At 37.0% G+C, this 230,686-nt stretch carries 246 protein-coding genes, 15 tRNA genes, 3 rRNA genes, 2 pseudogenes, 1 riboswitch and 2 other annotated features (2 of these 269 cut by a window edge); of the genes and pseudogenes, 228 read left to right on the top strand and 38 right to left on the bottom strand.

Going from position 1 to position 230,686, the window contains the following annotated elements; genetic code table 11:
- The 8 genes in view from argC to argH are tightly spaced (at most 25 nt apart) and all read left to right on the top strand, a layout consistent with a single transcriptional unit that may run on beyond the window.
- A protein-coding gene (gene argC / locus GSH73_RS12030; RefSeq protein WP_014757729.1) for an N-acetyl-gamma-glutamyl-phosphate reductase crosses the window boundary here: on the top strand, positions 1 to 804 show its 3' portion. Its footprint begins 231 nt before the window's first position; 804 of the gene's 1,035 nt are visible here — the last part of the coding sequence; its start codon lies off the left edge, out of view; the stop codon is at positions 802 to 804.
- A 25-nt stretch (positions 805 to 829) separates the two neighbouring features.
- Positions 830 to 2,050: a bifunctional ornithine acetyltransferase/N-acetylglutamate synthase gene (gene argJ, locus GSH73_RS12025; RefSeq protein WP_014757730.1), complete on the top strand. Its 1,221-nt coding sequence runs from the start codon at positions 830 to 832 to the stop codon at positions 2,048 to 2,050.
- Complete coding sequence (gene argB / locus GSH73_RS12020; RefSeq protein WP_014757731.1) at positions 2,047 to 2,946, top strand: acetylglutamate kinase; 900 nt, start codon at positions 2,047 to 2,049, stop codon at positions 2,944 to 2,946. The genes argJ and argB overlap by 4 nt, the downstream gene beginning before the upstream one ends.
- A complete protein-coding gene (locus tag GSH73_RS12015) occupies positions 2,933 to 4,117 on the top strand; it encodes an acetylornithine transaminase (protein ID WP_014757732.1) in 1,185 nt (394 codons plus the stop codon). Before argB ends, GSH73_RS12015 begins: the two co-directional genes overlap by 14 nt.
- A 1-nt stretch (position 4,118) precedes the next feature.
- A complete protein-coding gene (carA, locus tag GSH73_RS12010; RefSeq protein ID WP_014757733.1) occupies positions 4,119 to 5,189 on the top strand; it encodes a glutamine-hydrolyzing carbamoyl-phosphate synthase small subunit in 1,071 nt (356 codons plus the stop codon).
- Positions 5,176 to 8,397 carry a carbamoyl-phosphate synthase (glutamine-hydrolyzing) large subunit gene (gene carB, locus GSH73_RS12005; RefSeq protein WP_014757734.1) on the top strand — a complete coding sequence of 1,074 codons (3,222 nt, stop codon included), beginning with the start codon at positions 5,176 to 5,178 and terminating at the stop codon, positions 8,395 to 8,397. Before carA ends, carB begins: the two co-directional genes overlap by 14 nt.
- A 25-nt stretch (positions 8,398 to 8,422) precedes the next feature.
- Positions 8,423 to 9,661: an argininosuccinate synthase gene (locus tag GSH73_RS12000; RefSeq protein ID WP_014757735.1), complete on the top strand. Its 1,239-nt coding sequence runs from the start codon at positions 8,423 to 8,425 to the stop codon at positions 9,659 to 9,661.
- Positions 9,642 to 10,964 (top strand): argininosuccinate lyase, encoded by a 1,323-nt coding sequence (argH, locus tag GSH73_RS11995; RefSeq protein WP_014757736.1) that lies wholly within the window; start codon positions 9,642 to 9,644, stop codon positions 10,962 to 10,964. Before GSH73_RS12000 ends, argH begins: the two co-directional genes overlap by 20 nt.
- A gap of 30 nt (positions 10,965 to 10,994) precedes the next feature.
- On the opposite strand, the gene GSH73_RS11990 is transcribed toward argH, so the two are convergent.
- From GSH73_RS11990 to GSH73_RS11975, 4 genes are all read right to left on the bottom strand, one after another.
- Complete coding sequence (locus GSH73_RS11990; protein ID WP_038069566.1) at positions 10,995 to 11,309, bottom strand: ArsR/SmtB family transcription factor; 315 nt, start codon at positions 11,307 to 11,309, stop codon at positions 10,995 to 10,997.
- 3 nt (positions 11,310 to 11,312) lie between these two features.
- A complete protein-coding gene (locus GSH73_RS11985; protein WP_014757737.1) occupies positions 11,313 to 13,775 on the bottom strand; it encodes a CoA-disulfide reductase in 2,463 nt (820 codons plus the stop codon).
- 152 nt (positions 13,776 to 13,927) lie between these two features.
- Positions 13,928 to 14,557, bottom strand: coding sequence for a VTT domain-containing protein (locus GSH73_RS11980; protein ID WP_014757738.1), 630 nt, complete (start codon positions 14,555 to 14,557; stop codon positions 13,928 to 13,930).
- Positions 14,558 to 14,653: 96 nt separating this feature from the next.
- A complete protein-coding gene (locus GSH73_RS11975; RefSeq protein ID WP_235062575.1) occupies positions 14,654 to 15,133 on the bottom strand; it encodes a metal-dependent transcriptional regulator in 480 nt (159 codons plus the stop codon).
- 109 nt (positions 15,134 to 15,242) lie between these two features.
- Here GSH73_RS11975 and GSH73_RS11970 point away from each other — a divergent pair, with 109 nt between their 5' ends.
- Positions 15,243 to 16,532, top strand: a complete 1,290-nt coding sequence (locus tag GSH73_RS11970) for an Nramp family divalent metal transporter (RefSeq protein WP_014757740.1) — start codon at positions 15,243 to 15,245, stop codon at positions 16,530 to 16,532.
- A gap of 72 nt (positions 16,533 to 16,604) precedes the next feature.
- Here the strand turns inward: GSH73_RS11970 and GSH73_RS11965 are convergent, their stop codons facing one another.
- Positions 16,605 to 16,985, bottom strand: coding sequence for a desulfoferrodoxin (locus GSH73_RS11965; RefSeq protein WP_014757741.1), 381 nt, complete (start codon positions 16,983 to 16,985; stop codon positions 16,605 to 16,607).
- A 190-nt stretch (positions 16,986 to 17,175) separates the two neighbouring features.
- On the opposite strand from GSH73_RS11965, the gene GSH73_RS11960 reads away from it, so the two are divergent.
- Both GSH73_RS11960 and hydF read left to right on the top strand, forming a co-directional pair.
- Positions 17,176 to 18,591 carry an aspartate ammonia-lyase gene (locus GSH73_RS11960; protein WP_014757742.1) on the top strand — a complete coding sequence of 472 codons (1,416 nt, stop codon included), beginning with the start codon at positions 17,176 to 17,178 and terminating at the stop codon, positions 18,589 to 18,591.
- Positions 18,588 to 19,823 (top strand): [FeFe] hydrogenase H-cluster maturation GTPase HydF, encoded by a 1,236-nt coding sequence (gene hydF / locus GSH73_RS11955; protein WP_014757743.1) that lies wholly within the window; start codon positions 18,588 to 18,590, stop codon positions 19,821 to 19,823. Before GSH73_RS11960 ends, hydF begins: the two co-directional genes overlap by 4 nt.
- Before the next feature lie 11 nt (positions 19,824 to 19,834).
- Here hydF and GSH73_RS11950 read toward each other — a convergent pair whose 3' ends face one another.
- Both GSH73_RS11950 and GSH73_RS11945 read right to left on the bottom strand, forming a co-directional pair.
- Entirely contained in the window at positions 19,835 to 21,100 is a 1,266-nt protein-coding gene (locus tag GSH73_RS11950) for an MFS transporter (RefSeq protein WP_014757744.1), read from the bottom strand.
- A 12-nt stretch (positions 21,101 to 21,112) separates the two neighbouring features.
- Entirely contained in the window at positions 21,113 to 22,429 is a 1,317-nt protein-coding gene (locus GSH73_RS11945; RefSeq protein ID WP_014757745.1) for a tetratricopeptide repeat protein, read from the bottom strand.
- Positions 22,430 to 22,625: 196 nt separating this feature from the next.
- Here GSH73_RS11945 and yabN point away from each other — a divergent pair, with 196 nt between their 5' ends.
- From yabN to GSH73_RS11915, 6 genes are all read left to right on the top strand, one after another.
- Positions 22,626 to 24,113 carry a bifunctional methyltransferase/pyrophosphohydrolase YabN gene (gene yabN, locus GSH73_RS11940; RefSeq protein ID WP_014757746.1) on the top strand — a complete coding sequence of 496 codons (1,488 nt, stop codon included), beginning with the start codon at positions 22,626 to 22,628 and terminating at the stop codon, positions 24,111 to 24,113.
- Positions 24,114 to 24,187: 74 nt separating this feature from the next.
- Complete coding sequence (locus tag GSH73_RS11935) at positions 24,188 to 24,463, top strand: HU family DNA-binding protein (RefSeq protein WP_013296814.1); 276 nt, start codon at positions 24,188 to 24,190, stop codon at positions 24,461 to 24,463.
- A 44-nt stretch (positions 24,464 to 24,507) separates the two neighbouring features.
- The gene (locus GSH73_RS11930; RefSeq protein WP_014757747.1) at positions 24,508 to 24,747 is read left to right on the top strand and encodes an RNA-binding S4 domain-containing protein; all 240 of its coding nucleotides are present in this window, start codon (positions 24,508 to 24,510) and stop codon (positions 24,745 to 24,747) included.
- 70 nt (positions 24,748 to 24,817) lie between these two features.
- On the top strand, positions 24,818 to 25,792 hold the full coding sequence (locus GSH73_RS11925; RefSeq protein WP_014757748.1) for a SpoIID/LytB domain-containing protein: 975 nt from the start codon (positions 24,818 to 24,820) through the stop codon (positions 25,790 to 25,792).
- A 77-nt stretch (positions 25,793 to 25,869) separates the two neighbouring features.
- Entirely contained in the window at positions 25,870 to 26,163 is a 294-nt protein-coding gene (gene yabP / locus GSH73_RS11920) for a sporulation protein YabP (RefSeq protein WP_014757749.1), read from the top strand.
- Between the two features lie 69 nt (positions 26,164 to 26,232).
- Positions 26,233 to 26,874 carry an MtnX-like HAD-IB family phosphatase gene (locus tag GSH73_RS11915; RefSeq protein WP_014757750.1) on the top strand — a complete coding sequence of 214 codons (642 nt, stop codon included), beginning with the start codon at positions 26,233 to 26,235 and terminating at the stop codon, positions 26,872 to 26,874.
- Here GSH73_RS11915 and GSH73_RS11910 read toward each other — a convergent pair.
- Complete coding sequence (locus GSH73_RS11910; protein WP_014757751.1) at positions 26,866 to 28,485, bottom strand: putative manganese-dependent inorganic diphosphatase; 1,620 nt, start codon at positions 28,483 to 28,485, stop codon at positions 26,866 to 26,868. The genes GSH73_RS11915 and GSH73_RS11910 overlap by 9 nt on opposite strands.
- Positions 28,486 to 28,637: 152 nt before the next feature.
- On the opposite strand from GSH73_RS11910, the gene yabQ reads away from it, so the two are divergent.
- From yabQ to GSH73_RS11890, 4 genes are all read left to right on the top strand, one after another.
- A complete protein-coding gene (yabQ, locus tag GSH73_RS11905) occupies positions 28,638 to 29,114 on the top strand; it encodes a spore cortex biosynthesis protein YabQ (RefSeq protein WP_014757752.1) in 477 nt (158 codons plus the stop codon).
- Positions 29,115 to 29,181: 67 nt separating this feature from the next.
- Positions 29,182 to 29,481 carry an FtsB family cell division protein gene (locus tag GSH73_RS11900; protein WP_014757753.1) on the top strand — a complete coding sequence of 100 codons (300 nt, stop codon included), beginning with the start codon at positions 29,182 to 29,184 and terminating at the stop codon, positions 29,479 to 29,481.
- 93 nt (positions 29,482 to 29,574) lie between these two features.
- A complete protein-coding gene (locus GSH73_RS11895; RefSeq protein ID WP_014757754.1) occupies positions 29,575 to 29,997 on the top strand; it encodes a S1 domain-containing RNA-binding protein in 423 nt (140 codons plus the stop codon).
- Between the two features lie 41 nt (positions 29,998 to 30,038).
- Positions 30,039 to 30,956 (top strand): Ppx/GppA phosphatase family protein, encoded by a 918-nt coding sequence (locus GSH73_RS11890; RefSeq protein ID WP_014757755.1) that lies wholly within the window; start codon positions 30,039 to 30,041, stop codon positions 30,954 to 30,956.
- A gap of 141 nt (positions 30,957 to 31,097) precedes the next feature.
- On the opposite strand, the gene GSH73_RS11885 is transcribed toward GSH73_RS11890, so the two are convergent.
- The 5 genes from GSH73_RS11885 to GSH73_RS11865 form a co-directional block, all read right to left on the bottom strand.
- Positions 31,098 to 31,346, bottom strand: coding sequence for a hypothetical protein (locus GSH73_RS11885; RefSeq protein ID WP_160175250.1), 249 nt, complete (start codon positions 31,344 to 31,346; stop codon positions 31,098 to 31,100).
- 13 nt (positions 31,347 to 31,359) lie between these two features.
- Positions 31,360 to 31,626, bottom strand: a complete 267-nt coding sequence (locus GSH73_RS11880) for a hypothetical protein (protein ID WP_160175249.1) — start codon at positions 31,624 to 31,626, stop codon at positions 31,360 to 31,362.
- A 246-nt stretch (positions 31,627 to 31,872) separates the two neighbouring features.
- Positions 31,873 to 31,946 (bottom strand) — tRNA-Met (locus GSH73_RS11875).
- Positions 31,947 to 31,951: 5 nt separating this feature from the next.
- A tRNA-Met gene (locus tag GSH73_RS11870) sits at positions 31,952 to 32,027 on the bottom strand.
- A 14-nt stretch (positions 32,028 to 32,041) separates the two neighbouring features.
- Positions 32,042 to 32,131, bottom strand: a tRNA-Leu gene (locus GSH73_RS11865).
- Positions 32,132 to 32,364: 233 nt separating this feature from the next.
- Here GSH73_RS11865 and GSH73_RS11860 point away from each other — a divergent pair.
- The 6 genes from GSH73_RS11860 (at position 32,365) to GSH73_RS11840 (ending at position 38,185) form a co-directional block, all read left to right on the top strand.
- Positions 32,365 to 33,174, top strand: a complete 810-nt coding sequence (locus GSH73_RS11860) for a methyl-accepting chemotaxis protein (RefSeq protein WP_432416189.1) — start codon at positions 32,365 to 32,367, stop codon at positions 33,172 to 33,174.
- 258 nt (positions 33,175 to 33,432) lie between these two features.
- Complete coding sequence (locus GSH73_RS13790; RefSeq protein ID WP_349267013.1) at positions 33,433 to 33,585, top strand: putative holin-like toxin; 153 nt, start codon at positions 33,433 to 33,435, stop codon at positions 33,583 to 33,585.
- Positions 33,586 to 34,081: 496 nt separating this feature from the next.
- Positions 34,082 to 34,205, top strand: a riboswitch (cyclic di-AMP (ydaO/yuaA leader).
- Between the two features lie 110 nt (positions 34,206 to 34,315).
- Entirely contained in the window at positions 34,316 to 35,416 is a 1,101-nt protein-coding gene (locus GSH73_RS11855) for an NAD/NADP-dependent octopine/nopaline dehydrogenase family protein (protein ID WP_014757825.1), read from the top strand.
- The gene (locus GSH73_RS11850; protein WP_014757826.1) at positions 35,413 to 37,065 is read left to right on the top strand and encodes a cobalamin B12-binding domain-containing protein; all 1,653 of its coding nucleotides are present in this window, start codon (positions 35,413 to 35,415) and stop codon (positions 37,063 to 37,065) included. The genes GSH73_RS11855 and GSH73_RS11850 overlap by 4 nt, the downstream gene beginning before the upstream one ends.
- A 124-nt stretch (positions 37,066 to 37,189) precedes the next feature.
- Positions 37,190 to 37,843, top strand: a complete 654-nt coding sequence (locus tag GSH73_RS11845; RefSeq protein ID WP_014757827.1) for an N-acetylmuramoyl-L-alanine amidase family protein — start codon at positions 37,190 to 37,192, stop codon at positions 37,841 to 37,843.
- Between the two features lie 6 nt (positions 37,844 to 37,849).
- Positions 37,850 to 38,185 carry a phage holin gene (locus GSH73_RS11840; RefSeq protein ID WP_014757828.1) on the top strand — a complete coding sequence of 112 codons (336 nt, stop codon included), beginning with the start codon at positions 37,850 to 37,852 and terminating at the stop codon, positions 38,183 to 38,185.
- Between the two features lie 58 nt (positions 38,186 to 38,243).
- Here the strand turns inward: GSH73_RS11840 and GSH73_RS11835 are convergent, their stop codons facing one another.
- Complete coding sequence (locus GSH73_RS11835; RefSeq protein WP_014757829.1) at positions 38,244 to 39,521, bottom strand: uracil-xanthine permease family protein; 1,278 nt, start codon at positions 39,519 to 39,521, stop codon at positions 38,244 to 38,246.
- Between the two features lie 304 nt (positions 39,522 to 39,825).
- On the opposite strand from GSH73_RS11835, the gene GSH73_RS11830 reads away from it, so the two are divergent.
- Positions 39,826 to 40,383 (top strand): hypothetical protein, encoded by a 558-nt coding sequence (locus GSH73_RS11830; protein WP_014757830.1) that lies wholly within the window; start codon positions 39,826 to 39,828, stop codon positions 40,381 to 40,383.
- A gap of 14 nt (positions 40,384 to 40,397) precedes the next feature.
- Here GSH73_RS11830 and GSH73_RS11825 read toward each other — a convergent pair whose 3' ends face one another.
- The 4 genes from GSH73_RS11825 to GSH73_RS11810 are packed head-to-tail and all read right to left on the bottom strand — an operon-like array spanning position 40,398 to position 43,660.
- A complete protein-coding gene (locus GSH73_RS11825; protein WP_014757831.1) occupies positions 40,398 to 41,522 on the bottom strand; it encodes an ABC transporter permease in 1,125 nt (374 codons plus the stop codon).
- A gap of 16 nt (positions 41,523 to 41,538) precedes the next feature.
- A complete protein-coding gene (locus GSH73_RS11820) occupies positions 41,539 to 42,282 on the bottom strand; it encodes an ABC transporter ATP-binding protein (RefSeq protein ID WP_014757832.1) in 744 nt (247 codons plus the stop codon).
- Positions 42,283 to 42,295: 13 nt separating this feature from the next.
- The gene (locus GSH73_RS11815) at positions 42,296 to 43,039 is read right to left on the bottom strand and encodes an HlyD family secretion protein (protein ID WP_014757833.1); all 744 of its coding nucleotides are present in this window, start codon (positions 43,037 to 43,039) and stop codon (positions 42,296 to 42,298) included.
- A 6-nt stretch (positions 43,040 to 43,045) separates the two neighbouring features.
- Positions 43,046 to 43,660: a TetR/AcrR family transcriptional regulator gene (locus GSH73_RS11810; RefSeq protein ID WP_014757834.1), complete on the bottom strand. Its 615-nt coding sequence runs from the start codon at positions 43,658 to 43,660 to the stop codon at positions 43,046 to 43,048.
- 206 nt (positions 43,661 to 43,866) lie between these two features.
- On the opposite strand from GSH73_RS11810, the gene nifJ reads away from it, so the two are divergent.
- Positions 43,867 to 47,385 (top strand): pyruvate:ferredoxin (flavodoxin) oxidoreductase, encoded by a 3,519-nt coding sequence (nifJ, locus tag GSH73_RS11805; protein ID WP_014757835.1) that lies wholly within the window; start codon positions 43,867 to 43,869, stop codon positions 47,383 to 47,385.
- A gap of 33 nt (positions 47,386 to 47,418) precedes the next feature.
- Here nifJ and GSH73_RS11800 read toward each other — a convergent pair whose 3' ends face one another.
- On the bottom strand, positions 47,419 to 47,580 hold the full coding sequence (locus GSH73_RS11800) for a CDIF630_02480 family spore surface protein (protein ID WP_013787058.1): 162 nt from the start codon (positions 47,578 to 47,580) through the stop codon (positions 47,419 to 47,421).
- 71 nt (positions 47,581 to 47,651) lie between these two features.
- Here GSH73_RS11800 and GSH73_RS11795 point away from each other — a divergent pair, with 71 nt between their 5' ends.
- The gene (locus GSH73_RS11795) at positions 47,652 to 48,050 is read left to right on the top strand and encodes a DUF1284 domain-containing protein (protein WP_014757836.1); all 399 of its coding nucleotides are present in this window, start codon (positions 47,652 to 47,654) and stop codon (positions 48,048 to 48,050) included.
- Positions 48,051 to 48,130: 80 nt separating this feature from the next.
- Entirely contained in the window at positions 48,131 to 49,075 is a 945-nt protein-coding gene (gene menA, locus GSH73_RS11790; protein WP_014757837.1) for a 1,4-dihydroxy-2-naphthoate polyprenyltransferase, read from the top strand.
- Between the two features lie 3 nt (positions 49,076 to 49,078).
- On the opposite strand, the gene GSH73_RS11785 is transcribed toward menA, so the two are convergent.
- The 7 genes from GSH73_RS11785 to GSH73_RS11755 all read right to left on the bottom strand — a co-directional run bounded on the left by GSH73_RS11785 (position 49,079) and on the right by GSH73_RS11755 (position 54,682).
- On the bottom strand, positions 49,079 to 49,933 hold the full coding sequence (locus tag GSH73_RS11785) for an ABC transporter permease (RefSeq protein ID WP_014757838.1): 855 nt from the start codon (positions 49,931 to 49,933) through the stop codon (positions 49,079 to 49,081).
- The gene (locus GSH73_RS11780) at positions 49,927 to 50,832 is read right to left on the bottom strand and encodes an ABC transporter ATP-binding protein (protein ID WP_014757839.1); all 906 of its coding nucleotides are present in this window, start codon (positions 50,830 to 50,832) and stop codon (positions 49,927 to 49,929) included. Before GSH73_RS11780 ends, GSH73_RS11785 begins: the two co-directional genes overlap by 7 nt.
- A gap of 4 nt (positions 50,833 to 50,836) precedes the next feature.
- Positions 50,837 to 51,979, bottom strand: a complete 1,143-nt coding sequence (locus GSH73_RS11775; protein WP_014757840.1) for a DUF2275 domain-containing protein — start codon at positions 51,977 to 51,979, stop codon at positions 50,837 to 50,839.
- A gap of 3 nt (positions 51,980 to 51,982) precedes the next feature.
- The gene (locus GSH73_RS11770; protein ID WP_038069208.1) at positions 51,983 to 52,477 is read right to left on the bottom strand and encodes an RNA polymerase sigma factor SigX; all 495 of its coding nucleotides are present in this window, start codon (positions 52,475 to 52,477) and stop codon (positions 51,983 to 51,985) included.
- A gap of 88 nt (positions 52,478 to 52,565) precedes the next feature.
- A complete protein-coding gene (locus GSH73_RS11765; protein WP_014757842.1) occupies positions 52,566 to 53,930 on the bottom strand; it encodes a PFL family protein in 1,365 nt (454 codons plus the stop codon).
- 33 nt (positions 53,931 to 53,963) lie between these two features.
- Positions 53,964 to 54,242 (bottom strand): ACT domain-containing protein, encoded by a 279-nt coding sequence (locus GSH73_RS11760; protein WP_014757843.1) that lies wholly within the window; start codon positions 54,240 to 54,242, stop codon positions 53,964 to 53,966.
- Positions 54,243 to 54,361: 119 nt separating this feature from the next.
- A complete protein-coding gene (locus GSH73_RS11755) occupies positions 54,362 to 54,682 on the bottom strand; it encodes a hypothetical protein (protein WP_014757844.1) in 321 nt (106 codons plus the stop codon).
- Positions 54,683 to 54,823: 141 nt separating this feature from the next.
- Between GSH73_RS11755 and GSH73_RS11750 the strand changes: the two genes are divergently transcribed.
- The 13 genes from GSH73_RS11750 to ftsH all read left to right on the top strand — a co-directional run bounded on the left by GSH73_RS11750 (position 54,824) and on the right by ftsH (position 68,112).
- Positions 54,824 to 55,474 carry a methyltransferase domain-containing protein gene (locus tag GSH73_RS11750; RefSeq protein ID WP_233432528.1) on the top strand — a complete coding sequence of 217 codons (651 nt, stop codon included), beginning with the start codon at positions 54,824 to 54,826 and terminating at the stop codon, positions 55,472 to 55,474.
- A gap of 183 nt (positions 55,475 to 55,657) precedes the next feature.
- Positions 55,658 to 57,016: a radical SAM/SPASM domain-containing protein gene (locus GSH73_RS11745; RefSeq protein ID WP_014757846.1), complete on the top strand. Its 1,359-nt coding sequence runs from the start codon at positions 55,658 to 55,660 to the stop codon at positions 57,014 to 57,016.
- A gap of 22 nt (positions 57,017 to 57,038) precedes the next feature.
- Positions 57,039 to 58,307, top strand: coding sequence for a thioredoxin-disulfide reductase (trxB, locus tag GSH73_RS11740; RefSeq protein WP_014757847.1), 1,269 nt, complete (start codon positions 57,039 to 57,041; stop codon positions 58,305 to 58,307).
- A gap of 37 nt (positions 58,308 to 58,344) precedes the next feature.
- Entirely contained in the window at positions 58,345 to 59,091 is a 747-nt protein-coding gene (locus tag GSH73_RS11735) for a DUF5714 domain-containing protein (RefSeq protein ID WP_014757848.1), read from the top strand.
- Positions 59,081 to 59,464 (top strand): DUF302 domain-containing protein, encoded by a 384-nt coding sequence (locus GSH73_RS11730; protein WP_014757849.1) that lies wholly within the window; start codon positions 59,081 to 59,083, stop codon positions 59,462 to 59,464. The genes GSH73_RS11735 and GSH73_RS11730 overlap by 11 nt, the downstream gene beginning before the upstream one ends.
- Positions 59,465 to 59,486: 22 nt before the next feature.
- A complete protein-coding gene (locus GSH73_RS11725) occupies positions 59,487 to 60,026 on the top strand; it encodes a class I SAM-dependent methyltransferase (RefSeq protein WP_014757850.1) in 540 nt (179 codons plus the stop codon).
- 60 nt (positions 60,027 to 60,086) lie between these two features.
- A tRNA-Glu gene (locus GSH73_RS11720) sits at positions 60,087 to 60,161 on the top strand.
- Positions 60,162 to 60,316: 155 nt separating this feature from the next.
- On the top strand, positions 60,317 to 62,668 hold the full coding sequence (gene spoIIE / locus GSH73_RS11715; protein WP_014757851.1) for a stage II sporulation protein E: 2,352 nt from the start codon (positions 60,317 to 60,319) through the stop codon (positions 62,666 to 62,668).
- Between the two features lie 61 nt (positions 62,669 to 62,729).
- The gene (locus tag GSH73_RS11710) at positions 62,730 to 63,419 is read left to right on the top strand and encodes a vWA domain-containing protein (protein WP_014757852.1); all 690 of its coding nucleotides are present in this window, start codon (positions 62,730 to 62,732) and stop codon (positions 63,417 to 63,419) included.
- Positions 63,419 to 64,258 (top strand): protein kinase domain-containing protein, encoded by an 840-nt coding sequence (locus GSH73_RS11705; RefSeq protein WP_014757853.1) that lies wholly within the window; start codon positions 63,419 to 63,421, stop codon positions 64,256 to 64,258. Before GSH73_RS11710 ends, GSH73_RS11705 begins: the two co-directional genes overlap by 1 nt.
- 9 nt (positions 64,259 to 64,267) lie before the next feature.
- On the top strand, positions 64,268 to 65,650 hold the full coding sequence (gene tilS / locus GSH73_RS11700) for a tRNA lysidine(34) synthetase TilS (protein WP_014757854.1): 1,383 nt from the start codon (positions 64,268 to 64,270) through the stop codon (positions 65,648 to 65,650).
- 12 nt (positions 65,651 to 65,662) lie between these two features.
- Positions 65,663 to 66,208 (top strand): hypoxanthine phosphoribosyltransferase, encoded by a 546-nt coding sequence (gene hpt, locus GSH73_RS11695; protein ID WP_014757855.1) that lies wholly within the window; start codon positions 65,663 to 65,665, stop codon positions 66,206 to 66,208.
- Positions 66,209 to 66,276: 68 nt separating this feature from the next.
- Positions 66,277 to 68,112: an ATP-dependent zinc metalloprotease FtsH gene (ftsH, locus tag GSH73_RS11690; protein WP_014757856.1), complete on the top strand. Its 1,836-nt coding sequence runs from the start codon at positions 66,277 to 66,279 to the stop codon at positions 68,110 to 68,112.
- Between the two features lie 57 nt (positions 68,113 to 68,169).
- Here ftsH and GSH73_RS11685 read toward each other — a convergent pair whose 3' ends face one another.
- Positions 68,170 to 68,925 carry an AraC family transcriptional regulator gene (locus tag GSH73_RS11685; RefSeq protein WP_014757857.1) on the bottom strand — a complete coding sequence of 252 codons (756 nt, stop codon included), beginning with the start codon at positions 68,923 to 68,925 and terminating at the stop codon, positions 68,170 to 68,172.
- Positions 68,926 to 69,043: 118 nt separating this feature from the next.
- Here GSH73_RS11685 and GSH73_RS11680 point away from each other — a divergent pair, with 118 nt between their 5' ends.
- The 9 genes from GSH73_RS11680 to GSH73_RS11645 all read left to right on the top strand — a co-directional run bounded on the left by GSH73_RS11680 (position 69,044) and on the right by GSH73_RS11645 (position 78,299).
- Complete coding sequence (locus tag GSH73_RS11680) at positions 69,044 to 70,960, top strand: right-handed parallel beta-helix repeat-containing protein (protein ID WP_014757858.1); 1,917 nt, start codon at positions 69,044 to 69,046, stop codon at positions 70,958 to 70,960.
- A 179-nt stretch (positions 70,961 to 71,139) separates the two neighbouring features.
- Positions 71,140 to 72,522 (top strand): ATP-binding protein, encoded by a 1,383-nt coding sequence (locus GSH73_RS11675; protein WP_038069205.1) that lies wholly within the window; start codon positions 71,140 to 71,142, stop codon positions 72,520 to 72,522.
- 17 nt (positions 72,523 to 72,539) lie between these two features.
- On the top strand, positions 72,540 to 74,207 hold the full coding sequence (locus tag GSH73_RS11670; RefSeq protein ID WP_014757860.1) for a formate--tetrahydrofolate ligase: 1,668 nt from the start codon (positions 72,540 to 72,542) through the stop codon (positions 74,205 to 74,207).
- Between the two features lies 1 nt (position 74,208).
- Complete coding sequence (locus GSH73_RS11665; RefSeq protein ID WP_014757861.1) at positions 74,209 to 74,574, top strand: hypothetical protein; 366 nt, start codon at positions 74,209 to 74,211, stop codon at positions 74,572 to 74,574.
- A 139-nt stretch (positions 74,575 to 74,713) separates the two neighbouring features.
- On the top strand, positions 74,714 to 76,264 hold the full coding sequence (locus tag GSH73_RS11660; protein ID WP_014757862.1) for an acyl-CoA carboxylase subunit beta: 1,551 nt from the start codon (positions 74,714 to 74,716) through the stop codon (positions 76,262 to 76,264).
- Positions 76,265 to 76,289: 25 nt separating this feature from the next.
- Complete coding sequence (locus GSH73_RS13480) at positions 76,290 to 76,448, top strand: hypothetical protein (RefSeq protein WP_014757863.1); 159 nt, start codon at positions 76,290 to 76,292, stop codon at positions 76,446 to 76,448.
- A gap of 15 nt (positions 76,449 to 76,463) precedes the next feature.
- Positions 76,464 to 76,847, top strand: a complete 384-nt coding sequence (locus tag GSH73_RS11655; protein ID WP_014757864.1) for a biotin/lipoyl-containing protein — start codon at positions 76,464 to 76,466, stop codon at positions 76,845 to 76,847.
- 127 nt (positions 76,848 to 76,974) lie between these two features.
- On the top strand, positions 76,975 to 77,475 hold the full coding sequence (locus GSH73_RS11650; protein WP_014757865.1) for an ECF transporter S component: 501 nt from the start codon (positions 76,975 to 76,977) through the stop codon (positions 77,473 to 77,475).
- Positions 77,476 to 77,525: 50 nt separating this feature from the next.
- Positions 77,526 to 78,299 carry a type III pantothenate kinase gene (locus tag GSH73_RS11645; RefSeq protein WP_014757866.1) on the top strand — a complete coding sequence of 258 codons (774 nt, stop codon included), beginning with the start codon at positions 77,526 to 77,528 and terminating at the stop codon, positions 78,297 to 78,299.
- Here the strand turns inward: GSH73_RS11645 and GSH73_RS11640 are convergent, their stop codons facing one another.
- Entirely contained in the window at positions 78,300 to 79,436 is a 1,137-nt protein-coding gene (locus GSH73_RS11640; RefSeq protein ID WP_014757867.1) for a GerAB/ArcD/ProY family transporter, read from the bottom strand.
- A gap of 101 nt (positions 79,437 to 79,537) precedes the next feature.
- On the opposite strand from GSH73_RS11640, the gene GSH73_RS11635 reads away from it, so the two are divergent.
- The 14 genes from GSH73_RS11635 (at position 79,538) to GSH73_RS11570 (ending at position 90,752) form a co-directional block, all read left to right on the top strand.
- The gene (locus GSH73_RS11635) at positions 79,538 to 81,058 is read left to right on the top strand and encodes a spore germination protein (RefSeq protein ID WP_014757868.1); all 1,521 of its coding nucleotides are present in this window, start codon (positions 79,538 to 79,540) and stop codon (positions 81,056 to 81,058) included.
- Positions 81,059 to 81,087: 29 nt separating this feature from the next.
- Positions 81,088 to 82,257, top strand: a complete 1,170-nt coding sequence (locus tag GSH73_RS11630) for a Ger(x)C family spore germination protein (RefSeq protein ID WP_014757869.1) — start codon at positions 81,088 to 81,090, stop codon at positions 82,255 to 82,257.
- Between the two features lie 14 nt (positions 82,258 to 82,271).
- Positions 82,272 to 82,496 carry a hypothetical protein gene (locus tag GSH73_RS11625; protein ID WP_014757870.1) on the top strand — a complete coding sequence of 75 codons (225 nt, stop codon included), beginning with the start codon at positions 82,272 to 82,274 and terminating at the stop codon, positions 82,494 to 82,496.
- A gap of 102 nt (positions 82,497 to 82,598) precedes the next feature.
- A complete protein-coding gene (locus GSH73_RS11620) occupies positions 82,599 to 83,123 on the top strand; it encodes a hypothetical protein (RefSeq protein WP_014757871.1) in 525 nt (174 codons plus the stop codon).
- Positions 83,124 to 83,127: 4 nt separating this feature from the next.
- Positions 83,128 to 84,057, top strand: a complete 930-nt coding sequence (locus tag GSH73_RS11615) for a DUF8754 domain-containing protein (RefSeq protein WP_014757872.1) — start codon at positions 83,128 to 83,130, stop codon at positions 84,055 to 84,057.
- A gap of 25 nt (positions 84,058 to 84,082) precedes the next feature.
- Positions 84,083 to 85,177, top strand: a complete 1,095-nt coding sequence (locus GSH73_RS11610) for an NAD(P)H-binding protein (protein WP_014757873.1) — start codon at positions 84,083 to 84,085, stop codon at positions 85,175 to 85,177.
- Positions 85,178 to 85,332: 155 nt separating this feature from the next.
- Positions 85,333 to 85,806 carry a transcription elongation factor GreA gene (greA, locus tag GSH73_RS11605; RefSeq protein ID WP_014757874.1) on the top strand — a complete coding sequence of 158 codons (474 nt, stop codon included), beginning with the start codon at positions 85,333 to 85,335 and terminating at the stop codon, positions 85,804 to 85,806.
- A gap of 15 nt (positions 85,807 to 85,821) precedes the next feature.
- Positions 85,822 to 87,342, top strand: coding sequence for a lysine--tRNA ligase (lysS, locus tag GSH73_RS11600; RefSeq protein ID WP_014757875.1), 1,521 nt, complete (start codon positions 85,822 to 85,824; stop codon positions 87,340 to 87,342).
- A 129-nt stretch (positions 87,343 to 87,471) separates the two neighbouring features.
- Entirely contained in the window at positions 87,472 to 88,038 is a 567-nt protein-coding gene (folE, locus tag GSH73_RS11595; RefSeq protein ID WP_014757876.1) for a GTP cyclohydrolase I FolE, read from the top strand.
- A 21-nt stretch (positions 88,039 to 88,059) separates the two neighbouring features.
- A complete protein-coding gene (gene folP / locus GSH73_RS11590) occupies positions 88,060 to 88,872 on the top strand; it encodes a dihydropteroate synthase (protein WP_014757877.1) in 813 nt (270 codons plus the stop codon).
- Complete coding sequence (folK, locus tag GSH73_RS11585) at positions 88,869 to 89,366, top strand: 2-amino-4-hydroxy-6-hydroxymethyldihydropteridine diphosphokinase (RefSeq protein ID WP_014757878.1); 498 nt, start codon at positions 88,869 to 88,871, stop codon at positions 89,364 to 89,366. Before folP ends, folK begins: the two co-directional genes overlap by 4 nt.
- 2 nt (positions 89,367 to 89,368) lie before the next feature.
- Positions 89,369 to 89,740: a 6-carboxytetrahydropterin synthase QueD gene (gene queD, locus GSH73_RS11580; protein ID WP_014757879.1), complete on the top strand. Its 372-nt coding sequence runs from the start codon at positions 89,369 to 89,371 to the stop codon at positions 89,738 to 89,740.
- A gap of 19 nt (positions 89,741 to 89,759) precedes the next feature.
- Entirely contained in the window at positions 89,760 to 90,449 is a 690-nt protein-coding gene (gene sfsA / locus GSH73_RS11575; protein WP_014757880.1) for a DNA/RNA nuclease SfsA, read from the top strand.
- Positions 90,450 to 90,536: 87 nt separating this feature from the next.
- Positions 90,537 to 90,752 (top strand): DUF896 domain-containing protein, encoded by a 216-nt coding sequence (locus GSH73_RS11570; RefSeq protein WP_014757881.1) that lies wholly within the window; start codon positions 90,537 to 90,539, stop codon positions 90,750 to 90,752.
- Positions 90,753 to 90,774: 22 nt separating this feature from the next.
- Here GSH73_RS11570 and GSH73_RS11565 read toward each other — a convergent pair whose 3' ends face one another.
- Complete coding sequence (locus GSH73_RS11565) at positions 90,775 to 90,960, bottom strand: hypothetical protein (RefSeq protein ID WP_014757882.1); 186 nt, start codon at positions 90,958 to 90,960, stop codon at positions 90,775 to 90,777.
- Positions 90,961 to 91,063: 103 nt separating this feature from the next.
- Between GSH73_RS11565 and GSH73_RS11560 the strand changes: the two genes are divergently transcribed.
- From GSH73_RS11560 to radA, 18 genes are all read left to right on the top strand, one after another.
- Entirely contained in the window at positions 91,064 to 92,458 is a 1,395-nt protein-coding gene (locus tag GSH73_RS11560; RefSeq protein WP_014757883.1) for an aspartate aminotransferase family protein, read from the top strand.
- A gap of 8 nt (positions 92,459 to 92,466) precedes the next feature.
- Positions 92,467 to 92,958: a thioredoxin family protein gene (locus GSH73_RS11555; RefSeq protein WP_014757884.1), complete on the top strand. Its 492-nt coding sequence runs from the start codon at positions 92,467 to 92,469 to the stop codon at positions 92,956 to 92,958.
- Positions 92,959 to 93,164: 206 nt separating this feature from the next.
- A complete protein-coding gene (locus GSH73_RS11550; protein ID WP_014757885.1) occupies positions 93,165 to 96,590 on the top strand; it encodes an adenosylcobalamin-dependent ribonucleoside-diphosphate reductase in 3,426 nt (1,141 codons plus the stop codon).
- A gap of 175 nt (positions 96,591 to 96,765) precedes the next feature.
- Entirely contained in the window at positions 96,766 to 98,430 is a 1,665-nt protein-coding gene (locus GSH73_RS11545) for a sensor domain-containing diguanylate cyclase (protein ID WP_014757886.1), read from the top strand.
- Between the two features lie 68 nt (positions 98,431 to 98,498).
- Positions 98,499 to 98,660 carry a hypothetical protein gene (locus tag GSH73_RS13475; protein WP_014757887.1) on the top strand — a complete coding sequence of 54 codons (162 nt, stop codon included), beginning with the start codon at positions 98,499 to 98,501 and terminating at the stop codon, positions 98,658 to 98,660.
- Positions 98,661 to 98,739: 79 nt separating this feature from the next.
- A complete protein-coding gene (locus tag GSH73_RS11540; protein ID WP_014757888.1) occupies positions 98,740 to 100,698 on the top strand; it encodes a BglG family transcription antiterminator in 1,959 nt (652 codons plus the stop codon).
- Between the two features lie 242 nt (positions 100,699 to 100,940).
- On the top strand, positions 100,941 to 101,390 hold the full coding sequence (locus tag GSH73_RS11535; RefSeq protein ID WP_014757889.1) for a PTS sugar transporter subunit IIA: 450 nt from the start codon (positions 100,941 to 100,943) through the stop codon (positions 101,388 to 101,390).
- A 15-nt stretch (positions 101,391 to 101,405) separates the two neighbouring features.
- On the top strand, positions 101,406 to 102,452 hold the full coding sequence (locus GSH73_RS11530) for a PTS fructose transporter subunit IIC (RefSeq protein ID WP_014757890.1): 1,047 nt from the start codon (positions 101,406 to 101,408) through the stop codon (positions 102,450 to 102,452).
- A 52-nt stretch (positions 102,453 to 102,504) separates the two neighbouring features.
- Positions 102,505 to 102,816: a PTS fructose transporter subunit IIB gene (locus tag GSH73_RS11525; protein ID WP_013787110.1), complete on the top strand. Its 312-nt coding sequence runs from the start codon at positions 102,505 to 102,507 to the stop codon at positions 102,814 to 102,816.
- A 250-nt stretch (positions 102,817 to 103,066) separates the two neighbouring features.
- Positions 103,067 to 104,794 (top strand): phosphoenolpyruvate--protein phosphotransferase, encoded by a 1,728-nt coding sequence (gene ptsP, locus GSH73_RS11520; RefSeq protein ID WP_014757891.1) that lies wholly within the window; start codon positions 103,067 to 103,069, stop codon positions 104,792 to 104,794.
- 111 nt (positions 104,795 to 104,905) lie between these two features.
- Entirely contained in the window at positions 104,906 to 106,942 is a 2,037-nt protein-coding gene (gene fusA / locus GSH73_RS11515) for an elongation factor G (protein ID WP_014757892.1), read from the top strand.
- Positions 106,943 to 107,140: 198 nt separating this feature from the next.
- On the top strand, positions 107,141 to 108,358 hold the full coding sequence (locus tag GSH73_RS11510; RefSeq protein ID WP_014757893.1) for an NAD(P)-dependent malic enzyme: 1,218 nt from the start codon (positions 107,141 to 107,143) through the stop codon (positions 108,356 to 108,358).
- Between the two features lie 56 nt (positions 108,359 to 108,414).
- Entirely contained in the window at positions 108,415 to 108,615 is a 201-nt protein-coding gene (locus GSH73_RS11505) for a hypothetical protein (RefSeq protein WP_014757894.1), read from the top strand.
- Positions 108,616 to 108,767: 152 nt separating this feature from the next.
- Complete coding sequence (locus tag GSH73_RS11500) at positions 108,768 to 109,241, top strand: CtsR family transcriptional regulator (protein WP_014757895.1); 474 nt, start codon at positions 108,768 to 108,770, stop codon at positions 109,239 to 109,241.
- Position 109,242: 1 nt separating this feature from the next.
- Positions 109,243 to 109,770: a UvrB/UvrC motif-containing protein gene (locus tag GSH73_RS11495; protein WP_014757896.1), complete on the top strand. Its 528-nt coding sequence runs from the start codon at positions 109,243 to 109,245 to the stop codon at positions 109,768 to 109,770.
- A gap of 9 nt (positions 109,771 to 109,779) precedes the next feature.
- Positions 109,780 to 110,787 carry a protein arginine kinase gene (locus GSH73_RS11490; protein ID WP_014757897.1) on the top strand — a complete coding sequence of 336 codons (1,008 nt, stop codon included), beginning with the start codon at positions 109,780 to 109,782 and terminating at the stop codon, positions 110,785 to 110,787.
- An 18-nt stretch (positions 110,788 to 110,805) separates the two neighbouring features.
- Complete coding sequence (locus tag GSH73_RS11485; RefSeq protein WP_014757898.1) at positions 110,806 to 113,238, top strand: ATP-dependent Clp protease ATP-binding subunit; 2,433 nt, start codon at positions 110,806 to 110,808, stop codon at positions 113,236 to 113,238.
- 97 nt (positions 113,239 to 113,335) lie between these two features.
- Complete coding sequence (gene radA / locus GSH73_RS11480; RefSeq protein ID WP_014757899.1) at positions 113,336 to 114,682, top strand: DNA repair protein RadA; 1,347 nt, start codon at positions 113,336 to 113,338, stop codon at positions 114,680 to 114,682.
- 24 nt (positions 114,683 to 114,706) lie between these two features.
- Here radA and GSH73_RS11475 read toward each other — a convergent pair whose 3' ends face one another.
- Positions 114,707 to 115,102, bottom strand: coding sequence for a nucleoside triphosphate pyrophosphohydrolase family protein (locus tag GSH73_RS11475; RefSeq protein ID WP_014757900.1), 396 nt, complete (start codon positions 115,100 to 115,102; stop codon positions 114,707 to 114,709).
- Between the two features lie 255 nt (positions 115,103 to 115,357).
- Between GSH73_RS11475 and GSH73_RS11470 the strand changes: the two genes are divergently transcribed.
- From GSH73_RS11470 to GSH73_RS11090, 77 genes and pseudogenes are all read left to right on the top strand, one after another.
- The gene (locus tag GSH73_RS11470; RefSeq protein WP_014757901.1) at positions 115,358 to 116,461 is read left to right on the top strand and encodes a PIN/TRAM domain-containing protein; all 1,104 of its coding nucleotides are present in this window, start codon (positions 115,358 to 115,360) and stop codon (positions 116,459 to 116,461) included.
- 108 nt (positions 116,462 to 116,569) lie between these two features.
- On the top strand, positions 116,570 to 117,262 hold the full coding sequence (gene ispD / locus GSH73_RS11465) for a 2-C-methyl-D-erythritol 4-phosphate cytidylyltransferase (RefSeq protein ID WP_014757902.1): 693 nt from the start codon (positions 116,570 to 116,572) through the stop codon (positions 117,260 to 117,262).
- Positions 117,263 to 117,326: 64 nt separating this feature from the next.
- Positions 117,327 to 118,571, top strand: a complete 1,245-nt coding sequence (locus GSH73_RS11460; protein WP_014757903.1) for a lipase family alpha/beta hydrolase — start codon at positions 117,327 to 117,329, stop codon at positions 118,569 to 118,571.
- A 10-nt stretch (positions 118,572 to 118,581) separates the two neighbouring features.
- A complete protein-coding gene (gene ispF / locus GSH73_RS11455; protein ID WP_014757904.1) occupies positions 118,582 to 119,064 on the top strand; it encodes a 2-C-methyl-D-erythritol 2,4-cyclodiphosphate synthase in 483 nt (160 codons plus the stop codon).
- 48 nt (positions 119,065 to 119,112) lie between these two features.
- Positions 119,113 to 120,825 (top strand): proline--tRNA ligase, encoded by a 1,713-nt coding sequence (locus GSH73_RS11450; RefSeq protein WP_014757905.1) that lies wholly within the window; start codon positions 119,113 to 119,115, stop codon positions 120,823 to 120,825.
- 72 nt (positions 120,826 to 120,897) lie between these two features.
- Entirely contained in the window at positions 120,898 to 121,137 is a 240-nt protein-coding gene (locus tag GSH73_RS11445) for a hypothetical protein (RefSeq protein WP_013787126.1), read from the top strand.
- 134 nt (positions 121,138 to 121,271) lie between these two features.
- Complete coding sequence (gene gltX, locus GSH73_RS11440) at positions 121,272 to 122,735, top strand: glutamate--tRNA ligase (RefSeq protein ID WP_014757906.1); 1,464 nt, start codon at positions 121,272 to 121,274, stop codon at positions 122,733 to 122,735.
- Positions 122,726 to 122,918, top strand: a binding site (T-box leader). It overlaps the preceding gene by 10 nt.
- Positions 122,919 to 122,966: 48 nt before the next feature.
- Positions 122,967 to 123,638 (top strand): serine O-acetyltransferase EpsC, encoded by a 672-nt coding sequence (gene epsC, locus GSH73_RS11435; protein WP_038069182.1) that lies wholly within the window; start codon positions 122,967 to 122,969, stop codon positions 123,636 to 123,638.
- Positions 123,625 to 125,019, top strand: coding sequence for a cysteine--tRNA ligase (gene cysS, locus GSH73_RS11430; protein ID WP_014757908.1), 1,395 nt, complete (start codon positions 123,625 to 123,627; stop codon positions 125,017 to 125,019). Before epsC ends, cysS begins: the two co-directional genes overlap by 14 nt.
- Complete coding sequence (locus GSH73_RS11425; protein WP_014757909.1) at positions 125,019 to 125,441, top strand: Mini-ribonuclease 3; 423 nt, start codon at positions 125,019 to 125,021, stop codon at positions 125,439 to 125,441. The genes cysS and GSH73_RS11425 overlap by 1 nt, the downstream gene beginning before the upstream one ends.
- Before the next feature lie 2 nt (positions 125,442 to 125,443).
- On the top strand, positions 125,444 to 126,190 hold the full coding sequence (gene rlmB, locus GSH73_RS11420) for a 23S rRNA (guanosine(2251)-2'-O)-methyltransferase RlmB (RefSeq protein WP_014757910.1): 747 nt from the start codon (positions 125,444 to 125,446) through the stop codon (positions 126,188 to 126,190).
- Between the two features lie 4 nt (positions 126,191 to 126,194).
- Complete coding sequence (locus GSH73_RS11415; RefSeq protein ID WP_014757911.1) at positions 126,195 to 126,689, top strand: NYN domain-containing protein; 495 nt, start codon at positions 126,195 to 126,197, stop codon at positions 126,687 to 126,689.
- Positions 126,690 to 126,780: 91 nt separating this feature from the next.
- Positions 126,781 to 127,425: an RNA polymerase sporulation sigma factor SigH gene (sigH, locus tag GSH73_RS11410; protein ID WP_014757912.1), complete on the top strand. Its 645-nt coding sequence runs from the start codon at positions 126,781 to 126,783 to the stop codon at positions 127,423 to 127,425.
- 56 nt (positions 127,426 to 127,481) lie between these two features.
- Positions 127,482 to 127,557 (top strand) — tRNA-Thr (locus tag GSH73_RS11405).
- 75 nt (positions 127,558 to 127,632) lie between these two features.
- A complete protein-coding gene (tuf, locus tag GSH73_RS11400; RefSeq protein WP_014757913.1) occupies positions 127,633 to 128,835 on the top strand; it encodes an elongation factor Tu in 1,203 nt (400 codons plus the stop codon).
- A gap of 114 nt (positions 128,836 to 128,949) precedes the next feature.
- Entirely contained in the window at positions 128,950 to 129,099 is a 150-nt protein-coding gene (rpmG, locus tag GSH73_RS11395; RefSeq protein WP_013296962.1) for a 50S ribosomal protein L33, read from the top strand.
- Between the two features lie 28 nt (positions 129,100 to 129,127).
- Positions 129,128 to 129,328, top strand: coding sequence for a preprotein translocase subunit SecE (gene secE, locus GSH73_RS11390; protein WP_013787136.1), 201 nt, complete (start codon positions 129,128 to 129,130; stop codon positions 129,326 to 129,328).
- 30 nt (positions 129,329 to 129,358) lie between these two features.
- On the top strand, positions 129,359 to 129,886 hold the full coding sequence (gene nusG, locus GSH73_RS11385) for a transcription termination/antitermination protein NusG (RefSeq protein ID WP_014757914.1): 528 nt from the start codon (positions 129,359 to 129,361) through the stop codon (positions 129,884 to 129,886).
- Between the two features lie 25 nt (positions 129,887 to 129,911).
- Positions 129,912 to 130,337 (top strand): 50S ribosomal protein L11, encoded by a 426-nt coding sequence (gene rplK / locus GSH73_RS11380; protein ID WP_014757915.1) that lies wholly within the window; start codon positions 129,912 to 129,914, stop codon positions 130,335 to 130,337.
- Between the two features lie 55 nt (positions 130,338 to 130,392).
- The gene (gene rplA / locus GSH73_RS11375; protein WP_038068525.1) at positions 130,393 to 131,085 is read left to right on the top strand and encodes a 50S ribosomal protein L1; all 693 of its coding nucleotides are present in this window, start codon (positions 130,393 to 130,395) and stop codon (positions 131,083 to 131,085) included.
- Between the two features lie 40 nt (positions 131,086 to 131,125).
- Positions 131,126 to 131,244, top strand: a sequence feature (ribosomal protein L10 leader region).
- A gap of 14 nt (positions 131,245 to 131,258) precedes the next feature.
- Positions 131,259 to 131,786, top strand: a complete 528-nt coding sequence (gene rplJ, locus GSH73_RS11370) for a 50S ribosomal protein L10 (protein ID WP_014757917.1) — start codon at positions 131,259 to 131,261, stop codon at positions 131,784 to 131,786.
- Positions 131,787 to 131,815: 29 nt separating this feature from the next.
- Positions 131,816 to 132,190, top strand: a complete 375-nt coding sequence (gene rplL / locus GSH73_RS11365; protein ID WP_013787141.1) for a 50S ribosomal protein L7/L12 — start codon at positions 131,816 to 131,818, stop codon at positions 132,188 to 132,190.
- Positions 132,191 to 132,463: 273 nt separating this feature from the next.
- On the top strand, positions 132,464 to 136,177 hold the full coding sequence (rpoB, locus tag GSH73_RS11360) for a DNA-directed RNA polymerase subunit beta (RefSeq protein WP_014757918.1): 3,714 nt from the start codon (positions 132,464 to 132,466) through the stop codon (positions 136,175 to 136,177).
- A gap of 26 nt (positions 136,178 to 136,203) precedes the next feature.
- Positions 136,204 to 139,758 (top strand): DNA-directed RNA polymerase subunit beta', encoded by a 3,555-nt coding sequence (rpoC, locus tag GSH73_RS11355; RefSeq protein WP_014757919.1) that lies wholly within the window; start codon positions 136,204 to 136,206, stop codon positions 139,756 to 139,758.
- A gap of 86 nt (positions 139,759 to 139,844) precedes the next feature.
- The gene (locus GSH73_RS11350; protein ID WP_013787144.1) at positions 139,845 to 140,090 is read left to right on the top strand and encodes a ribosomal L7Ae/L30e/S12e/Gadd45 family protein; all 246 of its coding nucleotides are present in this window, start codon (positions 139,845 to 139,847) and stop codon (positions 140,088 to 140,090) included.
- 64 nt (positions 140,091 to 140,154) lie between these two features.
- Positions 140,155 to 140,526 (top strand): 30S ribosomal protein S12, encoded by a 372-nt coding sequence (gene rpsL, locus GSH73_RS11345; RefSeq protein WP_013787145.1) that lies wholly within the window; start codon positions 140,155 to 140,157, stop codon positions 140,524 to 140,526.
- Between the two features lie 15 nt (positions 140,527 to 140,541).
- Complete coding sequence (gene rpsG, locus GSH73_RS11340; RefSeq protein ID WP_014757920.1) at positions 140,542 to 141,012, top strand: 30S ribosomal protein S7; 471 nt, start codon at positions 140,542 to 140,544, stop codon at positions 141,010 to 141,012.
- 48 nt (positions 141,013 to 141,060) lie between these two features.
- A complete protein-coding gene (fusA, locus tag GSH73_RS11335; protein WP_014757921.1) occupies positions 141,061 to 143,130 on the top strand; it encodes an elongation factor G in 2,070 nt (689 codons plus the stop codon).
- A 24-nt stretch (positions 143,131 to 143,154) separates the two neighbouring features.
- Positions 143,155 to 144,356 (top strand): annotated as a pseudogene (gene tuf / locus GSH73_RS11330) (elongation factor Tu).
- Between the two features lie 177 nt (positions 144,357 to 144,533).
- Entirely contained in the window at positions 144,534 to 144,842 is a 309-nt protein-coding gene (gene rpsJ, locus GSH73_RS11325; RefSeq protein ID WP_014757923.1) for a 30S ribosomal protein S10, read from the top strand.
- 51 nt (positions 144,843 to 144,893) lie between these two features.
- A complete protein-coding gene (rplC, locus tag GSH73_RS11320) occupies positions 144,894 to 145,523 on the top strand; it encodes a 50S ribosomal protein L3 (RefSeq protein ID WP_014757924.1) in 630 nt (209 codons plus the stop codon).
- A gap of 17 nt (positions 145,524 to 145,540) precedes the next feature.
- Positions 145,541 to 146,161, top strand: a complete 621-nt coding sequence (gene rplD, locus GSH73_RS11315; protein ID WP_014757925.1) for a 50S ribosomal protein L4 — start codon at positions 145,541 to 145,543, stop codon at positions 146,159 to 146,161.
- Positions 146,161 to 146,454: a 50S ribosomal protein L23 gene (gene rplW / locus GSH73_RS11310; protein WP_013787151.1), complete on the top strand. Its 294-nt coding sequence runs from the start codon at positions 146,161 to 146,163 to the stop codon at positions 146,452 to 146,454. The genes rplD and rplW overlap by 1 nt, the downstream gene beginning before the upstream one ends.
- A 25-nt stretch (positions 146,455 to 146,479) precedes the next feature.
- Positions 146,480 to 147,310 (top strand): 50S ribosomal protein L2, encoded by an 831-nt coding sequence (rplB, locus tag GSH73_RS11305; protein WP_014757926.1) that lies wholly within the window; start codon positions 146,480 to 146,482, stop codon positions 147,308 to 147,310.
- 21 nt (positions 147,311 to 147,331) lie between these two features.
- Entirely contained in the window at positions 147,332 to 147,613 is a 282-nt protein-coding gene (gene rpsS / locus GSH73_RS11300; RefSeq protein ID WP_013787153.1) for a 30S ribosomal protein S19, read from the top strand.
- Between the two features lie 17 nt (positions 147,614 to 147,630).
- Positions 147,631 to 147,963, top strand: coding sequence for a 50S ribosomal protein L22 (rplV, locus tag GSH73_RS11295; RefSeq protein ID WP_014757927.1), 333 nt, complete (start codon positions 147,631 to 147,633; stop codon positions 147,961 to 147,963).
- Between the two features lie 12 nt (positions 147,964 to 147,975).
- On the top strand, positions 147,976 to 148,641 hold the full coding sequence (gene rpsC, locus GSH73_RS11290) for a 30S ribosomal protein S3 (protein ID WP_013787155.1): 666 nt from the start codon (positions 147,976 to 147,978) through the stop codon (positions 148,639 to 148,641).
- A 2-nt stretch (positions 148,642 to 148,643) separates the two neighbouring features.
- Positions 148,644 to 149,078 (top strand): 50S ribosomal protein L16, encoded by a 435-nt coding sequence (rplP, locus tag GSH73_RS11285; protein WP_014757928.1) that lies wholly within the window; start codon positions 148,644 to 148,646, stop codon positions 149,076 to 149,078.
- Positions 149,068 to 149,271 carry a 50S ribosomal protein L29 gene (gene rpmC, locus GSH73_RS11280; protein WP_013296985.1) on the top strand — a complete coding sequence of 68 codons (204 nt, stop codon included), beginning with the start codon at positions 149,068 to 149,070 and terminating at the stop codon, positions 149,269 to 149,271. The genes rplP and rpmC overlap by 11 nt, the downstream gene beginning before the upstream one ends.
- Before the next feature lie 15 nt (positions 149,272 to 149,286).
- Complete coding sequence (gene rpsQ, locus GSH73_RS11275) at positions 149,287 to 149,541, top strand: 30S ribosomal protein S17 (protein WP_013787157.1); 255 nt, start codon at positions 149,287 to 149,289, stop codon at positions 149,539 to 149,541.
- A gap of 19 nt (positions 149,542 to 149,560) precedes the next feature.
- Positions 149,561 to 149,929, top strand: a complete 369-nt coding sequence (rplN, locus tag GSH73_RS11270) for a 50S ribosomal protein L14 (RefSeq protein ID WP_014757929.1) — start codon at positions 149,561 to 149,563, stop codon at positions 149,927 to 149,929.
- Positions 149,930 to 149,942: 13 nt separating this feature from the next.
- The gene (rplX, locus tag GSH73_RS11265; protein WP_013787158.1) at positions 149,943 to 150,266 is read left to right on the top strand and encodes a 50S ribosomal protein L24; all 324 of its coding nucleotides are present in this window, start codon (positions 149,943 to 149,945) and stop codon (positions 150,264 to 150,266) included.
- Between the two features lie 17 nt (positions 150,267 to 150,283).
- Positions 150,284 to 150,823, top strand: coding sequence for a 50S ribosomal protein L5 (rplE, locus tag GSH73_RS11260; protein WP_014757930.1), 540 nt, complete (start codon positions 150,284 to 150,286; stop codon positions 150,821 to 150,823).
- A gap of 13 nt (positions 150,824 to 150,836) precedes the next feature.
- Complete coding sequence (locus GSH73_RS11255) at positions 150,837 to 151,022, top strand: type Z 30S ribosomal protein S14 (protein ID WP_013296990.1); 186 nt, start codon at positions 150,837 to 150,839, stop codon at positions 151,020 to 151,022.
- 10 nt (positions 151,023 to 151,032) lie between these two features.
- Positions 151,033 to 151,431: a 30S ribosomal protein S8 gene (gene rpsH / locus GSH73_RS11250; RefSeq protein WP_038068973.1), complete on the top strand. Its 399-nt coding sequence runs from the start codon at positions 151,033 to 151,035 to the stop codon at positions 151,429 to 151,431.
- A gap of 22 nt (positions 151,432 to 151,453) precedes the next feature.
- On the top strand, positions 151,454 to 151,993 hold the full coding sequence (rplF, locus tag GSH73_RS11245; protein WP_014757932.1) for a 50S ribosomal protein L6: 540 nt from the start codon (positions 151,454 to 151,456) through the stop codon (positions 151,991 to 151,993).
- 11 nt (positions 151,994 to 152,004) lie between these two features.
- The gene (gene rplR, locus GSH73_RS11240) at positions 152,005 to 152,370 is read left to right on the top strand and encodes a 50S ribosomal protein L18 (RefSeq protein ID WP_014757933.1); all 366 of its coding nucleotides are present in this window, start codon (positions 152,005 to 152,007) and stop codon (positions 152,368 to 152,370) included.
- Between the two features lie 14 nt (positions 152,371 to 152,384).
- Entirely contained in the window at positions 152,385 to 152,888 is a 504-nt protein-coding gene (gene rpsE / locus GSH73_RS11235; protein WP_014757934.1) for a 30S ribosomal protein S5, read from the top strand.
- A 10-nt stretch (positions 152,889 to 152,898) separates the two neighbouring features.
- Positions 152,899 to 153,084 (top strand): 50S ribosomal protein L30, encoded by a 186-nt coding sequence (gene rpmD, locus GSH73_RS11230; protein ID WP_013787164.1) that lies wholly within the window; start codon positions 152,899 to 152,901, stop codon positions 153,082 to 153,084.
- 12 nt (positions 153,085 to 153,096) lie between these two features.
- The gene (rplO, locus tag GSH73_RS11225) at positions 153,097 to 153,537 is read left to right on the top strand and encodes a 50S ribosomal protein L15 (RefSeq protein WP_014757935.1); all 441 of its coding nucleotides are present in this window, start codon (positions 153,097 to 153,099) and stop codon (positions 153,535 to 153,537) included.
- Positions 153,538 to 154,794 carry a preprotein translocase subunit SecY gene (gene secY, locus GSH73_RS11220; protein ID WP_014757936.1) on the top strand — a complete coding sequence of 419 codons (1,257 nt, stop codon included), beginning with the start codon at positions 153,538 to 153,540 and terminating at the stop codon, positions 154,792 to 154,794. It begins immediately after the preceding gene.
- A gap of 15 nt (positions 154,795 to 154,809) precedes the next feature.
- Entirely contained in the window at positions 154,810 to 155,460 is a 651-nt protein-coding gene (locus tag GSH73_RS11215) for an adenylate kinase (RefSeq protein ID WP_014757937.1), read from the top strand.
- The gene (gene map, locus GSH73_RS11210; RefSeq protein ID WP_014757938.1) at positions 155,460 to 156,206 is read left to right on the top strand and encodes a type I methionyl aminopeptidase; all 747 of its coding nucleotides are present in this window, start codon (positions 155,460 to 155,462) and stop codon (positions 156,204 to 156,206) included. The genes GSH73_RS11215 and map overlap by 1 nt, the downstream gene beginning before the upstream one ends.
- A 12-nt stretch (positions 156,207 to 156,218) precedes the next feature.
- A complete protein-coding gene (locus GSH73_RS11205; RefSeq protein ID WP_014757939.1) occupies positions 156,219 to 156,491 on the top strand; it encodes a KOW domain-containing RNA-binding protein in 273 nt (90 codons plus the stop codon).
- A gap of 16 nt (positions 156,492 to 156,507) precedes the next feature.
- On the top strand, positions 156,508 to 156,726 hold the full coding sequence (gene infA, locus GSH73_RS11200) for a translation initiation factor IF-1 (protein WP_013297001.1): 219 nt from the start codon (positions 156,508 to 156,510) through the stop codon (positions 156,724 to 156,726).
- A 15-nt stretch (positions 156,727 to 156,741) separates the two neighbouring features.
- Positions 156,742 to 156,855, top strand: a complete 114-nt coding sequence (rpmJ, locus tag GSH73_RS11195; RefSeq protein ID WP_013787170.1) for a 50S ribosomal protein L36 — start codon at positions 156,742 to 156,744, stop codon at positions 156,853 to 156,855.
- 11 nt (positions 156,856 to 156,866) lie between these two features.
- Positions 156,867 to 157,235, top strand: a complete 369-nt coding sequence (gene rpsM / locus GSH73_RS11190) for a 30S ribosomal protein S13 (protein ID WP_014757940.1) — start codon at positions 156,867 to 156,869, stop codon at positions 157,233 to 157,235.
- 14 nt (positions 157,236 to 157,249) lie between these two features.
- A complete protein-coding gene (gene rpsK / locus GSH73_RS11185) occupies positions 157,250 to 157,642 on the top strand; it encodes a 30S ribosomal protein S11 (RefSeq protein ID WP_013787171.1) in 393 nt (130 codons plus the stop codon).
- A 12-nt stretch (positions 157,643 to 157,654) separates the two neighbouring features.
- Complete coding sequence (gene rpsD / locus GSH73_RS11180; RefSeq protein WP_014757941.1) at positions 157,655 to 158,275, top strand: 30S ribosomal protein S4; 621 nt, start codon at positions 157,655 to 157,657, stop codon at positions 158,273 to 158,275.
- Between the two features lie 41 nt (positions 158,276 to 158,316).
- Positions 158,317 to 159,267: a DNA-directed RNA polymerase subunit alpha gene (locus tag GSH73_RS11175; RefSeq protein WP_014757942.1), complete on the top strand. Its 951-nt coding sequence runs from the start codon at positions 158,317 to 158,319 to the stop codon at positions 159,265 to 159,267.
- A gap of 12 nt (positions 159,268 to 159,279) precedes the next feature.
- Positions 159,280 to 159,618, top strand: coding sequence for a 50S ribosomal protein L17 (rplQ, locus tag GSH73_RS11170; RefSeq protein ID WP_013787174.1), 339 nt, complete (start codon positions 159,280 to 159,282; stop codon positions 159,616 to 159,618).
- A gap of 86 nt (positions 159,619 to 159,704) precedes the next feature.
- Positions 159,705 to 160,550: an energy-coupling factor transporter ATPase gene (locus tag GSH73_RS11165; RefSeq protein WP_014757943.1), complete on the top strand. Its 846-nt coding sequence runs from the start codon at positions 159,705 to 159,707 to the stop codon at positions 160,548 to 160,550.
- Positions 160,535 to 161,392 carry an energy-coupling factor transporter ATPase gene (locus GSH73_RS11160; RefSeq protein ID WP_014757944.1) on the top strand — a complete coding sequence of 286 codons (858 nt, stop codon included), beginning with the start codon at positions 160,535 to 160,537 and terminating at the stop codon, positions 161,390 to 161,392. The genes GSH73_RS11165 and GSH73_RS11160 overlap by 16 nt, the downstream gene beginning before the upstream one ends.
- Positions 161,385 to 162,191, top strand: coding sequence for an energy-coupling factor transporter transmembrane component T family protein (locus GSH73_RS11155; protein ID WP_038068960.1), 807 nt, complete (start codon positions 161,385 to 161,387; stop codon positions 162,189 to 162,191). Before GSH73_RS11160 ends, GSH73_RS11155 begins: the two co-directional genes overlap by 8 nt.
- A gap of 7 nt (positions 162,192 to 162,198) precedes the next feature.
- Positions 162,199 to 162,933, top strand: a complete 735-nt coding sequence (gene truA / locus GSH73_RS11150; RefSeq protein WP_038068958.1) for a tRNA pseudouridine(38-40) synthase TruA — start codon at positions 162,199 to 162,201, stop codon at positions 162,931 to 162,933.
- A gap of 101 nt (positions 162,934 to 163,034) precedes the next feature.
- Entirely contained in the window at positions 163,035 to 163,463 is a 429-nt protein-coding gene (rplM, locus tag GSH73_RS11145; RefSeq protein ID WP_014757947.1) for a 50S ribosomal protein L13, read from the top strand.
- Positions 163,464 to 163,477: 14 nt separating this feature from the next.
- Entirely contained in the window at positions 163,478 to 163,870 is a 393-nt protein-coding gene (gene rpsI, locus GSH73_RS11140; RefSeq protein ID WP_014757948.1) for a 30S ribosomal protein S9, read from the top strand.
- A 301-nt stretch (positions 163,871 to 164,171) separates the two neighbouring features.
- Positions 164,172 to 165,730, top strand: a 16S ribosomal RNA gene (locus GSH73_RS11135).
- A gap of 88 nt (positions 165,731 to 165,818) precedes the next feature.
- Positions 165,819 to 165,894: transfer RNA gene (locus tag GSH73_RS11130), tRNA-Ala, on the top strand.
- 1 nt (position 165,895) lies between these two features.
- Positions 165,896 to 165,972 (top strand) — tRNA-Ile (locus GSH73_RS11125).
- 65 nt (positions 165,973 to 166,037) lie between these two features.
- Positions 166,038 to 168,914: ribosomal RNA gene (locus tag GSH73_RS11120) — 23S ribosomal RNA — on the top strand.
- A 41-nt stretch (positions 168,915 to 168,955) separates the two neighbouring features.
- Positions 168,956 to 169,110 (top strand): 5S ribosomal RNA (gene rrf / locus GSH73_RS11115).
- Together the 16S, 23S and 5S rRNA genes with 7 tRNA genes alongside form the textbook arrangement of a ribosomal RNA operon.
- A 7-nt stretch (positions 169,111 to 169,117) precedes the next feature.
- Positions 169,118 to 169,192: transfer RNA gene (locus tag GSH73_RS11110), tRNA-Asn, on the top strand.
- A gap of 6 nt (positions 169,193 to 169,198) precedes the next feature.
- Positions 169,199 to 169,273 (top strand) — tRNA-Glu (locus tag GSH73_RS11105).
- A gap of 8 nt (positions 169,274 to 169,281) precedes the next feature.
- A tRNA-Ile gene (locus GSH73_RS11100) sits at positions 169,282 to 169,357 on the top strand.
- Between the two features lie 18 nt (positions 169,358 to 169,375).
- A tRNA-Asp gene (locus GSH73_RS11095) sits at positions 169,376 to 169,452 on the top strand.
- A 22-nt stretch (positions 169,453 to 169,474) separates the two neighbouring features.
- Positions 169,475 to 169,550 (top strand) — tRNA-Phe (locus GSH73_RS11090).
- A 138-nt stretch (positions 169,551 to 169,688) separates the two neighbouring features.
- Here GSH73_RS11090 and GSH73_RS11085 read toward each other — a convergent pair.
- Together GSH73_RS11085 and GSH73_RS13870 are read right to left on the bottom strand one after the other, a co-directional pair.
- A tRNA-Thr gene (locus tag GSH73_RS11085) sits at positions 169,689 to 169,761 on the bottom strand.
- Positions 169,762 to 169,821: 60 nt separating this feature from the next.
- A pseudogene (locus GSH73_RS13870) lies at positions 169,822 to 170,079 on the bottom strand (UPF0236 family transposase-like protein); the annotation flags it as partial.
- Positions 170,080 to 170,401: 322 nt separating this feature from the next.
- Between GSH73_RS13870 and GSH73_RS11075 the strand changes: the two are divergent.
- The 8 genes from GSH73_RS11075 to trxB (GSH73_RS11040) all read left to right on the top strand — a co-directional run bounded on the left by GSH73_RS11075 (position 170,402) and on the right by trxB (GSH73_RS11040) (position 175,385).
- Positions 170,402 to 171,583, top strand: a complete 1,182-nt coding sequence (locus tag GSH73_RS11075; RefSeq protein ID WP_014757949.1) for an iron-containing alcohol dehydrogenase — start codon at positions 170,402 to 170,404, stop codon at positions 171,581 to 171,583.
- 134 nt (positions 171,584 to 171,717) lie between these two features.
- Positions 171,718 to 171,799 (top strand) — tRNA-Tyr (locus GSH73_RS11070).
- Positions 171,800 to 171,806: 7 nt separating this feature from the next.
- A tRNA-Lys gene (locus GSH73_RS11065) sits at positions 171,807 to 171,882 on the top strand.
- A 124-nt stretch (positions 171,883 to 172,006) separates the two neighbouring features.
- Positions 172,007 to 173,524, top strand: coding sequence for an FAD-dependent thymidylate synthase (locus GSH73_RS11060; RefSeq protein WP_014757950.1), 1,518 nt, complete (start codon positions 172,007 to 172,009; stop codon positions 173,522 to 173,524).
- 9 nt (positions 173,525 to 173,533) lie between these two features.
- Positions 173,534 to 173,848, top strand: a complete 315-nt coding sequence (locus GSH73_RS11055) for a MazG-like family protein (RefSeq protein WP_013787183.1) — start codon at positions 173,534 to 173,536, stop codon at positions 173,846 to 173,848.
- Between the two features lie 74 nt (positions 173,849 to 173,922).
- Positions 173,923 to 174,108 carry a hypothetical protein gene (locus GSH73_RS11050; RefSeq protein WP_014757951.1) on the top strand — a complete coding sequence of 62 codons (186 nt, stop codon included), beginning with the start codon at positions 173,923 to 173,925 and terminating at the stop codon, positions 174,106 to 174,108.
- A gap of 12 nt (positions 174,109 to 174,120) precedes the next feature.
- The gene (locus GSH73_RS11045; RefSeq protein ID WP_014757952.1) at positions 174,121 to 174,396 is read left to right on the top strand and encodes a spore coat protein; all 276 of its coding nucleotides are present in this window, start codon (positions 174,121 to 174,123) and stop codon (positions 174,394 to 174,396) included.
- A gap of 80 nt (positions 174,397 to 174,476) precedes the next feature.
- The gene (trxB, locus tag GSH73_RS11040) at positions 174,477 to 175,385 is read left to right on the top strand and encodes a thioredoxin-disulfide reductase (protein ID WP_014757953.1); all 909 of its coding nucleotides are present in this window, start codon (positions 174,477 to 174,479) and stop codon (positions 175,383 to 175,385) included.
- A gap of 31 nt (positions 175,386 to 175,416) precedes the next feature.
- On the opposite strand, the gene GSH73_RS11035 is transcribed toward trxB (GSH73_RS11040), so the two are convergent.
- The gene (locus GSH73_RS11035) at positions 175,417 to 176,304 is read right to left on the bottom strand and encodes a LysM peptidoglycan-binding domain-containing protein (RefSeq protein ID WP_014757954.1); all 888 of its coding nucleotides are present in this window, start codon (positions 176,302 to 176,304) and stop codon (positions 175,417 to 175,419) included.
- Positions 176,305 to 176,419: 115 nt separating this feature from the next.
- On the opposite strand from GSH73_RS11035, the gene cwlD reads away from it, so the two are divergent.
- The 18 genes from cwlD (at position 176,420) to GSH73_RS10945 (ending at position 194,408) form a co-directional block, all read left to right on the top strand.
- Positions 176,420 to 177,100, top strand: coding sequence for an N-acetylmuramoyl-L-alanine amidase CwlD (cwlD, locus tag GSH73_RS11030; protein WP_102789871.1), 681 nt, complete (start codon positions 176,420 to 176,422; stop codon positions 177,098 to 177,100).
- A 104-nt stretch (positions 177,101 to 177,204) separates the two neighbouring features.
- Positions 177,205 to 178,143: an AAA family ATPase gene (locus GSH73_RS11025; protein WP_014757956.1), complete on the top strand. Its 939-nt coding sequence runs from the start codon at positions 177,205 to 177,207 to the stop codon at positions 178,141 to 178,143.
- Positions 178,136 to 179,290: a DUF58 domain-containing protein gene (locus GSH73_RS11020; protein WP_014757957.1), complete on the top strand. Its 1,155-nt coding sequence runs from the start codon at positions 178,136 to 178,138 to the stop codon at positions 179,288 to 179,290. Before GSH73_RS11025 ends, GSH73_RS11020 begins: the two co-directional genes overlap by 8 nt.
- Positions 179,256 to 181,406: a transglutaminase TgpA family protein gene (locus tag GSH73_RS11015; protein WP_014757958.1), complete on the top strand. Its 2,151-nt coding sequence runs from the start codon at positions 179,256 to 179,258 to the stop codon at positions 181,404 to 181,406. The genes GSH73_RS11020 and GSH73_RS11015 overlap by 35 nt, the downstream gene beginning before the upstream one ends.
- Positions 181,407 to 181,475: 69 nt before the next feature.
- The gene (locus GSH73_RS11010; protein ID WP_014757959.1) at positions 181,476 to 181,889 is read left to right on the top strand and encodes a universal stress protein; all 414 of its coding nucleotides are present in this window, start codon (positions 181,476 to 181,478) and stop codon (positions 181,887 to 181,889) included.
- Between the two features lie 135 nt (positions 181,890 to 182,024).
- Entirely contained in the window at positions 182,025 to 182,858 is an 834-nt protein-coding gene (gene cdaA / locus GSH73_RS11005; protein WP_014757960.1) for a diadenylate cyclase CdaA, read from the top strand.
- Positions 182,848 to 184,038, top strand: coding sequence for a CdaR family protein (locus tag GSH73_RS11000; RefSeq protein WP_014757961.1), 1,191 nt, complete (start codon positions 182,848 to 182,850; stop codon positions 184,036 to 184,038). The genes cdaA and GSH73_RS11000 overlap by 11 nt, the downstream gene beginning before the upstream one ends.
- A 28-nt stretch (positions 184,039 to 184,066) precedes the next feature.
- On the top strand, positions 184,067 to 184,741 hold the full coding sequence (locus tag GSH73_RS10995; protein ID WP_014757962.1) for a hypothetical protein: 675 nt from the start codon (positions 184,067 to 184,069) through the stop codon (positions 184,739 to 184,741).
- Between the two features lie 14 nt (positions 184,742 to 184,755).
- Positions 184,756 to 184,968, top strand: coding sequence for a 4Fe-4S binding protein (locus tag GSH73_RS10990; RefSeq protein WP_038070181.1), 213 nt, complete (start codon positions 184,756 to 184,758; stop codon positions 184,966 to 184,968).
- Between the two features lie 13 nt (positions 184,969 to 184,981).
- The gene (locus tag GSH73_RS10985; protein WP_014757964.1) at positions 184,982 to 186,046 is read left to right on the top strand and encodes a 3-methyl-2-oxobutanoate dehydrogenase subunit VorB; all 1,065 of its coding nucleotides are present in this window, start codon (positions 184,982 to 184,984) and stop codon (positions 186,044 to 186,046) included.
- Positions 186,046 to 186,795: a thiamine pyrophosphate-dependent enzyme gene (locus tag GSH73_RS10980; protein ID WP_014757965.1), complete on the top strand. Its 750-nt coding sequence runs from the start codon at positions 186,046 to 186,048 to the stop codon at positions 186,793 to 186,795. The genes GSH73_RS10985 and GSH73_RS10980 overlap by 1 nt, the downstream gene beginning before the upstream one ends.
- Position 186,796: 1 nt before the next feature.
- A complete protein-coding gene (locus GSH73_RS10975) occupies positions 186,797 to 187,357 on the top strand; it encodes a 2-oxoacid:ferredoxin oxidoreductase subunit gamma family protein (protein WP_014757966.1) in 561 nt (186 codons plus the stop codon).
- 76 nt (positions 187,358 to 187,433) lie between these two features.
- Positions 187,434 to 188,045, top strand: a complete 612-nt coding sequence (locus GSH73_RS10970; RefSeq protein WP_014757967.1) for a lysophospholipid acyltransferase family protein — start codon at positions 187,434 to 187,436, stop codon at positions 188,043 to 188,045.
- A 133-nt stretch (positions 188,046 to 188,178) separates the two neighbouring features.
- Positions 188,179 to 189,522 carry a phosphoglucosamine mutase gene (glmM, locus tag GSH73_RS10965; RefSeq protein WP_014757968.1) on the top strand — a complete coding sequence of 448 codons (1,344 nt, stop codon included), beginning with the start codon at positions 188,179 to 188,181 and terminating at the stop codon, positions 189,520 to 189,522.
- A gap of 268 nt (positions 189,523 to 189,790) precedes the next feature.
- A complete protein-coding gene (glmS, locus tag GSH73_RS10960) occupies positions 189,791 to 191,617 on the top strand; it encodes a glutamine--fructose-6-phosphate transaminase (isomerizing) (RefSeq protein WP_014757969.1) in 1,827 nt (608 codons plus the stop codon).
- Between the two features lie 564 nt (positions 191,618 to 192,181).
- On the top strand, positions 192,182 to 193,027 hold the full coding sequence (locus GSH73_RS10955) for a hypothetical protein (RefSeq protein WP_014757970.1): 846 nt from the start codon (positions 192,182 to 192,184) through the stop codon (positions 193,025 to 193,027).
- 104 nt (positions 193,028 to 193,131) lie between these two features.
- Complete coding sequence (locus GSH73_RS10950) at positions 193,132 to 193,989, top strand: 4Fe-4S binding protein (protein WP_038068908.1); 858 nt, start codon at positions 193,132 to 193,134, stop codon at positions 193,987 to 193,989.
- A 110-nt stretch (positions 193,990 to 194,099) separates the two neighbouring features.
- Positions 194,100 to 194,408, top strand: a complete 309-nt coding sequence (locus GSH73_RS10945; RefSeq protein ID WP_014757972.1) for a hypothetical protein — start codon at positions 194,100 to 194,102, stop codon at positions 194,406 to 194,408.
- 317 nt (positions 194,409 to 194,725) lie between these two features.
- Here the strand turns inward: GSH73_RS10945 and GSH73_RS10940 are convergent, their stop codons facing one another.
- Both GSH73_RS10940 and GSH73_RS10935 read right to left on the bottom strand, forming a co-directional pair.
- Positions 194,726 to 195,289 carry a Uma2 family endonuclease gene (locus tag GSH73_RS10940; RefSeq protein WP_014757973.1) on the bottom strand — a complete coding sequence of 188 codons (564 nt, stop codon included), beginning with the start codon at positions 195,287 to 195,289 and terminating at the stop codon, positions 194,726 to 194,728.
- A gap of 108 nt (positions 195,290 to 195,397) precedes the next feature.
- Positions 195,398 to 195,805: a four helix bundle protein gene (locus tag GSH73_RS10935; protein ID WP_014757974.1), complete on the bottom strand. Its 408-nt coding sequence runs from the start codon at positions 195,803 to 195,805 to the stop codon at positions 195,398 to 195,400.
- A gap of 551 nt (positions 195,806 to 196,356) precedes the next feature.
- Between GSH73_RS10935 and GSH73_RS10930 the strand changes: the two genes are divergently transcribed.
- The 4 genes from GSH73_RS10930 to istB are packed head-to-tail and all read left to right on the top strand — an operon-like array spanning position 196,357 to position 199,165.
- Positions 196,357 to 196,749: an acetate and sugar kinases/Hsc70/actin family protein gene (locus GSH73_RS10930; RefSeq protein ID WP_014757975.1), complete on the top strand. Its 393-nt coding sequence runs from the start codon at positions 196,357 to 196,359 to the stop codon at positions 196,747 to 196,749.
- Positions 196,750 to 196,805: 56 nt separating this feature from the next.
- A complete protein-coding gene (locus tag GSH73_RS13470; RefSeq protein ID WP_201739041.1) occupies positions 196,806 to 197,300 on the top strand; it encodes a helix-turn-helix domain-containing protein in 495 nt (164 codons plus the stop codon).
- A complete protein-coding gene (locus GSH73_RS10925) occupies positions 197,287 to 198,393 on the top strand; it encodes a transposase (protein WP_200866664.1) in 1,107 nt (368 codons plus the stop codon). The genes GSH73_RS13470 and GSH73_RS10925 overlap by 14 nt, the downstream gene beginning before the upstream one ends.
- Before the next feature lies 1 nt (position 198,394).
- Positions 198,395 to 199,165 carry an IS21-like element helper ATPase IstB gene (istB, locus tag GSH73_RS10920; protein WP_014757976.1) on the top strand — a complete coding sequence of 257 codons (771 nt, stop codon included), beginning with the start codon at positions 198,395 to 198,397 and terminating at the stop codon, positions 199,163 to 199,165.
- 4 nt (positions 199,166 to 199,169) lie between these two features.
- Here the strand turns inward: istB and GSH73_RS10915 are convergent, their stop codons facing one another.
- Positions 199,170 to 199,739, bottom strand: a complete 570-nt coding sequence (locus tag GSH73_RS10915; RefSeq protein WP_014757977.1) for a hypothetical protein — start codon at positions 199,737 to 199,739, stop codon at positions 199,170 to 199,172.
- An 87-nt stretch (positions 199,740 to 199,826) separates the two neighbouring features.
- A complete protein-coding gene (locus tag GSH73_RS10910) occupies positions 199,827 to 201,116 on the bottom strand; it encodes a hypothetical protein (RefSeq protein ID WP_014757978.1) in 1,290 nt (429 codons plus the stop codon).
- A 616-nt stretch (positions 201,117 to 201,732) separates the two neighbouring features.
- Between GSH73_RS10910 and GSH73_RS10905 the strand changes: the two genes are divergently transcribed.
- From GSH73_RS10905 to GSH73_RS10825, 18 genes are all read left to right on the top strand, one after another.
- Entirely contained in the window at positions 201,733 to 202,206 is a 474-nt protein-coding gene (locus tag GSH73_RS10905) for a hypothetical protein (protein WP_014757979.1), read from the top strand.
- 194 nt (positions 202,207 to 202,400) lie between these two features.
- The gene (locus GSH73_RS10900; protein ID WP_014757980.1) at positions 202,401 to 202,619 is read left to right on the top strand and encodes a hypothetical protein; all 219 of its coding nucleotides are present in this window, start codon (positions 202,401 to 202,403) and stop codon (positions 202,617 to 202,619) included.
- A gap of 156 nt (positions 202,620 to 202,775) precedes the next feature.
- Complete coding sequence (locus GSH73_RS10895) at positions 202,776 to 202,994, top strand: zinc ribbon domain-containing protein (RefSeq protein ID WP_014757981.1); 219 nt, start codon at positions 202,776 to 202,778, stop codon at positions 202,992 to 202,994.
- A 60-nt stretch (positions 202,995 to 203,054) separates the two neighbouring features.
- Complete coding sequence (locus GSH73_RS10890) at positions 203,055 to 203,315, top strand: hypothetical protein (protein WP_014757982.1); 261 nt, start codon at positions 203,055 to 203,057, stop codon at positions 203,313 to 203,315.
- A gap of 18 nt (positions 203,316 to 203,333) precedes the next feature.
- Positions 203,334 to 203,801, top strand: a complete 468-nt coding sequence (locus GSH73_RS10885) for a DUF5680 domain-containing protein (protein ID WP_014757983.1) — start codon at positions 203,334 to 203,336, stop codon at positions 203,799 to 203,801.
- 62 nt (positions 203,802 to 203,863) lie between these two features.
- Complete coding sequence (locus GSH73_RS10880) at positions 203,864 to 204,700, top strand: DUF1848 domain-containing protein (protein ID WP_014757984.1); 837 nt, start codon at positions 203,864 to 203,866, stop codon at positions 204,698 to 204,700.
- A 273-nt stretch (positions 204,701 to 204,973) separates the two neighbouring features.
- Positions 204,974 to 205,822 (top strand): class I SAM-dependent methyltransferase, encoded by an 849-nt coding sequence (locus tag GSH73_RS10875; protein WP_014757985.1) that lies wholly within the window; start codon positions 204,974 to 204,976, stop codon positions 205,820 to 205,822.
- A gap of 2 nt (positions 205,823 to 205,824) precedes the next feature.
- Positions 205,825 to 206,862, top strand: coding sequence for a S66 family peptidase (locus tag GSH73_RS10870; protein WP_014757986.1), 1,038 nt, complete (start codon positions 205,825 to 205,827; stop codon positions 206,860 to 206,862).
- 158 nt (positions 206,863 to 207,020) lie between these two features.
- Positions 207,021 to 207,827: an HAD family hydrolase gene (locus tag GSH73_RS10865; protein ID WP_014757987.1), complete on the top strand. Its 807-nt coding sequence runs from the start codon at positions 207,021 to 207,023 to the stop codon at positions 207,825 to 207,827.
- A gap of 106 nt (positions 207,828 to 207,933) precedes the next feature.
- Positions 207,934 to 208,398, top strand: coding sequence for a GNAT family N-acetyltransferase (locus GSH73_RS10860; RefSeq protein WP_014757988.1), 465 nt, complete (start codon positions 207,934 to 207,936; stop codon positions 208,396 to 208,398).
- Positions 208,399 to 208,811: 413 nt separating this feature from the next.
- Entirely contained in the window at positions 208,812 to 209,243 is a 432-nt protein-coding gene (locus GSH73_RS10855) for a GNAT family N-acetyltransferase (RefSeq protein ID WP_014757989.1), read from the top strand.
- 25 nt (positions 209,244 to 209,268) lie between these two features.
- Complete coding sequence (locus GSH73_RS10850; RefSeq protein ID WP_014757990.1) at positions 209,269 to 209,427, top strand: aminoglycoside phosphotransferase; 159 nt, start codon at positions 209,269 to 209,271, stop codon at positions 209,425 to 209,427.
- Between the two features lie 93 nt (positions 209,428 to 209,520).
- Complete coding sequence (locus GSH73_RS10845; RefSeq protein WP_014757991.1) at positions 209,521 to 210,171, top strand: HD domain-containing protein; 651 nt, start codon at positions 209,521 to 209,523, stop codon at positions 210,169 to 210,171.
- A gap of 18 nt (positions 210,172 to 210,189) precedes the next feature.
- Positions 210,190 to 210,315 carry a hypothetical protein gene (locus tag GSH73_RS13735; protein WP_014757992.1) on the top strand — a complete coding sequence of 42 codons (126 nt, stop codon included), beginning with the start codon at positions 210,190 to 210,192 and terminating at the stop codon, positions 210,313 to 210,315.
- Between the two features lie 187 nt (positions 210,316 to 210,502).
- Positions 210,503 to 210,910: a GNAT family N-acetyltransferase gene (locus GSH73_RS10840; protein WP_014757993.1), complete on the top strand. Its 408-nt coding sequence runs from the start codon at positions 210,503 to 210,505 to the stop codon at positions 210,908 to 210,910.
- A 194-nt stretch (positions 210,911 to 211,104) separates the two neighbouring features.
- Positions 211,105 to 211,479: a helix-turn-helix domain-containing protein gene (locus GSH73_RS10835; protein ID WP_014757994.1), complete on the top strand. Its 375-nt coding sequence runs from the start codon at positions 211,105 to 211,107 to the stop codon at positions 211,477 to 211,479.
- A 13-nt stretch (positions 211,480 to 211,492) separates the two neighbouring features.
- On the top strand, positions 211,493 to 212,287 hold the full coding sequence (locus tag GSH73_RS10830; protein ID WP_014757995.1) for an ImmA/IrrE family metallo-endopeptidase: 795 nt from the start codon (positions 211,493 to 211,495) through the stop codon (positions 212,285 to 212,287).
- Entirely contained in the window at positions 212,284 to 213,153 is an 870-nt protein-coding gene (locus tag GSH73_RS10825) for a hypothetical protein (RefSeq protein ID WP_014757996.1), read from the top strand. Before GSH73_RS10830 ends, GSH73_RS10825 begins: the two co-directional genes overlap by 4 nt.
- 67 nt (positions 213,154 to 213,220) lie before the next feature.
- Here GSH73_RS10825 and GSH73_RS10820 read toward each other — a convergent pair whose 3' ends face one another.
- Positions 213,221 to 213,412: a hypothetical protein gene (locus tag GSH73_RS10820; protein WP_014757997.1), complete on the bottom strand. Its 192-nt coding sequence runs from the start codon at positions 213,410 to 213,412 to the stop codon at positions 213,221 to 213,223.
- 364 nt (positions 213,413 to 213,776) lie between these two features.
- Here GSH73_RS10820 and GSH73_RS10815 point away from each other — a divergent pair, with 364 nt between their 5' ends.
- The 18 genes from GSH73_RS10815 to GSH73_RS10730 all read left to right on the top strand — a co-directional run.
- Entirely contained in the window at positions 213,777 to 214,622 is an 846-nt protein-coding gene (locus GSH73_RS10815) for a heteromeric transposase endonuclease subunit TnsA (protein WP_014757998.1), read from the top strand.
- Positions 214,619 to 216,784, top strand: coding sequence for a TnsB C-terminal domain-containing protein (locus tag GSH73_RS10810; RefSeq protein ID WP_014757999.1), 2,166 nt, complete (start codon positions 214,619 to 214,621; stop codon positions 216,782 to 216,784). The genes GSH73_RS10815 and GSH73_RS10810 overlap by 4 nt, the downstream gene beginning before the upstream one ends.
- Positions 216,777 to 218,432, top strand: coding sequence for an ATP-binding protein (locus GSH73_RS10805; protein ID WP_014758000.1), 1,656 nt, complete (start codon positions 216,777 to 216,779; stop codon positions 218,430 to 218,432). Before GSH73_RS10810 ends, GSH73_RS10805 begins: the two co-directional genes overlap by 8 nt.
- 6 nt (positions 218,433 to 218,438) lie before the next feature.
- A complete protein-coding gene (locus GSH73_RS10800; protein WP_014758001.1) occupies positions 218,439 to 220,310 on the top strand; it encodes a TnsD family Tn7-like transposition protein in 1,872 nt (623 codons plus the stop codon).
- Positions 220,311 to 220,410: 100 nt separating this feature from the next.
- On the top strand, positions 220,411 to 220,794 hold the full coding sequence (locus tag GSH73_RS10795; RefSeq protein WP_014758002.1) for a helix-turn-helix domain-containing protein: 384 nt from the start codon (positions 220,411 to 220,413) through the stop codon (positions 220,792 to 220,794).
- An 8-nt stretch (positions 220,795 to 220,802) separates the two neighbouring features.
- Positions 220,803 to 221,588: an ImmA/IrrE family metallo-endopeptidase gene (locus tag GSH73_RS10790; protein ID WP_038068948.1), complete on the top strand. Its 786-nt coding sequence runs from the start codon at positions 220,803 to 220,805 to the stop codon at positions 221,586 to 221,588.
- A 1-nt stretch (position 221,589) separates the two neighbouring features.
- The gene (locus GSH73_RS10785) at positions 221,590 to 222,168 is read left to right on the top strand and encodes a PIN domain-containing protein (RefSeq protein WP_014758004.1); all 579 of its coding nucleotides are present in this window, start codon (positions 221,590 to 221,592) and stop codon (positions 222,166 to 222,168) included.
- Positions 222,169 to 222,767: 599 nt separating this feature from the next.
- On the top strand, positions 222,768 to 223,409 hold the full coding sequence (locus tag GSH73_RS10780) for a hypothetical protein (RefSeq protein WP_014758005.1): 642 nt from the start codon (positions 222,768 to 222,770) through the stop codon (positions 223,407 to 223,409).
- 326 nt (positions 223,410 to 223,735) lie between these two features.
- On the top strand, positions 223,736 to 223,960 hold the full coding sequence (locus GSH73_RS13785; RefSeq protein ID WP_432416197.1) for a TfoX/Sxy family DNA transformation protein: 225 nt from the start codon (positions 223,736 to 223,738) through the stop codon (positions 223,958 to 223,960).
- A 92-nt stretch (positions 223,961 to 224,052) separates the two neighbouring features.
- On the top strand, positions 224,053 to 224,496 hold the full coding sequence (locus tag GSH73_RS10770; RefSeq protein ID WP_014758006.1) for a hypothetical protein: 444 nt from the start codon (positions 224,053 to 224,055) through the stop codon (positions 224,494 to 224,496).
- Positions 224,497 to 225,584: 1,088 nt separating this feature from the next.
- The gene (locus GSH73_RS10765; protein WP_014758009.1) at positions 225,585 to 226,139 is read left to right on the top strand and encodes a plasmid pRiA4b ORF-3 family protein; all 555 of its coding nucleotides are present in this window, start codon (positions 225,585 to 225,587) and stop codon (positions 226,137 to 226,139) included.
- A gap of 66 nt (positions 226,140 to 226,205) precedes the next feature.
- Positions 226,206 to 226,757 carry a flavodoxin domain-containing protein gene (locus tag GSH73_RS10760; RefSeq protein ID WP_014758010.1) on the top strand — a complete coding sequence of 184 codons (552 nt, stop codon included), beginning with the start codon at positions 226,206 to 226,208 and terminating at the stop codon, positions 226,755 to 226,757.
- Positions 226,758 to 226,821: 64 nt separating this feature from the next.
- Positions 226,822 to 227,313, top strand: a complete 492-nt coding sequence (locus tag GSH73_RS10755) for a Csac_0668 family 2Fe-2S cluster-binding (seleno)protein (RefSeq protein WP_432416196.1) — start codon at positions 226,822 to 226,824, stop codon at positions 227,311 to 227,313.
- A 3-nt stretch (positions 227,314 to 227,316) separates the two neighbouring features.
- Positions 227,317 to 227,424 carry a M48 metallopeptidase family protein gene (locus GSH73_RS13730; protein ID WP_267889039.1) on the top strand — a complete coding sequence of 36 codons (108 nt, stop codon included), beginning with the start codon at positions 227,317 to 227,319 and terminating at the stop codon, positions 227,422 to 227,424.
- Positions 227,425 to 227,824: 400 nt separating this feature from the next.
- Positions 227,825 to 228,940 (top strand): GNAT family N-acetyltransferase, encoded by a 1,116-nt coding sequence (locus GSH73_RS10745; RefSeq protein WP_014758012.1) that lies wholly within the window; start codon positions 227,825 to 227,827, stop codon positions 228,938 to 228,940.
- Between the two features lie 124 nt (positions 228,941 to 229,064).
- Positions 229,065 to 229,412: a GNAT family N-acetyltransferase gene (locus GSH73_RS10740; protein WP_014758014.1), complete on the top strand. Its 348-nt coding sequence runs from the start codon at positions 229,065 to 229,067 to the stop codon at positions 229,410 to 229,412.
- Between the two features lie 293 nt (positions 229,413 to 229,705).
- Positions 229,706 to 230,404: a Crp/Fnr family transcriptional regulator gene (locus tag GSH73_RS10735; protein ID WP_013298176.1), complete on the top strand. Its 699-nt coding sequence runs from the start codon at positions 229,706 to 229,708 to the stop codon at positions 230,402 to 230,404.
- 42 nt (positions 230,405 to 230,446) lie between these two features.
- Positions 230,447 to 230,686 carry the start of a nucleoside phosphorylase gene (locus GSH73_RS10730; RefSeq protein ID WP_014758016.1) on the top strand. 501 nt of this gene lie beyond the right edge of the window, so only the first 240 of its 741 coding nucleotides appear in the window; it begins with the start codon at positions 230,447 to 230,449; the stop codon falls past the right edge of the window.

Genomic DNA, 230,686 nt, shown 5'->3' with positions numbered 1-230,686 from the left:
TCTGGATATGCAATGAATATAGTTGAGAAATTATGCAGTAGTGGGGTAAGACTCATTGATCTTGGTGCGGATTTTAGATTTGATGATTTTAAGATTTACAAGGAATGGTATGGGGCAAGTAGCGATGATTACGGAAGCGTAAGCAGAGTTTATGGGCTTCCAGAAATTCACAGGCAGGAGATCAAAAATGCGATGGTTGTGGGAAATCCGGGCTGTTATCCTACATCTGCAATTCTCGGTTTGGCGCCGGCTTTAAAAAGCGGAATAATAGAAAATCATATAATAATAGATTCTAAATCTGGTGTATCTGGTGCAGGCCACAGTCCAAAGCAAGGCAATATGTACGCGGAGTGCAATGAAAGCATAAAACCTTACAATGTAGCAAAACACAGACACATGCCAGAAATAGAGCAAGAGCTTTCAAAGTTAAATCACGAAGATACAAAAGTCATTTTTACACCACATTTGACGCCTATGACAAGAGGAATATTAAGCACTATGTATTGCCGATTGAAAAAAGATATTTCGATAGAAAGCATTCACGAGATTTACCGGGAGTTTTATAAAGATGAATATTTTGTGAAAGTATTGGATATTAGTGAATACCCTTCTACAAAAAGCGTATACGGCTCAAATTTTTGCCATATTGGATTAGAAATTGATAGGCATTCTAATACATTGATAGTCATGTCTGTCATTGATAATTTGGTGAAAGGTGCATCAGGGCAAGCTGTCCAAAATATGAATATAATGTTTGGCATCGATGAAGCTAAAGGATTAAAGATGGTGCCAGTTTTTCCATAATGATAAGCTTAAGGAGGATATGATAATGGAGGATTTTGAGGTGATTGAGGGAAATGTCACATCGCCTAAAGGATTTTTAGCCTCGGGTGTGTTTGCAGGCATAAAGAAAGCGAAAAAGGATTTTGCCATAATATACTCTGAGAAAAAGGCCAAGGCCGCGGCGGCATTTACTACAAATAAGGTAAAAGCGGCTCCAGTGATTTTAGACATGGAAAAAATAAAAAGCGGTGAAGCGCAGGCAATAGTCGTAAATAGCGGCAATGCCAATGCGTGCACAGGACAAAAGGGATATGAAGATGCTTCATCTATGGCTTTTATGGTGGCAGAGAAATTAAACATAGATAAAGATGATGTGCTTGTCTGCTCAACAGGTGTTATCGGTGTGACACTGCCCATGGAAAAGGTAGCTAAAGGAATAGAGTTGGCTTCTCAGGAACTGTCGAAAGATGGTGGGAAAGATGCTGCAGAAGCGATTCTTACCACAGATACATTTACAAAAGAAGTCGCTGTAAAGTTGAACATAGAAGGCTATGAAGCTTATATAGGCGGCATTGCTAAAGGGTCAGGAATGATTTCTCCAAATATGGCTACTATGTTGTCTTTTATCACTACAGATGCAGATATATCGAAAAAGGCTTTGGATAAGGCGTTGAAAGAGACGGTAAAGAGGTCCTACAACATGATATCAGTCGACGGAGACATGAGCACAAATGATACTGTCATAATGCTGGCCAATGGTATGGCAGGCAATCCTACGATAGAGGAAGATACACATGAGTATGAGATTTTTTACAACGCACTTTTGTACGTAAACAAGCATTTAGCAAAGCAAATAGCAAAAGATGGCGAAGGTGCTACTAAGTTCATGGAAGTAAGTGTAGTCAATGCGCCTACGGAAGATGATGCGATACTTGCTTCTAAATCTATTGTAAATTCAAATTTGGTTAAGACGGCTATATTTGGCGAAGACGCCAACTGGGGGAGAATCATTGCTGCTTTAGGTTATTCAGGAGCTAATTTTTCGCAAGATGCCGTTGATATATATTTGAAAAGCAACAAGGGAATTATAAAAGTTTGCGAAAATGGCGGTTACGTTCCTTTTAACGAAGATAAAGCGAAAGAGATTTTAAGCGAAAAAGAGATTTCGATAGTAGTTGATTTAAATGTCGGAAAATATGATGCTTTAGCGTGGGGCTGCGATTTAAGCTACGATTATGTGAAGATAAATGGGAGCTACAGAACATGATAAAGAGACAAAAATACGGCGATGAAATCGCAAAAGCTGAAATATTGATAGAAGCCCTACCTTATATTAAAAAGTTTTCCGGTGCTACTGTCGTGATAAAATACGGCGGCAATGCAATGATAGATTGTAAAATAAAGAAAATGGTAATGCAGGACATAGTTTTGCTAAAGTACGTTGGACTGAATCCAGTCGTCGTACACGGTGGCGGTCCTGACATAAATAAGATGCTTGAAAGCCTCAATATTGAGTCGAAATTTATAAATGGCTTGAGGGTTACAGATGAGAAGACGATGGAAGTAGTTGAGATGGTTCTTACAGGCAAGATAAATAAAGAGATAGTTTCAATGCTAAACGAGATAGGCGGCAAGGCTATAGGTATAAGCGGAAAAGATGGCAAGCTTCTCGTAGCCGAGAAAGATACTGCAAATGGAGACATAGGTTTTGTTGGGAAAATTGAAGAAGTCAATATTGATGTTATAAAGATGATGCTTGACAAGGGATTTATACCGGTTATTGCCCCGTGTGCTGTGGGCAAAGATGGAAAGACTTACAATGTAAATGCTGATACAGCAGCAGGTAGAATAGCTGAAGCTTTAAAAGCTGAGAAATTCATACTTTTGACAGATGTGGAAGGCATACTGTCAGATGTGAATGACAAAAGCAGCGTTATATCGAGAATTGATTTAGATGCGGCTAAAGAGCTTATGGCGACAGAAAAGATTACAGGCGGCATGATACCTAAATTAAAATGCTGCATTCAAGCAGTAGAAAATGGAGTTAAGAGAGCGCACATAATCGATGGAAGATTGACACATTCGCTTCTTTTAGAGATCTTCACTGATGAAGGGATTGGCACTATGATAGGAAAGGAGTGTTTTGACGATGACAATCTCTGATGACAAAAAGTACGTGATGAATACTTACGGACGATATCCTATTACATTGGTAAAAGGCAGTGGAACAAAAGTCTGGGATACAGATGGAAATATGTACCTTGATTTTGTAGCAGGCATTGCTGTAAACGCATTTGGGCACTGCTACCCACCAATAGTAGATGCCATCAAAAGTCAAGCGGAAACATTGATACACTGTTCAAATCTTTACTGGAACGAAAATCAGATTGAACTGGCCAAGATCATTGCGGAAAACTCGTTTGGTGACAAGGTGTTTTTCGCCAACAGCGGTGCAGAAGCTAATGAAGGTGCCATAAAGCTTGCAAGAAAATACGCATCGATCAAATACGGTGATAAAAGGTATAAGATTATCAGCGCAAAAAATTCATTTCACGGCAGGACGTTTGGCGCTCTTACAGCAACAGGACAGATAAAATATCACAAAGGCTTTGGACCATTGCTGGAAGGATTTAAGTACGTAAACTACAATGACATTGACGATATTTACAGTGCATTAGATGATGATGTATGCGCAATCATGATAGAGATTATACAAGGGGAAGGCGGCATACATGAGGGCAGCCTTGAATATTTAAAAAAGGTCAGGGAAATATGCGATGAAAATGACATCCTATTGATTGTAGATGAAGTCCAGACAGGTATTGGACGTACTGGAAAACTCTTTGCATATCAGCATATTGGCATAGAACCTGATATTATGACGTTGGCAAAGGCATTAGGCGGTGGTGTGCCAATAGGTGCAATTGTGGCAAAGGAAAATGTGGCAGTATTTAAACCTGGTGATCATGCATCAACGTTTGGAGGAAATCCACTTGCATGTGCTGCTGGAATTGCAGTAATGAAGGAAGTTACAAAGGAAGGTTTTCTTGATGATGTAGTGAAAAAAGGAGAGTATTTTAAGGAAAAACTTAATGGATTAAAAGATAGGTACAAAGTCATAAAAGATGTAAGAGGAAAAGGCCTCATGATAGGATGTGAAGTTGATTTGGATGATGCAGGTGAGATAGTGCTAAAAGCCTTGGAAAAAGGTCTTCTCATAAACTGCGTAAACCATAATGTTTTGAGGTTTGTACCGCCACTTATCGTCACTACTGATGAGCTTGATACTGCGGTGATAATTCTTGATGATGTATTACATGAAATGGGGTTTTAAGATGAAAGGGTACTTGAAGTTAGAAGATGGCAGCATTTTTGAAGGCAATATTATAAGCAAGAATTTTCAAGGTTTTGGGGAAGTTGTCTTTAATACAGGCATGACAGGATATCAGGAAATCATCACAGATCCGTCTTATGCTGGGCAGATCGTCGTCATGACATATCCGCTTATTGGAAATTACGGTATCAATAAGTACGACTTTCAATCGGAAAAGCCGCATATTAGAGGGTATGTTGTAAGAGAGTACTGTGATAGTCCCAGCAATTTTCTCTCAGATTCTTCATTGATTGACTATCTCGACAAAAATGGGATACCGGTATTAGCAGGTGTCGATACGAGGGAATTGACTAAAAAATTGAGATCAAATGGGACTATGAGAGGCATCATAACTGACGATGCCAACGCTTTAGTGCCTGATATAAAAGTGGATTTGCTTAAAGAAGTGTCCACGAAAAAGCCGTATCACGTACAAGGAGAAGGGCCGAAATTGGCGTTTATAGATCTTGGCACCAAAAAGAACATTTTGAACATGTTGAGAAACGTAGGATTTGACGTATACGTGTTTCCTTACGATGTTTGCGTAGAAGACGTAATGGCGATTGAGCCTGAAGCCATATTTTTTTCAAATGGTCCGGGAGATCCGAAAGATGCAACTTCTGCCATAGAACTGGCGAAGTTTTTCATAGGTAAGATACCAGTTTTAGGTATATGTTTAGGACATCAGATAATTGCACTTGCTATGGGGTGCAATACCATAAAGATGAAGTTTGGACACAGAGGCTCAAATCAGCCTGTAAAAGACTTGATGATAGGGAAGTCATTTGTAACATCGCAAAACCATGGCTACGCTGTAGAAGAAAGCTCTATAAATAGCGATGAAATAGTGGTCACTCATGTAAACTTAAATGACAATACGGTGGAAGGAATAAAGCATAAGTACCTGCCGGTATTTTCCGTACAATATCATCCAGAAGCGTGTCCTGGCCCACATGATTCAATGTACATTTTTGATAAATTTATGGATATAACTTGTGTTTATAGAAGGAGGTCTTATCTTGCTGAAATATGAAGGAGTGAATAAAGTGCTTGTTATAGGCTCAGGGCCTATCGTAATAGGTCAAGCTGCAGAGTTTGACTATTCCGGAACACAAGCATGCAAATCATTGAAAGAAGAAGGATTAAAAGTTATCTTAGTGAATAACAATCCTGCTACAATAATGACAGATACAGAGATCGCCGATGTGGTCTATATAGAAAATCCGGAAGTTGATGTGTTGGAAGCCATCATAGAAAAAGAAAGGCCAGATGGAATATTAGGGACAATCGGTGGACAGACAGGGCTTAATGTAGTCGTAAAGCTTAAAGAAAGCGGAATAATCGATAAATACAATCTAAAGGTATTGGGAACTTCTATTGAATCAATAAAGACTGCTGAAGACAGGGAATTGTTTAAGAAGAAGATGGAAGAAATAGGAGAACCTATAGCAGAAAGCGCAACCGTAAATAATGTAGATGATGCGGTTAAATTTGCAGAAAAGTGCGGCTATCCGCTTATAGTCAGGCCTGCCTTTACATTAGGTGGAACTGGCGGGGGCATAGCAAACAATGTGGATGAACTTAAGGTTATAGTTGATTTGGGTTTGAAGAAAAGCATGGCACATGAAGTGCTGATAGAAAAATCCCTTTACGGTTACAAAGAGATAGAATACGAAGTTATGAGGGACAGCAACGACAATTGCATAACCATATGCAATATGGAAAACTTTGATCCGGTTGGCGTCCACACGGGTGACAGCATTGTTGTTGCGCCGTCACAGACACTGACAGATTACGAGTATCAAATGCTGAGGACTGCCAGTCTTAAAATCATAAAGGCATTGAAGATTGAAGGCGGATGCAATGTCCAGTTTGCGTTGGACCCTAATAGCCATCAGTACTACGTTATAGAGGTAAATCCGAGGGTTAGCCGCTCAAGTGCTTTGGCATCAAAAGCTACAGGTTATCCTATAGCCAAGATAGCTGCTAAAATAGCTGTTGGCTTTACGCTTGATGAGATAAAAAACCCTGTCACGGGAAAGACTACAGCTTTGTTTGAGCCATCGCTTGACTATGTTGTTACAAAGATTCCAAGGTGGCCATTTGATAAATTTTATGAGACAGACAGAAAGATTGGCACACAGATGAAAGCTACAGGAGAGACGATGGCAATAGACAGATGCTTTGAAGCATCACTCCTAAAGGCCGTAAGGTCTTTAGAGATAAAAGCTTATGGACTTACAAATGAAAACATAAAGAAATTAAGCGATGAGGAGATCATCGATAACATTAAAAAGCCAAATGACATGAGGCTATTTTATATAGCTGAGGCACTTCGCCGCGGTGTCACTGTGAATCATATAAATGAACTGTCTAAGATAGATAAGTGGTTTATAAATAAGCTCTTAGATATAGTAAAGATGGAAAAAGAGATATTCATAAACGACCTGACAAAAGAGGTTTTATGGAAGGCAAAGCGAATGGGCTTTTCAGATAGAGAAATTGCCAATATCAAAGGGATAGACGAAAAAGATGTTAGAAATTTGAGGAAAAGTTATGGCATATTACCTGCTTATAAGATGGTTGATACTTGTGCGGCAGAATTTGAATCTGTTACGCAGTATATTTATTCAACGTACGGAGAAAATGATGAAGTACCTATTCATCACGACATAAAGAAAGTCATAGTTTTAGGTTCAGGACCTATTAGAATAGGGCAGGGCGTAGAATTTGATTATTGCTCAGTAAAAGCACTTTGGGCTCTTAAAAGCAAGGGAATCAAATCAATCATAATAAATAACAATCCTGAGACGGTAAGCACAGACTTCGATACAGGCGATAGGCTGTACTTTGAACCATTGACGCTGGAAGATGTATTGAATATCATCGAAAAAGAAAAGCCACTTGGCGTTTTGGTGATGTTTGGAGGCCAAACAGCTATAAACTTAGCACAAGGATTGTCTGACAACGGCGTAAATATATTGGGCACTTCATTTGAAAGCATCGACGACAGTGAAGACAGAGAAAAGTTTTCTAAGCTTCTTAAAAAGCTGAATATAAACCAGCCAAAAGGTGGATATGCGCTATCAGTAGGCGATGCAAAAGATGTAGCGCTGACAATAGGATTTCCTCTCTTAGTAAGACCTTCATACGTAATAGGCGGACAGTCGATGGAAAAAGTAAACACACTTCAAGAGATAATAGATTATGTTACCAATGCTATGAAAGTATCTCCAGGGAAGCCTGTCTTGATCGACAAGTACATTGAAGGAAGAGAAGTTGAAGTAGATGCCATATCCGATGGCACTGATGTCTTGATTCCTGGAATAATGGAGCATATAGAAAGAGCAGGTGTACATTCTGGTGACAGTTTTTCAATGTACCCTGCGAGAAACCTATCTGACCATGAAATATCTACAATTGTAGAGTATACAAAGAAAATATCGTGTGCTTTAAAAGTAAAAGGGCTTATCAATATTCAATTTGTGGTTAAAGATGGCGTCGTCTACGTTTTAGAAGTAAATCCGAGGGCTTCAAGGACAGTTCCTGTAATAAGTAAGGCAACAGGAGTTCCTATGATAGACATAGCCGTAAAAATCGCGTTAGGTGACACATTAAAGAGTTTAGGCTACGAAGATGTTTTATGGCCTAAGACAGCTCATACAATCGTTAAGGCACCTGTATTTTCAACAGAGAAGCTTACTAATGTTGAAGTGATGTTGGGACCTGAGATGAAATCTACTGGAGAAATAATGGGCATAGATCTAAGCTACGAAGGAGCTCTTTACAAGGCTATGGCAGGAGCTAACTTAGATATACCTGTCAGTGGAAGGGTCTTAATTTCTATAGCCAGTGGAAGCATAAACGATGCAATGAGTACGGTAAAGAAGTATCATGATGCGGGATATGAGTTATTTGGCACATCCGGTACAGCCAGACATTTTAATTCTGCTGGAATTAGTGTTAAGCATGTGAATATAAAAGATGCCATAAGGCTATTAAAAGAAGGGTATTTTTCATTAGTCATCAATATACCGAATCGCGGCAAGAAAGTAGACAATGATGGATTTATACTGAGGAGAACTGCATGTGAATACAGGGTTCCGCTGTTTACATCCCTTGATACGGCAAAAGCAGCCCTTCAGGCGGTGCAGAAGGTGAAAATAAGCGGACTTAACTATCTGTCGCTAAATGAGTATCATGAGTTGCAGTCTAAAAATTTAAAGAAATCTGCTTTGTAAAATTAACTTGGAAAGGAAGATTTATATGTTAAAAGGAGAAAAAGTGGTTCTGGCGTATTCAGGCGGTTTAGATACGTCTGTCATAATACCATGGCTTAAAGAAAATTACGAATGTGAGATAATAGCTGCGTGTATAGATGTAGGTCAGGGAAGCGAGCTTAACAGCATAAAAGAGAAGGCACTACTAAGCGGTGCCAGCAAGATATACGTTGAAGATGTAAAAGATGAGTTTGTAGAGGATTATATTTTCCCCACATTAAAAGCAGGAGCTGTGTATGAAGGCAAGTATCTGTTAGGCACTTCATTTGCGAGGCCCCTCATTGCTAAAAAGCTTGTGGAGATAGCTCACAAAGAAGGTGCAAAGGCGATAGTGCACGGTGCTACTGGAAAAGGGAATGACCAAGTAAGATTTGAAGTATCAATAAAAGCTCTTGATCCATCAATAGAGATAATAGCGCCATGGAGGATATGGGATTTTAAGTCCAGGGAGCAAGAAATAGATTATGCCAAGAAAAAAGGCATTCCTGTCCCTGTCACAAAGGAAAAGATATACAGCGTTGACAACAATTTATGGCACATAAGCCATGAAGGCGGTGATTTGGAAGATCCGTGGAATGAGCCTAAAAACAGTTTGTACGATATTGTTGTTCCACCGGAGAATGCACCGGATGAGCCGGAGTACGTCGTCTTAGAGTTTGAAAAGGGGATACCTGTAAAAGTAAATGGAAAGTCATACGCGAGTCCTTCGAAGATGATAGAAGAGCTTAATTTGATAGCTGGAAGAAATGGTATAGGCATAGCTGATATTGTAGAAAATAGGCTTGTAGGCATTAAGTCTCGCGGTGTGTATGAGACACCTGCAGGAACGGTTCTTTACGCAGCTCACAAGGAATTGGAGTATTTGGTTTTAGACAAGGAAACCATGAGGTTTAAAGATTTGGTGGCGCAAAAGTATGCAGACATTGTCTACAATGGATTGTGGTTTTCACCACTTAGAGAGTCTTTAGATGCGTTTGTGGATGTGACTCAGCAGAATGTGACTGGTACTGTAAGGCTTAAACTTTACAAAGGAAACTTGATAAATGCAGGTTCAAAGTCGCCGTATTCACTGTACAGTGAAGAATTTGCTACATTTGGTGAAGATGAAGTTTACAATCAAAAGGATGCAGAAGGGTTTATAAACTTATTCGGATTGCCGCTTAAAATAAAAGCGCTTATGGATATAAGCAGAAAGGAAGATTTTAATGAAGCTGTGGGGCGGTAGGTTTAAAGGGGATACAGACAAACTTATGGAGGATTTTAATTCCTCCATTTCTTTCGATATGCGCCTTTTCAAATACGATGTAGAAGGTTCCATAGCCCATGCGAAAGGTTTAAACAAGGCAGGTGTATTAAAGGACGATGAGACAAAGCTTATTGTAGATGGGCTAAATGAGATTTTAAAGGAAACTGATACAGGTTTTATACCTGATGATGAAGATGTACACACGTACGTTGAAAGGCTTTTGACTGAAAAAATAGGTGATGTAGGCAAAAAACTTCATACTGGAAGAAGCCGCAATGACCAAGTAGCAACAGATGTGAGGCTTTATCTGAGAGATGTCGCAGGTGAAATTGGGAAAAACATTGAAACTCTAATTGACACGCTTAAAAATAAGGCTTTTGAGCATAAGAATGTGATCATGCCTGGATATACCCATTTGCAAAGGGCTCAGCCTGTCACTTTTGGACATCACATGATGGCGTATGTGGAGATGTTTAAAAGAGACTTATCAAGGCTTAATGATATGGTAAAAAGGGTAAATGTGATGCCATTAGGTTCAGGCGCTTTAGCAGGCACATCGTACAATATAGACAGAATGTACGTGGCAAAACTTCTTGGGTTTGACGACATAACTAAAAACAGCCTCGATGCAGTTAGCGATAGGGATTTTGTGATAGAATTTTTGAGCTTTTCTTCAATCATGATGATGCACCTAAGCCGCTTTTGCGAGGAAATTGTGCTATGGTCCAGCAAAGAATTTGATTTTGTAGAGCTGGATGACAGGTACTCAACAGGAAGCAGCATGATGCCTCAGAAGAAAAATCCAGATGCTGCGGAGCTTATACGAGGCAAGGCAGGGCGGGTGTACGGCAGCCTCATGACGTTGCTTACAGTCATGAAAGGACTTCCTTTGGCATACAACAAAGATATGCAGGAGGACAAAGAAGCGCTTTTTGATGCTATAGATACTTTGAAAATGTCGATTGCGGTTTTTAATGGCATGGTAAAAACGATGAAGGTAAAAAGTGATAATATGGCAAATGCAGCAAAATACGGATATATGAATGCTACAGATTTTGCAGATTACCTTGTATTTAAAGGGATTCCCTTTAGAAAAGCACATGAGATAACTGGTAAAGTCGTATTGTACGCCATAGATAAAAATTGTGCCATAGAAGACCTATCAATAGATGAGTTAAAGTCGTTTTGTGATGTGATAGATGAAGATGTGTACAGTGCAATTGATTTAAGGAACACGATAAAAAACAAAAAAACGATAGGGTCACCACGATTGGATGATTAAAAATATAAGAGATAGGGTAAATCCTATCTCTTAATCATTGAATAAAAGTTTTACGGCATTTATTATGTCATTGTCTACAACTCGATAGCAGATTTCAAGTCCGTTTCGCTTTCCCTCTATTATGCCGGCAGATTTTAGCTTTGATATGTGCTGCGACACTGTGGATTGAGGCAAGTTTAAGCATTCTTGTATCGTACTTACGTTGCATTCTCCTGATAGAAGCCCTCTTACGATGCAAAGCCTGTAAGGATGCGCTATGGCTTTTAATTTTTCTGCTATCGTTTCATACTTTTTAAAATCTTTTTCGATGTCTATAGCACTGTTTTTCAGCGGAAATCCCTCCAACTTTTATATAAAGAGTGTGGTGTCTGACTGCTCAGCTGCACCTATAAATGATGCAACACCGCCTAATTCAACACCATCTATAAGCTCATCTTTAGTTATGCCCATTATGTCAGATGACATGTTGCATGCCACAATCCTTACACCGTTTTTAAGCGCTTGCTGTATTAAATCTTCCAGTGAAGATACATTTTTTTTGTTCATGATGTATCGTATCATTTTAGGTCCTATGCCAAACATGTTCATCTTGGAAAGTTTTAGCTTCTTGGAACCCCTTGGCATCATCATGCCAAACATCTTACTTAAGAAGTCTTTTTTGATTGAAACTTTTTCTGGCTTTCTCAGTATATTGAGTCCCCAGAATGTGAAGAAAAGAGTCACCTTTCTTCCCATTGCAGCAGCTCCATTTGCTATTATAAATGCGGCTATGGCTTTGTCTAAGTCTCCACTGAATACTATAATGGCCTTATCGTTTTTATCAGAAGATGTCTTTGTTTCAACTGCTTTTGCAGATGCATTTTTTCTTATCTCTGCTACAATGATTTTTCCTTCATGGTATAAGTTAAGAAGCGCATTTCCTGTTCTTTGACACCATGTCTTAATGTCATTTTCAAATCCAGGGTCCGAAGCTTTTATCCTTAGTATGTCTCCATCTTTTAGATTTTTTATTGCGTTAAATGTCTGCATTATAGGACCTGGACATTGAAGCCCACACGCATCGATCTCTAATGTTGCCACTGCATCATCTGATTTTTTTTTATCTGTTACGCACATGCCGCACTCTGTCTGTTCATCGTCGTACCTCACTGTTATATCGGTGAAATCTGATGTTGCAGTTTCGTATATTTTATAACCGCCACTTAGATTTTTGACAGATTTAAAGCCATTTTGCATCAGTATCCTGCAAGCTATATATCCTCTTAAGCCTACTTGACAGTATACGTATATATCTTTGTCTTTTGGAATCTTGTGAAGATTTTCTCTTAGCTCATCTACAGGTATGTTTATGGAGCCTTTGATGTTTCCGAGCTGATATTCAAGATCTGTTCTTACGTCAAGTATTAAAGATTTAGACAAATCTATATCTTTAACTTCGTCCCAATGGAATACGCTTATATCGCCTTTTAATATATTTGAAGCTGCAAAACCAGCCATGTTTACAGGGTCTTTTGCTGATGAGTATGGTGGAGCGTATGCCAATTCAAGTTCTTCTAAGTCGTAAACTGTCATATTGCTGCGTATTGCAGTAGCAATGACGTCTATTCTCTTATCAACGCCGTCAAATCCAACTATTTGAGCGCCTAAGATTTTTCCATCATCTTTTTTAAATATGAGTTTAATGGTCATAGGCAGTGCATCAGGATAGTAGCTGGCATGTGAATTTGGGTGTATTATGACTTTTTCATAATCTATTCCGGCTCTTTTTAAGATTGTTTCATTGTTTCCCGTCGCTGCCACAGTCAAGTCGAAAATTTTTGCAACAGAAGTACCCTGCGTACCATCATATTTGCTTTTTCTTCCGCAAATATTGTCTGCTGCGATACGGCCTTGTTTGTTTGCAGGTCCTGCTAATGGTATCAAAGTATTGCTTCCGTTTATATAGTCTTTTACCTCTATAGCATCGCCTACAGCGTATATATCAGGATTTGATGTCTGCATGTATTCATTGACTTTTATGCCGCCTCTTTCGCCGATTGCAAGGTCTGCGTCTTTTGCTAATTTAGTGTCTGGCCTCACGCCTATGCCTAATACGACCATGTCAGTGATTAACGTATTGCCGCTATTCAAAACGACAGTCGTTATGCCTTCTTTGTGGTGAAACTCTTTTACACCATCCTTTAATATGAGATTTACACCTTTATCTTTAAGGCGTTGATGGACAATTGCAGCCATTTCGTAATCAAGTGGTGCCATTACATGGTCAGCCAATTCTACTATTGTCACATCAAGTCCTGCTTCTTTTAAATTCTCTGCAACTTCAAGTCCTATGAAACCACCGCCTACTACAACGGCTTTTTTAGGTTTGTTGTTGTCGACAAAGTCTTTTATCCTATAGGTATCTGGAATAGTCCTAAGCGTAAAAATGTTCTTGCCATCTATGCCTGGCATTGGAGGTTTTATAGGTTCTGCACCAGGTGATAGTATCAGTTTGTCGTAGCTTTCTGTATAGGTTCTGTCATTTTTTATATCATGAACGACTACGGTTTTTTCATCAGGATTTATCTTTGTGACTTCTGATAATGTCCTTATGTCGATGTTGAAGCGCTTTGACATAGCTTCTGGTGTTTGAACGACTAATTTTTCACGTTCTTTTATGACTTCGCCTATATAATACGGCAGACCGCAGTTGGCATAAGATATATATTCTCCCTTTTCAAAGAGTATTATTTCAGCGTCTTCATCAAGTCTTCTCAACCTTGCTGCAGCAGATGCACCGCCAGCAACGCCCCCGATAATTACAACTTTCATGATTCTTCCTCCTATTAAAAGTATTATTATATCTTAATATTACAATATATTAATTTTATTGTCAATAATTTAACTAAAAATATTTTTTAATTAAAGAATTATGATAAAGCCTTATCAAATAAAAACATAAAAAAAGCGAGATTATATCTCGCTTACTTCTTTTTCAAGAAAGTCACTAAAGCAGGTATCAAAGAAATAACAATTATGGCTATTGTGACGAACCCAAAATGTGTTTTGACAACTTCAAGATTTCCAAAGTAGTATCCGCCAAACGAGAATAACGCTGCCCAGGCTATGCCGCCTAATGCGTTGTAGGTGAGGAAGTGAAGGTAATTCATCTCACCTATGCCTGCTACAAATGGCACAAACGTCCTTATGATAGGTATAAACCTTCCTAATACTATTGTCATGCTACCGTATTTATCATAGAAGTTTCTGGCTTCTAAAAGGTGTTCTTTTTTTATCAACTTTAAGTTTTCCGCTTCGTATATCTTTTCGCCTATAAATTTTCCTATGTGGTAGTTTACAGTGTCACCTAATATTGCAGCCAATGAGACTACTATAAATAATGTAAATACATTTAGTGAACCTATGGCAGCAAAAGCACCTGCAGCAAATATTAGCGAGTCTCCAGGCAAAAATGGCGTAATGACGATACCTGTTTCAAAAAACAATATGAGAAATATAAGTAAATATGTGGCGGTACCATACGTTTGGATTATGGTGCCTAAATACTTGTCGAGATGAAGAACTACATCGATTCCCAATTTAAATAATGACATTAAAATCCCCATTCCTTTTTGCAAAATAGTGTACATTTATAATTATAGCATATTAAAAATTGCAATTATTACAGAATTGTAAATTTTAATCCACTTTTAATCTCTTTTTGATTTCATGTACTGGGTTAATTTTTCTTTAATATCGTTATTTTGTTCTAAAAAGTCCATGAAACGTAAAAAACAATGAAGCGTTTCTGTGCTTACGGTGTGTTCTATTTTTTCTGTTTCTTCAAGAAGATTGTTTTCTTCAATTCCAAGCGTCTTTAGAAGTTCTAAAATTGTATTATGCCTTTTTATAAGAGCTTCGCCGATTGATTTGCCTTCATTGCTTAAAGTTATGACGCCGTACTTTTCATAGTCTATGAGATTAAGCTCAGAAAGTTTTTGAACCATCTTTGTAGCGGATGGCGGCTGGACATTCAATGCCTCTGCCAATTCGTGCAGTCTTACATAGCCTGATTTAGTCGACAGTCTGCATATCATTTCAAGATAATCTTCCATAGACGCTGTCAATGAGTTATTCTCTTTCTTCATGTATTCGCTAAAAGTGTGATACTTGTCCTGCAATTTATTCACCTTCTTTTTAAATGTAACGAAATACATCCGTTTAACATATTCTATGTTAGGATTTTAAATTTTAGGATTGGCTAATAATTTTGCCAATGTGAAAAAGGGTGTGACATAAATGAAAGATTCAAGCAGTGTAGCTGTGACAGATTTTTCTGAAAGAAATAAGAAAGCATCAGAAAATCTGATTGTAAAGAAGATTGCTGATTTTTTAAAGTACTTAGGTCCAGCATTTGTAGTAAGCGTTGCTTATATAGATCCTGGTAATTTTGCTACAAATATAACTGGAGGAGCCAAGTACAATTACAGCCTTTTATGGGTCATCTTGTGGAGCAACATTATTGCAATCTTTCTACAGTATTTGTCGGCTAAATTAGGGATAGCTACTGAAAAAAATCTGTCTCAAATGTGTGGAGCCGTATTTCCCAAAAGGACTAATGTATTGCTTTTTATCGTCTCCGAGATTGCATCCATTGCAACCACGATGGCAGAATTTTTAGGCGGCGCTGTTGGAATATACCTTCTTTTTAGGGTTCCATTGGCCTATGCAGGTGTTATAACTGGAATTGTGACGCTTTTCATAACGCATCTACAGAAATTTGGACAGAGGGCAGTGGAGTCGATCATTGAAATGTTGATAGGTGTAATATGCTTAGCGTATGGATTTGAAATGTTTTTAGCAAAGCCAGAGTGGATAAAGGTAGGGCTTAGTACTTTGATGCCAACGATTGTTGATAAAGATGCCTTGTATATAGCAGTTGGCATGCTGGGAGCAACAGTAATGCCTCATGTAATATTTCTTCATTCCCAATTAGTCCAAAGCAGAAACAAAAATTTAAGTTTAAAAGAGAAAAGGCACCATTTGTCGATGGAAAGGCTGGACATTATTATAGCCATGAATATCGCCTTTATTGTCAATGCGGCTATGGTAATTGTGTCAGCGGCAGTTTTCTTTAAAAATGGCGTCTATGTAAATTCTATAGAAGATGCCCATAAGTCGTTAGAACCGCTATTAGGCCCTTTTTCCAGCATAGCTTTTGCATTAGCCCTTTTATCATCTGGTTTTTCATCATCTGCAGTTGGGACTATGGCAGGTGAGACGGTCATGGATGGATTTTTAAATAAAACTTTTCCTCCACTCTTAAAAAGGCTTATTACGATAATACCGTCAATTGCAGTTCTTTTCTTAGGCGTAAATCCAATGAATGCTCTAATATTAAGCCAAGTTGTTTTAAGTTTTGCACTTCCATTCGCCATAATACCGCTTTTAATAATAACATCCAAAAGGGAATACATGGGGCAATTTGCAAATAATTTGGCTGCTACAATTGCAGGGTGGGTAATTTCGATTTTTATAATACTTTTAAACGGAATACTTTTGTATACTACATTTCAAGGAATGTTGTGAACAAAACAAAAAGATGTCCGCATCAGGACATCTTTTATGCATAAACAAATGCAAAAATAGGAGGAGTAAAGTTTAAATCTCTGCAGTCCACAAGCCGTGCAAATTGCAATATGCCCAAGCTTGAATCTTTGCTGCATCCGTCTTGAATGTTGCCTCAGGTTTATCTCCTGGTTTTAACATCTTTCTCATGTAAATTCCGTCAGCTAAAATTGAAATCCATTCTATGTAGTGTTTTTCCTCCATAGGATGTTCTACGCTGCTAACTTTTACTGTTACTGTATCGCCGTCTTTCAATATCACAGGAACGTGTTTTTCTTTGCTGGCGTCAACTGTATTTACTATCTGCTCTTCCATTGGCTTTTCACAGCATGTCAATGTTCCATCACCAGCGTTTAAAACTTCTACAACATTTCCGCACTCCTTGCATTTGTAAACTCCAAATAAATTTGTCATGAAAAAACCTCCTTTTAATTTGAAGATAATTTATTTCTTTTGATAAAAATTATCTTTTGTAAATATTATACACCTCATATAAATTAAAATCAAGTAGTATATAATAATATATTTTTTGATAAAAATATGCTAATATATTGTATGAAAGCTTTGCTGCTTTTGCTGGAATATATGTTAAGAAGGTGAAAAGATGGGCTACAGGATAGAACACGATATTTTAGGATATATGGAAGTGCCTGACGATGCTTATTACGGCATTCACAGTCTAAGAGCTCATGAAAATTTCAATTTGTCAGGTCAATCAATTCATAGAGAGCTTATAATAGCGCTGGCACAGGTAAAGAAAGCGGCTGCCATAGCCAATAAAAACATAAAATTGCTTGATAAAAAAATTGCAGATGCTATAATTATTGCATGTGATGAAATAATAGAAGGCAAATTTCATGACCAATTCATCGTTGATGCACTTCAGGGTGGAGCAGGTACATCTGCAAATATGAATATGAATGAAGTCATAGCAAACAGGGCGATAGAGCTACTTGGCGGCAAAAAAGGAAATTACGACTTAGTAAGTCCTATCGATCATGTAAATTTAAGCCAATCCACAAACGATGTTTTTCCTACTGCTGTAAGAATAGCAGCTATTAAACTTTTAAAGCCTTTAAGTGAAAGCTTTGCTAATCTCCAAGTAGCACTTCAAGAAAAGGAAGATGAGTTTAAAGACGTAATTAAGATAGGTAGGACGGAACTGCAGGATGCTGTGCCTGTGATGCTGGGGCAGGAGTTTGGAGCGTATGCACAGGCAATCGCAAGGGATAGGTGGAGGATATACAAAGTAGAGGAAAGGCTAAGGCAGGTGAATATAGGTGGGACTGCTGTTGGCACAGGGCTAAATGCTGACATAAGGTATATTTATAGCGTCATTGAGATTTTAAGAGACATAACAGGAATTGGACTTGCCAGAGCTGAGTACATGATGGATCCTACTCAAAATAACGATGTTTTTGTGGAAGTTTCAGGCATGTTGAAAGCTGCAGCTACAAACCTTATTAAGATATCTAATGATATTAGGCTTATGTCATCAGGTCCAAGATGTGGACTTATGGAGATAACCATACCAGAAGTGCAAGCTGGTTCGTCGATAATGCCAGGCAAAATAAATCCAGTAATACCTGAGGCAGTAAAACAGGCAGCATATCAGGTATTGGCCTGCGATTACGCCATCACATTAGGAGCACAATCTGGGGAATTTGAGCTTAATTTCACATTGCCGCTTATTGCCTATAATCTTTTCAATGAGATTGACCTTCTTAAAAATGCAGTTGATATGTTTATATATAAATGCATAAAAGGAATTAAAGCAAATCGACATCACCTTGAAGAAATGGTGGAAAAGAGCTTGTCTTATGCGATTGTGTTAAGCCCTCATTTGGGATACGAAAAAGCATCCATGATAGCAAAAGAGGCTAAAGAGGAAGGAAAGACAATAAGGGAAGTTGCTAAAAAGTATTTTAAAGAAGAACAGCTTGATGCCATACTTAATGAATACGAAATGACAAAACCTGGCATACCGGGTTTAAAAAGATTGAGAGGGGAAAATAGATGAATACAACGCCAAATGCATCGAGGCTGCACATATCAATTTTTGGCAGAAGAAACGCTGGAAAATCAAGCATAATAAACGCTCTTACTAATCAAAACATCGCTATTGTCTCTGATGTAGCAGGAACCACAACAGACCCTGTGCAAAAAGCCATGGAGATACTGCCGATAGGCCCTGTAGTTATAATAGATACTGCAGGACTTGACGACACAGGAGAGCTTGGTGAATTGAGGATTAAAAAAACGTATGAAGTGCTAAATAGGACTGATCTTGCCTTGCTTGTGATAGATGGCATGGTGGGGCCGTCGGAGTTTGAGGAGGAAATTTTAGAGAAGATCAGAGAAAAAAATATTCCGGTGGTAGGTGTTTTAAACAAGGCGGATTTAGCTCAATTTCATTTCAATCAAAAAGCCGATTGGGAAAAAAGATTGAAATTGGAGCTTGTTGAGACGTCTGCCAATAATGGTTATGGCATAGAGGAGCTTAAAAGGCAAATAATAAAAAAGGCTCCTTATGATGATAAAGAGCTTTCTTTGGTGTCTGATTTGATAAATCCTGGTGATTTTGTGGTACTGGTGGTACCGATAGATAAGGCTGCGCCTAAGGGAAGGCTTATACTGCCACAGCAACAGGTGATAAGGGATGTGATTGAAAGTGATGCTATTGCCGTTGTCACGAAAGAATACGAGCTGAAAGAGACATTGGAGAATTTAGGGAAGAAACCGGCATTAGTTATTACTGATTCACAAGTTTTCTTAAAAGTAAGTGCTGATACACCTCGGGACATACCTTTAACGTCTTTTTCAATTCTTTTTGCAAGGTACAAAGGTGACCTTGACGAATTGACAAAAGGGCTTAAAGCATTAGAAAGGCTTAGACCCGGCGACAAGGTTCTTATAGCAGAAGGGTGTACGCATCACAGGCAGTCGGATGATATAGGAAAAGTAAAAATACCAAGGTGGATACGCCAAATTGTAGGCGGCGATATTCAATTTGATTTTTCCAGCGGAATGACGTTTCCAGATAATCTGGACCAGTACAAGCTTATTGTTCATTGTGGTGGCTGTATGCTTAATAAGAGAGAAATGATGTACAGGATATCCTATGCAAAAGGCAAGGAAATTCCGATTGTGAATTATGGACTTTTAATAGCATACGTGCAGGGGATTTTGCCGCGGGCTATTGAGATGTTTCCATCTGCAAAGCTTATATATGATGAGGACCAGCAATATTAAAGCTGGTCTTTTTAGTCGTCTTCTACAATGTCTAAAGAAAAGCTCTTTTTGTACTTAAACAGTACTACATACAAGATATATGCAATGCCTATAAGACCGCTTATTATAAACGTCATGTGTGCTCCTACTTTTTCTGCAAGGCTTCCTGCGTAGATGGCACCAATAGGTGTGACGCCCCCAAATACCAAAGAGTATACGCTCATGACCCTCCCTCTAAATTTATTGCTGGAATTAAGCTGTACAGTAGTATTTGCTGATGCGGAGAAAGTAATCATAGAAAATCCAGACAAAGCAAGGAGAATCGTTGTAAGCCAATAGTAGCTTTGAAAACCGATTAAGATTTGGAAGACACATAAGCCACATCCACCTAATATGAGATAGAATGGTTTCGCGCCTTTCTTGCTTAATGATGCAAGTATGAGAGCGCCTATTAATGCGCCAACACCCATTGATGACATGAGAAAGCCGTATCCTGTGGAATTTTGATTTAAGATGTTTTTTGCAAACACAGGCACTAAAACATTGAAATTTATGGCGAATGTGCTTAAAACCGCCATCATAAGTATAGTAGCAAAAATTATTGGAGTATTTTTGATGTAAAGAAGTCCTTCTTTTATGTCGGCTATCACATCTTCCTTTTTTAGCAATGCTCTTGATTTGTTCATTTTTACGTCAATAAGGATTAAACCAGTGATTACTGCAATAAAGCTTAATGCGTTAAGGTAAAAGCACAGTGCATAACCTAAAAGACCTATAAGTACGCCTGCGATACCAGGTCCTATGATTCTGGCTGCATTGAATATGGAAGAATTAAGCGATATTGCATTCATCAAGTCTTCTTTGCCAACTAAATCGATTATAAATGATTGCCTTGCAGGGTTGTCTATGGTATTTATGAAACCGACGATGGTTGCTAAAACGAGTATTTCCCAGTAGTTTATTGCATTTAGTGCGGTTAGCGTCGCAAGAGCCAAAGCTGTCACCATCAGACTTGTCTGAGTAAATATAAGGATTTTTCGCTTTGGAAACCTATCTATTACGACACCAGCAAAAAGAGATAAAAAAAGCATAGGCAGAAATTGAAGGGCGCTTACAACACCCAACAAAAATGCAGAATTGGTCAATTTAAGGACTAACCAATCTTGACCAATATTTTGCATCCACGTGCCTATGAGTGATATCATTTGTCCAAACCAAAACAATCTGAAATTTCTATGCTTCAATGCAGGGAAAACACTATCAGTAAGTTTTTCGAGAAAGATATAGAATGAGTTCAATTAAAATGCCTCCTATTTGTAAAAATCACATAAAAGCTCAATGGATTTATTAAAATTTTCACTGGCTAAATCAGGCTTGCCAATTGATATATACAAGTTGCCTAAAGCTTTGTAGGCATCTGAAAGTTCTCTTTTAAGCCCCAGCTTTTTTAATATTTCCAATGATTTATTTAGTTCCGATGCAGATTGGTTAAAGTCTTTAAGTTTTAGATGTATAGTTCCCAGCACAGTGTACAATCTGCCAATCTCTTCTTCTGCATTTAACTCTTTCAATATATTCATGGATGAATTTATGTGTTCAAGAGCTTTATCATAATTTTCTAAGTAGAACTCTATTCTGCCTAATTCAGTCAGATTACATGCCATGCCCGCTTTGTTGCCTAAATCTTTGTGCATAGAGTAACTTTTAAGGAAAAATCTTTTTGCCATATCGTATTTCTTAAGGTCTGTATAGACGAATCCCAACAAGTTGTATTCGCTGGCAATGTCGCTTTTTATGTTTAAGGCTTTGCTTATTACTAAAGATTTCCTTATGTAATTTAAAGCGTCGTTGTATTCCTTTAGTTTGTAGCTTATGAGTCCAAGACCATTGTTGCATTTTGCAATGTAGTTAACAGTGTTTGTCATTGTAGCATAGTTTAAACAGTTTAAATAGTAATCCCTCGATTTTATAAGTTCTCCCAGCTTGTTGTAAAGATCGCCAATGCTATAAAGTATCTTACATTTAAGCTCATAATTAATTATACTGCTTTTTTCGAATTCGTCGATAGCTTTCAAATAAAAAATCAGCGAAGTATCAGCATTTTGTAATTTTTCATGACACAGACCTATGCTGCAATATATTTCAACGAGAATTTCGTGTAAAGAATTTTGAGAGAAGTAAGGCAAGCACCTGTTAAATGAATCTAAAGCAGATTTGTAGTCTTCGATTTTTGTGTATGTTCTGCCCAAATAAAAACTTATTATATTTAAAGTGTATTCATCTACATTAAGCTCTAAAGCTTTTTGATAGTAAGATATAGCATCGGTTAAATTTCCGCTGTCAAGTGACTTTCTTCCTTCGATCACTAATTTCAATACTTTTTTGTAAGTATTTATCTCATCCATAAGCTCTGATTTGTCTTTGTAATCGTCGTCAAGAAAGTACACCAACGGTTTATTTAGCTTCTTTGCAATAAAATCTAAAGCCTTTAGCGAAGGATTTATCTTTCCCTTTTCTATTAAACTTATATAGCCTTTTGAAAACTCATCACCCGAAATATCACCCTGTTTTAAAAGGAGTTTTTTTCTTTCATCTCTGATTTTCTTTCCTAATTTGACCACATCCATCAGAAATTGGCCTCCCTCCCCCTTTTTATTATAAAATATATTATAATTTAACTAGTTGAAATTTTCAATCGCTTTTATTTGTGCTATTAATATATTTTAAGCAAAGTAAAATTTTTGCTGGCTTGATATTGTAGAAATTTGTTTTTTTGTGTAAATTCAATGGTATAATATTAATTAAATAGGCGGAGGTGTAAAAATGGGCAAATTAACCATAGTAGGGCTTGGACCTGGCGGGTTTGAACACATGACAATTGAAACTATTGACAAAATGAAAAATGCAGATAAGTTGTATTTGAGAACGGAAAAGCATCCTGTTGTAAAATATTTAAGAGACATGGGATTGTCTTTTGAAACTTTTGATAAAATTTATGAAAAAGCCTCGACATTTGAGGAAGTTTATGATAATATTACTCGGGAAATAATAGAAATTGCCGAAAAATGCGGTAATGTAGTCTATGCTGTTCCGGGCAATCCTTTAGTTGCGGAAAAAACTGTTGAGTATCTGTTAAAGTTTTTAAACGACAATGACGATATAAAGGTAGAAGTTGTTCCTGCTATGAGCTTTGTCGATGTTGTTGTAAATGAATTAAAAATAGATCCTATTTATGGATTGAAAATCATCGATGGACTTTCGCTTGATAGTATAAAACCTGATAAAAGGTGCAATAATTTAGTAACACAGGTTTACAATAGAAGAGTAGCTTCTGAAGTAAAGCTTAAGCTTATGGACATTTACGGCGACGAATTTTTGGTGACGGTCGTAAAAAGTGCTGGTGTAAAGGGCGAACAGCGAATTGAGACCATGCCTTTGTATAAAATTGACATGGTAGACTGGATTGATTACCTTACATCTATATTCATACCGCCTGTCAAAGGTATTTTTAAAGCAAGGTACGATATAGATGACTTGCTTGACATAATGGCAAAGCTCAGAGGTGAGAATGGATGTCCTTGGGATAAAGAGCAGGATCACAGCACATTAAAAAGATATTTGATTGAAGAATGCTATGAAGTAATCGATGCAATAGAGAAGGATTCAGACGAAGGTTTGTTGGAAGAGCTTGGAGACGTCTTGTTGCAAGTGGTTTTTCACTCTCAGATTGCTGATGAGAGAAAGGCATTCGACTTTCATGATGTATGTGATGCCGAGTGCAAAAAGATGATTTACAGGCATCCTCATGTGTTTGGAGTTGAGGAAATAGCTACTTCAGCAGATGTTCTAAAAAGGTGGGATGAGATAAAAAAAGATGAAAAAGGCTTTAAATCCCACACAAATGAGTTAAAAAGTGTTCCAAGGTCTATGCCAGCATTGATTAGGGGTTATAAAGTACAAGAGAAAGCGGCAAAAGTAGGCTTTGACTGGGACAATGTAGACGACGCAATGGCAAAAGTCTATGAAGAATTAAATGAATTTAAGGAGGTGTATAAAGGGAAAGACGAAAATGATAAAGTAGAAGAATTAGGAGATTTGATTTTTGCTGTCGTAAATGTTGCTAGATTTTTAAAAATTGACCCCGAAATTGCTGTCCATAAGACCATTGAAAAATTCATCCAAAGGTTCAATTACATAGAAGATGCAGCAGAGAAATCTGGACATAAATTGGAAGATATGACATTATCTGAGATGGATAGCCTTTGGAACGAGGCAAAAATGAATAAATTTAATAAAAAAGCACAAAAATAAGCTTAAACTAGCAGGATTTTTAAGATTTGTGAAGAATAAATAAGTGTAGTATAAATTACTAAGGAGGTATTATGGTGAATAAGGCAGATCTTGTTACTAAAATTGCAGAAAAAAGTGAGTTAACAAAAAAGGATGCAGAAAAGGCATTAAATGCATTTGTTGATGCAGTTCAAGAAGCTTTAAAACAAGGAGACAAAGTTCAGTTAGTAGGTTTTGGAACATTTGAAGTGAGGGAAAGAGCAGAAAGAAAGGGCAGAAATCCTCAGACAAAAGAGGAAATTACGATTCCTGCTTCAAAAGCACCAGTATTTAAAGCAGGAAAGGCATTAAAAGATTTAGTAAATGCATAAGATCAGGTCATATGACCTGATTGTTTTTTTGGAGGACGATGGACATGCGGCTTGATAAGTTTTTGAAAGTGTCCAGGCTTATAAAAAGAAGGACAGTGGCAAAAGAAGCTTGCGACAAGGGAATGGTATTTGTAAATGGAAAAGTGGCAAAAGCAGGCGATATTTTAAAAGTAGGCGATGTGGTAGAGATTAATTTTGGCAGTAGAGTAATAAAAGCGGAAGTTTTAGATGTAAAAGATCATGTGCTTAAAGATGACGCTGCTAAAATGTACAGGTTACTATAAAAAAGAATTAAATAGGACAATCCTTCCCATACTAAGATAAGGAATGAATTTTGAATGGGAGGGATTTTTTATGGCTAAAATAAAGTGGATTTTAATTTTTTTTATTTTTATGTTTGTTTCGACGTCATGTGGTACGCCAGCCAAAAAGCCTATACAGCCAACAAAAGAGAAAACAACGCTTCCTAAAATACCTGATAAAATAAGCCGTGGATATAATAAAGAGCCTGTCTTGAAAGTCTACATTACACAGACGGGGAAAATAGAGACAATGCCTTTGGAACAATATGTCATGGGAACAGTCGCAGGTGAAATAAAAAACGATTGGCCGCTTGAGGCATTGAAAGCACAAGCAATATTGGCGAGAAGCTACGTCTTAAATTTTGTCAATAATGAAAAATCAAAATACACAGATGCGGATATATCGACTGATTTCGAAGAAGCGCAAGCGTGGAATCCGTCAAATATCAATTCGAATATAAAGAAAGCGGTGAATGACACGAGGGGATTAGTGGCGGTATACGATGGAAAATACATCGAAGCATGGTTTCATTCAGATGCTGCAGGCAGAACGGCATTGGCTAAAGAAGGGCTTAATTATAAAAAAAGTGAGCCACCATACACAGAAAGTGTAAAATCAGACGATATTAAAGTAGCTCCTCCCAATATAAGAAATTGGTCATATACTTTTACAAAGCAGGAAGTTTTAAGTGCTTTAAACAAGATGGGCATAGAAATAAGCGATTTTAAAACAGTAAAGATAGGAGCGAAAGGAATATCTGGCAGGACGGTACTTCTGGACTTTGATAAAATACCTGTAAATGCGCCAGATTTTAGGATTGCTATTGGAAGTGAAAAGATGAAGTCTACAATGTTAGACAGTGTCAAATACGATGGAAGTAATCTTACAATAAAGGGAAGAGGCTTTGGGCACGGTGTTGGCATGTCTCAATGGGGAGCATATCAGATGGCTAAAAATGGAGCTAAAGCCAGTGACATCATAATGCATTATTTTAGAAATATAAATATTGTAAAACTTTGGGAGTAAAGAGAGCCAAAAGCTCTCTTTTTTGTTCTAAAAAATCTATGTGGACATAAAATTATTCTAAAAGAGGAGGTGTTATGATGGATGATAGAAAAGGGACAAACATCAACAAACCGCAAAATATCTCTGTGCAAAATAGGGAAAAGATGCAAATAACAGGCGTGGACAATGTTGTAAGTTTTGATGATGAAACTGTTGTGCTGGAAACATCAATGGGTATTCTCACGATTAAAGGCCAAGAACTTCACATAAATAAGCTGAATTTGGACGATGGAAATGTATCAATAGATGGCGAACTTATAAGTATTGTTTACAGCGATAGAGGCGGATTAATGGGTAAATCTGGCGGCTTTTTAAGCAGGATGTTTAGATGAATTTGAGAATTGATGTATTCCTTTAAATCATGTATTATAATAATAGATGATTTAAAGGGGATATGCTTTATGGATACTTATGTGCTTGTAGATTTTGATGGAACAATAACAAAAGAAGACACGTGTTATGCGATGGTAAAGGCTTTTGCTAAAGACGGCTGGCAAGAGATAGAGAAAGATTGGGAAGAAGGCAAGATAACTACGGAAGAATGTGCATTAGAGACATTTAAGCTTATGGACATGGATGAAGAAAAATTGAAATCATTGCTTTTGACGATGGAAATAGATTTATACTTTAAAGATTTCATGGAGTTTTGCAAAGATAGAGGCTATAAAGTTATAATAGTCAGCGATGGCTATGACTTCAACATAAGGACTGTCTTAGATAAATACAATATTGGCATAGAGTATTTTAGCAATAAACTGGACTTTCGCGACGGTAAAATTGTGGCATCATTTAATACATCTGATGATTGCGATAAATGTGGTTCTTGCAAGTTGGACATCTTAAAAAAGTATAAGAATGAAAACACGCGGATTATCTATATTGGCGATGGTTACTCTGATATTTGCATTTCAAAACATGCCGATTTGCTTTTTGCAAAAGGTGTGTTGTTAAAATACTGTGAGGACAATGGCATTCCATTTGTTCCATTTGGAGATTTTAGAGACATCATGGAATATTTAGAAAAAAGCGATAAACTATTTTAAGTTTATCGCTTTTGCTATTGGAGGTACAACTTGTTTTTTTCTCGATATGACGTATGGAAGGTAAAAATGATTGTCATCGATATTTATGTTAAATGCTCTTTCTAATAACTCCTTGTGATTGCCTGCAAACAAGAACAAAGAGCCCTCGTTGATTATATCTGTCAGCATTAGCAAAAGCATATCAAAGCTTTTGTTTTTTCTTTCCTCTTCCATGAATTTAAGAAGATCATCTTTAAGATTTCCGATGCTTGACAGTGTATTGACTTGTCCTATGCCAACTTTTAAGTTGCCGATTAAAAATTCTTTAAAGTCGGTATAAAATATCTCTTCAACTGTTTTGCCTTTTAAGGATGTGCCGGCTTCAAACATCTCTTTGCCGAAAGACTCTATATCTATCTCAGCTATTTCAGCTAATTTTTTTGCCGCTCGTATATCTTCTGGTGTGCATGTTGGCGATTTGAATACAAGCGTGTCTGATAATATGGCTGCACACATAAGCCCTGCAATACGCTTATCTGGCGTTATACCTCTCTCTTCATAGATTTTATTGATTATTGTAGAAGAACAGCCTACAGGCTGGTTTCTAAATAGTATAGGTTGATTTGTTTCAATGCCGCCAACTCGGTGGTGGTCAATGATTTCAAGGATAGTAGCATCCTCTATCCCATCAACGGCTTGAGACAATTCGTTGTGATCTACAAGTATTATTTTCTTTCTTTCATAGTCCAATATGTGACGCCTTGCCAATAGACCCAATACTTTCCCTTCATCATCAACCACAGGGAAATTTCTATATCTGTATTTTAACATTGTCTGTCTTACATCATCTATGTAATCACTGTCTTTAAATGTGACAATGTCATCTTTGATCATTATAAGTAATACAGGCAAGCATTGGTTTATAAGCTTTATGGTATCAAAAGTGTCGCAAGGTACTACTATTAAAGTGGAGTCAAACTTTTTTGCTTCTTCTATGACTGCATTCGATGGGGCTTCACCACCAGTGATTATTATGGTCTTTGCGCCTTTTTTTATTGATTCTAATTGGATGTTTTCTCTGTTTCCTACGATTAATGTCATGCCAGGTTCTATTCTGCTTACCACACTTTGCGTTTGCATGGCGGCGACAATTATATCGCCTCTTACAAATTCTTCATTCTTTAAGATTAGCTTTCCGTTTAATGTCTTTATGATGTTTTCAACTGGGATAGTGTAATTTGACAACTCATGTGATGATGTCAGGTATGCTTTTGCAAGGTCTCCCATAGTTGCAATGCCTTTTAATTTATTTTCATCATCTACAACCACAATTGTCTTGGAATTGTTACTTAATAAAATATTCCAAGCTTCATACATTGGTGCTTTTTCGCTTATGGTAAGTGGTTTATCATAAGCAATATCGCCAACCTGAGTATATACATTGTCTATCAATAGTGGTTCATTTACATCAAAATAGTCTAATACAAATTGCGTTTCCCTGTTAATAGGCCCAAGCCTTACTGGTACTGCATCTATTTTGTCAGCTATTCTCTTTAAATTGGCGTATGCGATCGCTGAACAAATGGAATCAGTATCTGGATTTTTATGCCCTGAAACAAATACAACACTCATATTCAATTTCTCCTTTGTTTAGATTTTTAAACTTCGCAAATTGTTTAAGATTGAAAGTTATGTAAGATTGTCATGAATATCGGTTGGCGCATTAAATGAATCATATCAAATTCCCACATAAATATAATATAATATGAGGAGGTATAATGTAAATGGTAATGAATGTTGAGAGTCAACTTTATTCTTTTCTTGTCATGTTATATGGTGGCATAATAATCGCTATTTTATACGATATATATAAATTGTTTAGATTTATACTAAGGCCAAAGAGGATTGGAACTGACATAGGAGATATTATCTATTGGATATTGGCTACAATCGTATTTATATTTTTTTTATATGTAAGTAATTACGCAGAAATAAGGTTTTATTCATTTCTTGGTCTTTTGATTGGCATACTTTTGTACGATATATTTTTAAGCCCTATTGTGATGAAAATACTGCTATTTTTTTATAAGGTCATAAAAAATACAGTGATATGGGTATATAAAATTGCATCATATCCATTTGTTGCTATTTATAAAATTTTATCGGTGCCTTTACGATATATTTCAAAGGTACTGGGCATTCCCGGTAAATTAATCAATAATACAATATCACATTTTAATATTTTTAAGAGAAAAAAATAAAGGATTTTTCTAATAAATGTCGAATATATTTAAAAGACTAAAAATGTGTGTGTGAGGTATGTTAACCATGAAACAAAGGAGAAAAATGAAGTTAAAACCTGCTCTTTTGATTCTTTTTGTCGTGTACATATTATTTACGCTTGTAAAACAGCAAATGACGTTAAATGTGCTGGATAAAAAATTGAATGCGGCTACTACGCAGGTAAATGCTGCTGAAGAAGAGAATAAAAAATTAAATAATCAGATAAAATATATAAAGACAGATGAATTTATCGAAAATGAAGCCAGGCAAAAATTAGGGCTTATCAAAAAAGGAGAGATAATGTTTATAGATACTGCTAAGGATACACAAAATTCCTCGAATTAAGGCGAATTTTTTAATATGCTTGATAGAAATGACTTTTTAATATATAATAAACATATTAGTAATCAAATAAAAAGAGGGAGGATAAACATTTATATGCCATTTCAGGTAGGAGAGGTAGTTGAAGGAACTGTTCTAAACATCACAGATTTTGGAGCGTTTGTTCAATTACCAGAAGGCAAAACAGGGCTAGTCCACATATCAGAAGTTGCTAACACGTATGTAAAAGACATAAACGAGTTTTTGAAAGAAAACGACAAGGTGAAGGTAAAGATTCTTTCTATGGATAAGGGCGGAAGAATAAGCCTATCAATAAAAAAGGCTTTGCCAAAGCCAAAACAGGCAAAAAGCAACAAAGGCTATGACGGTGACAATTATAACAATCGGAATAATAATATATCTTTTGAAGAAAGGATATCAAAATTTTTAAAGGATTCTGACGAAAGGCAGCAGCAGCTTAAGAAAAATTTTGATTCAAAAAGAAGAGGCGGCGGTTATAAAAGAAACGCTAGTTATTAAAACTTCGGGTAAGCCCGAAGATTTTTTATGGGAGGACTAATATGAGGTGTTCTGTTATCGATATAGGAACAAATTCTGTCCGCCATCTTGTCTGCGATGTGGATGGAGAAAATATTAAACACATAAAGAAGGATGTTAAAATAACGAGGCTTGGAGATTCTGTGTCGAAAAATGCAAAATTATCCACTGATGCTATTGGAAGAACAGCAAATGCAATAAAAGCTTTTTTAGATGATGCTGAAAATCTCAAGGTACAAGATATATATGCTTTTGCTACATCTGCAGTTAGGGATGCTAAAAATGCTGATAGTCTTATAAATGAACTTACAAAACTTGGTATAAATGTTGATATAATAGATGGTGAGACTGAAAGCCTTTATGGATATATTGGTGTCTCGTACGGAACAAAAAAAGATAATGTGCTGGTTTTAGATGTTGGTGGAGGAAGCACAGAATTTTCATATCTTAATGAAAACCTCGTGAAAAAAAGTTTTGACATAGGTGCTTTAAGACTTACTGAGAAATTTGTAAAGAATGATCCTATTTCGATTGATGAGTATAATAATATAAGCCTATATATAACAGACATGCTTACGCCGTTTATAAGCGAGAATCGAGAAATACCTACAGATATAGTAGTCATAGGTGGCACAATAACAACACTTGCTGCTATGTCACAGGATTTAAAAATGTATTCGAGAGAATTAGTTCATGGATATGTGCTCAGTAAAAGCGAAATAAAAAGGTTGCTGGATTTAATGATGTCGTTGAGCTTGGACGAAAGAAGACTTTTAAATGGCTTGCAGCCTGAAAGAGCTGATATTATCGTTGCTGGCACAATAATAGTCTATACAATTTTAAAACTTTTGAACTGCACTTCAATTACCGTAAGCGAGTGGGATAATTTGGAGGGCGCTTTAGTAGAAAAATATATAAAAGAAACTAATGGGAAAAACTAATGGGAAAATAGGCAATTAATTTATGGCGCTGTATGCAAATAATATATGCACCACAATGGAGAAAAAGATGGATTACAAGCTTTGGAAGAAATAACCGATGCTTATTTTGCTGTATATAGAGAAAAAACAAAAAAGCTGAGATTACCTGTTGCTCAGCTTTTGTCCTAATTCCAATATTTTATTGTCATGATATAACGTCTTAATCGTCATGTTGTTTACATCTATTTGTACTCTATCAATTTTTTCACTTATTTCATCAATTTTTTCGTGAACAATCTGTCTATCATCAAATAAAGCTCTTATTTTATCAGTTATCTCATTATCAATCTTAGTGCCAAGTTTCTTTATTTCTTCTTTTGCAGTATGTAATTCAGATTTTAGATCAGTCATTTCCTCTTTTACATTATACACTTCCCGACTTTAAATCAGTCATTTCTTCTTTTATACTATAAACTTCAGATTTTAAACCAGCCATTTCATCTTTTACACTATAAACTTCAGATTTTAAATCAGTCATTTCTTCTTTTACACTATAAACTTCAGATTTTAAACCAGTCATTTCTTCTTTTATACTATCTACATCTGACCTCAAATCAGTTATTGCTTTATTTAAGTCTCCTATATTATTGTTGATTTTTTCCAACAAAAAAAGAATTTTTTCTTCCTCCATCAACAAAAACCTCTCTTTGGCACAAAATTTTTCTCATAGATTTATTCTAATTTATAAAGTTTATAAATTCAATAGTATTTAAGACTCATTTTAAAGCTTTTTTCATGTTTATTTAATGTATTTAATATTATCTTATATTAAAAAAACATATAAAAAAATCACTCACCTTTCTTGGTAAATGATTATGCTCATTCATTTTGACTATATGTTTTTTAAAAACCTCAAACTGTTGATTTTACTTGGAAGTAGCGGCGAGTGGAGTCGAACCACCGACACTGCGGGTATGAACCGCATGCTCTAGCCAACTGAGCTACGCCGCCATGTTTGGTTGCGGGGGCAGGACTTGAACCTGCGACCTCCGGGTTATGAGCCCGACGAGCTGCCAACTGCTCCACCCCGCGATGCACTATTTAATTGGTGCCGGAGACCGGAATCGAACCGGTACGGGCTTTAAAGGCCCGCAGGATTTTAAGTCCTGTGCGTCTGCCAGTTCCGCCACTCCGGCACTCACATCAACCAGCGACATCATTAATTATATTACATAAAGAACAATAAGTCAATACCTTTATGAATATAGTTTGTGTTGCAAATGAAATCATGTCTTTTCGGGATTTAAATATACTAACTAAATTTGACAAAAGTCGTTAATTTTATATAATTTATTATAGTACTTTACAAGAAGTTAAAAAATTAACAACTCAAGGAGGGTTAAGATTGATAACTATATCTAAAGATGAGATGCTTGACTTTTTTCATAAGTTAACAGCTTTTTTACCTTTGCTTTTTGAGGACAGTGTATCTTTTGCTATTGTAGATAATGAAAAATATTTAGAAATACAAAATTGCGATGAGCTTCCTATTAATGCAAAAGTAGGCGATGCAATTCCAGAGGGTGGAGCAGCCTTTGAAGCTCTTAGAACTGGAAACTATATTATAAAAGATGTACCAAAAGAAGTATATGGAGTGCCATTTAAGTCATATGCTATCCCTATAAAAGATTACGATAACACTGTAATTGGAGTCCTACTTATGGGGAAAAGTTTAGAGAAAAGACATAAAGTATTGTCACTATCAGAAAGTTTGGCATCATCACTTGAGCAAATATCTTCATCAATTCAGGAGGTTTCCTCTGGAGTTGAGATTGTAGTTAATTCTAATACTAAGATATTGGAAGAAGTAAATAAAGCTATTGAAAATACGAAAGGTACTGATGATGTTTTAAAATTTGTTCAAAACATTTCTAAACAGACGAATTTATTAGGTTTGAACGCGGCTATTGAGGCTGCAAGAGCTGGCGAAAAGGGTAAAGGCTTTAGTGTAGTTGCTGAAGAAATACGAAAGCTATCTAATAGCAGCAGTGAATCAATAAGTAGAATAGACTCGATATTAGAAAAAATACAGGAATCCATAAAAAGTATATCTGACAAAATAAATGAATCAAGTTCATTTTTTGAGACGCAAGCTACCGCTTTTGAAGAAATTAGTTCTTCTATAGAGGAATTAAGTGCTACTTCTCGGCTTTTAGAAGATCTATCTAGAAGTTTGTAGGATTATAAAAGCAGTGTGGATTTTTCATTTTCGCTCTGCTCAAAACAAAAATCCGAATTTATAGCGCACCTCTGCTTATTTTGCAGGAGTGCTTTTGTTTTTATAGAGGTAATAATTTGCTTCTGTCAATTGCTGTTTCAAACATTTGAGATGGTATTACCAAATAGACGGAGAAAGAGAGCTTTATTTGGAAAGTTACTGGTTTAGAAGCAGATTATATATTTTATATTGTAGATGTTTATATAATTGTGGTATTATATGGATAGAGTAATCGGATATGGCAGGGTGTGGTTGCCACTTTCCCGCGAAGGGAGGTGGTTGCATATGATGAATACATATGAAACGTTATCTTTAATGATAATGTTTGGAATGTTCGTCATAGCACTTCTTAGTTTTAACAGAAAAAAATAACCACCCTGCTGCAACCAGAGTGGTTATAAATTTATAACTTACGCTGGGCGACCGCACTTTGCGGTGCCGATTACTCTTACTTATATTATAACACGATAAGAATAAAAGTAAACAGCAGAAATCCAACGAATAAAAAATTAATTTTAATTTACATTTATGGTATATATGAGTCAATATGTATGGTTAAGTGAATGCGAATTTTGCGCTAACAAAAAAGAGCATTGGTTTTGTTTGATTATAAATGCCGGATGGAAAGTTTTATACGAGGAGGAAAGACTGCTAAGTTATGAAGCATGATAGCTTGAAATTGCCTTTTTTAAAAAGAGAATGGCTTTATAAAAGGAAATGAATAAAGATTTTTAGCCAACTTATGATGAATTGAAACAAATTTTTAAAAGGTTGATATTTTTAGACACAGTTTTGTTACAAAATTTACATTTTTTTAATATATTTGCAAATGAGATTTTGCTATGGTATAATTTAATTAATTCAATAATATGCTATAACGCTGAATTCGTATGAAGCGGGGAAACCAATTTTGGGGTGAATCCATTTATATGGAGGGGTTATCTTTCGACCCTAACCCGTCAGCTAACCTCGTAAGCGTTGAAAGAGGAGGAAATAGCATGAATATATTCGGTACAACTACCTTCTATTAGTTGCCGGGTTCAAGCTATAGATTTTCTCTATGGCTTTTTTAATACCCTAAAATAGAAGGAGGTTTTTTAAGATGAGATTACCTATTTTTTCTGTCATTGGTGCCGGCAACGGTGGGCAGGCAATGGCGGCACATCTTTCGCTAAAGGGTTTTACAGTTAATTTGTACAACAGGTCTCGTGAAAAATTAGTTCCTATCTTAAATAATGGCGGTATCTATCTTGAGGGTGTGGTAGATGGATTTGCAAAGATTAATATGGTCACTGATAGTATGGAAGACGCTATAAAAGATGCAGACATAATCATGGTGACTGTCCCTGCCTCTGGACACAGGGATATAGCTTATGAAATGCTACCGCACTTAAGAAATGATCAGATAATAGTTTTGAATCCGGGCAGGACTTTTGGCGCGATAGAATTCTATAACATTGTCAAAATTAGAGATGATATAAATGTGGTAATTGCAGAGACTGATACGTTTATATATGCTTGCAGATCGAATAATGGTGTGTCGAAAATATTTAAAATAAAAGATGTAGTTTCACTGGCAGCTATACCGTCTTGGAAAGCTGATTATGTTGTTGATTTATTGAGGTTGGCTTATTCGCAAATAGTGCCTGCTGAAAATGTATTAGAGACCAGTTTGAATAACATAGGTTCTATCTTTCATCCAGCGCCTACACTTTTGAACTCTGCAAGAATAGAGACTACAGAAGGTGATTTTCAATATTATTTGGAAGGAATATCGCCATCGGTTGCCAAAATATTGGAAAGAATGGACAGAGAGAGAATAGCAGTTGCTCACGCTTTAGGCGTCAATGCTGTTACAGCACTTGATTGGCTTAAAGATGCATACGGCGTTATTGCAGATAATCTGTACGATGCGATACAGAATACAGATGCTTATAGAGGCTTGTTAGCGCCAAAGAATCTTGATTGTAGGTACATTTTTGAAGATGTGCCAATGAGCTTGGTGCCTATTTCATCAATTGGCAAACAATTAGGCATTCCTACTTATACTATAGATTCTATAATTCATCTGGCGTCATGCATGCATGAGGTAAACTACTGGAAAATCGGACGCACAGTGGGGAAATTGGGATTGGAAGGAAAAAGTGTAGAAGAAATAAAGGAAATGATAGAGGGGTTAAAGGAGGAGATCACTGTCGCATGAAAAAGTATATTATTGCAGCTTCCATAGAAAATGATGTTCATGTTGCGGGAGTATATAGATTTTTAAATATGGCGGAGCAGGAAGGGTATAGAGTGGAATTTTTAGGTCCTGCTACATCTATTGATAGATTGATAGAAATAGTGCTTTTAAAGAAACCTGACATAGTAGGTGTAAGCTATAGATTGACTCCAGAGGCACTAAAATCCATATTAAATGAGCTTAGAGATAAAATACGAAAATATAGTTTGGACAATGTTAGATGGATATTTGGAGGGACGGAGCCAAATTGTCTAATTGCTAAAGAATCAGGGATATTTGAGGAAATTTTTGATGGAACTTTTGGTGATGAGCACACAGTTTCATATCTAAGAGGAAAGAAAACCGTATATAGCAAAGAAGAATACGGTAAAGATGTGGTTGAAAGGATTGAAAAAAGCTATCCGTATCCTATAATAAGACATCACTTTGGACTGCCTTCGTATGATGATACGCTTGAAGGTGTAAGGAGAATCGCGGAAGAAAAAGTTCTCGATGTAATATCGATAGCGCCTGATCAAAACACACAAGAGCACTTTTTTGATAAGAATTATAAAGAATCACTTGATGGGGCAGGTGGCGTACCTATAAGAACTGAAGAAGAATTTAAAAGACTTTACGATGAGTCAAGGCGTGGAAATTATCCTTTGCTTAGATGTTACAGTGGAACAAATGATGTCTTTAAAATGGCAAAAATGTTAAAAGACACGATAAATAATGCCTGGGCTGCTATACCCCTTTGTTGGTACAATGTATTAGATGGCAGAGGGCCAAGACAAGTGGAGGAGTCAATTAGAGAGAATCAGATGTTGATGAAATGGCATGCTGACAGAAATATACCTGTTGAAGTAAATGAAGCACACCATTGGGGACTTAGAGATGCACATGATGCTATTTATGTGGCGGCAAGCTACATTGCAGCGTACAATGCGAAGAAAATGGGTGTAAAGACGTATATAGCGCAGTTTATGTTTAATGTTCCTCCTACCGCATCTCCCAAAATGGATCTTGCTAAAATGCTGGCGTCCATAGAACTGGTAGAGAGTTTGCAGGATGATAACTTTAAAGTATTTAGACAGGCAAGGGCAGGGCTTGCAAGTATGCCGCAGGATCTTTATGAGGCAAAAGGGCAGCTTGCATCCAGCGCATATCTTTCCATGGCGATAAAGCCACACATATACCATGTTGTAGGTTTTTGCGAAGCACATCATGCTGCAACGCCAGATGACATAATAGAAAGTGTGAAAATCACAAAAGCTGTGGTGAATAACACTTTGCGTGGCATGGTGGATTTTACTAAAGATCTTGATGTTGTAAAGAGGAAAGAGGAACTTGTAAATGATGCGATGGTAATAATCAATGCCATAAAGGATCTTAATACACTGTGCAGCGATCCGCTGTCAGATCCACATACACTATCACAGGCTATAAAGCTTGGCATTTTAGATGCACCGCATTTAAAAGGAAATAAAAGCGCAAGTGGCATGCTGACTACAAAGGTCATAAATGGTGCGTGCTATGCTTATGACTATGATAGCAACAGGATTATTAAAGAAGAAGAAAGAATATATAATATAATTCAAAATTATCAAAAACTCATAATCGTAGCGTAGGAGATATTTAAAAATCGGGTGTATACACAAAATATACATCCGATTTTTTTATGTTTTCTATATAAATTTTTTTGAGAAAAACATATTATAAGGAGAGGTAAATACAATAGGAGGTGATGAATAATTGTTAATAGTTGTAGATCCTGGCCATGGCGGGTCTGACAGCGGTGCTATAGGATATGGCTATTTTGAAAAAGATATAAACTTAAGCATATCTCTTAAATTGAGGGATGTATTAGAGGCAAACGGCATAGATGTAATATTGACAAGGGATAAAGATATGACGTTGGGACTTAGCGAAAGGTGCGATATTGCCAATAAAAACAAGGCAGATTACTTTGTTTCAGTTCATTGCAATAGCTTTAAAGATTCTTCAGCAAAAGGGACAGAGACTTATTCATATCCTGGAAGCACTTTTGGAGCAAAATTGGCGAAAGGTGTGCAGCAAGCCATTGTGACAAATTTAAAAACAACGGATAGAGGTGTAAAAACAGCTAACTTCTACGTATTACATCATACAAATATGCCATCAATTTTAGTTGAATTAGGATTTATAACAAATAAGGATGATTTAGATCTTCTTTTGAATAAACAAAATCTGTATGCTGCATCTATTTCAAATGGAATATTCAATACTGTAGGCTTGAAACAGGTAAATGGTTCCAGTGATATAGAAAAACTTCATCAGATGGGTATAATCTCTGATTACTACGATCCAGAAAGCTATGTGAAATGGAAAGATATTGCGGGTGCATTATTAAAAATTATAGGGGGTTAAAAAAGAATGAAAGATTTAATCATGACCATATTGACAGCAGGGCTGCAACTTTTAATACTTGCCACATTGGGCTATGTCATAAATTATTTGTATTCAAAGATAGGCACTGAAAAGACAAAAAGGTATTTCGAGATAGCTAAAATGATTGTAAGGGGAGTAGAACAGGAATTTGGTGCGGGAAATGGTGCTGATAAAAAGGCAGAAGCAGTAAACCTAATAAAGAAGATAGTAGGAAACAAGCTGACGGATGAAGAAATAGACAAATTAATTGAAGCTGCTGTGTTTGAGATGAACTACGTATTAAACCTAAAAGGACTTAGTACCACAAGCAAAAAAACTTGATTTAAAAGAAAAAATGACTGTTGCAAGACTATTTAAAATAGCTTGCAACAGTTATTTTTTACGCTTGTGTAATGACGCTGTCGTTTTTAACTTTGGATTTTTCATCTTTCGGCTTTGCAAGTTTGATTTTAGGAAGAACTAAATTTAGGATTATGCCTGCCAATGTCGCAGGGCCGACACCTTCAAACACGAAATTTCCTGATCCTATTTTAATGCCGCCAACACCGAGAGTCAAAATGACTGATGCTATTATCAAATTTCTGCTGTCAGAAAAATCAACTTTATTTTCCACTAATGTCCTGATACCTGCGGCTGCAATCATTCCAAATAGGATTATGGTGACACCGCCCATTACAGCTTGCGGTATGACTTGTATAAGTGCGCCTATCTTCTGGATAAAACTTAGAAGTATCGCTATGACAGCGGCGCCTTCTATGACTCTTGAGCTGTATACTTTTGTCATGGCTAATACGCCTATATTTTCTCCATACGTCGTACTTGGTGGACCGCCGAACAGTGCGGCTATTGACGTTGCTAAGCCATTTCCAAGCATCACTCTATGGAAACCTGGATCTTTTATCAAATCTTTATCGACTATATTTCCTATTACAAGGACGTGGCCTAAATCTTCGATTATTGCGACTAATGCTAATGGTGCAATAAGTGTCACGGCACCCCATGCAAGCACAGGTGAATGACCGACAAGAAATGAGAATTTCGGTACAGCAATCCACGATGCCTTTAAGACAGGAGAAAAATCTACAAGACCTCTAAATATGGCGAAGATATATCCGCCAATGGTTCCTAATAAGATTGGTATAACCTTCATGAATCCTTTTCCAAACATGCTGAAGATTATGACAAGTGCGGCTGTAACTAAAGCCGTAGGCAAATCTTTTTGTGCCTCTTGTATAGCTGTTGGTGCTAGGCTTAAGCCTATAATCATTACAACTGGACCTACTACAACGGATGGAAGAATTTTTTCAATCCAGTCTATGCCGGTTAAGCTTATTATTATGAAAACTGCCACGTACACAAGCCCCGCGGCTATCATGCCTGTGAAAGCTCCTCTTACGCCGTAAGCTTTTGTCGCTGCGATTATAGGGGCGATAAATGCAAATGATGAACCTAAATATGCAGGAACTTTTCCTTTTGTCATTAAGTGAAATATTAATGTGCCAAGTCCTGATGTAAACAATGTTACGGCAGGGTCTAATCCTGTCAAAAGCGGTACCAATATTGTTGCGCCAAACATTGCAAATACATGCTGGAATGACAGTGGGACAGCTTCATTGATAGGCGGTACATCTTGTATACCGTAAAATTTGTTCTTCATGACGATTCCTCCTTTAATTTTTGGCATAAAAAAACCCTCTCAAGGAGGATAAACATATAGATATGCAGCAATATCGTTCCTCCTTTTTAGCCTCACTGGACTAATTTTAAAGGGTCTTATTAAACTATACAAATTATAACATAAGAAAATGGGAATGTCTATATAATATTTTAAAGTTGCAATTTGTGCTGTTAAAACAAAATCGTTAAAAATGTTGACAACTTACAAAAATCTTTTGTTGGAACGACTTACAAAAAGTTTTAAAATAGAAATGTAAAAAATTTTGATAGGATGTGGATATTTAATGATAGTTAAATTTAAAAATAGAAAGTTATTATATTTATTTATATTGATGAATATATCGATAATAATTTTATTATCAATAATAATCTCTAAATATTTTATCTATAAACACGAATTGGTTTATCTTTACTATTATGCAAATCTAATGGATGAAAATAGAGCAATTTTAGAAAGTGTGAAATTTAAGGATTTTCATGATGAACAATTGATAGAAGATAGTTATAAAAATTTAGAATATTTTGTTCAATATAATAATTTATATATTTTAAAAGGTAAATTGAATAGTAAAAATGTTGGATATTTTGAATATGGTTTTCTTCATAATATAAAAGAAGCAACAGATAAAGTTATTGGTGATATACATAGTAATAAAGTTAACATACAGGATGAAAATTATATAAAAAATATGTCAAATAAATATGATATCTTATTTAATGAGTATCTTAAATTTATTAAGGAATCAAACTTTGTAAATTTGAAATATCCAAGACTTGAAAGTACATCAAGAATATACGAAGTCATGAATAATATTTCGTCTAAGTTTATTAATGCCAAATAATTGCAGAAAGAGGCTTAGTCAAGCCTCTTTCTGAATCTTAGTACGGCGATTAAAAGGAGTGCAAATCCCATAGATGTCATAATTATGATTTGGTTTAATAATATGTTTGCGCTTACTCCTTTTATTATTATTCCTCTCAATATATCGAGAAAATATGTGAGTGGAATTACATCACTTATTGCTCTTATGACAGAGGGCATTTGTTCTCTTGGGAATATGAAGCCTGATAAAATTATTGTAGGCAAAAGCACCATGAAAGCACCTTGCATTGCTTGTGTCTGAGTCTTTGCTGCTGTCGATATAAGCATACCTATAGCGAGAGCGCATATTATAAAATCAAAGCCTAAAAGAAGCAGTAAAGATATGCTGCCATTTACAGGGACGCGGAACCAATAAATGCTTAAAGCAAGAACCATCAGAAAATCTATATATCCGATTAGAATATATGGTATCAATTTTCCTATCATAAGCTCTACTGACTTTATAGGCGTCACAATAAGCTGCTCCATTGTGCCTTTTTCTTTTTCCCTTACTAAGGCAAAAGCCGTCAATATTATCGTTATGTTCTGCATTACTAATCCTAAAAGTCCAGGTATGGTAAATGTCAATGTGTTTAAATCAGGGTTGTATTCGACTTTTGTGCTTAAGTCTATGCCTATATTAGGTATGTGCATACCTTTCTTTGCTAATTCTTTCTCTGTATTTTTGTTTGAGAAGTATTGAGCAACCATTATACCGCTGGACAGTGCAGTCCTGGCTGTTGTAGGATCGGAACCGTCGATTTTAAGCAGTACGTTTGTCATCTTATCTTTATATTGAGAGAAATCTGGTGGAATGATAAGTCCAGCTTTTACTTTTCCTGCATCTATCAGATTGTTGAGTTCATCAATATTATCTACGTAGTAATCAGGATTGAAGTACAGTGAATTTCTATAGGCATTTATAAAGTCCCGGCTTTCTTGCGTCTTGTTTTGGTCAAATACTGCCATTGGTATATGATCTACTTCTGTAGATACGGCGTACCCGAAAAGAAAAAGCATAGCAAGAGGCATCACTATTGATATGACTAGACTTGGCTTATCTCTCTTTATCTGTATAAATTCTTTTTTTATAATGGCAAAAAGCCTTGAAATACTCATATTTACTATCCTTTCATTACAATTTGTCCATACCGCCATGCTCATTGACGTATTTTATAAAGACATCTTCAAGGTTGTTTGAATTGTTTTCTTTAATGATTTCTGAAGGTGTGCCAAACTTCAAAAGATGGCCGTTAAACATGAATGCGACAAAATCACTTTCTTGAGCTTCTTCCATGTAGTGTGTCGTGACTAATACAGATAGACCCTCTGATGTAAGCTTTTTTATTGTGTTCCAGAAAAGCCTTCTCGAGACAGGGTCTACACCAGATGTAGGTTCATCAAGTATGATGAATTTTGGATTGTGCAAAAGGGCACATCCAAGAGCCAATCTTTGCTTCCAGCCGCCAGACAGTGTGCCGACTATCTGATTTTCGCGATTGTGTAATTCCATCATGTCGATTATGATTTTTTCTCTCTCGATTCTTTCTTTTTTGTCAAGCCCATATATGCTGGAGTAAAAATCCATATTCTCCTTAACAGTCAAATCCTCATAAAGGCTGAACTTCTGTGACATGTATCCGATGGACTTCTTTATCTTTTCACTTTCCTTTACAATGTCGAAGCCAAGGACTGTGCCGTGACCAGATGTGGGTTTTATTATTCCGCATATCATTCGTATCGTTGTTGACTTTCCAGATCCATTAGGACCTAATAGACCGAAGATTTTGCCTGATGGAACTTTAATTGAAAGCTTATCCACGGCAGTGATGTTGCCAAAGCGCTTGGTCAAATCCTTTAATTCTATAACGTATTCCATTTTATCACCTTCATCATATAGTCACATCTGCCAGCATTCCAGGCTTTAACTCTTTAACATTATCTTTTATTTGTATCTTTACCTCGTAAACTATGTCTTCTTTTGAAGACTCTGTAGTAGTATTTTTGGGCGTAAATTCGCCGTTTGGAGAAATGTACACGACTTTACCGCTTATTTTCTTATTAATGGAACTTACGTTTATGGTAACATCTTTATTAAGGGATACTTTGTACAAGTATTTTTCTGGAACGTATATTTTAATCCAAAGATTGTTTAGATCAGATATTTCGGCTATATTTCCGCCTGAAGTTACGATTTCACCTGCATTAAAATATGTGTCTGTGATAGTACCGCTAATAGGAGATGTTATGGCGCCTTTTTTAACCATTAGATTAGACAGATCATAGGCTGCTTGAGCTTGCTCTACTTTAAGATTTGCAATGTCGGCTTGTTCCTTGGGTCCATTTTTGATTTGTTCGTAATTTAATTTTGCCATATCGAGAGCCGCTCTTGCTTCTTTTGCCTGTTCTTCATATTGGCTGACATCAAGCAAAGCTATCTTGTCTCCCTTTTTAACTTGTTCACCTGGACTAACGTATAAATCTAAAATGCGGCCAGATATTTCTGATTGAACGCTTACTGTTGTTGCTTCAATTGTTCCAGAGTATTTGTTTTCATTTGAACTTGTATTTGAACATCCTGAGACGATGAATACTGATATGGCCGATAATACTATAAACGACATTAAACGCTTCATAGATCACTACTCCTTTCTCGATTTTATGCCATTCATAAAGATCTCCACGATAGTGCTGATTTCTTTTTCAACGTCTTTTGACTTTTTGTCATCAGGGAAAAATTGCTGTTCTGCTATAAGCATTATTACGGAGCCAAACAGCGAGCGTACAACAGTGCGTGGAGGCAAATCTCTAAATATGCCTTTTTCAATACCACTCTGATAAAATTCTTCTCCTATTTCCAATGTCTTTATTGCGACGTGTTCCACCAATTTTTCGCGTATTTTTTCTTTTGTCAATGCTTCTGTACCTATCACTTTGATTATTGAGAAATTTTTTGTGATCATTTCATACCTGTCTTTCAATAGATCTGCGAGAATTTCCTCTTCTGGCTTTTCAGAGTGAAGGACTTTATTTAGAGGCAATACGATAAACTTCTCAGAAAAAAATTGGATCGCCTTTGTGACGATGGACATAAGTATATCTTTTTTTGTCTTAAAGTACCTAAATATAGTTCCTTCTGCGATGCCTGCATTTTTGGCGATTTCGCTTGTCTTTGTGCTGTCGAAGCCTTTTTCGCTAAAAAGCTCAATTGATGCGTTTATGATCTTTTCTTCTGTTGAAATGTCATCTTTTTTCATTTACACACCTCCAAGTGAGTGCTCACTCATTTTTTATCTATTATATTCTACGATGAAAAAATTGTCAATATGATAAAAATTTATATTGTGCCATCAAAGTCCATTAAGATAAAGGTAAATTGGCAGATATGTGTATGATAATCATTTTTTATGAAATACTAATTTTAGCAAAAATGTTTTGTTTAAAAAAGGAGGGCTAAATATTTATGTCTGTAGAATTTAAGTCGATGGATGGAAATACTGCTGCAGCGTATGCATCATACGCATTTACAGAGGTTGCGGCCATATATCCTATTACTCCGTCATCGCCAATGGCAGAGAGTGTAGATGAATGGTCTGCACATGGCAAAAAAAATATTTTTGGCGATACGGTCAAAGTCGTAGAAATGCAATCAGAAGCAGGTGCTGCAGGAGCAGTGCATGGATCATTGCAAGGAGGTGCACTGACTACTACATACACAGCATCACAGGGTCTTCTCCTTATGATACCAAATATGTACAAAATTGCAGGTGAGCTTTTGCCTGGTGTTTTTCACGTAAGTGCCCGTGCAATCGCTGCACATGCCTTATCAATTTTTGGGGATCATCAGGATGTGATGGCATGCAGGCAAACAGGATTTGCACTTCTTGCGTCAAATAGCGTTCAAGAAGTGATGGACTTAGGATGTATTGCACATCTTAGTGCCATCAAGTCAAGAGTCCCATTTTTACACTTTTTTGACGGTTTTAGGACATCCCACGAGATAAAAAAGATTGAAGTGATTGATTACGAGGATCTAAAAAAGATTGTAGATTATGATGCAATAAATGAATTTAGGAATAGGGCCTTAAACTCCGAACATCCTGTAGTCAGAGGAACTGCTCAGAACCCTGACATATACTTTCAAGGAAGGGAAGCATCAAATAAGTTTTATGAAAAGGTGCCAGATGTAGTTTCATTCTACATGGAGAAAATAAAAGAGCTGACAGGTAGGGAGTATCATTTGTTTGATTACTACGGCGCAAAAGACGCTGAATATGTGATAGTAGCGATGGGTTCTGTATGTGAGACAATTGAGGAAACGATTGATTATCTTTTGGGGTTAGGCGAGAAAGTTGGTCTTGTAAAAGTTAGGCTTTACAGGCCGTTTTCAGAAAAACACTTTTTAAATGTCATTCCAAGCACAGTCAAGAGGATAGCTGTATTGGATAGGACGAAAGAGCCGGGTTCTATCGGTGAACCTTTATATCTTGATGTGGTGAAAGCATTTTTTGGCAAACAAGATAAGCCTCTAATAGTAGGAGGTAGATATGGTTTAGGCTCAAAAGATACGACTCCGTCGCAAATCATAGCAGTGTATGAGAATCTTAAAAAGTACAATCCTATAGACAGATTTACTATAGGAATAAAAGATGATGTGACTATGACGTCTTTGGATGCAGGTAAATTGATAGAAACTGTACCACAGGGAACTGTAAGCTGTAAATTTTATGGCTTAGGCTCAGATGGAACAGTTGGTGCAAATAAATCAGCCATAAAGATAATCGGTGATAATACAAATTTTTATGTGCAAGGCTATTTTCAATATGACAGCAAAAAATCTGGAGGTACTACCATATCCCATTTGAGATTTGGCCAAAAACCTATAAAATCCAGCTATCTTGTGTATCATGCCGATTATATAGCGTGCCACAACAAGTCATTTATTTACAATTATGATGTTTTAAAGGGGCTAAAAAATGGTGGAACTTTTGTCTTAAACTGTCTGTGGAGTGAAGCAGAACTTGACGAAAAACTTCCGGCATCTATGAAAAGGTACATTGCCAGAAACAAGATAAATTTTTATACAATCGATGCCATATCTATTGCAAGAGAAGTAGGCTTAGGCGGCAGGATAAACATGATAATGCAGACGGTGTTTTTTAAGCTTATCAATATAATACCTTTTGAAGATGCCATTAGGTACTTAAAAGAATCAATACAAAAGACTTACGGCAGCAAAGGGCAAAATATAGTCGATATGAACATTAAAGCTGTTGATAAGACATTGGAGTCCTTGAGAAAAGTGAATATTCCGGCTTCATGGGAAAATGCCGTTGAAAATGAAGGCTTTGTCAAAGACGAACCAGAATTTTTGACCAAAATACAAAGACCTATGGCAAAGAATGAAGGTGATGATTTGCCTGTAAGTGCTTTTTCAGGCATGGAAGATGGCACATTCCCATTAGGAACAACCGCATACGAGAAGCGCGGCATAGCTGTAATGATTCCGAAATGGCAGATAGAAAAATGTATACAGTGCAACCAATGTTCGTTAGTATGCCCTCACGCTGTAATTAGGCCGTTTTTGCTAAACGATGAGGAAGTGAAGAATGCACCGCCTACTTTTGAGACCAAAAAGGCGGTAGGTAGAGGGCTTGAAGCGTTTCAGTATCGCATTCAGGTAAGCCCATTAGACTGTACAGGATGTGGCAACTGCGCAGATGTATGTCCGGCACCGGGAAAAGCTCTTGTAATGATGATGGCAGAAGGAGAAATAGAGAGCCAAGCTGACAACTGGGAGTATGCTGTAAAGATTAAGCCAAAAGATAATGTGATGGAAAAGACTACTCTGAAAGGAAGCCAATTTTCTAAGCCTCTATTTGAATTCAATGGAGCGTGCCCTGGATGCGGAGAGACTCCTTACATAAAGCTATTGACACAATTGTTTGGCGATAGGATGATAATAGCAAATGCAACAGGATGTTCGTCAATATACGGTGGAAGCGCACCATCAATACCATATACAACTAATGATTTAGGCAAAGGACCTGCGTGGGCAAATTCTCTTTTTGAGGATAATGCGGAGTACGGATACGGTATATACCTCGCAAATAAGAAGATAAGGCAGAGGCTTGGAGAATTGATCTCTGAAGCGCTTAAAACTCAGATACCTGATGAGTTGAAAGATGCTTTTGTAGATTGGTTAAACAATAAGGACGATGGTGAAGCATCTCAACTTGCGTCAAGTAAAATTGTAAATATAATTAGCCGTGAAAACTTAAAATCAAATAAAATAGTACAGGAAATATACAGACTGAAAGATTATCTTGTCAAAAAGTCCCACTGGATAATAGGCGGTGATGGTTGGGCTTATGATATAGGCTTTGGAGGATTGGATCATGTGTTGGCATCTGGGGAAGATGTAAATGTGCTTGTGCTGGATACTGAAGTTTACTCCAATACCGGCGGTCAGTCGTCAAAATCTACGCCTACGGCAGCTATTGCAAAATTTGCGGCATCTGGGAAAAAGATAAAGAAAAAAGATTTGGGATTAATGGCTATGAGCTATGGATACGTCTATGTGGCACAAATCGCTTTAGGGGCAAACATGAACCACACAGTCAGGGCGATTGCTGAAGCGGAGAAATACAAAGGACCTTCACTTATAATCGCTTATTCGCCATGTATAAATCATGGGATAAAATCAGGAATGGGTACAAGCATTAAAGAAGAGAAAAAAGCTGTGGATACAGGGTATTGGCATCTTTATAGGTACAATCCAGAGCTTAAAGCCGAAGGTAAAAATCCATTCATATTAGATTCGAAAGAACCGACGGCGCCTTACATAGACTTCTTAAAAGGCGAAATAAGGTATTCGTCATTGGAGACCCTTTTCCCTGATTTGGCACAAAAACTGTATGATGAGTCTTCGAAAGACGCAAAAGAGAGATTTGAAATGTATAAGGCTCTTTCCCAACTTTAAAAAGTATGGCCTCAGCTTAATGAGGCCATACTTTTACTTTTCGTTTTCATCTACCCATTCTTTAGCATTTATGACTTCTATCTCATTTGGAATAGGTACTTTTGCTTTGCTGGCATTTTCTTTAATATTCGCCCATGAGGCTGTTTCGTGCTTTTCAATAGGTTCCTTATAATATTTTTTGCTTTTTCTAATCATAAAATCACTCCTTAAAATGTAGTATAATCATTGTGTATTATTTTATTATGCGAATTTTAGGAGGTTTTTACATGATTATAAGAGGGCACCATCTTTTGTGTATGTTAGGCTTTAAAGGCTTAGGATATGATGAAGAATTTATCAAAAACATGGATAAAATCGTGAAAAAGCTTAAAAATGACGGTGATGTGTTTATAAAGCTTGTGGATAATGTGGATAACATTTGCGAGCAATGCCCAAATAATTTCTCTGGTGTGTGCAAAAATGAACATCATAAAGACAGCATTAAAGAAATGGATGATGCTGTGCTCGAAAGCATTCACATAAAACCTGGAGAATCAATGAAATATAGCGAGATTATGGCTAATATAAAATTATTTATGACCGAGGATATTATGAATGGTATATGCCGTAATTGTAATTGGAAAGAATATGGATATTGTGTGGATGGATTGAAAAATTTAAGATGATTAAAAATGTTAGTATTTTTTTAATTGTGATTTGATGTTAAAATAAAATCACAAGGGAAAAAGGAGGAAGTGGAAATAAAATGACAGTAAGGAGTTTTTTAAAATTAGTGGAGATACAGACGAAGGCTGCCAGCGTGACACCGTTTATGCTGGGAACTGTATATGCATTGTACGCTTTTCATGAATTCAAAGTTGTTAATTTTTTAATTATGTTTATATCACTCATCTCGTTTGATATGGTTACTACCGCAATTAATAACTATATGGACTACAAAAAGGCAAATAAAACTCACGGGTATAATTATGAGAAACACAACGCAATTGTAAGGGATAATTTATCTGAGTCAACCGTTTTAATAACTATACTTGTACTTCTTCTTATAGCGTCTGTTTCAGGATTTATACTTTATTTGCGCACAAATTTAGTAGTGCTTTTGATTGGCATGATGTCATTTGCAGTTGGTATTTTGTATTCATTTGGGCCCATACCAATATCCAGGATGCCATTAGGGGAGATTTTTTCAGGCTTTTTTATGGGATTTGTGATTGTATTTTTATCTGTTTTTATCCATGTATACGACAAAAATATAGCTTATGTTACATACAGCGATGGCATTTTCAATGTATGGTTTGATATATCTGTTGTACTAAAAATTTTCTTTACATCGTTGCCAGCGGTGATGGGAATTGCTAATATAATGCTGGCCAACAATATATGCGACATTGAGGACGACTTAGAAAACAGGCGCTATACACTGCCTATCTACATAGGAAAAGAAAAAGCCCTAAAATTGTTTAAGGCTTTATACTATATTTCATACATTGACATTGTGGTCCTTGTGATTTTAAAGGTGCTGCCTTTGTTGGCGCTTATTGTATTGTTGACATTTGTACCTGTAAATAAAAACATAAGAAAATTTTATAAAGTCCAGACAAAGAAAGATACATTTCCATTGTCTGTTAAAAACTTTTTGATTATGAATGTTGCAGAGATAATCGCTATAGGGCTGGGATTGATTTTATAACGGCTATAAATTTCTTTTTTCAAATTTCTTTGTTCCATAATAAAGCAAAAAACAGATATACAAGGCGATGTACACAAACATAATAGGACTTGGCTGTGAGGTGCCACCAAGAGGTCCTTGAGTGATGAAGATTAAACCTGTATTTTGAGTAAGGAGTACAGCGTTCATCTTTCGGAATATTACATTCGTTGGTAAGATTAAACTGGTTATGATGCCTATGTTTATAAGAGATTGCGCTGATGCATTCGAAAATACTGCTCCGGACTGTTCCAGAACATCGCCTATCATTGCTATACCATAGGCCATCACTGCTAATATACCTGTATTTACAGTTGACATTACTGAACTTGAGGCGATTACTAAAGATAAAAGGACTACTGGACCAAGGTTAAAAAAGAATAATGCCCGGAAGACGTTCCCTAATCCTAAGTATATTTTTGTCCCAAAAGCTATATTAAGTCCAATTATTGAAAGAAATAACAATGTGCTGTAGACAACAATAATTGTGAGAAGGCCGATAAATTTGCCAAGTACGTATTCATGCCGCTTTATTGGTTTTGCCAGCACTGCATATATAGCTCCACTTTCTACATCGCCTGAAATAGCTCCTGCTGATGTCAGAACTATCAAAAAAGCTATTATAAAATTTGAAAAATAGAGTCCAATTGAAAGAAGCTGTGATTCAAGCAATATCTTAGCTACATCTGGCGTATTATTTATAACTTGATTGTTGCCATCAAAAGCTAAGCTTAATCCATAGCCATAAATAAAGAGATATCCTACTGTAAGTATTGCAATTAGGAGGAATGCACGCTTTTTAATCATCTCTTTAATGGTGTATTTTGCCATTGTCAGCATACATCCTCATCCTTTCCAACTATATTTATAAACAGATCTTCCAATGAACTCGTTTTTGAATCCAATTGATACAGTTTTGCGCCGGAATCTACGACAGTTTTTGCGATATTAGGGATACTGTCTTTGTCTTTTACTTTAAATGTAAGTTTGCCATCTTTAAATACAATGTCATATGCTAACTTAGAAATCTTTTCGATTAATTCGCTATTATAATCTGATATAACCATCTCTACATAGGTATTTTTGCTTAATAGGTTTTTAAGCTTTCCTTCAGCTATCACATGCCCGTGATTTATAATTGCGACTTCGTCGCAGATCATTTCGATTTCACTTAATAAGTGGCTGTTTAAAAAGACTGTTTTACCATCATCTTTTAGCCTTTTTATTATTTCTCTTACATCAATGCGCCCAACAGGATCAAGGGCTGATGTGGGTTCATCTAAAAAGATTACTTCCGGATCATTTAAAAGAGCAATGGCAAGTCCTATCCTTTGCTGCATCCCTTTGCTGTAATTTTTTACTTTTTTATTTTCATGCCCTTTAAGCTTAACCAGATCAAGAAGCTCTTCAATTTTTTTATCTGTTTTTTTCATCTTGTATAATTCTGCATGAAATTTCATCAATTCTTTTCCTGTCATCCAGTCGTAGTACTTGAAGTTTTCAGGAAGAAATCCAATTTTTCTTTTTGATTCTATAGTGCCGATGGGAAAGCCATTGATCCAAGCAAAACCAGAGGTGGGGTATAAAAGCCCCACCATAGTTTTTACAAACGTGCTTTTTCCGGCGCCGTTTGGACCGAGAAATCCAAAAACCATTCCGCTATCGATAGAAATATTTACATCTTTAAATCCGCCTTTACCATCAAACTGTTTTGTAAGGTTCTGCGTTTCAAGTATCATTTCATCACCTCATGGATTCTGCTATTTTTATAAGCTCGTCTGGTGAAATATCATTTCCACTGAACAAATATATTACACCATTATCATTTAATGCAAGGTATGAAAATACTTCTGAGTTATTGGGATCTCCTGAATTTCTTGAGACTACGATTCCGTCATTTCCATTTATTGTTATATTTTTTGCGGTATCTTTGTCTGTTATAGGCACTGGTATGGTGCTTTTCCAGTCTTTTATGCTGGCTATTTGATTTCGAATGTCGTCTGGAATAAACGGCATATTTATGATAGCATCTCTTACCGCATCAATATCGACACCATCTGGTACAATTATCTCAGGGGTTTTCATTATATCAAGTCCGTAGCTTATATTTTTTGGAGAATCTGCTTCATTTTTATCTGTGAAAGATATATGCACTCTATTGCTTAAAACTATTTTAAATGATTTTTCATTTAAGTTTTCCGGCAGCAGCTCATTTCCTCCGAATGTTTTTATGAGGTTGTTTATCTTATCTACATTTAATTTAAATTCAACAGTTTGACCTTTTTGTACATAGATGCTGTTACTCATATTATTACCATTTACATCTTGAGGAATTTTAAAATTGTAGCCAACATAAGATTTTATTTCATTTAAGTCATTTTTGTTGAATTCTTTGGATGTACCATAGTCACCAATTACTTTAATATCGCCGTACTGCTTTAGGTCGATTTCATTATTTCCTGCCTGATAGAACTTGCTTTTTATATCTAATAAATCACCTGGTGTTATTGTTACGGCTTTAAAATTATTAAGTCTAAACAAGCTTAAAATCTCGGCTTCCGCTTTTTGCACAGGAGGCAATGCTATTGACGCTGTAATTACTGCTGCCGCAGCGGCTGATGCTATATACTTTTTGTACTTTCTAAACATATTGAATACACCTCTTTCTTCTTTTTTAACCTTTTTATTTAGATTTTCCCATGCTTCATTGAGATCGATAGAACTCGTCTTTAAAGTTTTATCTAAAAAGCTATTTAAATTCTTAAGCTCATTAAACTTGACTGAACATTTTTCGCATGTATCAAGATGATTTTTTATCTGTTCTTTTAGTGATTCATCTATTTCACCGTCTAAGTATGATTGCAGTGTCCCTTCATCGAAGCACATATGCTACACCTCCTTTTCATAAAGCTCTTTGAATTTTTTGTGTGCTCTTGCTATTGTTGTTCCGACGGATGATTTTTTTATTCCAAGTGATATGGAAATTTCTTCATAATTGTAGCCTGAGTGTTTCAGCACGAGACAAAGCATGTCTCGCTTATCCATTTTAGACAAAACTTTTCTCACTTTATCCATCTCTATTTTTTCAATTGCTATATCCTCTGGTGATGCAAAATCATCGTTAAATTGATATACTTTTAATTCCCTTGACTTAAGGTTCTTTTCTGAGCGGATGAAGTTTAGTGCTTGATTGATAGCCACTTTCGATAACCAGCCTCCTATATTTTCATCATCGTGGGGAGGGTTTTTAATCAATTTGATGAAGACTTCCTGTGCAATATCCTGTGCTTTGTCATCATCATTTATGATGAGAGCTATTTGCCGGCAGATCTTAAAGTAGTATTTGTCAAAGATATCTTTGAATGAATCGAGTATTTTGAACACCTCCCACATGAGACTTACATTATATAAACACATCAGAACTGTATTTTGTGACACAAAAAAAGCATGAAAATTTATTTCATGCTTATCACTAATTGTTTAGGCTGTGAAGCGGTGCAGGGATTCTGCCGCCTCTTTCTATAAAATCTTTTGGAGAAAAACTGTTTACTTTCATAACAGGTGCATGGCCTAAAAGACCGCCGAATTCCACATAGTCACCTTCTTTTTTGCCGGGAGCTGGGATAATCCTTACAGCGGTCGTCTTCTTGTTTATCATGCCTATTGCCATCTCGTCGGCTATTATGGCTGATATGGTCTCATAGGGCGTGTCACCTGGAATTGCAATCATGTCAAGCCCAACCGAGCATACACACGTCATGGCTTCAAGTTTTTCTATTGATAAAGCGCCTGCTTCAACAGCTTCTATCATTCCGGCATCTTCACTTACAGGTATGAATGCACCACTTAATCCGCCAACGTACGATGATGCCATGACACCGCCTTTTTTTACGGCGTCGTTTAAAAGAGCCAGTGCAGCCGTAGTGCCATGTGAACCGCATTTTGAAAGTCCCATTGATTCAAGTATGTTTGCTATGCTGTCACCTATTTCTGGTGTCGGAGCCAAAGACAAGTCAAGTATTCCAAATGATGTATTTAATCTTTGCGCTGCAAGACGCCCTATGAGTTCACCAGCTCTGGTGATCTTAAATGACGTCTTTTTTATGGTCTCAGATATTTGACCGAAATCTGCACTTTTTGGCAGTTTTGAAAGTGCTGCTAATACCACGCCAGGTCCGCTTACACCTACATTTATGACGCATTCTCCTTCACCGACGCCGTGAAAAGCGCCTGCCATGAACGGGTTGTCTTCAGGTGCGTTGCAAAATACTACAAGCTTTGCAGCACCTATGCCGTCATTTTCTTTTGTTCGATACGCTGTATCTTTTATGATTTTTCCCATCAAAGCTACCGCATCCATGTTTATGCCTGCTTTAGTCGTCGCTACATTTACAGATGAACAAACTCTTTCTGTCTCACTAAGAACCTGGGGAATTGAATTTATAAGGTTTAGGTCGCCATCTGTAAATCCTTTATGTACTAAAGCGGAATATCCACCTATAAAGTTTACGCCTACATTTTTTGCAGCTTTATCAAGTGACGAAGCTATTTTAATAAACTCATCTTTTTTAATATTGTCTGCAACGATGGCTATAGGCGTCACAGATATGCGCTTGTTGACAATGGGGATGCCAAATTCAGATTCCAATTCTTCGGCTACCTTTACGAGATTTTCGGCTTTTCTTGTTATTTTATCGTAGATCTTTTCAGCGATTTTGTTTGCATTATCTCCTGAACAATCTCTTAAACTTATGCCCATGGTTATGGTCCTTATATCGAGCTTTTCCGATTGAACCATCCTTATAGTTTCTTCTATTTCTTCAAAAGCAAAGCCCATTTCAATCATTCCTTTCAGTTAAAACAATTAGGTTTATAATCTGTGCATTGCTCTAAATATGTCTTCTTTCTGAATGTCGATTTTGACTCCAAGATTTTCGCCTAAATTTTTAAGTTCTTCTTTTAATATGTTAAAGTCATTTGTAGAATTTTTTATATCAACTATCATGATCATTGTGAAGATGTCTTTTAATATTGTTTGGCTGATGTCTAAGATATTGATGTTGTTTTCTGCTAACAATTTTGATACATTGTAGATTATTCCCACTCTGTCGACACCAATTACGGATATTATGGCCTTTTGTTCACTCATAAAAAACACTCCCTCCATATTTGTACATAGTATACTATATGATGAATTTGCGTGCAATACGTAAATGATAATAAAACATCAAAGAAATTAGGTGGGAATAAACATATCCCCACCTTAGATTACTTTTGGATTATGTTTGTGGCACCACATTGTTCCATTGTCTCTCTTATTTTAGACAGTTCTTTCTTAGGTGCTTCGACTGTAATGAGAATTCCGGAGTCAACGTCATCTGTATAGAAGTCTGTATAAGGTCTTTTTTCACCTAAGCCTTCTCTTTCAGACTTTATATCTATAGCGTTGTCAACCATAAAATCCATATCCTGCACAGATTTTTTCATGTCTGTTATGATCATGTCTTTTCGATCGAAACCCATCTTTTTTAAACTGTCGACTAACGCGCTTGCCATATCTTGAGTAGGAAATACGGCCGTTATTTTCATAAAAACACCTCCACATTCTAATATTCCACACAATAGATTTAAATATAAAATTCGTTTTCTTTCTTTTGTTTTGTATTTACTTTGTTAAATTATTGTGGTATACTATCATTTAGTACCACCCCCTATATAGGGGATATGTCTTTGGTAAAAGGTGGTGACGAGATGGAAGCGAAAGAAAACATAATAAATAGATATGAAAAATTAGCTGAAGAAGAGGACAATTTAAGCTGTGGCGGTAAAAATATCGTTTTGGCAGATTTAAAAGAAGGAGAAAATGTCCTTGATTTAGGATGCGGCAGAGGAAATGACGTTTTAAATGCTGCGAAGATAATAGGTGAAAAAGCAATTGCAGTAGGTCTCGATCTTACTGAGAGGATGATCGAAGAAGCAGAAAAAAACAGAAAGAAGCTTAATGTAAAAAATGCTGAATTTGTCGTAGGGGATGTAGAAAACATACCACTTCAAAGTGAAAAATTTGACGTTGTCATAAGCGACTGCGTAATAAATCATGCAAAAGACAAAGAGAAAGTCTATAAAGAGATTTACAGGGTTCTTAAGACTGGTGGGAGATTTGTCGTTTCAGACGTTGTATCAAAAGACAGACTTCCAGATGAGATTGTAAATGACCCTGAAGCTTGGGCTGATTGCTTTGGCGGAGCTATTCCGGAAGAAGAATATATAAAAGCCATAAACAATGCTGGATTTAAAGAGATAGAATATCTTAAAAAGCGTGAATACATGAAAAACGGTTATCCTGTTGCAAGTATAACGATCAAAGGTATTAAAAGGTAGATATCTTGCATTAAAAGGAGGTGATTTAGGTGAAAGCTGTAACAAATAAAAATTCAAATTGCTGCACAACACAAAATAGCAGCGTAGCACAATGCTGCTCAAAGTCATCGAAGCTGGTTGTAGGTTGCCATGACTAAAAAAATGCGGTAGATCTTCTACCGCATAAATTAAGGAGTGATTTTATTGTACTTTAGTAAGTATAACATGATTCTGCCTTTTAGTGAAGAGAAAAATAATTTTATTATTTTAAATCTGCTATCAGGCAGTTCAGATATTGCTTCAAAAGATGAGGTAGATAAGCTTTATGACATAAAATCGGGAAAGGATGTTTACGACATCGATTTTCTCGATTATGTAATTGATAGAGGCTATATATATGAAGAAAAAGAGCATGAGGATATAAGGATAAAAGAAGCGTACGAAGAATTTAAGGAAATAATGGATGAATCGCCGACACAAATATTGCTTGTGCCAACATACGGATGTAATTTTTCTTGCATCTATTGTTATGAAAGAGGCATACCGACAAAGAAAGATTTAATAACGAAAGAGGCTGTTGATGCCTTTTTTGATGATATAAATGATAGGTTTAAATTGGAGAAGGTAAAGCCGTACATTACGCTCTTTGGAGGAGAGCCTTTTATAGATACAGATGTTCAAAAAGACATCATTAATTACATTGTAGAAAAGAGCAAACTGTACGGCTATGAGATAGCTGCAGTTACTAATGGTTACAATGTATTAGAGTATATAGATATCCTTAAAAAGGGAAATGTGAAAGAAATACAGGTAACTCTTGATGGGCCGAAAGAAATTCACAACAGGCGAAGAAAGCTATTAGGCGGTGGAGATAGTTTTGAAAAGATTCTATTGGGAATTGACAGCCTAATCGAGAATGATATGCCTGTGAATTTAAGGGTTGTGGTGGATAAAGACAATTATTCTTATCTGCCGGAGTTGGCAGAAATTCTTGATAAAAAAGGGTATCTCCATCTGGATGGCAATAAATTCAAGACGCAGATAGGCAGAAATTATGAGCTTTTTGAATGTTCTCTAAACCATCAAAGCCTTATGTCACAAGTAGAACAGTGGGCTACATTTGTAGAGATGTCTAAAAAGTATCCTATACTGAAAAAATTCCATAAACCAGATTTTAAAGGCATGAGGAATATCCTTGTTTCAGGGACTATGTATTCTCCAACTTTTGATACTTGCCCAGCAGGCAAAAAAGAATGGCTTTACGATTTATACGGTGATATATACGGATGCACTGCAAGCTGTGGCAGGAAAGATTATCGCTTAGGTACTTTTTATCCTGAGAGAAGGATTTTTGATGATAAAGTATTACAGTGGAAAGAGAGAAATGTCTTGAATATACCACAGTGCAAAGAATGCCCTGTAAGCTTAGTTTGCGGCGGAGGCTGTGGAGTCGTCGCCAATGAAAGAAATGGCAGTGTATTATCTCCTGATTGTAGAGATATAACAAAACTGTATCAATTAGGTATCGAATATTACAAGGATGAAGTCTTAATTCAAGATTAAAAATTTTAAGGAGGATGTATTTATGGTAAGAGAAATAAATGCTAATGAATTTGAAGAGGTTGTTTTGAATTCTAAGAAACCAGTTGTTGTAGACTTTTATTCTACTGATTGTCCACCATGTGCTCAACTAAAACCGATATTTCACAGATTAGCCGAGGTATACAAAGATCACATGGAATTTGTAGAGATATACAGGCAAGGCAATAAGGACTTTGCGTTAAGCCTTGGCGTAAAAGGAAGCCCTACGCTTTTGTTTTTCAAAGACGGCAAAGAAACTGGTGAGAGATTAAATGGATATATTTCAAAGCCAGATCTTCGCAAGGCAGTAGAAAAGGTGATAGGTTTTTCACTTTTGGACAGAGAACCAGAGAAGGTGGAATGCGATGTTCTCATAATGGGTGGCGGACCTGCAGGTCTTACGGCTGCTTTGTACTCAGCAAGAGCAAACTTAAAGACAGTCGTCATAGATGAAGCAACTACAGGTGGGCAAGCAGCCAACACGTATTATATAGAAAACTATCCTGGAACAGAAGGGCAGATTGAAGGAAAGAAACTGACTGAAAACATGAGGAAACAGGCGGAAAGCTTTGGGGCAATCATTGACGATTTAAAAGAAGTATTCGAGATTAAGCTTACTGATGATGAGAAATTTGTAAGGACAGAGGACAAAATATACTATCCTAAAGCGGTTATAATAGCTATGGGCGCACAGCCAAGAAAACTTCCAGCAGAAGGTGAAGCTGAATTCAGAGGAAAAGGCATTCACTATTGTGCAATATGCGATGGAGCAATGTATGAAGGAAAACACGTAGCTGTAATAGGAGGAGGCAATTCTGCTATTCAGGAAGCATTGTACCTTGCAAACATAGCCGACAAAGTTACGGTTATACACGAATTTGATAATTTACAAGCTTCAAACGTGCTGCAAGAAAAAGCCTTTACCAATCCTAAGATAGACTTTATTTGGGAATCTCACGTTGTAAAGGCAAATGGAGATGGAATGCTTAAGTCGCTGACGTACAAGAACTTAAAGACTGGTGAGCTTAAAGATATAGAAATCGATGGTGTGTTTGTCTACATCGGCCTTACACCTAAGACAGATCTATTTAAAGGAATGCTTGAGCTAAATCAGTACGGATACATCAAAGCGAATGAGGATCTAATGACCGATGTGAAAGGCGTATTTGTCGCTGGTGATATAAGAGATAAAAAGATAAGGCAAGTGGTCACTGCGGCTGGTGATGGTGCTACCGCTGCTATAAGCGCAGAAAGGTATATACAAGAGCTGTGATTTTGCATACTTTTAAAAAGTATGAAAGGAGATAATGATGGAGTGCTGCGAAACAAAGTACATGGAAAATTGCATGATATGCGGGAAGCCGCTCATGTATTTAGAAAAGCCAGTATTGAAAAAATGCGAATACTGTGGTACAGAAGAATTAACTCTTGCCCACTGTACGGATGGGCACTACGTTTGCGACAAATGTCACGCAAAGGACGGCGTTGAGGTCATAAAGGATTATTGCCTGTCTACGGATTCTAAAGATCCTATGGAAATCGTGGAAAATATCATGTCAGACAGTAGGATACCAATGCATGGGCCAGAACATCATGCATTGGTTCCTGCAGCAATAGTCACTGCTTACAAAAATTTGACAGGAAAAGCTTCTGATGAGGATATCTTAGAGGCAATAAATCGTGGGAAAGAGATACCTGGCGGAGCATGCGGCTATTATGGTGCCTGTGGTGCAGGTGTTGGAATCGGTGTTGCTATTTCTGTCATTTACAAAGCGACACCTCTTACACCTCTTAAAAGGACTAAGGCTCATTTAGCTGTTGCAAATGCCCTTAAAAGCATCGGTGAAGCTGGTGGTGCCAGATGTTGCAAGAAATGCACAAGGATATCAATAGAAGAAGCGGTAGAATTTTTTGAGAAAGAATCGAATGTCAAATTTCCTGAAACTTTTGAAAGGACAGATGACTGTAATTACTCAAAGAGAAACAGGGAATGCTATTATATGTGCAAGTACAGAAATGTGGAAAAGTCAGAAAGGAGTGTGAAGTATGGATCTTGACATTACTAAAGAAGTGGCTTATTCATTTGCTGAAGCTGTGGAAAAGGCTAAAGAAGCCTTGAAAAGCGTAGGATTTGGAATATTGGTAGAGATTGATATGAAAGATACGATAAAAAAGAAAATAGGCAAGGACATGATGAACTACGTCATACTCGGTGCATGTAACCCTACCTATGCATACGAAGTATTAAACATTAACCCCGAAATAGGGCTTTTGCTGCCTTGCAATGTGATTGTGTATGAAAAGAGTGATGGCGGTGTAGTCGTATCGTCAATTGATCCTTTAAAGGCATTACCTTCTAACGATGAAAAATTGTCTAAAATAGCATCTGAAGTTGCTGATAAGTTGAAAAAAGCTGTAGATATGCTGTAGAATAACATTAGAGGTGATACAATTGTCAATTGATATAGAATCAGATTTAAAACGGGCTTTAGATCTATTGGGTGAAGGCCATGTGTTTGCACTGGATGTAGGTACTGGTAGAGCCCGTATGGCTTATGCATTGGCCAGATACGGCTACAATGTGGTGTCATTAGAGTACAATATTGACACGCTTAAAAAAGCTAAAGAAATCATCAGCAATGAAGATGTGGAAGGCAAAGTCTTGTTTGTACATGGTGATGCGCATAAGATGCCGTTTGTTGATGAATCTTTTGGGGTTGTCACATCTTACAATGCAATGCATCACATGAAAGACTATAAGGTTGCCATTGACGAGATGGTGAGAGTACTGAAAAAAGGCGGTAAGATATTGATAACAGAGCTTAATGATATAGGCAAGGAGAAAGTTGCCGAATCTCACAGGCAAAGAGGAAGCCATCATGAAGCAAAAATAGACATTTACGATGTAGTAAATTACCTTAAAGATAAGCATAATATTGTAGGCGAGATTTCTAATGGAGAATTTATTGACATATTTTACGGAGTAAGATAGATAAGGATAAATTTGATTGTTGACAAATCTACAAAATATGATAAAATATGATATGTCTTAGGCCCCGTGGTCAAGTGGTTAAGACATCGCCCTTTCACGGCGGTAACATGGGTTCGAATCCCGTCGGGGTCACCAAATTTGAATATTACGAGGGAAGCTACAAAATTGTAGCTTTTTTTATTTTATTTATATAAAATGTCGTCAAAAAAATTTGAGGCACCACCATATATTTACAAATTTTACCTTATATTGGATGATATAATCATATCAAAAAAATGGTGGTGGTAAATATGCAGAGTGCTGATATTCTTCCTTACTCAAGGATAGGAAGGAAAGAAAGCAATGAAAAATTGCAAAAAGACAATATGAGATTTATATTCAATGCCTTGATTTTTGCATTGATAGGCTTTGTCATTGGCCGCGCGCAAATAATGGACAACCTTATCCCGTTTGGTGTGGCGTATTTTGCTGCTCTCTTAATGCAAAAGAGAAAGTACTTTTTGTCAGGAATTGGAGTCTACCTTGGAGTATTGTCTTTACCTGGTGTCAACAGCATCAAGTATCTAATCGTTTTGGCTCTGATATTGGCTTTTGAGCATCTATTAAAAGTTAAAAGCAAAAACATCTTTAAAGTGGCATTGATAACATTTTTCTCGCTGCTTTTAGTAGATCTCATCTACAGCAAAGCGTACGGATTTTTGCTGTTTGATGTAATGACGTCTATTTACGAATCTGTCATAGCCATGTTGATGGTATTCATATTTAATCAAGCAATTTTGCTTTTAAATAGCGCAAACAGAAAAGTCATATCAAACGAAGAAATCATATCATTGTGCATACTGCTTAGCATTTTCATCTTGGGGCTTGACAATATAAAGGTGTGGAGATTTAACTTAAATAGCTCATTTGGCATACTTACTATACTGATTAGTTCATACATAGGTGGTGTTGGCACAGGTGCCAGCGTAGGAACTACCATTGGTCTTATTGGAAGCCTCGCTCTTACAAATACTCCTACATCTGTAGGCTTATACGGATTTACAGGGCTTTTGTCTGGAAGCATGAAAAAACTTGGCAGATTGGGAATCACTTTGGGATTTTTCACCGCTGCTGCCATTATGACATTTTATGTCAATGGATTTGCAAATATGATCATCAGCCCTTACGATTTTGCCTTAGCTTCTTTAATGTTTTTATCTGTCCCTAAAAAGAGATTAGATCATCTTGTGTCAATTGTAAAAGGCGATAAAAATTTGCTACAGCGAAGCTACAGCGTAAAGCTAAAAGAAGTGGTGACTGACAAATTAAAAGAATATGCTGAAGTGTTTGACGAGTTAGGGAAAAGCTTTAAAAAAGCCAATGAAAAGATATTAGATCACAAGGACATATCATATCTTTTTGAAGAAATAGCCAATAAGACTTGTACTGATTGTGCTATGTACAAAATGTGCTGGGATAAAGACTTTTATTTTACGTATAAAAGCATGTTTGATTTGGTAGAAAGCCTGGAAGGCACAGGCAATGTAGAAGGCAATAAGCTTTACAAAAAGTGCATAAGATTTCCAGAGCTTCTTAACTGCACAAAACACAACCTCATGCTTTATAAGATAAACATGCAGTGGAGGGAAAGGCTTAAAGACGCTAAAAACATTGTCTCAAATCAGTTGAAGGGCATTTCGTCTGTTATATCAAACATGGCTGACGATATAAGCATGGACATCACTTTCAAAGACGATCTTGAACAGTATCTGCTTGTAGAATTGGATAAAAGGGGCATACATGTAGACGATGCCATAGTATATGATGCGGGAGACGGAAATGTGGTGATAAAGATATACAAGAAAGCCTGTTATGCAGCTAAAGAATGCGAGAAAAAAGTTATCCCGGCCGTATCTGAGATTATGGGGGAGAAGTACGAGCGGAAAAATACTTTGTGCTCTATAAACAATAAAGGGCGATGCAGCCTAACTCTTACGAGAGCTGAAAGCTATCAAGTTTCCACAGGCATTAGCAAAATCAGTAAAAGCGCTAACAAAATATCTGGTGACACGTATTCTTTCATGGAGTTAGAAGGCGGAAAGTACATGGCAGCATTAAGCGATGGAATGGGCTTCGGCTATAGAGCAGCTTCTGAAAGCAGTACGACAATATCTTTGCTGGAAAGATTCATTGAGGCGGGATTCGACAAAGGATTGGTTGTACAAACTATAAATTCTATTCTGGCATTAAGGTCAGCAGAGGAGATGTTCTCAACAGTCGATATTTCATTTATAGATTTGTTTACGGGAGATGCGGAGTTTATAAAGATCGGCGCCTCAGCCACGTTTATAAAGAGCGGAAAAGATGTGGATGTGATTGAATCCAGTTCATTGCCCATCGGTATTTTGGAAGACGTCGATGCAGATATCCACGATAGGAAGTTAAAAGACGGTGACTTTGTAATTTTGACGACAGACGGTGTATTAGACTGCTTTGATGGCAATAAAGAAGAAAGCATGGCAAGATTTTTAAGAAATCTTGATATGAAAGATCCTCAGGACATGGCTGAAGCTATAATGAAGAAATGTCTTGAACTTTGTGAAAACAAGCCTAAAGACGACATGACAGTGCTTACGGTAAAAGTTTGGAAAAGGCGATTGTGAATTGAATAATCCTTCCATAAGATGGCAAAAATAATAAAAAATCTTATGGAGGGATTTGATTTTGGAGATTTTGATAAACCAGATAATCGTCGTTACAGACGGCAAATCAAACGTTGGTGGAAATCCGGCGGATGCAGCTTTTTTGGCATTTAGAAAGGGAATTCGAGTAAGCTCCATAGGCATCGTAGACGATGGCAATTTGTCCATAAAGGAGATAAAAGATATTGCAAGTTCCGGTGGCGGCGTGTATGACATAATTTACTCAGATGACTTTATAAGGTCTTTATCGGCGGTGACGCAAAAATCAGCCGAAAAAACTTTATACGATACGTTAGATAGCGAATTGATGAAACTAATAGGGAAAAACATAGAAGGACTCCATCCTGTATTGCGGTCTCAAATCGTAGAATACATCGATAAACTTTTGGATATTTCAGACATAAGATGTGCAATTTTGCTGGACTTAAGTGGAAGCATGGCAAGAAAATTGAAAAAAGCGGTGAATGGAATAAGCGATCTTCTAAGCACTATGAAAGCGAGAAAGGGCAAAAGCCAGTTTTGCCTAATAGGATTTCCGGATGGCGATGACGCTTATGCAAAGGTTATATGCCCATTTACATCGAAGATAAATGATATAGAAGTTCGTCTTAAAAACTTAAAGGCCGGTGGAAATACCCCTACTTACCATGCGATAAGGCTGGCTGCATCGCTTTTTGACGCAAAAGTTGAATCTATAAGAGGTATCGGTTGATGCTTGAGAATGGCTATGTTTTGACAGGCATACACAATGGGCGGAAATACGTAGTCGAGAAAAAAATTGGCCATGGCGGTGTAGCTTACGTATACCTTGTGCACGACGATGAGAATTCAAAATATGCGCTTAAGATAAGTGAAGACTTAATAAGCATAACGAGAGAGCACAAAGTGTTGACGTCATTGAAAAATTGCAATTTTGCTCCACGTGTATTTGATTTAGATGATGCATTATTGTATAATAAAATGTATCATTATATAGTTTTGGAATACATAGAGGGATATAGCCTTGATAGATTGATTAAATCGGGCATTGATTTGGAGAGTGCTTCATACATATTTGCTGAAATTTTAGATGCTTTGATTGGATTAAAGCGATTAGGCATTTTTTACACAGATTTAAAACCATCCAATGTCATGGTAGATGAGATAAAAAAGCGTATAGTGCTTATCGACTACGGTTCAACATCTGCTAAAGATGATACCGTAAAAGAATTTACGCCTGAATTCGACAGAGCCAGTTGGAAAGTTGGCTTAAGAAAAGCAGATTCTGGGTATCTGTCGTTTGAAGCAGGGATGCTTTTTGTGTGCCTTGTAATGGGCAAGACATTTAGACACGATTACCATACGATAGGAGAAGTGCTAAAGCAATCAAGAGCAAGGCTTGGAAAGTTTTATATTGCCATAATGAAGGCGCTTAATGGCACGTATGACATAAATAAACTGTATATCAATTTTAAAAACGGCTGCTTTAGTGAAAAGGCGTCAATGTATTTAAATTACATGCTTTTCATAGTTGGTATGATATTTGTTGTACTTATGATTTTGGCGGTGTAGGGGATATATATGATAGATAGCTTTGAAAAGACGATAAAAGAGTATAAGATGATAGAAAAAGGCGATAAAATCGTAATAGGAGTATCTGGAGGTCCTGATTCTATTTGCCTTCTTAATTTGCTTTTAGAGATAAAAGAAAAGTATGAGCTTAAGCTTTTTGTGGTTCACGTCAATCACATGCTGAGGGGAGCCGATGCAGATAGTGATGCTCTGTTTGTTGAGGAGTTCTGCAAGGGGATAAATATCCCATTTTTTTTATTTAAGGAAGATGTCAGAAGATACGCTGAAGAAAAGGGATTGTCTGAGGAGGCTGCCGGAAGGGAAATAAGGTACAGTGCTTTTAATAAAGTGCTTGAAGAAGTTGGCGGAAACAAAATCGCCATTGCCCACAACAAAAACGACGTAGCCGAAACAATTCTCTTAAACATCTTAAGAGGTGCTGGTACAACTGGGCTTGTAGGCATAAAGCCGGTTAATGGATGCATCATAAGACCCCTTATACAGACGAAAAGGCGTGAGATAATTGACTACCTTAATTCGAAGAATTTAGAGTTTGTAGAAGATGTAACAAATAAGAAAGATGTGTACAGGAGAAACAAGATAAGGCTTAAATTGATGCCGTACATGGAAGAAAACTTTGGAGTAGATGTGGTCGAAAATTTATATAAGACATCTCAGATCGTACTTGATGATGAAGATTATTTAAATAGGGAGTCTGAAAAAATATTTAATGATATTGCTGGTATTGATGAGGAAAAGCTAAAACTCCCAATTGATGAGATAAAAAAATTGCACAATTCCATAAAAAGAAGGGTCATAAGGTTGGCCTACAAGAAACTAAAGGGAGATCTTAATCAACTTGCATTTAAGCATGTAGAAGATGTGTTAGATCTTATGGACAAGCAAACATCGTCGAAAATTGATTTACCCTTTGAAATTGAAGTTATAAAAAGTTATAATAATCTTATATTCAGAAAAAGGGCTTTTTATGAAAAACGAGATTTTAAAGAAGTTAAGCTTAACATTCCCGGCATAACAGATGGTGGATGTTTAGGCGTATATAAGGCGGAGATAATAGATAGAGAATCAGTTGAAAGCCTTAATTTAGGCAGATACCATAAGCTTTTCGATGCCGACCTAATTGATGGCGATGTGGTCGTAAGGCATAGGAGAATTGGAGATCGCATCTCGCCTTTAAACATGAAGGGGACGAAGACGCTTAAAGAGTATTTTATCGATGAGAAAATCCCAAGAGAGGAGAGGGATAAGATACCGTTATTAGCTATTGGCAGCACTATTTTGTGGATTGTGGGACATAGAATGTCTGAAAAGTACAAAGTACGTGATAGCACAAAAAAAATATTATCTATAGAGTATATTAAACAAGATTAAGGAGGAAATTTGATGGAAAATTTATCAAAAGACATCGATGAAATTTTGATCACAGAAGAAGAACTTAAGGAAAAGATAAAAGAGCTTGGGAGGCAAATCACAAAAGACTACAAAGGGAAAAATTTGATGTTGGTAGGAGTTTTAAAAGGTGCTTTAATGTTTATGGCTGATTTGTCAAGACACATAGATTTGCCTTTATCACTTGATTTTATGGCTGTTTCCAGCTATGGAAGCTCAACTCATTCATCAGGAATAGTAAAGATAATCAAAGATCTTGATATAAGCATAGAAGGCAAAGATGTTCTGATTGTGGAAGACATAATTGACAGCGGTTTGACTTTGTCTTACTTAAGGGAAACTTTACTTGGAAGGAAGCCAAAAAGCCTGAAAATATGCACAATATTAGACAAACCGGAGAGAAGAGAAGCATCTGTAAAAGTCGATTATGTAGGATTTAAGATACCTGATAAGTTTGTCGTGGGTTATGGATTGGACTTTGATGAAAAGTACAGGAACCTTCCTTTTATAGGCGTTTTGAAACCTGAAATGTACAGCTAAAATTTGTTTTTTTATATGGTATATGTTATTATAAATTAAGTGATACGGCTTTGAAGGGAGGGCCATATTTGAATAAAACGATCAGAGGTATCGTTATATGGATACTGATAATTATCGCATTATATGCAATGGTACAATTGTATACTGATAATATTAAGCAACCTGCGGCTATTGATGTCACTGAACTGTACAGCCAGATTATCAAAAACAATGTTTCAGAGATGACCATTTCCGGCACAAGCATTACAGGTACTCTGAAAGACGGCACAGAGTTTAGCAGCAACGTGCCTGATGTGACGTCGTTTATGAATTTCTTGACGCCCTACATTAAAGATAATAAGCTTGTTGTCAAGAGCGAGCCGCCTCAAGGAGCTCCTTGGTGGTATTCACTTTTACCAACGCTATTTATGGTGGCTGTACTGGTAGTGTTGTGGTATGTGTTTATGCAACAAGCACAAGGCGGCGGTGGCAACAGAGTCATGTCTTTCGGCAAAAGCCGTGCTAAGATGGTAACAGACGATAAGCGGAGAGTCACTTTCAATGACGTAGCTGGTGCCGATGAGGAAAAGGAAGAGCTGCAGGAAATAGTAGAATTTTTGAAGTTTCCAAAGAAGTTTTTAGATTTAGGCGCTCGTATACCTAAAGGCGTTCTCTTAGTAGGACCTCCTGGAACAGGTAAAACTTTGCTTGCAAAGGCTGTGGCCGGTGAAGCTGGTGTGCCGTTTTTCAGCATAAGCGGTTCTGACTTTGTGGAGATGTTTGTAGGTGTCGGCGCATCAAGGGTTAGGGATCTTTTTGAGCAAGCCAAGAAGAATTCTCCTTGCATAATTTTCATAGATGAAATTGATGCTGTCGGTCGCCATAGAGGCGCGGGATTAGGCGGCGGACATGACGAAAGGGAGCAAACATTAAACCAGTTGCTGGTTGAGATGGATGGCTTTAGTGTTAATGAAGGCATAATAGTCATAGCTGCTACAAATAGGCCAGACATCCTTGATCCTGCTCTTTTAAGGCCTGGCAGATTTGACAGACATGTTACTGTAGGTGTTCCAGACATCAAAGGAAGAGAGGAGATCTTAAAAGTACATTCCAGAAACAAGCCTCTTGCACCTGATGTGTCGCTGAAGGTTTTGGCGAGAAGGACGCCTGGATTTACAGGTGCTGATATTGAAAATCTCATGAACGAAGCTGCGCTTCTTACCGCCAGAAAGGGCATGAAACAGATAACTATGGTGGAGCTGGAAGAGGCTATTACGAGAGTCATAGCAGGCCCAGAAAAGAGAAGCAGGGTAATATCAGAAAGAGACAAAAAGCTTGTATCGTATCATGAGGCAGGTCATGCTGTTGTTGCAAAACTTCTTCCAAATACACCTCCTGTCCATGAAGTGACGATCATTCCGAGAGGAAGGGCAGGCGGATATACGATGCTGCTTCCTGAAGAAGACAAGTACTATATGTCAAAGTCTGAGATGATGGACGAGATTGTTCACCTTCTGGGAGGACGGGTAGCTGAAAGCCTTGTCTTAAATGATATATCTACAGGTGCACAAAATGACATAGAAAGAGCTACAAACATAGCGAGAAAGATGGTCACAGAGTACGGCATGAGCGAGAAATTAGGTCCTATGACTTTTGGCACTGATAACGACGAAATATTTATTGGCAGAGATTTAGGCAGGACGCGCAATTACAGCGAAGAAGTTCAGTACGATATTGATAAAGAGATGAAGAGGATAATAGATGAGTGTTACAGCAAAGCTGAAACTTTGCTAAAAGAGAATATAGATAAGCTTCATAGAATTGCACAGGCTTTGATGACAAAGGAAAAACTTAACGCGGAGGAATTTGAGAAGTATTTTAATGGCGAAAATGTAGATGACACAAATCAAAGCGAAGAAGCGTAACTTAAAAGACATACAATTTACTTTGTATGTCTTTTTTAGTGCGTAAAAGCCAGCCAATTACTCTGATTTTCGATATTCTTTCGGAGACATATTTGTCATCTTTCTGAAGTTTCTGTGAAATGTCCGCAAATTGTCATATCCACAATTGAATGCAATTTCACTTACAGAAAGGTTGCTGTTTTTTAGCATGTAGCATGATTGTGAAATGCGGTAGTTGTTTAGATACTCCGTAAAAGTCATGCCCATTTGCTGGATAAATAGTTTTGACAGATATTGATAATCGTAATTTAGGTGCTCTGCAGCCTTTTTTAATGTGCAGTCATTTGAATAGTTTTGCTCGATGAAAAGCAGCATCTTGTATAGAACTTTTGCTTTAATTGATTGCCTTAAAGGAATGAATAAGGTGTTATTTACCAATTTATCGCACAGTGAGTAGAGAAAACTCTTTTTGCTGTAGATGGAGTTAAGCCTATTGAAGTCTATGGTACTATCCAAGTGCAGTATGTTGTCTTCAGGAATCATGCCTTTGTAATTCATGTAAAAATCCCCGATAAGTTCTGGAGAAAACAAGATGATTGTTATATCAGAGCAATCGATCGTCTTAAATTCATGCATTTGATTGGGAAAGACAAAAGCTAAATCATTTTTATTAAGCCTGTACTCTTTTTTGTCGATAGAGACCGATAATTGGCCGTCATTTAAACATATCAGTTCGTACGCTCTGTGAAAATGATATGGAAATTGATAATTTTTAAGTGAAAAAAAGCGGAAAAGATCTTTTTCATTTACACCGTGTTTTTGAAAAAAGACCATAATACTTCCTCCCAAAAAAACACTAATATTGTCTTAAAGTATACTACTTTTTTCGTAGAGATATCAATAGGCATTTGCTTAAAATAGAATTAATCGTTTAAAGAGGGGGATTTTAAAAATGGAATACCATGTGGCTAAAACTGGCTCAGATGAAGGGAAAGGAACGCTTAAAGATCCGTTTCTGACTATAAATAAGGCTGCGTCTGTTGCAATGGCTGGCGACACAATTATAGTCCATGAAGGAGTATACAGGGAATGGGTTAAACCAAAGTATAAAGGGTTAAGCGACAAAAGAAGGATTACGTACAAGGCGGCAGAAGGCGAAAAAGTAGTGATAAAAGGGTCAGAGAGGATTCAAAGTTGGCAGCGCGTTGAAGGAAACGTGTGGAGATGTCAACTGCCCAATTCATTTTTTGGAGAATTCAATCCGTACAAAGAGGAAGTTTTTGGAGACTGGCTTCTTACAGTCAATGAAAAGAAGCACCTTGGAGATGTGTACTTAAATGGCATGTCATTTTATGAAGTCACAAATTATGAAGATCTTTTTAATCCGCAGCTTAGGACAGAGGTCCTGGATCATTGGACACAAAAGATTGTGCCTATTAAAAACGCAGAACAGACGAAGTACGTTTGGTATGCCGAAGTAGACAGGGAGAAGACGACGATTTACGCTAATTTTCAAGGTGCTGATCCAAACGAAGAATTTGTGGAAATAAATGTCAGGAGATCGTGCTTTTATCCTGTTGAAACCGGAATAGACTATATTACAGTCAAAGGTTTTGAGATGGCGCATGCGGCTACACCATGGGCACCTCCAACAGCAGACCAGCCTGGGCTTATAGGTCCTAACTGGAGCAAAGGTTGGATAATAGAGGACAATATCATACACGACGCCAAATGCAGCGCTATAAGCATCGGGAAAGAGGCTACAACAGGCAACAATTATCGCTCTATACGGAAAGACAAGCCTGGATACCAGTATCAATTGGAAGCGGTATTTAATGCAAAGAGGAATGGTTGGTCTAAAGAAAAGATAGGTTCACATATAATACGAAACAATACGATCTACGATTGTGGACAAAATGCCATCGTCGGACATTTGGGAGGCGTCTTTAGCGAAATTTACAATAACCATATTTACAACATCGCACTGAAAAGAGAATTCTACGGCCATGAGATAGCAGGGATTAAGTTACACGCGGCTATAGATGTGCAGATTCATCATAATCGCATTCACGATTGCTCATTGGGGTTATGGCTGGATTGGGAAGCGCAAGGCACAAGGGTCAGCAAAAATCTGTTCTACAATAATAACAGGGATGTGTTTGTTGAAGTAAGCCATGGGCCGTATCTTGTTGATCACAATATATTATCTTCTGAATACGCCATAGACAACATGTCACAAGGCGGAGCGTATATAAACAATCTAATCGCAGGCAAGATGAATCAGAGAAAAGTGCTAAACCGCTCTACTCAATATCATCTCCCACACAGCACTGAAGTTGCAGGATTTGCATTTGTATACGGGGGAGACGATCGATTTTACAACAATATCTTCATAGGAAAAGAAGGATTAGAGAATGTTGGGACTTCCCATTACAATAATTGCACGACGTCTTTAGAGGAGTACATTGAAAAGGTAAATGAAGTACCTGGTGATTTAGGAGAATTTGAACGCGTAGAACAACCGGTCTACATCAATAAAAATGCATACTTCAATGGTGCAGAGCCATTTGAGAAAGAAAAAGACAATCTTGTTAAAAAGGACTTCGACCCGAAACTTGCCATAATTGATGAAGGAGATGAAGTTTACCTTTCACTGCAATTGCCAGATGAATTCGAAAATATTGTAGGTGATATCCATTCAACAAAGACATTGGAAAGAGTGCGGATTGTGGATGCGGAGTATGAAAGTCCAGATGGCAAAGAGCTGGTTTTGGATACTGACTATTTAGATGCAAAAAAGCCGGAGAATAGTTCAATAGGCCCTATAGCGCTTTTGAAAAAAGGAAATAATTACATAAAAGTTTGGTAATACTGAGTGAAGTCTTATGCTCTGCAATAAAGGCATAAGGCTTATTTTTTATATATACAAATAATAAATTTTTTATAAAATATCGAAAAAGTTTGTCAAAATAAGAAGGATTTTTGACAATTATGTCAAAATATATAAATGTCGCCTTAAAACTTATACTAAAGAAAAGAGGAATTATCATGGACAAAATGATAAGGTCATCGAAGGAGCCTAACTACGATTGGATATTTGACTTAGTCGATGGATTAAAAAGTTTTACTATTTTAAAGAATTTTGACGGTGAAGTGATATATATAAACAAAGTTCTCTTAAGATTATTGGGATTTAATCACGATGACATAGGGGGAAATTACGATTTCTTTTTTAAAAACTTCTTTCTTAATGAAGCTAAGAAAGTGAATGAAAACATATATGATATTACTTTGAATTCCAGATATGGTTTTACATTAAGATTTAAGATGGTGGACAATTTTTTGAATTCTGACGATGGCAGAAAGCTTTGCATCATTTCCACCCTTAATTTTGTAAAGAGTGAGTTAGATTCTATGCGAGACGTAAACGCGTATTTGGATCTTCTGTACAATAGATTTAAGCTTGTAGACATGGTGGATACAGGTATTTTGCTTATGGATAAGAGAAGGCGCATAGAATATATAAACAAAGCCGCTTGCCAGCTTATGTGTTTAGACTACAAAAAGGCTTACCGCAAAGATGCAGGAAAAGTGTTGAAATCATTAGACGAAAGGATAGACTTTGACGAAATAGTAAGCAACAAGATCGTCGTTTACAACATAAAAGACAGTGGGCGTTTTTTGTCTATGGAAGTAGCAGACACTTACGACGACAATTTTTTGTGCATCATTGTAAAAGACGTTACAGAGAAGTTGAAATTCGGAGAGATCATTGAAAGAAGTGAAAAATTTAATTTGATGGGAAGCTTGGCTGTGTCGCTAATTCACGAGATAAAAAATTCCATCACATCTATAAAAGGATTTTTACAGCTTATGCAGCTTAAAGACAAAGCGAATGCTTCTTTTTTTGACACCATCATAAGCGAATCAGATAGGATAATAGATTTGGTGATGAGCTATTTAGGCGTAGTGAGAAATAGCCCTGATGAAGGCATTGATTTAAACGAGCTTATTGAAAAGTATATGATCTTAATTGAAGCGGAAGCAAAACATAGGCAAATCGAGATAGTAAGGAAATTGAGAAAAGTTCCAATGGTGAAGATAGACAACAACCAACTAAAGCAAGTGCTATTAAATGTGTTTCAAAATTCTTTTCAGGCCATAGGCACTGGAGGGAAGATATGGATAACTACAAGATTTAATTCTTACACAAATAGGGTTATAATAAAGATAGCAGATAACGGCGGTGGAATCGACAGAGAAACACTTAAGAAAGTGATGGTGCCTTTGTTTACTACGAAAAAAGACGGCACAGGTCTGGGACTATCAATTTGCAAAAACATTCTCAATAAGTACGGTGGGGATTTAAAGATATTCAGCAAAAAGGGCACTGGCACCATCGTAGATATATACTTAGAGCTTAAAAATTAATCACTGGGGGGATTAGCGTGAAAACAGACATTGAAATCGCACAAGAAGCCAAAATGATGCATATAGCCGACATAGGTGAGAAAATAGGAATAGAAGATGAGTACTTGGAGCTTTACGGAAATTTCAAGGCTAAAGTGTCGCAAAAGCTTTGGGAGAAGATTAAAGACAGAAAAGACGGGAAGCTCATTTTGGTTACGTCCATCAATCCTACACCTGCAGGTGAGGGAAAATCCACTGTCACTGTAGGTTTAGGGCAAGCCTTGAATAAGCTTAAAAAGAAAGTTGCGATAGCCCTAAGAGAGCCGTCATTAGGCCCTTGCATGGGCATAAAAGGCGGCGCCGCTGGTGGAGGCTATTCGCAGGTAGTTCCTATGGAAGATATAAATTTGCATTTTACAGGTGATATGCATGCAATAGGTTCTGCCCACAATCTGTTATCTGCCATGATTGACAACCACATACATCAGGGAAATGAACTAAATATCGACGTAAGGCGGATTACATGGAAACGGGCAATTGATATGAATGACAGAGCATTAAGAGAAATCGTCGTAGGGCTTGGAGGGAAAGCAAACGGGTATCCAAGGCAGGATGGCTTCATAATAACTGTGGCATCGGAGATAATGGCCATCTTGTGTCTTGCCACAGATTTTAAGGATTTGAAAGAAAGATTAGGCAAGATAATAATAGGCTACGATAAGGACGACAATCCTGTCACAGCCAAAGATTTAAAAGCCGATGGCGCAATGGCACTTTTGCTTAAAGATGCTATTAAGCCTAATCTGGTGCAGACTTTGGAAAATGTGCCTGCATTCATACATGGTGGACCATTTGCCAATATTGCCCACGGATGCAACAGCATAATAGCGACACGATATGGATTAAAGCTGGCAGATTACCTTGTGACAGAAGCCGGTTTTGGGGCTGACTTAGGCGCAGAAAAGTTTTTTGATATAAAATGCAGGTATGGAGGATTAAAGCCAAGTGCCGCTGTCGTTGTGGCGACTATAAGAGCTCTTAAGATGCACGGCGGCCTTAAGAAAGATGAGCTAAAAAATGAAAGCATTGATGCGCTTGAAAAAGGCATAGAGAACCTTGGAAAGCAGATAGAAAATGTACAAAAGTATGGAATACCGGTAGTCGTTGCTATCAACAGGTTTATGAGCGATACGGACAGGGAAATTCAATTTGTAAAAAGATATTGCAATGACTTAGGTGTAGAAGTGGCATTGACAGAAGTGTGGGAAAAAGGCGGTGAAGGCGGCATTGAGCTGGCAGAAAAAGTGATTGATGCCTGTGAAAAAGAGTCCGATTTTAAGCCAATATATGAACTTGATGCATCAATTGAAGACAAGATAAGGACAATAGCAAGGAAAATATACGGTGCAGATGACGTGGATTTCACTAAAGAAGCTGTAAAAGACCTTAAAAACATAGAAAAATTGGGACTTAACCATCTTCCTGTTTGTGTTGCCAAGACTCAGTATTCTCTGTCAGACGATCCAAAGCTCTTAGGAAGACCTAAGGGATTTAACATTACTGTAAAAAATTTAAACATATCTGCTGGAGCTGGATTTATCGTTGCAATGACAGGTGATATTTTGACGATGCCAGGGCTTCCTAAAACGCCTGCAGCAGAGAAGATGGATATAGATGAGGAGGGCAATATTAAAGGTCTATTTTGATATGAAAAGTGAGATACTTAGTATACAAAATTTAAGTCAAGCTAAAGCTGAACTGAAAAAACTTCAAATTGAAGACATTTCTGTATCCATGATGGCTCCAAAGGCTGTGTTTTGCGTCGTAAAGCTTTATGACGTTCATCCAGCGGCTGCAAATATCATAAAACAGGAGATGTTAGCTTTAGGCGGAGAAGCGGCAGTAGAGAGGGGCTGCGTAAATATGAGCATTGAAAGCTCTCAGGTGGTCATTATGGGGACTTTAAAGCAGTATTTAAGGCTTCTGTCGAAGCTTAAAATGCAAAAAGGCTATTTTGGACTCGATGATGTTGTAAAAGAAGTGTCTAAAAGCATAGAGGCTTTAATGAAATAGAATTATCTAAAAAGCGGATTTGAGAAAGAACTTCTTTCATCCGCTTTTAAATATTTTTAAGATTAACTTAAAAGGATATTTATTATTAGGTCATAATATGATATATTAGAAGTTAGTAACATACAAAGGAGGTAAATTGATGTCAATAGATGATAGGATTGAAGACCTTCTTAGAAGAAGAGAGATGGTTTTAGAAGGCGGTGGTTTAGATAAAGTAGAGAAACAACACCAAAAGGGAAAGCTTACCGCAAGAGAGAGGATATACAAGCTTTTAGATGAAGATAGCTTTGTGGAAATAGATGCGTATGTTGAGCACAGGTGTATTGACTTTGGCATGGAAAAGCAAAGGATACCTGGCGAAGGCGTAGTGACAGGGTATGGGACGATAGATGGAAGGCTTGTCTACGTTTATGCACAGGATTTTACGGTTTTAGGAGGATCATTAGGCGAGTATCATGCAAAGAAAATCACAAAAATCATGGATATGGCTTTAAAGATGGGAGCACCGCTCATTGGATTAAATGATTCCGGAGGTGCCAGAATACAGGAAGGCGTCGATGCTTTATCGGGATATGGCAACATATTTTTCAGAAACACGCTGGCATCAGGCGTAATACCGCAAATATCGGTGATAATGGGGCCCAGCGCTGGAGGTGCAGTTTATTCGCCTGCTCTTACTGACTTTATATTCATGGTAGACAAGACAAGTCAGATGTTTATAACTGGACCGCAGGTCATAAAAGCCGTCACAGGTGAAGATGTTTCGGCAGAGGAGCTTGGTGGATCGATTACTCACAGCACGAAAAGCGGTGTGGCGCATTTTAGGGCTGAAAACGACGAAGAGTGTTTGAAGATGGTGAGGAAGCTATTAAGTTACCTTCCATCAAACAATTTGGAAGATCCGCCACAGTTGGCGACAGATGACGACATAAACAGATTTTCCGATAGGCTTATTGAGATAATCCCAGATAGTCCTAATAAGCCATACGATATGAAAGAAGTAATTTCGGAAATAGTGGATGAAGGCGTGTATTTTGAATCACAGGCAATGTATGCGCAAAACATAATAACGGCATTTGCAAGGCTTAATGGAAGGACGGTAGGGATAATAGCAAATCAGCCTAAAGTTTTGGCTGGATGTCTCGACATCAATGCGTCTGATAAGGCATCGAGGTTTATAAGGTTTTGCGATGCATTTAACATCCCGCTTCTCAATATAGTAGATGTTCCAGGATTTTTGCCTGGAACGAATCAAGAGTACGGTGGAATAATACGCCATGGGGCAAAGATGTTGTACGCTTACTCTGAGGCTACAGTGCCAAAAGTGACTCTCATTGTGAGGAAAGCTTATGGCGGTGCTTACCTTGCCATGTGCAGCAAAGACTTAGGAGCTGATTTTGTTTTGGCATGGCCTACTGCTGAAATAGCGGTCATGGGACCTGATGGGGCAGCAAACATCGTGTTTAAAAATGAAATAAAATCGTCTGATGATCCTGTGGCTGCAAGAAATGAAAAGATAAATGAGTACAGGGAGAATTTCGCAAATCCATACAGGGCAGCAGCGAGAGGATATGTAGATGATGTAGTTCTGCCGCAAGAGACGAGACCTCGCCTCATCTCGGCGTTCGATATGCTTATGAGCAAAAGGGAGTCAAGGCCCAGCAAAAAGCATGGCAATTTTCCTGTTTAAAATCGATTTAAGGGGAAGTGAAAGAATGGAAGAGATAAATGAAGAAATAGTTGCTGTCATTGAAGCTGCGATTTACGCGGCATTTGGTCAGTACGAAAAGAATTTCCGCATCAAGGTAATAAAGAGAGTGGACTCAAATATGCCGGAATGGAGAAAAGCTGGCCTTTACAATCAGATGAGATAGATGAGGAGGATGGAAATGAAAAAATTTATAGTAACTGTCAATGGAAAAAAATACGATGTGGAAGTAGAAGAAGTAAAAGTCGACGTGGCAAGTGAGAAAAAAGCAAAAGAAGATACTGCTGCTAAAAATGCGTCAGATGCAAGTGTAAAAAGCAAACAGGTTGAAGTAAAAAACGAAGTCAAAGACGGTTTCTCAATCAATGCACCGATGCCGGGAACTATATTGGATGTCAAAATAAGCCAAGGCCAGACTGTCAGACGAGGCGATGTGCTTTTAATACTGGAAGCCATGAAGATGGAAAATGAAATCACGTCACCTTACGATGGCACAATAATATCCATAAATGTTTCAAAAGGTGCCTCTGTAAATACAGGCGATGTGCTTTTGTACTTAAAATGATGGAATGCTTGATATACATCCGCTTTTTTGGTAGAATTATCTTGCCGGCATCTTATGAGCTGGACATATTAAAATATTGCAATGGTTCGACCGGTATCCAAAATGGAGCTGGATTGGAGGTGTAAATATGACTTCAAAGCTTAGTGTGAGGCAGATTACAATTGCTGGTATGTTATCCGCCATATCTATCGTAATGGCTACAACCCCTTTAGGCTATATACCATTAGGCATTGCCAATGCTACAACGATGCACATACCAACTATAATAGGTTCTATATTAGAAGGACCTTATGTAGGCACTTTTATAGGGCTTATATTTGGCGTATCCAGCTTTATAAGGCAGAATACCCCGATTTTTGCAGATCCTCTGGTGGCGATACTGCCAAGGCTGCTTATCGGAATTGTAGCTTATTACACGTATAAATTGACGAAAAGCTCTAGTGTTGCAGCGGTTGCAGGAACCCTTACAAATACAGTTGGAGTACTGGGATTAGCTGTTTTGAAGAAGTATTTGACAGTACAAGTTGCTCTTGTGGTAGTGCTTAAAAATACAATATTTGAAGTTGTCATCGCAGTTATCTTGACAACAATCATAGTAAGATCCGTAAAAAGATATGTTAAGCAATGAAGCAGGCTATACGCCTGCTTTATAATATAGGGTGAAAGGAATGTGTCTAAATGCTGTTGGTCTTTGATGTTGGAAATACAAACATCGTCTTAGGCGTCTACGATGGCAAAAAACTTTTGTATTCATTCAGGATCTCGACAGACAAGTCTAAGACGTCTGATGAATATGGAATATTGATAAAACAACTTATAGAGTACAGAAATATGCATCTAAGCGACATAAATGCTGTCATAATATCTTCTGTGGTGCCTCCGATAATGCACACACTGGAAGCCATGACTATAAAATACTTCAATGTGTATCCATTGGTGGTAGGTCCAGGGATAAAGACAGGTATAAACATAAAATACGACAATCCAAAAGAAGTGGGTGCAGACAGAATAGTAAATGCTGTGGCAGCATATGAATTGTACGGTGGACCTGTCATAATAATAGATTTTGGCACAGCCACTACTTTTTGTGCTGTCTCTAAAAATTGCGAGTATTTAGGCGGCGCTATAGCGCCGGGACTTATAATATCTGCCGATGCTCTTTTTCAGAGGACTGCAAAGCTTCCTAAGATAGAACTTGTAAAGCCTGAGAAGGTAATATGCAAAAATACTGTCGAAAGCATGCAGTCTGGGCTGATATACGGCCATGCAGGAATGGTGGACTACATCGTCGCTAAGATGAAAAAGGAATTTGCGGAAAACGCCTATGTGGTAGCGACAGGTGGCCTTGCAAAACTGATTGCACAGGAATCGAAGGTTATAAATACGGTAAATGATATGCTGACTTTGGAAGGGCTTAGGATAATATACGAGCGAAACATAGAAAAAATATGATTATTTTTTTTGCTGGACATTTGTTTTTTTGTCCAGCTTTCTTATTTTTGCGACAAAGAATATAAACAAAGGCAATATGACTTCGAAAATGACTGTTTCATAGAAAAACTTGTCTTTTAGAAAATTGTACAGCTCATCTATATTTGACGAAACGAATACGGACATGGGAATCATTATGGCTGCGATTGGCAGTACAGCAAATCTATAATCGTCAAGATTCAACACATCTGAAAATCCTTTCACGATTATGTAGGTAAAAACCGTTATTTTCATAAAGATGCCTTCTATCCAAATCGCCATTATTATAGAGTCAAGCCTTGCAAAGTAGTTGCTAAGTCTTATGGTGCGGGTCATTTCTAATGCAGTGAATTTAAAGTCTGCAGTCGTCTTAGAACCAAATATGCCTATTGCGAGTACACCCAGCATAAGAGCAAAAGCGATAAAGACAAGAGATATTATGCCGCTTTTCAAGACTTTTTTGCTGTCGGAGATGTGGGGAAATATGGCTAATATTATTACGCTTTCCAACATCCACGATATAAGTGGCAAAGCTCCTTTCATGGGTGGCAATAGTCCGTTTGCCAAGATGGGGAGAAAATTTTCAAATTTCACATAAGGCATTGAGAAAAAAATGACGAATGCCAAAAGCCCCATCCCAAAAGGAAATACTACTTCATTCATTCTGGCGATTGCTACAAACCCTTTTGCGACAGCGTATGATGCTACGATCATCAATGCAAATGAAAAGACTATCGGCGGTGTTTTTGGCATAAATGCACTTCTCATGATTTCAAAAAGCTCTCTTAACATTATTACAGTTAAATGGATGAAAAATAAAAGGTAGAGAGATGCGATTGCTTTGCCTACGATTTTTCCAAAAATATCCTCCAAAAAAGAAAATAGGGTTTTATCTTTAAATATGGCAGATATACCGTAATATACGCAAAATACGGGGATGCTGAATGATGTTGCCATTATCACAGACATCCAAGAATCTTGTTCAGCTTTTGATGCAACAATAGATGGCAAAAATATCGTTGCTGTAGACAGTATAACTGATACTATCAAGTATATGAATTGTTTTGGAGAGATCTTTTTTTCTGTTGTTGCTTCAAAACTCAATATATTCCTGAACATATTCTTCTCCTTAAAATGATTCTACATGAAATATTATTTGATTTATGTGCCAATTATATTCTGCATGTGTTTTTGGAATAATAAATTTGGAGATGGTTTTTATGGACAGAACTTATTTGGTGGAAAATTATAAGGAAATGGACTTGTACGATGATATCGATAAAAATATAGATGTGCTAAAGACGCTATTAGACAAAAGCAGCGATGTGATTTTTAGAGAATTCAGGATAGGAGAAAAAAAGGTAAAAGGCTTTTTGGTGTGTGTGGATGGACTTGTGGATAAGGCGCTTATAAACAACAACATAATGGAGCCTATAACGCTGGAAAGCAGAAAGTTAGACGGCAATTATTTAAGCAAAAAAAACGTCTACGAGTCCCTTTTAAATTACTTCATAACAACGGCAGATCTAAAAGAAGTAGAAAAATTTGGGGATGTGGTAGAAAGCATTTTAAGCGGCGATACGCCTGTTTTTGTTGACGGGGTAGACAAATCCATTGTGATAAGTACGAGAGGTTGGGAGCAGAGAAGTGTAGCTGAGTCTACCACTGAAGCCGTCGTAAGAGGACCAAAAGAGGCTTTTGTGGAGACACTTAGGGTTAATACTTCCATGCTTCGAAGGAGGATAAAAAACCCCAATTTTGTCATAGAATCATTAAAAATCGGGAAGTACACGAAGACGGATGTAGCGGTAGCTTATATCAAAGATGTGGCGAAAGATGAAGTCGTTGAAGAAGTGAAAAAAAGGCTTAGCAAAATCGATATTGATGGAATCATTGACAGCGGGTATCTGGAAGAAATGATAGAGGATAATCCGTTTTCGCCATTTCCACAGATTGAGCATTCAGAGCGGCCAGACAAGATTGCCGCAGAGCTTTTAGAAGGAAGAGTCGCTATCATCTCGGATGGTTCTCCAGAGGTGCTGGTGGTGCCTACAATTTTTGTCCAATTTTTTCAGTCATCTGAGGACTATTACGAAAGGTACTATATATCGACTCTCTTTAGAGTATTGAGGCTTGCGGCTATGCTTATGTCGTTGACGCTGCCGTCTATCTACGTAGCCGCCGTCACGTATCATCAGGAGATGATACCATCACCTCTGGCTATATCTATCGCGGCTCAAAGGGAAGGAGTGCCGTTTACGACTCTGATGGAGGCATTTTTGATGGAATTTTTCTTTGAGATATTGAGGGAGGCAGGAATAAGGCTTCCAATGCAGGTGGGCCAGGCTGTAAGCATCGTAGGCGCTTTAGTCATTGGACAAGCGGCAGTGCAGGCAGGTCTTGTGTCTGCTGCAACGGTAATCGTCGTGGCATTGACAGGAATAGCTTCATTTTCAATACCTGCATTTAATATAGCTATAACATTTAGGCTTTTAAGGTTTGCAATGCTATTAGTCGGAGGTACATTGGGATTTTTCGGCATAATAATGGCGCTTATGATGATACTGGCGCATTTAGCATCGTTGGAATCATTTGGAGTACCTTATTTGTCGCCAATTGCACCTTCCAATACGAGAGAGCTAAATGATGTGTTTATAAGGATACCATGGTGGGCAAAGATATTCAGGCCTCATAAGGTGGCTGGTAGAAATGTAAAGAGGCAGAATTACACAAGAAGTTGAATTTTTCAACATCTGGGGAGGCATTGTTTATGAAAAAAGTTTTGATTTTGTTTGTCATACTGTCATTGCTTCTTACAGGCTGCTGGGACAAAAGGGAGATAAATGAGCTGGCATTTGTGCAAGGTATAGGGATGGATATAGATAAAGATAAGATGTGCAACATCACTGTACAAGTTTTGAAGCCGGCGAATTTAGCTACAAGCTCTGGTGGTGGCGGAGGCGGTGCTGCGGCAGGAAAGCCGTATGAAGTGTACAGTTCAAGAGGTGTAGACTTTGCAAAGGCATTTTCGAATTTCAATACAGAGCTTTCAAGGACGCTTTTTCTCCAGCACAACGAAATAATATTCATAGGTGAAAATTTGGCAAGATCAGGTATTTACAGCATGCTTGACTTTATTACGAGGAATCCTGAGTTTAGAAGGACGTCTTATCTTGTGGTGGTATCCGGAGGAACCCTCGATGACCTTATGAAATTGTCAAAAAGTGTTGAAAAGTACCCTTACCGTGAAATCCTCGGCATGATTCAAAACCAAAAAAACACGTCTTCAGCGTATGTTTGCGATATAAACCATTTTGTAGAGACTTTAGAGACGGAAAAGGTACAGCCTATAGTAGGCAGATTAGAGATTGTAAAGAAAGATGGAAAGCCGCAGCACGCAAGGTTTGTCGGTGCTGCAGCGTTTAAGTACGACAAGATGGTAGGGCTTTTGACAGAGCAAGAAACAAAGGGCATAATGTGGATGGACAACTTGATTAAAAATACATCCCTTGTCATTGATAAAGGACCAAAGGGGGACAAGACTCACATTTCATTTGCCATAATAAAAGCGAATTCTACCATTACACCTAAAGTAAGCGGTGAAGATGTATCTTTTGATGTCAAGATCAATTTTGACTCAAACATGATAGAGCAGAATTCAAGGTACAATCTTACAGATCTTAAGATGATTAAAGGTCTTGAAGATCTGCAGCAAGAGAAGGTAAAAAGCGAAGTCTTGGATGCTTTAAATGCAGTTCAGAAGAAATACAAGGTTGACTCTGTGGGATTTGGGCGGAAGCTTCAAGAAAAATACCCTAAAGTGTGGGAGAAATTGAAGGATAGATGGGATGATATTTATCCAAACGTAAAGGTGAATGTAAGCGTGAAGGCCACACTAAAGAGGTCTGGACTTACTTCAAAGCCAATTGAACCAAGATAAAAAGAGGGTTATGTATGTTAAACGCATTGGGAATAACGGTTATATTTTTGATAGTAATATTTATGGAAGTGCCTGGGCTTATAAAAAAGAAGAAGATAAAAGAAGTGGTAGTGTTTTTTATACTTGTGGCAATCGGGTATACGCTTAATTTGTTGGTGGCTTTCGATGTAAAGATCACTGCCACCAATAAGCTAATTGAGATGCTTATGAAGCCTATAGAAAAGATATGGGGCAAATGAAAAAATTCTTCATTTGCCTAAAATCATCTTGAAATATATGCCAGAAAAGAGTAGAATTATATATAGTATGAGCACAATTTGTGCACATAAAGGATGGTTAATATGGATTTTGTAAAAATAGGTGAGAAAATAATAAACACCAAAAAGCTTCACAACATAATAGACAAAATGATTGAAATGAGAGTTAATGGTTTTTCGCAGCAGGAAACAGCGTCAAAGTTTAAAGTCGATAGAAGCTTTATATCAAGGTTAGAAAACATAGGCGAGGTGAGAAAAGGGGGCAATATTGCAGTAATAGGATTTCCAATTAAAAACAAGGATGAAATTGAAAGATTATTGAAAGACTACGGCATTGATTTTATTTTGCTTTTGTCTGAAAAAGAGCGCCTTGGCATTGCAGACAATATGACTGGTGCAGAGCTTTTTAATATGGTTATGGACATAATCGCAAAGGTGCAGTCTTACGACACGATTATATTTCTCGGATCTGACAAAAGGACTAATTTGATGGAAGCCATATTTGACAAAGAAGTAATTTGCGTCAATATAGGGCATTCTCCAATAACAGAGGATGTGTTTGTAAAACCTGAACTCATAATTGAGATTTTAGATACTTTAAGGAGATGATCTTGTGAAAAGAGTAGTGAGTGTAAGCATAGGCTCATCTACAAGGAATAACAGAGTGGAGACGGAGATATTAGGGGAAAAGTTTATAATCGAAAGAATAGGCACAGATGGCGATATGAAGAAGGCAATAGATCTTATAAAAGAGCTTGATGGAAAAGTCGATGCATTTGGCATGGGCGGTATAGACTTGTATCTGTATGCTGGGGAGAGAAGGTATGTCATAAAAGATGCAGTTCCGCTTAAAAATGCTGCTAAGATATCGCCAATCGTAGATGGTTCTGGCCTTAAGAATACACTTGAAAGAAGGGTAATAAAATACATACATGAAAACAACATAGTAGATATAAAAGGCAAGAAAGTCCTGATAGTAAGCGCGATGGATCGGTTTGGCATGACTCAGACATTTCACGAGTACGGGGCTGATTTGACGCTTGGCGATATGATATTTGCCTTAGGCGTGCCTATACCGCTTCATTCACTTAAACTTCTTTACGGATTGGCAGCCATTATAGCGCCCATAATAGTAAAGATGCCATTTGAGATGCTGTACCCTACAGGGGATAAGCAGCTTTCAATAGACAGCAGAAAATACGAAAAATTCTATAAAGAAGCTGACATAATAGCAGGCGACTACTTGTTTGTCAAAAAGTACATGCCTGACGATCTAAAAGATAAAATAATCGTGACAAACACAGTAACAAAAGATGACGTAAAGATGCTTAAAGATAGAGGTGTGAAGCTCCTTATCACAACGACGCCAAATCTCAACGGAAGATCATTTGGCACCAATGTAATGGAGGCTGTGCTTGTAGCCGCATCTGGCAAAAGCCCATCTGAGATGAAACCGGATGATTACAATATGCTTCTCGATAAGATTGGCTTTGAGCCGAGGGTAGAATATCTAAACGGCGAAAAAGCCTCAATAGAAAAGTAAATATTTTGTTGAAAGGATGATAGACATGCACAAGTTCGCTTTTATCATACATCCAATTGAATACGAGGACGTAAGCAGAAAGTTTAAGATTATGAATAAATTGCCGCGCAGCGTTGTAGAGGGCTTTACAAAGATGCTGCCGCCTCTTAAAGTATCAGAGATAACGGGTGTAAAAAGCAAATACGCTGAAACGGAAGGCTATTTTGTGGCAGTGCCGCTTATTTCCAATCAGATGATGAGCCTTCCTGAGGATTACGTCATGAAAAAAATTATTAAGGCTGGCAAGATAGCAGAAAATTTAGGTGCTGAAATTGTAGGATTAGGTGCTTTGACGTCTGTAGTTGGTGATGCAGGAATCACCGTAGCAAAAAATCTCAATATTGCTGTAACTACAGGCAACAGCTACACAATCGCTACTGCCATAGAAGGCACAAAAAAAGCTGCTGAGCTAATGGGTAAGGATATAAGGGATTCGGAAGTTGTAGTCATAGGTGCTACTGGTTCCATAGGGAAAGTGTGCGCTGAGATACTTTCCAGAGAAGCCAAGTACATGACATTGGTGGCAAGAAACAAACAGAAATTAGAGGACTTCAGCAAATACCTTTTAGAAAAGACAGGCATGGCTGCAAGAGTCACATCTGACGTAAAAGACGCACTGAAGACTGCAGACATAGTTGTGACTGTCACAAGCGCTGTAGACACCGTTATAAAGCCTGAATACCTAAAGCCGGGTGCTGTCGTATGCGATGTGGCAAGGCCAAGGGACGTATCGAAGGAAGTCGCTGATGCAAGGGATGACGTATTGGTTATAGAAGGCGGTGTCGTGGAAGTGCCTGGGGATGTGGACTTTCACTTCAATTTTGGATTTCCTCCAAAGACGAGTTATGCATGTATGGCAGAGACCATGATACTTGCAATGGAAGGTATGATAGAAAATTTCTCTTTAGGCCGAGACTTGACGGTGGAGCAAGTTGATACGATAGCCAAGTTGGCAAAAAAACACGGCTTTAAGCTTGGAGGATTTAGGAGCTTTGAAAGAGCTGTATCAGAGGAAACTATAGAAAATGTGAGAAAGAACGCAGCAAGGAGATTAAAAGAAAATAGATTTAGTGCTGTATAGTACTTGACTTTATTTGTAAACTGTTTTATAATATTCCACATGAAAATATAGACACAAGCACTGCATAAAGCAGTGCTTGTGTATTAATATTATCATAATTGATATGGCTTAAACATAGAATAAAATACAATATTGTTATAAAGGAGATTGGCAATATGGGTAAGCAAGTGATTTTAACTTACGATGGCTTAAAAAAATTAGAAGAGGAGTTAGACTATCTTAAGTCTGTAAAAAGACCTGAAGTGGCTGAAAAAATCAAACAAGCCCGCGCCTTTGGTGACTTAAGCGAAAACTCTGAATACGATGAGGCAAAAAATGAGCAGGCATTTATTGAGGGCAGGATAGCTACAATAGAAGCCATGCTTAGAAACGCTCAAGTCATCGATGAAGAGGATATCACCATCGACAAAGTAGGTGTAGGCTGTACCGTAAAAGTCTACGATGAGGATTTTAAAGAAGAAGCTGAGTACACGATAGTAGGATCGACTGAAGCAGATCCTATGAACAACAAAATATCTGATGAATCACCTATAGGGAAGGCGCTTTTAGGCAAAAAAGTAGGTGATACAATAAGTGTGGAAGTACCAGCAGGCATTATAAAACTCAAAGTTTTAGAAATACACAAATAAATCTGGAGGAGTATTATGGCGAATACAAATGAAGTAAACAACAACGAAAACTTAAATGAGCTTCTAAAAATTAGAAGGAGCAAGTTGGACGAGCTTAGAAACTTAGGCATTGAGCCTTATGGCATTGACAAGTTTGAAAGGACTAATATGACGTCTGACATCAAAAATGATTATGACAAATTTGAAGGCAAGACAGTCACTATCGCTGGCCGCATAATGTCCAAAAGAGGACATGGGAAGGCTTCTTTTGCTGACATACAGGATAGAGATGGAAGAATACAGCTTTACTTCAAGATGGATGTTTTGGGTGAAAAGAATTACGAAATATTTAAGATACTTGACATCGGCGATATCATAGGTGTTACAGGTGAAGTGTTTAAGTCAAAGACAGGTGAAGTGACTATAAGGGTTCAGGATTTTAAGCTTCTTTCCAAGTCATTGCAAATACTCCCAGATAAATGGCATGGGCTTAAAGATCCTGATTTAAGGTACAGGCAAAGGTATGTGGATCTCATAATAAATCCAAGCGTAAAGGAAACTTTTATCAAAAGAACTGCAATCATAAAAGCTATTAGGGAATTTTTAGATAATAGAGGTTTTATCGAAGTAGAGACACCTATACTTCATACAATAGCAGGCGGGGCGGCAGCAAGGCCGTTTATTACACACCACAATGCCCTCGATATCGATATGTATTTGAGGATCGCTTTGGAACTTCACTTAAAGAGGCTTATCGTAGGCGGACTGGAAAAAGTGTACGAGATGGGCAGAGTGTTTAGAAATGAAGGCATGGACATAAGGCACAATCCAGAGTTTACCCTTTTGGAATTGTATGAGGCATATACCGATTATCATGGCATGATGGACATAACTGAGAATCTGTTTGCTTATGTAGCTGAAAAGGTAAATGGCAGCAAAAAGATAATATACCAAGGTACTGAGATAGATCTGACACCTCCTTGGAGAAGGCTTACTATGATAGATGCCATAAAAGAATTTTTGGATATCGACTTTGACAAAGTATCCTCAGATGAAGAAGCGGTAGAAATTGCAAAAAGGCATCATCTTGAAGTTAAAGATGGCATGAAGAAGGGTGATGTTATAGCACTGGTGTTTGATGAGCTTTGTGAAAGCCATCTAATTCAGCCTACATTTATAATTGATTACCCTGTTGAAATATCTCCATTGGCTAAGAGAAAACACGACAATCCCGCCCTTACATCAAGGTTTGAGGCCTTTATATACGGCAGAGAAATTGCAAACGCATTTTCAGAGCTAAATGATCCAATTGATCAAAAGGAGAGATTTATAGAGCAGCTTAAGCAGAGGGAAGCTGGAAATGATGAGGCACACATGATGGACGATGACTTCATAAATGCCTTGGAAGTTGGCATGCCTCCTACAGGTGGATTAGGCATTGGAATTGATAGGCTTATCATGTTTATGACGGATGCGTATTCTATAAGGGATGTCATATTGTTCCCTACAATGAAACCAAAGACAGATCAGGATGAAACAAAGGACGATGGTGAATAATTTTAAAAGAGAAAAACGGTTCATGAGAGCCGTTTTTTATTTTTAATCGTCAAATTGCTGCAATACTTGTGCGTCAGCCTAAAAAATGTTATATTGATATAAAAATAAGTTCTTTTAAGGAGCATGGCGATGATAGATAAAGAGAAGATAAAAAAAGCGGTGTACGACATTCTTGAAGCCATAGGTGAAGACCCTAAAAGAGAAGGACTTTTAGAGACGCCCGATAGGGTTGCCAGGATGTACGAAGAAATTTTTTCAGGTCTTCATGAAAATGTGATGGATGTCATAAAGACATTTAAAGAAGACGAGCATCAAGAAATAGTTATAGTAAAAGATATTCCAATGTACTCCATGTGTGAACATCATTTGCTGCCATTTATGGGTGTTGCCCATGTGGCGTATCTTCCGAGAAAAGGCACAATTCTGGGACTTTCAAAGCTCGCTAGAATCGTCGATATTTTGGCCAAAAAGCCTCAACTGCAGGAGAGGCTTACCAGCGAGATCGCTGATACGATTGTAAAAGCCGCAAATCCTTTAGGAGTTGCAGTTGTCGTAGAGGCAGAGCACCTTTGCATGACGATGCGAGGCATAAAAAAACCTGGAGCCAAGACTGTAACGTCTGCGCTTAGGGGACTATTTAAGACAGATCAAAGGGCAAGAGAAGAAGTCATGCTTTTGATAAATGGAAAGCGATGATCACAAGGAAAGGGTGATATTATGGCTTATATGTTAAAATTAAGAGATAAAGAGTTGGAAATTGGAAAGAGAACGTACATAATGGGCATATTGAATATGACGCCTGATTCTTTCTCTGATGGTGGAAAATACAATACTTTGGAGAAGGGCATGGAAAGAGCCTTAAAGATGATGGAAGACGGAGCTGATATAATAGACGTAGGCGGCGAATCTTCAAGGCCTGGATACGAACCTGTGACTGCAGAAGAAGAACTTTCCAGGATAAATGATATAGTCAAGAAGTTGTGTGAAGTAGACACCATAATTTCAATTGATACAATGAAGTCAAAAGTGGCCTACGAGTGCCTTAAAAATGGAGCTCACATCATAAACGACATCTGGGGTTTGCAAAGAGATCCTGATATGGCAAAAGTCGTTGCTGATTATGGTGCTGGCGTGGTGATAATGCACAATAAGGAAGTGGCAGAATACCATGACCTTTTGCAGGAGGTTATAAGTTTCTTTGAGAAAAGCATTGATATTGCTTTAAAAGCAGGCATAAAAAAGGAAAACATAATGATCGATCCCGGAATAGGTTTTGGGAAGACTTTAGAGCACAATCTGACATTGATGAAAAGGCTTGATGAGCTTAAAATATTGGGACTTCCTATATTGCTTGGCACATCAAGAAAATCAATGATAGGGCGTGTCTTAAACCTTGACGTAAATGAAAGAATGGAGGGTACTGCTGCCACAGTTGCGGTTGGAATAGTAAAGGGTGCTGACATCGTCAGAGTGCACGACGTGAAAGAAATGTGGCGAGTAGCCAGGATGACGGATGCGATGATAAGATGACAGATGTCTTTTTATCAATTGGCTCTAACATCGGTGATAGGGAGGAATACTTGAGAAATGCCCTTATAAGGCTTTCAGAAAATTCTGTCATCATAGAAAAGGTGTCGCCCATCTACGAGACAGAGCCTGTAGGTTATAAGGATCAAGGCAAATTTTTAAATGCTGTAGTAAAGGTAAAAACGGAACTTAAACCGCATGAACTGTTAAAAGTTGTGAATAGTGTGGAAAAAGAGCTTAAAAGAGAGAGAACTGTAAGATGGGGTCCAAGGACGATTGACATAGACATTCTTCTGTACGGCGATTTGGTTGTAGATGATGACGATTTAAAAATACCCCATGAGCGCATGTGGGAAAGAGCTTTTGTGTTGATTCCACTTAATGATATTGCACCTTATATGACGAAAGATGGGGAGAAATTGTCTTGCCTAATAGAGATGCTGCCGGATAAAGAAGACGTCAAACTATTAAAGAGAGATTGGTACAAGGTGGTGTAGATATGAAGGTGACAAAGTCATTTACATTTGACAGTGCTCACAATTTGACTAAGTACAATGGAAAGTGTGAAAATCTTCATGGGCACACGTATAAGCTGGAGGTAACGGTGGAAGGCGGTATAGACGATGAAGGAATGGTCATAGATTTTGCTCAGCTTAAAGCTATCGTTGATAGTGAAGTGGTAAAAAAATTGGATCATGCGTACTTAAATGATGTCTTAGGTTTTAACACAACGTGTGAAAATATAGCAATGTGGATGTGGGAAAAATTAGACCCTCTTTTAAAAAGTGATAGATTTCATCTTTTCAGCATAAGGCTGTGGGAAACCCCTACGAGTTTCGCCGAAGTAACCATACAGGACTTTACAAAGTAACTGTGGAAGGTTGTGTCAGATGTTTATAGAAAATCCCATTGTAAAAGGGAGATTTTTGGAGAGAATAAACAGATTTTTAGCTCGTGTAGAGGTAGACGGCCAAATTATAACTGTTCATGTACCTAATACAGGCAGGTGCAAAGAATTATTTGTGCCGGGCGCAACTGTTGTCCTTGAAAAGCGGGAAGGAATGGGAAGAAAAACTCCTTACGAGTTGGAATTCGTCTATAAAGGGAAAAGGCTTATATCTATTGATTCACAGATTCCCAACAAAGTAGTGATGGATAACATTGTGCAGGGCAAATTGGATGAATTTGCAGGATATGATGTTATTGAAAAAGAGAAGACGTATAAAAACAGCAAATTTGATCTTAAGCTTTCTAAAAAAGATGAGGTTTTTTTCATAGAAGTTAAAGGGGTCACCCTTGAGGAAAATGGCGTTGTAATGTTTCCGGATGCACCAACTGAGAGAGGAACAAAACACATGGTAGAGCTTAAAAGCGTTAAAGAAGAAGGCATGAGAGCCGCTGTCGTTTTTCTCGTGCAGATGGATGACGTGCTTTATTTTACGCCAAATGTAAAGACAGATATTAAATTTGCCTCTGCTTTAAAAGATGCTATTGAATCCGGTGTTGAAGCCTACGCATATTGTTGCGAAGTTAAAGAAAACTTTATTGACATTAAAGGTGAAGTCGAAATTAAAATTTAACCATGTTAGAGGGCGAGGTTACTCGTCTTTTGTTTTTTTGCTAAAAGTCATATAATATAATTATTAATTAGTGATTGAGGTGAATATATGATTACAAAAGAGATGATAGACAGGATAAATTATCTGTACCATAAATCAAAAAATGAAGGTCTAACAGATGAAGAGAAGATAGAGCAGTCAAAGTTAAGGATGGAGTACGTAAAGGAGATAAGAGAGAGGGTAAAGCAGCAGCTTGACAGCATAAAATTTGCAGATGAGGATGATTGTCACGACGATTGCTGCCATCATCACCATCACCATTAAAAGAGGGAGAGATGTATCTCCCTCATGTGACTTTGTCGTGCATAGGCCTTTTTACATCTTTGCTTATGCCATGATTGTGGGCTCTGTATTGGGCTTTTTGCGATTTTGCTTCTCGCTTAAAATGCCTTGTCTCCCACTTGTAGATGTCAGCAGCGAATTCCACTCGGTTTCCCTTGATGTTGGTCCAGTGGCTCTTTCTGATTGACATCAAAAACACCTCCAGTGATTTTTGGTGTTTAATTATATTTTTCATTAATAAAACAAATTTATACTGATGGTATCATTTTAAATTTAAAGAAAGGATGTTTTTTATGAAAGAGGATCAAAGATACATAACGTGTGATGATGCGCTTAGACTGAACAGAAGCCAAGTACGGGAAAATTACAAGGAGTACGTAAATGCTAATTTTGTCTCTATGCTTTCTATGCTGCAGTTTGATAAGCTTTTTGTGAAAGCAAAAGGCGTATCTGTATGGGACAGCGATGGAAACGAGTATTTGGATTTCTTGGGCGGTTATGGCGCATTAAATTTAGGCCACAATCCAGATGAAATTTATGAAGCGATAGAGAAAGTCAGAGATTTTCCCAATATACTTCAAGCTGCAGTAAATGATTTTCCTGGGGCATTGGCATACGATTTGGCGATGGTTACGCCTGGCGATTTAAAGAAAAGCTTTTTCTGCAACAGCGGCGCTGAAGCAGTGGAAGGTGCACTGAAACTTGCTAAAATTGCCTCAGGCAAGCATAAAATAGTCTACTGCAAAAATTCATTTCATGGAAAATCTGCAGGAGCTCTTTCTGTCACAGGACGGGAAAAATACCAAAAGTACTTTATGCCTCTCCTTCCCGATACAGTGCAGGTGGAATATGGGGATTCTAATGCATTAGAAGATGCTTTGAAAGGAAAAGATGTTGCTGCATTTATTGTAGAGCCTATACAAGGTGAAGGTGGTGTCATAGTACCACCGGATGGATATTTAAGAGAAGTAAGAGAGCTTACTGAGAAATACGATGCGTATTTGATATTTGATGAAGTACAGACTGGGTTTGGCAGGACTGGAAAAATGTTTGCCTGTGAGCACGAAGAAGTGGTGCCTGACATAATGTGCTTGGCTAAATCGCTGGGAGGCGGTGTGATGCCTATAGGTGCGTATATAGCAAAGGATGAGATCTGGAAAAAAGGATATGGCACTACTGATAGATGTCTTTTGCATACATCTACGTTTGGTGGCAATACGTTAGCATGTGCTGCTGGCATTACAGCCATAAAACTTATTTTGGATAAAAACCTTCCTGAGGCAGCGAAAGAAAAAGGCGAATACTTCTTAAAAAGGCTAAAGGAGCTAAAAGATAAGCATAAATTGATAAAAGATGTAAGAGGCAAAGGTCTTATGATAGGTGTGGAATTTAACCAGCCAGAAGGCGGGCTTTTAGACAAATTGTCTGGAGGAGCCGTATCAAAATTATCCAACGAATACTTAGGATCATTGGTGGCAGGAGAACTTCAAAACAAACATCGTATCATAACTGCCTATACTCTTAACAATCCAAATGTTATAAGGTTTGAACCGCCACTTATTGTTACTAAAGAGCAGATTGATAGAGTTGTAGATGCTTTAGATGAGATAATGACCAGAAGTGGTAGTCTATTGGGGATGACATTATCGAGTGCAAAGACCGTTTTGGGTTCATTTTTTAATAGATAGGTGATTTTATGGATATTAAGAAATTGTTTGATAGCGGTATAAGTTTTAATGAATTTATTAAAAGCGAAGACAACAAGAACCCAGAAATCTTCAAAAATAGATTTGAAACTGTAACTATAGATGAAAGCATAAAGAATATTAAAAATAGCAGCAGGGTTTCAAGTGTTTTGGCTTTCGCTGAAAGCTGGTGTCCTGACTGTCAAGTAAGTGTGCCTATAATGGCTAAGATATGTGATATATTGGAAATCGACTTTCACATACTAAAAAGAAAAGGGCACGAAGAAGAAATGATGGCGTTATGCAAAGAGAAAGAAGCAAGGATACCTACATTCGTATTTCTCAACCATGATTTTAATGTATTGGACATTTGGATAGAGAGGCCTAAAGCGATAAAGGAACTTGTGGCAAAAGGCGACAATAGCTTTAGAAGTGGTTATGTAAATGGAGCATACGACAAAGAGATTATAGATGAGCTTTTAGAAAAAATATCCCGTTCATGATGACGGGATATTTTTATGGCGTATCAAATAAAATTTGCAAATGACGATATAAAGATTTAGAAATCTAAGATATGAAGAAAAATCGTGGCAAATAGATATAAAAATTAAATGAGAGAGGATTTGTCTTGATACACAATAAGATGTATAATTAACTTTATCAATACACAAAATATTGTAGTTAATTACATAATGAGGAGAGGTTTTAAATGAATTTGACTGAAAACTCTAAGAAGGTTCTTGAGAGAAGGTATCTGGCAAAAGATGAGAATGGACGTGTCATTGAGACTGTTGAGGAGCTTTTTGAGAGAGTAGCGAAGGCGATTTCAGATGTAGACAAAGAGTACGATATAAACGCAGACACAGAAGCAGTCAAAAAAAGGTTTTATGAGATGATGACGAGCTTTGACTTTTTGCCTAATTCTCCTACGCTTATGAATGCAGGAAGGCCATTAGGGCAACTTTCAGCGTGTTTTGTGCTTCCCGTGGGGGATTCCATGGAAGAGATATTTGACGCAGTGAAGTATGCAGCCATAATTCACAAAAGTGGTGGTGGCACAGGGTTTAGCTTTTCAAGACTTAGGCCGAAGGGAGCTACAGTGAGATCGACAGGTGGTGTGGCGTCTGGCCCTGTAAGCTTTATGAAGGTGTTTAATTCTGCTACTGAAGCGGTAAAACAGGGTGGCACACGCCGTGGGGCAAATATGGGTATATTGCGGATAGATCATCCAGATATCCTTGAGTTCATTCAATGTAAACAAGACAACAATGAAATCACCAATTTTAACATAAGCGTTGGGATAACAGAAGATTTTATGGAAGCAGTTGAAAAGGGACAGGATTATGACTTAATAGATCCGCATACCAATAAAGTCGTGAAAAGTCTAAATGCCAGGGAAGTATTTAAGCTTATCGTGGAAATGGCTTGGAAAAACGGAGAACCCGGAATCGTATTTTTGGATCGCATAAACGAAAAGAATCCGACGCCTCTTGTAGGCGAAATTGAATCAACTAACCCATGTGTCACAGGGGATACGTGGGTGATGACTACAGAAGGGCCAAGACAGGTTAGCGATTTAATTGGAAGATCTTTTGATGCTGTGATAGACGGTAGGATTTATAAAACGACAAATGAGGGATTCTTTAAAACAGGGCATAAGCACATCGTCGTGCTTGAAACTGTTGAAGGGTATTATATCAGATTGACTGATGACCATAAAGTCTTAAAAGTTGTAGATGACAGTTTAAATGAGATTAAGACCGAATGGGTCTCTGCAAAAGATTTAAAACCTGGAGATAATATTCTTCTTAACAATCACAGGAATTTAATAGGATGGTCAGGTGAATTGAATGAACAAGATGGATATTTGTTAGGACTATTGGTGGGGGATGGAGTCCTAAAGAAAGACACTGCTATTATTTCTGTCTGGAAAGCAGGAAAAGCTGTAGGAGGAGATGTTGATGATTGTGGTATAAATAGTGTCATGCAATATGCTTTGGATTGTGCAATGAATTTGCCACATCGCAGAGATTTTGCAGGATGGATAGAAATAAAAGGTAGAAATGAGTACAGGTTAAAGTTGGCATCATTAAGAGATTTGGCATTTAAAATGGGGATGCGCAATGGATTTAAAACGGTAACTCCCCAGTTGGAAAAAATGTCGTCGAATGCTTACATAGGCTTTATTAGAGGGCTTTTTGATTGTGATGCTTCTGTGCAAGGTAGTCCTGAAAAAGGAGCGAGCATAAGACTTTCGCAAAGCAATTTAGCACTTTTAAAAGCGGTTCAAAGAATGCTGTTGCGGTTGGGCATTGCAAGCAAAATATATACAAACAGAAGAAAATATAGTATAAAGCTAATGCCTGATGGCAAAGGTGGTCTAAAGGAATATAAAATAAAGCCACAACATGAGTTGTGTATTAGCGGCGATAATATGGTAATATATGCAAAGCGTATAGGGTTTAAAGATGACAAAAAAATGGACAAGTTGAAAGTTGTTTTATCATCGTATAAAAATGGTGCTCGAAAGGAACGCTTTGTGGCAAGAGTTTCGGATATTAGAGAAGATGGATTTGAAGATGTTTATGATGTACAAGTGCCTGGAATCAATGCATTTGATGCAAATGGAATAATTATACATAATTGTGGTGAGCAACCACTTTTGCCATATGAATCCTGCAATTTAGGCTCTATAAACCTAAAAAATATGCTTAAGGAGAAAGATGGAAAGTACGAAGTAGATTACGATAAATTGAGAGACACTGTTCATGATGCTGTGCATTTTCTTGACAATGTGATCGATGCGAATAAATATCCACTGCCACAGATAGACGAAATGACGAAAGGCACAAGGAAAATAGGCTTAGGAGTTATGGGCTTTGCTGACATGCTTCTTATGCTGAATATACCTTACAATTCTGAAGAAGCTGTGGAATTTGCCGATAAATTGATGAAATTCATCGATGAAGAATCTAAAGCGGCATCGATGGAACTTGCAGAAAAGAGAGGCGTTTTTAAATACTACGATAAAAGCATATACAAAGAAAAAAACATGAGATTGAGAAATGCAACGACTACAACTATAGCACCAACCGGTACAATATCCATTATCGCAGGAACGTCAAGTGGAATTGAGCCGCTTTTTGCAATAGCCATGACAAGAAATGTGATGGATAATACCCAGCTTGTGGAAGTCAACCCTATATTTAAGGAAGTAGCTTTGAAAAGAGGATTTTATTCAGAAGAATTGATGAGGAAGATAGCGCAACAAGGCACTTTAAAAGGCATTGATGGCATACCGGATGATGTTAAAAGAGTTTTTGTAACAGCTCACGACATAGATCCTGTATGGCATATAAGGATGCAAGCGGCTTTTCAAAAGCACGTTGACAATGCGGTTTCAAAGACGGTGAACTTCAGACATGATGCGACGGTAGACGACGTAAGAGAAGTTTACGAGCTGGCTTATAAATTAGGGCTTAAAGGCGTTACCATCTATCGCGATGGAAGCCGTGATTCACAAGTGCTGAATTTGGGGATAAAGAAAGCTGAAAAAGAAAGTGTGAAAGAAGACAAGAAAGAAAGTCGCAATCAAATCGTCCCAAGGCCAAGGCCTTCTGTGACGAAAGGCATAACTGAAAAAGTGAGAATAGGTTGCGGCAACTTGTACATTACCGTCAATTACGATGACGAAGGTATTTGCGAGGTGTTCACTAACTTAGGACGAGCCGGAGGCTGCCCATCTCAGTCAGAGGCTACCAGTAGACTTATATCCATAGCTTTAAGATCAGGTCTTGATGCAAAGTCAATAGTAGAACAGCTAAAAGGTATAAGGTGCCATTCTACATTAAGGCAAATGGCAAACAATAAGGAAATTAAAGTTCTTTCGTGTCCAGATGCCATTGCTAAAGTCATTGAGAAAGTCATGAAATTAAAAGTTGAAGAAGATGAAAGCTTCGCACCAATTGACGTGCCTATAAATGGAAGCAGCCATAAAAACGATGATGCGGTTTTACAGGCGGCATATACTTATGACACACAAGAAGAACGCTTTTGTCCAGAATGTGGCAGTGAAATAGAACATGAAGGCGGATGTGTTGTGTGCAAAAACTGTGGCTACTCAAAATGCGGTTAAGTTTTAAAAAGATCTCCCTAAAACGGGGAGATTTTTTATTCTCTCAAAAAACGACAAATTGTGAATTTTAGATGTGATATAATTTCATTTGTGTATAAAATTTTGTTTATTAACAATGAAGGATTTTTTTAATTTGTGTCGAATAACACATTAATTAGATTAAGAGGGGTTAAAAATGTTAAAAAAAAGGGAAACATTGTTTGATTTCGTGTTAATTGCGGTGGGGTTTTCGCTTCTTATCTACACATGCTTTAAATACGGCATTAAAATCGATATGAAGCTGTTTGCTATACTCCTGATAGCCATGGTTACTCTTGACAATTTGGGCATAAAGTACACCGACATAAAGCTTTCTATAAGCCCTGTAATCACGATAGCATCTTTCTTGATATATGGTGCGGAGTCGTCTGCTCTTTTGGCTACTGCATCTACCATGATTGAGACAATATTTTTCAGAAAAAAAGTAAAAAATGGATTTTTAAATGGAGCAATGTTTTCCATAACATACATAGTAGCAGGGCATCTTTATGAGATTTTAGGTGGAAAAATCGGACGATTTTCAGTTGGACAGCTTATATATGTGGTGATTTACGTGCTTACAAGTTTTGTAATAAATTACTTTATCTTGTACTATGCGTTGAAAGCGCAAGGAAAGATTCTATTTAAGAAATACTGGACGGAAAGCTCAGTTTTAGAGTTGGTTTCTTATTTTGTAATGGTACCTGTAGGCATATTTTTAGCTAATATGTATATGAAATTTGGCACTGTTATTTTTATATATCATGTCATACCTTTGATTTTGCTGTCGTTTTTCATAAAGGCTTTTAGAGATCTTTACAAGGCCAACCAGAGGCTAAATGCTTTATATGAAATGGTGAAAATAATCAATTCGAAGTTGGATTTAGACAAAACTTTAGAAGCAATATTATACGAAACAGAAAAAGTAGTAACCGTATCAGGAATAGCTATTTATTTGAAGGATGACAATGGATTTTTGATAAATGAAAAGACTAAGTGCCGGGAAGAATCATTGGAGGCTTTTAAAGATGTGTACATGAACAATGAAGGGCTAATAGGCAAAGTAGTGAATGAGGGGAAGTCTGTAATAATAGGCAATTTAAAAGCTGACAAAGGCTATTTTGACAAAAATATATCTAAATATTACGATTCTGCAATTGTAGTTCCTATAAAAGGAGCGGAAGGTGTAATGGGCTGTATATCTGCATTTCAAAACGAAATCAACGCATTCGATGAAGATTCTTTAAAGATAATGGAGGCATTATCAGAGCAGTCTTCAATAGCCATAATGAATGCAAAAAGGTACTTTGAAATAAGCAAAAAGTCCATTACCGATCCATTGACAAAAACATATAACAGGAGATTTTTCGATCAGATATTGCATGACAGTATAGCAAAGTCATCTATTGAGAAGACTCCTGTAAGCCTGATAATGTTGGATGTAGACAGGTTTAAGCAGATTAATGATACGTACGGACACATGGTGGGAGATACTGTGCTTAGAGAGATTGCATCGAGGATAAAAAGCTGTGTTAGAAACAATGATATCGTTGCAAGATATGGAGGAGAGGAGTTTTCCGTTATACTTCCAAACTTGACAGCGGAACAGGCATGTGTGATTGCCGAAAGAATAAGATATGAAGTATCATCTAAGCCCATAAAAACTGATGCTGGTGACATAAATATAACTGTCAGTGCTGGTGTTGCTGATTTCCCGAATAAAGCAGAATCAGCGGAAAAGCTCATAAGCCATGCTGATAGAGCTCTTTATGCCGGGTGCAAGACAAAAGGCAGGGACAGAGTCGCAGTGTATGAAATATAAATCTTCATAATATCTTCATTTTGAGTGGATACAATATATGTAAGCGATCTTTCAAGGAGGAATTCAAAATGGAGATATTTAGGTATATATTTGACAGCAAGTACAGGGAGAAAGTTTCAAACGAGTTTACACAACAAGTCATTACATTAAGCGATGAAGCAGAAAAATCTGTTAATGATGCTTACAATCAAACTGATCAAAATGTTGCTGATAGCAGCAAAAACCAATAAACGCCGGTTCACGCCGGCATTTATGTTGTATTATACTTTGATTGAAACTGGATTCGATGTGGGAGGAGGTATGTGAAACATGAGTATTTCTGAAAGGGATATTGAGATAATTAAAATACTATTAAACACTGATGAGCCTTTAGTTGTTGATGAGATTGCAGAAAGGTTGAGGGTTTCTAACAAAACGATTAGAAATGATTTAAAAAAAATAGAAGAATACTTGATTAAAAGAGGTTTAAAATTATTGAAAAAGCCTGGAACTGGTATTATGATTGAAGGCCCTGAAAATAAAAAGCTTGATCTTTCTACTGAATTAAGCAGTTCTACAAAATTTATGGAGCCATTTTCTCCGGAGGCAAGGAAAAATTATATATTAAGAAGACTTTTTATGAGCAATAAAAATATAACTATTAAAGAACTTGCAGAGGAACTTTATGTAAGCAAAGTTACAATTCACAAGGACCTTGAATCGGTGGAAGAATGGCTTTCAAAGTACAATTTGAAATTGATAAAGAAAACCAATTATGGCATAGAGATATCTGGAGATGAAGAAAATTGGCGAAATGCCGCAGCAAGTTTAATAGTTTCTAATAAAGGTCAAGATGAGATTAAGGAACTTTTATATGATGATTACACAGGCAGAATAGACTATAAGACGTTAACACGATTAAAGGAGTTAATTGACATTGACTACAAAAAGTTAGAAAAAATAGTATCCAATATGGAATCAAGGCTGGAATTTATGTTTTCTGACGAAGCATTTATAAGTCTGATTATCCATATAGCAATATCGATGGAAAGGCTTAGAAGAAATAAAGACATAAGATTGTCAAAAGATGTATTAAACAAATTAAAAAGACATGAAGAATATACGATTGCAGAGAAGGCTGCCAAAGAGATTGAGGAGAATTTTAATATAAAGTTGCCTGATTCAGAAGTTGGATATATTTTGCTTCATATATTAGGTGCAAAAATGCAGCAGAACAAACTCGACGACATAGATATTGAAATAAAAGAAGATGAAAATATTGATATAGCTGTTACGATGGCAAAAGAGATAATAAAGATAGCAGAAAAAGCTTTGTCTGTTGATTTTAGTGGAGATAGCCAACTTTTAAATGGATTGATATTGCATTTGAAGCCCACTATAAATAGGCTAAAGTACGGATTGACGCTTCGTAATCCTATATTGGATCAAATCAAGGAAAATTATCCAGATATATTTGGCGTAGCTTGGATGACAAGTACAGTTTTTGAAAAGTACATTGGTAAAAAAGCGGGAGAAGAAGAACTCGGATATATTACTTTGCATTTGGGTGCGGCTTTTGAAAGGGCAAAAAAACCTCTTAGGGCTTTGGTTGTATGTTCCAGCGGAATTGGCACATCCCAGCTATTAGCTGTAAGATTGGAAAGATGGTTTAAAAATATAGAAGTGGTTGATATAGTATCGTCATTATCACTTAATGATGTAATGTCTGACAATGTGGATTTTATTATATCTACTGTGCCGGTCGAAAGCAACAAACCAGTTATTAATATAACACCGCTTTTGACACAAAGCGATATAAAGAAATTAGAAAATTTTATAGATGAATATTATGAAAGCAAAAAGATAGTTGATGTAGAAATCATTGATGTAGATAGAGAATTTGAAGAAAAAATAATGCTGCTTAAGTACGTAGTGTCTGAACTAATCAGAACAGGTTATGTTAAAAATGAGTATTTAGACGATGTGTTAAAAAGAGAAGAAGTCTCCTCTACATATATTGGCAATGGTATTGCGATTCCACATGGAAATCCCGATAATGTAAACAAATCTGTCATATCAGTTATACGCTTAAAAAAGACTATAAGCTGGGGCGATGGTGATGTGACATTGATCATAATGGTATCAATAAATGCTGCTGATATAAAATATGCCAGTAGGTTCTTTAGGAAACTTTACAATAATATCGACGATACGAATTTTAGGGAAAATTTACTTAAAATGAAGGATAAAAAAGAAATTGAAAAATTATTGATGAATAATATGTTGTAAAGCGGTAAAAAACCGCTTTTTTAATTGCCATAAAAGAGTACATGGTAATACAATGTAGTAAATGATAAATTATTACCGCATTAATCAGGAACAAAAGATAAACGATTAACATATTGAAAATATCGAAATATAGAGATATAATCTATACAAGAAGTGATGATGTATTGGTAAATATATTTACCTTAATAATGTGGCAATAAGATTCATCAATTCATTTAACTTGCATATTGGAGGGAACCTATATGATAATAAACGAAAATTTAATCACACTAGACTTAGAAGCGAAAGACAGGGGAAGTGCCATAATAGAGTTATCACAACTTGCTTTTAATGATGGTAAAGTCACTTCTGTTGATGATTTTGTTAAAAGTGTGTTTGAAAGAGAGAAGACATACACAACAGGTGTAGGCAATGGTATTGCGATACCACATGGAAAATCAGATGCTGTAAAGGAGGCGATGATAGTCTTTGGAAAATCAGTCCATGGTATAGAGTGGAATTCTCTCGATGGAAACCCAGTAGAAATAATATTTTTATTGGGGATTCCAAATGAAAACGTAAATGGAATTCATCTTAAAATCTTATCGCAATTATCAAGAAAGCTTATGGATGAGAAGTTTGTGGAAAGGCTAAAAAAAGCTAATGATAAAACTGAGATTTTGAAAGCTTTAAATGACATAAATATCGAGTAAAAGGAGGAATTCATGATGAAAGAAGAGCTGAAAAGAGTTAGAGAATATCTTATGACTGGTGTATCTTACATGATACCGATTGTTGTAATTGGCGGTGTTTTGATTGCCTTTTCAATTGCTTTAAGTGGTGTGCAAGCAGGTAAAGGAGCTGTAATAACAAACCCTGTACTTAAAAACATGAATGATATAGGTTCTGCGGCATTTTCTATGATGGTACCGGTTCTTGCTGGATTTATAGCGTTTGGAATCGCAGATAGACCTGGTATAGCACCTGGACTTGTTGGCGGTGTATTGGCGAATCAGTTGAAAGCAGGCTTCTTAGGCGGAATAGTAGCCGGATTTATTGCAGGTTATGTGGCCAGGTGGATAAAGGGCTGGAAAGTTCATAAAAACTTAAGGCCTATAATGCCTATATTTGTGATACCAATATTGACATCACTTATTGTAGGTGGCCTTATGATATACATCTTAGGCAATCCTATTGCTTCAGCAATGGAGGCTATGACTAATTGGTTAAAATCAATGTCTACAGGTAATGCTATAGTTTTAGCTTTAATAATGGGTGCTATGATTGCGTTTGACATGGGCGGTCCTGTCAACAAAGTAGCATTTTTGTTTGGTGCAGCAATGATAGGTCAAGGAGTTTATACAATAATGGGGCCGATTGCGGCCGCTATATGTACTCCACCATTAGGCATGGGTGTTGCAACACTTTTAGCACCTAAAAAGTACACAAAGGTAGAAAGAGAAGCTGGATATGGTGCGTTGGCAATGGGCTTGATTGGCATTACTGAAGGTGCAATACCATTTGCCGCAGGAGATCCGTTAAGAGTCATTCCATCTATAATGATAGGTTCATCTATATCTGCAGCAGTTGCGGCAATATTTAAGGTTGGTGACCATGCACCACACGGTGGTCCCATAGTATTGCCTGTCATAGATAACAAAATAGGCTTTATAGTTGCAGTATTAGTTGGAATTGCAGTGACGGCGTTAATTGTAAATAGTCTAAAGAAAAATGTTGCAGAAGATGAAAATGAAGATGAAGAAGTAACAGCATGATATTTATCATATCATGAATATAGTATAATATACAAAAAAGAGGTCGATGAAAATGAAAATTGTAGCAGTTACAGCTTGTCCTACAGGAATAGCACATACGTATATGGCTGCTGAAGCATTGGAGAAGGCGGCGAAGCAATTAGGGCATAAAATCAAAGTGGAAACACAAGGTTCAATAGGCATTGAAAATAAAATATCAAAAAAAGAAGTGGATGAGGCAGACTTAGTGATATTTGCAGCAGATGTAGCTGTGAAAGAAGAATCGAGGTTTAAAGATAAACCAATTTATAAGGTTGAGGCGCAAAAGGCCATAAAAAATGCGAAAGCAGTCGTTGAAGATGCTCTTAAGATACTGCAAAAATGAGGAGGTTAACCTCCTCGTTTTATTATGTTTTGATTTATTTTCACGCACAAGCTTCAATTAATTTAATTTTTATGATATGATAAATTGTGAAGGTGGGATAAGTGAAATATGTTTGAAAAAACAGCCTATAAATGATACACTATTCTTATCATTTGCCAGTTAATAACTGTTGGCAAAATATTATAAACACTTAAAATTGTACTACTATTATGCTATAATATCTATTAAAGTCAAATGAGGAGGAAAAAAGATGTTAAAAGGCGTTGCGGCATCACCGGGTATTGCAATAGGCAAGGTTTTTTTGTATGCGAAGAAATTTGCTGAAATCAATACCCAAAATATCGATGAATCAATGGTAAAAGATGAAATAGCAAAATTTGAAAATGCAATTAAATTGACAAAAGCTCAATTGGAAAAGATCAAGGAAAAGACGGAAATGGAGTTTGGAAAAGACAAGGCTGAGATTTTTGAAGCACATCTTATGCTGGCAAATGATCCGGAGCTTTATGATTCTGTCGTAAATATGATAAAAATTGACTATGTTACGGCTGACAATGCTGTGAATCACGTCATTGAGCAGCATGCATCCGTGATGGAATCCCTTGACGACAAATATTTAAAAGAAAGAGCCGTTGACTTAAGAGATGTTGGGCATAGGATAATAAATAATATACATGGCATAGTGGATGTAAATTTGTCAGAGCTTGATGAAGACGTGATAATAATTGCTAAAGATTTAACACCATCTGATACGGCTACAATGAGAAAAGAAAGAGTCTTAGGATTTGCTACAGATGTAGGTGGAAGGACATCCCACACTGCCATTATGGCTCGGTCTTTAGAAATTCCAGCAGTAGTAGGAACCGGAAATGTTACTAAGCAGGTTTCTGACGGTGATATCGCCATTGTAGATGGAAATGAAGGAGTAGTAATTGTAAATCCCACTGAAGATGTCCTTAAGGAATATGAGGAAAAGCGCGATAAATATAAGACTCGAGTTGAAAAGTTGAAAGAGTTAAAAGATTTGCCTGCAGTTACCACAGATGGAAGACAATCGATGCTGGCAGCAAATATCGGCACGCCTAATGACGTAGAAGGCGCTTTGAAAAACGGTGCTGAGGGGATAGGGCTCTTTAGAACAGAGTTTCTTTACATGAACAGGAATGATTTTCCTACAGAAGAAGAACAATTTGAAGCGTATAAATACGTAGCAGAGAAGATGAATGGCAAACCAGTCACCATAAGGACATTAGATATTGGCGGTGATAAGAAATTGCCATATCTAAATATGCCAGAGGAGATGAATCCATTTTTAGGTTACAGAGCCATAAGGCTTTGCCTTGACGAAAAAGAGATGTTTAAAACACAGCTTAGAGCTTTGCTTAGAGCCAGTGCATATGGAAACATATTGATAATGTATCCTATGATTTCTTCGGTAGTTGAAGTAAGAAAGGCAAATGAAATCTTAAACGAAGTCAAAGGAGAACTGGATCAAAAGGGTATAAAATACGATAAAAATATAAAAGTTGGCATAATGGTGGAAATACCATCTGCTGCAGTGACTGCAGATCTTCTCGCAAAAGAAGTAGACTTCTTTAGCATCGGCACTAACGATTTGTGCCAATACACGCTTGCTGTTGATAGGATGAATGAGAGGATAAAAGATTACTATAAGCCGTTTAATCCAGCAATATTGAGGCTTATTAAGAATGTCATAGATGCATCGCACAAAGAAGGCATATTTACAGCTATGTGCGGCGAGATGGCTGGTGATCCCCTTACAACGGTTATCCTTTTAGGATTAGGCTTGGACGAATTTTCAATGAGTGCAAGCTCTATACCTAATATAAAAAATATAATAAGAAATGTTTCTTATGAAAAAGCTAAAGAATTTACAGAAATGGTATTGAACATGTCAACACCTGATGAGATAGAAGAAGCATCGAGAAAAATTTTATACGATATAATTGGCGAATAAAAAAACCTCCGGGAAAACCGGAGGTTTTTTTAAAAAAATTTTTAAATTTAAAAGGAAATTTAAAATCAGTATAGAATAATAATATTAAAGCAATAAGATAGGGGGATATATATGAAAGATTATAAAACGCAACAAATAAGAAATGTTGGATTAGTTTCACATGGCGGAGCTGGGAAAACTACGCTTGCAGAAGCACTACTGTACAATGCAAAGGCCATAGATAGGATTGGGCGCGTAGAGGACGGAACAACTGTATCTGATTACGATCCTGAGGAAATTTCAAGGCAAATCTCTATATCGACATCTGTAATTCCGATTGAGTGGAAAGACTGCAAAATAAACGTGCTTGATACACCTGGCTACTTTGATTTTTTTGGTGAAGTAATCAGTGGGTTGAAGGCTGCCGACAGCGCTGTGCTGGTCGTTTGTGCTGCATCAGGAGTTGAGGTTGGCACCGAAAAATCGTTTCACATGTTAGAGGCTGAAAAGCTTCCTACTGTGGTGTTTATAAACAAGATGGACAGAGAGAATGCAGACTTCTATAAGACTCTCGATCAGTTGAGAAATAAGTTTGGCAATAAAGTTGTGCCTATGACACTACCTATTGGCAGTGAGCATAGTTTTACTGGCTACGTAGACCTTATTACAAATAAAGCATACGTTTACAGCCAGAAAGGAATTCAAGAAGCAGATATTCCTGCTGAGATGGAGGAAAATGTGTCAAAGTTTAGAGAAGAGCTTATAGAGGACATTGCTGAAAATGATGAAGCGCTGATGGAGAAATTCTTTGCGGGAGAAGAGCTTTCTAAAGATGAATTGCTTAAAGGATTGAAAGAAGGTGTAAAAAGCAGGGATGTTTTTCCTGTAATTTGTGGTTCAAGCTTAAAAAATATTGGCATAGATATACTGTTAGATATTATGACAGAAGTTTTGCCATCTCCTATTGAGGCCAACAAATTTAAGGCTGCAGCAGATGAAAATAAGCCTTATTCAGCTTTTGTATTTAATACGATAGCGGATCCATTTGTAGGAAAATTGTCTATATTTAGAGTCGTTTCCGGTGCAGTATCTTCTGACTCCACTGTGTATAACGGCACGAAGAAAGTAAATGAGAAGATTGGTCAGTTGTATGTACTGAGAGGGAAAAAGCAGATACCTGTTTCAAAATTGGTTGCTGGCGATATAGGAGCATGTGCAAAATTGCAATTTACCATGACAGGCGACACACTTTGCGATCAGGCAAATCAAGTAGAATATGGACCTATTGTATTTCCTGAGCCCACATTGGCTTTGGCGATCGAGCCTAAGGCAAAAGGCGATGAAGACAAGATAAGCAACGGACTTCAAAGGCTTCAGGAAGAGGATCAGACATTTAAAGTCGAGAAAAACGTCGAAACAGGACAGGTAATAGTATACGGCATGGGTGAGCAGCACATAGAAGTTATATCAAAGAAACTTCAAAGCAAATTTGGAGTAGAGTGTGTTCTTACAGAGCCTATAATACCTTACAGAGAGACGATAAAAGGCAAATCAAAAGTGGAAGGCAAGCACAAGAAGCAGACAGGAGGGCATGGACAATACGGCCATGTCTGGATAGAATTTGAACCGTACAAAGAAGGAGAGTTCAAGTTTGAAGACAAGATATTTGGTGGAGCGGTGCCAAAGCAGTACATTCCTGCGGTTGAGAAAGGACTTAGAGAATGCATAAAAGAAGGTGTGCTTGCTAAGTATCCTGTTGTCAATATAAAAGCGACACTTTTGGATGGTTCTTTTCACCCTGTAGATTCATCTGAGATGGCTTTTAAGGTTGCTGCATCTATAGCTTTTAAGAAAGGCATGGAAGAGGCAAATCCGGTTTTGTTAGAGCCTATAATGCACGTAGAAGTAACAGTGCCTGAGGAGTATATGGGTGATGTCATTGGAGACCTAAACAAAAGGAGAGGGCGCATATTAGGGATGGAGTCAAAGGGAGACATGGAGGTAGTGACTGCGGAAGTTCCTCAAGCCGAAATGGCTAAGTATGCTACAGATTTAAGGTCATTGACGCAAGCCAGAGGCGAATTCAAGATGTCATTTGCAAGGTATGAAGAGGCGCCACCTGCTGTTGCAGAAAAAGTCATAGAGGCAAGAAAAAAATCTCAAGAGTAATTTCAAGGGGGCTGTTGTACAACCGACCGAGTAAGTCATAGTGCATCAGCCCTTTTTTTATGAGCAAAAGCGAAATTGCAAGTTCTAAATTACATGCGATTGTACTTTTTAGCGATTTATCAATCTAAAGCAATAGATATTTGCAAGATTATGATATATAATATTCTTAATATACTGTATACTTTAAGGAGGGTAACAATGGATTTAAGGGAAGAAGCATTAAAATTACATAGTGAAAACAGGGGGAAAATCAGCATTTTAAGCAAAGTAGCGGTCAATGATTCAAAAGATTTGTCGTTGGCTTACACACCAGGTGTTGCAGAGCCATGCAAAGAGATACAAAAAAATCCTGATGCTGCTTATGAATACACAAACAAAGGGAATTTTGTAGCAGTTGTCACTGATGGCAGTGCGGTTTTGGGGCTTGGCGATATTGGCGCTATGGCTGGAATGCCTGTAATGGAAGGAAAGGCGGTATTATTTAAAGAATTTGGAGGAATTGATGCATTTCCAATTTGCATTGCTACAAAAGATGTTGATAAAATCGTTGAGACAGTCGTAAACATAGCCCCTACTTTTGGAGGCATAAATCTTGAAGACATATCTGCTCCGAGGTGCTTTGAGATAGAAGAAAGATTAAAAGAAGCTTTGAATATACCAGTTTTTCACGATGATCAACATGGAACTGCGGTTGTGGTTTTTGCTGGATTGATAAATGCTTTAAAAATTGCCGGTAAGAGTTTGAAAGACATTAAAGTTGTCATAAATGGTGCTGGTGCAGCAGGCATTGCCATAGCGAAGCTAATAATCAATGCTGGAGTTGGAGATGTAGTGCTATGTGATAGAAAAGGCATCATTTACGATGGAAGAAATGATACAGATGTATCAAAAATATCGATTGCTAAGATTACGAATAAAGATAAAATGAAGGGAACATTAGCTGATGCCTTGGCTGGCGCTGACGTTTTTATAGGTGTATCCGCTCCTAATGTGCTTTCAAAAGACATGGTAAAATCCATGAATAAAAATTCGATCGTATTTGCATTGGCAAATCCAATCCCTGAGATATATCCAGACGATGCGAAAGAAGGCGGAGCACTTGTGGTGGGGACTGGAAGATCTGATTTTCCAAATCAGATAAATAATGTGCTGGCTTTCCCAGGCATATTTAGAGGTGCCCTTGATGTTAGAGCAACTGAGATAAATGAGGAAATGAAGATTCAAGCAGCATACGCAATTGCCGGATTGGTTTCTGATGATGAATTAAACGAAGATTACATAATACCAAAAGCATTTGACAAAAGGGTAGCTAAGGCAGTTGCATTGAGTGTTGCCAAAGCAGCTATAGATACAAAAGTTGCCAGTTATGATGTTGACATTAAAGAGTTAGAGTCAAAATTAAATAAAATTTTATAGTATGAATTGACCTCCTTTGAAAAAAATAAATATAAATTAAAAAAGGAGGTTTTTTTATGCCATTACATCACAGATTTTTTAATGTCTACTACGGCAATAATGATTTTATAAACATAGATGACGATATTGTAAAGGTGTTAAGCACGTATGGAAAATCCAATATTAAGAGAAAAGGCTATGAATTCATAGATGAGTACAACGATTTTTACAGTGATTGTGATTTTTATTTTTGCGAAAATAAAAGATATGACGAGTAAAATTTAATAAATATTTGAAATATACGTTTAATCTGCTTTAAATAACACTTAACTGGAAAAATATAAATTAAATGGTTGTTGACTGTATAGAAAAGAGGAATAAAATAGTAAGTGAAAGTCAAAGAAAGTCAAAGTAAGAAAGAGGTGATGGGATGGCAAGGCTAAGTGATTTGATAGAGGACTTCATAAAAAGCTTGATAGAAGATGCTGACAAAGAATATATTGAGATAAAAAGAAATGAATTGGCTAATATTTTCAATTGCGCCCCATCACAGATAAACTATGTGCTGGAGACGAGATTCAACTTATCGAATGGATACATCATTGAAAGCAGGCGTGGTGGTGGCGGATACATTAAAATAATCAAAAGACCTGTTTCTAAGGATTGGATGTCAAAATTGATTTCAGATATAGGCGACAACATAACGGAAAGTAAAGGCAGGCTTTACATCGACACTTTATTGGAACATAATTTGATAACTGAAAGGGAAGCTGCATTGATGAAATCTGTGCTGAATGAAAAAATTTTACCTGTTGCACAGTATGAGAAGCCTATTTTGAGGGCGATACTTTTAAAAGTGATGTTAGCAGAACTTTCAAATAATTTGATGAAAAGGAGTGATTGAAATGTTGTGTGATAAATGCAAGGAAAGACCAGCAACAGTCCATTACACTCAAATAATAAATGGCGTCAAGACTGAAATGAACTTGTGTGAGCAATGTGCTCAACAGGAAGGGCTTTTAAACAGTGAGACATTTTCGCCTTTTGTAAATTTCACACCATTTTCTGTACAGGATCTGTTGGCTGGACTGATGAATTTTCTTCCAAACACAGGAAATCCTTATATAGAAGAGCAATTGAAATGCAGCAATTGCGGCATGACGTACGACAGATTCAAAGAAACAGGCAGGCTTGGCTGCAGCAGATGTTATGACTCTTTTTCAGACGAACTAAATCCACTTATAAGGAGAATTCATGGAAGCACTGGGCATAGAGGCAAGATTCCGAGAAAGACAGGTGGAGCATTAAGGGCAAAGAGAGAAATAGAGGAGCTTAAGGCGAAACTTGATAAGGCAGTAAAAGAAGAAGCTTTTGAAGAAGCTGCAAAATTGAGAGATAAAATCAGAGAACTGGAGAAAAAGTACGGAAAGTAGGTGATGCTGATGTTTGACCATGACAATGATGTTGTGATTTCCAGCAGAATTAGACTTGCCAGAAATTTAAGCGATATTCCATTTCCGTCTGTCATGACGGAAGATGAAGCGGAAAAAGTTAAAGAGTCAGTGAAAAAGGCCATATTTGATAGTAAAACAATACTTTCGACGCAGTTTTTAGAGTACGACATGAAAAAAATAACTCCTCTTGAGAGGCAGTCCCTCGTTGAAAGGCATTTGATAAGCCCTGATCTTGCACAAAATACTAAAAATGGCAGTGCCCTTATAAAAAATGATGGAACTGTAAGCATACTTATTAACGAGGAGGATCACTTAAGGATTCAGACTATATTTAACGGGCTTAATTTAAAAGAAGCTTGGGATCTGGCAGATAAGATTGATGACTTGATTGAGGAAAACATAAGTTATGCTTTCGACGAAAAATTAGGTTATCTTACAGCATGTCCTACAAATGTAGGAACAGGTATAAGAGCATCTGTGATGGTTCACCTGCCGGCTCTTACCATAACTGGACAGATAGGCAATGTCCTAAATTCTGTATCTAAGATAGGGATAGCAGTAAGAGGCATGTATGGTGAAGGGACTCAATCATTAGGCGATATTTACCAGATATCAAACCAAGTTACATTAGGTCAAAGCGAAATAGACATAATAGAAAACCTTGAAGGCATTGTAAAGCAGATTATATCCAATGAGAGAAAATCAAGAGAGGATCTTTACAAAAAGAGAAAGGTGCAGATTGAGGACAGAATAGGGCGGTCATACGGCCTTTTGACAAATGCCAAGGTGATGTCGACTCAAGAATTCATGAAACTTATTTCAGACGTCAGATTAGGCGCTGTCTTAAACATTGTAAATTTGGACATTCAGAAGATAGATGAAATAACTACACATATTCAGCCTGGAAATTTACAAAAAATAATAGGGAAACAATTAGAGCCATATGAAAGAGATATTAAAAGGGCTGAGTATGTATCAAAATTGATTAAAGGATAAAAATTAGGAGGTGTTTTTATGGCGATGTTTGGCAGATTTTCAGAAAAAGCACAAAAAGTGCTTTATCAAGCACAAGAGGAAGCTCGCTCACTATATCACAATTACGTGGGAACGGAGCATATCCTTTTAGGACTTATTAAAGAAGAAGATGGCATAGCATCGAGGGTCTTAAAGAGCCTTGGTGTCACTTATGAAGACATAAGATCAAAGGTAGAATCACTTATTGGAATGGGAAATGTGCCTGGCGATGTGGTAGGATATACGCCAAGAGCAAAGAGGGTTTTGGAGCTTAGCTTTGCTGAAGCAAGAAGGTTTAATACAAATTACATCGGAACAGAGCACATCTTATTAGGACTTATTAGGGAAGGTGAAGGCGTAGCAGTAAGGATTTTGATGGAGTTAGGTGTAGACTTCAACAGAGTCAGAGAAGAAATAGTGAAGATGGTAAGCGAAGAGCCTTCTGGAACTACAAATAAAGCGCAAAGAGTCAAGAATACAAATACGCCCAATTTAAACCAGTTTGGAAGGGATCTTACAGAGCTTGCAAGGGAAGGAAAGTTAGACCCTGTAATTGGGCGCGAGAAGGAGATAGAGAGAGTAATACAGATTTTAAGCAGAAGGACTAAAAACAATCCATGCCTTATCGGCGAACCTGGAGTCGGTAAGACTGCAATTGCCGAAGGATTGGCAGAGGCCATCGAAAGTGGTACTATACCAGAGATTTTAAAGGGCAAACGAGTTGTAACATTAGACATGGCTTCAATGGTTGCCGGCACAAAGTACAGAGGTGAATTTGAGGATAGGCTGAAAAATGTATTAAATGAAGTCATTAAAGCAGGAAATGTCATACTTTTTATAGATGAGCTTCACACTATAATAGGTGCTGGCGCGGCAGAAGGTGCAATAGACGCATCTAATATCTTAAAACCGGCTCTTGCAAGAGGAGAGATACAAGTCATCGGTGCGACAACAATAGATGAATACAGGAAGTACATTGAAAAAGATCCTGCCCTCGAGAGGAGATTTCAACCTATAATGGTTGAAGAGCCATCTGTCGAAGAAACGATAGAAATATTAAAAGGACTTAGGGACAAATACGAAGCGCATCACAGAATAAAAATTACTGATGAAGCGATTGAAGCAGCGGCAAAACTTTCACACAGGTATATAACAGATAGATTCCTTCCTGACAAAGCTATAGACCTTATAGATGAAGCTGCATCGAGAGTCAGACTAAAGACGGTTACAGCGCCGCCAGAGATAAAAGAACTGGAAGACAAATTGAATATGCTTAATAAAGACAAAGAAGAAGCTATAAGGACGCAGGAGTATGAAAAGGCTGCTAAGATAAGAGATGAAGAGCAAAAAGTTAAAGAGCAACTGGAGAATCTGAAATCAAAGTGGCAGCAAAATTCATTGGTGAAAGAAAAAAGCGTTGGAGCTGAGGAGATTTCACAAATTGTATCTCTTTGGACTGGCATTCCAACGCAGAAACTCGCCCAAGAGGAATCTGAAAGACTTTTGCATTTAGAAGAGATACTGCACAAGCGTGTAATAGGTCAGGACGAAGCAGTGGATGCAGTGGCAAGAGCCATAAGAAGGGCAAGAGTTGGACTTAAAGATCCAAAAAGACCTATTGGATCGTTTATATTCTTAGGGCCAACAGGTGTCGGCAAGACAGAGCTTAGCAAAGCGTTAGCTGAAGCCATGTTTGGAGACGAATCAGCGATAGTCAGAATAGATATGTCTGAGTATATGGAAAAATTCTCTGTATCAAGGCTTATTGGTTCTCCTCCAGGATATGTGGGATATGAAGAAGGCGGGGAGCTTACAGAGAAAATAAGGAGAAAGCCGTATTCTGTCATATTGTTTGACGAAATTGAAAAGGCCCATCCAGATGTGTTTAATATACTATTGCAGATATTAGACGATGGAAGGCTGACAGATTCAAAAGGCAGAACGGTGGACTTCAAAAATACACTCATAATAATGACTTCCAACGTTGGGGCACAGCTTATTAAGAAGCAGACGACTTTAGGCTTTATGCCTGAAAGCAACGCAGAAAAAGAGTCGTACGAAAAGATGAAGGAAAACATCTTAGAGGAGCTTAAAAAATCATTTAGACCTGAATTTTTAAACAGGATTGATGATATCATCGTATTCCGTCAACTGACACAGGACGACATAAGGAAGATTACCGATTTGATGATAGCTGATTTGAACAAGAGGCTTAAAGATAACAATATAAGCCTTGAATTTACAGATGATGCAAAAGAGGAGCTTCTTAAAGAAGGTTATGATGTGACTTACGGTGCAAGACCATTAAGAAGGGCTATACAAAAGGTTGTTGAAAGTGAGCTTTCTGAGCTTATGCTGAAAGGCGAGATAAAATCCGGCGATAAAATTTTAGTTAAGTTAAAGGACGGCAAATTTGACTTTACAAAAGTTTAAGCATACTTGGATACTCTCTTAAGTGAGGGTATCCAATTTTTATATTTCAATGTGATATAATTTTAGTGATAGATATACATGGAAAGTCGGTGGAAATGTGAAAAAAGATAAGACTAAATTTGTCTGCCAACAGTGCGGATTTGAAAGCACAAAGTGGATGGGAAAGTGTCCTAACTGTGATGAATGGAATTCGTTTGTGGAAGAGGTGGTTGAAGACAGCGACAAAAAGTCGCAAGAAAGCATACTTACATCAAAAGTTGAACTTTTAAAAGATATAGAGGCAAAAGATGAAGACCGCATAAAAACAGGAATTAGTGAATTTGACAGGGTTTTAGGCGGTGGTGTTGTAAAAGGGTCTCTTGTTTTAATTGGGGGAGAACCCGGCATCGGCAAGTCAACTATGCTTTTGCAGATATCTGATGTGATGTCTAATTTCACAAAGGTTTTGTACATTTCGGGTGAAGAATCATCAAGTCAGATAAAAATGAGAGCAGATAGAATCATAAAAGGCAAGCAGGAGATATACTTCTTGGCTGAAACTAACATAAACAATGTTGAAAGACATGTAGAAAAGATATCGCCTGGTTTTATGATAGTCGATTCGATTCAGACCATGTATGCAGATGAAAGCACAACTATACCAGGTAGCGTGTCGCAGGTAAGGCAAGTTACGCAGCATCTTTTAAGGCTATCAAAGCAAAACGGGATCACTGTATTCATAATAGGTCATGTAACTAAGGAAGGCTCTATAGCAGGCCCCAGAGTGCTGGAGCATATGGTAGATACTGTATTGTACTTTGAAGGTGATAGGACGCAGTCATTTAGGATATTGAGAGCTTACAAAAACAGATTCGGCTCTACAAACGAGATAGGGGTATTTGAAATGGAATCAGAAGGTTTAAAAGAGGTAAAGAATCCTTCTGAAGTGCTTTTGTCTGGAAGAGATTTGAATGCGCCGGGTCTTGCTGTAATAAGCTCTATGGAGGGCACGAGGCCAATTTTATTAGAGGTTCAATCGCTTATTTGCCATACCAATTTTGGGTTGCCAAGGAGGATGTCTACAGGCATAGATTACAACAAGTTTGTACTTCTATTGGCTGTTTTAGAAAAGAAGTGTGGGATAAATCTTTCGCAATCAGATGTATACTTAAATATAGCTGGTGGCTTGAAAGTACAAGAGCCTGCAGCCGATTTAGGAATAGTTGCAGCTTTAATATCAGGGTATTTAAATATTCCCATCTCTAATGACATATGTTTTTCTGGCGAGGTTGGACTGATAGGCGAAGTAAGACCTGTAAGCAATTTGGAGAGAAGGATAAGTGAGGCGAGAAAGATGGGTTTTAAAACGATAGTAGTGCCACAAATGAAAGTAGAAAATAGTTACGGTATGAATGTAAAAAAGATTAAAAACATCGTAGAGCTTACAGATGTCATTGCAAAATAAAAAGTGGGTTTATCCCCACTAAATTTACAGCATATTGAAAACTCCCAGCGTATTAAGCTCTTTATCCTTCTTAAGCAAAATATCATAGAAGTTTAATCCCAAAGTGTTGCAAAGCGCTATTATATAGAATATGTTGTTGCCGATTTCGGTTTCCAAAACTTCGCGGCAGTTATCGCACAACTGACCATCCACATGTGTTTTAATGTACTTATGTGCGTCTTCTATCATGGCGTCTTCAGGGATTTCTTGCTTTTGCGCATTGATTTTCAGACAACCGCATTCTGTAACAGATTTCGCTACTGCTCTGTTGACTCTTGCACTGCTTTCTTGAATTTTTGTCAAAATATCGAGAATGCTTTTGTGACGTATTAGGAACTCTTCTACTGTGTTTTGTAGGTCATCGACTATTATATCCTTCATGGTTATGCCCACTCCCGTTTTTTTAAAATCTTAAATTAATTATATACTTGTGAATGTTGTGTTGTCAATATTTACACGAAATAACATTTATAGCATGACTAAATTTTTTGTAAATTGACAATGTTTATCTATAAGTAGTATACTTTTATTAAAGAAGCCCTATACATGTAAAATTTGTTATGCGCATTTATAAATTTTCCCCATTGACTTATAATTGGTGACATTTTTGATAATAATAGAAGTGGAGGTGAATATATGTTATACAAAATAGTAAGAGGAATCATTTCAATAGTTGGCTTAGGTGTAGGATTTGAAGCGGCTTATCTGTCTTTGGCTGTATTGAAGCTGCAAAAACTGATGAATTTGACATTGACCAGTATTACATCAATCATCGTATACGCTGTTGGGGCTTTGATAGGCGGAATCATATTTTTTATTTTTTCTCCTAAACTTATTAAATGGGGAAAAGATTTCGAAGGTTGGCTTGAGACAGCGCTTCAAAAATCACCTATATACGATATTTTAGTCGGTGCTTTTGGGTTAATCATTGGATTGATTTTGGCAAACCTTATTAGTGCTCCTATATATCAGCTTCCTTTTGTTGGCAAGGTCATTCCTATAATAATCAGTGTATTTTTTGGATATCTTGGAATAAGCATATCATTGAAGAAAAAAGATGAATTTATGAATTTGTTTGCGATAGTGAAAAAGATGGGGCAGCAAAAATCTCAAAAAGTAGAGATAAATGAAATACCTAAGATTCTTGACACAAGTGTCATAATCGATGGTAGGATCTTTGATATATGCAAAACGGGATTTGTGGAAGGTCCCCTCATCATACCCAATTTTGTGCTGGAGGAATTGAGGCATATAGCTGATTCATCTGATTCATTAAAGAGGAATAGAGGCAGAAGAGGCCTTGATGTTTTAAATAAGATACAGAAGGAATTGGATATGAAGGTGCAGATCGTAGATAAGGATGTTGATGCATCTGAAGTAGATACTAAGCTTTTAAGGCTTGCTAAGATGATGAATGGAAAAGTCATAACGAATGATTACAATTTGAATAAAGTGGCTGAATTTCAAGGTGTACCTGTCCTTAATATAAATGAACTTTCAAATGCGGTGAAGCCTGTAGTGCTTCCCGGAGAAGAGATGGTTGTTCAAGTCATAAAGGATGGAAAAGAATCTGGTCAAGGAATAGCGTACCTGGACGATGGCACTATGATCGTAGTAGACGGCGGCAAAAAACATATAGGCGATACATTGGATGTCCTTGTAACAAGTGTTTTGCAGACAGCAGCAGGTAGAATGATATTCGCCAAACCGAAGCAAACAGAGCAAGAAAAAGCTATGTGATATTTTAAGGCATTTTCCCTTCGAAGATGCCTTTTTTATTTTGTCGATGGCGGAAAGATGGCGAATGTGATATAATTTTACCAGTATATTTTTTGTAGAGGGTGCATTATGTTTATTAGTGCAATAGTTGTTGCTGCTGGTAAAGGCAGAAGAATGGGTACAAAATTAAACAAGGTTTTTTTAAAATTAAACGGAAAGCCTGTTTTATACTACACTCTAAATGCCTTTGAGAAATTATCGGAGCTGGATGAGATAGTTTTAGTAGTGTCTAATGATGATATAGATTACTGTAGGCGTGAAATAGTCGATAAATACGATTTTAAAAAGGTGAAGCGTATAGTTGCCGGCGGAATGGAAAGGCAAGAATCTGTTTTCAATGGGTTAAAGGCTGTTGATAGTAGATGCGACATAGTGATGATTCATGACGGAGCAAGACCTTTTATCGACAAGACCACATTAAAAAAGGGCATAGAAGAGTCTAAAGTCTACAGTGCTGTAGGCATTGCTGTTCCGGTGAAAGATACTATAAAGGTAGTTGATGATGACAATTTTGTGGTGGCTACCCCTGACAGGACAAATCTTATGGCCATCCAAACACCGCAAATTTTTGATTACAAGCTTATATACGATGCACATTTAAAAGCGATGGAAGATGGTTTTTTAGGCACAGACGATACTGTCCTTGTAGAGAGATTAGGGCATAAAGTAAAACTTGTGGAAGGAAGTTACAGAAATATAAAGATAACTACTCCTGAAGATTTAATAATTTCGGAGGCTTTCTTAAAAACAATATATCAATAACATTATTATTTTAACCTCATATAATTATAACAAGGAGATGTCTAAATTATATGAGGTGATTGTGATGAGAAGACCTCTTGTATTTATTCACGGGATATTTGGCTCCATGTATGTTCCAACACTTGTGGGCAAGGCATGGGGTTTTGGGCCTGCAGGCTATATATACGATTCTTTCATTGAAAATTTGAAATCATTAGGGTATGCAGAGGGCAAAAACCTTTTTATCTGCTATTACGAGTGGTGGAAGGATATACCTGAGTGTGTAAACACACTTATGTCTAAGATAAATGAGGCAAAAATAAAGAATAACTGCGACAAAGTCGATGTTGTGTGCCACAGTATGGGTGGTTTGCTGCTTAGAAGCTATGTTCAGGGGAATTTTTACAGAAATGATGTAGGCAAAGTGATTTTTTTATCTTCTCCCCATTACGGAGCTGCTAATGCATATTATGCGTGGGAAGGTGGTGCAGTTCCTCCTGACAATGATGAGGATTTTTTAAATATACTTTTAAGAGGATTTATCTGGGCCATAGGCAAAATAAAAGGGGAGAAAGATGAGCTTATGATAATAAGAAAATACATTCCATCTATAAAATCCTTAATGCCCAGCGTTGAATACGGAAATTACGTTTTTAAATATCCGATTAAAAACAACAAAATCGTGTTTAAAAATATACTTTACATGAAGGAACAGAATGGCTTTTTAAATGAATTAAACAGCTCAATCGACAAATTTTATGAAAGAGCTGAGGAAGTGTATGTTTTTTCGGGAAATGGAGTGTACACAAATAAATTTATTCAAGTTGCTGATAGTGACGATAGTGTATTGTGGCCTGACGGTCGGGCTGTTGGCGTTGTAAGAGATAATAAAGGGGATGGAACAGTCTTAATCAAAAGTGCTTTAGGAGTTGAGGGAAATAAGTATGTTTTGGATGCAGGCCATGGAGGAATATTAAATGCTTCTATTCCGCATCTGAAGGAAATACTGGGGATAGAAGAAGCGCCAAAGGTAAGCATATTAGAAAAAATATTATCTTTTGTAAATATATTGACAGACAGTAAAGTCCTTGTGCTTGATAGAGGACAGAAACTTAAAAAGTACAATGTTTTTGGAAAAGTAAATTGGTACATGGCTATTAATGAAGAAGGGGAATATCACTTTTCTTCACCAGATTTTTTAGCAAGATCTATCATGATTCATACGAATAAAGGTTTTGCTGTTAAAACAATAAAGCAAAAAGACAGATTTAGGAAGTCTGAAACTCGTCTTTTTGTGGACAGAAATGGGAATTTCGAGTTTAAGGGATAGGAGTGTTTATATGAGAGTTGGCATAGGATACGACGTACACAGACTGGAAGCGGGAAGAAAGCTGATATTAGGCGGTGTACAGATTCCGTACGTCAAGGGGCTTTTAGGTCATTCTGACGCTGATGTCCTTATACATGCCGTCATTGATGGAATTCTCGGTGCTGCAGGGTTAGGCGATATAGGAACTCATTTTCCTGACTCTGAATGGATCTATAAGGACATAGACAGCACTGTGCTCCTTAAGAAGACATTAGATTTGATAAAAGATAAATACTCTTTAAACAATATTGACTGCATCATTGTAGCTCAGGAACCAAAGTTGTCTCCGTATAAAGATGCCATATCCAAAAATCTGTCTAAAGTTTTAAATATCGGGATTGACAGAGTTAACATTAAGGCAAAGACGGAAGAAGGTCTTGGATTCACAGGTAGAAAAGAAGGAATTGCTGCCTACGCGATAGTAAGCCTTTCTGAAAAATGTATTGACAGTTAAAATTAAATTAAATAAAATACAAACATGATAAATATTAGGAGGTAAACGATGAGACTATCACAATTGTTTATACCAACGATGAGAGAGGTGCCAGCAGAAGCTGAGATACCAAGCCATATTCTCATGTTAAAAGCAGCATTGATGAGAAAACTTGCATCAGGTGTGTACATTTATTTGCCGCTTGGCAAGAGAGTCCTTAAGAAGATTGAAGAAATCGTGAGAGAAGAGATGGACAGAGCAGGTGCACAGGAAGTGCTTATGTCCGCCATAATACCTGCGGAACTTTTGAAAGAATCTGGCAGGTGGGATGTCTTTGGGCCTGAGATGTTTAAGTTAAAAGACAGAAATGATAGAGAGTTTTGCTTAGGTCCTACCCATGAAGAAGTTTTTACAGACCTCATCAGAAATGATGTGAAATCATACAGGCAGCTTCCACTGACAATATATCAGATACAGACAAAGTACAGAGATGAGAGGCGGCCCAGATTTGGGGTCATGAGATCTCGCGAATTTATAATGAAGGATGCCTATAGCTTTGATGTTGATTGGGATGGGCTGGATGTGTCTTTTGATAAGATGTACGATGCTTACTGCAGGATATTTGACAGGTGTGGCTTAAAGTACACGGTTGTTGAAGCTGATACAGGCGCAATGGGTGGAAAGGACTCTAAAGAATTTATGGTGACATCCAATGTTGGAGAAGCAGTAATTGCCTATTGCGACAACTGTGGTTATGCTGCCAATGAAGAAAAGGCGGAATGCACTGTACAAAACACAATTGACGAAGACATGAGGCCATTAGAAAAGATCTATACGCCTAATGTCAAGACGATTGATGAACTTGTGTCGTATTTAAATGCTGATGCAGAAAAATTCGTCAAAACGTTGATCTACAAGTATAAGGATAAGGTAGCTGCAGTTCTTATTAGAGGTGATAGAGAGGTAAATCCTGTAAAATTGGCAAATCTTTTAAACGTAAGTGAAAATGATGTTGAATTGGCTGATGAAGAAACTGTAAAGAAAGTCACATCTGCCGATGTGGGATTTGCTGGTCCTATTGGACTTAAAGGGGATGTAATGCTTATAGCGGATGCAGAAATACCTGCAATGAGAAATGTCATCGTCGGCGCTAATGAGACAGACTACCATTTGAAAAATGCAAATTACGGAAGGGATTTCAAAGCGGACGTAGTATCAGATGTGAGGAAAGTCGTAGACGGAGATAAATGCCCAAAATGTGGAAGTCCTTTAAAACTGGACAGAGGAATCGAGGTAGGGCACATTTTTAAATTGGGTACAAAATATTCTGATGCATTAGGTGCTAATTATATAGATGAAAACGGCAATGAGAAGCCGATAATAATGGGCTGTTACGGCATAGGGTTAAATAGAATTGCGGCTGCAGCAATCGAACAAAATCACGATGACAAAGGCATCATTTGGCCAATGTCTATAGCGCCATACCACGTCATAATCGTGCCTGTAAATGTGTCAAATGATGCACAAAGAGATCTTGCTGAGAAATTGTACGATGAATTATCTAAAGCAGGAATTGAGGTTTTGATTGACGACAGAGATTTAAGGGCTGGTGTAAAATTTAATGACGCTGATTTGTTAGGCATACCTATTAGAATAACCGTAGGAAAGAAAGCGGAAGATAAGATTGTTGAACTAAAATTAAGGAAAGAAGAAAAGCCAATAGAATTAAAATACGATGAAGTTTTAAGCAAAGTCAAAGAATTGATTAGTGAAAATATGTAGGGAGCTAAATGCTCCTTTTTTGCATAATATTTTAAGAATGACCAAAAAATAAAGTAGGAAAGGAGTGGTTTAATGTCTATTTACATAATGGGCATTTCTGTCGATAAAAGATCGGATTTTGCACCAAAGGTTCAAGAAGTATTGACGAAACACGGACAAAACATATTGGCCAGATTTGGCATACACGATGACAGCGATGATAATGGGCTTATAACGTTAAATGTCAGAGGGGATGAGAAGTATATAAACGAATTTTCAAAAGAGCTTACAAGCATTCCATCTGTCAAAGTAAATCACATGACGGTCAAATGATATAGAGGGATAGGAAACTATCCCTTTATTGATTCAAGCACTAATTAAAGATGGCGTTTTTATGAAAACATATTGTAAGTGTGAAATAAAATTTGTATAATGTATATGATAATACAAAAGATGGAGATGGCTATATGGAAAAAAGAGTTAGGTTTGCACCAAGCCCTACCGGTGCTATTCACATAGGCAATATTCGAACTGCATTGTTTAATTATCTATTTTCAAGAAGTGAGGGCGCTAAACTCATATTGAGGATAGAAGATACGGATCTGACAAGGTCTTCTAAGGACTTTGAAAAATTGATATTCAAAGAGTTAAACTGGCTTGGTATAGAATGGGATGAAGGGCCTGATAAACCTGGTGAATATGGACCATACAGGCAAAGTGAAAGGCTTCACATATATAATGAATATGCAGAAAAGCTTATAGAAGAAGGTAAAGCTTACAGATGTTATTGTACTCCTGAAGAGCTGGATAAAGACAGAGAGGAGTCTGTTAAAAGAGGAGATATACCGAGGTATTCTGGAAGATGCCGCCATTTGACTAAAGAGCAGGAAGAAGAATATCTGAGGCAAGGCAGGAAGCCTTCCATTAGATTTATAATTCCCGATGATGTCACAATATCATTTGACGATATGATAAAGGGAAAGATCGAAATTAAGTCAGACACGCTGGGCGGTGACATGATAATAGTAAAATCTGACGGCATGCCGACTTACAACTTTGCAGTCGTTGTAGATGATACCCTTATGAAGATAACACATGTCATAAGAGGTGAAGATCATATTTACAACACTCCTAAGCAGCTTCTCATTTATGAAGCGCTTGGCTTTAAGCCACCTGTATTTGCTCATGCGCCTCTTATCTTGGGATCAGACAGGACTAAGCTTTCAAAAAGACATGGGAATACTTACATTGGACAATACAGGGAAATGGGATATTTGCCCGAAGCGATGTTTAACTTTTTATCCCTTTTAAGCTGGTCGCCAGATGACAATGTAGAATTGATGTCTAAAGATGAAATAATTAAAAAATTTAATTTCAATAAAATCCACAGTGCTAATCCTGTCTTTGACATAGAAAAGTTGAATTGGATGAATCAACACTACATTCAGATGAGTCCTATCGAAAGGATTGTAGATTTAAGCTTGCCACATCTTAAAGAGGCAGGTTATATTGGCGAAAATGTGGATGAGGCTACGTACGATTGGCTAAAAAAAGTGGTGTCACTTTTTAAAGATGGTTTGCACTATGTGGCTGAACTGAAAGACAAAGCGAGAATGTTCTTTGACGATGATTTGGAATACAACGGCGAAACAAGGGAAATTCTGCTGTCAAGTGATGCTAAGAATGTGCTTATGGGTTTTAAAGAAGAAATTGAAAATATGGATGAATTGACAGAAGAGAGCATAAAAGAACTGCTAAAGATGTTGCAAAAGAAGATAGGGGTTAAGGGAAAAGCCTTTTTCATGCCTATAAGAATCGCCTTAACAGGGCAAGACCATGGGCCTGAACTTGTGATGATAATTCCTCTTTTAGGCAGACAGAAGGTCTTGCAGAGGATAGACAAAGCCTTAAAATCAATATCGCAAATGTGATGATTGGGAGAGTAACATAATAGATTCCAAAAGAGAGGAGCTGTCGTGGGCTGAAAGCAGCTTCTGGATATATTGTGTGAAGTGCACCCATGAGCAATGCGCATTGTCGCACGGGTATCCGTTATAAATACAAGTGGAGTTTACTCAATCAGAGTGGAACCGCGAGCCCCCCTCGTCTCTGGATGATGGGGGATTTTTTTATCAATTATTAAAAAAAGGGGATTGGTTATTGTGTTTAAAACATTAAAGGAGGACATTAAGGTAGTGTTTGAAAGGGATCCTGCTGCAAAAAGCGTATTAGAAGTAATTTTATGCTATCCGGGATTCCATGCTATAATATTCCATAGAATCGCACACTACTTATACAATAAAAAGCTGTTGCTGCTATCAAGGCTTATTTCACAATTCAGCAGGTTTTTAACAGGAATAGAAATACACCCAGGCGCTAAAATAGGCAAAGGATTTTTTATAGATCATGGAATGGGCGTAGTGATAGGGGAGACGACAGAGATAGGAGATAACGTGACGCTATACCAAGGAGTTACATTAGGTGGCACTGGGAAAGATAAGGGCAAGAGACACCCTACTATAGGCAATAACGTAGTTGTTGGAAGCGGTGCAAAAGTCTTAGGACCAATAAAGATAGGCGACAATACGAAGATAGGTGCAGGTGCTGTAGTGCTGCATGACGTTCCACCCAATTGCACTGTCGTCGGTGTCCCTGGACACTGTGTAAAAAAAGACAACGTGAGAGTAAGTCCGGCATCTAAAGCAAATGTTGACTTAGAACATGGAAAGTTGCCAGATCCGATTGAAGATGAATTAAGAAGGCTAAAGGCCAGAATCAAAAGGTTAGAAACATATATAAACAATGTGGAGGATGATAGAGATGAAGATTTATAATACACTTACCAGAAGAAAAGAGGAATTTAAGCCACTAAACGACAATGTTGTGAATATGTATGTGTGTGGTCCTACTGTGTACAATTTTATCCATATAGGAAATGCAAGAGCGTTTATCGTCTTTGATACTGTCAGAAGGTATTTGGAATATAAAGGGTATAAAGTAAACTATGTTCAGAACTTTACAGATATAGACGATAAACTCATAAAAAGATCCCATGAAGAAAACACAACTGTAAAAGAATTAGCTGACAGATACATTGATGAGTATTTCAAGGATGCTGACAGCTTGGGAATAAAAAGAGCCACATTCCATCCAAGGGCTACAGAAAACATCGAAGAAATAATCGAGTTTGTGAAAAAGCTTATTGATAAAGGGTTTGCTTATGAAAAAGATGGAAATGTGTACTACGATACGACGAAGTTCAAGGATTATGGGAAACTTTCACATAAAAATATAGATGAATTAAAAGCTGGAGCCAGAATAGAAGTAAATGAAGACAAAAAAAATCCAACAGACTTCGTCCTTTGGAAGGCTGCAAAGGAAGGAGAACCGTATTGGGATAGCCCATGGGGTAAAGGCAGACCTGGTTGGCATATTGAGTGCTCGACTATGTCCACAAAGTATTTAGGAAAAACCCTTGATATACATGCAGGTGGGCCTGATCTCATATTTCCGCACCATGAGAATGAGATTGCTCAGAGTGAAGCCGCAAATGACGCAGAGTTTGCAAAGTATTGGATGCACATAGGATACTTAAACATCAATAATGAAAAAATGTCCAAATCAAAAAACAATTTTTTCACTGTAAGAGACGTGATTAGCCAATATGATCCTGAAGTTTTGAGGTTTTTCATGTTGATGTCTCATTACAGAAATCCAATCAATTATAGTCAAGACCTTATAGAGCAGGCAAAAGGAGGATTTTTAAGATTAAGCAACACTGTTTACAACTTGCGGCACCTTTTGGATGTGGCGGAAGACAGGCAATTAAGAGATGAAGAAAAGGCGTACAAAGAGAAATATGAAGAGTACAAAAGAAAGTTTGAAGAAGCGATGGATGACGATTTTAACACTGCTGATGCTATATCGGTCATCTTTGAAATGGTAAGAGATATTAATTCAAATATAGATGGAAATTCTCCAAAAGAATTGATAAAATATATATTGGATGTTTTCTTGAGTTTGTCTTCTGTCCTTGGCATAACTTATAAGAAAAAAGATCTATTGGATGATGAGATTAAAGAATTGATAGAAAAGCGGCAAGAGGCCAGAAAGGCAAAGAATTGGGCAGAGGCTGACAGAATAAGAGATGAATTAAAAAAACAAGGGATAGTATTGGAAGATACACCTAACGGAGTAAGGTGGAAGAGAGTTTGATGAATCTTTTTTCGAAAGATGGCAAAGTTTTTACAAGAAAAGATGTCATGAATTTATCGCCGCTTATTATGGCTTTTATTGGCGATAGCGTCTATGATTTGTTTATAAGGACTAACATTTCCGCAAAAGGAAATAGGCCCATAAACAAGATTCACAGGGAATGCGTCAAGTACGTAAAAGCATCATCGCAGTCTGAGATTTTGAAAAATCTCTATGATATGTTTGATGAAGAAGAAAAGGATATAATAAGAAGGGGCAGGAATGTAAAAAGTGCTACTATTCCAAAGCATGCCGGTATCGAAGAATACCGGCTGGCTACTGCCTTTGAGGCTTTACTTGGCTACTTGTATCTTTTAGGAAGATATGATAGGCTTGATGAAATACTAAACTACGCATTAAACTATAATATAAATGAGGGTTAATTATGAGAGAAAATGAAAATATAATATACGGGAGGAATCCTGTATTAGAAGCGATTAACAGTGGACGAGAGATTGAAAAAATATATGTTTCAAAAAATGCCAAAGGAAATATTTCTAAAATTATAAAATCTGCAAGAGATAAAAATATAATCGTATCAACTGCAGATAATGTGACATTAGACAAGATGTCCGGAAACGGCAACCATCAGGGAATAGTCGCATTGTGCTCCCTCTACAAGTATTGTGATGTTGAAGATATACTTGAGTATGCCAGCGAGAAAGGCGAAAAGCCTTTTATTCTGTTATTGGATGGAATAACAGACACGCACAACTTTGGAGCCATAATAAGGACTGCAGAAGCCTTTTCAGCTCACGGTATCGTAATACCAAAGAGGAGATCTGCTGTCGTAAACAGTACAGTTGTAAAGACATCAGCAGGTGCAACTGAGTACATGAAAATTGCAAAGGTTTCAAACATAAACACTGCGATAAATAACCTAAAGAAACAAGGCGTATGGATTGTAGGCAGCAGCGTAGATGCAAAAGAGGATTTTAGCAATGTGGATTATGACCAGCCTATAGCCATAGTCATTGGCAGTGAAGGTGAAGGGATATCTGAGCTTGTTAAAAAGAACTGTGATTATCTTGTAAAGATACCAATGATGGGCAATATGAATTCGCTTAATGCATCGGTAGCGGCATCTATTTTTATGTACGAGGTTGTACGACAGAGGTTGGGTAAGGCGTGATTTGATGTATATGGTGATTGATGGGTATAACGTGATAAACAATTGGGAGGATTTAAAGCTTGAGGCGAGAAACAACCTTGAGGACGCCAGACAAAAGTTGATAGACATACTTCAAAATTTCAGAGGGTATACAGGATTTAATATAATACTTGTCTTTGATGCGATGTACGCCAAAGGGAAACAACAAAACAAGGAATATCACAATGGAGTCGAAGTCGTGTATACAAAGGAAGGTGAGTCTGCAGACAGCTATATTGAAGGATTGATAAAAGAAATAGTCAAAAAAGACAAAGTAGTTGTGGTGACTTCTGATTGGATATTGCAGCAAGTCGTATTAGGTCAAGGGGCGATAAGGATGTCATCGAGGGAATTATACGAAGAATTGAATAATTATTTAGAAGATAAGAAGAAATTTTATACTAAAGATGACAAAAAAGACAGCATTGAATCAAGACTTTCAGAAGAAATTATAGAAAGGCTTAAGAAAATGGCTGAGTAATAAAAATATTCTTTATTACAATCTTGACTACAATCTCTATTAAAAGTATAATTATTTATGTGAACTTGGCCTATAAGCGGAGGCGATTTTTGTGAAATCGGGGGCACAAATAGATCTATACAATATTTTTTCATCGATGGATGAAGGTGATGTTGTAGAAGAGGCTCAGAGAGGCAACGAAGCAGCACTGGAATTCATCATCGATAAGTACTATTCTTTTGTCAAGGCAAAGGCTCGTTCCTACTTTTTGGTCGGCGCGGATAAGGAAGATATAGTGCAGGAAGGCATGATCGGGTTATACAAGGCTATTCGCGATTTTAAAAGCGATAAGCTGTCATCGTTTAAAGCTTTTGCTGAGCTATGCATAACGAGGCAAATGATAACTGCTATCAAAACTGCTACAAGGCAAAAACATATTCCTCTTAATTCTTATGTTTCTCTAAATAAACCGATTTTTGAGGAAGAGTCGGATAGGACTTTGATGGACGTTGTGTCCAGTGAATGCGTATCTGACCCTGAGGAGTTAATAATAAACCGAGAGGAATACGTTAACATCGAAAACAAGATTGGAGAGATGTTAAGTGACCTTGAGTGGGAAGTGCTTATATCCTACCTTGATGGGAAATCGTATCAGGAGATTGCTGTTGAGCTTAGAAGACATGTAAAATCGATAGATAATGCCCTCCAAAGAGTAAAAAGAAAGCTTGAAAGATATCTGGAGATGAGAAATAGTTAAGTATTGACATTTTAAAGCTTTTATAGTAGAATTTAAAATTGATGCAAAATATGATTGCCCACGTAGCTCAGTCGGCAGAGCGTCGCCTTGGTAAGGCGGAGGTCACCGGTTCAATCCCGGTCATGGGCTCCAATTTTATTTTTTTGTACTAAAGTTTTTAAAACATAGAAACGCGTGGATGAGTTTATTAAAGTAGGAGGAAAAGAAATGGCAAAGCAAAAATTCGAAAGAAAGAAACCCCATGCAAACATAGGGACAATAGGACACGTAGACCATGGCAAAACGACATTAACATCAGCAATAACGATAGTATTATCAAAACAAGGAATGGCACAAGCGACAGCATACGATGAAATAGACAAAGCACCAGAAGAAAAAGCAAGAGGAATCACAATAAACACAATGCACGTAGAATATGAGACAGAGAAAAGGCACTATGCCCATGTTGACTGTCCAGGACACGCAGACTACGTAAAGAACATGATAACAGGAGCAGCGCAGATGGACGGAGCGATACTGGTAGTATCAGCAGCAGACGGTCCAATGCCACAGACAAGAGAGCATATCCTGTTGGCAAGACAGGTAGGTGTGCCATACATCGTAGTATTCTTAAACAAAGCAGACATGGTAGACGACCAAGAATTAATCGAATTAGTAGAGATGGAAGTAAGAGAGCTGTTAAATGAATATGAATTCCCAGGGGATGACACACCGATAGTAGTAGGTTCAGCATTAAAAGCAATGGAATGCGGATGCGGGCAAAGAGACTGTCAATGGTGCGGCAAGATATGGGACTTAATGGATGCAGTTGACAGCTATATACCAACACCAGAAAGAGATGTAGACAAACCATTCCTGATGCCGGTAGAAGATGTATTCACGATAACAGGAAGAGGAACAGTTGCGACAGGAAGAGTAGAGAGAGGCAAATTAAAAGTAGGAGACGAAGTAGAGATAATAGGATTATCAGACGAAAACAAGAAGACAGTAGTAACAGGCGTAGAGATGTTCAGGAAGACGCTGGATGAAGCAGAAGCAGGAGACAACATAGGAGTATTGTTAAGAGGAGTAACAAGAGACGAAGTAGAGAGAGGACAAGTATTAGCGAAACCAGGGTCAGTAAAACCGCACACGAAATTTGAAGGACAAGTATACGTGTTAACAAAAGAAGAAGGCGGAAGACACACACCATTCTTCAATGGATACAGACCACAGTTCTACTTCAGGACAACAGACGTAACAGGAGTAATAGAATTACCAGAGGGCGTAGAGATGGTAATGCCCGGAGACCACGTAACAATGACAATAGAATTAATAACACCGATAGCGATGGAAGAAGGACTAAAATTTGCTATAAGAGAAGGCGGACACACAGTAGGAGCCGGTGTTGTTTCCAAGATTCTGTCATAAAAAAGGGCTGGGTATTTTACCTGGCTTTTTTTCAGTCTATACATTTAGATTGACATAAATTAATATTTATGATAAAGTTTTAAAAGTAGTTTTAAATTCCGGGAGGTGGAATTGTTGCGGGTTAAGATCACATTAGCTTGCACGGAATGTAAGCAGAGAAACTATAATACTACTAAAAACAAGAAAAACGATCCTGATAGGATAGAGCTTATGAAATACTGTAGGTTCTGCAGAAAACATACATTGCATAAAGAGACAAGGTAAAATACAAGTTATAAAGGGATGTGATTCAATGGCTGCCGATGAAAGGAGAAAAGTCGGGAAGTTTTTTAGGGAAATTAAAGCCGAGATGAAGAAAGTCACATGGCCAACAAGAGACAATTTGATTGCATATACAGAAGTCGTACTGGTTGTGGTAATAGCATTTACATTGTTGATATTCCTTGCAGACTCGGCCTTTAGCTATCTACTAAAATTAATTATAAAAAGTTAAAGGAGGATGGGGTTTATCCCCAAATCGATGATGTCTGAAACAAATTCAGCTAAATGGTATGTAGTCCATACTTATTCCGGATATGAAAATAAGGTTAAAGCGAATCTGGAAAAGTCTGTTGAAAATAGAAATCTTCAAAATTTAATACATCAAGTCGTAGTTCCGACAGAAAAAGTGGTAGAGATAAAAGACGGCAAAAAGAAGTCTGTTGACAGAAAGGTATTTCCGGGATATGTACTTGTGAAAATGGTAATGAATGATGAATCATGGTATGTAGTGAGAAATACCAGAGGCGTAACTGGTTTTGTTGGGCCTGGATCTAAACCTGTACCACTTACTGAAGCGGAAGTGAGAAGCTTAGGCATTAAAGAGATACAGACGTCAGTAGATATAAAAGTAGGCGATAGTGTTAGGGTTATTGCCGGACCACTTGAGAATTTCATCGGTGTTGTTGAAGAGATTTACCTTGACAGACAAAAAGCTAAAGTTTTGATTTCGATGTTTGGCAGAGAAACCCCAGTGGAATTTGACTTTGTCCAGATTCAAAAAATTCAATAGATGACATGAATTAGGAGGTGTAAACATGGCTAAAAAAGTTGCTGCAGTTGTCAAGATACAGTTACCTGCAGGAAAGGCTACACCAGCTCCACCAGTAGGTACAGCTCTTGGACCACATGGTGTCAATATAATGGGTTTTTGCAAGGAGTTTAATGAAAAGACTGCAAAACAAGCTGGTTTGATCATTCCTGTAGTTATTACCATATATGCAGATAGGTCATTTTCATTCATCACAAAGACACCACCTGCGGCTGTGCTTTTAAAGAAGGCTGCTGGCATTGAAAGTGGTTCACCACAGCCTAACAAGCAAAAAGTCGCAAAGATTACAAAAGATAAAGTTAGAGAAATAGCAGAATTGAAAATGAAAGACTTAAATGCATCAGATATTGAGGCAGCTATGAGAATGATAGCTGGTACTGCAAGAAGCATGGGTATTGAAATTGAACAGTGATTGTTAAGTGGGAGGACTTGTGTCCGAAAAATACCACAAGGAGGTAAAGAATAACATGAAACATGGTAAAAAGTATTTAGATAGTGTGAAATTAATAGACAAAACAAGATTATACGATGCAAATGAAGCCGTTGACCTAGTTTTAAAGACTGCAAAGGCAAAATTTGATGAGACTGTTGATCTATCGGTAAGGCTTGGTGTCGATCCAAGACATGCAGATCAGCAGGTCAGAGGAACTGTAATACTTCCTCACGGAACAGGTAAGACGGTTCGCGTTTTGGTTTTTGCGAAAGGCGATAAAGCAAAAGAGGCTGAAGCCGCTGGTGCTGAATATGTTGGAGCTGAAGAATTAGTTACAAAGATCCAAAATGAAAACTGGTTTGACTATGATGTTGTTATAGCTACACCAGACATGATGGGTGTAGTGGGTAGACTTGGTAAGGTGTTAGGACCAAAAGGCTTAATGCCGAACCCAAAAGCTGGCACAGTTACATTTGATATCGAAAAAGCGGTAAAAGACGTTAAAGCTGGTAAAATTGAGTACAGAGTTGACAAAAATTCAATAATCCATGTACCTATTGGAAAAGTTTCTTTTGGACAAGAGAAGTTAGTTGAGAATTTCAAAACGATTATGGATGCCATAATAAGATCTAAACCTGCAGCAGCAAAAGGACAATATTTGAGAAGTGTTGTCCTCTCATCGACGATGGGACCTGGAATAAAGGTTAATCCACAAAGAATCGTATGATAGCTGTTGACATAAAACCATAATAGTGATATACTCTTAAAGTAAAATTGAAAACTTACCGTAGACAGTAGGTGTGGCAACACATAAATCCTACCGAGGTTTTTGATAAAGCTAAGAAAGGATCCTCATGTCTACGGTGGATCCTTTTAATATTTAAGACGGGAGGTGTAAGTTTGAGCACAGCGAGGGAAGCTAAGGAAAAAGTCGTTAGTGAGTTTAAAGATAAACTGGGAAGAGCACAATCCGTCATATTTACCAGCTACAGTGGATTGACAGTTGAGGACGATACTGCTTTAAGGAGAAAGTTTAAAGAGGCTAACGCTGAATACAAAGTATACAAAAATACTTTGATGTGGCGTGCGGCGCAAGAACTGGGTTACAATGACTTGAAAAAGTACTTAGAAGGACCAACATCAGTATCTTTCGGGTACGATGATCCTGTTACACCTGCTAAGATTCTGGTTGAGTTTTTGAAAAACAATAAAGGTTTGGAATTAAAAGCAGGTATTGTAGATGGCAAAATAGTAGGGCCAGAGGAAATAAAAGCATTATCAGAATTGCCATCAAAAGAAGAACTTATCGCAAAAGCACTTGGCAGCATGAAGGCGCCTATAAACAACCTTGTATATGTATTGTCTGGTACATTGAGAAGTCTTGTAATAGCTTTAAATGCTGTTAAAGAGAAAAAAGAAGCACAATAACACAAAAATAAAAAATGGAGGTATATGTAATGAATAAGGAAGAAATCTTAGAAGCCATAAAAAATATGACAGTTTTGGAATTAGCTGATTTAGTAAAAGCTTTGGAAGAAGAATTTGGAGTTTCAGCAGCAGCACCTGTTGCTGTAGCAGCAGCACCTGCAGCAGGAGCAGCAGCAGCACCTGCTGAGGAGAAGACAGAATTTGATGTCATATTGTCAGATGTAGGTTCAGAAAAGATAAAAGTAATAAAAGTTGTTAGAGAGGTTACAAATCTCGGATTAAAAGAAGCAAAAGATCTTGTTGAAGGTGCTCCAAAGCCAATTAAAGAAGGCGTAAGCAAAGATGAAGCAAATCAAATAAAGGCAAAATTCGAAGAAGTTGGAGCAAAAGTAGAAATAAAATAATTAAAATATCAAAGAGAAAAAAGCATTCGGCAAGAGTGCTTTTTTCTTTTTATTGAATATCCCTTATTGACATGCTTTTGCCATTGTGGTAATATTATATATTGCATTAACAGTGTCATTTATTACATAAATGAAAAACGGCAACAAAAATTTTTATTGCATGTAAATAATAGAATATTTGTATGTATTTTGGTAAATAATAATTATGTCTTTCTGTATATTATCCAAAAGCTTTCTCTTTTGGTTATTTTAAATTTATAAGGGGTGAAGTGGATGTTACATCCTGTTGATGCCGGCTACAAGAAGCGCATGAGCTTTGCAAGGATTGAAGAAGTCTTGGATATGCCTAATTTGATTGAAGTCCAAAAAAATTCATATAAGTGGTTTTTGGACGAAGGCTTGAGGGAGGTTTTCCGAGACATATCTCCGATTGAAAGTTTTACCGGCAATTTGTCTTTAGAATTTTTAGACTACAAGCTTGATGACAATCCTAAATACTCTGTAGAGGAATGTAAAGATAGGGACACTACTTATGCGGCGCCAATGAAAGTAAAGGTAAGATTGACTAATCGCGATACTGGTGAAATAAAGGAATCAGAAGTTTTTATGGGCGATTTTCCTTTGATGACAGACAAAGGTACTTTTATAATAAATGGCGCGGAACGCGTTATTGTCAGCCAGTTGGTAAGATCGCCAGGCGTATACTACGAACAACAGTTTGACAAATTAGGGAAGAAGCTGTTTTTCGCGACTGTCATACCGAATAGAGGTGCATGGCTGGAGTACGAAGAAGATTCAAATGATATTTTTTCTGTTAGAATAGATAGGACGAGAAAAGTTCCAATCACTGTTTTTCTTAGAGCTTTAGGTTATGGGACGGATGCGCAGATATTGGATCTTTTTGGGGAAGATGAAAGAATAAAGGCTACTCTTGATAAGGACACCACAAAATCTGAAGAAGAGGGTTTGCTTGAGGTATATAAAAGATTGAGACCTGGTGAACCGCCTACTGTTGAAAGCGCTAAAAGTTTGCTGTACTCTTTATTCTTTGATCCAAAAAGATACGATCTTGCGCATGTTGGTCGCTATAAGTTTAATAAAAAGCTTGCATTAAGTTCGAGATTGACGAATCAAAAAGCCGCTGCAAAAATTGTCAATCCACTGACAGGCGAAATCATCGTTGAGGAAGGTCAAAGAATATCAAGGGAGATTGCTAAAAAAATCCAGGATTGTGGCATAAATGAGGTTGAAGTGCTTGTTGAAGGAAGACCAGTTAAGATAATTGGCAATAATACTGTTGATATTAATGAATATCCGCTTTCCTTTGATGTGTCAGATCTTAAGATAAAAGAGAAAGTGCATTTGACTGTTTTGAAAGAGATTCTGGATAATTTTTCAAGCGAAGATGACATAAAAAATGAGATAAGAAGAAGACTGGATGAATTAATACCTAAACATATCACTAAAGATGATATTATTGCTTCTGTAAATTACAATTTAAATCTTTCATATGGTATTGGGTTTGTTGATGATATTGATCACCTTGGGAATAGAAGGCTCAGATCAGTTGGCGAATTGCTTCAAAATCAGTTTAGAATAGGTCTATCAAGGATGGAAAGAGTAGTTAGAGAAAGAATGACTATACAAGATGTCAGTGAAATTACTGCTCAAAACCTGATAAATATTAGGCCTGTTGTTGCTGCAATTAAAGAGTTTTTTGGAAGTTCACAGCTTTCGCAGTTTATGGATCAGACAAACCCCCTTGCAGAGCTTACTCACAAGAGAAGATTAAGCGCATTAGGCCCAGGAGGGCTAAGCAGAGAAAGAGCCGGAATGGAAGTCAGGGATGTCCATCATACACATTACAGCAGAATGTGTCCTATAGAGACGCCTGAAGGACCAAATATAGGACTTATAGGTTCTCTTGCTACATATGCAAGGATTAACGAGTATGGGTTTATTGAAGCTCCTTACAGAAAAGTCGATAAATCGACAGGTAAGGTCCTCAATGAGATTGTGTATATGACTGCAGATGTGGAAGATGAGTATGTGATCGCTCAAGCAGACGAACCTCTTGATGAAGAGAATAGATTTGTAAATGAGAGGGTTACAGTTCGCTCGAAAGATGATATTTTGTCAGTGCCCAGAGAAGAAGTAGATTTTATGGATGTTTCTCCGAAGCAGGTAGTTTCTGTAGCTACCGCAATGATTCCTTTCCTGGAAAATGATGATGCAAACAGGGCTCTGATGGGTTCAAACATGCAGAGGCAGGCTGTTCCACTCCTTGTTCCACAGGCGCCTATCGTTGGGACTGGCATTGAGTATAAGGCTGCCAGGGATTCAGGCGTTGTAAATATCGCCAGAAACAGTGGCATAGTAGAGAGAGTTACGGCAGACAAAATAGTAATAAAGACAGATGATGGAAGACGTGACGAGTATGAACTTCTTAAATTTAAGAGATCAAACCAAGGGACTTGCATAAATTGTAGACCAATAGTAAATGAAGGGGATCGCGTTGAAAAAGGACAGGTTATAAGCGATGGACCTTCTACAGAATTGGGTGAAATTGCACTTGGACGCAATGTATTGGTTGGATTTATGCCTTGGGAAGGTTACAATTACGAGGATGCTATTTTGATTAGCGAAGAACTTGTAAAAGAGGATGCTCTTACATCTATCCATATTGAGGAATACGAGTCAGAAGCAAGAGACACAAAATTAGGACCGGAAGAGATAACGAGAGATATTCCTAATGTTGGTGAAGAAGCATTAAAGGATTTAGACGAGAGAGGAATCATACGCATTGGTGCAGAAGTTACGGCTGGAGACATTCTCGTCGGCAAAGTAACTCCAAAAGGCGAAACAGAGCTTACTGCAGAAGAAAGATTGTTAAGAGCCATATTCGGAGAGAAAGCGAGAGAAGTTAGAGATACTTCTTTAAGAGTTCCTCATGGTGAAGGCGGCATAGTTGTAGATGTTAAAGTGTACACGAGAGAAAATGGCGATGAACTGCCTCCAGGAGTAAATGAAATGGTGAGAGTTTTTATCGCACAGAAGAGAAAGATATCTGTTGGCGATAAGATGGCAGGTAGGCATGGAAATAAGGGTGTCGTTTCAAGGATACTTCCTGTTGAGGATATGCCGTTTTTACCTGATGGTACACCGCTTCAGATTTGCCTGAACCCTCTTGGTGTTCCTTCTCGTATGAATATCGGTCAGGTTTTGGAAGTCCACTTAGGACTTGCAGCAAAAGCTTTGGGTTGGTATATGGCTACGCCGGTATTTGATGGTGCCCATGAGGAAGATATACAAGAGCTGCTTGAAAAGGCAGGATTTTCGCCGGATGGAAAAATACAGCTTTACGATGGAAGAACAGGCGAACCTTTTGACCATCCAGTTACTGTTGGATATATGTACATGCTTAAGCTGCATCACCTTGTCGATGATAAAATGCATGCAAGATCTACAGGACCATATTCTCTTGTCACACAGCAGCCACTTGGTGGTAAAGCACAGTTTGGTGGTCAGAGATTCGGTGAGATGGAAGTATGGGCGCTTGAAGCATATGGAGCTGCCCACACATTGCAGGAAATACTTACAGTTAAATCTGATGATATAGCAGGACGTGTGAAGACATACGAATCGATAGTCAAGGGTGAAAATATACCAGAGCCTGGTGTACCAGAGTCATTTAAGGTTCTTGTTAAAGAATTGCAAAGCCTTTGCCTTGATGTAAAAGTATTGACTGAGGATAATCAAGAAGTAGCACTGAAAGAATTTGAAGATGAAGATGATGATGATATCTCAGAAGATACGATAAACATTAATATTGAAGGCAGGGAAGATGCGCCGCCAGAGGTAAATTATGGCGAAGAATTTAACGAAGATTTTGATGAAGATAAAGATGCATTTGACGATCTTAACTTTGAACCGACCGATATAGACTTTGGCGATAGTGACAGCTTTGATGACGATTATGATCTATAAAATTATTATGAAGGGAGCGAAACTCCTTGTTTGAGCTTAAGAATTTTGATTCAATGAAAATAGGACTTGCTTCACCTGAAAAGATAAGGGAATGGTCAAGAGGTGAAGTAAAAAAACCTGAGACTATAAATTACAGAACTTTAAAGCCAGAAAGAGAAGGTCTGTTTTGTGAAAAGATATTTGGACCTACAAAGGATTGGGAATGTCACTGTGGAAAGTATAAAAGAGTAAGGTACAAAGGCGTTATATGCGATAGATGTGGTGTTGAAGTCACAAGGTCGAAAGTTAGACGTGAAAGGATGGGGCATATTGAGCTTGCTGCCCCAGTTTCCCATATATGGTATTTCAAGGGTATACCAAGCCGCATGGGATTAATACTTGACATGTCCCCAAGAGCCCTTGAAAAAGTTTTGTATTTTGCGTCTTACGTCGTAATAGATCCTGGCGAGACTAACCTTTCCAAGAAGCAGCTTTTAAGCGAGAAAGAGTATAGAGAGTATTTAGATAAATACGGCAACAAGTTTAAGGCAGGCATGGGTGCTGAATCAATAAAAGAGCTTCTGCAGGAAATAGATCTTGAGAAGTTGTCGAAAGAGTTAAAGGCTGAAATTAGGGAGTCAACAGGGCAAAAGCGTGTAAGGGCCATAAGAAGGTTAGAAGTTGTTCAGGCGTTTTTGGATTCAGGCAATAAGCCTGAATGGATGATACTTGACGTGATACCTGTAATTCCGCCTGATTTAAGGCCAATGGTTCAATTGGATGGTGGAAGGTTTGCAACGTCGGATTTGAACGATCTATATAGAAGGGTTATAAATAGAAACAATAGATTGAAAAGACTTCTCGACTTAGGTGCTCCTGACATCATAGTCAGAAATGAGAAGAGAATGTTGCAGGAAGCTGTTGATGCCCTTATTGATAATGGCAGAAGAGGAAGGCCGGTTACAGGTCCTGGCAATAGGCCACTGAAGTCTTTGTCTGATATGCTAAAAGGTAAGCAAGGAAGATTTAGGCAGAACTTGTTAGGTAAGAGGGTAGACTATTCTGGCCGTTCTGTTATAGTAGTTGGTCCTGAATTAAAGCTTTATCAGTGCGGTCTTCCTAAAGAGATGGCTCTTGAGCTTTTCAAGCCTTTTGTGATGAAAAGGCTTGTTGACAAAGGGATAGCGCAGCATATAAAGAGTGCTAAAAGAATGGTGGAAAAGGTGCGCCCAGAAGTTTGGGATGTATTAGAAGATGTAATCAAAGAACATCCAGTTCTTTTAAACAGAGCACCTACACTGCACCGTTTAGGCATACAGGCATTTGAACCTGTGTTGGTAGAAGGCAGGGCTATAAAGCTTCATCCGTTAGTATGTACGGCTTACAACGCTGACTTTGATGGAGACCAGATGGCAGTCCATGTTCCTTTGACTGTAGAGGCGCAAGCAGAAGCGAGATTTTTAATGCTGGCTGCTAACAACATATTAAAGCCACAGGATGGAAAGCCTGTCATGACACCTACGCAGGATATGGTTTTGGGGTGCTACTATTTGACAGGCGATGAAGACGGCGTCTTAGGTGAAGGTAGGTTATTTAAAGACTATGAAGAAGCTCTTATGGCGTATCAATTAGGCCAAATAAATATTCATGCCAAGATAAAAGTGAGAATGAAGAGAGAGGTAAATGGTGAGGTTAAAACTAAAGTCATCGAGACAACTATAGGAAAGCTTATATTTAATTCGGCCATACCTCAAGATTTAGGCTTTGTAGATAGGACAAATCCTGATACAATGTTTGATCTGGAGGTATCTACATTAGTAGATAAGTCAAAATTAGGCAAGATATTGGACAGAGTATATAGAGTGCATGGGCCTACAAAGACCGCTGAAACCTTAGACAAAATAAAGGCTTTAGGCTATCAATATTCTACTAAAGCTGCATTGACTGTCAGCGTTTCTGATATGGTAATACCTGAAGAGAAGAAGACCCTCTTAAATGAAGCTGATGAAGCAGTTAAGAAAATAGATGCTCAGTTTAGACGTGGTCTCATTTCGGAAGAAGAAAGGTATGAAAGCGTCATTAGAACGTGGAACATGACGACAGAAAAAGTAAGCGATGCCCTCATGGCTAATCTTGATAGATTCAATCCTATATTTATGATGGCTCATTCAGGTGCAAGAGGCAGTAAAAACCAGATAAAGCAGTTAGCTGGTATGAGAGGATTGATGGCTAACCCTGCAGGTAGGATAATTGAGCTTCCTATAAGATCTAATTTCAGAGAAGGACTTAATGTCTTGGAATTCTTCATTTCTACTCACGGCGCCAGAAAGGGTTTGGCTGATACAGCTTTAAGAACTGCCGACTCAGGCTATTTAACCCGTAGGCTTGTAGATGTAAGCCAGGATGTTATAATCAGAGAAGATGATTGCGGCACAGATGAAGGAATTTACGTAACCGAGATTAAAGAAGGCAACGAAGTAATAGAAAAGCTTGCAGATAGATTAAGTGGAAGAGTATCACTGGAGGACATAAAAGATCCTACTACAGGCGAAATAATAGTAAAGAAAAATACGATGATTTCTGAAGAAGATGCAGAGAAGATTGAAGAATTAGGTATCAAGAAGGTCAAAATAAGATCTCTCTTGACATGCAAATCAAAGCATGGCGTCTGCCGGATGTGCTATGGAAGGAACTTGGCTACTGGTTCACAAGTTGAAATTGGTGAGGCTGTGGGAATAATCGCAGCGCAGGCCATAGGAGAACCTGGTACACAGCTTACAATGAGAACTTTCCATACTGGCGGTGTTGCTGGTGCTGATATAACACAAGGTCTGCCGAGGGTTGAGGAGCTGTTTGAAGCGAGAAAACCAAAGGGATTAGCTGTTATATCTGAGATACCAGGCGTTGTAAAGATAAATGAAACTAAAAAGAAGAGAGAAGTTGTAATAACTGACAACGAAAATAATATTTCAAAGACATATCTTATACCTTACGGCTCAAGGCTTAAAGTTCAGGATGGCCAGTATATCGAAGCAGGTGACGAGCTTACAGAAGGATCTGTAAATCCGCACGACATATTAAAGATAAAAGGGCTATTTGCAGTACAAACTTATTTACTGCAGGAAGTTCAAAAGGTATACAGGCTGCAAGGTGTTGAAATAAACGACAAGCACATAGAGGTAATAATACGTCAAATGATGAGAAAGATTAAGATTGAAGATTCCGGAGACACATCAATGATGCCTGGAGAACTGGTAGATATGTTTGCCTTTGAAGAAGAAAATAGAAAAGCTGTGGAGAAAGGTTTAAGGCCAGCTTCAGGAACGAGAGCCCTTTTAGGAATCACAAAAGCTGCCCTTGCTACAGATTCATTCTTATCTGCTGCATCATTCCAAGAGACAACCAGAGTTTTGACTGATGCGGCTATAAAAGGAAAGGTCGATCCTTTGATAGGCCTTAAGGAAAATGTCATAATAGGTAAACTGATTCCGGCAGGAACAGGTTTGTCAAGGTATAGAAATATTGTCGTTAAGACTGCAGGTCAATCAGAAAGTGAAGGAAATGCTGCTGAAAGTGATAATGTGGAGGCAAATGCAAAATAATATCTATTGTTGACAGAGTTTGACCTTAATGATAAAATATTTAAGTGTGTTGAAAACTACTTCCATGTAGGGAGGAAGAAAACTTGATGAGTTCAAGTAAAAGCAGTTCTTCTAAAATGGTTATAGGAGCGAAGCAGACATTTAAAGCCGTTACAAATGATAAAGCTGCTAAAGTATATATTGCTCGGGATGCTGAAGAACATGTAACTAAAAAAATCATTGATGCTTGTAATTCAAAGTCTATCGAAATAGTTTATATAGACACAATGAGTGAATTAGGTGATATGTGCGGCATTGATGTTGGAGCGGCTACTGCTGCTGAATTAAAGTAAGAGCAATTAGATTTATCCCCTATTTAGGGGATAAATCTTCTAAAAATTGGAAGGAGGTGTAAGGATGCCGACGATTAATCAATTAGTAAGAGAAGGAAGAAAGAAAGTTAAATATAAATCCGCATCCCCGGCATTAAAAGGCAATCCTCAAAAGAGGGGTGTTTGTACAGTTGTTAAAACTACAACACCAAAGAAGCCGAACTCTGCTTTAAGAAAAATAGCAAGGGTAAGGCTTGTCAATAACACAGAAGTTACAGCATATATACCGGGCATTGGTCATAATTTGCAAGAGCACTCTGTTGTACTTATAAGAGGTGGAAGGGTAAAAGATTTGCCTGGTGTTAGATACAAAATTATAAGAGGAACGCTAGATGCAGCTGGAGTTGCAAACAGAAAACAAGCTCGCTCACAGTATGGTGCTAAAAAACCTAAATGATAGGAGGGATAGTGAATGCCTAGGAAAGGCTATGTAGCAAAACGTGATGTGCTACCAGATCCAGTATATAATAGCAAAAAAGTGACAAAGCTAATAAATAAGATAATGTACAGTGGCAAGAGAGGCATAGCACAGAAGATATGCTATGGTGCATTTGATTTGATACGAGAAAAAACTGGTAGAGATCCATTAGAAGTATTTGAAGAGGCATTAAACAATGTCATGCCTGTTCTTGAAGTAAAGCCGAGACGTGTAGGTGGTGCGACTTACCAAGTACCTGTTGAGGTAAGGCCTGAGAGAAGACAAACTCTTGGAATTAGATGGATCATTGACTTTGCAAGAAAAAGAAGCGGAAGGACAATGGTTGAAAAGTTGGCAGCCGAAATTATGGATGCAGCAAATAATACAGGTGCTAGCGTCAAGAAAAGAGAAGACACGCATAAGATGGCTGAAGCAAATAAAGCATTTGCACATTACAGATGGTAATAATAGTTATGGTAGTGTGTATTATATGGGCAGGAAAGGAGGATATAAATGCCTAGAGATTACAGCTTAGATAAAGTTAGGAATATTGGAATAATGGCGCATATAGATGCTGGCAAAACTACTACTACCGAAAGAATACTGTTTTATACAGGAAAAGTCCATAAAATAGGTGAAGTCCATGAAGGAAATGCTACAATGGACTGGATGGAGCAAGAGCAGGAAAGAGGTATTACGATAACTTCTGCTGCTACAACATGCTATTGGAAAGATCATAAGATAAATATAATAGATACGCCGGGACACGTGGACTTTACAGTTGAGGTAGAGCGCTCTTTAAGAGTGTTAGATGGTGCAGTTGCAGTCTTTTGCGCAAAGGGCGGCGTTGAGCCACAATCAGAGACAGTTTGGAGACAGGCGGATAAATACAGGGTTCCAAGGTTGGCTTACGTAAACAAGATGGACATAATGGGTGCGGACTTTTTTAATGTAATTAAAATGATGAAAGAAAGACTAAACGCGAATCCTGTAGCGATACAACTTCCTATTGGGAAAGAGGATACGTTTGTTGGGATCATAGATTTAATTAAGATGCGTGCTATCATATATGAAGATGATTTAGGAACGGTGTCAGACGAAGTCGAGATTCCTGCAGATTTAAAGGATTTAGCAGAAGAGTACAGAGAAAAACTATTAGAAGCTGTTTCAGAGCAAGATGAAGTTTTAATGGAGAAATATTTAGAAGGCGAAGAGATTACAGAAGAAGAAATACATGCTGCTTTGAGAAAAGGAACTATCAATAATGAACTGGTATGTGTAACTTGTGGTTCTTCCTACAAGAACAAAGGCGTTCAGCCTATGTTAGATGCTGTTGTAAGATATTTGCCATCTCCTATAGATATTCCTTCTGTAAAAGGCATGAAGCTTAATAGCGATGAGGAAATAGAGAGAAAGGCAGATGACAATGAACCATTCTCAGCACTTGCTTTCAAGATAATGGCTGATCCTTATGTCGGAAAGCTTGCATTTTTCAGGGTATATTCTGGAACTTTGGAAGCAGGTTCATATGTTCTAAATTCCACAAAGGGAAAGAAAGAGAGAATAGGAAGAATTCTTCAGATGCACGCAAATCACAGAAAAGAAATTGACAAAGTTTATACGGGTGATATAGCTGCTGCGGTTGGACTTAAAGACACAACGACGGGTGATACATTGTGCGACGAAAATCAGCCTATTCTATTAGAATCAATGGAGTTCCCTGAACCAGTTATAAGAGTTGCCATAGAGCCGAAGACTAAAGCCGCTCAGGATAAAATGGCAGTTGCTCTTCAAAAACTGGCTGAAGAAGATCCTACTTTTAAGACATATACAGATCAAGAAACAGGCCAGACTATTATAGCTGGTATGGGCGAGTTGCACTTGGAGATCATTGTTGATAGGATGAAAAGGGAATTTAACGTAGAGTGCAACGTTGGCAAACCACAAGTCGCTTATAAAGAGACCATAACAAAACCTGTGCGTGTAGAAGGAAAGTTCATAAGACAGTCAGGTGGACGTGGTCAGTATGGTCATGTATGGCTTGAAATGGAACCTTTAGAGAGAGGTCAAGGATATCAATTTGAGAATAAGATAGTCGGTGGCGTCATACCGAAGGAATACATTCCTTCAGTAGATGCAGGTGTGCAGGAAGCCATGGAAAATGGCATCCTTGGAGGATACGAAGTTGTTGACGTTAAAGTTTCATTAGTTGACGGTTCATACCATGAAGTCGACTCATCTGATATGGCATTTAAGATAGCAGGTTCAATGGCTTTTAAAGAAGGTATGAAAAAAGGCGGAGCTGTTCTTTTAGAGCCTATAATGGAAGTGGAAGTCGTTGTTCCTGAGGAATATATGGGCGATGTAATGGGTGACATAAACTCAAGACGTGGAAGAATCGAAGGTATGATGGATAGAGCTGGTGCAAAAGTCATAAGAGGCATGGTTCCACTGGCTGAAATGTTTGGATATGCTACAGACCTTCGTTCAAAGACTCAAGGAAGAGGTACTTATACGATGCAATTTAGCCATTATGAAGAAGTACCTAAAAACATTGCTGAGCAAATATTGGAGAAAAAATAAAAATTAATGTAAGGAGGAAAAGAAATGGCAAAGCAAAAATTCGAAAGAAAGAAACCCCATGCAAACATAGGGACAATAGGACACGTAGACCATGGCAAAACGACATTAACATCAGCAATAACGATAGTATTATCAAAACAAGGAATGGCACAAGCAACAGCATACGATGAAATAGACAAAGCACCAGAAGAAAAAGCAAGAGGAATCACAATAAACACAATGCACGTAGAATATGAGACAGAGAAAAGGCACTATGCCCATGTTGACTGTCCAGGACACGCAGACTACGTAAAGAACATGATAACAGGAGCAGCGCAGATGGACGGAGCGATACTGGTAGTATCAGCAGCAGACGGTCCAATGCCACAGACAAGAGAGCATATCCTGTTGGCAAGACAGGTAGGCGTACCATACATCGTAGTATTTTTAAACAAAGCAGACATGGTAGACGACCAAGAATTAATCGAATTAGTAGAGATGGAAGTAAGAGAGCTGTTAAATGAATATGAATTTCCAGGAGATGACACACCGATAGTAGTAGGTTCAGCATTAAAAGCAATGGAATGCGGATGTGGACAAAGAGACTGTCAATGGTGTGGCAAGATATGGGACTTAATGGATGCAGTTGACAGCTATATACCGACACCAGAAAGAGATGTAGACAAACCATTCCTGATGCCAGTAGAAGATGTATTCACGATAACAGGAAGAGGAACAGTTGCGACAGGAAGAGTAGAGAGGGGCAAATTAAAAGTAGGGACGAAGTAGAGATAATAGGATTATCAGACGAAAACAAGAAGACAGTAGTAACAGGCGTAGAGATGTTCAGGAAGACGTTGGATGAAGCAGAAGCAGGAGACAACATAGGAGTATTGTTAAGAGGAGTAACAAGAGACGAAGTAGAGAGAGGACAAGTATTAGCGAAACCAGGGTCAGTAAAACCGCACACGAAATTTGAAGGACAAGTATACGTGTTAACAAAAGAAGAAGGCGGAAGACACACACCATTCTTCAATGGATATAGACCACAGTTCTACTTCAGGACAACAGACGTAACAGGAGTAATAGAATTACCAGAGGGCGTAGAGATGGTAATGCCCGGAGACCACGTAACAATGACAATAGAATTAATAACACCGATAGCGATGGAAGAAGGACTAAAATTTGCTATAAGAGAAGGCGGACACACAGTAGGAGCCGGTGTTGTTTCCAAGATTCTTGCTTAAGAAAAAAATGTGCTAATAGCATAAGCTATTAGCACATAACTATTGTTTTGTCAAGACTTGAAATAATGCGGTCTTTAAGGTAAACTAATAAAGTTGGACGGATTTTTACAGAGTTGAAAACGCGTGGATGAGTGTATATGGAATTAATGATTGCTTATATAGAAGGAGGGAATAATCATGCCCAAACAGAAAATTCGCATAAGGTTAAAAGCTTTTGATCATATGGTGTTAGATCAATCTGCTGAAAAGATTGTTGAAACGGCAAAGAGAACAGGTGCAGAAGTGTTAGGACCTATACCACTTCCGACGGAGAGAGATGTAATTACAATACTGAGAGCGCCACACAAATACAAAGATTCGAGAGAACAGTTTGAGACAAGGACACACAAGAGGCTTATTGATATATTAAGCCCAACACCTAAAACTGTAGATGCATTAATGAGGTTGGATTTACCAGCGGGTGTCGATATAGAAATAAAATTATAAAATTAGGAAATTATGACGCGAAAGCGTCCGATGATTTCAGGAGGGTAGAAGATGAAAAAGGCAATACTAGGTAAAAAACATGGAATGACACAGATATTTGTGGGAAACGAAATGATACCAGTTACAGTTGTAGAAGCAGGTCCATGTGTAGTCGTTCAAAAGAAGACTAAAGAGAATGATGGATACGATGCTATACAGGTTGGCTTCGGTGATGTAAAAGAAAAAAGATTGATAAAGCCTTTAAAGGGCCACTTTGCGAAAGCAAATGTGCCATTTAAAAAGTATTTAAGAGAATTTAGATTGGATGATATATCAACGTATGAAGTTGGCAGCGAAATAAAAGCTGACATCTTTTCTGTTGGTGACAGAGTCGATGTTATTGGAACATCAAAAGGTAAGGGATTTGCAGGTGTCGTAAAAAGGTACAATGCCAATAGAGGACCTATGGCTCACGGTTCTAAATACCATAGAAGGCCAGGTTCAATGGGAGCTAGTTCAGATCCTTCAAGGACATTTAAAGGCAAAAAACTTCCAGGTCATATGGGGAATGAAAGAGTTACTATTCAAAACTTAGAGGTAGTGAAAGTTGATCCTGAAAAGAATTTGCTGCTTATTAAAGGTTCAGTGCCAGGAGTTAAAGGTTCGCTCCTTATGATAAGAGACACTGTTAAGAGCAAATAACGAAAGGAGGAAAATAGATGCCGAAGGTAGCGGTTTACAATATAAATGCAGAACAGATTGGTGAAATTGAGTTGAGTGATAATGTATTTGGCGTTGAAGTAAATGTGCCTGTCATGCATGAAGCGGTTTTAAATTATTTGGCAAACCAAAGGCAGGGCACTCATTCAACAAAAAGACGTGGCGAAGTTAGAGGTGGCGGCATTAAGCCGTGGAGACAAAAAGGTACTGGTAGAGCTCGCCAGGGAAGTATAAGAGCACCACAATGGGTAAAAGGTGGCGTTGTTTTTGGACCAAAACCTAGAGACTACAGTTACAACATTCCAAAGAAGGTTAAGAGACTTGCGTTAAAATCAGCGTTATCGTCAAAAGTTAGGGACAACGAGATAATAGTCATTGATGATATCAATATAGATGAGCCAAAGACTAAAAAAATTGCCGAGATGCTTAAAAAGTTTGACGTGAAGAATGCGCTTATTGTTATTCCTGAAGGTAAGGAAAATGTCGTTTTGTCATCTCGAAACATACCAAATGTAAAGGCTGTTTTTGCAAATAGCTTAAACACATACGATGTATTAAAATATGACAGATTCATAATTACGAAGGATGCTGTTAATAAAGTTGAGGAGGTGTATGCTTGATGGATGCAAGAGATATAATCTTAAAACCGGTTATTACGGAAAAAAGCATGAATCTGATGAACGAGAGAAAATACACCTTCATCGTCGATAAAAACGCTAATAAGATTCAGATAAAGCAGGCTGTCGAGGAGCTGTTTGGCGTTGATGTTGAAAAAGTCTATACAATGAACTACATGGGTAAATTAAAAAGAGTAGGAAGAAATGTCGGCAGAACTAATAGCTACAAGAAGGCTATCGTGAAGCTAAAACCAAATAGCAAAGGAATCGAATTCTTTGAAGGATTGCAAGCATAGTAGATCTATTTAAGGAGGGAAAACAATGGGTATAAAAAAATACAATCCTACATCACCTGGTAGGAGACAAATGACTGTTTTGACATTTGAAGAAATTACAAAAGACAAACCAGAGAAGTCCTTGACAGTCAGTCTCAACAAAACAGGTGGACGCAATGTATACGGCAGGATAACTGTGCGCCATCGTGGCGGCGGTCATAAAAGAAAATACAGGATCATTGATTTTAAAAGAGATAAAGATGGTGTACCAGGTAAAGTAGCTTCTATAGAGTACGATCCAAATAGATCAGCATTTATTGCTCTTATCCACTATCTTGATGGTGAAAAAAGATATATTATAGCACCATACGGATTAAAAGTTGGTGATATAGTAGAATCCGGTGAAAATGTTGATATTAAAGTAGGTAATGCGCTTCCACTAAGCCATATTCCAGTTGGTACATTTATTCACAATATTGAGTTAGTAGCAGGCAAAGGTGGACAGTTGGTTAGAGCAGCTGGTGCTATGGCTCAATTGATAGCAAAAGAAGGAGATTATGTGCAGGTAAGAATGCCGTCTTCAGAAGTAAGGCGCATTAGATCCAATTGTAGAGCTACGATCGGACAAGTATCTAATTTAGATCATGAAAATGTGACGATAGGTAAAGCTGGTAGGTCAAGATGGTTAGGTATAAGGCCTACAGTCAGAGGTTCAGTAATGAATCCTGTTGATCACCCACATGGTGGTGGTGAAGGTAAGGCACCTATAGGACATCCAGGACCAATGACTCCATGGGGCAAACCTGCTCTTGGATATAAGACGCGTAAGAAAAACAAATCTACTAATAAAATGATAGTAAAAAGTCGCAAAGCTTAGTTGGGAAGGGAGGCTGTAATTTTGAGTAGATCCTTAAAAAAAGGCCCATATGTTGATGAAAAGCTGCTTAAAAAGATAGAAGAAATGAATAAGAAAAATGAAAAAAAGGTTTTGAAGACATGGTCAAGGAGTTCCACTATATTCCCACAGATGGTTGGTCATACTATAGCAGTACATGATGGTAGGAAGCATGTACCTATCTATATAACAGAGGATATGGTTGGTCATAAATTAGGAGAATTTGCTCCAACACGTACGTTTCACGGCCATGCAGATACTGAAAAGTCTTCAAAAGTTCAATAGGCAAAGGAGGTAATAGCGTGGAAGCGAAAGCAGTCGCAAAATATGTAAGAATTTCACCTCAAAAAGCAGGCCTTGTTGTGAATTTAATACGCGGTAAAGATGTCAATGAGGCATTAGCGATATTAAAGTTTACTCCAAATAAGGCGGCAGGCATAGTGGAAAAAGTCTTAAAATCAGCTATTGCAAACGCTGAAAATAACTTAGGACTTGATAGAGACAACCTTTATGTTGCTAAAGCTGTTGCTGATCAAGGTCCTATAATGAAGAGAATGATGCCGAGAGCGATGGGTAGATCAAATTTGATGAGAAGAAGAACGAGCCATATAACAGTAGTAGTTGATGAAAAATAAAGGAGGGATAAAATGGGTCAAAAGATTAATCCTCGTGGCTTAAGAGTAGGTGTTTCACAAGATTGGTATGCAAAATGGTTTGCAAAGGATAAAGATTTTAGCGATCTTTTGATTGAAGATATAAAGATAAGAGACTATATAAAGAACAAAATTTATGCATCGGGTGTGCCGAAAATCGAAATAGAAAGAGCAGCTAATAGGATAAAGATTGATGTTTATACTGCAAAGCCTGGCATGGTAATAGGAAAAGGCGGAGCAGGTATTGAAGAATTAAGACAAGAAATCGAGAAGATGACGAATAAAAAAGTCGTCATAAACATCGTTGAGGTAAAGAATCCAGAGTTGGATGCACAGTTAGTGGCTGAGAATATTGCTTCACAGTTGGAGAGAAGAATTTCATTCAGGCGTGCAATGAAGCAATCTATAGCAAGAGCGATGAAACAAGGCGCTAAAGGTATAAAAATAGCTTGTTCAGGAAGACTGGCAGGAGCTGAAATTGCTCGTACTGAAAGATACCATGAAGGTGTTGTACCACTGCAGACATTAAGAGCTAATATTGATTATGGATTTGCGGAAGCAAATACAACATATGGCAAGATCGGCGTTAAAGTTTGGATTAACAAAGGAGAGATATTGCCACAGCCGAAGAAACAGGTAACAGCGGAAGGAGGCAAATAACCATGTTGATGCCTAAGAGAGTAAAATACAGGAAACAGCAAAGAGGCAGGATAAAAGGCAACGCTACAAGAGGAAATACGGTAAGCTATGGAGATTACGGTTTACAAGCGCTTGAAGGTGGCTGGATAACAGCAGTTCAAATAGAGGCTGCCAGGGTTGCGATGACAAGGTATATAAAGAGAGGCGGAAAAGTTTGGATAAAGATTTTCCCAGATAAACCTGTGACAGAAAAACCTGCAGAAACACGTATGGGTTCTGGCAAAGGATCGCCTGAATACTGGGTAGCTGTAGTAAAGCCAGGAAGAGTGCTTTTTGAGATAGCTGGTGTAAATGAGGATGTTGCAAGGGAAGCTTTAAGATTAGCTAAGCACAAACTGCCTATAAAAACGAAGTTCGTAAAACGTGAAGAATTGGGTGGTGAAGAGAATGAAGGCTAAAGAGATTAGAGAATTGACAGACGAAGAATTATTGCAGAAGCTTTCCGATTTAAAGGGAGAACTTTTTAACCTTAGGTTTCAACTTGCCACTGGACAATTAGACAATCCTATGAGAGTTAGAGATGTCAGAAAGTCTATAGCAAGAATAAAGACGATTTTGAGAGAAAGAGAACTTGGCAAGTTGAATGCATAGAAAGGAGGATTTAAATTGGAAAGAGGCATGAGAAAAGTTAGGATAGGAAAAGTTGTCAGCAACAAGATGCAGAAGACGATAGTTGTTGCTGTAGAAGATAGAATAAGACATCCACTGTACAACAAGATAGTAAGACGTACGAAGAAGTTTAAAGCACATGATGAAAACAATCAATGCAATATTGGTGATATAGTTAAGATAATGGAAACTAGGCCTTTAAGCAAAGAAAAAAGATGGAGGCTTGTTGAGATAATTAAAAAGGCAGAATGACTGAAAGGAGGTATTTGAGATGGTACAACCTCAAACAATATTAAAAGTTGCAGATAATACTGGTGCTAAAGAGATTATGTGTATACATTTGATGGGTGGTTCAACGAGAAAATTCTCTAATATAGGTGATATAATAGTTGCTTCTGTCAAAAGTGCAACACCCGGAGGTGTTGTAAAAAAAGGCGATGTAGTAAAAGCTGTCATAGTTAGAACGAAGAAAGGCATTGCCAGAAAAGATGGTACGTATATAAGATTTGATGACAACGCTGCTGTTATAATAAAAGACGATTTGCAGCCAAGAGGAACTCGTATATTTGGACCAGTTGCCAGAGAATTAAGGGAAAAAGACTTTATGAAGATAATTTCACTTGCACCGGAAGTTCTATAAGGAGGTGTAACAATTGGAGAGAAAAAAACTTCACGTCAAAACAGGTGATATAGTTACAGTAATATCTGGGAAAGATAAAGGAAAAAAAGGCAAAGTTCTTAAAGCATTGCCAAAAGAAGGCAAAGTTTTAGTTGAAGGTGTAAATGTAGTAACAAAGCATAAAAGAGCGAGAAGTCCACAGGATCAAGGTGGGATAATACATCAAGAAGCACCTATCTTTGCATCTAAAGTTATGTTATATTGCAACAATTGCGGCAAAGGAGTCAGATATGGTGTTAAAATTCTTGCTGATGGTGAGAAGATAAGATACTGCAAAAAGTGTGGAGAGACATTGTAAGTGAAAGGAGGTTTATCATGGCAAGGCTTAAAGATAAATATATAAATGAAGTAGTACCTGCTCTAATGGAGAAGTATTCTTACAAAAATATAATGCAAGTGCCAAAATTAGAAAAAATAGTTTTAAATATAGGACTTGGTGAAGCGAGGGAAAATCCTAAAGCGATTGAAGCAGCTTCGAATGATTTGGCTGTAATAACAGGTCAGAAACCTGTGGTTACGAGAGCGAAAAAGTCAATAGCTAATTTTAAAATTCGTGCAGGCATGCCAATAGGTGTTAAAGTCACATTAAGAGGCGAAAGAATGTATGAATTTGCAGACAAGCTGTTTAATGTAGCACTGCCAAGGGTTAGAGATTTCAGAGGACTTCCTACAAAATCTTTTGACGGTAGAGGAAATTACTCATTTGGAATAAAAGAGCAGCTTATATTCCCTGAAATAGATTATGACAAAATTGATAAGGTTAGAGGAATGGACATAATTTTTGTGACAACAGCAAAGAATGATGAAGAAGCGAGAACACTCTTGGAGCTTATGGGAATGCCGTTTGCTAAGTAAAGGAGGTATATAAATGGCCAGAAAGGCATTGATATTGAAGCAAAAAAAGACCCCTAAATTTAGTACAAGAGCTTACAACAGGTGTAAAATTTGTGGACGTCCACATGCATATATAAGAAAATATGGAATATGCCGTGTTTGCTTTAGAGAATATGCTCATCAAGGCATTATTCCAGGCGTAAAAAAGGCAAGCTGGTAAGAGGGGAGGTATTGAAATGACAGATCCAATCGCGGATATGCTTACACGTATAAGGAATGCAAACATAGTTAGACATGAAACAGTTGAAATACCAGCATCAAACACAAAAAGAGCGATAGCGATGATAATGCTTCGCGAAGGTTTCATTAAGGCAGTCGAGGAAATAGATGATGGTAAACAAGGTATATTAAAGATTACCCTTAAATATGGGCCAAATAAAGAAAGAGTAATATCAGGGCTTAAAAGAATAAGCAAACCTGGTTTAAGAGTCTATGCAAAAAGCAATGAAATTCCAAGAGTCTTAGGTGGTCTTGGTATGGCTATAATATCAACATCAAAAGGTATAATGACAGATAAAGAAGCTAAAAGAGAAGGTGTCGGAGGAGAAGTTCTCTGCTATATCTGGTAATTCTAAATAGGAGGTGTAAAGTGTGTCTAGAATAGGAAAACAACCAGTTGAAATACCGAAAGATGTAACAGTTACAGTAAACAAAAATCACGTTGTAGTGAAGGGACCAAAAGGTACTCTTGAAAGAGATTTTCCAAATTTGGTTGATATAGCTGTCGAAGATAATAAAGTAATAGTAACGAGAAGCAGCGATGATAAAGAAGCAAGGGCTATGCATGGTACGACAAGAGCATTGATTCAGAACATGGTAAAAGGCGTTAGCACAGGTTATGAGAAAAGCCTTGAGATCGTCGGAGTAGGTTATCGTGTGGCAAAGCAAGGGAAAAAGATAGTCTTAACTGTTGGATATTCACATCCTGTAGAAATTGAAGAAGAGCCAGGCATAGAGTTCGTTGTTGATGGAACAAATAAGATAACGGTAAAAGGCATTGATAAACAAAGAGTTGGTGAAGTCGCAGCAAACATAAGAAAAGTAAGACAACCAGATGCATACAAAGGAAAAGGTATAAGATATGTTGGTGAATATGTAAGGCTTAAAGAAGGCAAAACAGGTAAGAAGTAAGGGGTGATAAAATGATATCGAAAATCGATAGGAATATGACACGTAAAAGACGTCATCTTAGAGTCAGAAAAAAAATATCAGGAACGAGTGAAAGACCTAGACTTAGCGTGTACAAAAGTTTAAGCCACATATATGCACAATTAATTGATGATGTAAATGGAGTTACACTGGCACATGCATCCACATTAGACCCCGAGCTTAAGAGTGTTGCAAAGGGTGCTAACAAAGAGTCAGCAAAGTTAGTTGGAAAGCTGATTGCTAAGAGGGCGCTTGAAAAAGGAATAAAAGATGTTGTTTTCGATCGCGGCGGATATATGTATCATGGTGTTGTTAGAGAATTAGCAGACGCTGCAAGAGAAGGCGGTTTGAATTTTTAATAAGGAGGGAAATCATGGCTCGTATTGATATATCGAATCTTGACTTAAAAGAGAGAGTTGTAAGCTTAAATCGTGTTGCTAAAGTTGTTAAAGGTGGAAGAAATTTTAGATTTAGCGCAACGGTAGTTGTTGGAGATCCTGATAAAGGTTATGTTGGAGTAGGAACTGGGAAATCTGCAGAAATTCCTGAAGCAATCAGAAAAGCTGTAGAGGACGCGAAAAAACATCTGATTAAAGTTCCTGTAGTCGGTACAACAATCCCACATGATGCAGTTGGAGTTTTTGGAGCAGGAAAGGTATTATTAAAGCCAGCAAAAGAAGGTACAGGAGTTATTGCCGGTGGACCTGTACGTGCAGTTCTTGAATCAGCAGGTATTAAAGATATTCTGACAAAATCTTTGGGTTCAGCCAACTCTACAAACATGGTATATGCTACAATTGAAGGTTTGAAATCATTAAAAACTGCTGAAGAAGTTGCTAAATTGCGTGGAATCCCTGTTGAGCAATTGCTTGGATAGGAGGATTGAAATGGCAAAATTAAAAGTGACATTAGTTAGAAGCACAATAGGTCGCCAGAAGTCGCAAATAGATACAGTTAGAGCTTTAAAATTAGGGAAAATAGGCAGTAGCTCGGTTTTAGATGATATACCGCAAGTAAGAGGAATGATAAACAAGGTTAGACATCTGGTTAAAGTTGAAGAAGTGAATGAATAGGAGGTGTAGACATTGAGACTTCACGATTTAAAACCTGCAGAAGGTTCAAGAAAGGAAAGAAAAAGAGTTGGTAGAGGTATAGGCTCAGGTTTAGGGAAAACATCGGGACGTGGACACAAAGGCCAAAAGGCAAGAAGTGGTGGAAATATTAGACCGGGCTTTGAAGGTGGACAGATGCCTTTGACAAGGCGGTTACCAAAGAGAGGGTTCACTAACATATTTAAAAAAGAGTACGCTATCGTCAATTTAAGCGTGCTTGATAATTTTGAAGATGGAACTGTTGTAACTCCAGAGCTCTTAATTGAGAAAGGAATTATCAAAAAAATTAAAGATGGCGTCAAGATTTTGGGCTCAGGTGATCTCGGCAAAAAATTAACTGTAAAAGCACACAAGTTCAGCAAATCTGCTATAGATAAGATAGAATCAATAGGGGGAAAGGCAGAGGTGATATAAATGCTAAACAGCCTTGTCAATGCATGGAAAGTTGCAGACATCAGAAAAAAGATAATATACACAGTTTTAATGCTTTTGGTTTTTAGACTTGGATCACATATACCAGTTCCTGGTATCGATCCAAATCAAATCAAAAACATACTTGGACAAGGAACGCTTTTCGGGTTTTTTGATATAATTTCAGGTGGTGCATTCCGTGATTTCACAATATTCGCCATGAGCATTGTTCCTTACATCAATGCGTCAATCATTATGCAGCTATTGACTATAGCGATACCTTCATTAGAGCAAATGGCGAAGGAAGGCGAAGAGGGCAGAAAGAAGATTGCTCAATACACCCGTTATATGACAGTTGTGCTGGCTTTGATTCAGGCTATAGGCATGACTATAGGACTTAGAAGTGCTGTAATTCAACCTAATTTCTTAAACTTGACGATTATCGTATTGACATTGACAGCAGGAACATCGTTCCTGATGTGGCTTGGTGAGAGAATAACAGAAAATGGTGTTGGCAATGGCAGTTCGCTTATAATCTTCGCTGGTATTCTGGCCAGAATACCAAATATGGTATACACTACAGTGCAGTATGTTGGTGCGGGAACTGCGAATATATTTGGTGCAATAGCTTTTCTGATCGTGATACTTGTGATGGTTGTCTCAATCATTTTGATGTCTGAAGGGCAAAGGAGAATACCTGTCCAATATGCTAAAAGGGTAGTAGGTCGTAAAGTATATGGAGGACAATCAACCCACATACCGATAAGAATAAACATGGCGGGCGTAATTCCTCTAATATTTGCACTATCACTTCTGCAATTTCCCCAGCAGATAGCTACGTTTTTCCCAAAATCAGCATTTTACGCTTTTACAGAAAAATGGCTTGGAACGAATGGCTGGATATATAATATTTTGAATGTTCTCCTTATAATTTTCTTTACCTACTTCTACACTGCGATAATATTTAATCCTATTGAGATTTCTGACAACATGAAAAAATATGGCGGTTTTATTCCGGGAATTAGACCTGGAAAACCGACAACGGATTTTATCACAAGAGTAATGAACAGAGTGACGTTTGTGGGATCGATATTCTTAGCATTAGTTGCGGTGCTTCCTGTTATAATGATGAACGCGACTGGATTACAATTGTACTTTGGCGGTACGGCATTGCTGATCGCTGTTGGTGTAGCATTAGAAACAATGAAGCAGATAGAAGGACAGCTCATAATGCGTAACTACCAGGGATTCTTAAGATAGTCAGGGGGAGAATATATGAGAATCATATTGTTAGGACCACCTGGAGCTGGAAAAGGGACACAGGCGGAAAGCATAACTAGGGATTATAAAATACCTCATATTTCAACTGGCGATATCTTTAGGTACAACATTAAGAACAACACAGAACTTGGCAAATTAGCAAAGCAGTATATTGATAAAGGATTGTTGGTGCCAGACGATGTGACAAACAGGATAGTCGAAGATAGATTATCAAAAGACGATTGCAAAGGAGGTTTTCTACTTGATGGATATCCAAGGAATGTCTCTCAAGCAGAAGCTCTTAATAAATACTTAAGCGAAAGAAATCTAAAGATTGATCATGTGTTGAATATAGTAGTCGATAGAGATGAATTAGTGAAAAGACTTAGTGGCAGGAGAGTTTGTCCATCTTGTGGTGCCACATATCACATTTTCACAAAACCGCCTAAAGTTGAGGGAATTTGTGATAACTGCGGTGAAAAACTGATACAAAGGACCGACGATAACATCGATTCTGTTTTAAAGCGATTAGAAGTGTATGAAGATGAAACAAAACCACTTGTTGAATATTACGGCAATCTAAACTTGATACGGAATATCAATGGAAATAAACCTGTTAATGAAGTTTATGAGGAGATACAGGCATTAATAGGAGACGAATTTTAATGATATACATCAAATCAGACAGTGAAATTGCTTTGATGCGGTATGCTGGCAGGATCACAGGAGAAGTTCTGAATTTATTGGAAAAATATATTAAGCCGGGGATAACGACAAAGGAACTGGATGAAATTGCGGAAGACTATATACGAAGCAACGATTGTCAGCCGGCTTTTAAAGGACTTTATGGATTCCCTGCTACAATATGCGCATCAATTAATGACGAAGTTGTTCACGGAATACCAGGTTTAAGAAAGCTTAAGGAAGGCGATATTATAAGTATAGATACTGGTGCAATTTACCGTGGATTTAATGGTGATGCAGCGAGAACTTTTGCTGTCGGAAAAATTAGTGATAATCTTCAAAAGTTGATAGACGTCACGAAGCAAAGTTTTTTTGAAGGCATAAAAATGGCAACTGAACAGCACAGATTATCTGACATATCAAATGCAATACAATCATACGTTGAAAAGAATGGGTTTTCGGTTGTTAGGGAATATGTAGGGCATGGGATAGGCAAGAAAATGCATGAAGATCCTCAAATACCCAACTATGGTCCGGCCGGAAGGGGACCAAAGCTTAGGTATGGCATGACCCTGGCAATCGAGCCTATGGTCAACGAAGGGAAATATAATGTAAAGATAAAAGAAAATAATTGGACAGTCGTAACAGCTGATGGAAGTGCTTCTGCACACTATGAAAATACGATACTCATAACAAAAGGCGAGCCCGAAATCTTGACATTAGTGTAAGAGGTGAATTTAATGGATGATACCTCAATAGGCCGAATAGTCAAATCAAAAGCTGGGAGAGATAAGGATAGAGTTTTTATAATTGTTGGAGTTGCCGACGAAAAACACGTGCTGATTTCTGATGGCGAGTTGAGAAAAATTGAAAAGCCTAAAAAGAAAAAATTGATTCATCTTCAGAAGTACAATGAAGTGGACGAAAAGATAAAAGAAAAAATATTGAGTGGAAAGACTGTCACAAATGCTGAGATAATTGAAGCTTTAAAACAGTTTAAGTGTGAAGAATAAGGAGGGTATGATATTCTTGGCAAAGGATGATGTTATCGAAGTTGAAGGTAAAGTAATAGAAGCTTTACCCAATGCAATGTTTCAGGTGGAACTTGATAATGGTCATAGAATTTTAGCGCATATCTCTGGTAAGCTTAGAATGAATTTTATCAGGATTCTACCTGGGGACAGAGTTACGCTTGAATTATCCCCATATGATTTGACAAGAGGAAGAATTGTATGGCGCGGTAAGTGATAAGGAGGTATAATAATGAAGGTAAGACCATCGGTAAAGCCGATTTGCGAAAAATGTAAAGTTATAAAGAGAAAAGGCAAAGTAATGATAATTTGTGAGAATCCTAAGCACAAGCAAAAACAAGGTTAGGAGGTGTAAAGATGGCGAGAATTGCTGGCATTGATTTACCGAGAGAAAAACGTGTTGAGATAGGATTGACTTATATTTACGGCATAGGACGTTCTCGTTCAAATGAGATATTGGCCAAAGCTGGCGTTAATCCAGATACGAGAGTAAAAGATCTTACAGAGGATGAAATATCAAGATTAAGAGATATAATTGACAAAGAGTATAAAGTTGAAGGTGACTTAAGAAGAGAAGTTTCTTTAAACATAAAGAGACTTATTGATATAGGATGTTATAGAGGGATAAGGCATAGAAAGGGTTTGCCAGTGCGTGGTCAAAGGACAAGGACAAATGCTCGCACGAGAAAAGGTCCTAAAAAGACTGTCGCGAAGAAGAAGAAATAATAAGGAGGGAAATTATGGCAAAAAAAGTTAAAAGAACAGCAAAACGTCGTGAACGCAAAAATGTTGAACGTGGTGCAGCACATATTCATTCAACATTTAATAATACAATAGTCACATTGACAGATATGGCGGGCAATGCTTTGGCTTGGTCAAGTGCAGGAACACTAGGTTTTAAAGGTTCAAGGAAATCTACGCCGTATGCTGCACAAATGGCAGCAGAAACAGCAGCAAAAGCTGCAATGGAACATGGACTTAAAACTGTAGATGTATTTGTCAAAGGGCCAGGTGCAGGGAGAGAAGCAGCAATAAGAGCTTTACAGGCTGCTGGCTTAGAAGTAAGCCTTATAAAGGATGTCACACCTATTCCACATAATGGGTGCAGACCGCCTAAGAGAAGAAGAGTGTAAGGAGGTGTAATGATGGCAAGATATACAGAATCTACATGTAAATTGTGCCGCAGAGAAGGCATGAAATTATTTTTGAAAGGCGATAAATGCTATACTGAAAAATGTCCTTTTGCAAGAAGACCATATGCTCCTGGGCAACATGGTCAAAACAAGAAAAAGCTCACAAACTATGGTGCACAGTTGAGAGAAAAGCAAAAATTAAGAAGGTATTACGGAGTTCTTGAAAGACAATTTGAGAGGTATTTCGAAGAAGCAGAAAGAATGAAAGGCATTACCGGTGATAATCTGTTGCAGCTTCTTGAAAGAAGACTTGACAATGTGGTTTACAGATTGTCAATAGCATCTTCAAGGGCTCAAGCAAGGCAATTTGTGTCACACGGCCATATTCTTGTAAACGGCAAGAAGGTGGATATACCTTCATATTTAGTGAAAGCCGGTGATGTAATATCTGTAAAAGACAGCAGCAAATCATTAGATGTCATTAAGAATAATGTAGAAGCTTCTACTAATATACCTGATTGGTTAGATTTCAATAGGGATTCATTAGAGGGTAAAGTTTTATCTCTGCCAACAAGAGAGCATATAGATTTGCCAATTGAAGAGCACTTGATTGTTGAATTGTATTCAAGGTAATAATCGGTTACCCTCGCAAGATTAAAAAAAGGAGGGTTTAAATGGTGATTGAAATAGAGAAACCAAAAATTGAGATAGTGGAGCAATCCAATGATGACACGTATGCAAAGTTTGTCATTGAACCACTTGAACGTGGTTATGGAATAACACTTGGCAATTCTTTGCGCCGTATGCTTTTATCATCGCTTCCAGGTGCTGCAGCAAAGACAATAAAAATAGATGGGGTACTGCATGAATTTTCTACAGTACCAGGCGTAAAAGAAGATGTTACTGAGATAATACTTAATTTAAAAGAGTTGGCAGTGAAATTATATACAGACGAACCAAAAATAGTTAGAATTGAAGCAGAAGGCAAAGGAGAAGTCACAGCGGGAGATATAATATCTGACGGCGATGTTGAAATAATGAATCCAGATCTTCATATTGCTACGCTTAGCGATAATGGTAAGTTGAACATGGAGATTGAGCTGGTAAAAGGCAAAGGATATGTTCCATCAGACAAGAATAAAGAACCGAATCAGCCAATAGGTATCATCCCGGTTGATTCTATATTTACTCCAGTTAAAAAGGTAAGCTATAACGTAGAAAATACGCGTGTTGGTCAGGTTACAGATTATGACAAGCTTACAATGGAAGTATGGACAAATGGAACCATAAGTCCTAAAGAAGCCATAAGTTTAGCTGCGAAAATATTGATCGATCATTTTAACTTGTTTACCTCATTTGCGGACAATTATAACGATATGGAAGTTTTGGTTGAGAAGTCAGAGAAAAAGACAGATAAACCGCTTGATATGACGATCGAAGAACTTGATCTTTCTGTACGGTCATACAACTGCCTTAAAAGAGCAGGAATTAATACTGTCCAAGATTTAGTTCAGAAGACTGAAGAAGAAATGATGAAAGTTAGAAATCTCGGAAAGAAATCATTAGTTGAAGTCGAACAGAAACTGAAAGCTTTAGGACTATCATTGCAAAAGAGTGAAGAGTAAGGAGGGCAGATAATGGGTTACAGAAAATTAGGTCGACCACATGACCAAAGAAGAGCTATGTTGAGAAACCTTACAACAAGCTTTTTAAACTATGGAAGAATCCAAACTACTGAAGCCAGAGCCAAAGAAGTAAGAAGCATTGCTGAAAAGATGATTACTCTTGGGAAAAGGGGCGATTTACACTCAAGGAGACAAGCTTTGGCGTATTTAACTGATGAAACAGTAGTGAAAAAGTTATTTGATGAGATTGCTCCAAAATATTCAGAAAGAAATGGCGGGTACACAAGAATATTGAAACTTGGTCCTCGTAGAGGCGATGCGGCTCCGCTGGTCATCTTAGAACTCATTTAGGCTCAAAAGGGGTTAAGTTAGACAAAACTTAACTCCTATTTTAATAGTTTTGCCAATTAGTATTGGTCTTTAAAGAAGGTGGTCATTTGGGAAAAATAATTATGACGAAAGACCTTACATTCGTTTATGAGGCTGAAAGTAATGACAGCAGCAAAAAAATAGTATTGAATAGTTTGAATATAGATATTGATGAAGGAAAGTTTGTTGCGATTATTGGCCACAATGGGTCAGGAAAATCAACGCTTGCAAAGCATTTTAATGCACTTTTGGTTCCGACAGAAGGCGATGTGTACATCAATGGAATGAACACAAAAGATACATCCCATTTATGGGACATAAGGCAGACAGCGGGTATGGTATTTCAGAATCCAGACAATCAGTTGGTAGCAACGATTGTTGAAGAAGATGTGGCTTTTGGCCCTGAGAACCTTGGAATAGATCCGAAAGAAATTCGAGAAAGAGTGGATTTTGCATTAAACGCAGTTGATATGTATAAATATAGAGAGTTTGCGCCACACATGCTTTCTGGAGGGCAAAAACAGAGGATAGCTATTGCGGGAGTCATAGCAATGAGACCACAATGCATAATATTAGATGAACCTACGGCTATGTTAGATCCTAAAGGCAGAAAAGAAGTCATAAAAACGGTACAGAAGCTTAATAAAGAAAATGGAATCACCATCATATTGATCACACACTTTATGGAAGAAGCTGTACTGGCCGACAGGGTAATTGTGATGGATAATGGTAAAATTGCATTAGATGGAACCCCTAAAGATGTATTTAAAGAAGTAAAAATCCTTAAAGATTTGGGTCTCGATGTCCCCCAAGTTACAGAGTTAGCATACAAGTTAAAGCAAGAGGGTATAGATATTCCTACAGAAATATTAACCGTAGATGAGATGGTGAGGTTTATATGTCAATACAAGTAGAAAATATTTCTTTCGTGTATAATGAAGGCACACCGTTTGAATCTGTTGCACTAAAAGATGTGAGCTTTACAATTGATGATAATGAATTTGTTGGAATAATAGGGCATACAGGCTCTGGAAAATCTACCCTTATTCAGCACTTGAATGGTCTTTTAAAACCAACGTCGGGCAGGATTATTGTAAATGGTATTGACATAACAACGAAAAAAGATTTAAAAGACATTAGAAAAGAAGTAGGTATTGTGTTTCAATATCCTGAACATCAACTTTTTGAAGAAACAATATACAAGGATATTGCCTTTGGACCATCAAATTTAGGTCTTTCAGACGATGAAATAGAAAAAAGAGTATATGACGCTATGAGGATAGTTGGACTTGATATAAAAATAAAAGATATGTCTCCATTTGAATTATCAGGTGGAGAAAGAAGAAGAGTAGCAATTGCAGGAGTATTGTCTATGATGCCTAAAATTTTGATATTAGATGAACCAACTGCAGGGCTTGACCCAAAAGGCCGAGATGAAATTCTCCATCAAATAAAGCAGATTCATCAAATGTACAATATGACTACGATACTTGTCTCACATAGTATGGAAGACATAGCAAAATTGGTAAATAAAATCATCGTGATGCATGAGGGCAAAGTTTCGTTGATAGGTGCTCCTAAAGAAGTTTTTAAACATGTTGAAGAACTTGAGAAGATAGGACTTGGTGTGCCGCAAATTACCTATCTTGTAAGAGAATTGAGGAAAAATGGTATAGATCTTCCTGATGACGTTTTGACAGTAGATGAAGCCAAGAAATATATATTGGAGTACCTTAGGGGTGTTGATAATGCTTAAAAATATAACTATTGGTCAATATATACCTGGCAATACATTCATACACCGTTTAGATCCAAGAGTGAAAATAATATTATCTATAATATTTATTATTTCGCTATTCATAATCACGAAATTTTCTGGCTATATTTTTATTCTATTGTTTTTGCTATTAAGCGTATTTGTTTCAAAAATACCATTAAGTTATATCTTTAAAGGGTTAAAGCCAATTCTCGTAATTTTAATATTAACTGTTGGATTGAATGTATTTTTTACTCCTGGTGGAACCTACCTTGCGTCAATAGGGCCGCTTAAGATAACTTCAAATGGAGTAAGATTAGCTTTATTTATGGGGTTAAGGCTTATATTTCTGATAGTTGGTACATCGCTCTTGACATTGACAACATCACCGATTGCTCTTACAGATGGAATAGAAAACCTCTTAACGCCATTTAAATCTATTGGATTACCTGCCCATGAGTTAGCAATGATGATGACAATAGCGCTGAGATTCATACCGACACTGCTGGAAGAAACAGATAAAATAATGAAAGCTCAAATGGCCAGAGGTGCCGACTTTGAAAGTGGCAATTTAGTCAAAAGAGCTAAAAATTTGATTCCGCTATTGGTGCCTTTATTTATCAGTGCTTTTAGGAGAGCCGATGAACTCGCAGTGGCAATGGAAGCAAGGTGCTATAGAGGTGGATTCAATAGGACAAAGTTAAAACAATTAAAAGTAAGCAATAGAGATTATATAGCAATTTTGTTTACAGCGATTCTCGTGGGAATAATAATATGGAATAGATTTTGGCCATGGTGATAGCTAAATGAGAAACATAGTTTTGGTAATAGAGTACGATGGGACAAATTATCATGGATGGCAGATGCAGAAAAACGCTGTTACAGTTCAAGAAGTCATAACGAAGGCGATAAAAAAAATAACATCAGAGGATGTAAATTTGATTGGTTCCAGCAGAACAGATGCTGGAGTTCATGCCCTAAATCAAGTTGCCAACTTCATATCTAACTGTAATATACCTCTATCAAAAATACCCAACGCATTAAATAGCGTGCTTCCAAAAGACATAGTCATTAGAGATGCTTATGAAGCAGGTATGGATTTTCATTCTCGGTATTCTGCTAAAGGCAAAAGGTATAAATACATCATATACAACAGAAAATTTAATTCGCCTATATGCAGAAATTATAGCTGGCATATAAGTGATGAATTAGATTTAGATAAAATGGTGGAATCATTGACGTATTTAAAAGGAACACATGACTTTTCAGCATTTAAAGCCAGTGGAAGCAGTGTAAAAGATTCTATAAGAACCGTAAGAGATATTTCACTCAGAAAAAATGATTTTAATGTAGAATTTGAGATTGAAGCGGATGGTTTTTTATACAATATGGTTAGAATAATCGTTGGAACAATTGTTGATGTGGGATTAGGGAAGATTAACCCTATCTATGTAAAAGAGATTTTAGAATCAAAAGATCGAGGTATGGCGGGGAAAACTGCACCACCACAAGGATTGTTTTTAACTAAAATATACTATTGACATGGGTGGTGCTGTGGATTAAAATTATATTATGTAAAATTATGCCCCGTTTATTGAAGATATGTTACTTAAGTATAAGTTTCTTAAGGAGGTAAAATATAGTGAAGTCATTCATGCCAAAAAAGGATGAAGTAGAAAGAAAATGGTATGTCATAGATGCCGAAGGAAAAGTGTTAGGCAGATTAGCTAGTCAAGTTGCAAAGATTTTGTCTGGCAAAAATAAACCTATATATTCACCCAGCGTTGATACAGGTGATTTTGTTATAATTGTCAATGCAGACAAAGTCGTATTGACAGGTAAAAAATTAGAGCAAAAGTACTTTAAATATTACACAGGGCATCCTGGTGGACTTAAATTAATACAGTACAAGACTTTAATGAGGACAAAGCCTGAAAAAGCTATCATGAGGGCTGTAAAAGGAATGCTTCCAAAAAACAAATTAGGAAGGCAAATGCTAAAAAAATTAAAAGTTTATACTGGTCCTGAACATAAACATGCAGCACAGAAGCCAGAGAAACTTGACATATAAGGAGGGAATAAGGAATGGCTGCTATCCAATTTTTTGGTACTGGTAGAAGAAAAACATCTGTTGCACGTGTTAGATTAGTCCCAGGGAAAGGTAATATAATCATAAATGGTAGATCTCTTGACGACTATTTTGGATTAGACACTTTAAAATACACAATCAAACAACCGCTTATTTTAACTGAAAACATCGATAAATTTGATGTAATTGCTAAAGTTGAAGGCGGTGGATTGTCAGGCCAGGCTGGTGCAATTAGATTAGGCATTACAAGAGCATTGATGAAAGCTGACAATGAATTAAGACCAATTCTTAAGAAGGCTGGATTTGTGACAAGAGATCCAAGGATGAAAGAGAGAAAGAAATACGGTCTTAAGAAAGCAAGAAAAGCACCGCAATTTTCAAAAAGATAAAAAGAGCGCTATATGCGCTTTTTTTGTTTAGTTTAAACTTAAAATAATGAAGAAAAAAGAAGTAAATCAATGAAATCTTAAAATATATTCATATAATAACCGAAAAACGCGTATTTTGAAGGTAAAAAATATTTGATATAAGCTGATTAATATGATATATTAATACCTGTCACTGCGATTGGGAAACAAAAAAAGCAGTTGACAGAGAGAAGATAATGTGGTAATATAGACGATGTCGCGATAAGCGGCGAGGGAAGAGAACCTTGAAAACCGAACAGTGAGATATGCGAGCAAAGGATATAAACATGAGAGTTTGATCCTGGCTCAGGACGAACGCTGGCGGCGTGCCTAACACATGCAAGTCGAGCGATCCGGCACTCAACTAAGCGCTTACAGAAAAAGAGAGAGAAAATGAGTAAACGCAAAGTTGAGTGCCGGATAGCGGCGGACGGGTGAGTAACGCGTGGACAATCTACCCTGTAGTTTGGGATAACACCTCGAAAGGGGTGCTAATACCGGATAATGTCAAGAAGTGGCATCACTTTTTGAAGAAAGGAGAAATCCGCTATAGGATGAGTCCGCGTCCCATTAGCTAGTTGGCGGGGTAAAAGCCCACCAAGGCGACGATGGGTAGTCGGCCTGAGAGGGTGAACGGCCACACTGGAACTGAGACACGGTCCAGACTCCTACGGGAGGCAGCAGTGGGGAATATTGTGCAATGGGGGAAACCCTGACACAGCGACGCCGCGTGAGCGAAGAAGGCCTTCGGGTCGTAAAGCTCAATAGTATGGGAAGATAGTGACGGTACCATACGAAAGCCCCGGCTAACTACGTGCCAGCAGCCGCGGTAATACGTAGGGGGCGAGCGTTGTCCGGAATTACTGGGCGTAAAGAGCACGTAGGCGGCTGTAAAAGTCAGATGTGAAAAACCTGGGCTCAACCGAGGGTGTGCATCTGAAACTAAACAGCTTGAGTCAAGGAGAGGAGAGCGGAATTCCTGGTGTAGCGGTGAAATGCGTAGAGATCAGGAAGAATACCAGTGGCGAAAGCGGCTCTCTGGACTTGAACTGACGCTGAGGTGCGAAAGCGTGGGGAGCAAACAGGATTAGATACCCTGGTAGTCCACGCCGTAAACGATGGATACTAGGTGTGGGTGAAGCATCATCCGTGCCGGAGTTAACGCAATAAGTATCCCGCCTGGGGAGTACGGCCGCAAGGTTGAAACTCAAAGGAATTGACGGGGGCCCGCACAAGCAGCGGAGCATGTGGTTTAATTCGAAGCAACGCGAAGAACCTTACCAGGGCTTGACATCCACAGAATCAGGTAGAAATACCAGAGTGCCTCGAAAGAGGAGCTGTGAGACAGGTGGTGCATGGTTGTCGTCAGCTCGTGTCGTGAGATGTTGGGTTAAGTCCCGCAACGAGCGCAACCCCTGTTGGTAGTTACCAGCGTAAAGACGGGGACTCTACCGAGACTGCCGTGGAGAACACGGAGGAAGGCGGGGATGACGTCAAATCATCATGCCCTTTATGCCCTGGGCTACACACGTGCTACAATGGCCTGAACAGAGGGCAGCGAAGGAGCGATCCGGAGCGAATCCCAGAAAACAGGTCCCAGTTCAGATTGCAGGCTGCAACCCGCCTGCATGAAGACGGAGTTGCTAGTAATCGCGGATCAGCATGCCGCGGTGAATACGTTCCCGGGCCTTGTACACACCGCCCGTCACACCACGAGAGTTTACAACACCCGAAGTCAGTGACCTAACCGAAAGGGAGGAGCTGCCGAAGGTGGGGTAAATGATTGGGGTGAAGTCGTAACAAGGTAGCCGTATCGGAAGGTGCGGCTGGATCACCTCCTTTCTAAGGAGCAAATCCTTACATTAAGGATAAAATAAATACGAATATCTCACTGTTCAGTTTTGAGGGTTTAGACCCTCAACATGGTCATGGGGGTGTAGCTCAGTTGGGAGAGCACCTGCCTTGCAAGCAGGGGGTCAGGAGTTCGAATCTCCTCATCTCCACCATGGGCTTATAGCTCAGGTGGTCAGAGCGCACGCCTGATAAGCGTGAGGTCGATGGTTCGAGTCCATCTAAGCCCACCATGATAAGTGAACCTTGAAAACTGCACAATGCTAAAAAGGGTAACGAAAAAAACGAGGAAACAATAGGTCAAGTTAGAAAGGGCGTATGGTGGATGCCCAGGCACTTAGAGCCGAAGAAGGACGCAGCAAGCGGCGAAACGCTCCGGGGAGTCGCAAGCAGACGCAGATCCGGAGATCTCCGAATGGGGAAACCCGCTTAAGGTAATACTTAAGCATCCCATGGTGAACACATAGCCATGAGGAGGGGACACCGCGTGAACTGAAACATCTAAGTAGCGCGAGGAAAAGAAAGAAAGAATCGATTTCCTGAGTAGTGGCGAGCGAAAAGGAAAGAGCCCAAACCATCACCAATGGTGATGGGGTTTAGGACCACAAAAAAGGTATATAAAGCGAAGCCGAACAGACCTGGGAAGGCAGGCCAAAGAAGGTGAAAGCCCTGTAGGCGAAAGCTTAGCATACCGAGTGGGATCCAGAGTACCACAGGATAGGCAACCCGGTGGGAAGACGGGAGGACCATCTCCCAAGGCTAAATACTCTTAAGTGACCGATAGCGCATAGTACCGTGAGGGAAAGGTGAAAAGAACCCCGGGAGGGGAGTGAAAGAGAACCTGAAACCATATGTCCACAAGCAGTGGAAGCGAAAGCAACCACGTACTTTTTGTAGAACGGACCGGCGAGTTATAGATATGCAGCGAGGTTAAGCGAAAGCGGAGCCGAAGCGAAAGCGAGTCTTAAAAGGGCGGAAGTTGCATATCATAGACCCGAAACCGTGCGACCTACCCATGATCAGGGTGAAGCCGGAGTAAGATCTGGTGGAGGCCCGAACCACGTTGACGTTGAAAAGTCATGGGATGAATTGTGGGTAGCGGAGAAATTCCAATCGAGCTCGGAGATAGCTGGTTCTCCCCGAAATAGCTTTAGGGCTAGCCTCAGGGGGAAGGAAATATGGAGGTAGAGCACTGAATGGACAAGGGGCCAAGAAGGTTACCGAAGCCTATCAAACTCCGAATGCCATATTGAGACCCTGGGAGTCAGACTACGAGTGATAAGATCCGTGGTCAAAAGGGAAAGAGCCCAGACCGACAGCTAAGGTCCCAAAGAGCATGTTAAGTGGGAAAGGAAGTAGGATTTCCAAGACAACCAGGATGTTGGCTTAGAAGCAGCCATACATTCAAAGAGTGCGTAATAGCTCACTGGTCGAGAAATCCCGCGCCGAAAATAAACGGGGCTAAAACATGCCACCGAAGCTACGGATTCTAAAAAGAATGGTAGGGGAGCGTACTGTACAGGGAGAAGGATAAGCGAAAGCGAATCTGGACAGTACAGTAGAGAGAATGCCGGTATAAGTAACGAGAGTAAGGCGAGAAACCTTACCGTCGAAAGCCTAAGGATTCCTGGGGAAGGATAATCCGCCCAGGGTAAGTCGGGACCTAAGCCGAGGCGAAAGCGTAGGCGATGGAGAACCGGTAATAAATCCGGTACCACCGAAATCCGCCAAAAGAGAAGCAAGGACGCAGCGAGATAAGAAAAGCGTGCGGTTGGTAGAGCACGTCCAAGCAGCGACGAAAAGAGCTTTGAGTGAAGTACCAAAGCTCATAAGAGCTGTGAAGGGGAGCCGTAAGGCGAAGTTTCGAAGGGGCTGCCAAGAAAAGTTGCTATCGAGGATTAGGTGCCCGTACCACAAACCGACACAGGTAGGCGAGGAGAGAATCCAAAGACGAGCGGGAGAACCCTCATTAAGGAACTCGGCAAAAAGACTCCGTAACTTCGGGAGAAGGAGTGCCGAAAGGCCGCAGAGAAGAGGCCCAAGCGACTGTTTACCAAAAACACAGGTTTCTGCTAAGTCGAAAGACGAAGTATAGGAGCTGACGCCTGCCCGGTGCTGGAAGGTTAAGGGGAAGGGTTAGGAGAAAATCCGAAGCTCAGAACTTAAGCCCCAGTAAACGGCGGCCGTAACTATAACGGTCCTAAGGTAGCGAAATTCCTTGTCGGGTAAGTTCCGACCTGCACGAAAGGCGTAACGACTTGGGCGCTGTCTTGAAGGGGGACCCGGTGAAATTGTAGTACTCGTGAAGATGCGAGTTACCCGCGACAGGACAGAAAGACCCCATGGAGCTTTACTGCAGCTTGTCACTGAATTTTAGTAATATCTGTACAGGATAGGTGGGAGGCTAAGATGTATGGGCGCCAGCCTATATGGAGCCAACGTTGGGATACCACCCTGATATTACCGAAATTCTAACATATAAGCCGTAAGCCGGCATATGGACACTGACAGGCGGGCAGTTTGACTGGGGCGGTCGCCTCCCAAAAAGTAACGGAGGCGTCCAAAGGTTACCTCAGCGCGGAAGGAAATCGCGCGAAAGAGTGCAAAGGCAGAAGGTAGCCTAACTGCGAGAAAGACAATTCGAGCAGGGACGAAAGTCGGGCTTAGTGATCCGGCGGTAGAGAATGGGATTGCCGTCGCTCAACGGATAAAAGCTACCCTGGGGATAACAGGCTGATCTCCCCCAAGAGTCCACATCGACGGGGAGGTTTGGCACCTCGATGTCGGCTCATCGCATCCTGGGGCTGAAGTAGGTCCCAAGGGTTGGGCTGTTCGCCCATTAAAGCGGTACGCGAGCTGGGTTCAGAACGTCGTGAGACAGTTCGGTCCCTATCCGTCGCGGGCGCAGGAAATTTGAGAGGATCTGCCCTTAGTACGAGAGGACCGGGGTGGACAAACCGATGGTGTACCAGTTGCGAAGCCATTCGCACAGCTGGGTAGCCAAGTTTGGAAGGGATAAACGCTGAAAGCATCTAAGCGTGAAACCCACCTCAAGATAAGATTTCCCATCCGAAAGGAGTAAGACACCTTGGAGAAGACGAGGTAGATAGGCCGGAGGTGTAAGAGTAGAAATACTTTTAGCTGACCGGTACTAATAAGTCGAGGACTTGACCAAAGGAAAGCATTGTGCAGTATTCAAAGTTCATTTAAAAGATTTCCGGTGGCAATAGCGGAGGTTAAAAACCCGTTCCCATACCGAACACGGTCCCAAATCGGGGTCCCCCGAAAAGTCGCAAGACTTTTTGGGGTGATAGTGAAGCCCTCCAGCGCCGATGGTACTGATTACTCGGGAGAGTAGGTCGCTGCCGGATAATATATTCCTCAGTAGCTCAATGGTGGAGCAACCGGCTGTTAACCGGTAGGTTGTAGGTTCGAGCCCTACCTGAGGAGCCAAGATGTGGCCCCGTGGTCAAGTGGTTAAGACATCGCCCTTTCACGGCGGTAACATGGGTTCGAATCCCGTCGGGGTCACCATAAATTGAGGGCCTTTAGCTCAGTTGGTAGAGCGGTCGGCTCATAACCGATTGGTCCGGGGTTCGAGTCCCTGAAGGCCCACCATAAGTTAATAAATATTGCGGCCCAATAGCTCAGTTGGTTAGAGCGCCAGCCTGTCACGCTGGAGGTCGAGGGTTCGAGCCCCTTTTGGGTCGCCATTATTATACTAATTTTAAATACGCCTCGATAGCTCAGTCGGTAGAGCAAGGGACTGAAAATCCCTGTGTCAGTGGTTCGATTCCACTTCGAGGCACCATAAGAAATAAAGAGTTTCAGCATTTATGTTGAAACTTTTTTATTTTACAAAAAACGAGAAAATAAAAAATCCTGCTTAAGCAGGAATCTTTTATTTTTAACTTTAAAATATAATTGACTTTTAACATTTCAAATCCAGAGCTGGCAAAGGGACTTGAACCCTTGACCTGTTGATTACGAATCAACTGCTCTACCGACTGAGCTATGCCAGCATCACACTTATATAATATATCATGAAATTTGATTTTTATCAAGTATCTAAGATAAACATATTCTTTTTTTCCTTCACTATTTATATGTTCATAAATTCTTTTATCAAATTCAACAGTACCCATAATTGTCTTTATGTTTGTGTGCTTTTTACCTTTACATCTATATTCTTTTTTGTCCCTTTTTTCTAGTAGAATATCATCTATTTCCATAAGAATTTGAGCCATTATCTTACAAGCTTCTTCGCATGCTAATCTATAAATTTCTACTTCTAAGTCCTTGAAATTTATTTCATTTTCATTTAAACTTATATCTAGCATGTAATCACCTCTATAACGCTTTTTTGTTTTTTCTATTTAAACATTATAGCGGATGATTCATGCGAAAGGAAGGTATTTTTTGGATACCTTCCTTTTTCTATTTTTTACTGCCTACTAAAATTATACACTAAGTTTTTTTGATAAATGGAAATATAGATTTGGTAATTGATGATATTAAAGTCTAATGAATGGATATTTATATAAAATGAATAATTATTATTGTATAATAAAAAATGTCTAATTTCTTGACTTTTAAAATTTAGAGTATCATAATAGAAGTTGGGATAATTATAAATGAATTAAAAGTAGGGGGTCTATGTATATGAAAACTAATTTTACTTATTTTATGCCGACAGAAATTATTTTTGGACCGGGTACACTTGGAAAGCTGGCTACTGTCAAATTGCCAGGTAAGAAAGCTTTGCTGGTTATAGGCAGCGGCAATTCTATGAGAAGGCATGGTTATTTGGATAGAGTTGTTAATTACTTAAAACAAAATGGGGTTGATTACGTCGTCTATGATAAGATATTACCTAATCCAATTGCAGAGCATGTTGCGGAAGGAGCAAAAGTGGCAAAGGACAATGGATGTGATTTTGTCATAGGATTAGGAGGCGGTAGTACGATAGATTCATCAAAAGCAATAGCTGTTATGGCTAAAAATCCAGGTGATTATTGGGATTATGTTTCTGGCGGCAGCGGAAAAGGCATGGAAGTTAAAAATGGTGCATTGCCTATCGTTGCTATCCCTACGACGGCAGGTACTGGCACAGAGTCTGATCCGTGGGCTGTTGTGACAAAGACAGAGACAAATGAGAAGATTGGGTTTGGATGTAAGTATACATATCCTACACTTTCAATCGTTGATCCTGAATTGATGGTGTCAATTCCACCGAAATTTACTGCTTATCAAGGTATGGATGCATTTTTCCACTCAGTGGAAGGATATTTGGCGACTGTAAATCAGCCAGGAAGTGATGTCTTAGCGCTTCAATCCATAAGCCTTATTACAGAGAACCTTCCAAAAGCTGTGGCAGATGGCAATAATATGGAAGCTCGTACTGCGTTGGCGTGGGCAAGTACTGCTGCAGGCATAGTAGAATCATTGTCATCGTGCATTTCTCACCATTCGTTAGAACACGCTTTAAGTGCATACCATCCAGAGATACCGCATGGTGCTGGACTTATAATGCTTTCGGTGTCTTATTTTAGCTTCATGGCTTCAAAGGCTCCTGAAAGATTTGTAGATATAGCAAAAGCAATGGGTGAGGAGATAGTTGGGAATACTGTAGAAGAACAAGCCATGTGCTTTATAAATGGGCTTAAAAAATTGATTAGAAATATAGGAATGGAAGATCTAAGCTTGTCAAGCTTTGGAGTAACTGAAGATGAAGCGACAAAGTTAGCGAAGAATGCTATGGATACAATGGGTGGATTGTTTAATGTCGATCCATACAAGCTATCATTAGATGAGGTAGTATCCATATACAAAAATTGTTTCTAACTGGTTTGAAAGCCGCTTAAGAATAAAGGCGGCTTTTTGCTATTAAAAAAGAGATAATTTCTTATCTATACTTGACAATATATTATATTTATTATAAAATAAAAAAGTCGCTGCTGAAATTAGCAGATAATTTTGGAGGGATACCCAAGTGGCTAAAGGGGGCAGACTGTAAATCTGTTGGCATTGCCTTCGATGGTTCGAATCCATCTCCCTCCACTATTGTGACCCATTAGCTCAGTCGGCAGAGCACCTGCCTTTTAAGCAGGGTGTCCCGCGTTCGAATCGCGGATGGGTCACCATTTTATTTTGTGAAGATATGAGATGCGAGGAGCTTTGAGGCTCCTTTATTTTATTTTTAGTGTTACAAATTTCACTATTTTACGATATAATTTATATATGATTAAGTTCGAGAGGAGTTTTAAAATGTTAATGAGAAAGTTGACTGAGGCTGAAGAAAACTTATTAAAGAAATTTGTAACGAATTTATACGGACCTGTTTATTTTATACATTCACTTCCAGAATTTATAATACCTCCTATTAATTCAAAAGTAAGCAGAAAAGACACCAGTTGGAGGTTAAACATATTAGAATCGTTGACATCAGGAGATCTTGATATAAGTGATTTTTTAACGACATCAGATATTCCACTTGATGAGGCAATGCAAAAGGCAAAAGCTTTTCATGAAAAATGGGTAGAAAGGTTTGGACATTCGTCTATAGCAGAGCAGAATTTGATGCACTTGTGCATAGAGGATACCTCCAGATTTTTATCTGGCGATATAGAATTGATGAATAAAAGACCGTCTTACATAGAGTGGAGCCAAAGATATCAAAGACCAAATAGGGACAGATTTGTAATGCCTCCGGAGCTTGAAAACTATCCAGAGTTAAAAGATAAGTTTATAAAAGTGTGGAATGTATCTTTTGATGCTTATGAGACGCTTGTAAGCAAACTTACTGATTATTTGAAGTCAACTATTGAAAAGAATAAACATGAAAGTGATAAAGCGTATATCGGAAGGATAAGTAAGATAGCTTTTGAGGATGCAAGATATGCTTTGCTGCTATCTGCAAAGACCAGCTTTGCTGTTGCGTTAAATGCCCTTGATTTGCAAGATATAGTCAGAAAATTGCAGTCCCATGGCACAAAAGAAGCAGAAATATTGGCGAGAAATATAATTGACGAGGCAGAAAAAATTGCACCAAGTTTGATGAGGCATTTGACTCCGTCCAAATATCAATTGACTGTAAATAAAGAGATGGAAGATTTAGTTAAAAAATATGAGTTAGAAGATGTATTTACGGATTCGGATGTTACTTTGCTTGATTACACAGGTAAAAGTGGTGATATGACTTTCCTCGATATATTGACTATGCATATCATTTTTTCTTACACAGGGAAATCAGTTGAAAGCATTAAAAAATTGGTTATGAAGTTAGGAAGGGAAGAAAAAGCGAACATTGTTAAATCAGCTTCTTCTAAGATGGATCAGTTTGATCATCTTATAGAGCCTTTTAGGTCTGTAAGGTACAAATTTCAGGTGAGATTAAGTGAAGCTGCATGGCATCAACTATTAAGGCATAGAATGATTAATTTTAATGCTCATAGACCGACTATAGAGAATGGGTATACAGTACCTCCAAATATTGAAAAAGCTGGGTGTATAGATGTATTAAAGAAGGCCATTGATGAAGCTGAAAAACTATATGTGGAGTTACATGAAAAATTGCCAGAGACAAGCTCGTATGTAGTTACAAATGCTCATAGGCGAATTGTTCTGATGGATACTGATTTGTGGGCTTTTGATCACTATGCCAATTTAAGATGTACACCAGAGGCTCAATGGGATATAAGGAACATTTCTTTTAAGATGCTTGATTTGATAAAAGAAGCGACACCGGAAGTGGTAGAATTTCTGGCGCGAAGAAAACAGTCGTGAGGTGATTAAATGGAGACTGAGTACAAAGCAATTAGTTTGCCTAAGTTGAATAATCTAAAACCTTCTTTGGAGTCGACGGCTCTTAAGCTTATGGAGGAAGCAGGAGAGCTGGCACAAGCTATAGGCAAATTCAGGGGTCTTAATGGTGAAAGCGTAAAAATGTCAAATAAGGATGTGGCTGAGAAAATATCTGAAGAGCTTTTGGATGTGGCACAGGTAGCTGTATCGATGATGTTTGTCTTAGAAGACCAGTACAACATAAGCATAGATGAAAAGCTTAAAGAGCACATTGAAAAATTGAAGAAAAAAGGATATATAAAGTAATATACGGTAATGCCGTATATTTTTTTTTCATGTGCACATATTAAATTTAAACCATCATGAAAGGAGGAATTAAATTGCAACAAATTTCCAGCAAAGAATTGATGTACATTGATGATGTGCTTTCACTTCAAGAACACATGGTTAAATGTTTAAATGACAGTGCTTCAAGGCTTAAGGATCAACAGCTAAAAGCTCTGTGTCAAAATTTGGCCGACAGGTGCCAAAATAGTTTTAATTCTATAGCGAAAAATTTAGGATAAGGAGGGATACATATGATAGGTAGCACAGGCATGACAGATAAAGATATAATGATGGGCGTCTTAGGAGATTACAAGCTTGCCATAGAGGTGCTTTCACATGCTGCAACAGAAGCAGCTAATGAAAACCTCAAAAGGGATTTTATCAACGCTTTGAATTCTACCTTTGAAGAACAAAAGCAAGTTTGGAATGCTATAAACCAGAGAGGCTGGTATTCAGTAAAACCAGCGCAGATGCAAGATATACAAGAAGCAAAAAACAAATTTAGACAACCAGCAAGTGTTATGTAAAAAGAAAAAAATGTGGTACAATAATGGAAGTAGTAAGATACTACTTCCATTATTGTATTGTTTAAAGGAGTGATTATTGTATGTACGATCTCATTATACTGGGTGGCGGCCCAGCAGGACTTGCAGCAGGTCTCTATGCTTGCAGATCAAAATTAGATACTGTGATGATAGAGCAAATGTATGTAGGAGGACAGATAGTGACTACATACGAAATAGAGAATTATCCTGGCTTTGACGGTATTAGCGGTCCTGATCTTATAAACAAAATGGAGTCACAAGCAAAAAGGTATGGACTGCAGATTTACAATGAAGAAGTCGTCGGATTAGACATCACAGGCAGCGTAAAAAAAGTCACCACCAACAAGAAGACTTATGAGGCAAAAGCGATAATAATAGCTACAGGTGCTACACCTAAAGAGTTAGGGTTTGATAAAGAGAGAAAATTCAGAGGCTCAGGTGTTTCATATTGTGCTACGTGTGATGGGGCATTTTATAAGGATCAAGTAGTTGCTGTTGTAGGTGGTGGTGATACTGCAATGGAAGACTCAAACTACCTTACAAAGTTTGCCAAGAAAGTTTACGTGATTCATAGGAGAGATAAATTAAGGGCTTCTAAGACCCTTCAAGATAGAGCTTTTGCAAATCCTAAAATAGAGTTTATCTGGGACACTGTTGTAAAAGATATACAAGGAGAATACGGTGTTGAAGGATTAGTCTTAAAAAATGTGAAGACTAATGAGGAGACATCATTAAAAGTTGATGGTGTATTTATAGCTATAGGATTAAGCCCAAATTCAGAATTAGTAAAAGGTATAGTTGATACAGATGAGTATGGTTACATAATAACTGATGAAGACATGAAGACAAATATTCAGGGCGTTTTTGCTGCAGGAGATGTCAGGAAAAAGACATTAAGGCAGGTAGTGACAGCAACAGCAGATGGTGCCATTGCTGCGTACGTAGCTGAAAAGTATATAGATAGCCTTTAAAATAAAGCCATCCATTAATGGATGGCTTTATCTATTCTTGACTGTCATCTTCTTTTTTATCTTCTTTTTTATCGTCTTTATTTTCACTTTCTTTGTTTTCAGCATCATCGCTTTGCGCTTTAGTGTCGTTGCTGATTTCAGACTCTTTCAGGGAAGGTATTATTATTCTCTGTCCAGGGTATATGAGGGAAGGGTTTTGAATGTCAGGATTTGCCCTTAATATTGCATCGACTGTAGTATTGAATCTTGCGGCAATACTGTAAAGAGTGTCGCCAGGCTTTACCACGTACACCATTTTGCCTTCTTTATGATGTTCAAATGGTGGATTATATGGCATATTGGGTGCTGTTTTTGGTGGGCATGGTATGACGACAGTCTGACCTGGATAAATCATATTGGGATCCATAAAATAGTTAGCTCTTAATAGTTCATCAAGAGGAACGCCAAATTTGTTTGCTATGCTCCACAATGTGTCGCCAGGTTGAACGATATAATTTGTTGGGCATGGCATGTTGTACATTGGCGCTGCGGGTATATTGTGCATTTCACCGAATGATCCTGTATAAGTGTTATAAGCATAAGACGTTTCAGACACGGACTGCATAGGAATATTTCCGCCTGGTATAAAAAGCATTTGTCCTGGATAAATTGTGTATGGGTAAAGTATGTTATTTACGTAAATAATCGATTCATAAGGGACGCCGAATTTTTGGCCTATTAGGTAAATTGTATCGCCAGGCATGACTGTGTAATAGACTCCAGTAACTGGTATTATCAATGTTTGGCCAGGATATATAAGCGATGGATTGACGATGTTGTTTCTCGAAATAATGGCTTCTACAGAAGTATTGAATTTTTTTGCAATTGAGAATAAAGTATCTCCGGACTTTACGACATACGTAAATTCCAATGTAACCATATTTATACTCCTCCTTTCCCTATTCATAATATGTATTTTGAATTTTATGGTGACATAGTTGCACACATATTTGAATATTTTATATTGTGGTTTTTTTAATAAAAGTGGAGGAGAAATTCAGATGAAGCGGTATAGAGGTTTTTTGCTTGCAACCATAGTTTTAATGTTTATTGCTCTATTGACCTTTTTAGGCAAAACTGTAGAGACAGTGAATCAAATTCCTTTGATGAATAGGATCGTCATAATCGATGCTGGCCATGGTGGCAGTGATCCGGGCAAGCCTGGAAAATATGGTGAAGATGAAGATAAATTAAACCTTAAAATAGCGTTAAAGCTTAAAGACCTAATAGAGGAAAGCGGTGGGATAACGCTTATGACGAGAGAAGATGATACATTGTCAGATAAAGACATAATGAAGGATTTGAAAAATAGAGTACATGCTGGCAATGATGTAAAAGGCGATATTCTGTTAAGCATTCACTTAAATAGTTTTCCTGATCCAAGGTATAAAGGGGCACAGGTATTTTATCAAAAGAATTCAAAGGAAGGCAAACTTTTGGCAGAATTGATACAAGATGAACTTAGAAAGACGTTAGATCCCAATAATGACCGAATGGCTAAAGAAACAAGTACATTTTATATTTTAAGACACGCGAAAATGCCTGCTGTGATAATAGAGTGCGGCTTCATGTCCAATCCTGAGGAAGAAAGACTTTTAAATGATGAAAACTATCAGTATAAGATTGCATGGGCTATATACAAAGGCGTAAATAGGTATTTTAAAGAAAAATCTTGAGTCCTTGTTTAAAGGATCTTTTTTTTGTATACTTAAAGTAAAGAACACATACAAATTGGGTAAAATATTTGTATATTACATTTATTTGGAACGATGGAGGAATTATGGAGATTGTAAATAAAATTATTGATAATGTAAACAAGGTTATAGTAGGCAAAAGTGAAGAAGTAAAGCTTGTCCTTATAGCGCTTTTATCTGGTGGACATGTCCTTATAGAGGATGTTCCTGGAGTTGGAAAGACATCGTTAGTAAAGGCATTGGCTAAATCCATAAGTGCAGATTTTAAGAGGATTCAGTTTACGCCAGATTTATTGCCGTCAGATGTCATTGGAGTTTCCATATACAATCCTGAAAAAGGCATCTTTGAATTTAAACAAGGACCTATAATGAGCCAAATTCTTTTGGCAGACGAAATAAATAGAACGTCTCCCAAGACACAATCAAGTCTTTTAGAAGCTATGGAAGAAAGGCAGATTACAGTTGATGGAAGTACTTACCATTTGCCTCGACCATTCATGGTAATCGCCACGCAAAATCCGATTGAATACGATGGAACATACAGATTACCCGAAGCACAGTTAGACAGATTTATGATTAGGATAAGCTTAGGGTATCCAGATGTGAAACATGAAGTAAACATGCTTAAAATGTTTGAAGCTTTAGATCCATTGGAAGATTTGAAACCAGTAGTATCAATTAGAGAGATTTTAAAGATGCAAGATGAAGCAAAATCTGTGTATATTGATGATAGCATATTGGCTTACATTATAGACATAGTGAACAAGACGAGAAATTCAGATATGGTGCTTTTAGGTGCAAGTCCAAGAGCATCTTTAAATTTGATGAAAGCAGCCCAAGCGAAGGCGTTTATAGAAGGGCGCAATTACGTATTGCCGGATGATGTAAAATATCTATGCGTGCCAGTTTTGTCTCACAGGATAATATTAAAAAATGAGCTAAGATTTAATAGCGTAGATGAGAAAAGCGTCATAAAAGATATTCTGAATACGACAAAAGTTCCGGTGGTAAGAAAGTATGCGTAACTTCATTTTATTATTGTCATTTACAATTGTTTCTTTTCTATTTGCAGTCTTTACTGGCGGTGAAATACTGTATTATATTTTTTTTGCAGATGTAGTTTTATTGTTGCTGAACTTTTTATATGCAGCAATAGGCATTTTATCTTTATCAATAGAAATCGATACTGAAAGTACCGAAATCCATGTTGACGATAAGATCAAGTACAGTATAAAGGTTAAAAATAAATTGTTTTTGCCACTGGCGTTTGTGTCAATTGATGAAAATAATAAAAACTTTTTCCCTATCACTACAAATTTGAATCCATTTCAGAAAAAAGTTATTAAAAGAAATGTTTTGTTTAAAAAAAGAGGGATATATACTGTTGGCCCGATTGTGGTAAAGATAAAGGATCCTTTCAGCATATTTCAGATAAAGATGACAGTTAATAGGAAATATAATATAGTGGTGTATCCTAAGGCATACGATGTTGCCTTTGATTTGCCTTTAGCTTCAGAAGTAGGTGGATTTGCAAGCCATGCTAAGCAGTTTGAGGATTATACAAATTTGGCAAATTTAAGAGAATATGTGGACGGAGACAGCCTCAAAAAGGTTCATTGGCGAATATCAGCAAAGTTGCAAAGATTATATGTAAAAGAGTACCAACATACAGCTTTAAGTGAAATTGTTGTGTTGTGGGATTTGTGCAAGAATCATTATAAAGCAGATGACGGAACTATAGATGAGATGACTGCCGAGTGTGTGCTTTCACTGGTAAAATATTGTCTTACAAACGGGCTTCCTGTAAGGCTTGTTGATTATGAAACAAATAGACCATTAGCTCAGTGCAGCAGAGTAAATGATTTTAGTATAATTAAATTTTGGACTTTAAAATTGTTTCCTATTTATGAAATGGATTTTGGCAGAAAATTGTTTGAGTACGTAAGCTGCGTTCCAAAAGATTCCACCATAGCTATTATTACTCCTTCCATTGATGAAACATTATTGGCAGTTTTGTCTCAAATCAATATTAATCAAAACATCGTAGTATTTTATACCAACAAAGATAAATTGGATGAAAAAACGGAAAATGGACTGGAAAATTTGGGGATAAAACTTATATCTTGGAGAGATATGTATGAGGGTGTACACATGGAAGTTCAATATAATTGAGTATATTATGACGTCATTATTGACGCTAATTCTTTCGCTTTCAGTATTTGTTGGATTGAATTTTAAAGTAGACATAGTAGAAGTAGTTTCTTTGATTTTGGCGTTTGTGGCGTTTTTGACTATTTTCTTAAGAAGACCGCAGCTTGTAGTCGCTTCTTTGTCTATTTTCATATTAGTTGATTTGTATTATTTTTACATGAGAAAAGATGTGCTTACTAAAGTCGTATTAGAAATTGATAAATACGTTAATTGGTTATATATATACATGGGTGAGTCAAGCTGGCCTGAAGGATTTAGTCAGTTGACAAACAAGTACTTTTTTACTACAGTCCTGTTGGGTGTTTTTTTAATTTCGCTTATTATTACTTTTTTAAACAGGATTTTAAAGAGTTATTTTTTGACCATGTTATTTGGCATACTTGTATTAGTTTTTCAGTGGTACAATTACGTAGACAAAGCATACGTTTATTTAGTATTTTATGTAGCAGCAAGTTTTATAAATATGTCAGTAGTCAACTATCAAAAAGCGGGAAATGGAAAAGCTTCCATCGCAAGTCTTCTGATTATCGTAATTTTGTTTTCATCTATAAGCACAGCTATCGCATACACAATGCCGAAAAATTTTCATCCTGTTGTGTGGCAGACACTAAATGATAAATTTTACGCTGCATTTCCATTTACAAAGACATGGAGAAATGGCATAGGGAGTACAAGTGATGTAAACAACTTTACAACAGATTTCAGTTCATTTTCTCAAGATTTAGGTGGGCCAGAAACTGTAAGTGATCAGGTGGTGATGAGGGTAAAAGCTGATGAAAGTCTGTATTTAAGAGGAGAAGTGTTTGACACGTATGAAAACAATAAATGGACTAATTCAGTTGTTCAGCACAGTTTTGGACGTGATAATTACTTTCAACCGGAATTTGATAAGAACATTAAATACACGATCAAAAATGTTGAGATTTATCCTGTTGCAATGAATACAAATATTATTTTTTCGCCTTGGCAGCCTTACCATGTAAATATCAGCAATATATACGATAGAAGTACATTAACCATGACGACAGCAGGCAGACATGTAAAAAGTTGGTATAGAGTACAGTATTACAAGACGGAAATAAGTGCAAGTTCTCTGGAAAAGGACAAGGTATTAACTGGCAGTGACATGAGCATGTACCTACAGTATCCTTCCAGTCTTCCAGAGAGGGTGAAAGAACTTGCGTTAAACATCACAAAGGATAAGAAAACTGATTATGACAAAGTAAAAGCCATTGAGCAGTACTTGAGAAATACTTATAAATACAACCTGGATGTACCTGATACGCCAGTGGGGAGAGATTTTGTTGATTACTTCCTTTTTGACTTAAAACAGGGGTATTGCACATACTTTGCAACGTCAATGGTTATAATGCTTAGGACCATAGGGATACCTGCCAGATATGTTGTAGGATTTAAGATGCCTTCACAACCTGTATCAGGTAGTGAATACGACATTAAAGAGTCTTATGCACATGCATGGGTTGAGGTGCCTTTTCAAAACAGTGGTTGGGTGACATTTGAGCCGACGGCAATTTATCAAGAGACTTACGCAGGTGCATCTTCAGTCAATAATAGCGATGTGTCAACAGTACAGAAAAATAATGATAGCAGCACTGTTCCTCTTACTAAGTCAAATACCAACCAAAATGTGGCTCAGAATAAGTCTTTAGGGAGTTCGTCCCAAAATAGCACTTCCAACAAAAACACGCATAGAATGGTACTATTTGTTGCCTTGTTTCTTTTGTTAGCTATGTTTACAGCTATCAAATATATTTTGTTAAAAAGACGTCTTACTTCAAGAAGAAGTGCCTTTTTGCACTATTACAACAAAATTTTAAAGAGACTTGAAAGGAGAGGGCTTAAAAGATTTGACAATGAAACTACTGTAGAGTTTCAAGAGAGAATATTGGATATTGGTTTTTCTGACTTCGACAAGATTACAAAAATTTATAATGATTTGGCGTACGGCAATATGGAACCGTCAGAAGAAGATATCATATATATAAAGGAGTATCTTAAGAGAAATATGGGTCATAAAAAGTTTAGTGGGAATAAACCGGGTGATTTGTTTAATTGACATTAATATGTTATCGAATATATAATATATGTGGAGTTGTTATTATTTCTCCTGATAGGAGGCTTGCTGATGGTTTTAAGTTACGAGCCCGGAGTAAAAAGCAGAATTATGGTTTGCGTTACTCCGCAAAAGAGCTGCCAAAGGCTTGTTGAAAGAGGAGCAGAGAGGGCGAAAGAGACAAATGGGGAATTTTGCGTTGTGTATGTGAATAAAAACAATGATATATATAAAGATTTGAAAGAACACAAGATCTTAATCGAGCTCTTTGAGATGACTCAGAAATTAGGTGGTAGAGTATCCATATTGGTTGGCAAAAAGATTTCAGATGCTTTGGCTGAATTTGCTGCTGAAAACGATATTACAGAGATAATAGTAGGCAAATCATTGAGATCTGCCTTTGACGTATTGATTCACGGAGACGTGATAAATCCTCTTATAAAACGGGTTGAGGAGAAAAATATAATTGTTGAAGTCATAGAATGACAGTCATTCTATGACTTTTTTTCTTTAATTTAATCTACTAAGTTTATAGGATTTTCCGAATTATTAGTGTATAATTATTATGAGCAAGTACTAAAATTATATTAGTTTACAATTTTGCCTCAAGAGGTGAGCTTTTTGTTCAATGGCCTTATAGAAATAATAAAGACGATGAAAATAAATGACATCGTAGATATAGCGATAATAGCTTATGTAACGTACCGCCTTATATTAGTCATACGAAAAACCAGAGCCGAGCAACTATTTAAGGGAATCATAATTCTTTTAATACTTACAAAATTAAGCGAGTGGCTGCAGCTTAGAACAGTCAATTATATATTAAGCAATGCAATGACTGTTGGCGTTATAGCACTTTTAATAGTATTTCAGCCGGAACTGAGGAGAGCATTAGAATCCCTCGGTAGAAGCGAGTTTATTAAGAGAAACTTTTTTATAATAAACGATGAAGTCCAGGATATAGCCGATGTCATAAGCGAGATATGTGATGCTGTTCAATTTTTATCCAGATCTAAAATAGGTGCTTTAATTGTTTTGGAAAGAAATACTGGTTTAAATGAACTCATAGAAACTGGCATATCTTTAGACTCCAAAATATCCAGTGAGCTTCTCATAAATACCTTTATACCAAATACTCCCCTTCATGACGGAGCGGTTATAATAAGAGGCGATAGGATAATGGCTGCTGGGTGCTTTTTGCCACTTACTGACAACCAGAATTTAAGCACTGAGCTTGGCACAAGGCACAGAGCTGCCATAGGTGTAACAGAAGTATCAGATGCCGTATCAATCATAGTTTCAGAAGAAACCGGCACTATATCACTTGCTCAAAACGGAAGGATATCAAGGCATTTGGATATAAAGACTTTAAAAGAAGTTCTTTTGAGTATGTTTAAAGTAAAAGACAGCAAAGGCTCTAACTGGTTTAAATGGGGGAATAAGCATGCTGAGTAAAAATCTACCTATAAAGATACTTTCGGTTGTAATAGCATTTATATTATGGCTTTATGTGATGGGTGAGAAGAACCCGGAGATATCTTATGATGTAAGCAATATTCCTGTAAATATAGTGAATGTCAATACGCTTGACAAGAAGGGATTGACTCTTATAGGAGATAAAAATTTCTCGGTGACAGTCAAGATTAAAGGACGAAGAAGTGACGTGATGAATGTAAGACCTTCAGACATACAGGTTGAAGCAGACGTCAGCAGGATAATAACAAAGGGAATAAATGTTGTGCCTGTTGAAGTAAGTTCACTTCCTAAAAATGTGACATTTGTCTCTGCGAATCCTTCGGAGATAAAGCTTGATGTAGACAAAGTCTCACGAGTACAAATGCCGGTGCACGTAAAGGTCAATGGGGCCGTAATGGATGGTTTTGCTATGAAGCCTGCTGTGGCGACTCCTGGTGAAGTAGTGATTACTGGTCCTGAAAGCAAAGTGAATTTGATAAAGGATGTAGTAGCACAAGTTGATATGGCAAATAAATCAAAGGATGTAAGCATTTCTGTCCCTGTTGAACCGGTAGACAGAAATGGCAATGAAGTCAAGGGTGTAGATGTGAATCCCGGATATATTAAAGTGGATATAGATGTGAACAAAGCCATAAGAGTACCTGTAAATGCAAAAATATTTGGCAAACCTATGGATGGATATGATGTTGCACAAGTAAGTGTCTTGCCTGAGTACGTTTATGTGACAGGAGATGATTCTATATTAAACAACATCAAAAGCGTTGACACTAAGCAGATAGACATATCTGGCAAAAATGCCTCTGTCACTGAAAACGTGCCTTTTGACCTTCCAAATGGCGTTAGCCTTGTGAAAAGCGATGGCACCGCAAAAGTTTTTATAGATATTGAAAAGGTAGTTACAAATAATATCACTATAAGCAGTATAGACGTTAAAGGTGGCGACAACAAAAATGTCACTATTTTAAATCCAAATATCGTAGTAACTGTCACTGGCCCAGAAAATGTAGTAGATTCGGCTACTTCCAATGATTTTAGCGCTTATGTAGATGCTACAAATGCAACTACAGGCACACAGACATTGCCAGTAAATGTGACGACGAATTTGAATCTAAAGATAGTCAAGGTAAATCCACAATCTGTGGACGTCAATATTCAATGATCTTCATTTTATAAAGAGGATGATTAAAATGGATTTTAAACGACTTACCGTAGTTCTTGGGCATTATGGCACAGGAAAAACAGAAATAACTATAAATTACGCAAGGTATATAAAGACATGTGGATATGATGTAGACATAGTAGATCTTGATATAGTAAATCCATATTTTCGCCCAAGAGAAGTTAGAAAAGAGCTTTTAGATGGATGGGGCATAAAAGTAATTGGTGTGGATGAAAAGTACATGAATGCTGACATGCCGGCATTATCAAGAGATATATACAGCGTCATACAGGATGGTGAAAAGTATGCTGTATTTGATGTAGGAGGCGATGATGCAGGAGCAATCGCATTTGGGCAATATCACAATATATTAGCTGATAAAGATGTAGATGTGTTTTTTGTAATAAATGTGAACAGGCCGTTTACAAAAGATGCAGAATCTGCAATAAAGTACATGACTCTTGTAGAAAATGCGGCAAGAATTAAAGTGACACATCTTGTAAATAACACACATCTGTCGTACGAGACGATGGCAGACGATGTAATAAAAGGGCTTGAAGTGACTGAAGATGTATCAAGGAAAACAGGAATACCCATTAAGATGACAGCCGCTAAAAGAGATGTGGCTGAAAAGCTTAAAAATATGGGATATGACGTTTTCCCTATAGATCTTTACATGAAAACACCTTGGAATAAAATATGATGGAGATGATGAAATTGAAGCAAGTCATATTTAACGAAAACTTGTGCAAAAGCTGTGAACTATGTGTTGAAGCATGTCCAAAACACATAATAGAAATGGACAAAGACAAACTAAACGTAAAAGGATACCATCCAGCCATGATAAAAGAAGAAAATATGGAAAAATGCATAAGCTGCGGATTCTGCGCAATAATGTGCCCAGACACAGTCATAACAGTTATAAAATAAGAGGGGGATATAGATGGCAAAAGTACTCATGAAAGGAAATGAAGCGTTGGCTGAAGCTGCAATACAAGCCGGTTGCAGGCATTATTTCGGATATCCAATAACACCACAAAACGAAGTAACAGCGTACATGGCAAAAAGAATGCCAGAAGTAGGAGGAGTATTCTTACAGGCAGAAAGCGAAGTATCAGCAATAAACATGGTATACGGAGCAGGAGGAGCAGGAGCGAGAGTCCTCATAACATCCTCAAGCCCAGGGATAAGCCTGATGCAAGAAGGAATATCATATATAGCAGGAGCAGAAGTACCATGCGTAATAGCCAACATAATGAGAGGCGGACCAGGCTTAGGAGGAATACAGCCATCCCAATCAGACTACTTTCAAGCCACAAAAGGCGGAGGACATGGAGACTACAAGCTCATAGTCTTGGCCCCATCAACAATACAAGAAATGGCAGAATTAGTACAACAAGCATTCCACATAGCTGACAAATACAGAAACCCTGTAATGATATTAGGAGACGGAATGCTAGGCCAAATGATGGAACCAGTAGACTTTGACATCCTAAAAAAAGAAGAAAACAAAATAGAAGAAAAACCATGGGCCACAACAGGCAAGGGAACAAGAAACAAAAGAAACATCATAAACTCATTAGAATTAGACCCACAAATATTAGAAAAACACAACATAGAAATATTCAAAAAATACCAAAAAGCAGCAAAAGAAGAAGTACGATATGAAATGACAAACTGCGAAGAAGCAGAAATAATACTTGTAGCATACGGCACAATAGCAAGAGTCGCCAAAAACGCAATCGAAATAGCAAAAAGAGAAAACATCAAAGTAGGCTTAATAAGGCCCATATCACTATGGCCATTTCCAGAAGAACCATTCAAAAAAACAAAAGACCACGTAAAAGCCTACCTAACCATAGAAATGAGCATGGGACAGATGATAGAAGACGTAAAAATAGCAGTCAACGGACAAAAAGAAGTCTACTTTTACGGAAGAGTAGGAGGAATGGTACCAGAACCCATGGCGATATTAGAAGAAATCAAGAAAATAAGGGGGAAAAAATGATGACAGTAGTATTTCAAAAAACAAAAGGACTAACAGACACACCATTTCACTACTGTCCAGGCTGCACGCATGGCATAGTCCATAGACTTGTAGCAGAAACAATGGAAGAATTAGGAGTATTAGACAAAGCAATAGGCGTTGCACCAGTAGGATGCGCAGTATTCGCCTACGAATACTTCAACTGTGACATGCAAGAAGCAGCCCATGGAAGAGCACCAGCAGTAGCCACAGGCATAAAAAGAGTACACCCTGACAAAATAGTATTCACATACCAAGGAGATGGAGACTTAGCAGCAATAGGAACAGCAGAAACAGTACACGCAGCAGCAAGAGGAGAAAACATAACAGTAATATTCATAAACAACGCCATATACGGCATGACAGGAGGCCAAATGGCACCAACATCACTGATAGGGCAAGAAACCCTCACAACCCCGTACGGAAGAAAACCAGAAACAAACGGATACCCAATAAAAATGTGTGAAATGCTGTCAACATTAGAAGGAGCAGCGTACATCGAAAGAGTATCAGTGTACGACGTAAAACACGTATTAAACGCCAAAAAAGCGATCAAAAATGCATTCAAAGCCCAAATAAACAAAAAAGGCTTTTCAATGATAGAAGTCCTGTCAAGCTGTCCAACAAACTGGGGCATGTCACCAAATGAAGCACTAAAATGGATAAAAGACAAGATGGAGCAATACTATCCATTAGGTGTATACAAAAACACCTTAGAGGAGGAAAAATAACATGGAAGAGAGGATCATATTTGCAGGATTTGGTGGACAGGGCATCATGTCGATGGGGCTTATAATGTCATACGCAGGAATGATGGATGGGAAAAACGTATCATGGCTTCCGTCGTATGGACCAGAGATGAGAGGAGGCACAGCCAACTGCCATGTTACCATATCTGACGAACCAGTAGGTTCGCCCATAATAAATGAGGCAACTGTAGTTGTGGCGATGAATAGGCCTTCTTTAGAAAAGTATGAACAAGATATTGTAAAAGGTGGATTGCTGCTTATAAATAGCTCGTTGATTACTATAGAACACAAAAGAAGGGATATTGAAGTATACAGAATCCCTACAAATGATATTGCAAATCAACTGGGAAATCTCAAAGTGGCTAATTCAATCATGATTGGGGTTTTGATGGGTTTAAAAAACATGATCAGCGAGGCTGCTATTAAAATTTCGTTTGGCAAGGTTTTTGAAGGCAAAGAAAATCTCATACCTTTAAATATAAAAGCATACGAAAGAGGCAAAGAATTTATATCTTCTATATCTTCTCAACTTGTGGCAAGATAAAACCTCCCATTGTGGAGGTTTCATTTTTAAAGAACTTTTTTTGCTGTTTTATCTATTATAGTTATAGGTGATATGAATGATTTTGTACTATTTTATTAAGGTTATTACTTTAGCGATTATATCCCTATTTTTTGGACTCAACGTAGATTTATTAGATGATTTGCCGGATGGACCATGTATATTTGTGGCTAATCACAAAAGCATATTAGACCCTGTAGTCCTTATGGATTCCATCGATAGAAGAGTTTTTTTCATAGCCAGTAAAGATTTGTATAAGATACCTATTTTAAATTTTATTTTAAGCGCTTTAGAAACAATACCTATCAAAAAAAATTCTGCAGATGTAAACGCGTTAAAGAAAGCCATCAAAATGCTTGATGATGGACGATCTATTGCTTTGTTTCCAGAGGGAGGAATATCACTTGACAAAAGTGTAATAAAAATTTACAAAGGTGCCATGTATATCTCATGCAAAACAGGATGTCCAATTGTACCTGTAGGCATAAGAGGAACTGATGGCGTATTGCCTATGGGAGAGTACTTTCCACATGCAGGAAAGATTTCTGTAACGATAGGTAGAAGCATATACCCAGATATGTCGATAAATAAAAATGATTGCTTGGATAAGATGGCTTATGAAGTGTTAAATTCATTAAATAGCCTTATAAATAATCATGATTTAAAATAGCTGTGATGGATTGAGGTAAATTATTCATAGGATTTGCTCATATATTAAGCATACTTGCGTTAAATTGCAATGGGCTTATTAGTGTGATAAAATATTATCGTATGATTTTTTGATACTGAAAGGAATGGATTATATGGCTAGATTATTTGGCACAGATGGTGTAAGAGGGATTGCCAACAAAGATCTTACGCCACAACTTGCATTTGAGCTTGGAAGAGCTGGCGCATACGTCCTAACGGAATGTTCAAGAAGGCCAAAAATTTTAATAGGACGAGACAGCAGAGTGTCTGGAGATATGCTTCAGAGTGCATTGACAGCGGGACTTACGTCTGTTGGAGCAGAGGTCATAGATGCTGGTATTATACCTACGCCTGCTGTTGCATATTTAACAAGACATTATAAATTAGATGCTGGTGTTGTCATTTCAGCGTCACATAATCCTGTGGAGTACAATGGCATCAAATTTTTTAATAAAGATGGATATAAGCTTCCTGATGAAGTAGAAGACAAAATAGAGAAGATAATAAATGAAAAAAGCCAGTTGCCAACACCTACAGGCTTGGATGTTGGAAATGCAGTAGAAAGTAAGAGTGCACAGAGGGATTACATCGAATTTTTGAAATCTACTATAGACTGTGATTTAAAAGGACTTAGAGTAGTTTTAGATTGTGCATACGGCGCAAGCAGCACAGTTGCACCGATACTTTTTCACGAATTAGGCGCAGACGTGATATTATACGGTTCACATCCAAATGGAGAAAAAATAAATGTCAAATGTGGATCTACAAATCCAAAAGTGCTTCAAGAGATCGTGGCTGGAACAGGTGCTGATGTAGGATTTGCTTTTGATGGTGATGCAGACAGGCTTATTGCTGTTGATGAAAATGGCGATGTTGTGGACGGAGACCACATAATGGCTATGTGTGGTATACATCTTAAAAATACAGGAAAACTAAATAAAAATACAGTTGTCGTTACGGTTATGAGCAATATAGGATTAGACATAGCATTAAAGCAAAATGGAATAGATGTAGTAAAGACAAAAGTTGGAGATAGATATGTCTTAGAGGAAATGGTGAAAAATGGTTATTCAATAGGCGGTGAACAATCAGGACACATAATTTTCCTCGATCACAACACAACAGGCGATGGCGAGATAACTGCTTTAAAAGTAGCAGAATTGCTCGTTAAAAGTGGTGAAAAGATGTCACAATTGGCCAATGTCATGGTATCATATCCGCAAGTTTTGATAAATGCAAAAGTTAAAAATGAGCTGAAATATAAATACATGGACGATGAAGATATAGCTAGAGAGATAGAAAAACTCGAGGAAGAGATGAAAGGAGAAGGTCGAGTCCTTATAAGACCTTCAGGAACAGAGCCATTAGTGAGAGTGATGGTAGAAGGTAAAGATCAAGAAAAGATAGAATCAATGGCCAGAGAATTGGCAAATTTGATTGAAAAGAAGTTAGGATAACTATGTCAATAAAGGAGGTATTATTACTTCCTTATTGATATATTAAATACTTTGAAAGGGGGAATGCCTATGAAACACACAACTGAATAAAAGCGCCTGGGCTTAGGGGAAACTCTAAGTTGACGAGGACAGGGTTAATCGAGTTATCGGCGGATGCCCTGCGGCTTCCTGCGGCCGATAGAGAACCGGGAAAACCATGGGTGACCATTGGCATAGAGCGGTTTGAGCAGGGATAACTTAATAAAAATACTGAGAGGAGACATTTACTATGTGTGGAATTGTTGGATATATTGGTGATGAACAGGCGACACCAATATTAGTAGAGGGACTTAAAAAGCTGGAGTACAGAGGATATGACTCAGCAGGAATAGCTGTAATAAATGATGGCAACATAAATATAAAAAAGGCAAAAGGCAGAATAAGCCAGCTTGAAGAATCATTGAAAAAGGAGAATCTTTTTGGTTCCGTTGGAATTGGCCATACCAGATGGGCAACACATGGCGAACCATCTGATATAAATTCACATCCACATTTGTCACAGTCCGGGATAATTGCCGTTGTTCATAACGGTATAATAGAAAATTATCTGCCATTAAAGAAAAGGCTGATAGAGGAAGGTTACACATTTAAGTCAGAAACGGATACAGAAGTGGTGGCAAATCTTCTTGAGTACTATTACAAGGGAGATATAGTAGAGGCCGTTATGAAAGTCCTCGATAGAATAGAGGGATCTTATGCGCTTGGTGTACTTTCAAAAGACCATCCAGATATGATAGTTGCTGCAAGAAAAGATGCTCCACTTATAGTTGGCCTTGGAGATGGTGAAAACTATATTGCATCAGACGTGCCAGCCATATTGAGACACACGAGAAAAGTGTACTTCCTTGATGATAAAGAAATTGCGATAATTAAGAAAGACAGTGTCAAGATAATAGATGCATTTGGCAAAGATGTGCAGAAATCTGTATTTGAGGTAAAATGGGACGTTGAGTCGGCAGAAAAAGGCGGCTATGAGCATTTCATGTTGAAAGAAATCCATGAACAGCCAAACGCTATAAAAGATACATTAAGAGGACGCATAGTTAATGACAACGAAATAGTTTTGGATAAAGTAAATATAACAAAAGATGAAATTGACAAGATTGATAAGATATTCATAGTCGCTTGTGGAACGGCATATCACGCTGGTGTGGTTGGCAAATATGTGATTGAAAAGTTTGCCAGAATACCAGTAGAAGTCGATATAGCATCAGAATTCAGGTATAGAGAACCTATTATAAATAAAAATACATTGACGATAGTAGTCAGCCAATCAGGTGAAACTGCTGATACGATTGCAGCTTTAAAGGAAGCAAAAAGAAATGGCTCAAAAGTTATAGCAATTACAAATGTGGTGGGTAGCTCTATATCAAGAGAAGCCGATGATGTCATATACACTTGGGCAGGACCTGAAATTGCCGTTGCATCTACAAAAGCTTATACTACACAGCTTGTGGCGCTATACCTAATTGCTTTGGATTTAGCGCTTAAAAAAGGAACAATAGATAAAGAATATGCTAAAGCCATCTGCGATGAATTAAAGCAGCTTCCAGATAAAGCAAAGCACATACTTGATTATAAAGATGAGCTTCAAGAATTTGCGGCAAACCATTTTAATTCAAAAGATGTGTTCTACTTAGGAAGAGGTCTTGATTATGCTGTCGCTATGGAAGGCTCACTAAAGTTAAAGGAAATATCCTATATACACTCAGAAGCTTATGCGGCAGGTGAGTTGAAGCATGGCACATTGGCCCTTATTGAGGATGGCACGTTAGTCATAGCATTAGCAACTCAAGAACACCTTTTTGAAAAGATGCTAAGCAATATAAGAGAAGTTACAACGAGAGGTGGATACGTGCTTGCTTTTGCAATGAAAGGTAACAACCAATTAGAAGGTATAGTCGAAAAAGTCCTTTATATACCAAAGACTATGGAAGAAGTCGCACCAATAATAACAGTAATACCGCTACAGCTTTTAGCGTACTACATGGCAGTAGAAAAAGGCTGCGACGTCGACAAACCAAGGAATCTCGCAAAGAGCGTGACGGTTGAATAAAAATAGCAGATAAGTTGTAAAAAATGTATAATTCAAATAAAGTCCACTCCATGATAATAAAGTTGACTCTATAAAAATAAAGTTCGTTCCAAAATCCCGTAGTCGAAGCAGGAAAAATCCTGAACGGCTGCGGGATTTACTTTTTATTGAGTTTAGAGTTTAGGGGTAAGGGATAAGGCTGAAAGTATTGATTTTATTGGATTTGAATAGAGTATTGATAAAAGATATTGATTAAAACTTTCCACTTTTTCCTTTTAACTTTTCCCTATTTATGACACGACTTTTTTATCTAAAATGAGGCTAAAAACAGGAAGAAAATAGGAGATAGGTGTAAGGAAAATGGGTGATTTTTGACATGACTTTTTATCTGGAAGAAAATAGAGAAATAAGGTTAAGGTTAGATGGGACAAGGGTTTGAGGGGGGTGGGGGTTTGACATGAGTTTTTTATGTGTATACGCATGGAAGATGCTTCAAACTTTATGATATAATTTTAATATGGACCTGATGAAAAAGATGATATTACCTCGTTATAGAATTAAAATTTAAACTGGAGGTCAAACTTTATGAAATCAATGCTTTTTGAAATTAACAAGAAAAGATGGTTGACGCTATTTTTAGTAGCATTATCAGCAACAATATTTAGATTGATACTGCAGGCTTTTATCCCTTCAAGCGGCAATAATCCTTTTCCTCCGAGTGTAATAGTCAAAGCAGGATTATTAATCCCCTCGTTTACGATTTATGCATTAATAACCTATTTTTTATTAGCGGTAGTATTTGTCATAATACAGGGGCATCTACCAGGAACAAAGATTAAAAAAGGTTTAATGTTCGGTTTCTTATTCTGCATGATGTGGGGAATATACTTATTTGAGCCTTTACCTCATGTTTCAAGCACATCACTGACTGAACTTTTTGCTTATCCAATAGTGGATGGAATATCACTTGTATTTTTAGGATTGCTGTTAGGAAAATTTGTTGCCATAGATTCCCGATTGGTAGGGAAAGTATACATTAATTTTAACATTGTACCGTTAATAGCAATACCTGTATGCTTCCTGGCACTAAGAGTATTTTTTTATAGTATAGTTCATATTTATTCCTCTTTTACTACCAATCCGTTAGGAACAATGATATGGGCAGTTGCATCAGGTATCTGGATAGGGGTTTTGTATTTATTTCTCGGACAAGGCATTAAGATAGAATCTCCCATAGTGAAATCACTATTTTTTGGCATTATAGTATTCGGAATTAACCTTTTTCTTTTCAATTTTTTCATTACTTTGGTGTTTGAATCAGATATTGCTGATATAATCATAAGAACTATGGCAGACATCATATCTGTAACGATAGGAGTCTATATTTATGAGAAAGTTCATTTCCTCATGATTTCGGCTCATAGTAAATAGCAGGTATTCAGAAAATGTAAATAGTTAACATCAATGTAAAATAGAAGGATTTCATTGGCTATACTTTATTGTACATTTTAGCGGTGAACAGGTTAACAGGGGAAATGAAAAAGATGTATCGTGAGGTGGACAGGTTGGGAAAATTTAAAATACCGATATACATGCTTGTGATATTTATTAGCATATCAATTGGCTTGTGGATTTGGTTTGATAATGTGTTCTATTTTTTCAATTTCATGTATATAGGCTTTCTTGTGTCTTTCGGCATCTTTTTGCTGATAAAAAAATACAAATATTCAAGACAGGTTGTGCAATTTGGCGTGGGATTATATATGCTTGTCTATCTTGGGCTTATATGCCGTGAGAATATGCAGATTGAAGGTTTCTGGTACTACTTGTTCATGGGGGTATTTCAAGCAGCAGTAATACATTATGCTGTAGCCAAAATTATTGGCCCGCTGTTATTTGGAAGAGGATGGTGCGGATATGCCTGCTGGACTGCTGCGGTTTTAGATTTACTGCCTTATAAGATTCCTCAAAATCCACGCATAAAAAAACTTTCCTTTATACGGTATATCATGTTTTCAGGTTCTATACTATTTGTAGGCGTTTTGTTTCTATTAAATAATCCTGACATTGAAGTTGTGATGTTTTGGAGTTTTATTGCGGGGAATATCATATACTATGCAGTTGGAATAATAATGGCTTTCATACTGAAAGACAACAGGGCGTTTTGTAAATACATATGCCCTATAACAGTATTTTTAAAACCGGCAAGTTATTTTTCGCTGCTTAGGGTAAAAACAGACAGCAAAAAGTGTATTTCTTGCGGGAAATGCAAAAGAGTATGTCCCATGAATGTAGATATTTTAGACAACAAAAGAGGCAGGGAAAATGGAACAGAGTGCATTTTATGCATGGAATGTGTGAAAAGTTGTCCTAAAGGTGCTGTTTATTTTTAAACAGGTAAAATAAGCAGGAGTGGAAATGTCTGGGCAGTTAATAGAGTTAGGGAGCAGGATAGCATTTAAAATAATATTGTATAAAAATGAATTTAAGTAGAGGTGATACCGTGGCAAAACATGAGTTTGGAATAATAGATTCCTTTGAAGAAAACAAGTGGTATAGTGATTATGAACCTGAAAAATACAATTGTATTTCAGTTGATGATGATTTAATAGGAGAATTAACTATAAGATATGATGAAGAATTAATGGTAATAAAAACATATTTTATAGTTTCAACCCAGGTAGGAAAGGGATTAGATTATTGCGGTGTAACGCTTATCCCTCCAGAATCCCTCAAACAATTCAGGGATATTATTATAAAGCAAATAATCACTTCAAGGCAAAAGAACTTCAACTTCTCACTGAAAAAATAACTGAGGCTATAACAGGAAACAAGTATTTAATTCACTATGGGATATAACAACATTGCTCTCTAAAACCATGAATCCTCAGAACTTACCTCTATTTGAGGGCATTTAAGGTACATTACGGGATTAAAGTATGTTATGGGAATTTATAAACAGATATGAAAATTAAGAGAAAAATGTGGTATATATAGTTATTTGAAAGCCAAGATGTACAAATACCTTGACCCTAGAACCTTTTAATAAATAGGGCTATTAGGATTTTTTGAGTGCTTTGGAGATTTAGCGGTCTTTCCAAGGCATTTTGTCTTAATAGTCTGTATAAGTTAGTTTTTTGAAAAAACTTCTTTTAAGTGAATATTAAGCCCATCAAAAATTTGAGATGCAGCACAATCACTACCTTTGTAAATAGCAGCCTGTTTGTACTCATCTTCTTCTAATACATATACCTCAACTGTTTTAAGTTCTGGATTTACCATCCAATATTCATTTATACCAAATTCCATATAAGTACTGTATTTTCTTATTCTGTCATGGGCTTGATTAGAAGTGGAAATTATTTCAATAACTAGGGCTGGTACACCCTCATATGCGTTTTCCATTAATCCAGTTTTATCACAAATAACTATTAAATCAGGCTGAACTTTTACTTTGGTAGTTTTTTCTTTATTTGTTAACCAGACATCCAGTGGGGAGATAAATACCTCACAAGATTTGCCTCTGAAATAGTTTCGGAATTCTGCTGCGATGTTTAATAAAACCCGCTGGTGTTCTACTGACGGAGATTCGAGGTAAACTACTTCACCATCAAAATATTCTAATCTATGTTCGTTCTCTTTATCCATCTGCAAAAACTCTTCAAGGCTTAGAATTTTCTTTTCAAGAGTCATATTTTCACTTCCTTTCCAAAGATATTTTACGATATTCTATAGAGATGATACAAGGGGTTAAAGGATTAAAGGTTAAATGGATTAAGAATAAGTAAGGACATTTTAATTCTACCAATTAGTAGCAGCATCAGATTCATTATCTGAGTTAGATTTTAGTCCTTTTATGTAACCAAATAACATTTTGATAATTTCAATCAACATTTTATCTAAAGCATCGTATTGTTCCCTATTGATATAATCATTTTGATAGGCAGTAAGAAGATGATTTCTACATTCTCCTGCACTGCCAAGTGCGCTGTTGGCATGGAAGAGTTCCCTTTTTATGAATAATTGGGTATTTCCTTCGGCAATATTTGCTCCAATACTGCGGCTGGCTCTAATTAATTGGTCTGTAAGTCTATATTGCTCATATCCTGGAAACCCTTTAACCAATTCCCCTATCTCCTGCTCAAGACTATTTGCTTTCTGCCAAACCTTAAGCGTCCTAAAATCCTTTATTACTAAACTTTCACTCATAAAGTTCATCCTTTCAAATTTGGTTTTCCACATTATACGGATTGTTGGATGTAAGTCAAATTTTAATGCTAGAATTTTTGTAAAGTAATTATTGAAGGGTAAAAGGGTTAAGGGGCTATATAATACATTATTAATCCTTAGCCCATGTACCTTTTGCCTAATACCTAAACTAGTTTTTGTCGCTTAAAAATCTATTTAAGTATTGTAATATCAAGGACTTTTGGGAATTTACTAAATACATAATTATATATGGAAGGGTAAAGAGGAGAAGGAAAAGGATTTAGGGAAAAGATGATAAAAACACTTGAAAATGTATTTAGTAATTTTATATAAAATAATCGCCCATTAATAAAAAGGTATTTTACTAAATCAGAATCAAATACCTCCGTTACAATAAATTTGTTTGCTTACCTAATTTGATAGGTAAGCATTTTTTTGAGAAAAAACTTGAAATTATAAAAAATGTTTCGTTAGGATGCTAAAGAACATAAAGGAACCTTGCACTTTAATAAGGGCCTTTTAGAAACAAAATTAGAAAAGGAGTGCTGCATATGGATAACAAAATAATTATTGGAGTTGACCACGGTAACAGATTTATAAAATCTTCAGAAGGTATTTATTCATCAGGATATGTTGAAAGTTCAACTGCTCCAGTTATTACAGAAAATTTACTGTACTATAACGGAAAATATTACTCAATCGGAGGAAAAAGGGTTAAATATCACTACGATAAAACAATAGATGAAACTTTCTTTATCCTCACACTTCCAGCATTGGCTATGAGGCTAAGCAAAGAGGGAATAACAAGTGCAGACGTGATTTTAGGAGTTGGAGTACCATTATCCCACTTTCAATTAAAACAAAAGTTCATAAACTATTTTAAAAGAGATAATATTCATTTTACTGTTTATGTTACACTAAAAGTACCCCAGTATTTCAGTTGAAAAATCCCCCACTTTAAGATAAAATTTCTCTCATGAAATAAGATCATGAGGGAGCGGTGGAGTTGATATCATTGTTAAACAAACAAGAAATAATTTTATCATATATTAGAGATGGTAAATCTCAAAGACAGATATCTAGAGAAACTGGTATCGATAGAAAAGTTATCAGAAAGTATATTAAAAAATATGAAGAAAAGAGAAGGGACTTGATAAATGAAGGGAAAATAGATGGAAATACAGATATTCAAGAGATTATTGATGATATAGTTGAAAAGCCTAAGTACAATGTTGAAAACAGGCATAAAAGAAAATTAACTGAGGAAGTGATAAACCGCATAAAATTTTATCTTAGAGAAAATGAGCAAAAAAGATATTTAGGACAATCTAAACAACAAAAAAAGAAAATTGATATATATAATGCCTTAAGGGAAGAAGGCTATGACATTGGTTATACATCAGTTTGTCAAACAATAAATGAAATATTAAATGACCAAAAAGAAGCATATATAAAGGCAGAATATCAACTTGGGGATGTATGTGAAAGAAGTTAAGTTATTTATTAAAGGCAAGCTTAAAACATTTCAAATGGCTGTATTTACAAGCGCCAAAGGTAATTACAGGTTTGCAAAACTTTTTCCAAAACAAGATACTTCATGCTTTCAAGAAGCACATGCAGCATTTTTTGAAAACATAAAAGGCGTTTATCATACTGTAGTATATGACAACGCAAAAGTTATGGTCAAAAAATTTGTGGGAAGGAGTGAAAAAGAACCAACAGAAGGGCTTTTAAAACTATCAATATATTACTGCTTTAAATTTAGATTTTGCAATACATATAGAGGTAATGAAAAGGGACATGTTGAAAGAAGTGTAGAATTGGTAAGAAGAAAGGCATTTTCTAATAAAGATTGCTTTGACTCAATGGAAGAAGCTAATAACTATCTTTATGAAGTATGTAAAAAACTGAATAATACAAAAAATCATTTAAAAGACAACAAATCACCTGCAGAGATACTTGAAGAAGAGAGACCGTATTTGTTGCCCCAATTGCCACCATTTGATGCGGCAAGATGTGAAGACTTGCGGGTAGATAAATATTCAACAATAGTTATAGACTCATGTCATTATTCTGTACCGGATGCTTATGTCGGCAAAATCATATTTACAAAAATATATTCGCATAAAATACTATGCTATTACGGCAATGTAAAAATTACCGAACATGAGCGAATATACGGATTTAACGAATGGTCAATAAAAATAGAGCACTACTTGAATACACTAAAGAAAAAACCTGGGGCACTGCCGTCAAGTGCAGCGCTTAATCAGGCAGACCCAAGGTTGCAACAAATATACCATACCTATTATATCACTAAAGAGAAAGAATTTATAGATCTCTTGCAATATGTAGGTATAGTAGGTATACAAAAAATACTTGATGCTATTGAGAAATTAAGAAAAATAGATCCAATTGACATAACAACAGATAAAATAAAAATAATATGTGAAAGAAAGGTTGATGAATATATAGAAAATACAAAAACAAATAATGAAATAGAAGATAAATCGAAAGAAATGCTTTTAAAGTTCGGCAGCTTAATGCCTAAAGAGGCCGAAAATTTCAAAGAGGAGGCCGTCATTTAAAATGAACAAAAAAGAAATATCAAAAGAGATAGAACAATTTGCAACAAGCTTAAGACTACCAGGAATAAAAAAATACTTTCAGGAAAATGCAAAGGAGGCTGCGACAAGAGATATAAGCTATGAAGAATACTTATACGGATTGCTTCAAAAAGAATATGATCTAAGACAGGAGCATGCAAAAGAAAACCGTATAAGATTAGCTAATTTTCCATATAAGAAGTACCTAGAAGACCTAAAAGTAGAGTATCTACCAGATGATGCAAATAGAAAATTAAAGGTACTAAGTTCACTTGAATTTATTAAAAATGGACAAAATGTAATACTTGCAGGTAATCCTGGCACAGGCAAAACGCATATAGCAATAGGACTAGGCATAAAAGCTTGTTTAGCAGGATATAGAGTACTATTTACAACAATTCCAACTTTAATAAATCAATTAAAAGAAAGTAGGTCAGAGAAAACATTACACACTTTTGAAAACAAATTTGCAAAATATGACCTAGTAATAGCAGACGAACTTGGCTATATCTCTTTTGACAAAGAGGGATCTGAGCTTTTATTTACAAACTTATCATTAAGAGCAGGAAGAAAATCAACTATAATAACGACAAACTTATCATTTGAAAGGTGGGCTGAAATATTTCAAGATCCAGTGATGACAGCAGCGATGGTAGATAGACTAACGCATAAAGCCTATTTAGTAAATATGAATGGAAATTCATATAGACTTAAAGAAACGGAGGAATGGATAAAGAGTCAGAATATTGCTTAATTTTTTATACACTAAGTGGAGGAAAATTCGATTGAAATTTGGAGTATTTTTCACTTGACAAATGCACAAGGTCATACTTTTGCATGATATCAGGGAGGACTCTCCTAAATTCATAATTTTTTACTCCCTTCCTTATATAGCAGTTATCCACTTCTAACCTATAAGTCATAAGCATATCTTTTGTGCAGTAGCCATATGTTTTGATTTGATTCAATATAAAGTTTTCTATAGCATTCCTGATGTTTTCACTTCGCTTACTGTCTTTTACATTTACAAGATAGATTTTATTAGCAAACTCTTCTCCAAAGCAATTTTCTAAATATTTTTTACTCATACCTTTTATAGTAAAGCGGTATTCGAGCATTATTTTTGCCTTTTCATTTGCTATTTTAAAAGCCTCATTATAGTCAGGAACGGTGTAGAAGGAGATGCCGTTCTGAGAATTTTCTTTAGAAATTTGAAGAGCAGTTTTTCTTAGGTTTTGATTCACATCTTTGTATGGGATTTTATGCAAAAGTCCTAACGTGCAGAATAAATTGATATATTTATTTATATTTGGAGCATCCTTGTTCATTTTTTTTGCTAAATAACGGTTAGATAAGAAAAACAGACTTTCCCCTTTTACACTAAAGAATCGGTTGCTAGTGTCATCCTTCCCAATTTACAAAATATGCATCAGTATAGGGTAGCCAAACTTAATAATTCGGTTAAGGCTTGGGAACTCATCTTTCTTTTCGTCAAGTTGGCTTAAAAGCATAATGTTATTTTCGAACCTTTTATTCTGTTTATTTATCCAAGTTAAATCTTCTAGTTCAATATGAAAGTATTCAATCAATTTCCTTATAGCAGTTGAAGTATCACAGTTTTCTTTAATTTTAACAATATCAATAATATCAATGCCTTTCCCATCATTATGGCAAATGCAAACGGGAGAATTACAAAAATACTTGTAATATCCGCCGTTATTTTTTATGACAGCACTGGGGTTATTGTCATTGTGGAATATGCATTTAAAGTTTACATTAGGTTTTGCATCAATGCCCAGGTAATTTATTAAATCCTGCTGCTTTAAAAATGGAATTAAGTTCTCATACTGTATTTCTGAAGAGTAATAAACTCTACGGCTTTCTTTTTGCAGATTGCTGGTTTCAGCCCTCACAGCAACAGGTTTTAGTTCAGTACTTTCTGTATTACCGACCAACTCAATGATATTGTATCCTATGGCAGAGGCAATATCTTCTTGAGTATATTTTACATCTATATTTAGGTATATACACTTTATAGTAAATGGGTCTTTGGGGTTCTTTAAATGCTTATAATTTATTAGTCTTAAAACTCTATTTATATCCTTCACACTGCTATCAGCATGCTCTTTTCTTTCTTCAAAAGCAGCGAAATAGTCAATAAGTTTTTCTTGGAGTGGGGTAAATGCGTCCAAACTTTGCGGTTTCTCAAGGTCAAGAAGCCAGTAAACATGAAAACCGTTTTTGGTTTCTACAATAACGTTTGGATTTAGTTTAAAATTCTCCAATTTCTTTAGAAAAGCAATTTTATATTTCTCTATTTCTTCCTTGCTCCTATACTCATAAACAGTTTTTCCTTCAGAGTCTTTGAAGAGTTCCCCGTTAATGATTTTTGGAACTTTCCCAAAATCCATATCAATAAAGTGTGCATTTATTCTTTTGATAGAATTCTTTTCTTGTCCGCCGCTATTTACAACAAAATAAACACCGTAGCCCTGTTTCTGATATTTTATAAAAATCTTCTGAATAAGCGGATATTCTAAATCATCATCTAAAGTTAATATACAGTCAAATTTTTTTGCTATGTGCTTCTTTTCCTGAATAAGCCTAAAATATACTTTTTCATTTGGCTTTTTAAATAGTGATAAAAATTCAAAATCTGATATGCCTAATGCTTTACGATTTTCATAGTTAATTCTTGAATTCATTAAAACTCCTCCTTTTCAGAGGAGTCACTAGATATTATGTTTTCCGTTTACATTGAGGCATTTTCCCGTAGTATTTTTATAAATCTCCGCTTGAAAATAAGGTGTTTTCCGCTTTGATTAGCGACTCCATTGTTGATTTTTTAGTATTATAATTGCTGTGTTGCTGGAATCAAATTTTTACATAGATTTTTTGTAAAAAAGACTAACAATAAGAACCTAACTGTAGATGTGGGTTCTTATTGTTAGTCTTTTAAAAAATTATGAAGAATTTAAAGCAAATTGCATAAAATTATAAGCCTTATTAGTATGTAACTCTCCACTAGGCTACCATTGAAGTTTCAAAACATTGTTTTTGCTGTAATAATCTAAAAAAATAAATATATAAAATTTGATTTTTTTAATTCTGTGTATAAAATATCAATAAAATTATTTGAAAACAGGTGGTTGTTTTGGAGAGCATAGACGAAATCTTAAAATATTACATTTTTATTACATTTTCAAAAAAGTGCTTAAAATCCGAAGACTCAAAAAAACACCTGTTATACTAAAAATAGTTAGACTTAAAAAACAGTGGCCGCTGTTATATATAAAAATATCACAAAAGGAGAGATGAAATATGATTAACAAAGTTTATGAATCTTTTCCAAGATTAGTTTATTCAAACTCAAACATTATTGAATGTGGTGGTTACTTCCAAAATAAAATTGAAAAAGATGAAGCATTAACTCAGGAAGAATTAACTATTGCTTCATATCTATTGAGTTATCTACCGACACAAGTCAATTTGACAAAGAATGAACTTAAAAACTATTTTACTAAGGAAGAAGTATTAGTGCTAATTTCACTATTTACTAGCACATATTTATGTAATTTTTCGTCAGCCAAGGAAAAACTAATTTCAAATGTTAGAGCCGCCATTTATTATGAATCTATAGATGGAATTTTTAATATTGATGGCGAAAAACTTATTAACAAACTAGAAAATCTTACAGAGTTTCAGGCATTTACGGTTCTAAGTATGATTGAAGAAGCATTTTTTCAGGGAAAAGTATCTGATGAAGAAATGAAAAAAATATTTAATATTGATTAGTTACTGATACATCATTAGACATTATAGGAATAAAAGGGTTTTAGTAGATAATTCGGGCTGCTAAAACCCTTTTAATGAGGATAATCAGTACGATTTAAAGGGATGAGTTTAGAAAAAATCGCTCCAAAATTTGATTAGATAGATTCTGTTCATATAATACTTTTAAGTCAAAAACTGAATGGAGTGATTTTTTTATGAGAGATGTAACGATTTTCGACAATTTTACTGTAATGGAAACTTTTATGATGAATGGTGTGCAGGTTGATAAAGGGTTCGATGAGATGCTGGATATATTTTATAGGGTAAATCTTTGCCCAGAAAACAGTGCCGATGATGTTAATGCTTTATTTATAGATTGCTATTATAGAAGTATTGCTGATTTAAAGAGAGATTTGAAGGATTATATTGGGTAAATCAATCTTAGACGTTAGGACGAATGAAACTTATGCTACTCTCAACACGTCAAATAAAAATATAACTGTAAAATAGTACGGATATAAGTATTTTATATTATAATTAAAGAATAGAATGATTTTAATGAGAATAAAGTGGAAGGAGTATAACTTAAAATGGAAAAGCAGTTTGAGTGTTTAAGGTGTAAAGAGCAAATGAAGTATCTGAAAGAATATCGCTTTGATTCCCAGGATAATAATAGGGGAATATTGGGAGCATTATTTGATATTGAAGAGCATTTGACTTTTGACGTATATGTCTGCCCTAAATGCAGGCATACAGAGTTTTTCTTTACAGAATCAAGGGAAGGGTTTGACGAATGGAATGACTGGTAAAGTTATTCTTTAATGTTATGTAATATTTATTTCATGTGTTTATGGTGCAAGGGGGGAAGGGTGAAGGGAAAATACTCGTTAATAAAATTTATATCAGATTTTTTGCTGGGCTTAGGATTTATCTTTACAATTAGTCCGATAATTTTATATTGTTTTATTCATGGCAATTATGAAAGATATATTTGGATTATAAATGGACCATATCCATTCAGCCATTTTGGCAGCGGGCCATTTCAGTTGTTTATGTACTTAAGCCTGCTTATAGTTGGGACAGTATTGATTACTATTTCAATGATTATAAAAAGAATAAAGAAAGAGTGAGAATAAACAGGAAGGGTGATGAAAACAATGAACTGCACAGAATTGGCTTTGAAAGAATTTCTGGTCAGAGCAAAAAGGAATACATATGCTGGAGATGGGGTTCTTTCTGTATCTTCAAGACCGAACTCAAAGGATTTACATTATGGTGAAGGGGATTTACTGTACATAGACTCTTACTTTGGGAGCGTTGATTTTATTGGTGAAGAAGTGGTATTTGAAAATCAAAAGCCCATATGGGGAATGAATTATTATGGGAAAATGCTCATTGATGAAATTCCGCCAGGATTCAGCAAATGCCTGAAAAGTGCATTGAAGGCAGTTCCTGTTGAAAACCCATTCAGAGGACCTGCTTTATTTGAACAGGATAGGTTTGTTTATAAATGTTCATGGCAGGGAGATATATCTGAGTTTAACGGGAATGAGGCAATATACTTTGATGGTATTGAAATATATAGATTGTCTTTTCATGGCGGATATATAAAATAGTATTCAATATTTTTACACACACCGTAAACACAAACTTTTTATGGAGGCATTATCCAAAACCGATGCTTGAGATAATAAGTTGCAGCAGAAGAACGGATATTCCTGCGTTTTATTATGATTGGCTTCAGGAATGTCTGAAAAATAAATATGTAATGGTAAAAAATCCTTACAATAAGTCAACATACATGGTGGATTTATCTCCTGAAAGGGTGCACTCAATTTGCCTGTGGTCAAAGTCGTTTGCCAATGTACTTAAAAATCCTGGATTTTTGTCGCTGTATAATCTATACTTTCAGTTTACAATCACAGGCTACTCCAAATTTCTGGAGCCAAATGTTATTGATACAAATGAGGCAGTCAGGCAGATGGAACAACTGGCTCTAAAGTACTCACCTAAGCAAATAAACTGGAGATTTGACCCTATTATTCTTAGTATCAAGGGAGAGAACGAACCGACACCAGATAACTTTGAAAGAGCAAGGCTAAAGGTGTTTGAGGCTTTATGCAGGGATATTTCTTCCTTTGGGGTAAATCGCTGTACCATAAGTTTTCTTTGCCTGTATAAAAAAGTGGAACAAAGAATGAAAGAATCGAAGTTTACTTGTTCAATTCCTTCACAGCAACAGCAGATTGAATTTGTAAGCCAATTAGTAGAGATTGCAGACAAATACGGGGTCACAATTTATACATGCACCAGCCACATTATTGAAGGAGTACCTGGGGTGAACAAGGGCCATTGTATAGACGGGACCTACCTTGAAGAATTGTTCGGTAAAAGAGCCTCCCACGCAAAAGATGCAGGGCAAAGAAAAGGATGCGGATGTACCAGGTCAAGAGATATTGGAGCATATAGTGGGCAGAGTTGCGGGCATGGGTGCCTTTATTGCTATGCGAGATAATTGAATATGTTATTGAAATACAGTTTCCTGTCAGAAAAATTATTTGTTCATCTGTATTGACAATATGGGAAATATATGTAATAATACGCTAAAAAGTGAGTATGCTTAAGCATTGATGTGCGAGCAGCATAGGGACCATGAATGTCCTACACGAATGGTTGTAACCCTTCGGAGTCACTCTTATGAGTGATTCTGCGGGGTTTTTTATATTTAAAAAATTAATTGAAAGATGCACTGCGGGCAAAATCTGAATTTGGGAGGAGGGAGGTTTATATGTACAATCCAGAGCAAATCAAAAATTTCTATAACAATTATGGGATGCGGGAGTGGGAGAGACTTGATTTGACCGCATACGATAGAATCAACTATCATCTGCATAGGCACTTTCTTCAAGGACATATTGGTAAAGATAAAAAAGTTCTTGATGCTGGCTGTGGAGCAGGAAGGTTTAGCATAGCCATTGCCCAGTCTGGAAGTGAGGTTACTTTGTTAGATATTTCTGATGAACAAATAAATATCGCAAGGAACAAGATTTTAGAAAGTGGATTATCGAGTAGAGTTTCTAATTTTATAGTTGGTGATTTGTGTGAAATGTCTATGATAGAAGATGAAACTTTTGATACAACTGTATGTTACGGGGCTGCACTGAACTACCTTCTTGATAATTTAAGTAAAGGCGTAAGCGAACTTGTTAGAGTCACAAAAAGAGGTGGGACAATACTCATTAGTGTAAATAGTAAATGGGGAGTTATTCATTCTTTACTTGGGAGAGAGAACTTTGATATTTTAGACTTTTTTGGACGGCCTGATTATTGGTATATTGATAAAGTTGTGGATACAGGTGAATTACCGCAGCATCCTGGTGTTTCTCATCCGCCAAGGCATTTCTTTGATGCAAAGGAAATCAGGGAAATATTACATAAGGCAGGGCTAAAACATATTGTGTTAGGGAGCAGCCCATGCCTTACGGCGGGTTTCCGTTCAAAAGTTGAGTTACTTGAGAAAGACAATGAAGCATGGAAAACAATTATTCGATTGGAAGAGAAATCGTATTGTCTCCCTACAATGTTAGACTACGGAGAGTTTCTACTTGCAAAAGGTGTAAAAGAAAAGGAGTGGTAGAATTGATAAAGCCTAAAAGACTAAAACAGAGTTCAAAAATAGCCATTATTTCGCCTTCAAACGGGCTTCCTTTCTTATTCCCTGATATTTATGAGTTAGGATTAAAGAATTTGAGAGAAATAATAGGTCTCGATATAGTAGAAATGCCAACCGCAAGGATGTCTCCAGATGAACTTTATAAAAACCCGAAACTTCGAGCAGACGATATAAATAATGCCTTTGCAGACGATAGTATTGATGGAATTATAACTTCAATTGGTGGATACGAATCGGTTAGAATTCTACAATACTTGAATACTGATATGACAATAAAAAATCCAAAGTTTATAATGGGATTTTCTGATGCTACAACTTTTCTAACATATCTGAATTACATGGGTATGGTAACATTTTATGGGCCTTCTGTAATGGCGGGATTTGCGCAACTTAAATCTTTACCATTACAGTTCACGGAACATATTAAAACGGTTTTATTTTCAAACGATTACCCTTATTCATATGCTCCATATACAGAATGGACGAACGGCTATAAAGATTGGAGTAACAGAGATACCTTGGGGGAGTGTACTGAATTCTACAGTAATGAAAAAGGTTGGGTTTTTTTACAGGGTAACAAAACAGTAGAAGGCAGATTGTGGGGAGGTTGCATTGAAGTTTTAGAATTCATGAAATCTACTGCTTACTGGCCAGATAAGGATTTTTGGAATGACAGGATACTTTTCTTTGAAACATCTGAAGAAAAACCGTTGCCTAATCAAGTAGACTATATGCTGCGAAACTACGGTATTCAAGGGGTTCTTAATAAGGTAAAAGGTATTATTTTTGGCAGACCTAAAGATTATTCGAATAAAGAAAAAGAAGAACTTAATAGCATTATTCTAAGAATAGTGAAAGATGAATTTAATGCTTCAGAAATTCCAATAGTTGTTGATATGGATTTTGGACATACGGACCCAAAAGTGATACTACCTTTGGGATGTATGATGAGATTAAACCCAGAAGCGAATGAATGTACATTATTAGAAAGTCCTTTTATGTGAAACTGAGTTATTTGTTATAGAAAGGGATTATTTCGATTAGTAAAGGAGTTATGAAAATGGACTAAAATGGTGGAATCTGCTGATGCATATTATCGTTTATATAGAAACTGGAGGATAATTGTTGTGCTATCCAAATCGTAGATGATAAATATAGAATAGTGTTATCAAAAGATAGCGCCAATGCTTATAGAGTATACTGGAAAAAAGATGCTTTTTACGAAGAACTAATTGAAAAAGTTGCAAGATATGGGGGAATGAAGATGTTAAAGGCTATATTTTTTGATATGGGCAATACGCTGGTAAAGTATTACGAAAGACATGAGTTTGATGCAATCTTGAAGCAAGGTATTCAGAATGTAAAGGATTATCTGTATTGTGAAGGCTTTAGGATACCTTCTGAAGAAGAACTATGGGAAAAGGTTAAAAGTGAAAATCATGAATCGGCCGATAATGCGGTAAGGCCTCTCGAAGAAAGATTGAAAAAGATTTTTAATTTGAATAAAACGTATATAAACTCTAATATCGAATTAGAAATGTGCAGGTGCTTTATGAAACCAATATTTTCACGTTCTTCCTGCTATGATGATGTACTTCCTGTACTGAAGAGACTAAAAGAGAAAGAGTTGAAAATTACAGTAGTTTCCAATACTGCCTGGGGAAGCCCAGCAGTATTATGGATGGAAGAACTTAAACGCTATCATATAAATATATATATTGATGATGCTGTATTTTGCAGGGATGTTGGCTGGAGAAAACCAGCAAAACAGATATTTGAATATGTATTAGAGAAGCATAACCTTAATGCTGATGAGTGTATTTTTGTAGGCGATGACCTGAGATGGGATATTGTAGGTTCTGAAGCAGTTGATATTAAGGCCATACTTATAAATCGTTCAGGAAACCAAGCAGCAAATGTTAAAACTATGGTCACTGATTTATATCAATTAATGGATTTGGTAAATTAACAACATGGTCAGGATAGCCATGGGCCAGGATGTTAGCAGTTTAAGAGAAATTCATAACTGATACTAAAATAAATGACAAAAGTACTTGAATTTATAGGAGAAGGGTATGGCGGTGGGACTTTATAAAATAATAAAGTTAGAACCCAAAGACTATTACAAATGCTCAAACATATGGAATATGGCGAAGAATCCCGATAGGACAAAGAAGTGGTATGATGAATTAGTAAACGGCAATAGAATTACTTTTGTTTATACCGAGAATGATGAGTTCATCGGTGAGGGTTCTCTGGTTTTCAGGAATGATGACCCTGATTATACAATTCCTGATAAACGAATATATCTTTCTCGGTTGATTGTTAAAGTCGAATACCGTAACCGTGGCATAGGTGGCATTATTATAGATTATTTGATTGATTATGCAAAACGGCTCGGATACGAGGAAATATCCGTCGGAGTTGACACAGATAACTTAATTGCAAGGCATCTATATGAAAAAAAAGGCTTCACAAATGTGATTTTTGAGGGAGAAGATGAGTATGGTGAATATGTAAAACTACTTAGAAAGTTATGATAAGCAACTTTTTATTATATGCATGACCTTTGGTTACTAAATACGTATCCGTTTAATATTGGAAAGTAAAGATTATTTATATTTTGTGTAGGGGGAAAAGGTAATTGAAGAAGCAAGGAAAATGAATATTGATAAGATATTGCTTACAATTAGAAACGATAATGCCAATTCAATTAAAGTCGCTCTTAATAACGATGGAAAAATTGAAAGAACAAATGATGAAAGGCATTATATCTGGATTGATTGTTAACCCCACTAAATGAACGTATTTTTTTTGTGTACATTGTTGGTATTTTGGCAATGTAAAATCTGATGTTTTAAGAGAGCAAAGTTGGTAAGGAACAATTATCATGATATAATGCTTGGTACAAAGTTTTTAAATTGGTGGGAAAATTCAATTAGGGGGTAAGGCTTTGGAAGAGATTAGAGATATAAAGGTAATTCTTAAAACATCGGATATTACTCGGGTGCTTGCAGAAAGTGTGTACAATCCAACACAGGAAAGATTAATGAGTAGAGTGGATGAGTATACCAATAACACAAATGTTGCTGCATTCGGATATATAGTGGATGGTTCTATCTGTGGGGTAATTGTTCTTGATACAGCCCAAAAAGAGAAAATTATAATATTAGATATAGCAGTAAGCAAAAGTAGTCAGCATTTAGGAATAGGGAGCAAACTGATTAACTATGTATTGGTATGTCTAAAGCCCAGTATTATACTTGCGGAAACAGATGATGATGCAGTTGGATTTTACAGAAAGTATGGATTTGAAATCAATAATTTAGGCGAGAAGTACCCGAATATTAAAAGATACGAATGCAAGTACGTAAATAATATGTAGGTCTGCAATAAAGGGGGCTTAAAATTTGGTACAGTACGATGAATTTAAAGATATACCTGGATATACAGAATGGAATATTATTAAGAAAATAGAAAAAGGCTGGTCCCAGGATGCAAAATATTATGTCCAGAATAATAATGGAGAAGAGCATTTACTCAGAATATCTGATATTTCAACATGTTGAAAAATATCAATGATATGCTTGAGTACTACGATTGTTTTAATTCATATATACTCAAATGGTATAACTCTGCATTAAGTAAAGGAGAACTACATTATGAATTTGATAGTAATTAAGGAAGTATCCTTTGAACATCTGGGCAATAAAAGCAGTCATCCATGGAAAGAAAGAGGTAATAAATATTATCATGGAGAAAGAGTTGCAAAGTTGGTTATTAAACTCAGAAAGTTTATCATTCCAGAGGATGATAGTCATGATGATATTCTGACTGTTGCAGCATGGTTTCATGATATTATGAATGGTATTGAGAATCATGCAAAAGAAGGCGCAAAAAAGACACGAGAATTGCTCGATGGATACTGTTCACAGTATGAGATTGAGGAAATTTGTAAGATAATTAGTGTTCATGATGATAGGTATTCGGACCGTAGTTTATTTTCAGATTATATAAAATTACATCAGGATGCTGACCATCTTGACCATTTTGGAACTTTTGACATATGGATAAGGTTTTTTTACGCAGCACATCATGATGAGACTATTAATGAAGTAGAGACTATTAATGAAGTAATTGACTGGTTTCAAAATGTACGCAGTAAGGAAGTCGATAAGTATCGAGAAGAATTGAATTTTGAGATTAGTAAAAAAATCTATGATGAAAAAAGTGAATTTGTCCGTAACTTTGGTAATAGAATGAGTGTTGAATGTACTGGTGGAATATGGGATGAAACTGAGATTTTGAAATAGCGGGAGGGATATTATTACTTGGAGAACTATATTACAAATGGTGAAGTTAAATTATGGACTGAAATAACAGGTAATAACAAAGAAAATTACATAATGCTATGTAATGGTGGCCCTGGCTCGCCAGATTATCTTATATTTGGTTAACACATTATGAAGAATTAAGGAGTGCATTGAGGAATTTTATCTCTGAAATACTTGTTTAAATATTTATAGTCAGAAAGGAAATTGTGCTATAGAATAATCATAATCCATTGCACAGTAGTTAGATATTATGAATTAATATATGGTACTTCCAGATGGAGATTTTTGTCGTAATGAAGGGGGTTTTTAAATGGGAAATGACAGTTATTTTTTTCAGACAGAAAGGTTGATTCTGAGAGTTTATACGAAAGAGGATGCTGATATACTCCATCCTGTTATAAGTAGAAGGGAAATTGCAGAGATGACAATTATGATTCCACACCCATACCCTAAAGAAACCGTATACTGGTGGATAGATTATATCCAAAAAAATATTGAAAAAGGAGAAGGTTTTGAATTTGGTATATTTAGTAAATCTGACCCTAAAACATACATTGGCAATATAGGACTTATTGGTATATCAAAGCAACATAACAATGCTGAGTTAGCCTACTTTATTAATCCAGATTTATGGAACATGGGATATGCCACAGAAGCATGTAGGCTTAAAAATAAAATTATAGTAAATTTTTTTGTGTTTATCTCAATAGATGGGTAGAATCCAAATGCAGGGATAAAGAATGTGAATTTTGCAAAAGCAGACCTGTTAAACTTAGCCTGTAGTTTAGTGAGAAAAAAAGGGTAGGAAATTTTACAACTCAAAAGATAACCCCAAGGATTTGTAAAAATATTTTTTACAAACCGTATCTTTTTTTACATTTTTGGTGTATAATAAAGTAGGAGGTGTAAAAAATGAGCATGGAATTATTATTTGAAAATAGAAAACTAATTGGCAAAAATATATTGAATATCATTAAAGACAACGGATATACAAAGTCTTCCTTTTCAAGGCTTACTAATATTTCACGGCCTACTTTAGATAAATTAATAAAAGGAGAAGTTGACAGCCTTGCCACCTTCAAAACTCATATTCAAAAAATTTTGGAAAGCCAGGACATGAATGAAGAACAACTACTAAACTATGTTCCAAAATATAAGACGAAAAAGGAACTTGTTTTTGCACTGTCTGACAATGCTCCAGAAAATCATGCCCTGAACCCTAAGGCTCAAGAAATGTTTGGTATTTTAGAGGACATAGTTCATATGTGTGAACTGTATTACAATTAAGAAGGTGCAGATTATGTCGGAATTAGTAACGAGTAAGAACCTTGAGCAGGTTATTGAAAAAAATAAACTGATTAAAGATGATATATTAAGATTAACAAATGATTTTACAGTCAGATTTAACAAGTCGGGGGTAACGGGGCAGGATAAACTGTCTTTTTCAGTATTAAAAGAGAATCATTTAATCCAGATTCCTATTGATGATGAGTATTGGGGCGGGGCTATTATTACAAAGGGAAGTATTAAAATACCAGTTATCAATACAGCCCAGCCCCGTGTCTATCAATATTTTGTGGCATGGCATGAAATATATCATTTGTTCTATGACCTTAATTTAAGGGAAGAGACACATAATATTGCCGTTGATATGGATTTGAACGAGAGAAGAGCAGACTATTTTGCAGCAAAAATGATTTTTGGGAATGTTTATGACTACTATTATTCATTAGATGATGAAAATTTTATCGACAAAGTTATAAAATGCATGGATGTATATAAGGCACCATACAAGGCAGTACTGATAGAACTATTTGAAGAAGCCGTTACAAAATATAATGATTTGGATTTAAAAGAAAAAATTCTAGAGCATTTTGATAATAAACCTGATGATTTAGTGCAAAAATTTATAGATTTGGAATTAGACGCAGAGTTAGTAAAACCCTCATATGTTGTAAGTTTAGGTGGGTTGGAGAAGAAAATACAAAGTGTTATAAAAGAAAACCCAGATGTCTCCCATCATAAAGATAATTATCAGTTTCTACTCACGCTAAAGAATAAAATTAAAAAAGGAGTGGAGGGACTTGCCAAATGAAAGGAGAAGGCATAAAAGAATTAAAAAAATACCTTTCTATAGGCAAGCCTCTCAAAGTTTGCATCCTGGATAATAACTCTGTTGAATTTTTAACATGGGTACGCAAGAACGTCAGCCCTGAAAAGATATTTAGCCAGTATGATATGATTCTTATCCCCAAATGGGTATGGGTTGAGGTCTGTGATAGTGATAATAGAAAAAGTTACATAAATGATTTAAAACATTATTCGAAGGTCCAAATTATAGATGAAGTTGATTATTTAACATTGGTGGATTACAAAGAAGCAGAATTATACTATCTGTTTTTGTATTGCTGCTACAATGTGAGCAGGCTTGTTAGTTTTATTAAGAAAAACATCTTAAAAAACAGACCTGTAGAAGACTTGGACCCCTATGAAGAATGGCTAAATATATTTTATGAAGAGGGACTAGACCAAAGAAAACTTTCAAACGGAAGAATTCAGAAGAAGAATGCAGGAGAGATATCTATTGCCGTTTTAAGTTATATCCTTTCCTATTATTACAGTGGAAGCATTGATACTATTACTATCTTTAGCAGTGACAGGGATACATATGAATTTGTTTCTAAGGCTAAAGAAATACTTTATAAAGACGAGCGATTTAAAGACAGAAGCAACACTTCCATAACTTTCAAATCAAATGATTTTCTGATTTATGAATGGACAAGGCTGGGATATATAAACGAAGATAATATTGATGCTTTTGTGGACAATTACAGGCAGACGAGGAGAATAAAATTTACGAGAAAAAAACAGGATAATTCAATTGAAGAACAAGACAAATTAATAGAAAATACTGTCTTTTTAGAGATGTTAAAGGACAGCACGATACATTTAATCTTTTGAATATACTGGACTATAGTAAAAAGGTTTTAGTAGATTTTAAGCCTACCAAAACCTTTTTCTTATTGCTTTAATATTTCTTATCTTTTTTAAAGTAAGATTGAACCTTTACGGTAAAAGAAAGAAGCATAATAAGAAATATTCCCAATAGAGAACCTGCAATAAAGCGGATAAACATATTTTCTGCAATTACAGTAAATGGTATTAGAAATATACTTATGAGAATTACCAGTTTTATAGTCAAAAAAACACTATGCCTCATAAAATACCTCCTTATGTTCAGGTTACATAGAATCTTATCCTATTACTACATGGTATTTCAAGTGAGATTTTAACGTTTAAAATAAAGTCGGTCCATGATATAATGAGATTAGGAAATAGGTTTAGGGAAATGGACTAAGTGCCATTGACACAGTCACCTAATAAAGGTGTCAAACTGTAGTCAGTGGCATTTTGTTTTTCAGAGAACAGATGAATAAGGGAAAAACGATAAGAATTTCATTAGAAAAAAGGCTAAAAGCAAGGGGGAAAGGACTTAATGAAGTGGTGGTTGAATTACATTACGATATCATTCTCCTTTGTTCCGTACTCTTTTATACTTAATTCCTAACTCGGGAGGTATCTGCATGGCTAAACGGAAAACAGATTGGGATGAAAATAAATTAAATAAATGGATACAGGAAGGCAGGGGACAGGGGGAAGGCAAGGATTACAAGCCCTGGCTTACTGTACAGGACTTTCCCAGCAAAGGCAGAGTTACACGTGTATTTGGATGGAAAACAAAAAGAATTCATCATATTTTCACGGATTCGGAAGCACGATATTTTTATTTGTTAGAATGGGAGGATGATGTTTTAGATATCAGGGAGCACTACCCCTTGTTCAACTGTGAAGAAGTCATACAAAACCATGCTGGTTTAAATTTTGATTTATTTAAAGACAAAGATACAGGAACGCCATACATTTTATCTACTTCATTTTTAATAACCTTGAAAAAAACAAACGGCAAAATAGCATATGTTGCCAGAAGCCTTAAGGCGGATTATGAACTTGAGCAAAAGACGGCATTAGAAAGGCTGGAAATAGAGAGAAGATACTGGCAGAGTCAAAATATTGATTGGGGAATAGTAACACAAAAAGAGATTCCAGTGGTTAAATCAAAGAATATAGAATGGATTCACTCATCCTTATATCCTGCTGATGAAAGAGGATTTACAGATGAAGAGGTTGACTATTACTGTAAGGCTTTCATTGATAAATTGGCAGGAAGCAATACTTCAATTAGAGATTTCACTACCCAATTTGACAGGCTGTTTAACTTGGATACAGGGTCAGGGGTGTATATATTCAAGCGTTTAATTGCTCTTAAAAGGATAATGGTGGACATGAATAAAAAAATCGACCTTAATGATTCGACCCAAAGTATAGAAATTATTAAGCAAAGTTTGCCAGAGAGGGTGGGGGTACTTTGATTGCAGTAAATACACTAATCAAGTGGGTACAGGATAATGATAAAGAAAGTGTGGAAAGGATTTTGTGGCTTGATAGGCAGCAAAACTTTGCATACGTTATAAACATATATTTAAATGAAAGTCCTTTCCCAAGAAGTATTTCTGATATCGAAGAGGGCATAAAGCAGGGGATTGCATTTATATTGGAAAACGACCCATTTGTTAAGGTTGTTCATGAAGAAGAATTGTCAGAGAAATCAAGACAAATACGGGATAAAGCATGGGAAGTTATTAAAGAACTTGTTACACTTGAACCTGCTATTTTTGATAAGAAAGAACGGAGGGAACTTGTTTTAAAAGCCTCGTCTATTTATCAACTACATGAGAAAACTGTTTTAAATTATCTTAAAAGATTCTGGAAGAGAGGGAAAATAAAGAACGCTTTGCTTCCAGACTACTATTTATGCGGAGGTACGGGTAAAGAAAGGCGGGCAGGAGACAAAAAGCGTGGACGCAGGCGAAAAAATGTGGAACTGATAGGTGAGGGAATCAATGTAGATGAAGAAATAAAGAGGATATTTAACATCGCTGTCAATAAATACTATCATACAGGCACTAAAAAATCCCTTAAACTTGCATATGAACTGATGAGAAAAGAGTTCTTCAGCGATGAATTCAGGATACAAAACGGCATAAAAGTTCCTATCATAAAACCTGTGGGCGATGTACCTACATATGCACAATTTCGTTATTGGTATTATAAGAATATCAATTTCAAAAAGAAAATTACATCCAGACAGAGCAGTAAAAAATATGAGCAGCAGCACAGGCCTCTTCTGGGAAATTCAACTTCAGAAGCCATTGCACCAGGAAGCATCTATCAAATCGATGCAACTGTAGGAGACATTTATCTTGTGAGCCGCTTTAACAGGAACTGGATAATTGGAAGACCGGTGATTTACGGGGTTATAGATGTTTTCAGCAGAATGGTTGTTGGTATTTATGTTGGCTTAGAGGGTCCAAGTTGGATAGGAGCGATGATGGCTCTTGCAAATGCAGCGTCCGACAAAGTTGCCTTTTGCAGGGAGTATGGAATAGATATTGAAGAAAAAGACTGGCCTGTCCATCACTTGCCAGAGGCTATTCTGGCTGACAGAGGGGAACTTGAAGGTAAGAATGTTGAAAACCTTATTAATGCTCTGCATGTAAAGATACAGAATACTCCCCCGTATAGGGCAGATTGGAAAGCGGTTATTGAACAGCATTTCAGAATAACCAATTTAAGGGTAAAACCACTTTTGCCTGGTACTGTAAACCCTGATGTGAGAGAGCGGGGCGACAGGGATTACAGACTGGATGCCAAACTGGATATATACCAGTTTACACAGATTATCATTAAATGTGCCCTGTACCATAATAACCAGTACTACCTAAAAAACTATGACAGGGAAGAGATGATGGTTGCTGATGAAGTAGAATGTATTCCACGGGAAATATGGAACTGGGGGATTGCAAACCGTGCAGGCAGATTGCGGAGTGTACCAGAGGATATCATTAAACTTAATCTCATGCCTTCGGATACGGCAACAGTAACAGCAAAGGGGATAAAATTTAAGGGCTTGTATTATGCTTCTCAAAAAACTCTCAAGGAGAGATGGTTTGAAAAGGCGAGGAATAAAGGAACATGGAAGATTGATGTATCTTTTGACCCCCGCAATATGAATTTTATATATATCAAGGAGCAAAATGGTATGGATTTTGAGAAATGTTTTCTCCTGGAACACCAAGATAGGTATAAGGATAAAAATTTTGAGGAAATTCAATACCTACTTGAAGAGGAGAAACTTCAATTAAAATTGTTGGAAGATAAGGAACTTCAGGCAAAGGTTGATTTAATAACTGAGATTGAAAGTATTACAAAAGAGGCAGAAAAATCTTTTAAAGAAGAAAAGTCAGATGAAAGCGATTCGAAGCGCAAAAAAGGCATTAGAAATAACAGGAGAATAGAAAAGATGTTAAATCGGGAAAAGGAAGCCTTTGAACTGGATAAAAAAGACACAGGAAATAAGGCAGAAGTTATATCGTTCAATAGAACGGAGCAGAAAGAACAGTTTGATGAGAATGATGCCATAGACCTTTTATTAAGAAAACAAAAGGAGGCCTTAAAGAAAATCCATGAATAAAGTAATAATACCTAACGGTGCTAACGCTGTAATTGCGGAATACAAGGAACAGTTGATACCTGAATACAGTGGAAACCCGTTTATTGAAGCGCTGCCGCCAATTTATTCCCAGGAAGAAGTGGTGGAGAAACTTGCACTTTATCCGCGCTATAACCCAGAAGAAAGGCAATTGGAAAGCCATTACCGCATCCATATGGTTCAGCGGTTGTTTCAGTGCTTCCAGCTCCTTGGCATTCACCTTGACCTTGAAAGCAGGATAAGCAGGGTTATAAGGCAGGGATACCTGGCACGTAACCCATTTAAACCTTCTTATGCTGAAAGCCTTCAGGACGGTTATAAGGCGATACAAAGCCTTAAATGGGAGTTAAGCAGCAATGAATCCTTCAGGACTACTGCAGCGGGCTTTACAATTATAGGGGTAAGTGGAATGGGCAAGACAACGGCCATCAACCGTGTATTATCCCTTTTTCCCCAGATAATTATTCATTCACAATATAAGAATATCAATTTTAGTATGTACCAACTGGTTTGGCTGAAGTTAGACTGCCCATTTGATGGTTCCTTGAAGGGTCTCTGCATAGAGTTTTTCCATAAGGTAGATGACCTGTTGGGTACGGATTATTATAAGAAGTCCGGGGTAGGCAGGAAAACCGTAGACAATATGCTCTCTATTATATCCCAGATAGCCAGGAATACAGCCTTAGGCGTATTGGTCATAGACGAGATTCAGCATTTAAATGGGGCAAAAAGCGGCGGGGATGAGAAGATGCTTAACTTTTTTGTAACCCTTGTCAATACCATTGGAGTACCAGTCATACTTATCGGAACTACAAAAGCATTATCGGTTTTGCAATCGGAATTTCGTCAGGCAAGGCGCGGCAGCGGTCAGGGAGATATGATTTGGGAGAGGTTAAGTAAAGATAAAAGTTGGGAACTGCTAATCAATGCACTTTGGGATTATCAGTGGACCAAAAAGGAAGTACCGCTAACACCTGAATTAAACGATGTGCTATATGAAGAGTCACAGGGCATCATTGACATTGCGGTAAAACTTTATGCTATGTCCCAAATACGGGCAATCCTCTCAGGCAGGGAGGATATTACTGTAAATCTGATTAAGCAGGTTGCAAAGGATAATTTGAAATTGGTCCGCCCCATGCTGGAAGCCTTAAAATCAGGAAATATTAAAGAAATTGCCAAGTATGAGGATATTTGTACTGTAGACATTGATTTTCTGGGATTTGTGGACAAAAGCAAACAGTCATTAGACTGGGATATGAGGATGAAGATGCTCCAAAGGCAGCAGAAGGAAAAAGAAAAGGAAGCCAACCTTTCAAAGAAGGAACAGGCAATTTTAAAATTGCTGGACTTGAATATTGATGCAAAAAAGGCTCAAAAAGCAGTAGAGCAGGTTTTAGATAGTGAAGAGAGTCTTGAAGTCTCAGAGATTGTAATAAAGGCTGTGCAGATGATATCAACCAATGATAAACCAAAACAAAGGGAAAAGAGTAAAGCAAAGAAGATGGATGAAAATGATATAAGGTTTATTGTGGAAGAAGGCAGGAGAAATAAAAAATCAGCCTATGAATCATTAAAAGAAAAAGGACTTATCAGGCAAGTGGAAAATGATTTTTTCAAGGCGGTGTAGCACAAAATGATGACGTTTTTTCCTGTGCTTTATGAGGATGAAGTGTTATACAGCGTTCTTGCAAGGTACCATGTGCGTAGCGGGAATACAAGTTATAAGGCTACAATGAAAGACCTTTTTGGTTCAACTTCTGTAACAGCGGTGATGGACCTGCCTTCCAATATACAGAATCTTGTTAATAATATGCCCTTTAATTCCCGGTATACAGAAGAATATCTCATAAAAAGCCATACACTTTTCCCATTCTATTCTGCCTTCTTACCTCCTGAGCGTGCAGAAAAAGTTCTAGAATCAATGAAAGGGGAAAACGGAGGAAGTATATACAGCCGAACTGGAATTATGGCCAGTTCTATAACATTAAATCAATATTTTAAGTTTTGTCCTGTCTGCGCTAAAGAAGATAAGTTGCAGTACGGAGAGTTATACTGGCATAGGGTTCATCAAATCCCTGGTGTGCTGATATGTCCGAAACATCATGTTCCTTTATATAACAGCCAGGTGCTTATCAGGGTATATAACAAACATGAATATAGGGCTGCTTGTGAAGAGAACTGTGTAAAACCAGATATTGATATGATATACGCTGATGATGTTTTTGAAAAACTGGTTAGGCTTGCAGAGGATGCTCAGGTTTTACTTAACAGTGATTTTGATAAGAGAACTATAGAATGGTATAAAGAGCAGTATCTTGCAAAGATGATGGAAATGGGATTTGCAAATGTAAATGGGAAAGTGCACCGAAAGAGGTTTATAAAAGAGTTTATTAATTATTATGGTGAAGTATTTTTAGATATAGTACATTCCGGTGTTGATGTAGATAACGATTCAAACTGGCTAATGGATATGGTAAGGAAGAAAAACAAGACTTCTCATCCTATCAGACATTTGCTTTTGTCCCGTTTTCTTGGAATTTCACTTCATGATTTATTTTATAAAAAGATGGAATATAAGCCTTTTGGAGATGGACCTTGGCCTTGTCTGAATGCAGCGTCAGACCACTACCTAAAGCCTGTTGTTTCTGACTTAAAAATTGTATATAGTACGGATTCAAAATATCCTGTCGGGACTTTTTCTTGTACTTGTGGTTTTGTTTATACCAGAAGTGGGCCAGATGAGTCTGAAGATGCAAGATATAGGTTTGGAAGAATTAAGGCCTTTGGGACAGTGTGGGAAGAGAAACTTAAAGAGTTAGTAAACCAAAAGTTGAGTTTAAGGGAAACAGCGAGGTTACTAGGGGTAGACGCTAATACGGTCAAGAAGTATGCCCGAAAACTTGGGCTAACTACTTACTGGGAAAAGCGGAGTGAGACCGATAGTGAATGTGATAATGATGGGAACAGTTATTCTTCAATGAATTTGGACAGGAATTACTACAGAGAGAAGTGGAAGGAATTAAGAAAGCAATATCCAGAGATGGGGAAAACGCAATTACGGCAGATAGATAATGCTTTATTTGCCTGGCTTTATAGGAATGACAGGGAATGGCTGAACCAGAACTCGCCTGATAAAAAAGTGACTAATGCTGTCAACACCAGAGTTGATTGGAATCAAAGAGATAATGAGATATTATCTCAGATAAAAGGAATAGTTGATAAGATGCTGAATTCGGATGGAAAGCCTGAAAGGATTACCATTAGTCTAATTGGTAGTAAATTAGGAATAAGAGGCTTGCTTGAAAAGCATTTAGATAAACTTCCAAAGACAAAAGCATATCTGGATTCTGTTATAGAGACAAATCACGACTTCAGGTTAAGGAGGATTCGCTGGGCAGTTAAAGAGTTAGAGAAAGAAGGGGAAGAACTGCAAATGTGGAAGATAATGAGGAGGGCTGGTGTAAGAGAAGAGTATGTGACAGAATTAGAGGATATTTTATGGTAGATATTAATTTTAATGTAATGAAATATTACATAAATGAATAAATTATTGACACTATGGAGAATATAATGTAATATAATATTACAAAAGGAGGTTGAGTTAAATGCCCAGTATAAATGAGTTGGGTGAAAAAATCAGGGCTGCCAGGGAGGAAAAGGCATTTAGCCAAAGTGAAGTTGTTGAGAAACTCATGGAAAAGGGTATCAATATGAGCAGAGAAACACTTAGCAAAATAGAAAATGGCAACAGGAGTATATCTGCTGTGGAGTTAAATGCTTTATGTAGTATTTTAGGCATAGATATAAACAGCCTTTTTAATGAAGATGATGATTTAGTTACTCTTTTTAGAAAGAGAAATTTTTCTGAAAACACCATTAATGAAGTTGGAAAACTCCAGGATATGATAAAAGTATTCATTTATCAAAAGAAAATATATAATGGGGAGTTTAAGCCTATAAAGAGAAAACCATTATGGGAGGAGTGTTGATATTGAATATGGCTGATTTAAACCTCCCTGATGAGTTAACCAGGCTGCGGTTAAAGGAATTAGCAGAAGAAGTAAGAGGCAGATTTGCTAAAAAAGGGCTCTCTGATATATTTGACGTTCTTGCTGAGGCTGCATTTTTAATAAGAAAACCTATGGAAACAAATGAGATTTCAGGGTTTAGCACTTATTTTGAGGAGCAGTTCATCGTATTTTTAAACAGTAATTTTACTTTAGGTCATGAAAGATTTACAGGAGCCCATGAATTGTATCATATTATATATAATCCAAATATATTAAAAAAGGAAAAGGTTATTTTAGACAAAGAGAAATATAAGGAAGAAGAAGAGGCAGCGGATATATTTGCCTCCGAATTTTTAATGCCAGAAGATTATATAAAAGAAATTTTTTACAAAATCATTAATGTAGATAAAAACAGTGTTTTACCACGGCATATAATAAGAATGCACAATTATTTTAAAGTAAGTTATAAAGCAATGTTAAAAAGGCTTATTCAACTTGGCTTGTGTTCTCCAGATAAATATGAGGAACTTGTTAAGATTTGTTCCATAGAAAATACAGAAAAACTCCAATCTTTAACCAAACGGGAAGGCTATAGCACAGACTTAATTATTCCTTCAAAAGTAACATATATTTCTAAAGAGTATATTGAGTTTGTGAAAAACAATTACGAGAGAGGGAATATTTCATATGAGAATATGAAAAGCAGTTTTGAGTTCATCGGGTTAACACCTGATGATTTCGGATATGAATATCCCCAGGAAGAGGATTATTAAAATGCGCTATATAGGTGCAATTTCCGACACTGATATTTTAATCAATTTAGCCAGGGTTGATAGATTGGATGTTTTGGAATATTTATTTAAAGAAATAATCATTCCTCAATATGTATATGATGTTGAAATTAAGAAAAAAGCAGAAAAGTATTACAGTATAATAAATCACGCTATTAATAAAGACGGGAGTATATTTCGTGTGCTAGATAGAAAAAAGGATAAGTCTATAAATATACTTGCGAAAGATATAATTGAAGATATGAGAAAAGTTATAGGGCCAGGAGAAAGCGAATGCGCAGGTTATGCTCATGCATTAAGAATACCTATCATAATATCGGATAATTACACAGAATTCAAATGGATGGGTGAGTTTATAACATTAACTCACAGAAATATTCTGGCTCTATGCGTTTATTTCGGTAATATTGAACAAAGTGAAGCAGAAGATATTTTTAATCGAATTAACAGTCAACTATCATACCCGACTCAAGATACGTTTGATGACCAGTACAGAAAGGCTATGAGGCGATTTAGTAAAAATGGCTGGGAAGCATATTTAGGTATAACAAGTGTGTGGTGATACATAATTGGCTTTCTGTAATCCTTTATACCTATTTCCTTGTTCCATGAGCCTAACTATGTATAATTCAAATAAAGTCCACTCCATGATAATAAAGTTGACTCTATAAAAATAAAGTTCGTTCCAAAATCCCGTAGTCGAAGCAGGAAAAATCCTGAACGGCTGCGGGATTTACTTTTTATTGAGTTTAGAGTTTAGGGGTAAGGGATAAGGCTGAAAGTATTGATTTTATTGGATTTGAATAGAGTATTGATAAAAGATATTGATTAAAACTTTCCACTTTTTCCTTTTAACTTTTCCCTATTTATGACACGACTTTTTTATCTAAAATGAGGCTAAAAACAGGAAGAAAATAGGAGATAGGTGTAAGGAAAATGGGTGATTTTTGACATGACTTTTTATCTGGAAGAAAATAGAGAAATAAGGTTAAGGTTAGATGGGACAAGGGTTTGAGGGGGGTGGGGGTTTGACATGAGTTTTTTATGTGTATACGCATGGAAGATGCTTCAAACTTTATGATATAATTTTAATATGGACCTGATGAAAAAGATGATATTACCTCGTTATAGAATTAAAATTTAAACTGGAGGTCAAACTTTATGAAATCAATGCTTTTTGAAATTAACAAGAAAAGATGGTTGACGCTATTTTTAGTAGCATTATCAGCAACAATATTTAGATTGATACTGCAGGCTTTTATCCCTTCAAGCGGCAATAATCCTTTTCCTCCGAGTGTAATAGTCAAAGCAGGATTATTAATCCCCTCGTTTACGATTTATGCATTAATAACCTATTTTTTATTAGCGGTAGTATTTGTCATAATACAGGGGCATCTACCAGGAACAAAGATTAAAAAAGGTTTAATGTTCGGTTTCTTATTCTGCATGATGTGGGGAATATACTTATTTGAGCCTTTACCTCATGTTTCAAGCACATCACTGACTGAACTTTTTGCTTATCCAATAGTGGATGGAATATCACTTGTATTTTTAGGATTGCTGTTAGGAAAATTTGTTGCTATAGATTCCCAATTGGTAGGGAAAGTATACATTAATTTTAACATTGTACCGTTAATAGCAATACCTGTATGCTTCCTGGCACTAAGAGTATTTTTTTATAGTATAGTTCATATTTATTCCTCTTTTACTACCAATCCGTTAGGAACAATGATATGGGCAGTTGCATCAGGTATCTGGATAGGGGTTTTGTATTTATTTCTCGGACAAAAGGCATTAAGATAGAATCTCCCATAGTGAAATCACTATTTTTTGGCATTATAGTATTCGGAATTAACCTTTTTCTTTTCAATTTTTTCATTACTTTGGTGTTTGAATCAGATATTGCTGATATAATCATAAGAACTATGGCAGACATCATATCTGTAACGATAGGAGTCTATATTTATGAGAAAGTTCATTTCCTCATGATTTCGGCTCATAGTAAATAGCAGGTATTCAGAAAATGTAAATAGTTAACATCAATGTAAAATAGAAGGATTAAAATGCATTTTAGTAAAGGAGATAGGCGAAATGACTAAATTAAGTGATATGCCAAACATAGGCAAAGAATTGGAAAAGCAATTAAAAATGCAGGAGTGGAAACTCCTGGGCAGTTAATTGAGTTAGGAAGCAAGGAAGCATTTCTGCGGATTAGAACTATTGATAGCAGTGCTTGCATAAACAGGTTGTATGCTTTGGAAGGTGCTATACGGAATATAAGATGGCATTTCTTATCACAGGATATCAAGGATGAGTTAAAAGCATTTTATTTATCTTTAAAAGTCAAACAATAAAATGCTGGAAGTTTTTAAGATTTATTGATTACAAATGATGATATTGGATTAAGTAATTTTTCAATTCAATCTATTAGAAGGGATAGATAATTTTGCTTTTTAACAGTGAACAGGTTAACAGGGGCAGGAAAATCGTAAATACAGGTATAATTATTTTAATTTTTCTTTTACTTGCAGATATTGCTATAAGTTTAGTATCTAACGGTATTAAAGGATTAACGGGAAAAACATTTGTTGGTGGAATAATTTTATTTAATATATTTTTGTACCATAAAGGCAACAGGATAGCATTTAAAATAACGATGTTTCTGCTGTCAGGAGTTTATATTTTTATCTTTGGTTTACTGCCTGTCTATTTGGTTTTGGGACTGCTGCGCATGCTAAATATTTTAGATGCTTATGGCGGTGCTTTATATTTAGTTGTCCCAGCCATAATTATTACAGCAGTAAGCATTTTGGTATTTAAAACAGAATTTTATAATGATGTTCTGGCTTTTAAAAACTACTACGATAAGATATATAAAACAAGAATTTAAAATAGGTAATGGAGAATAATGCCATGCCAAATATCAGGGAAAAAGCAATTCAAATTATATTATTTTTTTATTTTAGGAATCTTTTTTAGATTCCTGGCAAAATACGTTGATACTATACCTTCTAATGGTGCAGTTGGCAGTTTAATTAATATAATTAGCCATATAAGTTCCAGAATTGGAATATGGGTTTTTATTGCTACTGTATATACAAAATAAACTCCACTCCATGATAATAAAGTTCGCTCTATAAAAATAAAGTTCGTTCCAAAATCCCATAGCAGATGCAGGAGAAATCTTCATTTGCTGCGGGGTTCGCGTTTTAACAGGTGAAAGGGCTTGAAAGGATTAAGGAGTAAGTAATAAGACTAAAGGCATTGATTTTAAAAGGATTGAGAGTATAATATTAATTATATATTGATACCGAAATTGATAAAAAGAATAGAAGAAACACATGCGAAAATGCAACATTATACCTTTTCCCTTGCACTTTACACCTATTTAGAACCGACTTTATTTTAAAATTTGATACAAGAATTAAGGAAGAAATGTAATTAAATGGTATGAAAATATGAGATTTTAGAGCGGACTTTATTATATGGAAGAGATTGGGAGAATAGGGTTAAGACTAGAAGGGATAAGGATTTTTGGGGTGTTGGATTGGAGCGGAGTTTATTTTAAATATACATAGTTAGGGGTAAGGATTTTTAGGGATAAGGAATAAGGGGGAAGTTGTATAATAATAAAGTTTGCTCTGTGATAATAAAGTTAGTTCTGAAATAATGAAGTTATGCCATTGAAAGGTTATAAAGTGGTATAAAAATAGGATTAAAGATTAAGAATTACAAATGCAGAATGCTTGTTTCATAAGTAGCAAAACTTTATCAAAATAAAATTGAAGTTATAACGGGAATTTATTATCAGGATTCAGAGCATGGATATTAAAAATAGAAGGAGATATTTATAGTAAGATATTTAGATAAATAAAAATTAATGCTTAATGATAATAGGATATTATTTTTACTATTGCAAAATATAGAGAAATGATAAAATAGAAGTGCATAAATACATGTAAAAGGAGTCGTGAGAGTATGAAAATTCTTCAGTTGAAAATAACATTAAAAGACGTAAAGCCTCCTGTCTGGAGAAGGGTATTGGTTAGAGACGATATCACGTTTTATAAACTCCACAGGATAATCCAGCATGCGATGGGATGGTTTGAATCCCACCTTTATGAGTTTAGGCTGGGAGAAATGATTATTGGGGAAAAAGATGATGACTGGGACTTTTACGACAGATATGAAGTTAAAAGTGCAAAAAAAATAAAGTTAAGCAGCATGAACTTTGCACCAAAGGATAAATTCAGATATGTTTACGATTTTGGTGATAATTGGAGACATGACATTGTTGTTGAGAAGGTGCTTGACCCGGAAGAAGGCGTTAAATATCCAGTATGTATCGGTGGTAAAAGAAACTGTCCTCCTGAAGATGTAGGGGGACAGTGGGGATATGAAGATTTCCTTGAAGCAATCCAAGACCCGCAGCATCCAGAGCATGAATCCATGCTTGAATGGGTGGGGGGTTCTTTCGACCCTGAAGAATTCAGCATAGATGAAGTCAATGATATGTTGAAGATGATAAAGTAAAAGCATATATATTTTATCGGACTTTGTATGGAGGAGATAAGGTGATAAAAGAGGGGGAAAAATAATATGTCAGACAACATTAATAAAGTAGTTGTTATTTATAAATCAAAATATGGCAGCGCACAACGCTATGCACAGTGGATTGCAGATGAAGTCAAGGCGGATTTATTTGAAAGGTCTAAAATTACACTAAATGACATACTCAAATATGATACAATTGTTTATGGCGGTTCACTGTATGCTGCTGGTATTTTGGGTATCTCGCTCATAAAAAAGAACTTTGACAAATTAAAAGATAAAAAAGTGATAGTGTTTTCTGTAGGTGCGTCTCCTGCACATCCTGAAGCAATAAATGATATTAAAAATAATAATTTTACTGAAGAAATGAAGGGAAAAGTCTATTTTTTCCACCTGCGGGGTGGCTTCAATTATAATAAGTTAAATTCAATTGACAGGGTTTTAATGTATCTTCTAAAGAAAAAAATTGAGCATAAAAAACCTGATGAACTTACTGAAGATGAAAAAGGAATGCTTGCATGCTATAAACATCCTGTTGACTGGACGAATGAAAAATCAATAAAACCGATTGTTGAATTAATAAAAAGTAGTACAAAATGACAATTATATACAATAGAAATTGAAATTATAATAAAAAATTTGGTATAAGAGAAGGAAGTAAAAAATGATAAATGAAAAAATAAACAATTGTTGTTGCTCCGATTGAAAAGAGACATATCATAAAATAGAAAATGGCGATATATGCCCTGCATGTAAAACATCAGGAGTCAAAGTAAAAAATATTACAGTCAGGCATTTGGTAGTTGATGCCCTTGTAGAATCGGTCGGAGATATGGATTATTATATATGCATGAATGAAGAATGTAATATTGTTTATTACAATCCAGAAACAGGTGTTAAGTTTGATAAGCAGCAGGTGAAAGCGCCCATATGGTTTAAAAAAGACGCTAACCCTAAATATGCCTGCTACTGCAGCAAAGTTACAGAGGAGCAGGTTATAAATGCCGTAATAAAAAATGGTGCAAAAACAGTTAAAGATATTATAGAAATCACAGGGGCGACGAAAAACAGCCAATGTGAAAAGAATAACCCGTTAGGAAAGTGTTGCCACAAGATAATTCAGGAGGCTATAGATAAAGGGCTATCAATGAAATAAAATATAAACTTAAACTGGAGGTTGGTCATGGCATATATTGATATAATTGATTATGTAGTTGTACATGAATTGTGCCACTTAAGAATTATGAACCATTCAAAGGACTTCTGAAATCTCTTAAGCCCCTTAATCATTTTGGACAATCTACGAACTTTTATGTAGAATAAAAACAACAAGTTTAAGGGGAGTTCTAAGATGAAAGGTAAAGCTAATTCAGAGGAATTAAAGCAACAAATTTTAAAGGAAGCTGAAAAACAGGCAATATTTCAATAGTTGCAAGAAATCATGGTATTGCTCCAACAACAATAAGTGGATAGATGAAAGGCAAGAGTGCAGCAGGGTCAAGAGATCTGGAGTCAATCAATTTTAATTCACTAAACTATATAAAAGAAGTTGAGAAGTAGAATGATAAGCAAAAAGTATTGTGTTATACTTGAAAAATAGAATGAATTTATCGAAAATAGTGAAAGCATTGTATTAAGAAAAACTAAAATAAAATTGGAGCATAATTATGAAAATAAAGTTTTACAATTTAGGCGAGATAAGCGATGAACAGTTTAATTTTGCAGTTATATGTGCTGCTTATAAAGGCAAATGGATATTTGTAAGGCATAAGGACAGGAACACATGGGAAATACCTGGCGGGCACAGGGAAGAGAATGAAAATATTAATGTAACTGCTTCAAGGGAGTTGTTTGAGGAAACAGGTGCGGTAAATTACGAGATTGAGCCCGTATGTGACTACTCTGTTACCATAGGTGAAATAACTACATTCGGGAGATTGTTTTATTCAAAAGTAAACGAAATGGGTTATTTGCCAGATAGTGAGATATGCGAAGTAAGGCTTTTGAAAGTGATGCCAAATAATCTTACCTATGCAGAAATACAGCCACGACTTCAGTGGAAAGTATTACAACATTTGAGTAGCAAGACATTGAGGTTGCTTGAAAAAGACAAAACAAGGAATATAAATATCATTAACTTTATTAAAAACTACTCTGTACAAACATTTGATACAGTTGGGGATTCTGTACTTGTAAGAGGGAAAAGCGATGAAGATTGGGTTTACATCAGCAGCAAATCCAATGGAGAGTTCCTTCAACTGATTGAGGGATTGGATGGAGATGACAAATGCTTTGCAGTACTTGAGGACTGGATGCTCCCACATATTGTGAAAAATAGGGAAATAAAGTCACGACTGACCAGTATGAAACTAGTCTATGATTCTAATGTACCACTGCCGACCGTAAAATCACATATTGTTGACTTATCAATTGCAGATGCTCCATATATATTCGAGAACTCCAAGTATAAAGAGTATATAACAATTGAATATATTGAAGATAGGATAAAAAATGGCATTGGTCTTGGCATCTATGAAAATGAAAAGTTGGTGGCATGGGCGATTACACATGATGATGGAGCCATAGGTTTTTTGAATGTATTGGAAGATTACAGAAGGAAAGGATATGGCATGGATGTAACTGTTGCAATGATAAAGAGGCTTCTGGAACTTGGCGAACTGCCATTTGTACATATTGAAGAAGATAATGTAAAGTCTATGAACCTGGCATTAAAAGCAGGATTTAGAAAGGATAGACGGATACATTGGATTAAGTTGAAATAATATGTAAGGGGTAAATATATAATGAACTTTGAAATTAAGAAAATCAACAGAGATAATTTTAAAGACATCAATGTTTGTGATAGTAAATTTATGGTGTATGCCGGACTTGAGTTAGAAATCTTTAATGGCGACATTACTTATATTATCAAATGAATTGCCTTTCTCATATGAAAAGCATTATCCAAATGATGGTATAAACTATGAAGAGTATATTGACAACCATGATAAAACGGTATTTCTGGCATATATGGATGAGGAGGTTGCAGGTCAAATCATATTACGAAGGAATTGGAACAAGTATGCTTATATCGAGGATATCAGGGTTAAAAGCAAGTTTAGGAGAAAAAAGATTGGGCAAAAACTAATGAATGCAGCAATAGGTTGGGCTAAGGAAAATAATATGCTGGGTATTATGTTTGAGACCCAGAACAACAATGTAGAAACCTGTAAGTTTGGAGTATTTTTCACTTGACAAATGCAATTTATAATGCTATTAATTACAAGACACCACAAGAGATTTATGAAACTGCTCTTCTAATGGCATAAAAAATTAAACTTTTTGTGGCTACTCTATTGACACAAGTTCATATTTGTTAAATAATGAGTATTATAGATAAGTTTCTTGAGTAATTTATACGTTTAAGACATTTTTCTTAAAAAATATATTTAAAATTAAAAGTTAGGGTATGTATATTTTGAATTTAGGACATATGTCCTTTGTATTTGTATTTAAAATGTTCTATTATATATTAATGGAGTTAGATAATGATGACAATACATAATATCATTGATATTATTGAAAAGAACGCTGAAATTTTTAAAATTTTAAAAGACTGTCCATATGAAATATTAAAACAGTGGGAAATAAAGGATTATGCAAAGGGGACTGTAATATGCAATCAAGGTGAAGTGTATGATTATTTTTATATAATCGTAAGTGGCTCAGTAGATGTATATATAGTCGCAGAAAATGGTAAAAAGTATTCGCAGGCAGTTTATACACGAGGGTATTATATAGGAGAGTTAGAGATATTTGATAAAAAACCTTATATCTGTTCTGTTCAAGCTTTAAGCCCAGTAAAAATTCTACGCTTAAAACGAGAATATTTTTTGAAATGGATTGAGATAGATAAAAATATCAATAATTATGTAATGCACACATTGTGTAAACAATTTTATAATCTATCAAAAAAAGCTGGTGAGGATACATTATATTCATTAAAGAATAGAGTATGTAATTATCTAATAAGCGTTGGATATAAAAATCCGAATTATAAGAAAAATATCATAGTCAATATAGAAAAGAAACAATTAAGCGAAAAATTTGCAGTTACCCAAAGAAGCATAAATCGCATATTGCAGTTTCTCAAAGAAAAGAATATCATAGATGTAAATAATACATGCATAATAATAAAAGATATGGATGAACTAATAAAAGAAGAAAAGAAAAGTAGGTTTGAATGATTAAGATGTAGCAAATTATACTGAGGGAGGGGAAGATAAATTATGGTATATGAAATTCAACCGCATATAAGGTTTGGTATAGATGAAAGCGCAGATTATGCAATACTTCCAGGTGATCCAAAGAGAGTAGAAAGGGTTAAGGAGTTCCTCGAAAATACTAAGGATGTGGCATATAACAGGGAATTTAAAACGGTTTCGGGTTTTTATAAAGGTGTGAAGATTCTTGTAACTTCCACAGGTATAGGAGGGCCATCGCTTGGTATAGCTGTTGAAGAGTTGAAA

Source organism: Thermoanaerobacterium aotearoense, assembly GCF_009905255.1.
GTDB classification, from domain to species: Bacteria; Bacillota; Thermoanaerobacteria; order Thermoanaerobacterales; family Thermoanaerobacteraceae; genus Thermoanaerobacterium; species Thermoanaerobacterium aotearoense.
This window is presented reverse-complemented; position numbering and strand designations above follow the sequence as displayed.

Excerpts from the sequence above, each read along its gene's own strand:
- argJ (WP_014757730.1), top strand. The coding sequence starts at position 830 with ATGGAGGATTTTGAGGTGATTGAGGGAAATGTCACATCGCCTAAAGGA.
- argB (WP_014757731.1), top strand. The coding sequence starts at position 2,047 with ATGATAAAGAGACAAAAATACGGCGATGAAATCGCAAAAGCTGAAATA.
- GSH73_RS12015 (WP_014757732.1), top strand. The coding sequence starts at position 2,933 with ATGACAATCTCTGATGACAAAAAGTACGTGATGAATACTTACGGACGA.
- carA (WP_014757733.1), top strand. The coding sequence starts at position 4,119 with ATGAAAGGGTACTTGAAGTTAGAAGATGGCAGCATTTTTGAAGGCAAT.
- GSH73_RS12000 (WP_014757735.1), top strand. The coding sequence starts at position 8,423 with ATGTTAAAAGGAGAAAAAGTGGTTCTGGCGTATTCAGGCGGTTTAGAT.
- argH (WP_014757736.1), top strand. The coding sequence starts at position 9,642 with ATGAAGCTGTGGGGCGGTAGGTTTAAAGGGGATACAGACAAACTTATG.
- GSH73_RS11985 (WP_014757737.1), bottom strand. The coding sequence starts at position 13,775 with ATGAAAGTTGTAATTATCGGGGGCGTTGCTGGCGGTGCATCTGCTGCA.
- GSH73_RS11980 (WP_014757738.1), bottom strand. The coding sequence starts at position 14,557 with ATGTCATTATTTAAATTGGGAATCGATGTAGTTCTTCATCTCGACAAG.
- GSH73_RS11970 (WP_014757740.1), top strand. The coding sequence starts at position 15,243 with ATGAAAGATTCAAGCAGTGTAGCTGTGACAGATTTTTCTGAAAGAAAT.
- GSH73_RS11965 (WP_014757741.1), bottom strand. The coding sequence starts at position 16,985 with ATGACAAATTTATTTGGAGTTTACAAATGCAAGGAGTGCGGAAATGTT.
- GSH73_RS11960 (WP_014757742.1), top strand. The coding sequence starts at position 17,176 with ATGGGCTACAGGATAGAACACGATATTTTAGGATATATGGAAGTGCCT.
- hydF (WP_014757743.1), top strand. The coding sequence starts at position 18,588 with ATGAATACAACGCCAAATGCATCGAGGCTGCACATATCAATTTTTGGC.
- GSH73_RS11945 (WP_014757745.1), bottom strand. The coding sequence starts at position 22,429 with ATGGATGTGGTCAAATTAGGAAAGAAAATCAGAGATGAAAGAAAAAAA.
- yabN (WP_014757746.1), top strand. The coding sequence starts at position 22,626 with ATGGGCAAATTAACCATAGTAGGGCTTGGACCTGGCGGGTTTGAACAC.
- GSH73_RS11930 (WP_014757747.1), top strand. The coding sequence starts at position 24,508 with ATGCGGCTTGATAAGTTTTTGAAAGTGTCCAGGCTTATAAAAAGAAGG.
- GSH73_RS11925 (WP_014757748.1), top strand. The coding sequence starts at position 24,818 with ATGGCTAAAATAAAGTGGATTTTAATTTTTTTTATTTTTATGTTTGTT.
- yabP (WP_014757749.1), top strand. The coding sequence starts at position 25,870 with ATGGATGATAGAAAAGGGACAAACATCAACAAACCGCAAAATATCTCT.
- GSH73_RS11915 (WP_014757750.1), top strand. The coding sequence starts at position 26,233 with ATGGATACTTATGTGCTTGTAGATTTTGATGGAACAATAACAAAAGAA.
- GSH73_RS11910 (WP_014757751.1), bottom strand. The coding sequence starts at position 28,485 with ATGAGTGTTGTATTTGTTTCAGGGCATAAAAATCCAGATACTGATTCC.
- yabQ (WP_014757752.1), top strand. The coding sequence starts at position 28,638 with ATGGTAATGAATGTTGAGAGTCAACTTTATTCTTTTCTTGTCATGTTA.
- GSH73_RS11900 (WP_014757753.1), top strand. The coding sequence starts at position 29,182 with ATGAAACAAAGGAGAAAAATGAAGTTAAAACCTGCTCTTTTGATTCTT.
- GSH73_RS11895 (WP_014757754.1), top strand. The coding sequence starts at position 29,575 with ATGCCATTTCAGGTAGGAGAGGTAGTTGAAGGAACTGTTCTAAACATC.
- GSH73_RS11890 (WP_014757755.1), top strand. The coding sequence starts at position 30,039 with ATGAGGTGTTCTGTTATCGATATAGGAACAAATTCTGTCCGCCATCTT.
- GSH73_RS11885 (WP_160175250.1), bottom strand. The coding sequence starts at position 31,346 with ATGACTGATCTAAAATCTGAATTACATACTGCAAAAGAAGAAATAAAG.
- GSH73_RS11880 (WP_160175249.1), bottom strand. The coding sequence starts at position 31,626 with ATGGAGGAAGAAAAAATTCTTTTTTTGTTGGAAAAAATCAACAATAAT.
- GSH73_RS11860 (WP_432416189.1), top strand. The coding sequence starts at position 32,365 with ATGCTTGACTTTTTTCATAAGTTAACAGCTTTTTTACCTTTGCTTTTT.
- GSH73_RS13790 (WP_349267013.1), top strand. The coding sequence starts at position 33,433 with ATGGATAGAGTAATCGGATATGGCAGGGTGTGGTTGCCACTTTCCCGC.
- GSH73_RS11855 (WP_014757825.1), top strand. The coding sequence starts at position 34,316 with ATGAGATTACCTATTTTTTCTGTCATTGGTGCCGGCAACGGTGGGCAG.
- GSH73_RS11850 (WP_014757826.1), top strand. The coding sequence starts at position 35,413 with ATGAAAAAGTATATTATTGCAGCTTCCATAGAAAATGATGTTCATGTT.
- GSH73_RS11840 (WP_014757828.1), top strand. The coding sequence starts at position 37,850 with ATGAAAGATTTAATCATGACCATATTGACAGCAGGGCTGCAACTTTTA.
- GSH73_RS11835 (WP_014757829.1), bottom strand. The coding sequence starts at position 39,521 with ATGAAGAACAAATTTTACGGTATACAAGATGTACCGCCTATCAATGAA.
- GSH73_RS11830 (WP_014757830.1), top strand. The coding sequence starts at position 39,826 with ATGATAGTTAAATTTAAAAATAGAAAGTTATTATATTTATTTATATTG.
- GSH73_RS11825 (WP_014757831.1), bottom strand. The coding sequence starts at position 41,522 with ATGAGTATTTCAAGGCTTTTTGCCATTATAAAAAAAGAATTTATACAG.
- GSH73_RS11820 (WP_014757832.1), bottom strand. The coding sequence starts at position 42,282 with ATGGAATACGTTATAGAATTAAAGGATTTGACCAAGCGCTTTGGCAAC.
- GSH73_RS11815 (WP_014757833.1), bottom strand. The coding sequence starts at position 43,039 with ATGAAGCGTTTAATGTCGTTTATAGTATTATCGGCCATATCAGTATTC.
- GSH73_RS11810 (WP_014757834.1), bottom strand. The coding sequence starts at position 43,660 with ATGAAAAAAGATGACATTTCAACAGAAGAAAAGATCATAAACGCATCA.
- nifJ (WP_014757835.1), top strand. The coding sequence starts at position 43,867 with ATGTCTGTAGAATTTAAGTCGATGGATGGAAATACTGCTGCAGCGTAT.
- GSH73_RS11800 (WP_013787058.1), bottom strand. The coding sequence starts at position 47,580 with ATGATTAGAAAAAGCAAAAAATATTATAAGGAACCTATTGAAAAGCAC.
- GSH73_RS11795 (WP_014757836.1), top strand. The coding sequence starts at position 47,652 with ATGATTATAAGAGGGCACCATCTTTTGTGTATGTTAGGCTTTAAAGGC.
- menA (WP_014757837.1), top strand. The coding sequence starts at position 48,131 with ATGACAGTAAGGAGTTTTTTAAAATTAGTGGAGATACAGACGAAGGCT.
- GSH73_RS11785 (WP_014757838.1), bottom strand. The coding sequence starts at position 49,933 with ATGCTGACAATGGCAAAATACACCATTAAAGAGATGATTAAAAAGCGT.
- GSH73_RS11780 (WP_014757839.1), bottom strand. The coding sequence starts at position 50,832 with ATGATACTTGAAACGCAGAACCTTACAAAACAGTTTGATGGTAAAGGC.
- GSH73_RS11775 (WP_014757840.1), bottom strand. The coding sequence starts at position 51,979 with ATGTGCTTCGATGAAGGGACACTGCAATCATACTTAGACGGTGAAATA.
- GSH73_RS11765 (WP_014757842.1), bottom strand. The coding sequence starts at position 53,930 with ATGGGCTTTGCTTTTGAAGAAATAGAAGAAACTATAAGGATGGTTCAA.
- GSH73_RS11760 (WP_014757843.1), bottom strand. The coding sequence starts at position 54,242 with ATGAGTGAACAAAAGGCCATAATATCCGTAATTGGTGTCGACAGAGTG.
- GSH73_RS11755 (WP_014757844.1), bottom strand. The coding sequence starts at position 54,682 with ATGAAAATAACGGCCGTATTTCCTACTCAAGATATGGCAAGCGCGTTA.
- trxB (WP_014757847.1), top strand. The coding sequence starts at position 57,039 with ATGGTAAGAGAAATAAATGCTAATGAATTTGAAGAGGTTGTTTTGAAT.
- GSH73_RS11735 (WP_014757848.1), top strand. The coding sequence starts at position 58,345 with ATGGAGTGCTGCGAAACAAAGTACATGGAAAATTGCATGATATGCGGG.
- GSH73_RS11730 (WP_014757849.1), top strand. The coding sequence starts at position 59,081 with ATGGATCTTGACATTACTAAAGAAGTGGCTTATTCATTTGCTGAAGCT.
- spoIIE (WP_014757851.1), top strand. The coding sequence starts at position 60,317 with ATGCAGAGTGCTGATATTCTTCCTTACTCAAGGATAGGAAGGAAAGAA.
- GSH73_RS11705 (WP_014757853.1), top strand. The coding sequence starts at position 63,419 with ATGCTTGAGAATGGCTATGTTTTGACAGGCATACACAATGGGCGGAAA.
- tilS (WP_014757854.1), top strand. The coding sequence starts at position 64,268 with ATGATAGATAGCTTTGAAAAGACGATAAAAGAGTATAAGATGATAGAA.
- hpt (WP_014757855.1), top strand. The coding sequence starts at position 65,663 with ATGGAAAATTTATCAAAAGACATCGATGAAATTTTGATCACAGAAGAA.
- GSH73_RS11685 (WP_014757857.1), bottom strand. The coding sequence starts at position 68,925 with ATGGTCTTTTTTCAAAAACACGGTGTAAATGAAAAAGATCTTTTCCGC.
- GSH73_RS11680 (WP_014757858.1), top strand. The coding sequence starts at position 69,044 with ATGGAATACCATGTGGCTAAAACTGGCTCAGATGAAGGGAAAGGAACG.
- GSH73_RS11675 (WP_038069205.1), top strand. The coding sequence starts at position 71,140 with ATGGACAAAATGATAAGGTCATCGAAGGAGCCTAACTACGATTGGATA.
- GSH73_RS11665 (WP_014757861.1), top strand. The coding sequence starts at position 74,209 with ATGAAAAGTGAGATACTTAGTATACAAAATTTAAGTCAAGCTAAAGCT.
- GSH73_RS11660 (WP_014757862.1), top strand. The coding sequence starts at position 74,714 with ATGTCAATAGATGATAGGATTGAAGACCTTCTTAGAAGAAGAGAGATG.
- GSH73_RS13480 (WP_014757863.1), top strand. The coding sequence starts at position 76,290 with ATGGAAGAGATAAATGAAGAAATAGTTGCTGTCATTGAAGCTGCGATT.
- GSH73_RS11655 (WP_014757864.1), top strand. The coding sequence starts at position 76,464 with ATGAAAAAATTTATAGTAACTGTCAATGGAAAAAAATACGATGTGGAA.
- GSH73_RS11650 (WP_014757865.1), top strand. The coding sequence starts at position 76,975 with ATGACTTCAAAGCTTAGTGTGAGGCAGATTACAATTGCTGGTATGTTA.
- GSH73_RS11645 (WP_014757866.1), top strand. The coding sequence starts at position 77,526 with ATGCTGTTGGTCTTTGATGTTGGAAATACAAACATCGTCTTAGGCGTC.
- GSH73_RS11640 (WP_014757867.1), bottom strand. The coding sequence starts at position 79,436 with ATGTTCAGGAATATATTGAGTTTTGAAGCAACAACAGAAAAAAAGATC.
- GSH73_RS11635 (WP_014757868.1), top strand. The coding sequence starts at position 79,538 with ATGGACAGAACTTATTTGGTGGAAAATTATAAGGAAATGGACTTGTAC.
- GSH73_RS11630 (WP_014757869.1), top strand. The coding sequence starts at position 81,088 with ATGAAAAAAGTTTTGATTTTGTTTGTCATACTGTCATTGCTTCTTACA.
- GSH73_RS11625 (WP_014757870.1), top strand. The coding sequence starts at position 82,272 with ATGTTAAACGCATTGGGAATAACGGTTATATTTTTGATAGTAATATTT.
- GSH73_RS11620 (WP_014757871.1), top strand. The coding sequence starts at position 82,599 with ATGGATTTTGTAAAAATAGGTGAGAAAATAATAAACACCAAAAAGCTT.
- GSH73_RS11610 (WP_014757873.1), top strand. The coding sequence starts at position 84,083 with ATGCACAAGTTCGCTTTTATCATACATCCAATTGAATACGAGGACGTA.
- greA (WP_014757874.1), top strand. The coding sequence starts at position 85,333 with ATGGGTAAGCAAGTGATTTTAACTTACGATGGCTTAAAAAAATTAGAA.
- lysS (WP_014757875.1), top strand. The coding sequence starts at position 85,822 with ATGGCGAATACAAATGAAGTAAACAACAACGAAAACTTAAATGAGCTT.
- folE (WP_014757876.1), top strand. The coding sequence starts at position 87,472 with ATGATAGATAAAGAGAAGATAAAAAAAGCGGTGTACGACATTCTTGAA.
- folP (WP_014757877.1), top strand. The coding sequence starts at position 88,060 with ATGGCTTATATGTTAAAATTAAGAGATAAAGAGTTGGAAATTGGAAAG.
- folK (WP_014757878.1), top strand. The coding sequence starts at position 88,869 with ATGACAGATGTCTTTTTATCAATTGGCTCTAACATCGGTGATAGGGAG.
- queD (WP_014757879.1), top strand. The coding sequence starts at position 89,369 with ATGAAGGTGACAAAGTCATTTACATTTGACAGTGCTCACAATTTGACT.
- sfsA (WP_014757880.1), top strand. The coding sequence starts at position 89,760 with ATGTTTATAGAAAATCCCATTGTAAAAGGGAGATTTTTGGAGAGAATA.
- GSH73_RS11570 (WP_014757881.1), top strand. The coding sequence starts at position 90,537 with ATGATTACAAAAGAGATGATAGACAGGATAAATTATCTGTACCATAAA.
- GSH73_RS11565 (WP_014757882.1), bottom strand. The coding sequence starts at position 90,960 with ATGTCAATCAGAAAGAGCCACTGGACCAACATCAAGGGAAACCGAGTG.
- GSH73_RS11560 (WP_014757883.1), top strand. The coding sequence starts at position 91,064 with ATGAAAGAGGATCAAAGATACATAACGTGTGATGATGCGCTTAGACTG.
- GSH73_RS11555 (WP_014757884.1), top strand. The coding sequence starts at position 92,467 with ATGGATATTAAGAAATTGTTTGATAGCGGTATAAGTTTTAATGAATTT.
- GSH73_RS11550 (WP_014757885.1), top strand. The coding sequence starts at position 93,165 with ATGAATTTGACTGAAAACTCTAAGAAGGTTCTTGAGAGAAGGTATCTG.
- GSH73_RS11545 (WP_014757886.1), top strand. The coding sequence starts at position 96,766 with ATGTTAAAAAAAAGGGAAACATTGTTTGATTTCGTGTTAATTGCGGTG.
- GSH73_RS13475 (WP_014757887.1), top strand. The coding sequence starts at position 98,499 with ATGGAGATATTTAGGTATATATTTGACAGCAAGTACAGGGAGAAAGTT.
- GSH73_RS11540 (WP_014757888.1), top strand. The coding sequence starts at position 98,740 with ATGAGTATTTCTGAAAGGGATATTGAGATAATTAAAATACTATTAAAC.
- GSH73_RS11535 (WP_014757889.1), top strand. The coding sequence starts at position 100,941 with ATGATAATAAACGAAAATTTAATCACACTAGACTTAGAAGCGAAAGAC.
- GSH73_RS11530 (WP_014757890.1), top strand. The coding sequence starts at position 101,406 with ATGAAAGAAGAGCTGAAAAGAGTTAGAGAATATCTTATGACTGGTGTA.
- GSH73_RS11525 (WP_013787110.1), top strand. The coding sequence starts at position 102,505 with ATGAAAATTGTAGCAGTTACAGCTTGTCCTACAGGAATAGCACATACG.
- ptsP (WP_014757891.1), top strand. The coding sequence starts at position 103,067 with ATGTTAAAAGGCGTTGCGGCATCACCGGGTATTGCAATAGGCAAGGTT.
- fusA (WP_014757892.1), top strand. The coding sequence starts at position 104,906 with ATGAAAGATTATAAAACGCAACAAATAAGAAATGTTGGATTAGTTTCA.
- GSH73_RS11510 (WP_014757893.1), top strand. The coding sequence starts at position 107,141 with ATGGATTTAAGGGAAGAAGCATTAAAATTACATAGTGAAAACAGGGGG.
- GSH73_RS11505 (WP_014757894.1), top strand. The coding sequence starts at position 108,415 with ATGCCATTACATCACAGATTTTTTAATGTCTACTACGGCAATAATGAT.
- GSH73_RS11500 (WP_014757895.1), top strand. The coding sequence starts at position 108,768 with ATGGCAAGGCTAAGTGATTTGATAGAGGACTTCATAAAAAGCTTGATA.
- GSH73_RS11495 (WP_014757896.1), top strand. The coding sequence starts at position 109,243 with ATGTTGTGTGATAAATGCAAGGAAAGACCAGCAACAGTCCATTACACT.
- GSH73_RS11490 (WP_014757897.1), top strand. The coding sequence starts at position 109,780 with ATGTTTGACCATGACAATGATGTTGTGATTTCCAGCAGAATTAGACTT.
- GSH73_RS11485 (WP_014757898.1), top strand. The coding sequence starts at position 110,806 with ATGGCGATGTTTGGCAGATTTTCAGAAAAAGCACAAAAAGTGCTTTAT.
- GSH73_RS11475 (WP_014757900.1), bottom strand. The coding sequence starts at position 115,102 with ATGAAGGATATAATAGTCGATGACCTACAAAACACAGTAGAAGAGTTC.
- GSH73_RS11470 (WP_014757901.1), top strand. The coding sequence starts at position 115,358 with ATGTTATACAAAATAGTAAGAGGAATCATTTCAATAGTTGGCTTAGGT.
- ispD (WP_014757902.1), top strand. The coding sequence starts at position 116,570 with ATGTTTATTAGTGCAATAGTTGTTGCTGCTGGTAAAGGCAGAAGAATG.
- GSH73_RS11460 (WP_014757903.1), top strand. The coding sequence starts at position 117,327 with ATGAGAAGACCTCTTGTATTTATTCACGGGATATTTGGCTCCATGTAT.
- ispF (WP_014757904.1), top strand. The coding sequence starts at position 118,582 with ATGAGAGTTGGCATAGGATACGACGTACACAGACTGGAAGCGGGAAGA.
- GSH73_RS11450 (WP_014757905.1), top strand. The coding sequence starts at position 119,113 with ATGAGACTATCACAATTGTTTATACCAACGATGAGAGAGGTGCCAGCA.
- GSH73_RS11445 (WP_013787126.1), top strand. The coding sequence starts at position 120,898 with ATGTCTATTTACATAATGGGCATTTCTGTCGATAAAAGATCGGATTTT.
- gltX (WP_014757906.1), top strand. The coding sequence starts at position 121,272 with ATGGAAAAAAGAGTTAGGTTTGCACCAAGCCCTACCGGTGCTATTCAC.
- cysS (WP_014757908.1), top strand. The coding sequence starts at position 123,625 with ATGAAGATTTATAATACACTTACCAGAAGAAAAGAGGAATTTAAGCCA.
- GSH73_RS11425 (WP_014757909.1), top strand. The coding sequence starts at position 125,019 with ATGAATCTTTTTTCGAAAGATGGCAAAGTTTTTACAAGAAAAGATGTC.
- rlmB (WP_014757910.1), top strand. The coding sequence starts at position 125,444 with ATGAGAGAAAATGAAAATATAATATACGGGAGGAATCCTGTATTAGAA.
- GSH73_RS11415 (WP_014757911.1), top strand. The coding sequence starts at position 126,195 with ATGTATATGGTGATTGATGGGTATAACGTGATAAACAATTGGGAGGAT.
- tuf (WP_014757913.1), top strand. The coding sequence starts at position 127,633 with ATGGCAAAGCAAAAATTCGAAAGAAAGAAACCCCATGCAAACATAGGG.
- secE (WP_013787136.1), top strand. The coding sequence starts at position 129,128 with ATGGCTGCCGATGAAAGGAGAAAAGTCGGGAAGTTTTTTAGGGAAATT.
- nusG (WP_014757914.1), top strand. The coding sequence starts at position 129,359 with ATGTCTGAAACAAATTCAGCTAAATGGTATGTAGTCCATACTTATTCC.
- rplK (WP_014757915.1), top strand. The coding sequence starts at position 129,912 with ATGGCTAAAAAAGTTGCTGCAGTTGTCAAGATACAGTTACCTGCAGGA.
- rplA (WP_038068525.1), top strand. The coding sequence starts at position 130,393 with ATGAAACATGGTAAAAAGTATTTAGATAGTGTGAAATTAATAGACAAA.
- rplL (WP_013787141.1), top strand. The coding sequence starts at position 131,816 with ATGAATAAGGAAGAAATCTTAGAAGCCATAAAAAATATGACAGTTTTG.
- rpoB (WP_014757918.1), top strand. The coding sequence starts at position 132,464 with ATGTTACATCCTGTTGATGCCGGCTACAAGAAGCGCATGAGCTTTGCA.
- GSH73_RS11350 (WP_013787144.1), top strand. The coding sequence starts at position 139,845 with ATGAGTTCAAGTAAAAGCAGTTCTTCTAAAATGGTTATAGGAGCGAAG.
- rpsL (WP_013787145.1), top strand. The coding sequence starts at position 140,155 with ATGCCGACGATTAATCAATTAGTAAGAGAAGGAAGAAAGAAAGTTAAA.
- rpsG (WP_014757920.1), top strand. The coding sequence starts at position 140,542 with ATGCCTAGGAAAGGCTATGTAGCAAAACGTGATGTGCTACCAGATCCA.
- fusA (WP_014757921.1), top strand. The coding sequence starts at position 141,061 with ATGCCTAGAGATTACAGCTTAGATAAAGTTAGGAATATTGGAATAATG.
- rpsJ (WP_014757923.1), top strand. The coding sequence starts at position 144,534 with ATGCCCAAACAGAAAATTCGCATAAGGTTAAAAGCTTTTGATCATATG.
- rplC (WP_014757924.1), top strand. The coding sequence starts at position 144,894 with ATGAAAAAGGCAATACTAGGTAAAAAACATGGAATGACACAGATATTT.
- rplD (WP_014757925.1), top strand. The coding sequence starts at position 145,541 with ATGCCGAAGGTAGCGGTTTACAATATAAATGCAGAACAGATTGGTGAA.
- rplW (WP_013787151.1), top strand. The coding sequence starts at position 146,161 with ATGGATGCAAGAGATATAATCTTAAAACCGGTTATTACGGAAAAAAGC.
- rplB (WP_014757926.1), top strand. The coding sequence starts at position 146,480 with ATGGGTATAAAAAAATACAATCCTACATCACCTGGTAGGAGACAAATG.
- rpsC (WP_013787155.1), top strand. The coding sequence starts at position 147,976 with ATGGGTCAAAAGATTAATCCTCGTGGCTTAAGAGTAGGTGTTTCACAA.
- rplP (WP_014757928.1), top strand. The coding sequence starts at position 148,644 with ATGTTGATGCCTAAGAGAGTAAAATACAGGAAACAGCAAAGAGGCAGG.
- rpmC (WP_013296985.1), top strand. The coding sequence starts at position 149,068 with ATGAAGGCTAAAGAGATTAGAGAATTGACAGACGAAGAATTATTGCAG.
- rplN (WP_014757929.1), top strand. The coding sequence starts at position 149,561 with ATGGTACAACCTCAAACAATATTAAAAGTTGCAGATAATACTGGTGCT.
- rplE (WP_014757930.1), top strand. The coding sequence starts at position 150,284 with ATGGCAAGGCTTAAAGATAAATATATAAATGAAGTAGTACCTGCTCTA.
- GSH73_RS11255 (WP_013296990.1), top strand. The coding sequence starts at position 150,837 with ATGGCCAGAAAGGCATTGATATTGAAGCAAAAAAAGACCCCTAAATTT.
- rplR (WP_014757933.1), top strand. The coding sequence starts at position 152,005 with ATGATATCGAAAATCGATAGGAATATGACACGTAAAAGACGTCATCTT.
- rpsE (WP_014757934.1), top strand. The coding sequence starts at position 152,385 with ATGGCTCGTATTGATATATCGAATCTTGACTTAAAAGAGAGAGTTGTA.
- rpmD (WP_013787164.1), top strand. The coding sequence starts at position 152,899 with ATGGCAAAATTAAAAGTGACATTAGTTAGAAGCACAATAGGTCGCCAG.
- secY (WP_014757936.1), top strand. The coding sequence starts at position 153,538 with ATGCTAAACAGCCTTGTCAATGCATGGAAAGTTGCAGACATCAGAAAA.
- GSH73_RS11215 (WP_014757937.1), top strand. The coding sequence starts at position 154,810 with ATGAGAATCATATTGTTAGGACCACCTGGAGCTGGAAAAGGGACACAG.
- map (WP_014757938.1), top strand. The coding sequence starts at position 155,460 with ATGATATACATCAAATCAGACAGTGAAATTGCTTTGATGCGGTATGCT.
- GSH73_RS11205 (WP_014757939.1), top strand. The coding sequence starts at position 156,219 with ATGGATGATACCTCAATAGGCCGAATAGTCAAATCAAAAGCTGGGAGA.
- rpmJ (WP_013787170.1), top strand. The coding sequence starts at position 156,742 with ATGAAGGTAAGACCATCGGTAAAGCCGATTTGCGAAAAATGTAAAGTT.
- rpsM (WP_014757940.1), top strand. The coding sequence starts at position 156,867 with ATGGCGAGAATTGCTGGCATTGATTTACCGAGAGAAAAACGTGTTGAG.
- rpsK (WP_013787171.1), top strand. The coding sequence starts at position 157,250 with ATGGCAAAAAAAGTTAAAAGAACAGCAAAACGTCGTGAACGCAAAAAT.
- rpsD (WP_014757941.1), top strand. The coding sequence starts at position 157,655 with ATGGCAAGATATACAGAATCTACATGTAAATTGTGCCGCAGAGAAGGC.
- GSH73_RS11175 (WP_014757942.1), top strand. The coding sequence starts at position 158,317 with ATGGTGATTGAAATAGAGAAACCAAAAATTGAGATAGTGGAGCAATCC.
- rplQ (WP_013787174.1), top strand. The coding sequence starts at position 159,280 with ATGGGTTACAGAAAATTAGGTCGACCACATGACCAAAGAAGAGCTATG.
- GSH73_RS11160 (WP_014757944.1), top strand. The coding sequence starts at position 160,535 with ATGTCAATACAAGTAGAAAATATTTCTTTCGTGTATAATGAAGGCACA.
- GSH73_RS11155 (WP_038068960.1), top strand. The coding sequence starts at position 161,385 with ATGCTTAAAAATATAACTATTGGTCAATATATACCTGGCAATACATTC.
- truA (WP_038068958.1), top strand. The coding sequence starts at position 162,199 with ATGAGAAACATAGTTTTGGTAATAGAGTACGATGGGACAAATTATCAT.
- rpsI (WP_014757948.1), top strand. The coding sequence starts at position 163,478 with ATGGCTGCTATCCAATTTTTTGGTACTGGTAGAAGAAAAACATCTGTT.
- GSH73_RS11075 (WP_014757949.1), top strand. The coding sequence starts at position 170,402 with ATGAAAACTAATTTTACTTATTTTATGCCGACAGAAATTATTTTTGGA.
- GSH73_RS11060 (WP_014757950.1), top strand. The coding sequence starts at position 172,007 with ATGTTAATGAGAAAGTTGACTGAGGCTGAAGAAAACTTATTAAAGAAA.
- GSH73_RS11055 (WP_013787183.1), top strand. The coding sequence starts at position 173,534 with ATGGAGACTGAGTACAAAGCAATTAGTTTGCCTAAGTTGAATAATCTA.
- GSH73_RS11045 (WP_014757952.1), top strand. The coding sequence starts at position 174,121 with ATGATAGGTAGCACAGGCATGACAGATAAAGATATAATGATGGGCGTC.
- trxB (WP_014757953.1), top strand. The coding sequence starts at position 174,477 with ATGTACGATCTCATTATACTGGGTGGCGGCCCAGCAGGACTTGCAGCA.
- GSH73_RS11035 (WP_014757954.1), bottom strand. The coding sequence starts at position 176,304 with ATGGTTACATTGGAATTTACGTATGTCGTAAAGTCCGGAGATACTTTA.
- GSH73_RS11025 (WP_014757956.1), top strand. The coding sequence starts at position 177,205 with ATGGAGATTGTAAATAAAATTATTGATAATGTAAACAAGGTTATAGTA.
- GSH73_RS11020 (WP_014757957.1), top strand. The coding sequence starts at position 178,136 with ATGCGTAACTTCATTTTATTATTGTCATTTACAATTGTTTCTTTTCTA.
- GSH73_RS11015 (WP_014757958.1), top strand. The coding sequence starts at position 179,256 with ATGAGGGTGTACACATGGAAGTTCAATATAATTGAGTATATTATGACG.
- GSH73_RS11010 (WP_014757959.1), top strand. The coding sequence starts at position 181,476 with ATGGTTTTAAGTTACGAGCCCGGAGTAAAAAGCAGAATTATGGTTTGC.
- GSH73_RS11000 (WP_014757961.1), top strand. The coding sequence starts at position 182,848 with ATGCTGAGTAAAAATCTACCTATAAAGATACTTTCGGTTGTAATAGCA.
- GSH73_RS10995 (WP_014757962.1), top strand. The coding sequence starts at position 184,067 with ATGGATTTTAAACGACTTACCGTAGTTCTTGGGCATTATGGCACAGGA.
- GSH73_RS10985 (WP_014757964.1), top strand. The coding sequence starts at position 184,982 with ATGGCAAAAGTACTCATGAAAGGAAATGAAGCGTTGGCTGAAGCTGCA.
- GSH73_RS10980 (WP_014757965.1), top strand. The coding sequence starts at position 186,046 with ATGACAGTAGTATTTCAAAAAACAAAAGGACTAACAGACACACCATTT.
- GSH73_RS10975 (WP_014757966.1), top strand. The coding sequence starts at position 186,797 with ATGGAAGAGAGGATCATATTTGCAGGATTTGGTGGACAGGGCATCATG.
- GSH73_RS10970 (WP_014757967.1), top strand. The coding sequence starts at position 187,434 with ATGATTTTGTACTATTTTATTAAGGTTATTACTTTAGCGATTATATCC.
- glmM (WP_014757968.1), top strand. The coding sequence starts at position 188,179 with ATGGCTAGATTATTTGGCACAGATGGTGTAAGAGGGATTGCCAACAAA.
- glmS (WP_014757969.1), top strand. The coding sequence starts at position 189,791 with ATGTGTGGAATTGTTGGATATATTGGTGATGAACAGGCGACACCAATA.
- GSH73_RS10955 (WP_014757970.1), top strand. The coding sequence starts at position 192,182 with ATGAAATCAATGCTTTTTGAAATTAACAAGAAAAGATGGTTGACGCTA.
- GSH73_RS10950 (WP_038068908.1), top strand. The coding sequence starts at position 193,132 with ATGAAAAAGATGTATCGTGAGGTGGACAGGTTGGGAAAATTTAAAATA.
- GSH73_RS10940 (WP_014757973.1), bottom strand. The coding sequence starts at position 195,289 with ATGACTCTTGAAAAGAAAATTCTAAGCCTTGAAGAGTTTTTGCAGATG.
- GSH73_RS10935 (WP_014757974.1), bottom strand. The coding sequence starts at position 195,805 with ATGAGTGAAAGTTTAGTAATAAAGGATTTTAGGACGCTTAAGGTTTGG.
- GSH73_RS10930 (WP_014757975.1), top strand. The coding sequence starts at position 196,357 with ATGGATAACAAAATAATTATTGGAGTTGACCACGGTAACAGATTTATA.
- istB (WP_014757976.1), top strand. The coding sequence starts at position 198,395 with ATGAACAAAAAAGAAATATCAAAAGAGATAGAACAATTTGCAACAAGC.
- GSH73_RS10915 (WP_014757977.1), bottom strand. The coding sequence starts at position 199,739 with ATGAACAAGGATGCTCCAAATATAAATAAATATATCAATTTATTCTGC.
- GSH73_RS10910 (WP_014757978.1), bottom strand. The coding sequence starts at position 201,116 with ATGAATTCAAGAATTAACTATGAAAATCGTAAAGCATTAGGCATATCA.
- GSH73_RS10905 (WP_014757979.1), top strand. The coding sequence starts at position 201,733 with ATGATTAACAAAGTTTATGAATCTTTTCCAAGATTAGTTTATTCAAAC.
- GSH73_RS10900 (WP_014757980.1), top strand. The coding sequence starts at position 202,401 with ATGAGAGATGTAACGATTTTCGACAATTTTACTGTAATGGAAACTTTT.
- GSH73_RS10895 (WP_014757981.1), top strand. The coding sequence starts at position 202,776 with ATGGAAAAGCAGTTTGAGTGTTTAAGGTGTAAAGAGCAAATGAAGTAT.
- GSH73_RS10885 (WP_014757983.1), top strand. The coding sequence starts at position 203,334 with ATGAAAACAATGAACTGCACAGAATTGGCTTTGAAAGAATTTCTGGTC.
- GSH73_RS10880 (WP_014757984.1), top strand. The coding sequence starts at position 203,864 with ATGCTTGAGATAATAAGTTGCAGCAGAAGAACGGATATTCCTGCGTTT.
- GSH73_RS10875 (WP_014757985.1), top strand. The coding sequence starts at position 204,974 with ATGTACAATCCAGAGCAAATCAAAAATTTCTATAACAATTATGGGATG.
- GSH73_RS10860 (WP_014757988.1), top strand. The coding sequence starts at position 207,934 with ATGGCGGTGGGACTTTATAAAATAATAAAGTTAGAACCCAAAGACTAT.
- GSH73_RS10845 (WP_014757991.1), top strand. The coding sequence starts at position 209,521 with ATGAATTTGATAGTAATTAAGGAAGTATCCTTTGAACATCTGGGCAAT.
- GSH73_RS10840 (WP_014757993.1), top strand. The coding sequence starts at position 210,503 with ATGGGAAATGACAGTTATTTTTTTCAGACAGAAAGGTTGATTCTGAGA.
- GSH73_RS10835 (WP_014757994.1), top strand. The coding sequence starts at position 211,105 with ATGAGCATGGAATTATTATTTGAAAATAGAAAACTAATTGGCAAAAAT.
- GSH73_RS10830 (WP_014757995.1), top strand. The coding sequence starts at position 211,493 with ATGTCGGAATTAGTAACGAGTAAGAACCTTGAGCAGGTTATTGAAAAA.
- GSH73_RS10825 (WP_014757996.1), top strand. The coding sequence starts at position 212,284 with ATGAAAGGAGAAGGCATAAAAGAATTAAAAAAATACCTTTCTATAGGC.
- GSH73_RS10820 (WP_014757997.1), bottom strand. The coding sequence starts at position 213,412 with ATGAGGCATAGTGTTTTTTTGACTATAAAACTGGTAATTCTCATAAGT.
- GSH73_RS10815 (WP_014757998.1), top strand. The coding sequence starts at position 213,777 with ATGGCTAAACGGAAAACAGATTGGGATGAAAATAAATTAAATAAATGG.
- GSH73_RS10805 (WP_014758000.1), top strand. The coding sequence starts at position 216,777 with ATGAATAAAGTAATAATACCTAACGGTGCTAACGCTGTAATTGCGGAA.
- GSH73_RS10800 (WP_014758001.1), top strand. The coding sequence starts at position 218,439 with ATGATGACGTTTTTTCCTGTGCTTTATGAGGATGAAGTGTTATACAGC.
- GSH73_RS10795 (WP_014758002.1), top strand. The coding sequence starts at position 220,411 with ATGCCCAGTATAAATGAGTTGGGTGAAAAAATCAGGGCTGCCAGGGAG.
- GSH73_RS10790 (WP_038068948.1), top strand. The coding sequence starts at position 220,803 with ATGGCTGATTTAAACCTCCCTGATGAGTTAACCAGGCTGCGGTTAAAG.
- GSH73_RS10785 (WP_014758004.1), top strand. The coding sequence starts at position 221,590 with ATGCGCTATATAGGTGCAATTTCCGACACTGATATTTTAATCAATTTA.
- GSH73_RS10780 (WP_014758005.1), top strand. The coding sequence starts at position 222,768 with ATGAAATCAATGCTTTTTGAAATTAACAAGAAAAGATGGTTGACGCTA.
- GSH73_RS10765 (WP_014758009.1), top strand. The coding sequence starts at position 225,585 with ATGAAAATTCTTCAGTTGAAAATAACATTAAAAGACGTAAAGCCTCCT.
- GSH73_RS10760 (WP_014758010.1), top strand. The coding sequence starts at position 226,206 with ATGTCAGACAACATTAATAAAGTAGTTGTTATTTATAAATCAAAATAT.
- GSH73_RS10745 (WP_014758012.1), top strand. The coding sequence starts at position 227,825 with ATGAAAATAAAGTTTTACAATTTAGGCGAGATAAGCGATGAACAGTTT.
- GSH73_RS10740 (WP_014758014.1), top strand. The coding sequence starts at position 229,065 with ATGGCGACATTACTTATATTATCAAATGAATTGCCTTTCTCATATGAA.
- GSH73_RS10735 (WP_013298176.1), top strand. The coding sequence starts at position 229,706 with ATGATGACAATACATAATATCATTGATATTATTGAAAAGAACGCTGAA.